Annotated in this window: 179 protein-coding genes, 1 tRNA gene and 1 riboswitch (1 of these 181 cut by a window edge); of the genes, 175 read left to right on the top strand and 5 right to left on the bottom strand. The window is 49.8% G+C overall.

Going from position 1 to position 168,117, the window contains the following annotated elements; genetic code table 11:
• The 102 genes from miaB to GF409_03515 form a co-directional block, all read left to right on the top strand.
• On the top strand, positions 1-1,176 hold a 1,176-nt coding region (miaB, locus tag GF409_04020; GenBank protein ID MBD3426384.1), incomplete at its 5' end, for a tRNA (N6-isopentenyl adenosine(37)-C2)-methylthiotransferase MiaB.
• 203 nt (positions 1,177-1,379) lie between these two features.
• Entirely contained in the window at positions 1,380-2,294 is a 915-nt protein-coding gene (gene miaA, locus GF409_04015) for a tRNA (adenosine(37)-N6)-dimethylallyltransferase MiaA (protein MBD3426383.1), read from the top strand.
• Positions 2,291-3,583, top strand: coding sequence for a GTPase HflX (gene hflX / locus GF409_04010; GenBank protein ID MBD3426382.1), 1,293 nt, complete (start codon positions 2,291-2,293; stop codon positions 3,581-3,583). The genes miaA and hflX overlap by 4 nt, the downstream gene beginning before the upstream one ends.
• Before the next feature lie 108 nt (positions 3,584-3,691).
• Positions 3,692-4,762 carry a heat-inducible transcription repressor HrcA gene (gene hrcA / locus GF409_04005; protein MBD3426381.1) on the top strand — a complete coding sequence of 357 codons (1,071 nt, stop codon included), beginning with the start codon at positions 3,692-3,694 and terminating at the stop codon, positions 4,760-4,762.
• Positions 4,763-4,772: 10 nt separating this feature from the next.
• Positions 4,773-5,297, top strand: coding sequence for a nucleotide exchange factor GrpE (grpE, locus tag GF409_04000; protein ID MBD3426380.1), 525 nt, complete (start codon positions 4,773-4,775; stop codon positions 5,295-5,297).
• A gap of 32 nt (positions 5,298-5,329) precedes the next feature.
• Positions 5,330-7,258 carry a molecular chaperone DnaK gene (gene dnaK, locus GF409_03995; protein MBD3426379.1) on the top strand — a complete coding sequence of 643 codons (1,929 nt, stop codon included), beginning with the start codon at positions 5,330-5,332 and terminating at the stop codon, positions 7,256-7,258.
• Between the two features lie 27 nt (positions 7,259-7,285).
• Complete coding sequence (gene dnaJ / locus GF409_03990; GenBank protein MBD3426378.1) at positions 7,286-8,407, top strand: molecular chaperone DnaJ; 1,122 nt, start codon at positions 7,286-7,288, stop codon at positions 8,405-8,407.
• A 16-nt stretch (positions 8,408-8,423) separates the two neighbouring features.
• Positions 8,424-8,681: a zinc ribbon domain-containing protein gene (locus GF409_03985; protein ID MBD3426377.1), complete on the top strand. Its 258-nt coding sequence runs from the start codon at positions 8,424-8,426 to the stop codon at positions 8,679-8,681.
• A 21-nt stretch (positions 8,682-8,702) separates the two neighbouring features.
• Entirely contained in the window at positions 8,703-9,086 is a 384-nt protein-coding gene (locus GF409_03980; protein MBD3426376.1) for a hypothetical protein, read from the top strand.
• Complete coding sequence (locus GF409_03975; protein ID MBD3426375.1) at positions 9,074-10,378, top strand: DUF1015 family protein; 1,305 nt, start codon at positions 9,074-9,076, stop codon at positions 10,376-10,378. The genes GF409_03980 and GF409_03975 overlap by 13 nt, the downstream gene beginning before the upstream one ends.
• A 13-nt stretch (positions 10,379-10,391) precedes the next feature.
• Entirely contained in the window at positions 10,392-11,252 is an 861-nt protein-coding gene (locus GF409_03970) for an acetyl-CoA carboxylase carboxyltransferase subunit beta (GenBank protein ID MBD3426374.1), read from the top strand.
• A 72-nt stretch (positions 11,253-11,324) separates the two neighbouring features.
• Complete coding sequence (gene ugpC, locus GF409_03965; protein MBD3426373.1) at positions 11,325-12,428, top strand: sn-glycerol-3-phosphate ABC transporter ATP-binding protein UgpC; 1,104 nt, start codon at positions 11,325-11,327, stop codon at positions 12,426-12,428.
• Positions 12,429-12,436: 8 nt separating this feature from the next.
• Entirely contained in the window at positions 12,437-13,879 is a 1,443-nt protein-coding gene (locus GF409_03960) for a diguanylate cyclase (protein ID MBD3426372.1), read from the top strand.
• Positions 13,867-15,249 carry a diguanylate cyclase gene (locus tag GF409_03955; protein MBD3426371.1) on the top strand — a complete coding sequence of 461 codons (1,383 nt, stop codon included), beginning with the start codon at positions 13,867-13,869 and terminating at the stop codon, positions 15,247-15,249. Before GF409_03960 ends, GF409_03955 begins: the two co-directional genes overlap by 13 nt.
• Positions 15,250-15,274: 25 nt before the next feature.
• The gene (gene lptD, locus GF409_03950; protein MBD3426370.1) at positions 15,275-18,061 is read left to right on the top strand and encodes an LPS assembly protein LptD; all 2,787 of its coding nucleotides are present in this window, start codon (positions 15,275-15,277) and stop codon (positions 18,059-18,061) included.
• Between the two features lie 153 nt (positions 18,062-18,214).
• On the top strand, positions 18,215-19,507 hold the full coding sequence (locus tag GF409_03945) for a nucleotide sugar dehydrogenase (GenBank protein MBD3426369.1): 1,293 nt from the start codon (positions 18,215-18,217) through the stop codon (positions 19,505-19,507).
• A gap of 33 nt (positions 19,508-19,540) precedes the next feature.
• Positions 19,541-19,993 (top strand): dTDP-4-dehydrorhamnose 3,5-epimerase, encoded by a 453-nt coding sequence (locus GF409_03940; GenBank protein ID MBD3426368.1) that lies wholly within the window; start codon positions 19,541-19,543, stop codon positions 19,991-19,993.
• 29 nt (positions 19,994-20,022) lie between these two features.
• Entirely contained in the window at positions 20,023-20,763 is a 741-nt protein-coding gene (locus GF409_03935) for an NTP transferase domain-containing protein (protein MBD3426367.1), read from the top strand.
• Positions 20,760-21,737 carry a dTDP-glucose 4,6-dehydratase gene (gene rfbB / locus GF409_03930; GenBank protein MBD3426366.1) on the top strand — a complete coding sequence of 326 codons (978 nt, stop codon included), beginning with the start codon at positions 20,760-20,762 and terminating at the stop codon, positions 21,735-21,737. Before GF409_03935 ends, rfbB begins: the two co-directional genes overlap by 4 nt.
• Positions 21,738-21,747: 10 nt before the next feature.
• Positions 21,748-23,061 (top strand): nucleotide sugar dehydrogenase, encoded by a 1,314-nt coding sequence (locus tag GF409_03925; GenBank protein ID MBD3426365.1) that lies wholly within the window; start codon positions 21,748-21,750, stop codon positions 23,059-23,061.
• 21 nt (positions 23,062-23,082) lie between these two features.
• Positions 23,083-24,021, top strand: a complete 939-nt coding sequence (locus tag GF409_03920; protein ID MBD3426364.1) for an NAD-dependent epimerase/dehydratase family protein — start codon at positions 23,083-23,085, stop codon at positions 24,019-24,021.
• Positions 24,022-24,041: 20 nt separating this feature from the next.
• A complete protein-coding gene (locus tag GF409_03915) occupies positions 24,042-25,763 on the top strand; it encodes a hypothetical protein (GenBank protein ID MBD3426363.1) in 1,722 nt (573 codons plus the stop codon).
• Positions 25,748-26,674 (top strand): NAD-dependent epimerase/dehydratase family protein, encoded by a 927-nt coding sequence (locus GF409_03910; GenBank protein ID MBD3426362.1) that lies wholly within the window; start codon positions 25,748-25,750, stop codon positions 26,672-26,674. The genes GF409_03915 and GF409_03910 overlap by 16 nt, the downstream gene beginning before the upstream one ends.
• A 67-nt stretch (positions 26,675-26,741) precedes the next feature.
• The gene (locus GF409_03905) at positions 26,742-27,872 is read left to right on the top strand and encodes an aminotransferase class I/II-fold pyridoxal phosphate-dependent enzyme (GenBank protein ID MBD3426361.1); all 1,131 of its coding nucleotides are present in this window, start codon (positions 26,742-26,744) and stop codon (positions 27,870-27,872) included.
• Positions 27,873-27,879: 7 nt separating this feature from the next.
• A complete protein-coding gene (locus GF409_03900) occupies positions 27,880-29,112 on the top strand; it encodes a hypothetical protein (GenBank protein MBD3426360.1) in 1,233 nt (410 codons plus the stop codon).
• Entirely contained in the window at positions 29,109-29,795 is a 687-nt protein-coding gene (locus GF409_03895) for a glycosyltransferase (GenBank protein MBD3426359.1), read from the top strand. Before GF409_03900 ends, GF409_03895 begins: the two co-directional genes overlap by 4 nt.
• A 25-nt stretch (positions 29,796-29,820) precedes the next feature.
• Positions 29,821-30,507 carry a glycosyltransferase gene (locus GF409_03890; GenBank protein ID MBD3426358.1) on the top strand — a complete coding sequence of 229 codons (687 nt, stop codon included), beginning with the start codon at positions 29,821-29,823 and terminating at the stop codon, positions 30,505-30,507.
• 9 nt (positions 30,508-30,516) lie between these two features.
• Positions 30,517-31,572: a lipopolysaccharide heptosyltransferase II gene (gene waaF / locus GF409_03885; GenBank protein MBD3426357.1), complete on the top strand. Its 1,056-nt coding sequence runs from the start codon at positions 30,517-30,519 to the stop codon at positions 31,570-31,572.
• On the top strand, positions 31,572-32,669 hold the full coding sequence (locus tag GF409_03880; GenBank protein ID MBD3426356.1) for a hypothetical protein: 1,098 nt from the start codon (positions 31,572-31,574) through the stop codon (positions 32,667-32,669). Before waaF ends, GF409_03880 begins: the two co-directional genes overlap by 1 nt.
• Before the next feature lie 24 nt (positions 32,670-32,693).
• Positions 32,694-33,482, top strand: a complete 789-nt coding sequence (locus GF409_03875; GenBank protein MBD3426355.1) for a glycosyltransferase — start codon at positions 32,694-32,696, stop codon at positions 33,480-33,482.
• Positions 33,472-34,641, top strand: a complete 1,170-nt coding sequence (locus GF409_03870) for a glycosyltransferase (protein MBD3426354.1) — start codon at positions 33,472-33,474, stop codon at positions 34,639-34,641. The genes GF409_03875 and GF409_03870 overlap by 11 nt, the downstream gene beginning before the upstream one ends.
• A gap of 6 nt (positions 34,642-34,647) precedes the next feature.
• On the top strand, positions 34,648-35,070 hold the full coding sequence (locus GF409_03865; GenBank protein MBD3426353.1) for a hypothetical protein: 423 nt from the start codon (positions 34,648-34,650) through the stop codon (positions 35,068-35,070).
• Positions 35,058-36,449, top strand: a complete 1,392-nt coding sequence (locus GF409_03860; GenBank protein MBD3426352.1) for a hypothetical protein — start codon at positions 35,058-35,060, stop codon at positions 36,447-36,449. Before GF409_03865 ends, GF409_03860 begins: the two co-directional genes overlap by 13 nt.
• Positions 36,439-37,026: an HAD-IIIA family hydrolase gene (locus tag GF409_03855; protein ID MBD3426351.1), complete on the top strand. Its 588-nt coding sequence runs from the start codon at positions 36,439-36,441 to the stop codon at positions 37,024-37,026. Before GF409_03860 ends, GF409_03855 begins: the two co-directional genes overlap by 11 nt.
• Positions 36,923-38,146: a hypothetical protein gene (locus GF409_03850; GenBank protein ID MBD3426350.1), complete on the top strand. Its 1,224-nt coding sequence runs from the start codon at positions 36,923-36,925 to the stop codon at positions 38,144-38,146. Before GF409_03855 ends, GF409_03850 begins: the two co-directional genes overlap by 104 nt.
• A gap of 17 nt (positions 38,147-38,163) precedes the next feature.
• The gene (locus GF409_03845) at positions 38,164-38,844 is read left to right on the top strand and encodes a uracil-DNA glycosylase (GenBank protein MBD3426349.1); all 681 of its coding nucleotides are present in this window, start codon (positions 38,164-38,166) and stop codon (positions 38,842-38,844) included.
• Positions 38,831-39,199, top strand: a complete 369-nt coding sequence (locus tag GF409_03840) for a rubrerythrin (GenBank protein ID MBD3426348.1) — start codon at positions 38,831-38,833, stop codon at positions 39,197-39,199. Before GF409_03845 ends, GF409_03840 begins: the two co-directional genes overlap by 14 nt.
• A gap of 34 nt (positions 39,200-39,233) precedes the next feature.
• Complete coding sequence (gene priA / locus GF409_03835; GenBank protein ID MBD3426347.1) at positions 39,234-41,225, top strand: primosomal protein N'; 1,992 nt, start codon at positions 39,234-39,236, stop codon at positions 41,223-41,225.
• A 21-nt stretch (positions 41,226-41,246) separates the two neighbouring features.
• A complete protein-coding gene (locus GF409_03830) occupies positions 41,247-42,179 on the top strand; it encodes a methionyl-tRNA formyltransferase (GenBank protein MBD3426346.1) in 933 nt (310 codons plus the stop codon).
• A 159-nt stretch (positions 42,180-42,338) separates the two neighbouring features.
• Positions 42,339-43,337: a type I glyceraldehyde-3-phosphate dehydrogenase gene (gene gap, locus GF409_03825; protein ID MBD3426345.1), complete on the top strand. Its 999-nt coding sequence runs from the start codon at positions 42,339-42,341 to the stop codon at positions 43,335-43,337.
• 89 nt (positions 43,338-43,426) lie between these two features.
• The gene (gene pgk / locus GF409_03820) at positions 43,427-44,626 is read left to right on the top strand and encodes a phosphoglycerate kinase (GenBank protein ID MBD3426344.1); all 1,200 of its coding nucleotides are present in this window, start codon (positions 43,427-43,429) and stop codon (positions 44,624-44,626) included.
• 9 nt (positions 44,627-44,635) lie between these two features.
• Complete coding sequence (locus tag GF409_03815; protein MBD3426343.1) at positions 44,636-45,415, top strand: triose-phosphate isomerase; 780 nt, start codon at positions 44,636-44,638, stop codon at positions 45,413-45,415.
• Positions 45,416-45,424: 9 nt separating this feature from the next.
• A complete protein-coding gene (gene secG, locus GF409_03810; GenBank protein ID MBD3426342.1) occupies positions 45,425-45,823 on the top strand; it encodes a preprotein translocase subunit SecG in 399 nt (132 codons plus the stop codon).
• Entirely contained in the window at positions 45,820-47,499 is a 1,680-nt protein-coding gene (locus GF409_03805; protein ID MBD3426341.1) for a peptide-binding protein, read from the top strand. Before secG ends, GF409_03805 begins: the two co-directional genes overlap by 4 nt.
• Before the next feature lie 7 nt (positions 47,500-47,506).
• On the top strand, positions 47,507-48,481 hold the full coding sequence (locus GF409_03800; protein MBD3426340.1) for an ABC transporter permease subunit: 975 nt from the start codon (positions 47,507-47,509) through the stop codon (positions 48,479-48,481).
• Positions 48,478-49,308, top strand: a complete 831-nt coding sequence (locus GF409_03795; GenBank protein MBD3426339.1) for an ABC transporter permease subunit — start codon at positions 48,478-48,480, stop codon at positions 49,306-49,308. Before GF409_03800 ends, GF409_03795 begins: the two co-directional genes overlap by 4 nt.
• Complete coding sequence (locus tag GF409_03790; GenBank protein ID MBD3426338.1) at positions 49,305-50,105, top strand: ATP-binding cassette domain-containing protein; 801 nt, start codon at positions 49,305-49,307, stop codon at positions 50,103-50,105. The genes GF409_03795 and GF409_03790 overlap by 4 nt, the downstream gene beginning before the upstream one ends.
• 2 nt (positions 50,106-50,107) lie before the next feature.
• Positions 50,108-50,836, top strand: coding sequence for an ATP-binding cassette domain-containing protein (locus tag GF409_03785; GenBank protein ID MBD3426337.1), 729 nt, complete (start codon positions 50,108-50,110; stop codon positions 50,834-50,836).
• Between the two features lie 128 nt (positions 50,837-50,964).
• Positions 50,965-52,248, top strand: coding sequence for a 3-isopropylmalate dehydratase large subunit (leuC, locus tag GF409_03780; protein MBD3426336.1), 1,284 nt, complete (start codon positions 50,965-50,967; stop codon positions 52,246-52,248).
• 6 nt (positions 52,249-52,254) lie between these two features.
• Positions 52,255-52,749: a 3-isopropylmalate dehydratase small subunit gene (gene leuD / locus GF409_03775; protein MBD3426335.1), complete on the top strand. Its 495-nt coding sequence runs from the start codon at positions 52,255-52,257 to the stop codon at positions 52,747-52,749.
• 22 nt (positions 52,750-52,771) lie between these two features.
• Complete coding sequence (locus GF409_03770) at positions 52,772-53,821, top strand: 3-isopropylmalate dehydrogenase (protein ID MBD3426334.1); 1,050 nt, start codon at positions 52,772-52,774, stop codon at positions 53,819-53,821.
• Positions 53,822-53,829: 8 nt separating this feature from the next.
• The gene (locus GF409_03765; GenBank protein ID MBD3426333.1) at positions 53,830-54,876 is read left to right on the top strand and encodes a 3-isopropylmalate dehydrogenase; all 1,047 of its coding nucleotides are present in this window, start codon (positions 53,830-53,832) and stop codon (positions 54,874-54,876) included.
• A gap of 20 nt (positions 54,877-54,896) precedes the next feature.
• Positions 54,897-55,946 (top strand): aspartate-semialdehyde dehydrogenase, encoded by a 1,050-nt coding sequence (locus tag GF409_03760; protein ID MBD3426332.1) that lies wholly within the window; start codon positions 54,897-54,899, stop codon positions 55,944-55,946.
• Between the two features lie 29 nt (positions 55,947-55,975).
• A complete protein-coding gene (gene truA, locus GF409_03755) occupies positions 55,976-56,713 on the top strand; it encodes a tRNA pseudouridine(38-40) synthase TruA (GenBank protein ID MBD3426331.1) in 738 nt (245 codons plus the stop codon).
• A 116-nt stretch (positions 56,714-56,829) separates the two neighbouring features.
• Positions 56,830-56,985, top strand: a complete 156-nt coding sequence (locus GF409_03750; protein MBD3426330.1) for a hypothetical protein — start codon at positions 56,830-56,832, stop codon at positions 56,983-56,985.
• A 26-nt stretch (positions 56,986-57,011) separates the two neighbouring features.
• Positions 57,012-57,182, top strand: a complete 171-nt coding sequence (locus GF409_03745; GenBank protein MBD3426329.1) for a hypothetical protein — start codon at positions 57,012-57,014, stop codon at positions 57,180-57,182.
• Positions 57,182-57,352 (top strand): hypothetical protein, encoded by a 171-nt coding sequence (locus GF409_03740; protein MBD3426328.1) that lies wholly within the window; start codon positions 57,182-57,184, stop codon positions 57,350-57,352. Before GF409_03745 ends, GF409_03740 begins: the two co-directional genes overlap by 1 nt.
• A gap of 223 nt (positions 57,353-57,575) precedes the next feature.
• Complete coding sequence (gene rplM, locus GF409_03735) at positions 57,576-58,004, top strand: 50S ribosomal protein L13 (protein MBD3426327.1); 429 nt, start codon at positions 57,576-57,578, stop codon at positions 58,002-58,004.
• Between the two features lie 16 nt (positions 58,005-58,020).
• The gene (gene rpsI / locus GF409_03730) at positions 58,021-58,416 is read left to right on the top strand and encodes a 30S ribosomal protein S9 (protein MBD3426326.1); all 396 of its coding nucleotides are present in this window, start codon (positions 58,021-58,023) and stop codon (positions 58,414-58,416) included.
• 205 nt (positions 58,417-58,621) lie between these two features.
• Positions 58,622-59,635 (top strand): N-acetyl-gamma-glutamyl-phosphate reductase, encoded by a 1,014-nt coding sequence (locus tag GF409_03725; protein MBD3426325.1) that lies wholly within the window; start codon positions 58,622-58,624, stop codon positions 59,633-59,635.
• A 10-nt stretch (positions 59,636-59,645) separates the two neighbouring features.
• Positions 59,646-60,836 (top strand): bifunctional glutamate N-acetyltransferase/amino-acid acetyltransferase ArgJ, encoded by a 1,191-nt coding sequence (argJ, locus tag GF409_03720; protein ID MBD3426324.1) that lies wholly within the window; start codon positions 59,646-59,648, stop codon positions 60,834-60,836.
• A gap of 21 nt (positions 60,837-60,857) precedes the next feature.
• Positions 60,858-61,712 carry an acetylglutamate kinase gene (gene argB / locus GF409_03715; protein ID MBD3426323.1) on the top strand — a complete coding sequence of 285 codons (855 nt, stop codon included), beginning with the start codon at positions 60,858-60,860 and terminating at the stop codon, positions 61,710-61,712.
• Between the two features lie 9 nt (positions 61,713-61,721).
• On the top strand, positions 61,722-62,903 hold the full coding sequence (locus tag GF409_03710) for an acetylornithine/succinylornithine family transaminase (GenBank protein ID MBD3426322.1): 1,182 nt from the start codon (positions 61,722-61,724) through the stop codon (positions 62,901-62,903).
• On the top strand, positions 62,903-63,817 hold the full coding sequence (gene argF, locus GF409_03705) for an ornithine carbamoyltransferase (GenBank protein MBD3426321.1): 915 nt from the start codon (positions 62,903-62,905) through the stop codon (positions 63,815-63,817). The genes GF409_03710 and argF overlap by 1 nt, the downstream gene beginning before the upstream one ends.
• A gap of 39 nt (positions 63,818-63,856) precedes the next feature.
• Entirely contained in the window at positions 63,857-65,032 is a 1,176-nt protein-coding gene (locus GF409_03700; GenBank protein MBD3426320.1) for an argininosuccinate synthase, read from the top strand.
• A 14-nt stretch (positions 65,033-65,046) separates the two neighbouring features.
• Entirely contained in the window at positions 65,047-66,423 is a 1,377-nt protein-coding gene (gene argH / locus GF409_03695) for an argininosuccinate lyase (GenBank protein MBD3426319.1), read from the top strand.
• A gap of 17 nt (positions 66,424-66,440) precedes the next feature.
• Entirely contained in the window at positions 66,441-67,691 is a 1,251-nt protein-coding gene (gene lysA, locus GF409_03690) for a diaminopimelate decarboxylase (GenBank protein MBD3426318.1), read from the top strand.
• Positions 67,691-68,503, top strand: coding sequence for a diaminopimelate epimerase (locus GF409_03685; GenBank protein ID MBD3426317.1), 813 nt, complete (start codon positions 67,691-67,693; stop codon positions 68,501-68,503). The genes lysA and GF409_03685 overlap by 1 nt, the downstream gene beginning before the upstream one ends.
• A 12-nt stretch (positions 68,504-68,515) precedes the next feature.
• Complete coding sequence (locus GF409_03680) at positions 68,516-69,382, top strand: 4-hydroxy-tetrahydrodipicolinate synthase (protein MBD3426316.1); 867 nt, start codon at positions 68,516-68,518, stop codon at positions 69,380-69,382.
• A gap of 19 nt (positions 69,383-69,401) precedes the next feature.
• Positions 69,402-70,118: a 4-hydroxy-tetrahydrodipicolinate reductase gene (gene dapB / locus GF409_03675; GenBank protein MBD3426315.1), complete on the top strand. Its 717-nt coding sequence runs from the start codon at positions 69,402-69,404 to the stop codon at positions 70,116-70,118.
• Positions 70,119-70,139: 21 nt separating this feature from the next.
• Complete coding sequence (locus GF409_03670) at positions 70,140-71,306, top strand: aminotransferase class I/II-fold pyridoxal phosphate-dependent enzyme (GenBank protein ID MBD3426314.1); 1,167 nt, start codon at positions 70,140-70,142, stop codon at positions 71,304-71,306.
• A gap of 24 nt (positions 71,307-71,330) precedes the next feature.
• Positions 71,331-71,798 carry a 2-amino-4-hydroxy-6-hydroxymethyldihydropteridine diphosphokinase gene (folK, locus tag GF409_03665; GenBank protein ID MBD3426313.1) on the top strand — a complete coding sequence of 156 codons (468 nt, stop codon included), beginning with the start codon at positions 71,331-71,333 and terminating at the stop codon, positions 71,796-71,798.
• Positions 71,795-72,649 (top strand): pantoate--beta-alanine ligase, encoded by an 855-nt coding sequence (locus tag GF409_03660; protein ID MBD3426312.1) that lies wholly within the window; start codon positions 71,795-71,797, stop codon positions 72,647-72,649. The genes folK and GF409_03660 overlap by 4 nt, the downstream gene beginning before the upstream one ends.
• A gap of 10 nt (positions 72,650-72,659) precedes the next feature.
• Entirely contained in the window at positions 72,660-73,598 is a 939-nt protein-coding gene (gene nadA / locus GF409_03655; GenBank protein ID MBD3426311.1) for a quinolinate synthase NadA, read from the top strand.
• Positions 73,599-73,608: 10 nt separating this feature from the next.
• A complete protein-coding gene (locus tag GF409_03650; GenBank protein MBD3426310.1) occupies positions 73,609-74,421 on the top strand; it encodes an aspartate dehydrogenase in 813 nt (270 codons plus the stop codon).
• Positions 74,422-74,507: 86 nt separating this feature from the next.
• Complete coding sequence (locus GF409_03645; protein ID MBD3426309.1) at positions 74,508-76,226, top strand: Na/Pi cotransporter family protein; 1,719 nt, start codon at positions 74,508-74,510, stop codon at positions 76,224-76,226.
• A gap of 238 nt (positions 76,227-76,464) precedes the next feature.
• Entirely contained in the window at positions 76,465-76,863 is a 399-nt protein-coding gene (locus GF409_03640) for a prepilin-type N-terminal cleavage/methylation domain-containing protein (protein ID MBD3426308.1), read from the top strand.
• On the top strand, positions 76,860-77,468 hold the full coding sequence (locus GF409_03635) for a hypothetical protein (protein MBD3426307.1): 609 nt from the start codon (positions 76,860-76,862) through the stop codon (positions 77,466-77,468). Before GF409_03640 ends, GF409_03635 begins: the two co-directional genes overlap by 4 nt.
• A gap of 2 nt (positions 77,469-77,470) precedes the next feature.
• Positions 77,471-79,156, top strand: a complete 1,686-nt coding sequence (locus GF409_03630; protein ID MBD3426306.1) for a hypothetical protein — start codon at positions 77,471-77,473, stop codon at positions 79,154-79,156.
• A 48-nt stretch (positions 79,157-79,204) separates the two neighbouring features.
• On the top strand, positions 79,205-80,977 hold the full coding sequence (locus GF409_03625) for a hypothetical protein (protein MBD3426305.1): 1,773 nt from the start codon (positions 79,205-79,207) through the stop codon (positions 80,975-80,977).
• A gap of 137 nt (positions 80,978-81,114) precedes the next feature.
• On the top strand, positions 81,115-82,275 hold the full coding sequence (locus tag GF409_03620; GenBank protein ID MBD3426304.1) for a GuaB3 family IMP dehydrogenase-related protein: 1,161 nt from the start codon (positions 81,115-81,117) through the stop codon (positions 82,273-82,275).
• Between the two features lie 39 nt (positions 82,276-82,314).
• Complete coding sequence (locus tag GF409_03615; GenBank protein ID MBD3426303.1) at positions 82,315-85,767, top strand: DNA polymerase III subunit alpha; 3,453 nt, start codon at positions 82,315-82,317, stop codon at positions 85,765-85,767.
• A 146-nt stretch (positions 85,768-85,913) separates the two neighbouring features.
• On the top strand, positions 85,914-86,219 hold the full coding sequence (locus GF409_03610; GenBank protein MBD3426302.1) for an integration host factor subunit beta: 306 nt from the start codon (positions 85,914-85,916) through the stop codon (positions 86,217-86,219).
• A 94-nt stretch (positions 86,220-86,313) separates the two neighbouring features.
• Positions 86,314-87,552 (top strand): histidine--tRNA ligase, encoded by a 1,239-nt coding sequence (locus GF409_03605; GenBank protein ID MBD3426301.1) that lies wholly within the window; start codon positions 86,314-86,316, stop codon positions 87,550-87,552.
• The gene (gene aspS, locus GF409_03600) at positions 87,536-89,314 is read left to right on the top strand and encodes an aspartate--tRNA ligase (GenBank protein MBD3426300.1); all 1,779 of its coding nucleotides are present in this window, start codon (positions 87,536-87,538) and stop codon (positions 89,312-89,314) included. The genes GF409_03605 and aspS overlap by 17 nt, the downstream gene beginning before the upstream one ends.
• Positions 89,315-89,357: 43 nt before the next feature.
• The gene (locus GF409_03595) at positions 89,358-89,696 is read left to right on the top strand and encodes a hypothetical protein (protein ID MBD3426299.1); all 339 of its coding nucleotides are present in this window, start codon (positions 89,358-89,360) and stop codon (positions 89,694-89,696) included.
• Positions 89,697-89,705: 9 nt separating this feature from the next.
• Entirely contained in the window at positions 89,706-90,665 is a 960-nt protein-coding gene (locus GF409_03590) for an AAA family ATPase (protein ID MBD3426298.1), read from the top strand.
• Positions 90,658-92,913, top strand: a complete 2,256-nt coding sequence (locus tag GF409_03585) for an HDIG domain-containing protein (protein ID MBD3426297.1) — start codon at positions 90,658-90,660, stop codon at positions 92,911-92,913. The genes GF409_03590 and GF409_03585 overlap by 8 nt, the downstream gene beginning before the upstream one ends.
• Positions 92,864-93,298 (top strand): rRNA maturation RNase YbeY, encoded by a 435-nt coding sequence (ybeY, locus tag GF409_03580; GenBank protein ID MBD3426296.1) that lies wholly within the window; start codon positions 92,864-92,866, stop codon positions 93,296-93,298. Before GF409_03585 ends, ybeY begins: the two co-directional genes overlap by 50 nt.
• Positions 93,210-93,980 (top strand): phosphatase PAP2 family protein, encoded by a 771-nt coding sequence (locus tag GF409_03575; protein ID MBD3426295.1) that lies wholly within the window; start codon positions 93,210-93,212, stop codon positions 93,978-93,980. The genes ybeY and GF409_03575 overlap by 89 nt, the downstream gene beginning before the upstream one ends.
• Before the next feature lie 19 nt (positions 93,981-93,999).
• On the top strand, positions 94,000-94,650 hold the full coding sequence (locus GF409_03570; GenBank protein ID MBD3426294.1) for a DUF502 domain-containing protein: 651 nt from the start codon (positions 94,000-94,002) through the stop codon (positions 94,648-94,650).
• Positions 94,651-94,662: 12 nt separating this feature from the next.
• Positions 94,663-95,424 carry a DNA repair protein RecO gene (gene recO, locus GF409_03565; GenBank protein MBD3426293.1) on the top strand — a complete coding sequence of 254 codons (762 nt, stop codon included), beginning with the start codon at positions 94,663-94,665 and terminating at the stop codon, positions 95,422-95,424.
• Positions 95,425-95,426: 2 nt separating this feature from the next.
• Complete coding sequence (locus GF409_03560) at positions 95,427-96,764, top strand: glycine--tRNA ligase (GenBank protein MBD3426292.1); 1,338 nt, start codon at positions 95,427-95,429, stop codon at positions 96,762-96,764.
• Positions 96,765-96,825: 61 nt separating this feature from the next.
• Complete coding sequence (locus tag GF409_03555) at positions 96,826-99,582, top strand: pyruvate, phosphate dikinase (protein ID MBD3426291.1); 2,757 nt, start codon at positions 96,826-96,828, stop codon at positions 99,580-99,582.
• 75 nt (positions 99,583-99,657) lie between these two features.
• Entirely contained in the window at positions 99,658-100,533 is an 876-nt protein-coding gene (locus GF409_03550; GenBank protein ID MBD3426290.1) for a sigma-70 family RNA polymerase sigma factor, read from the top strand.
• Positions 100,534-100,539: 6 nt separating this feature from the next.
• Positions 100,540-101,277, top strand: coding sequence for a DUF3047 domain-containing protein (locus tag GF409_03545; GenBank protein MBD3426289.1), 738 nt, complete (start codon positions 100,540-100,542; stop codon positions 101,275-101,277).
• Positions 101,274-101,891: a hypothetical protein gene (locus tag GF409_03540; GenBank protein ID MBD3426288.1), complete on the top strand. Its 618-nt coding sequence runs from the start codon at positions 101,274-101,276 to the stop codon at positions 101,889-101,891. Before GF409_03545 ends, GF409_03540 begins: the two co-directional genes overlap by 4 nt.
• Before the next feature lie 28 nt (positions 101,892-101,919).
• Positions 101,920-102,735 (top strand): GNAT family N-acetyltransferase, encoded by an 816-nt coding sequence (locus GF409_03535; GenBank protein MBD3426287.1) that lies wholly within the window; start codon positions 101,920-101,922, stop codon positions 102,733-102,735.
• The gene (locus GF409_03530) at positions 102,680-103,516 is read left to right on the top strand and encodes a hypothetical protein (GenBank protein ID MBD3426286.1); all 837 of its coding nucleotides are present in this window, start codon (positions 102,680-102,682) and stop codon (positions 103,514-103,516) included. The genes GF409_03535 and GF409_03530 overlap by 56 nt, the downstream gene beginning before the upstream one ends.
• Positions 103,517-103,536: 20 nt before the next feature.
• A tRNA-Arg gene (locus tag GF409_03525) sits at positions 103,537-103,613 on the top strand.
• A 155-nt stretch (positions 103,614-103,768) separates the two neighbouring features.
• Positions 103,769-103,906: a hypothetical protein gene (locus GF409_03520; GenBank protein MBD3426285.1), complete on the top strand. Its 138-nt coding sequence runs from the start codon at positions 103,769-103,771 to the stop codon at positions 103,904-103,906.
• 137 nt (positions 103,907-104,043) lie between these two features.
• On the top strand, positions 104,044-104,193 hold the full coding sequence (locus GF409_03515; GenBank protein MBD3426284.1) for a hypothetical protein: 150 nt from the start codon (positions 104,044-104,046) through the stop codon (positions 104,191-104,193).
• A 532-nt stretch (positions 104,194-104,725) separates the two neighbouring features.
• Here GF409_03515 and GF409_03510 read toward each other — a convergent pair.
• The gene (locus tag GF409_03510) at positions 104,726-105,433 is read right to left on the bottom strand and encodes a phosphotransferase (protein MBD3426283.1); all 708 of its coding nucleotides are present in this window, start codon (positions 105,431-105,433) and stop codon (positions 104,726-104,728) included.
• 211 nt (positions 105,434-105,644) lie between these two features.
• On the opposite strand from GF409_03510, the gene GF409_03505 reads away from it, so the two are divergent.
• The 31 genes from GF409_03505 (at position 105,645) to GF409_03355 (ending at position 125,863) form a co-directional block, all read left to right on the top strand.
• Positions 105,645-105,896, top strand: a complete 252-nt coding sequence (locus GF409_03505; GenBank protein MBD3426282.1) for a hypothetical protein — start codon at positions 105,645-105,647, stop codon at positions 105,894-105,896.
• 79 nt (positions 105,897-105,975) lie between these two features.
• On the top strand, positions 105,976-106,503 hold the full coding sequence (locus GF409_03500) for a TIGR03546 family protein (GenBank protein ID MBD3426281.1): 528 nt from the start codon (positions 105,976-105,978) through the stop codon (positions 106,501-106,503).
• 16 nt (positions 106,504-106,519) lie between these two features.
• A complete protein-coding gene (locus tag GF409_03495) occupies positions 106,520-107,851 on the top strand; it encodes a DUF748 domain-containing protein (protein ID MBD3426280.1) in 1,332 nt (443 codons plus the stop codon).
• Positions 107,852-107,857: 6 nt separating this feature from the next.
• The gene (locus tag GF409_03490) at positions 107,858-108,619 is read left to right on the top strand and encodes a TSUP family transporter (GenBank protein ID MBD3426279.1); all 762 of its coding nucleotides are present in this window, start codon (positions 107,858-107,860) and stop codon (positions 108,617-108,619) included.
• Positions 108,620-108,636: 17 nt separating this feature from the next.
• Entirely contained in the window at positions 108,637-108,900 is a 264-nt protein-coding gene (locus GF409_03485) for a hypothetical protein (protein ID MBD3426278.1), read from the top strand.
• Positions 108,901-108,979: 79 nt separating this feature from the next.
• Positions 108,980-109,294 (top strand): MTH1187 family thiamine-binding protein, encoded by a 315-nt coding sequence (locus tag GF409_03480; protein MBD3426277.1) that lies wholly within the window; start codon positions 108,980-108,982, stop codon positions 109,292-109,294.
• A gap of 159 nt (positions 109,295-109,453) precedes the next feature.
• Entirely contained in the window at positions 109,454-109,912 is a 459-nt protein-coding gene (locus GF409_03475; GenBank protein MBD3426276.1) for a hypothetical protein, read from the top strand.
• Positions 109,913-110,067: 155 nt separating this feature from the next.
• On the top strand, positions 110,068-110,445 hold the full coding sequence (locus GF409_03470) for a hypothetical protein (GenBank protein ID MBD3426275.1): 378 nt from the start codon (positions 110,068-110,070) through the stop codon (positions 110,443-110,445).
• Positions 110,446-110,536: 91 nt separating this feature from the next.
• Complete coding sequence (locus tag GF409_03465; GenBank protein MBD3426274.1) at positions 110,537-110,821, top strand: hypothetical protein; 285 nt, start codon at positions 110,537-110,539, stop codon at positions 110,819-110,821.
• A 22-nt stretch (positions 110,822-110,843) separates the two neighbouring features.
• Positions 110,844-111,587, top strand: coding sequence for a 2,3-diphosphoglycerate-dependent phosphoglycerate mutase (gene gpmA / locus GF409_03460; protein MBD3426273.1), 744 nt, complete (start codon positions 110,844-110,846; stop codon positions 111,585-111,587).
• A gap of 31 nt (positions 111,588-111,618) precedes the next feature.
• Positions 111,619-111,867 carry a GIY-YIG nuclease family protein gene (locus GF409_03455; GenBank protein MBD3426272.1) on the top strand — a complete coding sequence of 83 codons (249 nt, stop codon included), beginning with the start codon at positions 111,619-111,621 and terminating at the stop codon, positions 111,865-111,867.
• Between the two features lie 39 nt (positions 111,868-111,906).
• The gene (locus GF409_03450) at positions 111,907-113,154 is read left to right on the top strand and encodes a U32 family peptidase (GenBank protein MBD3426271.1); all 1,248 of its coding nucleotides are present in this window, start codon (positions 111,907-111,909) and stop codon (positions 113,152-113,154) included.
• Positions 113,151-113,498: a hypothetical protein gene (locus tag GF409_03445; GenBank protein MBD3426270.1), complete on the top strand. Its 348-nt coding sequence runs from the start codon at positions 113,151-113,153 to the stop codon at positions 113,496-113,498. Before GF409_03450 ends, GF409_03445 begins: the two co-directional genes overlap by 4 nt.
• An 11-nt stretch (positions 113,499-113,509) precedes the next feature.
• Positions 113,510-113,776, top strand: coding sequence for a hypothetical protein (locus GF409_03440; GenBank protein ID MBD3426269.1), 267 nt, complete (start codon positions 113,510-113,512; stop codon positions 113,774-113,776).
• Positions 113,777-113,792: 16 nt separating this feature from the next.
• A complete protein-coding gene (locus tag GF409_03435) occupies positions 113,793-114,401 on the top strand; it encodes a hypothetical protein (protein ID MBD3426268.1) in 609 nt (202 codons plus the stop codon).
• Entirely contained in the window at positions 114,402-115,058 is a 657-nt protein-coding gene (locus tag GF409_03430; protein ID MBD3426267.1) for a histidinol phosphate phosphatase domain-containing protein, read from the top strand.
• A gap of 390 nt (positions 115,059-115,448) precedes the next feature.
• On the top strand, positions 115,449-116,903 hold the full coding sequence (locus tag GF409_03425; GenBank protein MBD3426266.1) for a hypothetical protein: 1,455 nt from the start codon (positions 115,449-115,451) through the stop codon (positions 116,901-116,903).
• A gap of 154 nt (positions 116,904-117,057) precedes the next feature.
• Complete coding sequence (locus GF409_03420) at positions 117,058-117,393, top strand: hypothetical protein (GenBank protein MBD3426265.1); 336 nt, start codon at positions 117,058-117,060, stop codon at positions 117,391-117,393.
• A 16-nt stretch (positions 117,394-117,409) separates the two neighbouring features.
• Positions 117,410-118,255 (top strand): DUF3047 domain-containing protein, encoded by an 846-nt coding sequence (locus GF409_03415; GenBank protein ID MBD3426264.1) that lies wholly within the window; start codon positions 117,410-117,412, stop codon positions 118,253-118,255.
• A gap of 44 nt (positions 118,256-118,299) precedes the next feature.
• Complete coding sequence (locus GF409_03410; GenBank protein MBD3426263.1) at positions 118,300-118,662, top strand: HAMP domain-containing protein; 363 nt, start codon at positions 118,300-118,302, stop codon at positions 118,660-118,662.
• Positions 118,663-119,466, top strand: coding sequence for an acyl-ACP--UDP-N-acetylglucosamine O-acyltransferase (gene lpxA / locus GF409_03405; protein ID MBD3426262.1), 804 nt, complete (start codon positions 118,663-118,665; stop codon positions 119,464-119,466). It abuts the gene before it with no gap.
• A 22-nt stretch (positions 119,467-119,488) separates the two neighbouring features.
• Positions 119,489-119,851: a hypothetical protein gene (locus GF409_03400; GenBank protein MBD3426261.1), complete on the top strand. Its 363-nt coding sequence runs from the start codon at positions 119,489-119,491 to the stop codon at positions 119,849-119,851.
• Positions 119,852-119,884: 33 nt separating this feature from the next.
• Positions 119,885-120,928 carry a hypothetical protein gene (locus tag GF409_03395; protein ID MBD3426260.1) on the top strand — a complete coding sequence of 348 codons (1,044 nt, stop codon included), beginning with the start codon at positions 119,885-119,887 and terminating at the stop codon, positions 120,926-120,928.
• On the top strand, positions 120,925-122,049 hold the full coding sequence (locus GF409_03390) for a M48 family metalloprotease (protein ID MBD3426259.1): 1,125 nt from the start codon (positions 120,925-120,927) through the stop codon (positions 122,047-122,049). The genes GF409_03395 and GF409_03390 overlap by 4 nt, the downstream gene beginning before the upstream one ends.
• Positions 122,046-122,699, top strand: coding sequence for a hypothetical protein (locus tag GF409_03385; GenBank protein ID MBD3426258.1), 654 nt, complete (start codon positions 122,046-122,048; stop codon positions 122,697-122,699). The genes GF409_03390 and GF409_03385 overlap by 4 nt, the downstream gene beginning before the upstream one ends.
• A 34-nt stretch (positions 122,700-122,733) precedes the next feature.
• Positions 122,734-123,033: a translation elongation factor-like protein gene (locus tag GF409_03380; GenBank protein MBD3426257.1), complete on the top strand. Its 300-nt coding sequence runs from the start codon at positions 122,734-122,736 to the stop codon at positions 123,031-123,033.
• A gap of 9 nt (positions 123,034-123,042) precedes the next feature.
• Positions 123,043-123,810, top strand: coding sequence for an inositol monophosphatase (locus GF409_03375; protein ID MBD3426256.1), 768 nt, complete (start codon positions 123,043-123,045; stop codon positions 123,808-123,810).
• A 180-nt stretch (positions 123,811-123,990) separates the two neighbouring features.
• Positions 123,991-124,362 (top strand): hypothetical protein, encoded by a 372-nt coding sequence (locus tag GF409_03370; protein ID MBD3426255.1) that lies wholly within the window; start codon positions 123,991-123,993, stop codon positions 124,360-124,362.
• A gap of 185 nt (positions 124,363-124,547) precedes the next feature.
• Positions 124,548-124,976, top strand: a complete 429-nt coding sequence (locus GF409_03365; protein MBD3426254.1) for a response regulator — start codon at positions 124,548-124,550, stop codon at positions 124,974-124,976.
• Positions 124,930-125,472 (top strand): NUDIX domain-containing protein, encoded by a 543-nt coding sequence (locus GF409_03360; protein MBD3426253.1) that lies wholly within the window; start codon positions 124,930-124,932, stop codon positions 125,470-125,472. The genes GF409_03365 and GF409_03360 overlap by 47 nt, the downstream gene beginning before the upstream one ends.
• An 88-nt stretch (positions 125,473-125,560) precedes the next feature.
• A complete protein-coding gene (locus GF409_03355; protein MBD3426252.1) occupies positions 125,561-125,863 on the top strand; it encodes a hypothetical protein in 303 nt (100 codons plus the stop codon).
• Between the two features lie 53 nt (positions 125,864-125,916).
• On the opposite strand, the gene GF409_03350 is transcribed toward GF409_03355, so the two are convergent.
• On the bottom strand, positions 125,917-126,540 hold the full coding sequence (locus GF409_03350; protein MBD3426251.1) for an NAD(P)H nitroreductase: 624 nt from the start codon (positions 126,538-126,540) through the stop codon (positions 125,917-125,919).
• Between GF409_03350 and GF409_03345 the strand changes: the two genes are divergently transcribed.
• The 7 genes from GF409_03345 (at position 126,521) to GF409_03315 (ending at position 130,981) form a co-directional block, all read left to right on the top strand.
• A complete protein-coding gene (locus GF409_03345; protein MBD3426250.1) occupies positions 126,521-127,351 on the top strand; it encodes a DUF3108 domain-containing protein in 831 nt (276 codons plus the stop codon). The two genes, GF409_03350 and GF409_03345, sit on opposite strands and share 20 nt — an antisense overlap.
• 114 nt (positions 127,352-127,465) lie before the next feature.
• Positions 127,466-127,942, top strand: a complete 477-nt coding sequence (locus GF409_03340; protein ID MBD3426249.1) for a flavodoxin family protein — start codon at positions 127,466-127,468, stop codon at positions 127,940-127,942.
• Positions 127,943-127,969: 27 nt separating this feature from the next.
• Entirely contained in the window at positions 127,970-129,292 is a 1,323-nt protein-coding gene (locus tag GF409_03335; GenBank protein ID MBD3426248.1) for an AAA family ATPase, read from the top strand.
• 7 nt (positions 129,293-129,299) lie between these two features.
• Positions 129,300-129,620, top strand: a complete 321-nt coding sequence (locus GF409_03330; protein ID MBD3426247.1) for a DUF134 domain-containing protein — start codon at positions 129,300-129,302, stop codon at positions 129,618-129,620.
• A 32-nt stretch (positions 129,621-129,652) separates the two neighbouring features.
• Positions 129,653-130,333 carry a hypothetical protein gene (locus GF409_03325; GenBank protein ID MBD3426246.1) on the top strand — a complete coding sequence of 227 codons (681 nt, stop codon included), beginning with the start codon at positions 129,653-129,655 and terminating at the stop codon, positions 130,331-130,333.
• A 16-nt stretch (positions 130,334-130,349) separates the two neighbouring features.
• Positions 130,350-130,541, top strand: coding sequence for a hypothetical protein (locus tag GF409_03320; protein MBD3426245.1), 192 nt, complete (start codon positions 130,350-130,352; stop codon positions 130,539-130,541).
• Entirely contained in the window at positions 130,538-130,981 is a 444-nt protein-coding gene (locus GF409_03315) for a hypothetical protein (GenBank protein ID MBD3426244.1), read from the top strand. The genes GF409_03320 and GF409_03315 overlap by 4 nt, the downstream gene beginning before the upstream one ends.
• Before the next feature lie 15 nt (positions 130,982-130,996).
• Here the strand turns inward: GF409_03315 and GF409_03310 are convergent, their stop codons facing one another.
• Positions 130,997-132,055, bottom strand: coding sequence for a hypothetical protein (locus GF409_03310; GenBank protein MBD3426243.1), 1,059 nt, complete (start codon positions 132,053-132,055; stop codon positions 130,997-130,999).
• Between the two features lie 123 nt (positions 132,056-132,178).
• A complete protein-coding gene (locus GF409_03305; protein MBD3426242.1) occupies positions 132,179-133,234 on the bottom strand; it encodes a hypothetical protein in 1,056 nt (351 codons plus the stop codon).
• A 153-nt stretch (positions 133,235-133,387) separates the two neighbouring features.
• A riboswitch (cyclic di-GMP riboswitch) is annotated at positions 133,388-133,480 on the bottom strand.
• 232 nt (positions 133,481-133,712) lie between these two features.
• Here GF409_03305 and greA point away from each other — a divergent pair.
• The 10 genes from greA (at position 133,713) to GF409_03255 (ending at position 144,452) form a co-directional block, all read left to right on the top strand.
• Positions 133,713-134,189 (top strand): transcription elongation factor GreA, encoded by a 477-nt coding sequence (gene greA / locus GF409_03300; protein ID MBD3426241.1) that lies wholly within the window; start codon positions 133,713-133,715, stop codon positions 134,187-134,189.
• Between the two features lie 9 nt (positions 134,190-134,198).
• Complete coding sequence (locus GF409_03295) at positions 134,199-134,759, top strand: hypothetical protein (GenBank protein ID MBD3426240.1); 561 nt, start codon at positions 134,199-134,201, stop codon at positions 134,757-134,759.
• 18 nt (positions 134,760-134,777) lie between these two features.
• Positions 134,778-135,800, top strand: coding sequence for a hypothetical protein (locus tag GF409_03290; protein MBD3426239.1), 1,023 nt, complete (start codon positions 134,778-134,780; stop codon positions 135,798-135,800).
• 65 nt (positions 135,801-135,865) lie between these two features.
• A complete protein-coding gene (locus tag GF409_03285) occupies positions 135,866-137,167 on the top strand; it encodes an aminotransferase class I/II-fold pyridoxal phosphate-dependent enzyme (protein ID MBD3426238.1) in 1,302 nt (433 codons plus the stop codon).
• Between the two features lie 18 nt (positions 137,168-137,185).
• A complete protein-coding gene (cysK, locus tag GF409_03280; GenBank protein ID MBD3426237.1) occupies positions 137,186-138,121 on the top strand; it encodes a cysteine synthase A in 936 nt (311 codons plus the stop codon).
• 8 nt (positions 138,122-138,129) lie between these two features.
• Positions 138,130-139,257 carry a homoserine O-acetyltransferase gene (locus GF409_03275; protein ID MBD3426236.1) on the top strand — a complete coding sequence of 376 codons (1,128 nt, stop codon included), beginning with the start codon at positions 138,130-138,132 and terminating at the stop codon, positions 139,255-139,257.
• Between the two features lie 55 nt (positions 139,258-139,312).
• Positions 139,313-139,864 carry a methionine biosynthesis protein MetW gene (gene metW / locus GF409_03270; protein MBD3426235.1) on the top strand — a complete coding sequence of 184 codons (552 nt, stop codon included), beginning with the start codon at positions 139,313-139,315 and terminating at the stop codon, positions 139,862-139,864.
• 32 nt (positions 139,865-139,896) lie between these two features.
• Positions 139,897-143,070, top strand: coding sequence for an AAA family ATPase (locus GF409_03265; protein MBD3426234.1), 3,174 nt, complete (start codon positions 139,897-139,899; stop codon positions 143,068-143,070).
• Between the two features lie 6 nt (positions 143,071-143,076).
• A complete protein-coding gene (locus GF409_03260; GenBank protein MBD3426233.1) occupies positions 143,077-144,084 on the top strand; it encodes an HD domain-containing protein in 1,008 nt (335 codons plus the stop codon).
• Entirely contained in the window at positions 144,081-144,452 is a 372-nt protein-coding gene (locus GF409_03255; protein ID MBD3426232.1) for a hypothetical protein, read from the top strand. The genes GF409_03260 and GF409_03255 overlap by 4 nt, the downstream gene beginning before the upstream one ends.
• A 4-nt stretch (positions 144,453-144,456) precedes the next feature.
• On the opposite strand, the gene GF409_03250 is transcribed toward GF409_03255, so the two are convergent.
• Entirely contained in the window at positions 144,457-145,416 is a 960-nt protein-coding gene (locus GF409_03250; GenBank protein MBD3426231.1) for a hypothetical protein, read from the bottom strand.
• Between the two features lie 151 nt (positions 145,417-145,567).
• Between GF409_03250 and GF409_03245 the strand changes: the two genes are divergently transcribed.
• The 25 genes from GF409_03245 to proC all read left to right on the top strand — a co-directional run.
• Complete coding sequence (locus GF409_03245) at positions 145,568-146,638, top strand: AAA family ATPase (protein MBD3426230.1); 1,071 nt, start codon at positions 145,568-145,570, stop codon at positions 146,636-146,638.
• 137 nt (positions 146,639-146,775) lie between these two features.
• Positions 146,776-147,768: a glycosidase gene (locus GF409_03240; protein ID MBD3426229.1), complete on the top strand. Its 993-nt coding sequence runs from the start codon at positions 146,776-146,778 to the stop codon at positions 147,766-147,768.
• A 5-nt stretch (positions 147,769-147,773) separates the two neighbouring features.
• A complete protein-coding gene (locus GF409_03235) occupies positions 147,774-148,196 on the top strand; it encodes a peptide chain release factor-like protein (GenBank protein ID MBD3426228.1) in 423 nt (140 codons plus the stop codon).
• Between the two features lie 2 nt (positions 148,197-148,198).
• Positions 148,199-148,444 (top strand): DNA mismatch repair protein MutS, encoded by a 246-nt coding sequence (locus GF409_03230; GenBank protein ID MBD3426227.1) that lies wholly within the window; start codon positions 148,199-148,201, stop codon positions 148,442-148,444.
• Between the two features lie 9 nt (positions 148,445-148,453).
• Positions 148,454-150,016 carry a sodium:calcium symporter gene (locus GF409_03225; GenBank protein MBD3426226.1) on the top strand — a complete coding sequence of 521 codons (1,563 nt, stop codon included), beginning with the start codon at positions 148,454-148,456 and terminating at the stop codon, positions 150,014-150,016.
• Between the two features lie 265 nt (positions 150,017-150,281).
• A complete protein-coding gene (locus GF409_03220) occupies positions 150,282-150,515 on the top strand; it encodes a transcriptional regulator (protein MBD3426225.1) in 234 nt (77 codons plus the stop codon).
• Between the two features lie 91 nt (positions 150,516-150,606).
• On the top strand, positions 150,607-151,044 hold the full coding sequence (locus tag GF409_03215) for a hypothetical protein (protein ID MBD3426224.1): 438 nt from the start codon (positions 150,607-150,609) through the stop codon (positions 151,042-151,044).
• A gap of 215 nt (positions 151,045-151,259) precedes the next feature.
• A complete protein-coding gene (gene mraZ / locus GF409_03210) occupies positions 151,260-151,697 on the top strand; it encodes a division/cell wall cluster transcriptional repressor MraZ (protein ID MBD3426223.1) in 438 nt (145 codons plus the stop codon).
• A 23-nt stretch (positions 151,698-151,720) separates the two neighbouring features.
• Positions 151,721-151,912: a hypothetical protein gene (locus GF409_03205; GenBank protein ID MBD3426222.1), complete on the top strand. Its 192-nt coding sequence runs from the start codon at positions 151,721-151,723 to the stop codon at positions 151,910-151,912.
• A 48-nt stretch (positions 151,913-151,960) separates the two neighbouring features.
• Positions 151,961-152,146, top strand: coding sequence for a hypothetical protein (locus GF409_03200; GenBank protein MBD3426221.1), 186 nt, complete (start codon positions 151,961-151,963; stop codon positions 152,144-152,146).
• Positions 152,147-152,161: 15 nt separating this feature from the next.
• Positions 152,162-153,037, top strand: coding sequence for a 16S rRNA (cytosine(1402)-N(4))-methyltransferase RsmH (rsmH, locus tag GF409_03195; protein MBD3426220.1), 876 nt, complete (start codon positions 152,162-152,164; stop codon positions 153,035-153,037).
• Positions 153,034-153,396: a hypothetical protein gene (locus GF409_03190; protein MBD3426219.1), complete on the top strand. Its 363-nt coding sequence runs from the start codon at positions 153,034-153,036 to the stop codon at positions 153,394-153,396. Before rsmH ends, GF409_03190 begins: the two co-directional genes overlap by 4 nt.
• A 27-nt stretch (positions 153,397-153,423) precedes the next feature.
• Positions 153,424-155,115 (top strand): penicillin-binding protein, encoded by a 1,692-nt coding sequence (locus GF409_03185; protein ID MBD3426218.1) that lies wholly within the window; start codon positions 153,424-153,426, stop codon positions 155,113-155,115.
• Position 155,116: 1 nt separating this feature from the next.
• Positions 155,117-156,574 carry a UDP-N-acetylmuramoyl-L-alanyl-D-glutamate--2,6-diaminopimelate ligase gene (locus GF409_03180; GenBank protein MBD3426217.1) on the top strand — a complete coding sequence of 486 codons (1,458 nt, stop codon included), beginning with the start codon at positions 155,117-155,119 and terminating at the stop codon, positions 156,572-156,574.
• Between the two features lie 21 nt (positions 156,575-156,595).
• The gene (gene murF, locus GF409_03175; protein ID MBD3426216.1) at positions 156,596-157,972 is read left to right on the top strand and encodes a UDP-N-acetylmuramoyl-tripeptide--D-alanyl-D-alanine ligase; all 1,377 of its coding nucleotides are present in this window, start codon (positions 156,596-156,598) and stop codon (positions 157,970-157,972) included.
• On the top strand, positions 157,945-159,033 hold the full coding sequence (locus tag GF409_03170) for a phospho-N-acetylmuramoyl-pentapeptide-transferase (protein ID MBD3426215.1): 1,089 nt from the start codon (positions 157,945-157,947) through the stop codon (positions 159,031-159,033). Before murF ends, GF409_03170 begins: the two co-directional genes overlap by 28 nt.
• A 7-nt stretch (positions 159,034-159,040) precedes the next feature.
• A complete protein-coding gene (gene murD / locus GF409_03165) occupies positions 159,041-160,378 on the top strand; it encodes a UDP-N-acetylmuramoyl-L-alanine--D-glutamate ligase (GenBank protein ID MBD3426214.1) in 1,338 nt (445 codons plus the stop codon).
• On the top strand, positions 160,375-161,463 hold the full coding sequence (ftsW, locus tag GF409_03160; GenBank protein MBD3426213.1) for a putative lipid II flippase FtsW: 1,089 nt from the start codon (positions 160,375-160,377) through the stop codon (positions 161,461-161,463). The genes murD and ftsW overlap by 4 nt, the downstream gene beginning before the upstream one ends.
• The gene (gene murG, locus GF409_03155) at positions 161,460-162,566 is read left to right on the top strand and encodes an undecaprenyldiphospho-muramoylpentapeptide beta-N-acetylglucosaminyltransferase (protein MBD3426212.1); all 1,107 of its coding nucleotides are present in this window, start codon (positions 161,460-161,462) and stop codon (positions 162,564-162,566) included. Before ftsW ends, murG begins: the two co-directional genes overlap by 4 nt.
• The gene (murC, locus tag GF409_03150) at positions 162,553-163,950 is read left to right on the top strand and encodes a UDP-N-acetylmuramate--L-alanine ligase (GenBank protein MBD3426211.1); all 1,398 of its coding nucleotides are present in this window, start codon (positions 162,553-162,555) and stop codon (positions 163,948-163,950) included. Before murG ends, murC begins: the two co-directional genes overlap by 14 nt.
• Positions 163,928-164,842, top strand: coding sequence for a UDP-N-acetylmuramate dehydrogenase (murB, locus tag GF409_03145; protein ID MBD3426210.1), 915 nt, complete (start codon positions 163,928-163,930; stop codon positions 164,840-164,842). Before murC ends, murB begins: the two co-directional genes overlap by 23 nt.
• Before the next feature lie 8 nt (positions 164,843-164,850).
• The gene (locus GF409_03140) at positions 164,851-165,795 is read left to right on the top strand and encodes a D-alanine--D-alanine ligase (GenBank protein MBD3426209.1); all 945 of its coding nucleotides are present in this window, start codon (positions 164,851-164,853) and stop codon (positions 165,793-165,795) included.
• A 21-nt stretch (positions 165,796-165,816) separates the two neighbouring features.
• Entirely contained in the window at positions 165,817-166,614 is a 798-nt protein-coding gene (locus GF409_03135; GenBank protein ID MBD3426208.1) for an FtsQ-type POTRA domain-containing protein, read from the top strand.
• 12 nt (positions 166,615-166,626) lie between these two features.
• Positions 166,627-167,679, top strand: a complete 1,053-nt coding sequence (locus GF409_03130; GenBank protein ID MBD3426207.1) for a hypothetical protein — start codon at positions 166,627-166,629, stop codon at positions 167,677-167,679.
• Positions 167,680-168,089: 410 nt separating this feature from the next.
• Positions 168,090-168,117, top strand: partial view of a pyrroline-5-carboxylate reductase gene (proC, locus tag GF409_03125; protein MBD3426206.1) — the 5' end (the start) only. It continues 773 nt past the right edge of the window; only the first 28 of its 801 coding nucleotides appear in the window; its start codon is at positions 168,090-168,092; its stop codon lies off the right edge, out of view.

Here is a 168,117-nt window from a genome sequence, read left to right as displayed (position 1 = left end):
GAGGACAGGGTAACAGGACAGATCCAGAAGCTAAAAGCCAGGCGGAAAAAAGATCCGGAGCTGCGGGTAGGAGTTCTCGGATGTATGGCCCAGAGGCATGGCGAGATGCTTTTCAAGGAATTTCCCCAGATCGATATCGTCGTCGGGCCGAGTAATATCTACGATATTCCTGATCTATTGGAGAAGACGAAAAGTTCCGAAAAGCTTCTGGCGGTCGACAGGAAAAGACGGCCCGGAAAAAAGAACCTGCCCGGTTACAGGACCGGAACATTCTCCGCTTTCGTGAACATCATGTACGGCTGTAATAATTTTTGTTCGTACTGCATAGTTCCTCATGTAAGAGGGCGTGAGGTTTCGCGTCCAAAGGGGGATATAGTGAAGGAAATAAAAACCCTTGCCGATGAAGGGTTCAAAGAAGTGACGCTTTTAGGGCAGAACGTGAACTCATACGGGAAAGGGCTGACAAATAAGATCTCATTTCCAAAACTTCTGGAAGAGATCAATAAAATTAACGGTATCGAAAGGATACGCTTTACCACAAGCCATCCCAAGGATGCCAGAAAAGACCTTTTCAGGGCCATGAGGGACCTGGAAAAGGTTTGCGAACATATACACCTGCCACTCCAGTCCGGTTCGGACAAGATACTTGATCTGATGAATAGGAAATACACTTACGCCGATTATCGTAAAAAGATAGATTTATTAAGGGAAATGATCCCCCCTGCCGGCCTGAGCACGGACATGATAGTTGGCTTTCCGTCCGAAAAGGAAAGCGATTTCAAGGCAACGTATCGTGCTATGGAAGAGATAGGATATAATTCGGCCTTTATTTTCAAGTATTCGCTAAGGCCGCCGGCCGTTTCTTCCTGTCTGGTGGACGATGTTGACGACGAGACCAAAAGGGCCAGGAATAAAGAGCTTCTGGATCTGCAGAAAAAGATCTCGCACGCCAAGAACAAGGAAATGATAGGGACTGAGCAGGAAGTGCTCGTTGTGGGCAAGAGCCGCATGTCTGATAAAGAGTTCATGGGGCGCACACGAGATAACACTCCGTGTGTTTTTCCTTGGGAAGAAGACCTGAACGGACAATTGGTGTGGGTTAAGGTCAAGTCCACCAGTCCCACAACACTTAAAGGCAAGGTCGTGCAGACCGAGAAGCGGAGGATACAACAGTAAAGCGGATTGGCAAGGAGCGGGGCTTGTGATCTTTATAATGACAGATCTATACCTGATCGGCGGAGAATTAGCGTTAGTCTATTCAGGGCTGGAGGCAACTGCCGCATGTCCGAAAAAGGGGATGCCGGTTTTATCGGCAGCCTTTTCAGTCTAGCTCGATTCGGTGAACTCTCATATCTGAAAGGTGCACTGGCAGAAAGTAAATGGATAAGGTCATATTCATCGTAGGAGCCACTTCTTCCGGTAAAAGCGAAGTAGCCACGGCTCTGGCCGAAAAAAAATCTGGCGAAATAATATCGAGCGATTCCATGCAGGTCTACCGCGGTATGGACATAATAAGTCAGGCGCCCGGCAAGGAACTGACCTCGCGCGTGCCGCACCATCTTGTGAGGATACTCCCCCCGGAAGAGGATTTTAATTGCGCACGGTTCTGCGAAAAAGCGCGCGAGGCGATCCGGGACATAATGTCACGGGGACGTCTTCCCGTTATTGCCGGGGGCACCGGACTTTATATCAAGGCGCTCCTTGACGGTATTTTCCCGTCCCCGCCCAAAGACGAAGTTCTGAGAAGGCGTTTGCGCATGATAGCACGCGATAAGGGCAACGAATACCTCTATAGGGAGCTCGAGAGAATAGACCCGGTAACGGCCGGGAAACTCCACCCCAATGACCTTCGCCGGGTGATACGCGCTATCGAGGTCTACGAGCTTACCGGCAGCACCATGAACGAAAAGAAAAGTTCCTCGGAGGGGATAGCCTCTGAACATGATTGCCTCTTGTTCGGTCTTGAACTTCCCCGCAAGGTCATTTACGGGAGGATCAACGTCAGGGTCGAGAGAATGTTCCGGGAGGGGCTCGCCGAGGAGGTCAGGGAGCTTAAAAAAAGGCAGCTCAGCCTGACGGCAGAGAAAGCCCTGGGGATCAAGGAGCTGGGCGCTTTCCTGGAAGGCGGGTTGAGTCTCGAAAAAGCCGGGGAAGAGCTCAAGAAGAACACCAGGCGCTACGCGAAAAGGCAGCTCACCTGGTTCAGGAAGGACCGAAGGATAAATTGGATAGACGCACAGAGGCCCGTAGAGGAAATAGTTGGGGACATAAAGCAAAGAATGGATCAAAGATGACGGTAAAGACACTTTCGACAGCCCGTAAAAAAGAAAAGGCGGTAGTGGTGACCGTTGAGAGGATCGGCAGGGAGGCATGGTCGCTCGAGGACAGGGTAAAAGAACTTGAGAATCTTACTTCCTCCTGCGGAGTTGATATAGTTGCCAGCGAGGTCTGTCGCAGGAAGGTCCTTACGTCGAATCTGCTGATAGGCAAGGGTAAGGCCGAAGAGTTGGCCATGATGGTGGAGGAGGAAGGCGCGGATGTGGTTATTTTCAGTAATGACCTTTCGCCTTCGCAGCAGAAGAACCTTGAGGAAGTCCTCAAGGTCAAGATCATAGACAGGACCCAGCTGATACTGGATATTTTCGCGCACAGGGCGACTTCTAAAGAGGGAAAGGTGCAGGTGGAACTTGCCCAGCTCAGCTACCTCCTGCCCAGGCTCTCCCGCATGTGGCTGCACCTTTCAAGGCAGAGGGGTACATCCGGGGGCATAGGTATGCGCGGGCCCGGAGAGCAGCAGCTTGAGGTCGACAGGAGACGGGTCCGTGAACGCATAGGCAAGCTGAAAAGAACGCTAGATGATATCACCCGGCAACGCGAGCTGAGAAGAACGCAGAGAGAGAAGTATTCCATGCTGACGGCCGCGCTAGTGGGTTACACAAATTCGGGTAAGTCCACGCTGTTCAACGCTCTTACTTCATCGCGGGTCAGGGCCAGGGACCAGCTTTTCAGCACGCTTGACCCTACGATCAGGAAAATGGTCCTTCCGAACAAACAGACCGTTCTTATTTCCGATACGGTGGGGTTTCTTCATGACCTTCCGCATCACCTTATAGAGAGCTTCAAAGCGACCCTCGAGGAAGTTGTGGGCGCCGATATACTTTTCCATGTGATGGATATAAGCGACGAGAAGATAGACCTCAAAAAAAGCGCGGTGTTCGAGGTTCTTGAAGATCTGGGGGTTAAGGATAAGCCCGTGGTGACCATACTCAACAAGGCCGATAAGCTCCCTAGCGATCTGGAAAAGACCAGGATAAGCCGCAAGTTCGATGATCCGCTCGTCATATCTGCCCTTACGGGGCAGGGCGTTGACGAGGTCACGGACAGGATAGTCCAGCTCACTCAGAAGGACATGGAGGATATAGAACTGCTCGTACCCCACAAGTACTTTGATCTTGTCAAGGCCATACGCGAGAACGGAACTATACGAAGCGAAAAATATACGAATAAAGGTCTATTCATCACGGCCCGGGTTCCCAGAAGCGTCAAATACGCGATTTTCAAGCGCCTCAAGCAAAAAAGGTGAGATTCCTCTTTAACCCCTCTTGACAAACCTGCTGGATTTGATATAATTTAGCACTCGAAGTTAAAGACTGCTAAAACGAAAAATTAAGCGGTTATTAATTTAAATATCATGGCAAATAATATTTATAAAGACAAAGAGGGCAGAAAGACCCTTGTCTTGGGGCATATAGTCCATGAATATGTATCCAAGGCCGCTCCGGTCAGTTCAATGACGGTCTCCCGCAGAATGGGGGGAGGTCTTTCCAGTGCGACCATACGCAACATCATGGCCGAACTTGAGGAAGAAGGGTATATCGAGCAGCCGCATACTTCCGCCGGCAGGATACCCACGCAGCTGGGATACAGAAGATATGTGGATATCGTCAGGGACAATATCTCTCAGCAGAGGAAAGAGGCCGAGCGCCTGGCCGCAGAATATGACCGTAGGATAACCACCATCAAGGAAGTTATCCGCAGGACCAGCTATCTTATAAGCCGGGAACTGCATAACGCCGGGGTGGCTATATGGCCCAGCATCGAAGATTATTACCTCAAGCATTTCGAACTTGTCAAGGTGAAGGCAGAGAGCGTTCTGGCCATACTCGTTACGATGACCAATGACGTCAAGAACCATATAGTCAAACTTGACAGGGAGATGAAAAAAACGGAACTCGAAAAAATATCCAATTACATAAATTCCAGGTATGTTACCGAACCGATCTCGGTGATATATGAGGACCTTAAACGTGGTAGAGCTGCAAACCATGCCCCCGAAAGCTCGAGGAAAGAGACATTCGACGTGGCCAGGACCGCGCTCGGCATAATAGACGCGATAATAGACGAGAATATAGAAGAGCAGATATACTGGGAAGGGCTGGATCATTTCATGGAAGGTCCGGAATCCAGGGATGCGGATATAACACGCAACATACTCCAGATATTCAGCGATAAAAGGGACCTGGTGAACATGATGAGGAGGGAACTTCCTTATCGGGGTCTCAAGGTTTATATAGGCGAGGAGAACGATTCGCGGATGCTGAAAAGCTGCAGTGTGATAACATGCGGCTATTCGATGCGTGGCAGAACGATAGGCCGTATAGGGGTGATCGGTCCCACCCGGATGGATTACGATCACGCCCTTCGCACGGTCAGCTGTCTGTCTTATCTTATCAGCGAAAAACTGAAGAAAATGGACGATTAGGGGATGGAAGATGAAGCACAAAAAAGAGCCCGGAAAAGAACAGGGTGATGAAATGGTCGAGGTTCCCCGGGGGGAGCTTGACCAGCTGCTAGAGAAAGCTAAAGAACGCGATATTTTCGAGGCGAAGTGGCTCAAGGTCCATGCCGAGTACGAGAATACGCGCAAAAGACTGGAGAAGGAGAAGACGAACTTCGTTAAATTCGCCAATGAAGGCATCGTTTCACAGCTTTTCCCCATCGTCGATAATTTCGACATGGCGCTTGATGCCATGGAAAAGGCAAAGGACAAGACCGCTGTCATGGACGGGATAAGGCTGGTCCAGAAAGAGTTCCACAGGATACTCGAGGAGAACGGAGTGGAAAGGATTCAGACAAAAGGCAAGAAGTTCGACCCCAATGTTCATGAAGCCGTTGCCACCGCGGAGACGGACGATTATCCGGAGGATGAGATCATAGACGAGGTCCGTGCCGGGTATCTTCTCAACGGAAGGCTTTTAAGGCCGGCTCAGGTAATAGTAGTTAAAAATACGGGATAATACCAGACAACTTGAAGTGAAGGAGGAGAAAAATGGGTAAAGTCATTGGGATAGATCTAGGGACGACCAATTCCTGCGTTGCAGTGATGGAAGGTAAGGAACCCAAGGTCATACAGAACGCCGAAGGTTCAAGGACGACCCCGAGCGTCGTCGCTTTTACCAAGTCCGGCGAAAAGCTCGTGGGCCAGCCCGCCAAACGCCAGGCGGTGACAAATTCGGATAACACGATATTCAGCATAAAACGTTTCATGGGGCGCAAGCATTCAGAGGTCGCTGAGGAGGAGAAACTGGTTCCTTACAAGGTGGACGAGGATGACAAGGGCAATGTCGTGGTGCTGGCGCATGATAAGAAATACACGCCGCCACAGATATCCGCGATGGTTCTGCAGAAAATGAAGCAGACCGCCGAGGATTATCTTGGTGAAAAGGTCGACGAAGCAGTGATAACCGTGCCGGCGTATTTTAACGATTCACAACGCCAGGCCACTAAGGATGCCGGTGAGATAGCGGGGCTGAAGGTCCTCAGAATAATAAACGAGCCGACAGCTGCAAGCCTCGCATACGGATTGGACAGGAAAAAGAACGAGAAAATAGCCATATTCGACCTTGGAGGCGGCACTTTCGACATATCCATACTCGACGTCGGCGAAGGGGTCTTCGAGGTAAAGGCGACCAACGGTGATACCCACCTTGGCGGGGACAATTTCGACCAGAAGGTCATAGACTGGATAGCCGAAGAGTTCAAGAAGGAGAACGGCATAGACCTGCGGCAGGACAAGATGGCCCTGCAGAGGCTCAAGGAAGCCGCCGAGAAAGCCAAGTGCGAACTTTCGACCAACCAGCAGACGGAGATAAACCTTCCGTTCGTCACTGCGGATGCCACTGGTCCTAAGCACCTTACAATGACACTTACAAGGTCCAAACTTGAACAGCTTGTGGACGGCCTTGTCGAAAGGACGAAACAGCCCTGTTATAAGGCCCTGAAAGATTCGGGGTATTCGGCCAGCGATATAGATGAGGTGATTCTGGTCGGCGGTCAGACACGCATGCCCAAGGTACAGGAAGTGGTAAAGGAGATATTCGGAAAAGAGCCGCACAAAGGCGTTAACCCGGATGAAGTGGTCGCTATCGGGGCTGCCATACAGGGCGGCGTCCTGAGCGGCGAGGAAGGCCTTTCGGACGTGGTGCTACTTGACGTGACGCCGCTTTCGCTCGGGATAGAGACCCTGGGCGGGGTGATGACCAAGCTGATCGAGAAGAACACCACGATACCAACTAAGAAAAGCCAGATATTCTCCACGGCCGCGGATAACCAGCCAGCCGTTTCCATACACGTGCTTCAGGGAGAGCGTGAAATGGCAAGCGATAACCGTACTCTCGGCCGTTTCGATCTGGTAGGGATACCACCGGCGCCCAGGGGCGTGCCGCAGATCGAAGTGACCTTTGACATTGATGCCAATGGTATCGTTCATGTCTCGGCGAAGGACAAGGCCACAGGAAAGGAACAGTCCATTCGCATCGAGTCCTCCAGTGGTCTCTCCAAGGAAGAGATAGAGAAGATGAAGCAGGAGGCCAAGGAGCACGAGGAGGAGGACAAGAAAAAGAAGGAGATGATCGAGACGAAGAACCAGCTTGACTCCTTCGTGTATTCCACGGAAAAAGCGGTAAAGGATTATGGCGAGAAGGTCTCGGACGATGAAAAGAAAAAGATACAGGATGCCGTTGAGGCTGCAAAAAAGGCCCTGGAGGGGGAGGATATCGACGCCATGAAAAAGGCGCAGGAGGATCTTCAGAAGGCGAGCCATAAACTGTCCGAAGAGATCTACAAGGAAGCCCAGGCCAAGGCACAGCAGCAACAGGCCGGTGCCGGGCAGGAAGCCCAGCCCGGGGCTGAACAGAAGAAAGAAGAGGACGTTGTTGACGCCGATTACAAGGTAGATGAAGACAAGGAGAAAAAATAAGAGGCCGCATACGGCCGTTGATTAATTATGGGAGATTATTACCGTATCCTCGGCGTGGAGAGCACTGCCACGGCCGAGGAGATAAAGAAAGCATACAGGAAACTCGCTGTTAAATACCATCCGGACAAGAACCCGGGTAACAAAGAGGCCGAGGAGAAGTTCAAGGAGATATCTCACGCTTACGAGATACTCAGTAACGGCCAGAAACGCGCCCAGTATGACCAGTTCGGTGAAGCAGCTTTCCAGCAGGGCGGCGGATACGGGGGGTTCGGGTTCCATGACCCTTCGGATATATTCCGTGAGGTCTTCGGCGGGAGTTTCGGGGATATCTTTGACGGGATGTTCGGGTTCGGCGGTTCCAGGCGCAGAGGTCCCAGGAAAGGCAGGAGCCTTCAGGCTACCGTGACCCTTGATTTTTTTGAAGCTGCCAAAGGCGTGACGAAGAATATCAGGGTAAGAAGGCATGAGGTCTGTTCTTCATGCAACGGATCCAGGGCCGAACCCGGTACGGAAAGTAAAACCTGCCAGCGTTGCGGCGGCACCGGGCATGTGAGCCAGTCCGGAGGGTTTTTCAGTATTTCCAGGACGTGCGAAGCCTGCGGCGGGGAAGGGCGGATCATCGAGAAGCCCTGCCGTGATTGCGGCGGTCTGGGCAGGAAAGATGTCATTAAGAACATTGAGGTGAAAGTTCCCGCCGGTGTCGATGACGGTATGCGGCTCAGGCTTTCGGGTGAAGGCGACCCGGGCATATCAGGCGGCCCCAGCGGAGACCTTTTCGTGTCCATAAGGGTCAGGGAGGACAGGTTCTTCTCAAGAAAGAACGATGACCTGTTATGTGTTCTTCCGGTGTCCTATACCCAGCTTGTTTTCGGTGATGATGTCAAGGTCCCCGGTCTGGACGGGGAGGTAGATCTGTCGATACCCGAAGGCACACAGAGCGGAAGAGTTTTCAGGATCCGGGGTAAAGGGATCAAACGCCTGGACGGGCGTGGCCGGGGCGATCAGCTAGTAAAGGTCATGGTGGAAATACCTAAGAACCTTAATGCCCGGCAGAAAAAAATACTCAGGGATTTCGAACAGAGCATGGGCGGTAAAAAAGCAACCGGCGGTAAGAACATACTGGCCAAGGTCAAGGAGTTCCTGAGTTAAATACAAGGGGAGTGAAATGCCTACTTACGATTACGTGTGCGCCGATTGCGGCAACAGGTTCGAGCTGTTCCAGAGCATGAAGGATGATCCGCTCAAGGATTGTCCCAAATGCAAGGGTCACCTCAAGCGCCTGATCGGGACCGGAGCGGGTATCATCTTCAAGGGAAAAGGCTTTTATCAGACGGATTACAAGTCTGCCTGTCCCGCCGGGGGTGAGAAGCCTTCCTCCTGTGAAGGTTCCTGCGGCTGTCCCAATAAAGACTCTTCTGATTAATTCCCTATTACGGAGGTTGACATGCTTGATTGGCTTAAGGAAGAGAACAAGTTCTTCGCCTGGTTGCCTACGCTTATGTGGGGCACGGTGATACTGGTTTTTTCGGTACTGCCCTACAGGTCACTGCCGGCTATAACCGTTGGTTATTTCGATAAGATCGCTCATTTTTTCGAATATACCGTGCTTTCCGTCCTTATTGCCCGGGGCCTTTACCGGTCAGGAAGGAGTTTTTCCACCAAAAATATCTTATTAACGTTGATATTGGGCGGCGTATATGGTATTTTAATGGAACTGGTCCAGCGGTATGTTCCCGGCAGGGACGCTAACCCAGGGGACCTTGCCGCCAATATAGGCGGTATAGTTTTCGGTATCTTATTAGGAAAGTTGGTACTATGGCAGAAATAAGACCTTTCAGGGGGCTTCTTTACAGCCAAAAGAAAATAGAGGGTGATTATTCCGGTGTGGTCGCCCCGCCTTATGATGTTATCTCTCCCGGGGAACGCGATCAGTTGTATGAAAAAAGCCCTTATAATATTATCCGCCTTATACTCGGCAAGGCATCCGGGGAGGACGACGCCCGGGATAATAAATACACACGTGCCAAGGAATATCTTGAACAGTGGCAGCAGGAGGGGATACTTGCTGCCGATGATACCGATTCCTTTTACGTGTATCTGCAGGAATACGAATACCGGGGCATCCGCTGCAGCAGGCTGGGTTTCATCGGCCTGATGAAGATCGGCGAAACCGGGTCGGATGAGCTGCTTCCGCACGAGAACACTCTGGCGAAGCCCAAAGAAGACAGGATGAACCTGATAAAACAGGTCGAAAGCAACCTGAGCCCCATATTCAGTCTTTACAATGATTCTGAGGGGAAAATTAAGAATGTGCTGGAGTCGGCGACCCGGGAGTCCGAACCGATCATAGACATAACTGTTTCCGGAGTGAGACACGCTCTCTGGAAACTCTCCGGAAGCGAGGAGATCCGGAAAATAGTTGACTGGATGGTCGGCAAGAACCTGTTCATAGCCGACGGACACCACAGATATGAAGTGGCCAAGATGTACCGTGACATGCGCAGGCAGGAAGATGATTATGACGGCAGCGCCGATTATGTAATGATGTACTTCACGGATATGGCCGATCCGGAAAACCTCACTGTCATGGCGACGCACAGGGCGGTCAAGGAAATGCCGGTCTCCGACGATGAGGAACTTTCGGGGAAGCTTAAAGAGTATTTTACCGTCACAGGGTTTTCCACGCTTAGTGAGCTCATGGACTCCCTCGAACGGGAAAGCCGCGATGGGCAGGCTTTCGGGTATTACGGCGGCGGAGAATATCTCTTAATGAAGTCCAGCGACAGGAAGGCGCTCCTTGATCTTATAGAAGAGGAGAAGACCGGGGACTGGAAAAGCCTGGACGTAAGCATCCTCCATTCGGCTGTTTTCGAGAAAATACTAGGGGTGAGCGCCAAAGAGGGCAACATAACTTACGTCAAGATGCCGGAGGAGGCAGGTAAACTTGTCGACGCGGGCAGTCACGACGCGGCTTTTTTCCTTAATCCCACGAGAGTGGAACAGCTCAAATCAGTGGCCGAGCACAGAGAGATGATGCCGCAAAAATCCACTTATTTTTATCCGAAACTTCTTACGGGACTGGTCATAAACAAGTTCGAGCAGTTGAAGGTTACAACATAAAAGGCAGTCAATCATGGCTTTTTTCTCCAAAAAACCCATATTCGGCAGAGCTCGAAAAAAAGATATCCCCGGGGGATTGTGGACGAAGTGCCCCGAGTGCGGTGAGATGCTTTACAACAAGACGCTCAAGGATAACCTTGAGGTTTGTCCCAAATGCGATTACCATTTCCGGATGGGCGCGCATGAGAGGATACAGAGCATGGTCGACACGGGTTCCTTCCAGGAGATCTGCAAGGGGATGACGAGCAAGGATCCCCTCAAGTTCAAGGGGCCCAGCGATTATCCAACAAAGATCAAGAAAGACCAGAAAACGACCGGTCTTAAGGACGCGGCAGTGGTCGGCGAGGCAAAGATAAACGGAAGACGCGTCGCTCTCGGGGCTACCGATTCCCGTTTTATCATGGGTTCCATGGGTTCGGTCGTGGGGGAGAAGATAACAAGGATCATAGAACATGCCCAGAAGGAAAGGATCCCTCTTGTGATCGTTTCCGGTTCGGGCGGGGGAGCTAGGATGTACGAGGGGATGCTCTCCCTGATGCAGATGGCTAAAACCAGTGCTGCGCTGGATAAACTTAACAGAAGCGGCGGCCTTTTTATCTCCGTGCTCACCAATCCCACTATGGCGGGTGTCATGGCCAGTTTCGCTTCGTTGGGCGATATCATAATAGCCGAACCCAAGGCGCTTATCGGTTTTACCGGTCCCAGGGTCATCCAGCAGACCATTAAACAGGAACTGCCCGAAGGGTTCCAAAGTTCGGAATTTCTCTTGGAACACGGCCTTATCGATCGTATAGTCCACAGAAGGGATATGAGGGAGACACTTACCAAACTGTTCGATTACCTGAGCATGGATCCGGAGAAGGCTCAGGCTTGACATTTGAACTCAGATATTGTATATAAAGATAACACTTTTCTTTAATATTATATACCAGTCAAAGGTGGTGAAATGGCTCAAGTCAGTTTAAGGAATGTCAGCAAGGTTTTTCCGGGAGGAGTACTCGCGGTAAATAACGTGAATTTCGGTGTTGAGAACAAGGAATTCGTTGTTCTGGTCGGTCCTTCCGGTTGTGGTAAATCGACCACTTTGAGGTTGATCGCCGGTCTTGAAGATACCTCCGAAGGCGACATTTTCATCGGTAACAGAAGGGTCAACCATATCCCGCCCAAGGACAGGGATATAGCCATGGTCTTCCAGAACTATGCGCTTTATCCGCATATGACCGTTTACGAAAACATGGCTTTCGGCCTCAAGCTCAAGAAATATCCCAAGGATGAGATCGATTCGCGCGTAAAGGAATCGGCGGGCATACTTGGTCTTGAGAAACTTCTTAACCGTAGACCCAAGGAACTTTCCGGCGGACAGCGCCAGCGTGTCGCGGTAGGCCGGGCGATAGTTCGTAAGCCCATGGTCTTTCTGTTTGACGAACCTCTCAGCAACCTTGACGCCAAGCTGAGAGTGCAGATGAGGATGGAACTCCACCGCCTGCATATCAGGCTCCAGGCCACGATGGTCTATGTCACGCACGACCAGACCGAGGCGATGACCCTGGGTGACAGGATAGTCGTCATGAAGGACGGGGTTATCCAGCAGATAGACACTCCCACGAACGTATACAATCAGCCGGTCAACAAGTTCGTAGCTAGTTTCATCGGCGCGCCCCCGATGAATTTCCTCGAGGGGAAGATCATCAAAAAGGAAAGAAGGCTTTACTTTGACGAGGGTAATTTTCGCATAAGGATAGTCGAGGGCATGTACGATGCGCTTGAAGATTACATCGAAAAACGCGTTATCCTGGGGGTCAGGAGCGAGGATATCTACGACAAGCTCTTTGTTTCCGAAGCTCCTCCGGAGAACATAGTGACGATGACCTGTGAGGTTGTCGAACATCTCGGTTCGGAAGTGTACGTGCACCTTAATACCGGTAAACATATGCTTTCCGCAAGGATATCCGGGGATGCCAATCCCCAGATAAACCAGGACATGGATGTCGTCTTCGACATGGGCAAGATACACTTCTTCGACAAGGCGACCGAAAAAACAATTATCTAGGCTATTCAATGACTCCTTTTACGAAAAGGAACCTCCTTGTACCTGTTTCGGTCATCCTCTTTACGGGGCTGCTTTATTTGCTCATTGAGGTGGTCCCTGCCCTCAGGGGTTATATCCAGCACCTTGAATTCATTGTCCTGGGGATAATGATAATGATGAGCCTCGTGATAATGTTCTTCTGGGTCTCCACGGGGGTACTCGGGGGGCTTTCCTCTTTTCTCATAGCGATGATCTTCCTCTATAAACCTCTTACGGCGCTTAATCCCTATTATTACAGTGTGCTCATACTGGCTTTTTTCATCAACAGTTTCACCGGATATTATATCTCCAGGAAGATAAACGTTTCCAACCAGGGCTATACCGTCACCATGGAAAAGGTCCAGGAGGATATCAATCTCATAACCAACCACATGAACAGCCGCCGTGCTGAAGTTGCGGCTATGGCCGAAAAAGTGAACAGCCTCCTCGGGCTTAAGAACATCGCCGATAACCTCAGCTCATCACTCTCTGAAGATGAGATCGTCAAACTCACCGTTAAAAAGACGCTGGAGATGTTCGGGGGGGAGAAAGGCGAGAAAAGGGTGCTTCTGTACATGGTGGATGAAGCCCATAACGAGCTTAACCTTGCTTACGCCCTTAAAGGCAGAAAAAGGGCGCCTACTTCGATGAAGAAGGGGGGTATTTTCGACAGGTGGGTCATGAAGAACGTTAAAAGCCTGCTTGTGCGGGATATCGGGAAGGATTTCCGTTTCAGCGTTGAGAATGAGGAGGCTGAGGAGGATTTTATATCGCTTATCAGCAAGCCACTGATAATAGAAGGCAACGTAATGGGCCTTTTAAGGGTCGACAGTCCCGAGCAGTCCGCCTTCGGGCAGCACGAACTGAGGATACTCGACATCATCGGGGAGCTCGGAGCCGTAGCCATGGAGAACGCGCGGCTGTATCGCCAGACCGAGGAGCTGGCTATAAGAGACAGTCTTACCGGACTTTTTGTGCGCAGGTATTTTATGGAGCGCATGCAGGGGGAGCTCAAGAGGACGCTTCTGGGGAACAGGCAGCTTGCTCTTCTTATGATCGATATAGACGATTTCAAGGACTTTAACGACCAGCACGGACATATAGCGGGTGACGCCGTGCTCAAGAACATAGGGCGCATACTTCTCTCAAAAGCTTCCCCGGGAGACATAGTAGGCAGGTACGGAGGGGAGGAGTTCGTATTCCTTTCGCTCAATTCCGGCCGGGAAGAAGCCGAACAGCTGGCCGAAGATCTGCGCAGGGAAATAGAGAAAAAACCCATAGTTCTCAGAAGGGAAAAACAGTTCGTTACCGTTTCAATAGGAGTGGCGATGTTCCCAGAGGATGCCAAACTCAAGGATGATATAATCTGGGAAGCGGATAAACGGCTTTACGGGGCGAAAGCAAAAGGCAAGAACCAGGTATGTTCAAGATAAGGACGTCCATAATTAGCGGTATTAACTTCATGCTGATGCTGATCAGCTGGTTATGTTACAAGTATCCCCAGGGGGATGAGTATCTTGTTCTTTTCATGATCGGTCTCGTTTTCATGGTGGCGCCTTATTTTGTTACGCCGCTAGTGGTGGGTGCGCTTTTCCTCGCCAATCTCGTGTTTTTGCTGTTTTATCTGTTCATGGATATACTGAACCCGGTGGATGTCGCAGTGATGGCCGCTGTTTTTGCCGCGTGCGCGGGGACCAATTTCCTGGTCAAATGGCTTTATGACATTTTTCTTTCGTATCATGAATCCAACGTCAGGTCCGAAGAGCTGAGGTATAACAACATAGTCAATGAACTTGATGTTATAGACCGAAGGGGGAGGAAGATAGAGAACGAACTCAACCGCATGTCTCGCCTTTATGAAATAACCAAACAGCTGGCGCCAGCGCTCAAGTTCAAAGACCTTCATAACGCCCTTTTCGCGTTCCTGGGCGAGAACTTCCGTATAGAAGTGATGCATCTTCTTGTCTACAGCAAAGGCAAGTTCTCCAAAGGCATATCAAAGGATACAGGAGATGCCGATTATTACGAAAACGAGGAAAAAGTCCTTGATTATGAAGGAGTGTCCCGTATTTGCAGGGAAAGGGATAACAAGCCTTTTTTCATTGCACGCGAGGAAGATGGGGGGCTTTTCGATTCGCTCAACGTAAGGGAAGACACTTTTATGGCGTTCCCTCTTTTTTCGGGTGATGAGCTGGCGGCTGTCCTTGCCATCGAGGGCGCTTCCAAATCCAGTTACGGCAGGTTCCGCATACTTCTTCCGCAGATAGCACTTGAATACAGAAAAGTCGAACTTTACGAACAGGTACAGGAACTTTCCATAATCGACGGACTTACTGAGGTCTACCTGAGAAGATATCTGATGGACCGGCTCAAGGAAGAGGTGGACCGCGCGCAGAGGCTGGGGCTTTCTTTTTCCCTGGCCATGGTCGATGTTGACCATTTCAAGCAGTGCAACGACAGGCACGGTCATCTGGTAGGGGATGCGGTGCTTAAGAAGATAGCGGAAAAACTGAAAAGTTCGGTGAGGGAAGTTGACATGATAGCAAGGTATGGCGGGGAGGAATTCTGCGTGGTCCTGCCTGAGACCACGAAAGAACTGGCTTTAAGCGTTGCCGAGCGCTTACGTAAATCCGTTGAATCCAAAGAGATAAAAGCGTTCGATGAAAAGGTCAAAGTAACCGTAAGTATAGGTGTTTCGACCTATCCGGAGGATGGTGAGCAGGTCGAGTCACTGATAGAGAAAGCCGACACTGCGCTTTACAAGGCAAAAAGAGCTGGCCGTAACAGGGTATGCCAGGTATAATCATAAGAAATCCAAGGTGTTGTATATGACTAAGATGACAAAAGCACGAAAGATCGTTTCATTATTGTTGATGGTGGTGTTCTCCTTCAGCGTCACTCCTTCCGGTAGTGTCGCGCAGGCCCAGGACAGTGTCGAGTCTCTCCAGGAAGAGATGCGCAGAAAAGCCCGGGAAAGGGAAAAGGAAAGCAGGCGCATACAGAAGGTGTATCAGCTCCTGGAAAAGGGGCGCAAGGAAAGAGGCGAACATAAATACAGGGCCGCGCGCCGTTACGGAGAGAAAGCTCTTAAGGTCGATCCCGGCAACCCGCTCGCAAAAGCCTTCCTCGAACAGCTTGAGGTAGAGGAACGTGAATACGAGAAATACCAGGAGTATCTGGAAAGGAAACGCGAAGAAAAGAAACGTGCTGAAAAAGAAGCCCGTAGAAGGAAAAAAGAGGAAAAAGCCCTCAAGAAAAAGAAGCCAGAACCTAAAAAGGAAGAGATAGAAGAAGCCGCTCCTGTGCCGAGGCGGGTTGAACCCGCGAAGAAAGCGGAAGAAAAGGAGAAGCCCGCGGAAGCTCCGCGCGAAGAGGAAAAAGCCCCCGAAAAGGAAAGACCCGAACCCGCTGAATCGGTAAAGCCCGGAGAGGCGCAAAAGGATAAGCCCGCACCGGAAGCGCCCGGAGCTCGCGATGAAATGCCCCTGCCAGAGGGGGAGATAAGCAAGCACCTGAAAAAGGGGCAGCCGATCATAGTCGACGGCGACAAGGTCGAGTATTTCGAAGGGGAGGGCAGGATCGTAGCCGACGGGAACGTTTCGATCACTTACGGTGATGTTGTGCTTAAGTGCGATAATATAGAGGTCAACACAAGGACCCGTATAGCGCTTTGTGAGGGGAATGTCAGCATAAAACACCCAGAAGGTGTTCTCACCGGTGAACGGATACGGTATGATTTCAACAAAAAAGAAGGCGAGATAATCGGCGGGCAGCTGGATGCCTTTCCATGGTTCGGCCAGGCCGAACAGACCGGGAAGGTCGCCGAGAACGAATATCTCCTGCGAAAGGGGTTTGTTACGACCTGTGATCTGGATGAGCCCCATTACAGGATAGCTGCCGATGAGATACGCGTCTTCCCGGACGATAAGGTGATAGCCAAGAACGTGGTAGCCTATATAGGCAAAGTGCCGGTCATGTGGTTCCCTTATTATTACCATCCCATCATACAGACCCGCGCCAAGGTCCAGTTCATACCCGGCCTCAACAAGGACTGGGGCTATTTTCTGCTTTCCGCCTGGCGCTTCTATGTCAAGGGCAAAAGCAAGGTGGACCTGCTGCTTGACTACAGGACCAAGAAAGGGTTCGCCGAGGGGCTGGATTTTTACTACAACATGTCAGACTTTTCCCTGAAGGGTCTCGGTGAAGGTCTTTTCCGCGCTTATTTTGTGCACCAGAACGATTTCGGCACATATGAGAAAAGCGCTTTCCGTGACGGAGAGACCACCGAGGCGGAGCTCAGGAAAAGGTTCCAGTGGAAACACAGGATAGATTTTGAGCCTGAGACCGTGGGTGTGCTTGAGTTCAACAAGCTGAGCGACGAGTATTTCCTGAAGGATTATTACTACAACGAATATGAGCAGAACAACCGCATTCCGCCCAATTACGTGTCGGTGATATCCTCCAAACAAAATTATACCTTCAGTCTTCTTGCTAACAAGAGGTTCAACGATTTCTTCACCGTTACACAGAAATTGCCGGAGGTCAAACTTGATATACCGGACCAGCGTCTATGGAAAACACCTCTTTACTACAGGTCGGTCTGGAGCGCCACGGCTTTTGAAAAGGATTACGCTTTCCTGGCGCAGCCCACAGAAAAAACCGAAAGGCTGGACACGTATCACAAGTTCTCTTATGTGACCAAACTTGGTCCGGTCAACGTGACGCCCTTCGGTGAATTCCGTGGCACGCTTTATTCCAAGCGCAAAAATGATTCAGAAGGTGCTGCACGCATGATAATGTCCGCGGGTGTGGATGTATTCTCGCGTTTTCACCGTGTTTACGATTATCACACGGATGCCCTGGGGCTTGATATCAACGGGTTGCGGCATATAGTTGTACCGAAGATGACGTATTTTCACCGTTTTGATCCCACAATTGATAAGAACAAGCTTTTTCAGATGGATAGCATCGATGCGATCGACAAGGATAACGTCGTGAATCTGGGGCTTGAGAGCAAGCTGCAGACCAAGCGCAAGATCAACGGCCAGATGAAATCGGTTGATCTGTTGAGGTTCTTGACCAGCGTGGATTACCGCTTCAGGATGAAGAAGAAAAGTCTGGGACTGGAGGACGGCGGGGATTTCGAGGACCTGAAGTTCGATCTTGAACTCCGGCCCTACAGCTGGTTCTTTATACAGAACAAGCTGGAAATAACACCCCATTCGGAGTCCATAAAAAGCGCAAGCGTGGAGTTTTCCCTCAACCCGTTCGATTCTTTCGACATGGCTTTCGGATACCGATACGAACACATGGCACCGGTGCCTCGTAACCAGCTTACCTATGATATGAGCTACAGGTTCAATCCCAAATGGAAGGTCGGTCTCTACCAGAGATATGACCTGCAGGATAACAGCGTGGAGGAGCAGCAGCTTTCTGTCGTACGGGACCTGCATTGCTGGGAGGTTGAACTTGCTTACAACATCAAGGGCAGTAATTTTGTCGAAGATAATTTTACTTTCTGGCTGGCCTTCAAGATAAAGGCCTTCCCGGACTTACCCATAGGGCTTGACAGGTCTTTCGAGAAACGGCCCCCCGGGGAACTGCTCGGCCGGTAATAATCGATATAAACCCTTCTAAATAGTATTCTTACGCATCTCCGCCCGAATCTGTTGCGGTCAGGGGGGTGATGTGCTATAATCACACTCTAAATAAATGGACTTCTTAATAATAATAGAATTTTTAACTATTATACCGGGGGAGTATTTATAATGAAACTGACCATAGTTGGTACCGGTTATGTCGGGCTGGTCACCGGGACCTGTTTTGCCGATCTGGGAAACCAGGTTATCTGCTCTGATAACGACGAGAAGAAAATACAGAAACTCAACGAAGGCGGCATACCGATATACGAGCCGGGACTGGAAGAGCTGGTCAAGAAGAACCGCGAAAAGGGCCGGCTCAGTTTCACCACTGACATAGCTCAGGCGGTGAGATCGAGCGACGTGATATTCATCTGCGTGGGAACCCCTCCGCGTGAGGATGGCAGTGCCGATCTGACAGGTATAGAGAAGGTATCCAGGGTTGTTGCCGAGAACATGGATTCATACAAGCTTATCGTGGAAAAAAGCACGGTCCCCGTTGAAACGGGTGAGTGGGTGAAAAGCACCATAGAGACTTTCAAGAAGAACGGTTCGGATTTCGATGTTGCCTCCAATCCCGAGTTCTTGCGGGAAGGATCAGCCATCGAGGATTTTATGTCTCCGGACAGGGTTGTTATCGGTGTCGAGTCGGATAGGGCTGAAAAATTGCTCCGGGAACTTTACGAGCCGCTTGAAACCAGGATAGTAGTCGCGAACATCAAGGGTGCTGAGATAATCAAGCATGCTTCCAACTCGTTCCTAGCGACCAAGATCTCGTTCATAAATGCAGTAAGCAATATATGCGACAGGGTAGGCGCGGATATCAACGACGTCGCCGAGGGAATAGGGCTTGATTCCAGGATAAACAGGTATTTTCTCAAGGCGGGCATAGGCTTCGGAGGTTCATGTTTTCCGAAGGACCTTAAGGCGTTCATACATATATCCGAGAAAATGGGTTATTCGTTCGGGATGCTCAAGGAAGTGGAAAGAATAAACGAGCAACAGAAAGACATCGCCATGAAGAAAATGACCGAAATGCTCTGGAACCTTCCGGAGAAGGTCATAGGGGTCTGGGGGCTTTCATTCAAGCCGAATACCGATGATATAAGGTGCGCTCCGTCGATTGACCTCATCAAAAGACTGCTTGAAGCGGGCGCCAGGATAAAGGCCTTCGATCCGGTCGCCATGGACAATGTCAGGCAGGAACTGGGAGAAGCGGTCGAATATTGCAAAAGCGCCTACGAGGCGGCGCGGGATGCTGATTGCGTTGTGCTTATGACCGAGTGGAATGAGTTCAAGGAGATAGATTTCTCGAAGGTTAAAAACATGATGAACCAGCCCGTTATGCTGGACGGGCGGAACGTGTATGATCCTGAAAAAATGAAGGCAATGGGGTTCAAATACATGGGCATGGGAAGATAAGCCCGGAGCGTTCCTGATCGCGCGGGGAGTGTGATGATAGAAGGAGTCAATGTAAAAAAACTCAAGGTTATTCCGGATGAGCGCGGGAGGTTAATGGAAATACTGCGGTGTGATGACGATATCTTCCAGAAATTCGGACAGGTGTACATGACGACGGCTTTACCCGGCATAGTGAAAGCCTGGCATTACCATAAGAAGCAGACCGACAATTTCACCTGCATAAGCGGGAAAATGCGTCTGGGGCTTTATGACGGCCGGGAGGGATCGCCCACTCGCGGCAAGGTCGAAGAATACATAATAAGCCTTGATAATCCCATGCTCATACAGATACCGCCCGGAGTATATCACGGGTTTAAATGCATAAGTGCCGATGAGGCGGTGGTCATAAATACGGTCACCGAACCGTATGACCCGTCCGACCCCGATGAATACAGGGTGGACGCTTTTGATAACGATATACCGTTCGACTGGAAGAAGGATCAGTAAGTTCACCGACAGGAAACAGGGGAGATGACATGAAAGGCGTAGTACTTGCAGGAGGCCTGGGGACACGCCTGTTCCCGCTAACCAAGATAACCAACAAGCATCTTCTGCCGGTTTATAACAAACCCATGATCTATTATCCGATAAGGACGCTCGTGGATGCGGGTATAAGCGAGATCATGGTGGTGACCGGGGGGGATCATGCCGGCAATTTTCTCCGGCTTTTGGGTAACGGGCATGAGTTCGGTCTTAAAGGGATCAATTACGCCTACCAGGAGAAAGAAGGCGGCATAGCAGAGGCCCTGGGGCTTGCGAGGCATTTCGCGGAAGGTGACCGCCTCGTGGTCATTCTTGGCGATAATATACTCGAGAAGGGCATTTCTGATCAAGTGAAAGCTTTCAGCGAGCAGGAGCGGGGAGGCAGGGTACTTTTAAAGGACGTGGAACACCCGGAACGGTTCGGGGTCGTGGAATTCGACCAGGAGAGGATCGTGCGTATCCACGAAAAGCCTAAGAAACCCCAGTCAAATTTCGCGGTCAGCGGTGTTTATATGTACGATGATCAGGTGTTCGATTTTATTGACAGTCTCGAGCCTTCCGACCGAGGCGAGCTTGAGATAACTGACGTGAATAACATGTATCTTGAAAAAGACCAGCTTGAATATTCAAAGATCGACGGTTGGTGGACGGATGCGGGGACCTTCGATTCCCTTTTGAGGGCCAACCAGCTGGTCGCTGATAAGGTAAGAAAATCCTCCGGAGGGATATCATGAGATTACTTGTTACAGGCGGATGCGGGTTCATAGGGTCCAATTTCATAAAGTTACTTTTAGGCCGCTACAAGGACGCCCGTATAACCAATCTCGATAAGCTGACCTACTGCGGTAACCCCGATAACCTCAAGGATGTTGCCGCGGACTCCAGGTATACTTTCGTGCAGGGGGATATCTGTGACGAGAAGCTGGTGGATGACATGGTGCGTGACGCTGATGCGGTGGTCAATTTCGCAGCGGAGACGCATGTCGACAGGTCCATAAAATATCCCGATGACTTTATCCGGACCAACGTTCTCGGCGTGAAAACGCTTCTGGAAGCCTCCAGAAGGGCCAAGGTCAGCAGGTTCCTCCAGATAGGCACCGATGAGGTATATGGAAGCGTGGAAGAGGGCCTGTCCAAGGAAACCGATCCGCTCTTTCCCAGAAGCCCTTATTCGGCCACCAAGGCAGCGGGGGACCTCCTGGCCCTCTCTTATCATAAGACCTACGGCTTGCCGGTCGTCGTTGTAAGGAGCTCGAATAATTTCGGGCCATATCAGTATCCTGAGAAGGTCGTCCCGCTTTTTATCACGAACCTGCTTGAATCGCGTAAAGTACCCCTTTACGGGGACGGGGGTAATATCAGGGACTGGCTGTATGTTGAGGATAACTGCAGTGCGATAGACCTCGTATTGCATAAGGGTGATGTGGGCCAGATCTACAATATCGGAGGGGGTAACCTTCTCAGCAACCTTGAGCTTACCGACAAGATACTCGCCGCCATGGGTAAGAGCAGGGACATGATCGAATATGTCAACGACCGCCCGGGTCATGACAGGCGTTACGCGCTGGACAGTACAAAGGTCAAACAGCTCGGCTGGAGCCCGGGAAAAAGCTTTGAGGAAAACCTCAAAAGGACCATAGAATGGTACGAGAATAACCGCAAATGGTGGAAAACTCTTAAACAGAAGGCTGAGATCATAGAATGGTGAGGACGGGTTCATGAACAATTTTAACGCTCTAAAGAAAAAAATACGCGAGAAAACAGCGGTAGTCACCGTGGTGGGGCTCGGTTATGTGGGTTTGCCCATAGCCCTGGAGTTCTGCAAGAAGGGCTTTACGGTCATCGGGTTCGATACCAGTGAAAAAAGGATAAGAAAACTCAGGAAGAAAGAGTCCTACATAAACGATATCTCCTGCGAGGAGATACGCAAGATATTTAAAAAAGGGGAATTCACGCCCACAACAAAAGACAAAGTGCTTTCGTCCTCGGACGTGATAATAATATGCGTTCCCACGCCTTTAAGGAAGATAAAGGACCCGGACATCTCATACATCATAAGGGCGAGCAAAACGCTGAGTTCAAGGATGCGTCCGGGACAGCTCATAGTGGTCGAAAGTACAACCTATCCGGGCACGACGAGGGACAAGATCCTTCCCGAGCTTCTGAAGAGCGGGTGTGTCTTGGATGAGGACTTCTTTCTTGCGTTCTCTCCCGAAAGGATAGATCCGGGCAACAAGAAATACGGGTTCACCAATATACCGAAGGTGGTGGGCGGGTTGACCGACAGCTCTACAAAGCTTGGTGAGCTTTTATACTCGAAAGTAGTGAAAAAAGTGGTGGGGGTCTCAAAGACGGAGGTCGCGGAGGTGACCAAACTGCTGGAGAACACTTTCAGGATAGTCAACATAGCTCTTATAAACGAGTTCGCCATGCTCTGTGACAAGCTGGATATCGATGTTTGGGAGGTTATAAGTGCCGCATCTACCAAACCGTTCGGGTTCATGCCTTTTTACCCGGGTCCTGGCATAGGAGGCCACTGCATACCCGCCGATCCGATGTATCTTTCCTGGAAGGCGCGAACAGTGGGATTTCGCACTGAAATGATCGATCTTGCCGCCCAGATCAATCGCATGATGCCCGTCCATGTTGTCAGGAGGATAGGCAGGATACTTAAAAAGAGGGGGCAGAAACTGGAAGATGCCAAGGTGCTGGTAGTCGGGGTCACCTACAAGAAGGACGTGAACGACCTGAGGGAATCTCCCGCACTTGACATGATATCCGCGCTCCAGAAGAGAAAAGCCGGGGTAAAATATCACGACCCGTACATACCTTATCTGGATATATCAGGGATAAGGTCAAGGTCCGTCAACCTAACTCCCGGGCTACTGAAAAAGCAGGATATAGTGCTCATTGCGACAGACCATAGTGACCTTGATTATGCGAAGATAGTTCGTAATTCAAAACTCGTTTTTGATACAAGGAACGTTCTGGAAGAGAAGAGCATTAAATCGGACAATATAATAAAACTGTAGAAGGATAAAGGAGACTTTATAATGAAATATCTGGTGACCGGAGGAGCTGGATTCATAGGTTCCAATATCACCGAGGAACTCCTCAGGCAGGGCAAGGACGTAAGGGTGCTTGATGATCTTTCCACGGGCAGAGAAGAGAACCTTGCTCCGTTTATGGGGAAAATAGATTTCCGAAAGGGTGATATACGTTCCGAAGAGGACGCGCGGGAAGCTCTTCGTGGCATTGATTTCGTTCTGCACCAGGCGGCGCTTCGCAGTGTTGCCAAGAGCGTCGAGAGGCCGGTGCCGACCAACGACGTAAATGTCAACGGTACTTTGAACTTTCTAATGGCAGCGAAAGAATCGGGTGTTAGAAGGGTGGTGTACGCTTCCAGTAGTTCCGTTTACGGCGATCGCAGGGATTATCCCCAGCAAGAGTCTTTCGCCCCCCAGCCGATATCGCCCTACGCGGTCAGCAAGCTTGCTGCCGAATATTACTGCAGGATGTTCAGCAAGACCCTGGGGCTTTCAACGGTCTCTCTCAGGTATTTCAACGTGTTCGGTCCCCGGCAGAATCCCGAATCCAAGTATTCGGCGGTAATCCCGGCTTTTATTGAAAGGCTCTCCAATGACCAGCCGTGCATGATCGACGGCGATGGTTCACAGTCAAGGGATTTTACCTATGTGTCCAACGTGGTTGATGCCAATCTGGCCGCTTGTGAGGCCGAAGGGGTCGAAGGAGAGGTCCTCAACGTGGCCTGCGGTTCTGACCATTCGGTTAATGAAGTGGCCGAGGAACTTAAGAAGATAATGGGCAAGGATATTGAATCCGTTCACGGTCCCAGAAGGCCGGGCGATGTGGACAGGACGTTCGCTGATGTCACCAGACTGAAAGAGAAGTTAAAGATCAGGTCATTTGTGGGTTTTCATGAAGGCCTGGAAAAGACGGTGGAGTGGTTCGTAAATAAACACCGCAAGTAATGATCATGATGAATAGTTCCATTTATATATTGGGCCTTTCGGCTTTTTTCCGGGATTCGGCGGCGGCTCTTATCAAGGACGGCGCGATAGTGGCCGCGGCCCAGGAGGAGAGGTTCACCAGAAAAAAGCATGACGGTTCTTTTCCCTGCCGGGCTGCGGGATACTGTCTGAAAGAAGCGGGTATACGCGCAGAAGAACTGGACGCGGTAGCTTTCCACGGCACGGAGAACCGTGAAATCGCGGAAAAACGCATTCGCGAAGATCTCGGTTTCAGGGGAAAGGTGCTTTTTATCGACCACTATAGATCCCACGCTTCCAGCGCGTTCTATCCTTCGCCTTATGAACAAGCCGCCGTTGTGACACTTGACGATATTTCCTCTGAGGTGACCGGCAGTTTGTCCCTGGGAAGGGGCAATTCCCTGGTGACGCTCGAAGAAATGAGATCCCCGGATTCGCTGGGGCTGCTTTATTCTGCCTTCACGCATTATTGCGGGTTCAGCGTCAATGCCGACGAATATAAGCTCATGGGCCTTGCCCCTTACGGGGAAGGAACGTATGTCGATACCATACTTGACAATATACTGAAGATAGAAGAGGACGGCACTTTCAGCCTAGATGGTTCTTATTTCGACGAAAGATGCGTGCACTCTCTGACTAACGGTAAATTCGATGAGCTGTTCGACGGAGTCCGGAGAAGGCCCTGGGAGAAAATAGAGAAAAAGCACATGGACCTGGCCAGGTCCGTCCAGATCGTCACGGAGATGGCGGTCAAGGCCATAGTCTTGCGCGCGAAAGAGAAGACCGGTCTCAGGCATCTGTGTATGGCCGGATCGGTTGCCTTGAACTGTGTTTCCAACGGGAAGCTCCTGGAGGAGGGTTGTTTCGAAGGCATCTGGATACAACCCTCCTCCGGAGATGAGGGGGGAGCGCTGGGAGCGGCATTGGCAGCCTATTACGGCAGCCTCCGTGGAGCAAGAAAGACAAGTGGTTCTTCCGATGCGCAGAACATGAGCCTGCTTGGACCGTCCTACACCCAGGAACAGATCGAAGCATATCTTGTTGAGAACGATATAGTTCACCGCAAGATGGACACCGAGGAACTCCTTGATACTGTCGCGGACCTGCTCGCGGGGCAGAACATAATCGGATGGTTCCAGGGGAGGATGGAGTATGGTCCCAGAGCCCTGGGTTCAAGAAGCATACTTGCCGATCCCCGCTGCAGGCAGATGCAGTCGGTGATCAACGACAGGGTCAAGTACAGGGAGCCGTTCAGGCCCTTCGCTCCCAGCGTGCTTTTTGAAAGGCGCGGGGATTATTTCCGGATGCGGGGGGAAAGTCCTTATATGCTTTTCGCGGTAGGCCTTAATGAACAGAAGAGACTGAACGGTGCGGTCAATGGGAAGCTGAAGGGTATGGATAAGCTCCGCATAAGGAGGTCGGAGGTAGCCGCGGTCACTCATATCGATTATACCTCGCGGGTACAGACCGTTACAGAATCCGGAAACCCCATGTTCCACGGTCTTCTCAAGAAGTTTTTTCAGCGACATGGATGCCCGATGCTGGTGAATACCTCCTTCAACATAAAGGGCGAGCCCATAGTATGCACCCCCGGAGAAGCTTATAATTGCTTTATGGGGACAGGTATCGATTACCTGGTAATGGATCGTTTTCTGATACGCAAGGAAGACAACCGTAAACGCAACGCAAAAAAAGAGGAGATCGTAACATGCGGATACTTTTGACCGGAGGTGCCGGATTTATCGGGTCACATCTCTCGGAAAAGCTCCTGAAAGATGGACATAAGGTCGTCTGTATGGATAACCTTATAACGGGTAATACTGAGAACATAGCGCATCTTTCCGGGAACGAAGATTTCGAGTTCATTAAACACGATGTTTCACGTTATATCTACGTTAAGGGCAAAATAGATTTCGTGCTGCATTTTGCCTCTCCCGCCAGCCCGGTGGATTACCTTAACCATCCGATCAAGACACTCAAGGTCGGATCTTTAGGTACCCATAATTCTCTCGGAGTGGCGAAGGAGCACGGAGCGGGTTTTCTTCTGGCATCTACGTCCGAGGTTTACGGCGACCCCCTTGTCAACCCGCAGCCTGAGACCTACTGGGGCAACGTTAATCCTGTAGGGCCCAGAGGGGTTTACGATGAGGCAAAACGCTTCGGAGAGGCCCTGACCCTGGCATATCACAGGACCCATGGCATCGATACCAAGATAGCCAGGATATTCAATACTTACGGTGAACGTATGCGCCACAACGACGGTCGGGTCGTGCCGACCTTCATTGATCAGGCGTTGAAGAATGAACCTCTTACGGTGTACGGTGACGGGTCGCAGACAAGGAGTTTCTGTTACGTGTCTGACCTCGTCGAAGGGATAGTCAAGCTGATGTCATCATCCCTCAACGAACCTGTTAACCTGGGTAATCCTGATGAGATGAGCGTTCTTGATTTCGCTAAGAAGATCAAGGCCATAACAGGCTGTTCCAGCGAGATAGTTTACAAGGACCTTCCTGTGAACGATCCCAAGGTGAGACGTCCCGATATCAGCAAAGCGAAAAAAGAACTGGGATGGCAGCCGACCGTAGGTCTTGAACAGGGCCTTGAAAAGACCATAGGATGGGCAAAAGGCAATTGAGGATTTTGAAGAACGGGAGAAAGTCCTTATGAATGATAAGCAAAAAGCAGAGGAAAGGGAAAGAAAGATGAACATACCGTTATTGGACCTTAAGGCACAATACCAGACGATAAAAGATCAGATAGACCAGGTTCTCGCGAAAGTTGTCGAAAGCCAGTATTTCATTCTCTCGCCGGAGGTGGCGGCGCTGGAGAGCGAGGTGGCGGATTATACTGGGGTCTCACATTCCGCGGGAGTGGCTTCGGGAACGGACGCGATAATACTCGCGCTAAAAGCGCTGGATATAGGCCCCGGTGATACAGTGATCACCACGCCTTTTACTTTTTTCGCGACGGCCGAATCCATTTCCATGGTCGGGGCGAAACCTGTTTTCGTTGATATAGAGCCCGATACCTACAATATAGACCCGGAGAAAGTCAGGGGATTGCTGGAAAATATGGACGAATCGGAAAAGAGGAGCGTCAAGGCGATAATACCCGTCCATCTTTACGGGCAGTGCGCCGATATGACCAGTTTGATGGATCTTGCGGAAAAGAACCGGCTCAAAGTTGTCGAGGACTGCGCCCAGGCCATCGGTGCGACACACACCGGCAGAAAGGCCGGAAGTTTCGGCGACGCGGGATGCTTCAGTTTTTTTCCCAGCAAGAACCTCGGCGGTTTCGGGGACGGCGGTATGGTCGTTTCTTCACGTGAGGATATTATTGAACGCGTCAAGAAGCTGCGTATACACGGAAGCCGGGAACAGTATGTTCATGACGAAATAGGATATAATTCACGCCTGGACAGTCTCCAGGCGGCCATTCTCAGGATCAAGCTTACCAAACTTGATGAATGGTTCAGCGGCAGGCAGAGAATAGCCGCGAAGTACGACGAAGCCTTTTCGGGGCTGGATATAACTATTCCAGCCGTAGCTGAGGGCAATATCCACACGTATCACCAGTACACGGTGCGTGTTGATGACAGGAACGGGCTTAAGCAGTATCTCAAGGATAAGGGAATAGCTGCCAGGGTATATTACCCGGTACCGCTTCACCTGCAACCCTGCTATAAGGACCTGGGGTATTCCATAGGCAGTTTTCCGGTATCGGAGAAAATGGCCGAGCACGTTCTTTCACTCCCGGTATATCCGGAGCTGACAGATGAAAAGGTCGAATATATCATAAGCTCGGTAACGGATTTTATCAACAGAAAGAGCTGAGGGCGATTTGAATTTTTTGGATAGATCCATCAAGGACAAGATACAGGGGACGCTGGACAGACTGATTTTCATCTTTTTTGCCGCCCTGGTCTTCTTCCTGCCGATATCAAACAGCGGCATAGAGATCTCCTTCGGGTGCATCCTCGGAGGGATGCTTATAAAGGCTTTTCTGAAGCCACCCCCTCTGGGTGAGGTGAAAAGGTTTCTTACTGACAGGATCAATCTGGCGGTACTTATTTTTTATCTGTGCTTGGCGCTTTCACTTTTTGCGAGCGGTCCTCTGGTCGGCAAGAGCCTGAGGGCGCTTATCACCAAGTGGGGTGAAGGTGTGCTTCTTTTCTACCTGGCGAGGATATTCCTCAGGAAAGAGCATCTCAGGCCACTGATTTACGTTTTCCTGGGATCGGCTTTTTTGGTATGTATTGACGGGATATACCAGAAGATATTCGGAGTTGATTTCCTGAGGGGGTTTCCCATAAAGCCGGTGGGGGGGCGCATGCCCCTGAGGGCCACCTTCAGCTATCATCCGGATTTTGCCACTTATCTGGTCGTCGCTTTCTTCGTGAACATGGGCATGTTCTTCTCGGAGAGGAGAAAGCTCCTAAAGGTGTTTTGCGCGTTACTTGCGCTGCTGATGATAATCAACGTTGCCTTTACTTATTCAAGGGGAGGGTGGGTTTCCTTCCTGGCGGTCTGCCTGATGCTGGGGCTTTTCATCCCCGAGAGGAGGGCAAGATCGGTCTTGCTGATCATGGGAGCGCTGTTTCTTGCGGGGCTTCTTTTCACTCCCGCGCTCAGGCAGCGTTTCATCTTTATTATACAGAAAGGGGGCGACGCCGGCAGGTTCAGGATATGGAAAGTAGCGTTGTCAATGTTCGAGTCTTCTCCTGTCATCGGGACGGGGCTGGGGCTTTTTATGGATAACTTCCCGAAATATTCCGATTCTTCCGCTCAATATGCCCATAACTGTTATTTGCAGATACTGGCGGAAACAGGCCTATTGGGTCTGGGCTCGTTCATATGGATGGTATGGAATTTCCTGGCCAAGGGTTTTGAAGAGCTCCGGACCAGGATAAACATGATACAGCTAGGCCTTTTTGGCGCGTTCAGTGCTTTTCTTATACACGCTTTTTTTGACACGCAGCTGTTTTCGCTCAAATTATCCATATTGTTCTGGGTTCTGGCGTTCCTGTTGGTAATATCCACCGCCTCTGGTGAACAAAAAGGCTGGATGAAATGAAGCTTTCTGTGCTGATGCCTGTCTATAACGAGAAGGACACGGTACTGGATATTCTCGATCTGGTCATGCGGATGGAAGTCGATAAAGAGATCATACTGGTCGATGACAACTCGACCGACGGTACCCGGGAGATCCTTCAGAAAGAGTTCGGCGAGGGAAAAGATAACGTGAGAGTGTTCTATCACCAGAAGAACCTGGGTAAGGGAGCCGCGGTAAGGACCGCTCTGGGGGAAGCAACAGGCGATTACATGATCGTGCAGGATGCAGACCTTGAATATTCCCCCCGGGACATAGAGAAGATGTTCCTCCTGGCGCGGGACAATTCCGCCAAAGCGGTCTTCGGTTCGAGGTTCCTGGAAACATGGCGGTCGACCAACCTTTTCCATTATGCGGTCAACAGGTTCTTCACGAGCATGACCAACATCCTTTACGGCAGCGCTTTAACGGATATACATACCTGTTACAAGATGGTGGAGATGGACACGATACGCGGTCTAGATATACATGCCGAAAGGTTCGCGTTCGATCCTGAACTTTGCGCGAAGCTTCTTAAAAGCGGCATCAGCATAGAAGAGGTGGCTATATCTTACAGGGGGCGCGACCATACAGAAGGTAAGAAGATAGGATGGCTGGACGGGTTTGAAGCCTTGTGGACATTGATACGGTTCAAGTTCCACAGTTAGGTCCTCCAGTACGAAGGAGCACGACATGAAAATATCCGTGCTTATGCCGGTATATAACGAGAAAAGGACCATAGAAGACATACTGCAGCTCGTTCGCGGCATCGAGCTGGACAAGGAGATCATCCTTGTGGACGATAAGTCCACCGACGGCACGCGCGAATTGCTTAAAGAGCTTTTCGGCGACCGGAAGGACGAGGTCAGGGTCATATATCACCAGAACAACAGTGGTAAAGGCGCATCGATACGGACCGCTCTGCGGGAAGCTACGGGTGATTATGTGATAGTGCAGGATGCCGATCTGGAGTATTCACCGCATGACATGGTCAAGCTGTATGAATGCGCCGAAGAGACGAAAGCCGTGGCCGTATACGGCTCCAGGTTCCTTGAGGGCTGGAGATCTACCTCATTTTTGCATTACATGGTCAACAGGTTCCTGACTTCCCTTACGAATGTTTTGTTCGGAAGCTCTCTCACGGATATGGAGACTTGTTACAAGATGATCAGGACCGATGTTATGAAGGAGCTTGATATACGTTCCAGCAGGTTCGAGTTGGAACCGGAGATCACCGCGAAACTCCTGAAGAAAGGTTACAGTATCAGGGAAGTGCCCATCTCGTACCGCGGCAGGACCTATGATGAAGGCAAGAAGATCGGGTGGCGTGACGGAGTAGAGGCGCTGTGGACCATCTTCAGGCAGAGATTTACCGGATGATTCTTCCTTATGAGCGTGACTTTTGAAAAAATAGTATTGCTGAGGACAGACCGTATCGGGGAGGTTCTCCTTTCGGCAGCGGCAGTAGGGGCTATAAAGGAAAAGAACCCCGGAGCGCGTATTGATTTCGTTACCTCCGAATATTCCAAGGGCCTTCTGGAAGGCCGCAGTGATATAGCAAAGGTGATGACCGCGGATACCATGAGCCGCGGGAACGTGTTTTCCAAGGCGCTTTCTCTCTCCCGGCAGTTAAGGGAGGGCGGATATGACGCGGCGGTGGTGTTCAACCCCCATAAAATGCTGCACCTGGCATGTTTTTTAGCGGGTATTCCCCGGCGAATAGGTTACGCCAGGAAATGGCCGTTCCTTCTCACTGACAGGATAGAGGACGACCGGCAAAAGGGGGACAGGCACGAGATAGAGTGCACTCTTGAGCTGCTGGAAAGAAGCGGGATAAGTGCCGGAAGACCGCACTTAATACTTGAAGTGGACCCCTCTTCTAGAAGTAAAGTCGCTGAACTTTTAGCCAAAAGAGGCGTGGACGAAGGCGGGGTTCTGGTATGCGTGCATCCGGGCAGCAGTAACCCCTCAAAAATATGGCCGGGGGATAATTATTCAGAGCTTATTCAGAGGATCAGGAATGATCTTGGTTATGAAGTCGTGGTCCTGGGCGATGTGAAAGAAGCCGGTCTGGCTGACAGGATCGTTCATAAAGCCGATGCCGGGGCCTTTAACCTGGCCGGGGAGCTCGACCTGAAATGCCTGGCGGCGCTTCTGAAGAGGGCGGATCTTTTCATAGGCAACGATACCGGCCCCATGCATATGGCTGCCGCCCTGAGAGTTCCGGTAATAGCCATATTCGGAAGGAATATCCCCGGAGTGAGCCCCACAAGATGGGGCCCCTGGGGAGAAGATCATATCGTTCTGCACGAGGATTTGGGCTGCGACCCCTGTTTTGATAGGGACTGCCAGAAGGAGCATGAATGTCTGAGGGCCATAACGGTTGATAAGGTCTATGAATCCGTTAAGAGGCTTCTACCGGAGGGAAACCGAAGACAGCGTTGATGAAAAATATACTGATAGCCAACATATTCGGCATAGGCGATGTTCTTTTTACCACGCCGCTCATATCCGGCATAAAAGATAGCGCCCCTTCTGCACGGGTGGGTTATCTGTGCAATGCCAGGACCAGGGACATAGTAAGCATGGTCCCGGGTGTGGAGGATATTTTTGTTTACGAAAAAGACGAACTTACACGGCTTTGGGGATTTTCCAAGAGACAGTACCTTGAGTATCTGCGGGATCTATTTACCGGGATAAAGGGAAAAAGATATGATACCGTTTTTGATTTTACGCTTTCACGGCAGTTCGGCCTTTTCTTCGCGTTGTGCGGCATACCCGAAAGGGTGGGCCTGGATTACAAGAAAAGAGGCGTTTTTCTAACGAGAAAGATCCCCTTTACGGGGTTCGAAGGCCGGCATGTGGTTGAATATTACATGGACCTATTAGAAACTGCCGGGATCGAACCCCGTGACAGGCAGATGAAGCTGGTTCCCGACAGGGAAAGCCTTGAGAGGGCTTCTGAATATTTGGCCGGAAGAGGCGCCGGGGAAGGACCGCTGGCTGCTATTATCCCGGGCGGAGGCGCAAGCTGGGGCAAGAATGCCTCCCGGAAAAGATGGTCTGCCGAAGGCTTCAGGCGTGTGTCCGATCTGCTTGTGCGGCAGGGCTTCAAAGTCGCGATATTCGGGGACCCTTCTGAAAGGGATATCTGCAGGAGGATATCCGAGGCCATGGAAGAAGAACCAGTAACAGTTGAGAATGATCTTTCGCTCAAGGATTACGCGGCTTTATTGAGCCTTTTTGATGTTGCGGTGTGCAACGACGGGGGGCCTTTGCATATGGCAGTCGCTCTGGGGCTCAAGACGGTTTCCGTTTTTGGTCCTGTAGATGACAAAGTTTACGGTCCGTATCCACCAGGTGGAGATCACCGGGTGATAACCGCTTCTGAAGTGCCCTGTAGGCCATGCTACACGAAGTTCAAACTTCCGGTTTGCGAAAATGAAATGAGGTGTCTTAAGGGGATAGAGCCGGAAACGGTCCTCAAGGCATGCGTGGAACTAATGAAAAGAAAGAGCGATCAGAAGAAAAGAACACCTTGATCGCGGGAAATATAAGGAGTTTCGATGGGAAAAGTTCCGGTATCAGTTGTTGTCATAACTAAGAACGAACAGGATAATATCGATGAATGCCTAAAAAGCGTCAAGTGGGCCGCTGAAGTGATAGTCGTCGACGACCAGAGCAGCGACTCGACAAGGGACATCGCGGCCGAATATACTGATAAGGTATTCGTAAGGAAGATGGAGAACGAGGGCAGGCACAGGAACTGGGCTTATGACCAGGCTTCTTATGACTGGGTCCTCAGTCTGGACGCTGATGAACGGGTTACCGAAGAGCTGGCCCGTGAGATCGCGCAGCTGGTTTCTGGCGAAACCGAATATACCGGATATACCATCCCCAGACGTAATTACATAGGGGACCACTGGCTGCGGTACGGAGGGGAATACCCCGCGGCGCAATTGAGGTTTTTCCGCAAGAGAGATTTCAGGTACGAAGAGGCCGAGGTGCACCCGCGCGCTTTCATGGAAGGAGAATGCGGTCATCTCAGCGGTGATATCATACATTATTCCCACAGAGATATTGCCGATTATCTCAGGAGCCTCAACGGCCAGACAACACTTGAGGCGAGAAAATGGTATAATACCGGAAGGAATATGAGCCTGGGCCACGCTATTTGGAGATCTTTTGACAGGTGCTTTTACCGCCGGCTTCTGCGAAAGCGGTCCTACGGGGACGGAGTATACGGTCTAGCCGTGGCGGTTTTCAGCGGCCTTTACCAGATAGTGAGCTATTTCAAGTACTGGGAAATGAAGCAGAAGGCCCAGAATAAGGAGGAAAGCCACGATGAGGGCTGAATGTGACATTATATTACTCAGTTACGAAAATCCCGATCTCCTGGAAAAATGTGTCCAGAGCGTACTTGAACATACCAGGGTTCCTTCACGCCTCATAATCGTGGATAACGCGAGTAAGGACCCGGCTGTTTCCGGGTATCTTCACAAGATCCACGGCAACAGCAGAGTTTCGATCGAAAAAGTCTTCAGCGAGCGGAATGCCGGTTTCGCCGCGGGAATGAACAAGGGAATGAGGCTTTCCGAGGCTCCTTTCGTCTGCCTTTTGAACAATGATTGCATAGTCACCGAAGGGTGGCTCGAAGAGCTTATAGCGGTCGCATCAAGCGGCGAGGATATAGGCATAGTCAATCCCCAGAGCAATACCTTCGGTTCAAGACCCGATGAGGGCGCCTCGATCGACGACCACGGTAAACTTCTGCGTTACGGTAAAGGCAGGTTCGTTGAGCTCGGACACGCGGTGGGCTTTGCCTGCCTGATAAAGAGGGATCTGATCGATAAGATAGGCTATCTGGACGAAGCGTTCCGCGGCGTATGTTACGAGGACACAGATTATTCCGTAAGAGCTCAGAGAGCCGGTTATATCTCCGTCATGGCAGAGGGGTCGTATGTCTATCATTTCGAGCAAGCTTCGAGGAAGGACCTCAAGGACAGGGAAGATGTATACAGAAAGAACAGAGAGCTTTTCGAAAAAAGGTGGGGGAGGTTACTAAGGGTTCTCTTCTTTGACCCGGCTTCGGAAAGACAGGGCAGAGTTCCCGAAAGATATGAGACAATGAAGGGCCTGGCACGGCAAAGAATGATAGTTGAGATGCGTCTTTTGCGTAATGTCCCGGAAGAGGGGAGGTTCATGGGGCCCGATCGCAGGAAAATGACAAGGCACGCTGATGTTTCAGTGAGGACTTTTTCCCGGGGATCAGCTTTTTTTTCGGTTCTCTGGCGGGTGATGACAAAAAAGAAAAAGTTCGATGCTATCATTGTTCCGGGAGGATTCCTTATGCGCGTTTTGCGCCTTCTCAAGCCTTTTCATGGCGGGGAAGTTTTCTCTATCAAGAAGAAATCCCTCGTCATGGCGGGTAACGGCATGTTGTATGACCTCAATAATCCTTCTTCCATGGCGGAATATCTCAGAAACAGAAAAAAGCGCGGGTTTTCAGGGTAGGAGAACATGATCCATCTGAAAAAAGAACAGATCTTCAAGGGGGTACTGCTTGTCTGGCTGCTGCTCTGGGGCGTTTTTCTCATCAGGCAGGAGAAGGACGGGCAGTACAGCTCTCTTTTATACGCGTATACACATACATCGAGCCAGACGCTGGAACATATCTATGGCAGCGGACTTTATCAGCTGGCCATCTATTGCGAAGAGAAAATGTCCGGAGGCTCCACGTATAAAACAGCTGGGTTCGGAACCTTGTCCCTGGATGAGGTGAGGCTAAGGTATCTTCTCTGGCCTTACAGGAAAGTGGAAAGGGATGCCGATTACATTGTGATGCACGGCGGGGCGGATGAACTGGCAGGTTACAAAAAAGTCGGGGAAGCTGGAAACGGCACCCTTTGGGTGAAAAGGAGCGCGGATCGATGGGGTTTGTAATAGCTCTTTTCTGGATGGCCGTTTCAGGGGTTTTTCTCGCGGCAGTTTTCCTGGGCGGGTTAAGGCGCAGGAAGGCGCAGGAAATACTTCCGCTTTCCTTCTTCTTGGGAGCCGGATTCGTCTCTTTCCAGTTTTTAACCCTGTACCTTTTCGACCGGGGATTCAGTATGCTCAATATCATTGCGCTTCCCGGGTTCATGCTGCTCACCATCGCGGCGATCTGGCTGCGAGGTGATCAGGTCCGGCCCGCAGCAGTCAGGATCAAACCGGCGCAAAAAGTTGCGGTCGTTGAAAAAATGCTGGCCGCGGGTATTCTGATACAGCTTGTCTGGGTTCTCCTCCAGGTTTTTCCGATGCCGGTGCATTCCCACGATGCGGTGGCCAATTACGCTTTCAAGGCGAAAATAATCAGCTTATCGGGCGCGATACCTGATGGCTTTTTTACATGGGGTGAAGCTACCATGTCCCATCCGGATTATCCGCTTTTATTGCCGCTTGTCGCTTCGTGGATCTATGCTTTCACCGGGTTCAGCTATTTCGGGGTCAACCTCCTCATGCCCGTCGTGTATATTTCCTTTCTGGTGCTTTTTTATGCCATCCTGAGAAAAAGTTTTCCCAGGAAGTACTCTCTTCTTGCGGTCTTTGTTCTTGCGACCATACCGCAGATCACGAATTACGCTACGATAATGTACGCTGATCTTCTTCTTGGTGCTTTCGTCTCCTGCGGTTTTCTGTATCTGGTGCAGTACATAAGAGGAGCTGAGAGGGCAGATCTTCTTCTTGCGGCGGCTTTATTCGCCATATCTATCTGGGTCAAGAACGAGGGAATGGTCTTTGCCGGGTGTTTCTGGGCTGCTCTTATCTTTTTTTACGCTAATTCGGACATGATAGCAAGAAAGCGCATGAGGAAAGAGTTTGTCACTGCTTTTCTTTTGATGTGCGTTATTACTGCTCCGTGGTTAACTGTCAGGATGCAGGCGGCGGCCAACAGTGACCTGGACATATCAGCCCTGACATTCAGCAGGTTCATTCAGAACCTCAAGGATATACCTCTGTTTTTGAATTTTCTGCAGCAGGAGGTCTTCGGTCCGAAAAAATGGAACATTTTCTGGGTGGTATTCATCGCGGTCTTGATATGGAAACGGAAACTGCTCTGTAGGGGGGATCGTCTCTACATGACGCTTTTCTTTGCTCTGGCCTTTGCCGGATACTTTTCTGCCTATATGCTGACCACCGGGGAGAACCTTTATTTTTACGTGAATACCACCATATCGCGTTTCATGATACATTTTTCGGGTATAGGTCTTTTTATAATGGCGGACCTTGCCTATAAAGATATTAAAGAAGTGGGTTTTACTGGCGGTCTGGATGATGGGTGAGAAGTACGTTTTCATAGACAGGGACGGTGTCATTAACCGGGACGGAGAAGGCCGTACTGAGCACGGATATATAACCGAATGGGAAGATTTCGAGTTCCTGCCCGGCGTACTTGATGCTTTGAGAGAGCTTACCGAAGCCGGTTACGAGAACGTGGTCATATCGAACCAGAAATGCGTCGGCAGGGGACTTCTTTCTTCCGACGGGCTGGAAGCGCTTACCGGCAAGATGCTGGAGGCGGTGCTGGAAGCAGGAGGGCGCATCCGCAGGGTATATTATTGCCCGCATCTTGATGAGGATGACTGTGACTGCAGGAAGCCCAAGGCGGGACTTTTCAAAAAAGCGAAAGAAGAATTGGGAATAAGCTCTTTTGAGGGCAGGTTCTTTATAGGTGATTCCCAGAGAGATATGCAGGCCGCCAGAAGAGCCGGGCTAGGCCGTATACTGGTCCTTTCGGGTAAGTCTTCGCGCCGGGATGCGGAGAGATGGGAATATGAACCGGACCATATTTGCCGGGATCTTCTTGAAGCGGCCAGGTATATCATCAGAAAGGACAGGGAAGAACAAGATGCCCGATAAGAAAAAGATAACAATACTGTACTCCACCGCCGGCATGGGACATAAGAAAGCGGCCATCGCCTTATACGACGCTTTCAGGAAAAAAACAGATGACGTCGATATTGAGATAATAGACGTGCTTGATTACGCCAACAGATTGTACAGGTTCCTTTATCTCGATTTTTATGTTTTCATGATGTCCAGGGCTAAATGGCTGTGGGGTATCCTGTACTATTTTTCCAACAACCTGATAGTGGAAAAGATCACGCAGAAGGCAAGGTGGGCGCTGGATCACAAATGCCTTCCTGGACTGGCGGAGAAGATCGCAAAAAAAGACCCCGATGCCGTTATCGCCACGCACTTTTTGCTGCCGAGCATAGCACCTTTTCTCAGGGAACAGGAAGGGTTCCGGGCTAAGATGTACACCCTGATAACCGATTACGGACCCCACGCCTACTGGCTTTCTGAGTTCATTGACCGTTTTTTCGTCGGGGCCGAACCGGTAGTGGAAGAGCTTGTGAAAAAAGGCATAGAACCGGATAAGATTACAGTGACCGGCATACCCACCACAGGCGAATTCATCCGGGACCATGACTTGCACGCGCTAAGAGAGAAATATGGTCTTGATCCCGGACGCAAAACCGTATTCATGATGAGCGGCGGTTTCGGGGTCGGTCCTATCGGTGAGATGCTCCTGTCCCTGAACAGTTGCGCCTGCGAGATACAGGTCATAACTGTCTGCGGACATAACAAGGCCACTTACCACAGCATACGCCAGTTGAAGGAGAGGCTCGATTATCCCCTCGTTCTTTTCGGGTTTACCGATAAGGTCGCTGAGCTCATGGCGGTCTCTGAGCTAATGGTCACCAAGGCCGGAGGCATAAGTGTCACCGAGGCTTTGAACATGCGCCTTCCTATGATTCTTTTCGGGTCCATACCGGGACAGGAGACATGGAACGAAAAGCTCCTTGTCTCTTCAGGCGCGGCAGAGAAGGTCGTGAAGGTGGAGGAGATACCCCCGGTGGTCGACAGGATACTGCTATCAGAGGATGTTTATGTTTCCATGGCCGAGGGGATAGACCGCATACGCAGGCCCGATGCTGCGGAGGCGATATTAGAGACGGTAATGCAGGAGATATGAAAAACAGGGAGTTCTGAATGAATGAGATAACCAACAATTTAAGGCGCGCAGTGGAGTCAGAGATGCTCGCGGGAGTTCATGAGATATACGTTCCTGAGGAAGCTTCTGTAGGGGCAACGGAAACCCTTGAAAGTCTGGAAAGCCGCGTCAAGACATGCGATGAATGTGCCCTTGCGGCCAGTCGTAATAACGTTGTTTTCGGGGAAGGCGATCCGCAGGCGGATCTTGTTTTCATAGGCGAAGCTCCGGGCAGGGATGAGGACAGGCAGGGGCGACCTTTTGTGGGACGGGCTGGCCAGCTGCTTACAAAGATAATCGAGTCCATCGGCCTTTCCAGGGAAGACGTTTACATATGTAATATCCTTAAGTGCAGGCCCCCGGGTAACCGGAACCCGCACCCGAGCGAGATAGCGGTCTGTTCGCCTTATCTTGTACGGCAGATAGAAATAATAAAACCAAGGGTCATTTGCGCTCTCGGGAAGTTCGCTTCCCAGACGCTTTTGGCGAGTGAGACCCCCATAAGCAGGTTGCGGGGAAGGTTTCACGATTATAAGGGTATTCAACTGATGCCTACCTATCATCCGGCGTATTTACTCCGTAACCCTTCGGGGAAGAACGATGTCTGGCATGATATGAAGGCGATCGCAAAGGTCCTGGGACTTGAGATCCCGGAAAGGAGGAGTCATGCTAAAAAATAGGAAACTGTCATTGATCTTCACGGTGGTGGTCGCGCTTCTGGTCCTTGCCACCAGCGCGTTCGCTCTTTTATCTAAAAAGCCGATCGATCTGGACAAAGTAGATGAAAAGGACATCGATAAAGAGATATTGAGGATGGGCATAATAGCCGAGCTTGATGCGGTTAACCTTTATGAGCAGATGGCAGCTACGGCCAAGGATGAAAGAGTGAGAAAGATCATGCTCCACACCGCCAAAGAAGAAAAGACCCACGTCGGGGAGTTCCAGGCGCTTTTGGTTATGATAGACCAGGAGCAGAAAGAAGAGCTCGTCGCTGGGGAAAGGGAGCTCATGGAAGAGCTTCAGGAAGAAGATTAAACCTTATTTAATCAAACAACATTTTAATCCTGTAATGCCGCAATACGTAGAAGTAGTTACCAACCTGCCGATCGACAGGGTTTTCCAGTACAAGTTGACCGGAAAGGAGAAGCACGCCCCCGAAATAGGTAAACGCGTGCATATACCTTTCCGTAACAGCAAGCGTATCGGTTACATTGTCAAGCTTGAGGACAGGCCCATGGTCAGCAAGCCCAGACCGCTTATCGATATCATCGACGAGGAACCATTGTTCACTCCGGAGATGATAAGGCTTGCCGGCTGGATAAAGGATAACTATTTCTGTTCCTGGGGGGAAGCCCTGGAGGCGATGATACCGGGCGCCCTGAAAAGGGGAAAGACCTCGATGACCACGCGCGCCGAGGAAGAGCCCAGGGATGTCATCCCCACCGAGCCCCATGTCCTGAACAGGCAGCAGCAGGAGGTGCTTGAAAGCATCAACCGCTGCCTGGACGAAGGCAGGCACGAAGTGTTCCTTCTGCACGGCATCACCGGAAGCGGCAAGACGGAGATATACCTGCAGGCCATGGAGAACGTCCTGAGCCGCGGCAGGGACGGGGTAATACTCGTTCCGGAGATTTCCCTCACGCCCCAGACCGTTGACAGGTTCATGTCCAGGTTCGACGACCGGGTGGCTGTGTTCCACTCCAGGATGCTCCAGAGCGTAAGGTTCAGGGAGTGGCGGAGAATAAAGAGCGGCCAGGCCAAGATGGTCGTCGGGCCACGCTCGGCGGTCTTCAGCCCTTTCAGCGATCCGGGCATCTTCATAGTGGATGAAGAACACGAGCCCAGCTACAAGCAGGAAGATTCGCCCAGATACCACGCAAGAGAAGTCGCGATCGAAAGGGCCAGGATGGCGGGTGTTCCGGTGATCCTGGGAAGCGCTACGCCTTCTATGGAATCATACCATAATGCGGTAAGCGGGAAGTACCGTCTTGTCGAGCTTACCCGGAGGATACATGAAAAAGAACTTCCCTGGGTCAAGATCGTCGACATGAGGATGGATTTCGATACCCGCGTCGGAAAGACAGTGGTCTCGCGTGTTCTTGCAGAATCCCTGCGTCAGGATATCTCCAAGGGGAATCAGGCGCTGATATTCCTCAACCGGAGAGGGTTTTCCACCTTCGTCATCTGCAGAAAATGCGGCCACCTGATGAAGTGCCCCAAATGCGATTCACCCATGGTCTTCCACAGGGATAAAAAGGAATTGATCTGCCATTATTGCAATGTAAGGATGGAACCGCCCAAGATATGCCCCGCGTGTAACAGCGATTACCTCATGTATAAAGGGACCGGTACGGAAAAGGTGGAGCAGGAGATAAAGAAGATCCTTCCGGAAGCCCGTCTTGCGCGCATGGATTCGGATACGATGAGTAAAAGAGGGGCGCATGACCGGGTGTTGAACGCTTTCAAGAAGCATGAACTTGACGTGATAGTGGGCACTCAGATGATAGCAAAGGGGCTTGATTTCCCGAAGGTGACTCTTGTGGGGGTTATTTCGGCAGATGCGAACCTGAACCTTCCCGATTTCCGTTCAGGCGAACGCACTTTCAATCTCATAACGCAAGTGGCCGGGCGCGCCGGAAGAGGGGACCTTGGAGGAGAGGTCATTGTGCAGACCTATTCTCCCGAGCATTATGCGGTGAGCATGGCGGCTAAACATGACTATAACGGGTTCTATTACAGGGAAGTGCGGTCCCGGCGTGAACTTGGGTTTCCCCCGTATGTGCATCTTATCAAGATAACTGTCAGATCACGCAAGGAAGAGAACGCAGAGAAGGTCGCAGAACGTCTTGCAAGGACCCTGATGAAGAAGATCAAGGGCCTGGATATGCTGGGCCCGGCACCCTCTCCGATGACGAAGCTGAGGGGATATTATAGGTGGAACGTGCTTATTAAGACAGAGGACAGGCAGACTATGGTAAAACAGTTGCGAAGTGCGCTCAAAGGCTTCCGCAAGGGGAGCGGAGTGTACATGGCTGTTGACGTGGACCCCATGTCGATGTAGACTACCGGTTGAAAGGATAAGATGCGCATAGTATTTTTCGGCACAGGAAAATTCGGCATACCTTCTCTGGAGAGGCTTATTCAGAGTAACCATGAGGTTATAGCCGTTATCAGTCAGCCCGACAGGAAAAAAGGGCGGGGCATGAAGATACAGCCCACTCCCGTCAAGGAGTTCGTTTGGACGATGCGCCCGGAAATAGAGGTCATACAGCCGGAAAAGGCGTCCGAAAAAGGATTCATAGCCCATCTTGCAACGATGAAAGCGGATCTTTTCGTGGCGATAGATTACGGGCAGATACTTTCCGGGGAGCTTTTGGAGGTTCCCGCCAGGTATTGCGTTAATCTCCACCCCTCGCTCTTACCCAGGTACAGGGGGCCCGCTCCGGTGGCCTGGGCTATACTCAACGGAGAGAGAACAACGGGCAATACCGTTATCAGGATGAACGAGAGAATGGACGCGGGTGATATCCTTTTACAGAAGAAGATGCCCCTTAAAGGAACCGAAACCAGAGGCGAACTTTTGAAAAGACTTTCCTATGAGGGGGCTGAACTTGTATTGAAAGCCGTTGAACTTATCGATTCAGATGCCGAGAATCTGGTTGAACAGAATGAAAAGGCGGCTACTTATGCTCCCAAGCTATCCCGTGAGGTTGCCAGGATAGACTGGAAGGATAGTGCCGAGGACATCGAGCGAAAGGTGAGGGCCATGCAGCCACGTCCGGGGGCTTTCGCGCGGATAGACCGTAAAACGCTCAAGATAATCGAAGCTGGTGTCGTTGAAACCGCCCGCACTAAAGGTAAGCCGGGAACGGTGGAGACAACGAACGGGTTTATCGTAAATACAGGCAAGGGAAAGCTTTATGTAAAAAAGCTCCAGTTGGAAGGGAAAAGACCCATGACATCAGAAGAATTCCTTCGCGGTTTCCGTGTTGAGGGGGGAACTGCCTTAAAGTGAAGATCTTGCTCCTCGGAAGGCATCCGCACTAGAGTAGATTTATCCATCAAAAAAAACTATTGAACGATTCGGCGGTAGGTTATATAATACTCACTTCTATTTTAATGTTCCGGAAAGAGTACTGGAATAATTTGATGTAAACAATTGTAAGGAGGAAAGATGGCGATCAAGGTAGGAATCAATGGATTTGGCAGGATCGGAAGAATGGTCTTCAGGATCATGGAAAAGCGTGGCGGGTTCGAAGTTGTGGCTATAAACGACCTTACCGATGCCGAGACGCTGGCCCACCTTTTAAAATACGACTCGGTGCACGGCAGGTTCAACGGTACTGTCGAGGCGAAAGAGAACTCTATCGTGGTTAACGGTAAAGAGATACAGGTCCTCAGCGTGAAGAACCCGGCTGAGCTTCCCTGGAAGGAAGAAGGGGTGCAGGTGGTCATAGAGTCGACCGGTGTTTTCAGGACCAGGGAAAAGGTGGCGATGCATCTTGAGGCCGGCGCTGAGAAGGTCATTTTGACGGTGCCCCCGAAAGATGAGATAGACAACATGATAGTTCTCGGCGTGAATAACGATGCGCTGAAGGATTCTGACAAGATAGTATCGAACGCCTCGTGCACTACGAACTGTCTTGCTCCGATGGTGAAGGTGCTTAACGATGCGTTCGGACTGGAAGAGGGTCTTATGACCACGGTACATGCTTATACCAACGACCAGAAAATTCTGGATATGCCGCATAAGGATCTCAGAAGGTCCCGCGCTTGCGCTGAGAGCATCATACCTACTACAACCGGTGCCGCTAAAGCCGCCGGTAAGGTTATACCGCAGCTCAGCGGAAAGCTCAACGGTATGGCCATGAGAGTGCCGGTAAGAGATGGCTCCGTCGTGGATTTCGTTGGCACGGTAAAGAAAAAGGTTACCGTTGAGGATATCAACGCGGCAATGAAGGAAGCCGCCGAAGGTTCGCTCAAGGGTATAATGGAGTATACCGAGGATCCGGTGGTATCAGTGGATATCATAGGCAATCCTCATTCCTGCATTTTCGATTCGCTCGCGACGATGGTCATGGGCGATAAGATGGTCAAGGTGGTCGGTTGGTATGACAACGAATGGGGTTACTCAAACCGCGTTGTCGACCTTGTCGGTCACATCGCCAAATAATTCCCCTCCGGGAATATGCAGAAACACGTGCGCCGGGGACACCTTTTATCTAGTGAAAGGTCTCCCCGGTGGCAGTAAGGAGGTATCTGATGAAAAAGACTCTTGCAGACGTTCAGTTGAAGGGGAAAAGGGTTCTTATGAGAGCGGACTTCAACGTTCCGCTTGATGAAAGGCGCAACATCACCGATGACAGCCGTATAGCGGCGGCGCTCCCTTCGATAAGGTACATACTGGATAACGGCGGGAAACTCATACTGATGAGCCATCTGGGCAGGCCTAAGGGTGAGGTCAAATCCGAGTTCTGCCTTGATCCGGTGGCCGACAGGCTTTCGTCTCTTCTTAAAAAGAACGTCAGGAAGCTGGATGACTGCGTAGGGGAAGACGTGGAGGATGCTGTTTCGAACATGCAGCAGGGCGATGTAATACTCCTGGAGAACCTCAGGTTCCACAAGGAAGAGAAGAAGAACGATCCCGATTTCGCCAAGCAGCTTGCTTCGCTGGGTGACATTTTCGTGGAAGACGCTTTCGGTACCTGTCACAGGGCTCATGCTTCCACCGTGGGAGTGACCGAATACTTGCCCAGTGTCGCGGGACTCCTCGTTCAGAAAGAGATAGAGTATTTCGAGAAGGTTACGAAGGATCCTGACAAGCCTTTCTGTCTTATACTGGGAGGGGCGAAGGTATCCGACAAAATACCGGTTATCGAGAACATGCTCGATAAAATAGATTTTCTGCTTATAGGCGGGGCCATGGCCTATACCTTCCTTAAATCGAGGCTCAAGGGTATAGGCTCCTCAAGGCTTGAGGAGGAGATGATGGATACCGTCAACAGGATATTCGAGCTTGCCAGCAATAAGAACGTTGGCATTTTCCTTCCGACGGATCATGTGGTGGCCAGGGAGATCAAGGAAAACGCTCGCGGTAAGGTGGTCAAGGAACATATTCCCGACGGATGGATCGGTCTCGACATAGGACCGGACACCGTCAAGAAATTCGAATCGGTTCTCAAGGACTCGAAGACCATAGTGTGGAACGGTCCGGTGGGGCTTTTCGAGATCAAGCAATTTTCATCGGGCACCAGAGAGATCGCAAAGTTCATAGCGAAACTGGATGCCACTACAGTAATAGGCGGGGGAGATACCGCGGCGGCGATAAACAAGCTTAAGCTGGGGGATAAGATGTCGCATATGTCCACTGGCGGAGGGGCTTCACTCGAATATCTTGAAGGCAAAGAGCTGCCCGGGATAGCCGCTCTTAACGATAAGGAACCGGAAAAAGTCACAAGTTAGGAGATTATCATGAGAAAACCAATGATCGCAGGCAACTGGAAGATGTACAAGGATGTAAACCAGTCGGTGGAACTTGCCAACGAGATAAAGCGCTCGGTATACGATATCGAGAACGTGGACGTGGTGATCTGCCCGCCTTTCACGAGCCTGAGCGATCTGGGGGAGATGCTCGTGGAAAGCAATGTTGGTCTGGGCGCTCAGAACTGTTACTGGGAAGAAGAGGGAGCCTATACCGGTGAGATATCCGTGCCCATGATTAAGAGCGTCGGAGCCGGGTACGTTATAATCGGTCATTCCGAAAGGAGAAAGTATTTCGGGGAAACCGACCAGACCGTTAACAAAAAGATAAAAGCGGCCATTGACGGCGGGCTTGTCCCGATAATGTGCGTTGGGGAGACCCTCCAAGAGAGAGAGGCAGGTAAAACCCTTGAAGTGGTAAAAACCCAGGTTACCGACGGACTCAAGGGTTTTGACGAGGAATACCTGGACAAGCTCATAATAGCTTATGAGCCCGTATGGGCCATAGGTACCGGCAAGACCGCTACTCCCGATCAGGCACAGGAAGTGCACGCGATGATCAGGGATCTTCTCGAAAAGATTTATTCCTCTTCCATGTCCGAATCAAGATGTATCCTTTACGGAGGAAGCGTTAAGCCGGGTAATATCGGGGAGCTGATGAAGGAAGAGGATATCGACGGAGGTCTAATAGGGGGAGCCAGCTTGAAATCGGAAAGTTTTGTTGATATAATCAAGACGACGTCACAGCTTTATGCTGAAAAAAAAGGTTAAAAATATCAAATGTATATTCTATTGATACTTCTTCATGTACTTGTCTGTATAGTTCTCATCGCCGTTATTCTGCTCCAGGCCGGAAGAGGCGGCGGTCTTACCGAAGCCTTCGGCGGAGGAGAAACCGCGCAGCAGCTTCTGGGGACACAGGCGCCTGTTGTCCTCAAAAGGGCCACGGAAGTGGCGGCTGTGGGATTTCTGGTAACGTCACTGCTACTGGGAATAGTAACCGCCAGGAGGGGAAGGTCGCTATTTGAAAGAGTCCAGTTCCCTGTCGCCCCGGGCACTTCTCCCCAGACGCAGCAGGGTTCGCCAATGATACCTGCGACGGTTCCGGAACAGCCTCAGCCGGGTGAGGAGACCCTCCCTCCGGCCGAAGATGTTCCGCCGGTGACGGAAGCTGAATAAAGTTCCTGGGAAAAGTCAATCCGAAGGGTTCCGTGTCCGATTGCAAAAACAGCAAATCTTTTCTTAAAAGACCACCGTTTGCGGTATGCGCGGTGGTCCTTTTTTTGGTTTTCTTCCATCCATCCATCCACAATACCATATACGCCCGGACCGAGATCTCCCGGGGAGCTTATGTTGCCTCCGGTATTGGTGACGCGCGGATACTAATACCTTTTCTTGCTGATGACAGTTCTTCGGGCTCCATATGCGAGCTGGTATACAATGGCCTGACCAAGACAGACAAGGACCTGAAAATAACCGGTGACCTCGCCGAAAGCTGGGAAGTGCTTGAAGGGGGACTTAAGATCGTCTTCCACTTGAGAAAGGACGCCAAATGGCATGACGGGACCTCCTTGACAGCCAGCGATGTCGAGTTCACGTACCGGACGATCCTAGACCCCGAAACAGGATGTCCTTATATATCCAGTTACAGGGATATAGAAAAGATAACCGTCATCGACCCCTATACTATACGTTTCGATTACTCGAGGCCTTACGCGCCGGCACTGCTTAAATTCGGCATGGGCATAATACCCGAACATCTTTATTCCGGTTTTGACGACTTGAGGAAATCCCCTTATGCCAGGGCACCTGTGGGGACCGGACCCTACAAGTTCGTCAAGTGGCAGAGCGGCCAGTTTATCATACTCAAGGCCAATCCGGATTATTATGAGCACCGGCCGCATATCAAGCGTTATGTCTACAGGATAATACCCGACCAGGCGGTACAGTTCCTCGAGCTGGTGGCGGGGGGGATAGATTCAATGAACCTGAACCCTTACCAGTTCCATTACCGGAGCGAAACTCGTCAGTTCCGGGAAAGGATCAATAAATACAGCTATCTGGCGCATTCATACACATATATCGGATATAACCTGGAGGACCCTCTGTTCAGTGACAGAAAAGTGCGCAAGGCGCTCAGTTACGCTATAAACAAGAAAGAAATTATCGAAGCGGTCCTTTTGGGGTTGGGAGAGCCCTGCACGGGACCGTTCCTTAAGAACACGCCCTATTACGCTCAGGATGCGGCCTCGTACGATTACGACCCCGGGAAGGCTAGACACCTCTTAAAGGAGGCCGGATGGGAGGACAACGACAAGGACGGCGTTCTGGAGAAGGATGGAAGGAGATTCAGCTTTATCCTGGCTACCAACCAGGGCAACCAGGTGCGGGAGGACATTGCAACGATAGTTCAGAGGCAGTGGTCATCTATCGGCGTCAGGGCCGAGATCCAGGTCGTGGCCTGGTCGGCTTTTATTGACCAGTTCGTTAACAAAAAGAACTTCCAGGCGACCATCCTGGGGTGGACGCTGCCGATAGACCCTGATCTTTACGCCGTATGGCATTCCGATTCGGCCGAACCGGGAGGTCTGAACTTTATCTCGTATTCGGACAAGTCTGTCGACAGGCTTATTGAAGAAGGTAGGCGCCAGTTCGATAAGCAGGAGCGGGCGCGGATCTACCGGAAGATACACCGCATGATCGCGGAGGATGCTCCGTATACATTCCTGTATTTTCCGCACGCGACCCCAGCAGTGAATAAACGTTTCAAGGGCATAATTCCCGCGCCGGCCGGCATAGGTTATAATTTCATAGACTGGTACGTGCCTGAAGACGAGGTTAAATACGATTTCTAGGGGTAAAATGAGGCGATATATCTTAAAACGACTTATCTTGATGGTGCCGATGCTTATCGGCATATCGTTCATTCTGTTCGTGGTAATGCATCTTGCACCGGGCGATCCGGCAAGCATCAAATACGGCCTTAACCCCGAGGTCTCCGAGAGCGCGCGGGCCAATTTCAGCAGGCTTTACGATCTTGATAAGCCGGTCCTCGTCCAGTACTTTTTATGGATGAAGAGGTTCCTGTCGCTCGATTTCGGAAGGTCGTTCATAGACGGAAGATCCGTTATGGATAAAATACTCGCCGCGCTTCCGGCAACGCTTCTGCTTCAGGCCTGCTCGATATTTCTGATATTTTCCCTGGCCATTCCCATCGGGGTCATAAGCGCGGTCAAAAGGGGGTCGGTCTTTGACAACGTTAGCACAGTTGTCGTCTTTATAGGATATGCCGTGCCGACCTTCTGGCTGGCGCTTTTACTGATACTTTTTTTCGGGTTTAAGCTCCAGTGGTTCCCGATATCCGGAATGAACCCCTGGTACACGTCTTACCTTGGCGGGATGGAAAGGGTGAAGGACCTTATCTGGCATCTGGTGCTGCCGGTGGTCACCACAGCTTTCGGTGGTCTGGCCGCGCTCTCAAGGTATTCCCGCTCGAGCATGATCGAAGCGCTGGGGGAAAAATACATATTGACCGCCCGCGCGAAGGGGCTTACCGAAAGAGGGGTGGTCATGCACGCTTTAAGGAACGCACTTATGCCGATCGTGACGATCATGGGGCTCACGCTGCCGGCGCTTATTTCGGGAAGTTTCATATTCGAGACCATCTTCGCCTGGCCGGGCATGGGCAGGCTGGGATACCAGGCGATAATGAACTACGATTATCCGGTGGTAATGGGTGTTGCGGTCATAGCGACGATCCTGACGCTTCTGGGGATATTCCTTTCGGATGTCATGTACGCTCTGGTAGATCCCCGGGTGAGGATAGAGAAAACATGAAGACCGGTTTAATGAATAAACGTATTCTTTTCGGGACCGTGATCATTATCCTTATGACAGCTTCGGCCGTTCTCGCTCCTTTCATAGCGACGCACGACCCGCTGGAGATAAACCTTTCCGCGGAGACAAGGCTCCAGGCGCCTTCACTGGAACATTTTTTCGGAACCGACAGTCTTGGCAGGGATATATTCAGCAGGATGGTCTACGGCGCGAGGATATCCCTGAGCGTAGGGTTCATCGCCGTTATCATCTCACTGGTCATAGGAGTGATCCTTGGTGGTATCAGCGGATATTACGGAGGACGCGTCGACCAGATAGTGATGCGCCTTGTCGAGGTCATGTACTGCTTCCCGACGTTTTTTTTGATAATGATCGTTATAACTTTCCTGGGGCCGAGCATAGTGAACGTGATGGTAGTTATAGGCCTTACCAGCTGGGCCGGGCTCTGCCGGCTTGTCAGGGCCGAGTTTTTGACGCTACGCGAAAGAGATTTTGTTTATTCCGCCCGGGTTCAGGGGGTATCCAACAGGCGTATAATATTCCGCCACATACTTCCCAACGCACTGGCTCCGGTATATGTGAGTGCCACACTGAGCGTTGGGGCTGCCATACTCGTTGAAAGCGCGCTGAGCTTTCTGGGGCTGGGCGTGCAGATACCGACCCCCAGCTGGGGTAACATACTTACGATGGGGAAGAACTACATAGATTACGCGTGGTGGTTGACACTTTTTCCTGGCCTTGCGATACTTATAACCGTGCTCAGTTTCAATCTCATAGGAGAGGGGCTGAGGGAGACACTTGACCCGAAATTAAAGGAGAGAGCGTGAAGGAAGAGGTTTTGCTGGAAGTAAAGGACCTGACAGTTTCGATAGGAAAAAGACACGTCATAAATGATGTGTCTTTTTCCCTTAGAAAAGGAAGGATCCTTTCCCTGGTAGGGGAGTCCGGAAGCGGCAAGACACTGACCTCTCTTGCCGTGCTGGACCTCTTGCCGGAGACGGCTGTCAGGCAGGGCGGTGAAGTTCTTTACAGAGGGAGCGATATTTACCGAATGCAGAAGGAAAAGGTGAGGCAGTTAAGGGGCAATGATATCGCGATGGTCTTCCAGGAGCCCTTCACCGCTCTTAATCCGGTCCTGACCGTGGGGGACCAGATAAGGGAGACCATACTGGCCCACAGGAAAAGACCAAAAGCCGGTGGCAACGTGCTTGTTAAAGAGCTTATGGAGATGGTTCGGCTTTCTCCCGAGGTCGAGACCCATTATCCGCATGAATTATCCGGGGGCATGAGGCAGCGCATAGTGTTGGCGATGGCCCTCTCCTGCGACCCTGATGTTCTTATGCTTGATGAGCCGACCACGGCACTTGATGTTTCCGTCCAGAAGGAGATCCTTGACTTGGTAAGAGACATACAGAAAAAGAGGGATCTGGCGATACTGTTCATCACGCATGATTTTTCCATAGTCAATACTATATCCGACGAGGTATGTGTGATGAAACAGGGGGAAATAGTTGAAAGAGGACCGAAAGAGAACATTTTAGGCGATGCGCAGCACCCGTACACCAAAAAACTTATAGAATGTATTCCAAGGCTGGGCGATAAGCGCAGCAGGTTACCGGTCTAGTCATGAACTCAGAAAGAATAGTCGAATTACATAAAGTTAAGAAGTATTTCAGGAAAAAACGTTCCGGCGGCGTGACGAAGGCGGTCGATGATGTGAGTTTTTATGTAGAAAGGGGCGGCTCCTTCGGTCTGGTGGGAGAATCGGGTTGCGGGAAGACGACCCTGGCCAAGCTCATGGTCGATATATTGCAGCCGGATAGCGGCCAGATAAAAATAAAAGGCCAGAGGGATATAGTCTTCCAGGACCCCTTCAGTTCACTTAATCCGCGCATGAAGGTCAGAGAAATAATCGGTGAGCCCCTCCTCATCAGGGGTGCCGGAAAGGGCGAGCTGGACGTCAAGCTCAGAAAAACTCTGAAGTCCGTCAAACTTGACGCCTCATCGTGTCTGGAGAAGTATCCCCACCAGTTTTCGGGGGGTGAGCGGCAGAGAATAGCGGTCGCCAGGGCCCTTATAAGGCGGCCCGATGTCCTGGTCCTTGATGAACCGGTATCCAGCCTTGACGTATCCATACAGGCGGGGATACTTAACCTGTTTAAGGACCTTCAAGAGGAGATGGGTCTTACGTATATCTTCATATCGCATGATCTCAGGGTGGTCGAATACATGTCAGACACGGTCGCGGTCATGAAAGAGGGCAGACTCGTCGAGGTCGCCCCCAGGGAAAGCATTTATTCCTCACCAAAAGACGCCTATACGCGGCGCCTTCTTGAAGCTATTCCCAAGCTATAGTCCCGGAAGCGGTATTTTAGACGTTGATTTTCCAATAGAAATTTGTTAAACTCATTAATCACAAGTATTACCAGCAGGACATATTCGTATTGATAGCCCAATACTAATAATATTATTAAGGAGTGATCATGGGATATACCATAGCCGAAAAGATATTGCTGGCCCACACGCCCGGCAAAAAAGACATAAAACCGGGCGAGTTCATCAAGGCCGCGGTAGATATTTGTCTGGGTAACGATATAACAAGCCCGATAGCGATAAAGGAATTCAGGCAACTCGGGGTAGATAAGGTTTTCAACCAGAAACGCGTGGTCCTGGTGCCTGATCACTTTATCCCGGCCAAGGACATGAAAAGCGCCAACCAGGCAAAAAAGCTAAAAGAATTCGCCGAGGGATACGGCATTTCCAATTATTTTGAGCTCGGGGAAATGGGGGTTGAGCATGCGCTTCTTCCTGAAAGGGCGGTAGTCCTTCCTGGAGACCTTATGATAGGGGCGGATTCCCATACCTGCACGCACGGGGCTCTGGGCGCGTTCGCCACCGGTGTCGGCAGCACTGACCTTGCTTACGCTATGGCGTTCGGGGAATGCTGGCTCAAGGTGCCCGAGACCATACAGCTTAGGTTTACGGGAAAACCCAGGAAGTGGGTTGGAGGCAAGGACCTTGTCCTCCACGCGATAGCTGATCTGGGCGTCTCAGGCGCGCTTTACAAGGCGATCGAGTTCGCCGGGGAAACTATCGAGAACCTTCCCATGGATGACAGGTTCACCATGTGTAACATGGCGATCGAAGCGGGCGGTAAAGCAGGGATAATAGCGGCCGACAAGACAACGGAAAAATACATAAAGGCGGCTATCAGGAAACACAAACCGGCCAGGAAATCCTACAAGCTCTATAAAAGCGATGAGGATGCCAACTATTCGGAGGTAAGGGAATATAATGTTTCAAAACTTGAACCTGTCGTTGCCGCGCCCCATTTACCGTCGAACGGCAAGCCGGTAAGCGAGTTCAAGGACGTGGAGGTGGACCAGGTGGTTATAGGTTCATGTACCAACGGCCGTATAAGCGACCTGAAACAGGCGGCCGCCGTTCTAAAGAACAAAAAGGTAAACCCGAAAACGAGACTGGTGGTCATACCGGCCACGCAGGAGATCTATTCGGAAGCCATCAAGGAAGGATATGTCGATACGATAGTACGCGCCGGCGGGGTGCTTTGCACGCCCAATTGCGGTCCATGTCTCGGGGGCCATATGGGTATACTCTCCAAGGGAGAGGTTGCGATAGCCACGACGAACCGTAATTTCGTGGGTCGTATGGGGCATCCCGAAAGTTTTGTTTACCTGTCCAACCCGGCTGTTGCTGCGGCAAGCGCCGTCAAGGGTATGATTGCGCAGCCTTCGGACCTTAAATAGAGAGGTATCAGTATGAAACTTAAAGGAAAAGTACACAAGTTCGGGGATGACGTGAACACCGATGAGATAATCCCGGCGCGTTATCTCAATACTTCCGACCCGGAAGAGCTGGCCAAGCATTGTATGGAAGATGCCGACCCTGATTTCCCGAAAAAGGTGAAACCCGGGGATATCATCGTCGCTGGCGAGAATTTCGGTTGCGGATCCAGCAGGGAGCACGCACCCATATCGATCAAAGCCGCCGGTGTCTCCTGCGTTATCGCCAAGAGTTTCGCCAGGATCTTCTACAGGAACTGCATAAACATAGGGTTGCCGATCTTCACAAGCCCGGAGGCGGCCGAAGCTCTCAAGAAAGGTGATACTGCGGTTGTTAACGTGAAAAAGGGCGAAATAACAAAAGATAAACAGAAGACGGTCTATAAGTCCGAGGTTTTCCCAAAGTTCATACAGAAGATAATCGAAAGCGGCGGACTGATTGAATACGCGAAAAAACGTTCGTGAACATTCTTCAGAAGGAGGAGAGATGTACAAGATAGCTGTACTGCCAGGTGATGGCACCGGCCCGGAGGTCGTACGTGAGGGACTCAAGGTTCTGGATGCCGTGGCCGAGAAACAAGGCATAAAATTCGAAAAGATAATGTACGATCTCGGTGGGGAGCGCTATAAAAAGGCAAAGGAGGTCCTTCCCGATAGCGTACTGGAAGAACTTAAGACCGTGGATGCCATATACCTGGGAGCGATAGGCCATCCGGAGGTTAAACCCGGTATCCTGGAAAAGGGCCTTTTGCTGAAACTCAGGTTCAGTCTGGAACAGTATATAAATCTGAGGCCCGTAAAGCTCTATCCCGGGGTGTGGACCCCTCTCAAGGACAAGGGCCCGGAGGATATTGATTTTGTCGTGGTACGTGAGAATAACGAAGGTCTTTACGTGGGCGAGGGCGAGTTCATCAATAAAGATACCAAGGACGAAGAGGCCATACAGGTCTCGCGCAATAGCCGTAAAGGCGTCGACAGGTGCCTGAAATACGCTTTTGAATATACCAGGAAGCGTAATAAGGATAAAACGCTCACCCTGGTGGGCAAGACCAACGTGCTGACGTACGCTTTCGACCTCTGGGAGAGGGCATTTAACGAGATGGGCAGAGAGTATCCTGACGTCAAGACCGATTACGCCCATGTGGACGCAACCTGTATGTGGATGGTCAAGAATCCCGAATGGTTCGATGTCATCGTCACCGATAATATGTTCGGTGATATAATTACCGACCTGGGGGCCATGATCCAGGGTGGCATGGGGATAGCCGCCGGAGGTAATATAAACCCCGAAGGCGTTTCGATGTTCGAGCCCATTGGCGGGTCTGCGCCTAAATACACCGGCAAGGACGTTATAAATCCCCTGGCAGCGATATGTGCCGTTTCCATGATGCTTGATGTTCTTGGGGAGGAGGAGGCTGCAGATCTTATCGAAAAGGCCGTTATGGATGTTACGGCGAACAAGCTCAAAAGCCTTTCTGCCGGAAAGATGGGATATTCCACTTCGGAGGTTGGCGACCTCGTGGTCAAAGCGTTGTAAGGAGCAGTATGCACAGAATAGCTGTAATTGCCGGTGACGGTACCGGACCCGAGGTCATCCGTGAAGGCCGCAAGGTGCTTGACAAGGTCTGCGAAAAATTAGGTATCGGAATGGAATTCACCGATTTCGATTTCGGTGGCGAAAGATATCTTAAGACCGGGGAGCTTCTTTCGGATGAAGATGTGGAACTCCTGAAGGGGTTTGACGCTATATACCTGGGGGCCATAGGTCACCCGGATGTCAAGCCCGGCGTACTTGAAAGAGGGATACTGCTTAACCTGCGGTTCGCTCTTGACGAGTATATCAACCTCAGGCCGGTCAAGTTATATCCTGAAGTATATACCCCCATAAAGGGCAAGGGACCGGAAGACATAGATTTCGTAGTGGTCAGGGAGAATACCGAGGGGCTATATACCGGAACGGGCGGTATACTGAAAAAGGACATGCCCGAAGAAGTCGCCATACAGACCTCGATAAACACGCGTAAGGGCGTGGAGAGGTGCCTGAGATTCGCTTTTGAATATGCCCGTAAGCGGGATAAAGGCAGAAAGGTCACTTTTTGCGGTAAGACGAACGTTCTGACCTACGCTTTTGATCTCTGGGAAAGAGCATTTAATTCAATGGCCGGGGAATATCCGGATGTAAAGACAGATTATGTTCATGTGGACGCCATGGCGCTCTACATGATCGAGTGCCCGGAAAGGTATGACGTTATTGTCACCGATAACATGTTCGGTGATATAATAACCGACCTTGCCGCGGTAATACAGGGAGGGCTTGGCATAGCCTCCGGGGGCAACATAAACCCCGAAGGCATCTCCATGTTCGAGCCGATAGGCGGAACAGCACCGGACTTCACCGGGAAGAACCAGATCAATCCTCTTGCCGCCATAGGCGCGGCGGGAATGATGCTGGAGATGCTGGGCGAAGAAGAAGCGGCTGTTGCCGTTGAGAAGGCTATAGCGCGCGTTACGCCAAGGATGAAGAGCATGCGTGCCGCTGAGATGGGTTTTTCGACCAGCCAGATAGGAGATATGGCAGCTGAATCAATATGATCGCACAAAGGCAGGTGTTTATGCTTAATAAGAAAGATAGATATAATGTTGCCGTTATGGGCGCCACCGGAGCCGTGGGCGGGCAGTTCCTTTCGATACTCGAACAGAGGGATTTTCCCATCGATGAATTACGTCTTTTGGCAAGCGAAAGGTCCAAAGGCAAAAAGCTGAAATTCAAAACCCGAGAGATCCCCGTACAGGTCCTCAGCGAGGATTCCTTCAAGGGGATCGATATAGTACTGGCCTCCGCGGGGGCTTCCAGGAGCAAACAGTACCTGAAATACGCTGTTGAAGCGGGTGCTGTGTGTATTGACAATTCAAGCGCTTTCAGGATGGATGAGGAGGTTCCTCTTGTGGTGCCTGAGGTCAACCCCCATGCCGCCAGGAATCATAAAGGGATAATCGCCAATCCCAACTGCTCCACCATACAGATGGTGCTGCCCTTATGTGCTATCAACAGGCTTTCACCGATAAAAAGGGTAGTTGCGAGCACTTATCAGTCCGTTTCGGGCGCGGGACAGAAGAACATCCTTGAGATGGAGAAACAGGTAATGAGACTGAGCGAAAAGGAATCACATTACGGGATCGGACAGCATACTGTCTCGCCGGATATGGTCAAGAACTTCTCTCACCAGATAGCTTATAACATCATACCCCACATAGATGTCTTCCTGGATAACTCATATACCAAGGAAGAGATGAAAATGGTCCATGAAACCAGGAAGATCATGGAAGTGCCCAATCTGCCTCTTACGGCGACCTGCGTAAGGGTTCCGGTATATTTCGCCCACTCTGAAAGCGTGAATGTCCAGACAGAGAAGAAGATCACCAGGCAAGAGGCGATAGAGTGCATAAAAGGATTTCCGGGTATAAGTGTTGTAGATGATCCTCAGAACGAAAAATACCCCATGCCGATAGATGTTGAAGGCAAGGATGATGTCTTTGTCGGAAGGATCAGAGAAGATGAATCGATCGATAACGGTCTAAATATGTGGATCGTGGCCGACAATCTTCGCAAAGGCGCCGCGCTGAACACTATCCAGATAGCCGAACTGCTCATCCGCGGGTAGGACCGTATATTTGTTTCGGCCCAATTTTTATGCGTAACATAAAACTCACTATCGCATACGATGGTACCGCCTATAAAGGATGGCAGGTCCAGAAGAACGGCAGGACCGTCCAGGGGGAACTTCAGAAGGCCGTTAAGAAGGTCTTCGGCGCGGGCCATTGCGTCCACGGCGCCGGCAGGACCGATGCCGGAGTCCACGCCATAGCCCAGGTGGCCAATTTCAAAACATCCGGCAAAATACACGTTGAGAACATCAAAGCCGCGCTTAACGCGCTGCTGCCAGTAGACATCGCGGTAAAAGATGCCGAAGAAGTGCCGGCGGGTTTCCATTCCAGGTTCACTCCCAGCAGAAAATATTACAGGTATGATATACTTAACCAGCAGGACCGCGATCCCTTTTGCGAGAAGTATTCCTGGAGAGTTCCTTATAAGCTGAATACCTCTCTTATGAAGAGGGAGGCTTCCTGTCTGCAGGGCAGGCATGATTTCAAGTCCTTTCAGGCGAGCGATAAAAGACAGAGGTCCTCTGTCCGCAGGATCTTCAATATCAGAGTCACTTCCAGGAAGCCTCACCTCAGCGTGGATATCGAAGGGGAAGGTTTTCTCTATAACATGGTTCGCAACATTGTAGGCACCCTTGTTGATATAGGCAGGGGATACCTCCCGCCAGGAAGCATGAAAAAGATACTAAAGGCAAAAAAAAGGAGTGAAGCCGGACCCACGGCTCCCGCGAAAGGTCTGTTCCTGGTCAAGATCGTCTACGACTGACCCAGATCTGTAAATCCCATTAGAAACATCCAAATAATAATAAAAATCATTTGACAAGTATATATACTTGTTATATACTTGTTATAGAAAGATGAAATTGAACGAAAGGAGGTAGAGTGAAGAGGTACAGAACTGTCATAGAGGTTGTATGCGAGGCTTACGATGAAGATGAAGCGTACAACACAGCGGGTGAATACTTAAGGGGTAATTGTATGGACGATGGGATAATGCTAGAGTGCAGGACTTTTGAATTATCCGGCAATCATGAATGATTAATATTTTACTTTCAGCAGACACTATGAATAACAAGTTAAAATTCAAGTTCAGCGCTACAGTATCAGACCGGGGGCAGATCTTTATCCCGAAGGTTCTACAGAATTATTTCGGTATCAAGAACCGGGATAAAGTGACGTTCGTCGTCCAGGAGGATGGAAGTGTTGTTTTCAGAAAGAAGGAAGGAGTGAAGTGATGATGAAGAAACTTCATACCCACAAAGTGACGCTTAATGAAAAGCGCAGGCAGAACAAGAAAGCCAACGACGTCCGTAGTAAAAACAGTAAAAGGGCTGTCGAACAGGTTTTCAACGCCTATTACCGCGATCAGGTCAGGGCGCTTTACAGGGTGGTTTCCGAAGGATAATGGGCTTTAAGCTCATGGATACCGCAGGATTGCGCGTTTTGACGGGATAGGACCGATCCGGTTTCTGTTCAGGGAATTCCACGCAGCGGCGTAATATCCCTTGACAAAATACACCCAATATGTTAATTTCTATAACTCTGAAATTTACCGCGTCTTATTGTGCTTGATACAGTAGGATGCGGTAAATTAATGTATTTCACCAACTTAAGGAAGATATATAATGATGAAGACCAAAATGATCAAAGACCAGGATACCGTGCACGATTGGTATATCGTAGACCTGGAGGATAAAATACTGGGAAGGGCTTCCAGCGGAATAGCAATGCTGCTTATGGGAAAGAACCGTCCTGATTTCACTCCGCACGTGGATAACGGCGCGGGAGTGATCGCAATAAATTGCGATAAGGTAAAAGTTACCGGTAAAAAACCCGACCAGAAGCTATACAAGAGATTCTCAGGTTATCCCGGTGGGCAGAAAACGATTTCATACAAGGAGATGCAGGATAAAGATCCCAAACATATCATCAGGCACTCGGTAAAGGGCATGTTGCCCAAGAACAAGTTAGGCGCACGTATGTTGAAAAGGCTGAAATTGTACGTGGGGACCGAACACCCCCATGCTGCGCAGCAGCCTAAAGAGATCAAGTTATAACTAAAGAGGTAAATAGATGGAAACGTTAGCTGAATATGTGGCTGTAGGACGGCGTAAGGAATCGGTGGCGCGGGTTAGACTGCGTCCCGGCAACGGAAAGATCAAGATAAACAAGAGGGATTTCAAGGATTATTTTCCGAGGGAAACGCACAGGCTTGTTGTCATGCAACCGATGGAGAAAACAAGTACCCAGGACAAATTCGATATCATAGCTACTCTTGACGGCGGGGGAATAAGCGGTCAGGCGGGAGCTCTAAGACACGGTATATCAAGAGCTCTGGTCAAAAGTGATGAAAATCTCAGGCTCACGCTGAAAAAGGAAGGGTTCCTTACACGCGATCCCAGGGCCAAGGAAAGGAAAAAATACGGCCAGAAGAGAGCCCGTAAGCATTTCCAGTTCTCAAAACGTTAAAACCGGAACTAACAGGTTTTTTGAAGCGGGTCACTTGGAAAAGTGGCCCGCTTTTTTATTTCTTCATGAAACATCGACCGAAAGTGTTTATGGTTGACAGGAAAGCACATTTATTCTATACTTGGATTTTTATACTTGTTTAATATTATTTATAAGCTTAATTATATAGAATATTTACATTTTTTTCGTGCAGTAAGGAGGCACAATGGTAAAGGCAGCAGTAGTGGGTTCGACCGGGTATTCGGGGCAGGAGCTTGTGGATGTTCTTCTGAAGCATCCCGAAGCCGAAATAACCTGCCTTACGGCCCGGTTCGACAAAAAAACGGAATATGGGGATGTATACCCGCGCTTCAAAGGGAGGACGGACCTTTATTGTGATATGCTTGAGGTGGATGAGGTTTCTTCCAAAAGCGATATAATATTCCTTGCGTTACCGCACAGGGTGAGCATGGATTACGCCCCGAAGTTCCTGGAAAAGGGCAGGAAGGTGATAGATCTAAGCGCCGATTACAGGTTGCCCGCTGAGGTTTACCAGAAATGGTACCAAAAGGAACATGCGGATAAAGACAATATCGCAAAAGCGGTATACGGCCTGCCTGAGATAAACCGAAAGCAGATCAAGGACGCCCGACTTGTAGCAAATCCCGGATGCTACCCTACAGGCATAATCCTGGCTCTGCTGCCGGTCATCAAAGATGTACTGAAGAAAGGTTCACGGGTGGTCATAGATTCCAAGAGCGGTACTACAGGAGCGGGCCGCAAGGCGGACCTGGCCCTCTCCTTCAGCGAGGTGGACGAGAATTTCAAATGCTATAAAGCCAACGAACATCAGCATATGCCGGAAATCGAGAACACTCTTTCCGGATATGCCGGAGGACAGGTTGAAGTGAGTTTCGTCCCGCACCTGCTTCCCGTAAAAAGGGGGATACTTTCGACCATATATATTGAACACGAAGGGCTTCCACCTGAAAAGGATATTCGTAAGATGTACAGTGAATATTTCCAGGATGAGCCTTTTGTGCGCATAAAAGCTCCCGGGGAAATGCCTGAATTAAGCGATGTCGCCCATACAAATTATTGTGATATCGGCATAAAAGTGGTAAAAGGGATGCTGATAATCGTCTCGGCCATAGATAACCTCCTTAAGGGGGCAAGCGGCCAGGCGGTGCAGAACATGAACATAATGTCCGGTCTTGACGAGAAGGCGGGATTAATCTAAAGAGGGGAAAATGGCGGAACATAAATTGCCGAAAGGGTTTCTGGCTAACGGGATCAACTGCGGAGTCAAGAGGAAGAGAAAGGACCTGGCGCTCATTTATTCGGAACAGATGTGCAGGGTAGCCGCGGTCTTTACGAACAATGTTGTCAAGGCCGCCCCGGTCGTGCTTGCCAGGCAGCGGCTTAAGAAGAACCCTCAGGTAAGGGCGATCGTCATTAACAGCGGTAATGCAAATTGCATGACCGGTCGTCAGGGCATCAGGGATGCACGTGAAATATGCAGCCGTATGGCCGGGCTTATAGGAGCAGAAGATAAACAGGTCCTTTCATCCAGCACGGGAATAATCGGCCAGACCATGGATATGGACCCGATAATAAAGGGAATGCCTGTTTTGATCGAAGGGCTCTCCAGGAAGGGGCTTTTCGCCGCGGCGGAAGGCATAATGACCACGGATATCACAAGCAAGGTCTCCTCCAGTAAATTCTCCTCAGGCGGCAAGACGGTAAGGATAACCGGAATCGCCAAGGGGGCGGGTATGATCGACCCGAGTATGGCGACCATGCTCTGCTACATAATGACCGATGCGAATATATCGCGCCAGGCGCTCAAAAAAGCTCTTCTGCACAGTAATGAGACCTCCTTCAACGCTATAACAGTTGACGGGGATATGAGCACGAATGATACCGTGATGGTCCTTTCCAACGCGGAAGCCGGCAACCCGCTTATCGGCACACGAGGGAAGGATTACAGGCTTTTCCGGGAACACCTCGAGAAGGTGTGCAGGGATCTTGCCCAGATGGTGGTTCGCGACGGTGAAGGTGCCAGTAAGTTCATCGAGGTCAATGTCGCCGGCGCAAAGAGCAAAAAGGACGCCAAGAAGGTCGCTGATGCTATTGCCGGGTCACTGCTCGTTAAATGTGCTGTTCTTGGAGGCGATCCCAACTGGGGGAGGATAGCCTCATCCGCCGGATCGTGCGGGGTTAAGTTCGATCCCGATAGGATCGAGATCGCTCTTGACGGGGTCACCTTTTTCAAAAACGGCAAAGCGGTCGTTCAAGTTAACCGCCGCTCAAGCTCGGTTTTCAAGGGCAAGAATGTGCGCATCGACGTTAATCTGCATGCGGGCAGGGGGGAAGCCACGGTCTACAGCTGTGATATATCAAAGAAATACATAACACTTAATTCGTTTTATACGACATAAAAAGACAAGAGGCGTTGGGTCATGGAAGAAGCCATTAAAAAAAGCGAAGTTCTTATAGAAGCACTTCCTTATATCAAGAAGTTCTTCAATAAGGTGGTCGTGATCAAGTTCGGGGGCAGCTCATTGCATGATGCGCCCACAAGGAACATGGTCCTTCAGGATATGGTCTTCATGCGTTATGCCGGCATGAAACCCGTACTCGTCCATGGCGGGGGGCCTAATATAACCAAGGGCCTTAAAGAGGCCAATATCGAGACCCGGTTCGTTGACGGACTGCGCGTTACCTGTGAGAGATCGATGGGCGTAGTCGATTCGGTTCTGATGGAAGTCAACGCAGAACTGGTTAACGAGATAAACGAACTGGGCGGGGAGGCTTTCGGTCTCAGCGGCAAAGAGAATAACATGATACAGGCCGTTAAAAGGGAAGGGCCTGACCTGGGGTTCGTCGGAAGCGTGAAGTCTATAGATACGACCATACTTAACCGGCTTATCGATACCAACATCATTCCTGTGATATGCCCGGTAGGCAAAGGCAAGGACGGAAAGCTTTACAACATCAACGCGGATGAGGCGGCCAGTAACCTTGCTATCGCGCTGGACGCGGAAAAATTCGTCGTTCTTACCAATGTCCGCGGCGTTATGAAGCAGGAGAACGATCCCGGGACACTCTTTCATTCGCTGACGCTTGAGACGGCGGAACACCTTATAGAGACCAAGGTCATAAAGGCCGGGATGGTGCCCAAGGCCAGGGCGTGCCTGCATGCTCTGAAGGGGGACGTACGCAAATCACATATAGTCAACGCCAAGCTATCGCATGCGCTTCTATTGGAGATATTCACCGATAAGGGTATTGGTACCGAGATTGTACACGGATAAGGGGGATAGATGGACCTTAAAGAGGTGAAAAAGTTATATGAGCAATATGTCCTTTCGACGTACTCGCGGCAGGACCTTTGCCTGGTAGAGGGCGAGGGAGCGCGCGTGCGGGATATAGACGGCAAGGAATACCTTGATTTCTTTCCGGGGTGGGCCGTCAGCGGTATTGGCCACAGGCACCCCATTGTCGTAAGGAGGATGCAGGATCAGCTCGGCAGGATACTGCATGTTTCGAACAATTACTATAACGAGCTTCAGCCCGTCCTGGCAAAGAAGATAATCGACCATTCTTTCCCGGGCAGAGTGTTTTTCGCCAATTCAGGGGCGGAAGCCAACGAGGGAGCGATAAAACTCGCACGCAGGTACGGTAATCCCGAAAGGCACGAAATAATAACCATGGAAAGGTCTTTCCACGGAAGGACCCTGGCTACCCTGACCGCGACCGGACAGGACAAGGTCAAAAAAGGTTTTTCGCCCCTTCCCGCAGGCTTCAGGCACGTTCCCTTCAACGATATCGATGCCTTCCGCAATTCGGTAACGGAAAAGACCGCGGCCGTCATGCTTGAACCGGTCCAGGGCGAGGGCGGCATCAATGTTGCGGGTGAGGAGTACATGCGCGAACTTGCCGCTTTCTGTAAAGAGAAGGATATTCTCATCATTCTTGATGAGGTGCAGACCTGCATGGGGCGTACGGGAGAGATGTTCGCATACAGGCATTTCGGGATAGAGCCGGACGCGATGACCCTTGCAAAGTCGCTGGGAGGGGGGCTTCCCATAGGAGCTCTGGTCGTCTCCGAGCGGCTTAAGGATGTTCTTCCCGCGGGGACTCACGCTTCGACCTTCGGAGGCAGCCCTATAGTATGCGCCGCGGCACTGGGTGTTTTCGAGGCCATCGAGCAGGAGGACCTTCTTGATAACACCGTTAAGATGGGGCAATATTTGGTGGATAAGCTCAACGGCATGAAAGAAGCCAACAAGGTGATAAAAGAGGTCAGGGGTTTGGGGCTGATGGTCGGGGTCCGGCTAGACATTGATGACGCATCCGTTGTTTCCGAGAAGTGTGCTGCAAACGGCCTTTTAATAAATTGCACCCAGAAGAACGTTCTGCGTATAATGCCCCCGATAACAGTGACCAGGGATGAGGTCGATCTGGCGATGGAAAAACTTTCACAAGCATTGAAAGGGATATGATGAAAAAAGATCTGTTAACAGTGGATGATCTGAGCACCAGGGAGATCCTGGACCTTATGAAAGTTGCGCGCAAGCTGAAAAAAGCGCCTCTTTCGAGAAAGAACGCCTTAAAGGACAAAACCATGGCGCTTCTTTTTCAGAAGCCTTCCAACCGTACGCGTATATCTTTCGAGGTGGCTGCTGTTCATCTGGGCGGGTACGTGCTGTACCTGAGCCCGCGCGAGATCGAAATGGGCAGGAGAGAACCTGTCAAGGACGTGGGGCGTGTCGTCTCCAGGTATGTTGACGGTATCGTAGCGCGCGTTTTCTCCCACCAGGATATAGTGGCGCTCAAGGAATACTCGGATGTGCCCGTTATAAACGGGCTTAGTGATTTCGCGCATCCCTGCCAGGCTTTGAGCGATCTTTTTACCATAATGGAGAAGAAGAGGAACCTTAAAAGGACCACCCTTGCGTACATCGGCGACGGGAATAACGTGCTGAATTCACTGCTTATGACAAGCGCGAAAACGGGGCTCAACATGAACGTGGCGACGCCTGAAGGGTACGGGCCTCCTTCGGATTATTTCGAGGAAGTTTCGGAAATAGCAAAAAAGAGCGGCTCGAAACTCCAGGCATTCTCCGATCCCAAAGAAGCTGTTAAAGGCTGCGATATCGTCTATACGGATGTGTGGGTGAGCATGGGAAGCGAGCAGGAAGCCGAGAAGCGCCTCAAGGATTTTCAGGGGTTCCAGGTCAATGAACAGCTGATGCGTTCTGCAAAAGAAGACGCTTTTGTTATGCACTGTCTTCCCGCACACAGGGGGCAGGAGATATCGGATGTTATCGACGGTAAGAACTCGATAGTATACGACCAGGCGGAGAACAGGATGCATGTTCAGAAAGCGATCCTTTTACGCCTTATGGGTAAATGAAACCGGGGTTGGGTTTAAGTTCCAGAAGAAGGAGTAGTCATGGCTAAGAAGAAGATAGTACTTGCGTATTCAGGGGGACTGGATACTTCGGTGATAATAAAATGGCTGATGGAACGCGGGTACGAGGTCGTCTGCTACATGGGTGACGTGGGGCAGGGTTCTGACGCGGAAAAAGGAAGGAAGAGAGCTCTTAAAATAGGCGCTTCAAAATGCATAGTCGGCGATCTTAAAAAAGAATTCGTCACAGATTATGTTTTCAAGTCACTTAAGGCCGGCGCGCTTTACCAGGGCAAGTATAATCTGGCCACAGCTTTATCCAGGCCTCTTATAGCCGATAAGATGCTGGATGTGGCTAAGAAGGAAAAGGCGAACGCGGTGGCGCACGGCTGTACCGGCAAAGGCAATGACCAGGTCAGGTTCGAAGTTACCTTCAGTCTCAGGTCACCGAAACTGAAAGTGATCGCTCCGGTCAGGGAATGGGAACTTACCACCCGGGAGTCCGAGGTGGATTACGCGAAAAAACACAAGATACCCATCGAGCAGACGAAAAAGAAGCTTTACAGTATAGACGTGAACCTCTGGGGTATCAGCGTGGAAAGCGGTAAACTTGAAGATCCGTGGTTCGAACCGCCCCGGGATACTTTCATAAGCGTATCCAGGCCGGAGGACGCGCCCGGAAAGGCCGAATATGTAACCGTCACCTACAAGAAAGGCGTGCCCGTTGCCGTTAACGGCAAGAAATACGGGCCGGTCGAGATTATACAGAAGCTCAACAGTCTCGGGGGCAAACATGGCGTGGGACGTGTGGATATGATCGAGGACCGTCTGGTGGGTATCAAAAGCCGTGAGATCTATGAAGCTCCGGCTTCGACGATACTTTACGCGGGTCATACCGCTCTGGAGGAGCTTGTGCTGGACCGCGAGACGAGAAGGTATAAGAGTGCAATGGCCCGGAAGTATTCGGAGCTGGTTTATTACGGGTTATGGTTCACCCCTCTGAGGGAGGCCATGGACGCGTTCGTTGACAGCACGCAGCAGCGCGTATCGGGTCAGGTCAAAATGAAGCTTTATAAGGGGAGTGTCACGATCGCCGGACGAAAGAGCGCGCATTCGCGTTATAAAATGGAACTGGCCACCTACGGTGAAGGTGATATATTCGACCAGTCCCTGGCAAAAGGGTTCATCGACCTGTGGGCCATGCCGTATAAATCGTAAAATAAGGAGTTATCATGGGTAAACTGTGGGGAGGAAGGTTCGAAAGCGACCAGATGGACAATCAGGTCCTGGAATTCAGTTCCAGTCTTGATGTTGACCGTGCTCTTGCGAAGTATGACTGCCTGAGCACCAGGGTCCATGTCGAGATGTTGGCACGGAAGAACTATATTTCCGCGGAGGAGAAGAAAGACCTCTTGCAGATACTTGATGAACTTTCACGTGAGATAGATGAAGGTGTCTGGTCCTGCGAAGGGCATGAGGACATACATTCGGCCATACAGGACTATGTTGAAAAAAGGTCCCCGGAAGCGGCAAAAAAGATGCACACGGGACGTTCGCGTAACGAACAGGTCGTCAACGATGTGAGGCTTTACTGCAAAGAGAGTATCGACAGCGTCTGTTCCTTTATCATGGACCTTCAGGAGGAACTGGTGGCTCTTGCCGTGAGGACATTGGATGTAATAATACCCGGTTATACCCACCTTAACAGGGCCCAACCGGTGCTTTTTTCGCATTTAATGATGGCTTATGTGGAGATGCTGCAGCGTGACATCGAAAGGCTTGAAGACGCGGGCAAAAGATGTGATATATCAGTGATGGGATCGGGTGCCCTTGCCGGATCGGCGCTCGAGCTGGACCGAAAGTTCGTTGCCGAGAAGCTGGGATTCTCCGAGGTGTCCGCCAATAGTATCGATTCTGTCAGTGACAGGGACTTCATCGCCGAAATGATCTGCTGCCTGTCATTCGTGGCTGTTCATCTTTCACGCATGAGCGAGGACCTTATACTCTACAGCACGCCTGAATTCGGTTTTCTTGAAATGGGCGCAGAGTACTGTACGGGCAGTTCATTGATGCCCCAGAAAAAGAACCCGGACGTTCTGGAACTTGTAAGAGGCAGAGCAGCTTCGGTTATCAGCAACCTTAACTGCATATTCGTTCTGCTCAAGGGATTGCCCCATTCTTATAACAGGGACCTGCAGGAGGATAAAAGCCCTCTTTTCGATTCGGTGGAAGTGGTCTCTTCTGAACTTGGTATCATGTCGGAGCTGGTAAGCACCATTCAGCTTAACAGGGAAGCGGCCGCAAAAGCTCTGGAATCGGAATACATATACGCTACCGATCTTGCCGAATATCTTGTGCGCAAAGGTGTACCCTTCAGTGAAGCTCATCAGATAATAGGCGGCATCGTCAAGCACTGCGGCCAGAAGGATATTAATATATCTGACCTGTCGATATCGGAACTCAGGGGTTTCTCAGAGAAACTTGAAGAAGATGTCTACGGCCTGTTGAACCCGGAAACATCCGTGAAGAACAAGAAGACCCCGGGAAGCACCAATCCGGAATTCGTTCAGAAACAGATAACAAAATGGAAAAAGCGGCTTGAGCCGTAGAGCGAAAGGAAATCGCCATGCACGAATTTAATTACAGAGATGGAGTGCTTTACTGTGAGGATATATCCATTACGGATATCGTAAAGGATTATCCTACGCCGTTCTATCTTTACAGCTACGGAACGATCATGGACCATTACAACAAGATCAGGGACGCATTCGCTGAAGTGGACCCTCTTATCTGTTTTTCCATGAAATCCAATTCCAATCTCAATATCTGCAGGGCTCTTGTCGCGGCCGATGCCGGGCTGGACATTGTATCCGGCGGAGAGCTGTTCAAGGCCCTTAAGGTGGGGTGTCCTCCTGAGAAGATAGTATACGCCAGTGTCGGCAAGACCGAGGAGGAGATAGAGCAGGCTCTCAAAAAGGGCATACTCTTTTTCAACGTTGAATCCGTGCCGGAACTTATCATGATAGACACGGTAGCCAAGCGCCTTAACAAAAAGGCAAAGGTGGCGCTCCGTCTCAATCCCGACGTTAAACCCGCGACGCATGATTATATTACCACCGGCACAAAGGAGAAGAAGTTCGGCATATCCTTCAAGGAAGCCGAAGAAATATTCGATAACGCCAACAAGTACTCTAACGCTCAGCTTAAGGGCGTACATGTGCATATAGGTTCCCAGATAACCCAGGTGGATCCATTCGTTAAGGCTCTTAAGAAGGTGCTCGAGTTCATCGATAAAAGCAGTGTTGAGGTGGAATATCTTAACCTGGGAGGGGGATACGGCATAATCTACGGGCAGGAGAAGGCTACCACCGCGAAAGAGTTCGCTGATGCCATCATACCTCTGGTTAAGGGGAAGCCCCTCAAGCTCATACTCGAGCCCGGAAGGTTCATATCAGGTAACAGCGGTATCCTGGTGATGAAGGTGCTCTATGTCAAGACAGGCAGTACCGGCAAGAAGTTCGCGATAGTCGACGCGGGGATGAACGATCTTTTGCGCCCCAGTCTTTATGAGGCGTATCACGAGATAAAACCTCTTGTAGAACGTGAGTCGGAACACTTCAAATATGATGTCGTGGGACCAATATGTGAAAGCGGCGATTATCTTGCCCTTGACAGGGAGCTGCCCGAACTCATAGCCGGAGAGTATCTGGCGGTGATGGGAGCGGGTGCTTACGGGTTTACCATGGCTTCGAACTATAATTCGAGGCCCCGCCCTGCGGAGCTTATGGTCATTAACGGTGCGGTCAAGGTCGTGCGCGCGGCTGAGAACTATAAAGACCTTATAAGAGGGGAAAAGTTGCTTAAGGAGCTTAAATAATGAAATACAATGTTGTTTTCACCAAAGCCGTAGCAAGCGGGAATGATTTTATCATTATAGACAACAAGAACGGGGAGCTTGATGCCAGGGATCTGGATTATTCACAGGTGGCCAGGGACCTCTGCCGCAGGAAACTTTCCGTGGGAGCTGACGGTCTGCTGGTTCTGGAGGATTCCGATAAGGCGGACATGAGGATGAGGATAATCAATCCCGACGGATCCGAGGTGGAGATGTGCGGTAATGGTCTTCGCTGCAGCGCTCTGTATGCGTCCCGCTGCGGCTGGGGGAACGAACTGGAGGTTGAAACCGTCGCGGGCATCCTGAAGGCTTCTGTCTCCGGGGACACAGTAAGGCTAAAAATGGGCGACCCCAAAGACATAAAACTCGACATCAAACTGGGCATAGGCTCGAGCATGATGATAGCTCATTACGTCAATACCGGGGTTCCGCACGTGGTCCATCTCGTGGACGATATCGACGGTTACCCGGTCAGGGAAACTGGAAGGAAAGTCCGCGAACACACCCTGTTCGAGCCCGAAGGGACGAACGTGAATTTCATAGGCGATATAGAGAATGACAGCGCGTCTATCAGGACTTACGAAAGGGGCGTGGAAGACGAAACGCTGGCCTGCGGTACCGGTACCGTCGCCTCGGCCGTGATCCTGGGGCTTCTGGGTTACGTCAAAAGTCCGGTCAGGATGTACACAAGGGGCGGGGATCTGTTGACGGTTTTGTACCAGATGTCACAGGATAGGGTCAAGGACGTTTATCTTGAAGGCGCGGCAAGCATGGTTTGTGAAGGCAAGATATAATAAGGAGGTAATATGTTCAAGGGTTCATATGTAGCTTTGGTAACCCCGTTCACTAACGGCAAGGTAGATGAGAGGACTTTCAGGGAACTTATAGAGTTCCATATAGATAACGGCACAGACGGCATACTTCCCTGCGGATGTACAGGAGAGGCGGCCACTTTGTCCATGTCCGAGCAGAAAAGGCTGATCAAGATATCCGTCGAGACATGTGACAAGCGCATTCCGGTACTGGCGGGGACCGGGTCCAATAGCACAGCTGAAGCCACGGAGCTTACCGATTACGCCAAGAAAGCGGGAGCGGACGGAGCTCTTATAATAACGCCTTATTACAATAAGCCCACCCCTGAGGGGCAGTACAGGCATTATTCGAGCATCGCGGCAAAAGTGGATATTCCCATAATGCTCTACAATGTTCCTTCCCGCACGGGAATATCCCTGCTACCTTCGACTGTAGCCCGCCTTTGCGAGATAGAGAATATCGTGGCCATCAAGGAAGCGGCCGGCAGCGTGCAGCAGGTGATGGATATACTTTCTCTTTGCGATATAACGGTAATGAGCGGGGATGACTCGATGACGCTTCCGTTCATGTCGGTAGGGGCTAAAGGTGTAGTAAGTGTTGCCGCTAATGTCGTGCCCGGTAGAGTGCACGAGCTTACCCAGAGCTTTATGGACGGAGACCTCCAGAGAAGCAGGCAAATACATTACGCTCTGCAGGACCTCTGCAAGGCTATGTTCATCGAGACCAACCCCATACCTGTCAAGACGGCACTTAGCCTGATGGGAATGGTCAACGCGGAGTGGAGGATGCCTCTTTGCGAAATGGGTTCGGAATCCAGGAAAAAGCTTGAGGGAGTTCTCAAGAAGTACGAATTGATCTAATTTCGAGGGGATTATTATCATGCTGAAGATAGGTATTGCAGGTATTTGCGGCAAAATGGGTATGCGTATAGCAGATCTGGCCATCAGTGACGGCGGGATAAAGATCGCAAGCGGGCTTGAACACGCCGAATGCCAGTCAGTCGGCAAACAAGTAAAAGGCGTTGTGGTGACGGCCAGTGCGGAGGAGGCTTGTCAGGGAGTGGAATGTCTGATCGATTTCACGCTGCCCGGACCGACCCTTGAACATTTAGAGGTGTGCCGCAAAACAGGTGTTTCTATGGTAATAGGCACTACAGGGATCGATACCGAAGGGGAAAAGAAGATAAGTGAGGCCGCGGGTGAGATCCCCATAGTCTTTTCCCCGAACATGGCCGTGGGGGTAAACCTTTTTTTTAAGATAGTCCGGGAAGCCGCAAGGGTACTGGGCGGCGATTTCGATATCAAGATAGATGAAACCCACCATATCCACAAGAAGGATTCGCCCAGCGGCACTGCCAAGATGATAGCGAAAATCGTCAAAGAGGCTTCGGGTAAGGAACCCCCGGTAGAGGCCTTCCGGGAAGGAGAGGTCATAGGAAACCACGGTATCGAATTTGACGGTGAGTATGAGAACCTTCAGATACGGCATGATGCCAAGAGCAGGGACGTTTTCGCTTCAGGAGCGTTGAGGGCGGCAAAATTCCTTAGAGGCAAGGAGCCCGGTCTTTACACTATGGCGGATGTTCTGGGATTGTAAAAATCAACAGAAAGGTAATAAATGAAAGTAGAATACGCAGACAGGATAAAGAAACTGCAGCCTTATCTTTTTGATGAGATAGACAGGGCGAGACAGAAGGCTATTGAAGAGGGTAGACCGGTGATCAATCTGGGAGTGGGGGATCCCGATACGCCAACCCCGGATTTTATAGTAAAAAGGCTGCAGGAAGCCGTGCTTGACGAATCCACCCATAAATATGCTCTTAACAAAGGGCTCAAGGCATTGCGGCGTCAGATGGCCGACTGGTATAAGTCACGTTTTAATGTTGACCTGGACCCGGAAAGCGAAGTGCTTCCGCTTCTGGGATCCAAGGAAGGGATCGGTCATGTGCCGATGGCGTTCGTCAATCCCGGCGATACCGTACTTATCCCCGACCCCGGTTATCCGCCGTACAATTCCGGTACGGTTTTCGCGGGGGGTAAACCCCATTCGATGCCGCTACAGATAGAGAACAGGTTCCTGCCTGATCTTGATGCCATCGATGAAAAAACGGCCAGGAACACGAAACTGATGCATATAAACTATCCCAATAACCCGACCGGTGCGGTCTGCGACAAGGCGTTTTACGGGAAGGTCGTGGACTTCGCGCGTAAATACGATATTATCGTCTGCTCGGACGCCGCCTACACGGAGATGAGCTATGACGGGTACAGTCCGCCGAGTTTCCTTGAAGTCAACGGCTCGAGGGATGTCGGTATAGAGTTCCATTCTCTCTCCAAGACCTTTAATATGACCGGATGGAGGGTAGGTCTGGCCGTAGGCAACGCTGAACTTCTTCAGGGCCTCGCCAAGGTCAAGGCGAATCTTGACTCAGGCATCTTTACCGCGGTGCAGATAGCCGCGATAGAGGCTCTTGATCACGCCGAGGAGGTCAAGGAGAGGATGAACCAGATATACACCGAAAGGCGTGACGTTCTTGTCGACGGCCTGAACGAGGCCGGATGGCAGGTCCCCAAACCACTGGCGACGTTCTATGTGTGGGCGCCCGTTTTCGGTGGCCATGATTCGGTCAGCCTTGCGAAAGCACTTCTGGAAGAAGCCGATATCGTAGCCACTCCCGGCAGTGGTTTCGGTCCTTCCGGGGAAGGATATATACGCATGGCGCTTACGGTTGACGCCTATCAGCTTCGCGAAGTCGTCTCGCGCATAAAGAAAAGGTTTTTTTAACCCGGCAGCGGATCTTTTGTTGTAATGACTGTTGTTTTTATAGGTGTGGGTTCCAATATTGGGGACCGGAAACTTAATTTCAAGGAAGCGGCCGAAAGAATGGCCGCTTCCGAAGGTATCGAGATAAGAAAGTTCTCCGGGGCTTATCGCAGCAAACCCGTCGGAGGACCGCCCCAGGAGGATTACCTTAACGGAGTCTTCGAAGTAAGAACGGATCTTTCCGCGGAAGAGCTTCTTGAGGCGCTGAAAAGAATAGAAAAAGACATGGGGCGAAAACCCGCCTGCGCGGATGCCCCGAGGATAATAGACCTTGATATACTTCTTTACGGGGATAAGGTCATAAAAACAGAAAAACTGACGGTGCCGCATCCGAGGATGCACGGAAGGCTCTTTGTTCTTGAGGGACTTTACCGGATCGCTCCCCAGGCCGTCCATCCCGAACTCGGCAAAACCGCCGAGGAGCTTTACAGGGAGCTTAAGAGAGCGTCATGAAAATCATCACTGAAATAAGTAAAATGCGCCAGTTTTCACGTGATTCCCACGGAAAAGGGGCCTCTGTAGGATTCGTTCCCACCATGGGGTATCTGCATGAGGGGCACCTGAGCCTGGTAAGGGCGGCAGGAGAAGAGTGTGATACGGTCGTTATGAGCATTTTTGTCAACCCCACACAGTTCGGTCCGGGGGAAGACCTTGACAGGTATCCGCGTGACATGGAAAGGGACACCGAACTCGCGGAAAAAGAGGGGGTCGATGCGGTATTCGTTCCTTCGGTCGAGGAGATGTACCCTCAAGACCACAATACGAACATAGAAGTCTCTGGTCATCTTACCGAGGGATTGTGCGGAGCCTTCCGCCCGGGGCACTTCAGGGGCGTAACCACCGTAGTGGGGAAGCTTTTCAATATCGTGAATCCGGATAAAGCCTATTTCGGGCAGAAGGACGCGCAGCAGGCTGCGGTCATCCGCAGGATGGTGCGCGACCTTAACATGCCGGTTGAAGTGCGCGTTATGCCGATAGTAAGGGAGAAGGACGGGCTCGCGATGAGTTCGCGCAACAGTTACCTTTCGCCCGGGCAAAGGCATCAGGCGCTTGCGCTTTACAAGTCACTTGAGAGGGCCAGGGAAATGATACTTGCCGGGGAAGACTCCGCCGGGAAAGTAAAAGATGAGCTTAAGAAAATACTCCTGGATGAGGCGAGGTTGCGTATAGATTATGCAGAAATAATCGATGCTGAAAGCTTCAGGCCCGTTGAAAGGATAAAGGGCAAAGCCCTTATCGCTGCCGCGGTCTATGTGGGTGAGACCAGGCTCATAGACAACGTTATGGTAGGATCAAAAGAATGAAGGGACCGATATGATAAAACCGGAATTTGATAAAAAATACAAAGAACATCTCGAACGCAAGATACTGGATCTCAAGAAGGAAAAGGACGCCCTGATAGTCGCACACAATTATCAGCGGGATGAGGTCCAGGAGATAGCGGATATAACGGGCGATTCCTATGCCCTAGCGCGGAAGGTCACGCAGGCTCATAACAAGCTGGTCGTTTTCTGCGGGGTGAAGTTCATGGCCGAAAGCGCGTATATACTGAACCCGGAGAAGACCATTCTCCTGCCGGTCGAGGAAGCGGGGTGCCCGCTTGCCGACATGGCCACCGTTGAGAAGCTCAAGCAGAAAAAAGCCGAATATCCTGAAGCGGCCGTCGTCTCTTATGTCAACTCATCGGCCGCGGTCAAGGCCGAAAGCGACATATGCTGCACTTCTTCGAACGCGGTACAGGTCGTTAAGTCCCTTAAGGAGGATAAGGTCATATTCGTGCCGGACAAAAACCTGGGCAGATATGTCAGGGAACATGTTCCGGAGAAGGAACTCATTATATGGGAGGGGTATTGCGTGGTCCACATGAGGCTCACGCGCGAAGAAGTCGTAAAGACCAAAAAGTTGCGTCCTGAGGCGGAATTCATAGCGCACCCGGAATGCCGGAAGGAGGTTCTCGAGGAAGCCGATTACATAGGCAGCACTGCGGGGATGATAAAACACGTGAACGGATCTCCCAAAAAGGAATTTATCATAGGGACCGAGCTGGGTATCATATACAGGCTCAAACGGGAAAACCCCGAGAAGGACTTCTATGTGCCCACGGATCAGTTCATCTGCGCGAACATGAAGCTTACCACCCTGGGATGGCTGGCAAGGTCCCTCGAAAAAGAGGTGTACAGGATAACGGTTCCGGAGCAGATCATGAAAAAAGCCCGGAAGGCTTTGCAGAGGATGCTGGAAGTAACTTCCTGAAAGGCGGAAAATGTACAAGAAAACGATAGGTATTGTTGGCTGCGGGGCGATAGGCTCCTATCTTGCCGACTACGCCTGTGAGAACATGACCGGGAGGATATCAGGCGTAGTTATCTGGGATAAGGACGCCGAAAAATCCGAGTCTCTTTACGGGAAAGTACCCCGGGTGAAGATCGCGGGGGAACTTGAAGAACTGGCCGAACAGGCGGACCTTATCATTGAAGCGGCAAGCCCGATGGCTGTTCCCGGTCTATTCGAGGTCGCTCTTGAAAAGGGAAAGGACTTAATCGTCATGAGCATAGGCGGTCTTCTCGGCAATGAACATCTTCTTGCTGCCGCCAGGGAAAAAGGGATACGGCTCATGCTACCCTCAGGGGCCATAGCTGGTATTGATGCCCTCAAAGCATCGAAGATAGCTGGCCTGGAAAGCGTGACCATAACGACGCGCAAGGCTCCCAGGTCAGTGAAAGGAGCTCCGTATCTGGCCGATGAAGGGATAGACGTCGATTCTATAGATAAAGAAACCGTTATTTTCGAAGGGAACGCGCTCGAAGCCATTAAAGGTTTTCCAAAGAACATTAATGTTTCGGCGCTTCTTTCGATCGCGGGCCTGGGGGGCGAAAAAACCAAAGTGCGTATAATCGTATCTCCCGAATACACCAGAAATTCCCATGAGGTCGAGATGATCAGCGGCGCTGGGAGGGTCCTTACCAGGACAGAGAACACCCCCTCACCGTCCAATCCCAAGACAAGCTATCTGGCGGCTCTGGCCGCGATAACTTCACTTCAGGGGTATTTCGATACCGTCAGGATAGGGACATGACCGGCATAATTTCTTGACAGGGGCAACCGTTCGTGTTAATTTATGCCTGACAAGTTTTGTCCCACATTTGTATCACGCTCAAACCAATGGACACTAAATTTACCTACATGTTGATAGGCGGGCTTGGCCTTTTTTTCTTCGGAATGAAGATCATGTCCGAGGGCCTTAAGAATATCGCCGGTGACCGGCTGAAGAACATTCTTTCGATGGTCACAAAGCTGCCCGTTATCGGTATGCTTGTCGGCGCCGCCATCACGTGTCTTATCCAGTCATCCAGCGCGACATCCGTCATGGTCGTTGGATTCGTCAATGCCAGCCTCATGTCGCTCAAACAGGCCATAAGCGTTGTCATCGGAGCGAATATCGGGACGACTTTCACCGCATGGCTCGTTTCCTCGATGTCGGTGTTCAAGGTAACGCATTACGCCTTGCCTGCCATAGGTATAGGCTTCGCCATAAACACTTTCGCCAAGACAAAGAACGCCAAGTTCTGGGGCCAGGTCCTTATGGGTTTCGGCCTGCTTTTCCTGGGGCTTGATTTCATGAAGGATGCCTTCGCGCCGCTGAAGAACAGCCAGTTGGTCAAGAATGTTTTTCTTTCCCTCAGCGAAAATCCTCTTCTTGGAGTGCTTGTCGGCATAATATTTACGATGCTTTTGCAGAGTTCAAGTGCCACCATAGCCATAGTGCAGGTAATGGCTTTTAACGGGCTTATAAGTTTTCCGGCGGCTATACCCATAATCCTCGGAGATAATATAGGCACCACCATAACGGCGCAGCTGGCATCGATAGGGACCACGCTTCCGGCAAGGCGTACGGCCATGTCGCACACCCTTTTCAATGTGATAGGTACCGCTTACATGCTTGTATTCGTTTATACAGGGTGGTATGTAAAAGCCATCGACGCGATAATACCCGGCCAGATAACGGCCAAGAACATAATGTTCCATATAGCTATCGCGCACAGTGCGTTCAATGTCGTTAACGCCTTGATATTCCTCCCGTTCGTGGGAGTCCTGGAGAGGGTGAGTATCATCCTGCTGCCCAAACGCAAGGGTGCGTTGGAACTCGGTCCCCAGTACCTGGAGAAACATCTTCTGGATACGCCTCCCATAGCCATGGAACAGGCCAGAAGAGAGACCGTTCGTATGGCCAATCTGGCCACAAGGTCGGTATCAAGTGCGGTGAAGGGGTTCATTGATAATATCCAGGACGAGCTTAAGCCTGTCAGCAGGCTCGAACAGGCCGTTGACAATCTGCAGTCGGCGATCACGGCGTATCTTATTGAACTTTCGCAAAGAGAGCTCAGCCAGGAGGATTCAGAACAGATCCCCGTTCTTATCCACAACGTCAACGATATAGAAAGAATAGGCGACCATGCCGAGAACATCCTGGAGCTGGCGGAACGGAAGATCGAGAAAAAACTTCCCTTTACCGATGAAGCCATAAATGAATTGAACCTCATGTGGAACGAGCTTCACAGCATGATGATAGAGACCGAGGAAGCTCTGCGCAAAAACGATTCACAGCTTGCCGAGAACATACTCCGGAGGGAGCAGCGTATCAATAAGTTCCAGAATGACCTTAAGAGGGCACATGTACGCAGGCTCGGTTGCGGGAGCTGCACGCTTAAATCGGGCATAGTCTTTATGGATTTTGTGGATAACCTCGAGAAAATAGGTGACCATCTGACCAATATCGCCCAGGGGGTCATAGGCGAGATGAGATGGAGAGGCTACCAGGGGACCACGATAACCGCAGAAAACCCTCCCGCCGAGACGGAGCCGGACTTTTCCGTATCCTGACCTAATAATAATCACTTCTCTAGTAATGTGTTTTCATTTGTCTTAAGCCAGATTTGTATGCTATAATTCCTTTAAACATGCTTGTATTCTCAGGATCCATGAAGCCGGCTCGGAGTCAGATGAAAGCATCCGAAAATCTTTCAACAATACTGGGCGATTTACATAAAAAAATCATACGGCAGCCCGCTGTTTACCCCTTCCCAACGATCGAGATCCCAGATAGCAGAGGTGGTGCAAAATGAAGATGTCCAGAAAAGGTTTCACTCTTATCGAGCTGATGATCGTTTCATCGGTCTATATCGGTATCATCGTTGCTATATGGGGAGTCCTTCTGGGTGCTCTTAACCACGCCGCCATGGCCAGAGAGATCACGGTCGCGACGGATGACCTGAAGGATGTCATGGAGAGGATCAGGAGCGTTCCATTCCCGGATCTTACCGCTGAATATCCTCACAACAGCACTGTCAGTGCCAGCGAAATAGGTGGTTTTATCCTGCAGGATGAAAGTATAACTGTGCGTTATCCCCAGGGTACGGGCGCTGACCCGCTTGAAGTAAGCCTGGAAGCTACCTGGACGAGCAAGAATGGCCGGACCGTGTCAAGGATAATCAAGACCATCAGGACAAGGAGATTATGAGGAACGATACCAGGGGTTTCAGTTTAGTAGAAGTTTTGATAGTGTCTTTCTTTCTGGTACTTCTGGTAGTCGCGGTAATAACATCAGGTGTTGAGATGCGTTCGGTGTTCCAGGCCACAGGCACTTCTGTCAGTCTGCAGCAAGAGGCACGCCTTGCTATGAACTCGATGTTGAACGGGATAATCGATCCGGATCTTAACCAATACTGGTATGGGCTCAGGAACGCGTTCAGGTCATCGGTGGTCATAACAAAGGACACTCCAGTGACCGGTTTCGACAGGATAAGATATCAGATACCTCTGGATCAAAGTGAACCCCCTGATGGTGTTCCTGATCTGGTGAGTGGTGAAATAACGGCCGATCCGCAGTTTTTTATCATAGGAGCCCAGCAGAACGGGGATGATATTGAACTTGTTTTATACAAGCGCTGGCAGACTCCCCAGGTCATCAGCGAGAACATCAAAAGTATTGAATTCCAGGATTCCACGGATGACTCGTCCTTATATCCTACCGAGATCAGGATAATACTGGAGCTTGAGAAAACGGACGCCGACGGAAGGACCGATAATATGGTCCTGACCTCGACGGTCAATCTGAGAATATAACGATGCATTATATTTCCAAGTTAAAGAGCCAGAGAGGCGTAGTTCTTATCACGGCTTATATGATAATTGCCTCGCTTTCACTTCTTACAGCTGCCGCCATTAAGATAGCTACCACTGAATACGGTTTCGCACGGAGGTATTTTCTTTCGACCAAGGCGTATTATCTGGCCGAAGCGGGCACGGACATGACTGCGTATTCGCTGGCGGGTAAAGTGGCTAATTACGAAGAAGAGCCTTCCGGGGCGAATTGCGAGTGGACCGATCTTTGCAGCACTACTACCGACTTTCTGTCGACCGGGTTCGATGTGGACACCATATGCGTGACATTGGATACGGACCATGCCGGGAGTGATCCCACTACCAGGGAAAGACATTATATGCTGACATCAACCGCGAGGGACCCCCTGACAGGAATAGAAAGAACCATCAACCAGATAGTGATAAGACGCAAAGGTTATACCTTTCAGCATGCGATATTCTATGCGGGGGACCTTGAACTATTGCCCGGACAGGATATGCTCCTTACTGGAAAACTTCACTCCAACCATGATATTTATATCGCTTCTGACGGGGCTTCACTGACGGTTGATACGAATTATCTGTGTTCCGCGGGCAATGTCTATAACATGCGCAAAGATAAGTCCGGCGGAGCTTCGGGAACGGTCCAGATAAAGATCGACGGCTCTTCCAGTTATGCCAGGATGCTGGAAAGCGGGGACCCGTCCCCGCTGGATTGCCGAAGGAGCGACTGGGCTCTGGCATCTCAGACCAGATGGAACGGGACGGTTCTGAGCAGTGTGCACGGGGTTACAGAGAAAGCCGTTCCGGAGCCCAGGTCCACGGATCCTGACGGGTTCTACGCGCAGAACGCGAACGTAAAAGTGATAAACGGTTCGGCCTATGACGGGGCCAGTGAACTTGTCGAAGGCGTGGATGTTCCTCATGGGACCATAGCGACCAGCGATACCTTTTACAACTTCAGGGAAGGCAAGTACATAAGAATGACCGATATCGATATCGAAAAACTTGCAGGGTGGTGCAATGTTGACAGCGAAGGTAATGAAGTGCCTCCGGGAGGGGATTACAGCTCCGTGGTCGGCAAAGCGCAGCTTTATTCGAACCACCTTCCAGCAAACGCTCTTCTTTACGCGACCAGGGACGATACGACTCCCGACCAGCAGCCGGGCATACGCCTTTTGAACGGCTCCGAAATACACAGCAGCGGGGGGCTTACCGTGGTAAGCAACGATCCGGCGTATATTCAGGGGGATTTTAACAATATTAACAAGAAACCGGCCTCGGTATTCGCGGATGCCGTTAATATAGTTTCAAATAACTGGGATGATGGTAACAGTGACGGGGATAAAAGCGCCAGGCAGGCCACTGAAACAACGGTCAACGCCGCTTTCATAGCCGGAATAAACGAGACAAGCTGGGGGGACTATTCCGGAGGACTTGAGAATTACCCGCGCCTGCACGAGGACTGGGGTGGTATTACCCTCACCATCAGGGGCGCCTTTGTTTCACTGTGGAACAGTCAGATCGCAACCGGCAGGTGGGAGGATCAGAGCTACAGCGCGCCTATCAGGAACTGGGACTGGGATAGCGATTATGCCAACCTGGATGACCTGCCATCTTACACACCGTATGCCGTGGAAATACAAAGAGAAGCCATATGGCTCAGCTAAGGCATTGGCATACCCGTAAATGATGGCGAAAAGACATACAGTTTGAACATGGGAAAAATATTCATACATAACCAGAAGGGCTTGATGATGATCACCGCCTACATGATCATCGCGGCCATGTCCATTTTTGCGGCGGCGGCCATAAAAATGGCCACTACCGAGTATAATTTCGCGATGAGATATTTCAACTCCATGAAAACATTCTATCTTGCGGAAGCGGCGGCCGAAGAGATATCTTTTGATCTGGCCGACAGGGTGGCTGCAGAAGAAGACAGTGATAAGAGCGCACTGGATCAGTGGAATGACCCATGTCTGAACGATAGTGATTACCTGTCCACGGGATGCGAACTTGAATCGGTATGTCTGGTACTGGATGAATACCACGAAGACCCCGATCCTGACTCCAACACCACTGTACGCCATTTTCTGGTCTCGGCCAAGGTCACTGACCCTGATACCGGAAAATCCAGCACGGTGAATAACCTGCTCCGATGCAGCAAGGACGATGTTTTCAGATACGTGATCTTTTACAACGAGGACCTTGAGATATTGCCGGGTTCATATATGGCGTTGACAGGCGATATACACTGTAACCGTGATATTTATCTTTCCACCAGCGCCACCTTGAGGATAGACGCTGATAATCTGAACGCCGCGGGGAACATATACAACAAGAGGAAAGACCAAGACAGGACCGATAGGGGCGATGTTGAGATCAGGCGCCGGGACAGTTTCTGGTTCCCGCATATGTGGTACAGGTGGTGGGAGGGAGCTCCGCTTGATTCAAGGCGAAGCGACTGGGGGACATCTTCGCAGAACAGGTGGCGTGGAACTGTAAAAAGCGGCGTGCACGGCATCTATTCAAAGGCCGTCGCCGATATCTTTTCGATACAGCCTGATGGGTTCTATGCCGAGACAGCGGATGTCACTGTTATTAACGGTGATATCTTCAGGGGTACCACCCAGCTCAGGGAAGTGGCTTATGATGACCATAACGGAGATGGTACTATAGATGCGAATGACTTCGGTCCTAACGACATACCCGAGGGGACAATAAATACTTCGGCAGATCGCTTTTACAACTACAGAGAGGGCAAATATATCAAAATGACCGATATCGACCTTAAGAAACTTGCCGGTTTTATTCAGGTGGACGGCGGAGAAGGCGAGCCTGTGGAACAGCAGCTCTATCCGAATCAACTGCCCGCTAATGGTTTGCTTTATGCTACAAGGAACGACGCTACCGGATCGGAACAGCCGGGCATAAGGGTCATTAACGGTGCCCGGATAAGCAACACCGATGGCCTTACCCTTGTGAGCGACGCGCCCGCGTACATACAGGGGGACTTTAATGTGCAGAACTACGGGGGGGACCCCAGCAACAAAAAACCTGTTGCCGTAATTAGCGACGCGCTGAATATCCTTTCAAATAACTGGGATGATGACAACAGTCTTAAGGGGCTGGGAGACCGCACTGCGGACGATACGGAGGTCAATGCGGCTTTCATATCCGGCGCTGACGAAACTCTGGGAAGCACTTACGGGGGAGGGCTCGAGAATTATCCGCGTCTGCATGAGAACTGGACCGGCAGGACCCTCAAGATACGCGGTTCCTTTGTCAACCTGTGGGATTGTCAGGTGGCTGAAGGTCAGTGGGGGGATTCTTCCTACAGTGCCCCTGAGAGGGACTGGGATTATGACCCGGACTTTCTCGAGGAGGAGGATCTGCCGGTATACACGCCCAAAGTCGTAGGAATTGAGAAAGAAGCCACATGGGTAGGCGAGTTCGATGTTGAAGGGTATCTTGAGCGGCAGTCCTGATCCTTCCGGTGAATCCGGCCTTTTATCCGCTTTTTACGCAAATAGTCGTACTTGACAAACCCTTTCTACTTTTGTATCATACTTCTAATTATTTTTCCTTATACAAGGTTATATATCTATAATATCAGGAGGATATCATGGGAATGTGGGTCGGGATAGGGCGTAAGGCTAGGCGCAGTTACGGTTTTGATGAAATAGCATTGGTGCCGGGCGAGCTTACCATAAACCCTAATGACGTGGACACTTCCTGCAATATAGGAGGCATCAAGTTCCAGGTTCCCATCATGGCTTCCTCGATGGACGGGGTAGTTGACGTGGATTTCGCCGTGGCCATGGGCAAGCTCGGCGGAGTCGCTGTTCTTCACCTTGAAGGGGTTTCCACCCGTTACGAGGAACCGGAAAAAGCCATTGAGAAGATAATCACCTGTGACGCGAAAAGATCCACGAAGGTCATACAGAACGTCTACGCCGAACCCATCAAGAAAAAGCTCATAACCAAGCGGATAAAAGAGATAAAGGCCGCCGGAGTGCCGGCTGTCGTAAGCTGTAATCCGCAGGTTGCCGGTGAGTTCGGGCCCATAGCAAGGGACGCCGGAGCGGATATATTCGTTATCCAGTCGACGGTGATAAGCGTCAAGCACGAATCGAGCGAGTACGAACCCCTGGACCTTTATAAGTTCTGTGACGAAATGAAGATACCGGTCCTTCTGGGTAACTGCGTGGATTATGACGTCGCCCTTGCCCTTATGGAAACGGGCTGCCAGGGTATCTTCGTGGGCATAGGTCCCGGCACGGCATGTACATCCCGGGGCGTTCTCGGGATAGGGGTGCCTCAGATCACAGCTACATGTGATTGCGCGGCTGCGAGAGATTTCTATTACAAGAAGACCGGCAGATACGTTCCCGTTATCACTGACGGCGGAATGGCTACCGGTGGGGATGTATGTAAGGCCTTTGCTTCCGGGGCGGACGCGGTCATGCTCGGTAACGCTTTTGCCAGAGCCAAGGAGGCGCCCGGTAAGGGATATCACTGGGGTATGGCCATGCCGCATCCTTCGCTTCCCAGAGGAACACGCATACAGGTCGGCACGGCCGGCACACTTGAAGAGATACTCTACGGCCCCGCCAGGCTCGATGACGGCACCCAGAACCTGGTAGGCGCTCTTGCGACGAGCATGGGCAACCTCGGGGCACATAACATAAGCGAAATGCAGCTGGTGAACATGATCATAGCCCCTTCCATACAGACCGAAGGGAAGGTTTATCAGACCGCCCAGAGCGTTGGTATGAGAAAATAACCGAACTTCTTGCCTGAGAACTTGTAAACCGCACGAAAAATGACTAATACACATTCGGATTTTGTACATTTGCACGTCCACACCCAGTTCAGCCTTCTTGACGGAGCCTGCCGTCATGATGAGCTGCTGGATCTGGCCAAAGAATACGGAATGCCCGCTTGCGCCATAACCGATCACGGGAACATGTTCGGCGCGATAGAATTCTACAAAAAAGCCAAGTCGCGCGGGATAAAACCTATCATAGGATGCGAAGTTTACGTTGCTCCCGAAAGCCGTTTCGACAAGACAAGCCACGGGATACAGGGAGCTTATCATCTTGTTCTTCTTGCAAAAAACATGACCGGCTACAGGAATCTCATGGAACTCGTCTCCATCGGATATATAGAAGGGTTCTATTACAGGCCGAGGGTGGACAAAGAGGTGCTCGCCCGCCACAGCAAGGGACTTATCGCTTTAAGCGCCTGCCTGGGCGGGGAGATCCCGCACTTTCTTCTTTCTGACCAGTGGGAACAGGCCAAAAAGGCCGCACTGGGATATTCTGATATCTTTGGCAGGGACAATTTTTATCTGGAGCTCCAGGATAATCACTTGGATGAACAGGAAAAGATTAACAACCTGATAGTTAAGCTGGCGGAGGAGACAGACCTGCCTCTTGTGGCGACGAATGATGTCCATTACCTTGAGCGAGAGGATTCAAAGGCGCATGACGCGCTCTTGTGCATACAGACCCAGACCACGCTGGATCAGGAAGACCGTATGATGTTCAATACGGATCAGCTTTATTTCAAATCACCCGACAAAATGAAAGAGGCTTTTCTGGATCTGCCAGAATCGATCAAAAACACGGTGAAAATAGCTTCCCGGTGCAATCTGGAACTCGACTTCTCCGAGCTTCATCTGCCCAAGTTCGAGGCCCCGGACGGCCAGGATAACGAAAAGTTCTTCGAGAAACTCGTCGAAGAGGGGATAAACCGCCGTTATGGCGGTAATATTACAGACGAGATTCGCACACGTGTCGATCATGAAATGAAGATTATCAAGGGGCTCGGTTATGTCAGTTATTTCCTCATAGTATGGGATTTCATCAACCATGCTAAAGAGAAAGGCATTCCCGTCGGGCCCGGAAGGGGCTCTGCCGCGGGGAGTATAATCAGTTATGCTTTGGGTATAACCGATCTTGATCCGATAAAATACGGGCTTATCTTCGAAAGGTTCCTGAATCCGGAGAGGGTCACTATGCCTGATATCGATATCGACTTCTGTTTCGAAAGGCGCGGGGAAGTAATAGATTATGTTATAGAGAAGTATTCCAAGGAGAATGTCGCGCAGATCATCACATTTGGCAGCATGATGGCCAAGGGTGTTCTGAGGGATGTCGGCAGGGTTATGGGTATGCTTTATGCCGATGTGGACAAGATAGCCAAACTGGTGCCGAACGATCCCGGGATAACGCTTGAAAGGGCTCTTGATATAGAACCGGAGCTTACAGCCAGGTATGAAGAGGATCCCATGGTGAAGCAGCTCGTCGACACCTCGATGAGGCTTGAGGGGCTGAGCCGGCATGCCGGCAAGCACGCAGCTGGCGTTGTCATCTCAGATAAGCCCCTACAGAAACGTATACCCCTGTTCAAAACCTCGGACGACCAAATCACCACGGGTTATTCAATGAAGTCGCTGGACGAGATAGGCATGCTCAAGATGGATTTTCTTGGGCTGAAGACCCTGACGGTGATCGACCAGACGGTCAAAATAGCCAAGCGTACCAGGGGGGTTGATATCGACATTGACAGTATTCCCCTGGATGATGAGGCGACTTTCGAACTTTTATCCAAGGCGGAGACCGCCGGTGTATTCCAGCTTGAATCAGGCGGGATGAGGGACCTTTTGCGTAAGCTGGGTCCGGAGAGGTTCGAAGACCTTATTGCGATACTTGCGCTTTACCGCCCGGGACCGATGGGTAGCGGCATGCTGGATGATTTCATCAAGCGCAAGCAGGGCCAGATAGAGGTGAAGTATGACCATCCTTCCCTGGAGCCCATACTTAAGGAAACGTACGGGATCATAGTTTTCCAGGAGCAGGTCATGAACATCGTGTCTGCTCTTGCCGGATTTACCATGGCAGAAGCCGACAACGTGAGAAAGGTCATGGGTAAGAAGATCCCCGAAGCTCTCTCGGAGATCAAGGATAAGTTCATGGCCGGCACAAAAAAGAACAATGTCGATGAAGTTACAGCCGGTAAGATATGGGACTATATAACCTATTTCGCCGGTTACGGGTTCAATAAATCCCATTCGGCGGCTTACGCGATGATCAGTTACAGGACGGCTTATCTCAAGGCCAATTTTCCCGTGGAATTCATGACGGCTCTTCTTACAAGTGAGAAGAACAACAGTGACAAGATATCCGATTATATCACCGAAGCCCAGAGAATGGACATGGAGATATTGCCGCCGGACGTGAACGAGAGTTACAAGGATTTCACTGTCGTGGGCAAGGACATAAGGTTCGGTCTTTCCGCGGTCAAGAACGTGGGTAGCGGTGCTGCTGAGTCCATCATAAGCATACGGCAGCAGGAAGGCAAATTCGAATCGCTTTACGATTTCGCTCTCAAAGCCGACCTTAAAGCCGTCAACAGGAAGGTCGTGGAGAGCCTGATAAAATGCGGCGCTTTCGATTCCACCGGGATACGCAGATCGCAGGCGATGGCGGTCCTGGACAAGATCCTGGATATGGCTTCCAGGGCCAACCGGGACAGGAGTCTGGGCCAGATGTCCTTTTTCGATGATGCCGATGCGGACGAGAGTTTCCGGGAAAGTTTTCATGACATACCCGATATACCGGAGTGGTCAGAACATGAGCTCCTTGCAAATGAAAAGGAAATGCTAGGGTTTTATATCACGAACCACCCGCTTGCGAGGTTCGAGAAGCTCCTGAACGCATATTCAACATGCAGGATATCGGAACTTGCCGGCATGTCCGACGGACAGGAGGTGTTGATAGGGGGGATAATAAACAAGGTCAGGACGACGGTGACGCGCAAGAAAGCTGAAAAAATGGCTATTGTGAGGCTCGAGGACCTGGAGAACTTCGTTGAGGTCCTGGTCTTTCCGAAGGCTTACAGGAAGGCCCCCGAACTGATCAAGGAAGACAATCTCGTCTATATCCACGGCAGACTGAACCTGCGAGAAGAGGAACCAAAACTGGTGGCGGAGGATATAATACCTCTTGAGAAGGTAAAAGAAAGATATACCAGATCCGTTCTCGTAAAGCTTTCTACAACCGGCCTGGAGGAGCAGATGATGAAAAGGGTAAGAGGCATCATCCGCAAATTCGCCGGCAAAATACCGATATATATCGATATCATTTCCCCTGAGGGCCGTAAGGTGCGCCTTTCCACGGACAAAACTCTGTTCGTCAAACCATCCGGAGAGCTGATTTCCGAGCTGGAAGATGTCGTCGGTACCGGTAACGTTAAGTTCCTGACCAAGTGATACCGCCCCCCGTTCAGGACTGTAATGATAATTATTATAATATCGTTGACATCTGACATAACCCATGATAACATAACCACTTCTGATAGCTTTGCTGTAGCGAGATGACTGGATAGAATCTGATTAAAATAGAAGGAGGAAGATAAATGACAAAGAAAGACATCATCATGAAAATAGCTGAGGAGACCAACCTGAAGCAGGTTGAGGTCAAAGAAGTCGTGCAACGCACCTTTGACATGATAATCGAGAGTTTACGTCAGGGTGACAAGGTTGAGCTGCGCAATTTCGGCATCTTCAAGGTAAAGACCCGAAAAGGAAGGCTGGGCAGGAATCCTAGGACAGGCGAAAGCGTTACGATACCCGACAAGAAGGTGGTTTCTTTCAAGCCGGGCATGAAGATGAAGACGGATGTTGAAGACGCGGATACCAGTGATCTTGAACAGAACGTGTAATTCATCCGGCATCAGCGATCTTATAGCCACGACCGTGGCATAATTTACAAGGACGATAGTGGGTAACACGCCTAAATACAAAGCATTGAGGGGGATGCCCGATACTCTTCCCGAGGACGCGGAAGTAACGCGCTGGCTGGAAGACACGGCAAGATATGTTTTCGAGAACTTCGGGTATGGTGAGATACGCACGCCGCTGCTCGAGGAGACGGAAGTATTTACCCGCAGCATAGGTGAGGATACCGATATAGTCGAGAAGGAGATGTACTCCTTCACTGACAGGGGAGGAAAGAACGTATCACTCCGCCCGGAAGGCACCGCCCCCATAATACGCGCCTACATAGAGCATGGATGGCATAATGTTTCGGGGCTTACGCGTCTGTATTATATGGGGCCGATGTTCAGGGGGGAACGTCCTCAGAAAGGGCGGCTTCGCCAGTTCCACCAGATCGGAGCCGAGATTATCGGCGCTTCTGGTCCATATATCGATGCCGAGCTTATTTTTAATCTCAAGATGGTCCTCGAAGAACTCAAGGTTGATGGGTTCACGATACTGATCAACTCTCTTGGCTGTTCAAAGGACCGATCGGAGTACATGAAGGCCCTTTCAGAGTATCTTGAGGGGAAAAGCTCCGGACTTTGTGATAACTGCAGGAGAAGGGCCAGGACAAATGTGCTGAGGGTTCTTGACTGTAAGAACAGAGACTGCAAAAAAGTGGTCAGCGCAGCTCCTTCCATACTCGGGTATCTGTGCCGGTCATGTCTAGAATATTACCAACAGCTGAAAAAAATACTCGCTGAGATGGATATTCCTTTCAAGGAGAAGAGCGACCTGGTCAGGGGGCTTGATTATTATACGGGGACCATATTCGAAGTGCGTCACCCGGCACTGGGAGCTCAGGACGCGGTGGCCGCCGGAGGAAGGTATGATGAACTTACCGAGCAGATGGGAGGTCCCAGCGCGGGGGCTACAGGGTATGCCATCGGGGTTGAAAGATTGCTTCTTGCCGTGGACAGGAAGAAAATCCCTCGCAGACCGCCGCCGGTCCTTGTCATTCCCGTGGATAAGGAGTATTTCAGCCATGCTTTTTCGACGGCCAACCAATTTCGCGCCAGAGGCGTCAGCTCGGATATCGATCTTACCGGGCGCTCCCTCAAGGGCCAGATGAGAAGGGCTGGTAAAGAGTCCAGGGATTTTGTGATCCTGATAGGAGAACAGGAGGTAAAGGAAGGCGAAGTGCTCCTCAAGAATATGCGCGAAGGCACGCAACAGGCTTTAAGTTTTGATGAAGCAGTGAAAAAACTGAAAGGAAGAGATGATACGTACGCATAATTGCGGTGAACTGGGTTCAGAGGATACGGGCAAGGATGTCGCTCTCTGCGGATGGATAGATTCGCGCAGAGACCACGGTGAGATCATATTCATGGATCTCAGGGATAAGCATGGCAGGACGCAGATAGTGTTCGATCCAGAGAAGAACAAGGAAGCGCATGTCAAAGCGCACCAGCTCAGGAATGAATACTGCGTTAAAGTGAAAGGTAAGGTCTCGCCTCGTCCGGAAGGGACGGTGAACCCCAAGATAGCTACCGGCCGGATCGAGATCGACGTGGACAGGATAGAGGTGCTCTCAGAGTCTGATACACCGCCTTTTGAGATAAAGGATGATGTGGATGTGTCAGAGGAGATGCGCCTTAAATACAGGTACCTTGACCTCCGGCGAGTGCCCATGCAAAAGCGGCTGAACATAAAACACAAGCTATACCGTCATATAACGGACTTTCTTGATAATGAAGGGTTCGTTTCAGTGGAAACGCCGATGCTGACAAAGTCCACTCCGGAAGGGGCAAGGGACTATCTTGTTCCCTCAAGGGTCCACGGGGGCAGTTTTTACGCGCTTCCACAGTCGCCTCAAATATTCAAGCAGATCCTGATGGTGGCAGGCGTGGAGAAGTATTTCCAGATAGTGCGCTGTTTCCGGGATGAGGACCTCAGGGCGGACAGGCAGCCAGAATTCACGCAGCTTGATATGGAGATGTCTTTCGTTGAAGAAGAGGATATATTCGGGGTCTGTGAACGCCTTTTCAAGGCTATATTCTCCAAGGTAATGGACATGGAGATAGAAATACCGTTTGAAAGGGTCAGTTACCGCCATGTCATGGAGAAGTACGGCAGTGATAAGCCGGACAGACGTTTCGGAGTTCATTTACAGGACCTTACCGAAGAAGCTGGCAGATCCTCCTTCAAGGTCTTCTCCAATGCCGTTTCATCCGGGGGACGGGTAATGGCCCTAGCAGCGCCGGGTTACGCGGACATAAGCCGCAAGGATATAGATGATCTTACCGCTTTCGTCGGTGAGTATGGAGCCAAGGGCCTGGCTTATTTCAAGGTCACAGAAGAAGGTCTTTCCTCGCCGATAACCAAGTTCTTCAAACCGGGAGAACTTGAACTGTTCCGGGAAAAGACAGGCGCCTCGGCGGGCGACATGATATTCATGGTAGCCGATGCGGAAGAAGTAGTATGGGATTCTTTGGGTGCTCTGCGCCTTAAGATAGGACGCGAGAAGAACCTGATAGAAAAGGATAAGTTCGATTTTCTCTGGGTAGTGGATTTTCCTCTTTTCAAGTTCAACAAGGACGAGAAAAGATGGGTCTCCGAACATCACCCGTTCACTTTTTTCCGTCAGGAAGATCTGGAGCTGCTTGAAAAAGGAGAGTTCGGGAAAATAAGATCGCTTTCCTATGACCTTGTCCTCAACGGGAGCGAAATAGGTTCTGGAAGCATAAGGATACATAAAAGAGATGTTCAGAAAAGGATCTTCGATATCCTGGGATTGACCGAGGAGGAGGCAGAGAGCAAGTTCGGTTTCCTGCTGGAGGCGTTCAATTACGGACCGCCGCCCCACGGCGGGATCGCTTTCGGCATGGACCGACTGGTCACCCTGTTTACAGGAGACTCTTCCATACGCGAGGTAATACCTTTTCCCAAGACACAGAAGGGGATATGCCCTCTGAGCGGGGCGCCTTCCTACGTCGATGACAGGCAGCTAAGGGAATTAGGGATTAAACATACAAAAAGAACCAAGAAAGAAGGATAACCCCCGACCACTTTACACGAGTGGACAGGGAAGGAGGTAGAGAATGGAAAAGATAATAAGATCTTTTGTGCTGGTCTGTTTTCTGGTGAGCGTTTTTGCCTGCTGCAGGGCCGGTGCGATCGATGTATATACGTTCAAGAAGAAAAGAGTAGACCAGAACCTGGACGGAAATCGCGGGTATCTGATGGGCAAGCCCCAGGACATGAAAGGCGGGGAAAGGAACGTAAAACGTACACTCATAGGGGTGGATATAGAGCTTCCCGCGGGTTCTTCTTACACAGAAGATGAAAGCCGGGAGACGGCAGTTCCCGACGAAGGCAAGAAACAGGATAAACCTTCTACCACTATCAAGGATGAATCCGAGGAAGACTGGATAAAATAAGGTTGGACCATGGCTGAAAGAACCATAAGACTTACCGATGATTCAGAAGCAAGAGTCCTTTTCGGAAAACACGACGATAATCTCAGGAAGATCGAGAAGGCGTTTGGCGTGACGACTTCCTTCCGTGACGGGGGGCTTAAAATATCGTCAGAGGACGCAAACGCTCTGGATAATGCTAATAAGGTCATAGACGAGTTCCTTGTGGTAATAAGGAAAGGTGGTCATCTCTCTCCCCGGGACATAGATTACGCGCTTAAGAACCCTGAAGTAGCCGTGCATCTTGATGATATCTTTCTTGACAGGATCCAGGTGAGTTCAAAGAGGGCCTATATAACGCCCAGAAGCGCCGGCCAGAAGAGGTATATCGATGCCATAAGGAAATTCGATATAGTTTTCGGCATCGGCCCTGCCGGTACCGGCAAGACCTACCTTGCCATGGCTATGGCGGTTAACGCTTTGAAGAAGAACCTGGTATCCAGGATAATCCTCACAAGACCCGCTGTCGAAGCGGGTGAGAGCCTGGGGTATCTGCCAGGCGACATGTACGAGAAGGTCAACCCCTACCTCAGGCCTTTGTATGATGCGCTTTACGATATGGTGGAGCCGCATCTAATAAAGGATTATCTGGAGAGGGGTATTATCGAGGTGGCGCCTCTGGCTTTTATGCGGGGAAGGACGCTGAACGATTCTTTCATAATCATGGACGAAGCGCAGAATTCCACTCAGGAGCAGATGAAGATGTTCCTTACGCGCCTGGGGTTTGATTCCAAGACCGTTATTACCGGGGATGTTACTCAAAGCGATCTGCCCAAAGGCAGAAGTTCAGGACTCATCCACGCGAATTCCATTCTCGAGAAGATAGAGGGTATCAAGTTCGTCATGCTTAAGGGCGAGGACGTGGTCAGGCATGAACTCGTGCAAGAGATAATCAAGGTGTACAGGGAAAAAGCGGGGCCTGAAAATGAATAAGCTTATTAATACCAAGAAATTCAAGGAAATCGCAACACGCAAGCAGACGATCTCCGTTCTGATGATAGCGGTCTTTTTTGCCGTTACCCTGGCGAGCATGTTCATAAGCCCCAAGCTCAGTCACTGGAAGATACACGAGGGGGATATCGCGCTTAAGACCATCTACGCTCCCTATGATTTCGTTTATTACTGGGAGATAGACGATGAGGCTACCGAAAAGGCCAGGAACACGGCCAGTGAAAATGTTCCTTTTTATGCGGAACGGGACCTTGTCCTCGAGGAGAGGATCAGGACCGAGATAGACGATGTTTTCAGTGCTATCGAGGAACAAAAAGAGATGGAGTCGCCCGTTAATGAAAAGGTCGTTGCTCTTGAGGAAAGGCTAAAAGAGAAGGTTCCCGAAAGGGACCTGAAAGTCCTGATCGCGTATCCGAATACGGCCAAGCTCCAGAATATGGTGCTCAACGTTCTTGATAATCTCTTTCTTGCGGGTTATGCCAGTGAGGAGGACCTTCAACTGCTCAGGCAGCAGGGGGAAGAAGAGGTAATGATATTCAACGGTTCCATGCGCAAGCAGATGCGCAGGGAAACCCAGGCCCTGCTGGGGGGTGGGGAACTGGAAAAAGTGGCCGAGGAATATGCCTCTAAGCAGTTTCCCGGCGACCGCAGGACGCGCAAGGCGGCAGCGTCTCTGGTAACAGCCTATATCGAACCGAACATAAAGCTTGACCTTGAAAAGACCGAAAGGATGGAACAGGCGGCGCGCGAAAAGGTCGAGCCCGTCTACCGCAGATGGGAAGTCAAGAAGAACGAGCTTGTTATTGAGAAGGGCGAAAGGGTTAACGCGCGCCATATCGCACAGATATCACAGCTAAGAAGCATTTTCCGTCCGGGCATCACGCCCAAGTTCTTTTTTGGGGTCATACTTCTTTTTATGCTCCTGGGTCTGGTAGCGGGTATACATGCGCATTTCACCGTCAAGGCCGATTTTTTAAAGAAAACAAAAGAACTTTCCATAATCCTGATCACGATGTTCTTGATGATCCTGGCCGCGGATCTCATAATACGCTCGCCGCAGCCGAGCTATTTCATACCCCTTGCCAGCATGGGCATGATAATCACTCTGCTTGTGAGCTTCAATATCTCTTTTCTGTTTGTGGTGTTGCTCAGCGTGCTCATATCGCTGCTCATGGGAGGGGATATCGAGGTGGCTCTTGTTCTTCTGGTAGGCAGCGTGGTCGGTATGGCTGCGGTAAAAGGCGCCCGCAGAAGAGGCCAGATACTTTGGGCCGGGCTCCTGGTGGGAGCGGCAAAGCTGTTTTCGATATCCTGTATCGGTCTTATAAACGGTATGGGAATGGATTTTTATGTCCGGGAAGGCGCCTGGGCGATGGCCAGCGGCATACTTTCGGGTTTCATAGTCATGGGGCTTTTGCCGGTATTCGAACATGTTTTCAAGGTGCCCACGAACATCAGCCTTCTGGAACTTTCAGATCTTAACCATCCGCTTCTTAAGCGTCTGGCCATGGAGGCGCCCGGTACCTACCATCATTCGATCATGGTGGGCAATCTTGCTGAAGCTGCCTGTGATGCCATCGGGGCCAACAGCCTGCTTGCCCGAGTGGGGTCCTATTACCATGATATTGGCAAGATCACAAAGGCGGAATATTTCAGCGAGAACGAAATGGGGGCAGGTTCAAAGCATTTGAACCTGGCGCCTTCGATGAGTGCGCTCATTATAGCAAAGCACGTCAAAGAAGGCGTGGAAATGGCAAGGCAGTATAAACTCAATAAAACCATAGTGGACTTTATAAATCATCACCATGGAGACAGCCTCATAGCCTATTTCTACCAGAAGGCAATAGAAAAATCCGAGGACGGGAAGGTCCTGAGGGAAGAGGATTTCCGTTATCCGGGGCCCAGACCCCAGACAAAGGAAAGCGCCATAGTGCTCTTGGCCGATTCGGTCGAGGCTTCCAGCAGATCCCTGGAGGAGCCGACACCCGCCAGCATAAGGAACCTCGTCAGGAAGATAATCAACAACAAGTTCATAGACGGACAGCTCGATGAATGTGATCTGACGCTGAAGGATATGCATGTTATCGCCGACAGCTTTGTCAGGGTGCTGATGGGGATCTTCCACACCCGGCTCAATTATCCGGAACCCGGCAAAAAACAATCGAACGGATCGCAGTCAAATGACAATAAGAATAAACAGCGAAAACCTAAACAAAAAAAGAAAGATTGATCTTTCAAAACTGGAAGATGTCGCGAGATTGGTCCTAAACCGGCACAAAAGACCTGACGCGGAACTGAACATGATCTTCGTTTCCAGCCAGAAGATACGTGCGATGAACCGCAAATGGTTCGGAAAGGACCGGGCGACGGATGTTATAGCATGGCCTTCGGGTGATAACGGAGTCTTCCTCGGGGATATAGCGATATCCTCCGATGCGGCGGCAAGGAACTCGGGTGAATACGGTCTCTCCTTCGAGGAGGAGATATCCCTTTACGTTATTCACGGCATATTGCATCTTTTGGGATATGATGACAGGACCGCCCGGAAGCGGGCAAAGATGCGGAAGGAAGAAGATGCGCTTTTACAAAAAGCCAGAAAAGCATTTCGGAAGTAAGTTCCTGCTCAGCGTGAACGCTGCTCTTGAAGGAGTAGTGCACACGCTGCAGAGCGAAAGGAACATGAGGATACATTTCGCCATCGCTTTTCTGGTCCTGATAGCGGGGATATATCTTAATCTCTCTCCGGAACAGTTCATGATCCTCTGTTTCGCGGTGACTTTCGTGCTGGTCGCTGAAATGTTCAATACCGCGATAGAACACCTCACCGACCACGTGAGCGATGAGTTCCATCCGACGGTCAAGATCATCAAGGACGTTTCGGCGGGCGCGGTGTTCGTGAGCGCGGTGAACGCCTCGATTACCGGCTATCTGCTTTTTGCCAAACGCATCGCGGGGGGAATGAGGGGGCTTTTAAGGATAAAGCAGTCCCCCTGGCACATAACGCTGATAACTTTGCTTGTTGTGATCGGCGTGGTCATACTCATCAAGGTCATACGCAAGGAGAAATTCCTATTAAAAGGAGGGATGCCCAGTGGCCACTCCGCGGTTGCGTTTGCGGTATGGGTCGTTATATCTCTTCTTACCATGAACCCGCTGGTGAGCATACTGGTGTTCTTTCTAGTACTTATTATAGCGAAAAGCAGGATGACCAACGGCGTGCATTCGCTCTGGGAGGTCATAGCGGGAAGTCTGATAGGGGCGCTGGTAGCGCTTTTGATATTTCAGATGCTTTCTTAAAAGAAAACGGGGAACATTAATGAAAATCAAGTTGTGGAACAGATTTCTGGTCAACTTTTTCAACGGGATAGTACTTCTTCTGCCCGCGGTGGTCACCATATGGATCATAAGGTTCGTGGTGATAAAGATGAACGATGTCATACTCAGCCCGCTGGTCAAGGTGCTGGCGCCGATGGCATGGGAGCAGACGCACGGAGTGGTAATAGCCAAGACCCTGATATTTATCGGTGTTATATTCACGGTTGCTCTTATAGGGTGGGGCGCGAAGATATGGGTAATAAATCGCATGTTCGCCCTTGGTGAGAATATTTTCATCAGGGTTCCGATCATGGGAAAACTGTATACTACGAGTAAACAGATCTTCGGTGCGCTCATAGGTCAGGGAAAGACGATCTTCAAACAGGTAGTGCTTATTGAGTACCCCAGAGAAGGCCTTTATACGATAGCTTTCACCACCGGTACCACCAAGGGTGAGCTGAAGGATCAGCTGGGCGAAACGGGCGTGAACGTGTTCGTGCCTACGACACCTAATCCCACCAGCGGATTTTTCCTGGTCATCCCGAGAAGGAGCATACGGTTTTTGAACATGAGCGTTGAAGACGGCATGAAACTGGTCGTTTCCGGAGGATCGGTCTCACCGGTCGTTCCTTATGTGTCAGAACAAAGCTAGAAACATTTGAATATGCCTGCACAAAGTGCCGAGGGGATAATATTACGCAAGTACCTTTTAAGGGAGACCAGCTACATACTTGTGGTGTTCACCGAGAACTTTGGTAAGATAAGAGGCGTGATGAAAGGGGTGAGGAACCCCTATCCGCAGTTCGCCGGGAACTTTGAAATATTCACTAGATGCGACCTGCTCTTTTACAGAAAACACAAAAGGCCGATGGACCTTATCACCCATTGCGAGGCCGTCGATTTTTATCTTCCCGTAAGAAAAGACATAGAAAGGTTGACATACGCTAATTATTTTATAGAATTAATAAACGTGGTCACCAGCGATTACGACCCTAACGAAGAACTTTACCGGGTCCTGGTCAGAAGCCTCGAGATGCTGGGGACCGGTTCCAGCGCAAAACGTGTCAGCAGGATATTCGAGATAAAAACATTGGGAGCCATTGGGCTCAGGCCCGAACTTGACATATGCTGCGGGTGCGGGGGCGAGCTCGGCACAGGTTCTGTATTCAGTATCTCTTCAGGTGGTACGGTATGTTCAGGGTGCGCATCCCGATCGGGCAGCTATTTAAGACTTTCCCCGGGAACACTAAAATTCCTGAGGAAGATACAATCGAGTGAGATTGACAGACTTGCGCACATAAAGGTGAGCAGCCAGGTGGGCAGGGAGACTGAAAGGATACTGAAAAGTTTTATGGCGTATCATCTCGGGCGCCAGATGAGATCACTTAAGTTTTTGGAAACCCTCCAGAAGGAGAGAATAATCTAGTCATGGAAAAAAAGAAGAAAAAGACCGAAACAGAAGAAGTAACAGTTGATGTTGCTCTCAAGGATATAGCGAACCTCTGCAAAAGGCGCGGGTTTATTTTCCAGGACAGTGAGATATACGGCGGAATAGGCAGCGTGTGGGATTACGGACCCCTGGGGGTCGAGCTCAAGAAGAACGTCAAGGCCCAGTGGTGGAAGAGCATGGTCTACGACCGCAGCGATGTGGAGGGGCTGGACGCGGCGATATTGATGAACCCCGAGGTCTGGAAAGCCTCAGGGCATGTCGGTTCCTTTGCTGACATGATGAGTGATTGTAAACAGTGTAAGAAGAGGTTCCGCATCGATAAGATCAAGGGAGATAAGTGTCCCGAATGCGGCGGGGAGCTTACGGAGCCCAAAAGTTTCAACCTTATGTTCAAGACCCAGCTGGGTTCGGTCGAAGGAAGTGCTCAGGATGTCTACCTGAGACCGGAGACCGCTCAGGGGATATTCGTCAACTTCGAGAATATCGTTAATTCCAGCAGACGGAAGCTGCCATTCGGGGTGGCCCAGACGGGCAAGGCTTTCCGTAATGAAATAACCACCGGCAACTTTACTTTCAGGAGCCGTGAGTTCGAACAGATGGAGCTGGAGTTTTTCGTCCGTCCGGGAGAGGATGAGGAGTGGTATGATTACTGGGTGAATGAGCGCAAACAGTGGTACATCTCCCTGGGCATACGCAAGGAAAGCCTCAGGCTTCGCGAGCATGAGAAGGACGAGCTTGCCCATTACGCAAAAAGATGCCATGATATCGAGTATTCCTTCCCGATGGGGTGGTCGGAACTTGAAGGTATCGCCAACAGGACCGATTTCGACCTGAAGCAGCATTCCAAGATCAGCGGGAAGGAGCTGACCTATTACGATACTGCGGCCGATGAGAGGTTCACCCCTTATGTGATAGAGCCTTCAGGGGGGGTTGACAGGGCCGTTCTGGCCTTTATGGTGGATGCCTACAGGCAGGAGACAGTTAAGGGCAGGAAGCGGGTCTACCTTGCCCTGGACAGGAGACTTTCTCCGATAAAGGCGGCGGTACTTCCGCTTCTCAAGAACAAGCCGGAAATAGTCGAGATGGCCCAAAAGATACGCGAGGATATAAAAGGGGATTACCGCGTGGTCTATGACGACACGGCGGCGATAGGAAGGCTTTACAGAAGGCAGGACGAGATCGGTACGCCATATTGTGTTACCGTTGATGTGGATTCTCTTGAGGACGGTAAAGTCACTGTTCGTGAGAGGGACTCCATGGAGCAGGAACGTATAGGAGCTGACAGGCTTAAAGAGTATTTTTCGGAAAAGTTCTAGTTTGATCCGGCCGGGCCTCTTTAGTGGCCCGGAAAAACAAAGAAGGAGGAGAAGGACAACGATGGCCAGAAAAAAGAAAACATCCAAAAAGACGAAGAAGTACGTGTATTCATTCGGCGGGGGTAAGGCCGATGGAAAAGCGGAAATGAAAAACCTTCTGGGCGGTAAGGGAGCCAACCTGGCGGAGATGGCGGGGCATTCTAAGCTAAAACTGCCCGTGCCGCCGGGGTTCACCATAACCACTGATGTCTGCACGTATTATTACGACTACGGCAAGAAATACCCCAGAGAGCTAAATGCGCAGGTGGACAAGGCTTTGAAGAGGGTGGAGAAGCTTACTGGTAAGAAGTTCGGCGACGAAAAGAACCCTTTACTCGTATCGGTCCGTTCAGGCGCTCGCCAGTCCATGCCCGGTATGATGGAGACCGTGCTCAATGTTGGCCTTACCAGCAAGACAATTAAGGGTCTTATCAAGAAAAGCGGAAGTGAAAGGTTCGCTTATGATGCCTACAGGCGTCTTATCACCATGTACTCTGACGTTGTCATGGAGAAGGCGGCCGGAATTGAGCCGAAAGAAGGCCAGGGCATCAGGATGCAGCTGGAGAAGCTTCTTAACAAGAAAAAGATCCAGGTCGGGGCCAAGACCGATACCGATCTTTCCGCGGAGGATCTGAAGGATCTCTGCGTTCAGTACAAGAAAAAGGTCAAGCAGGTGCTTAAAAAGGATTTCCCGGATAACGCCGACGATCAGCTCTGGGGAGGTATCGGGGCGGTATTCCAGTCCTGGAACGGTAAGCGCGCAGTCTCATATAGGCAGATAGAGGGTATACCTGCCGAATGGGGTACAGCCGTGAACGTACAGACAATGGTCTTCGGTAACATGGGCAAGGATTCGGCTACCGGCGTAGCTTTCACGCGTAATCCAGGTAACGGCGATAACAAGTTCTACGGTGAATACCTCGTCAATGCCCAGGGAGAAGACGTGGTTGCCGGCACGAGGACGCCTGCGCCGATAAACGAGAATTCCCGTTCCCAGAGCAACAAGCACGAAACGATGCTTAAAAAATGGGACCCCAAGGTATACAAGCAGCTCGACAGTATACAGAAGAGGCTTGAGAAACATTATCGCGACATGCAGGACCTTGAGTTCACCATCGAGGACCGGAAGCTTTATCTTCTGCAGACACGAACCGGTAAACGTAACGGCCCGGCTGCTGTTAAGATGGCGGTCGATATGGAAAAAGAGGGTCTTATTACCGAGGAAGAAGCGGTTATGAGGGTCAAGCCCTCTCAGCTGGATGAACTTTTACATCCCATTATAGACCCGGCCGCTGAAAAGAAGAGCGATCCGCTGGCGAAAGGTCTTCCGGCGGGTCCCGGCGGAGCAAGCGGCCAGATAGTCTTCGACTCAGATAATGCCGTGAAATGGGCTGAGAACGGGAAGAAGGTTATCCTGGTGCGCGAGGAGACCAACCCCGAGGATGTTGAAGGAATGAGGGCGGCAAAGGCCATCCTTACGGCTCGGGGAGGGATGACCTCGCACGCGGCGCTTGTAGCACGCGGGTGGGGTAAATGCTGTATCGTAGGGTGTGACGCCCTTGAGGTCGACTATGCCAAAAAAGAGGTCAAGATAGCCGGCAAGGGTAAACTCAAACTAGGGGACTGGATCACGCTTAACGGTACCAAGGGTCTCGTGTACAAGGGTACGCTTCCCATGATGGACGCGGCAAAAGAGAACAAAATGCTCAATAAGTTCCTCAAGATATGTGACAACGTTAAGAAACTTAAGATCAGGACCAATGCTGAGACACCGGCGGACGCCAAAAAGGCGCGTTCTTTCGGTGCAGAAGGCATAGGCCTGTTCAGGACAGAGCACATGTTCTACGGAGAGGGTTCGGAAGAACCGCTTTTCAAACTGCGCAAGATGATCCTTTCCAGTTCCGAGAGGGAAAGAAGAGCTGCGCTAAAGGAGCTGTACCCTTACGTGAAAAAGGACGTGAAAAGCACCCTGAAGGCCATGGCCGGATATCCGGTCACCATCAGGCTCCTGGACCCGCCTCTTCATGAGTTCGTTCCGCACCAGAAGAGCGCTCAGAGGAAGCTCGCCAAAACCCTCAAGATAAAGATGTCGGACCTGGAGAAAAGGATATCCCTTCTCAAGGAAAGTAACCCTATGATGGGACACAGAGGCGTCCGCCTGGGTGTTACATATCCTGAGATAACCGAGATGCAGGCAAGAGCGGTGTACGAATCCACCGCGGAACTGTTGAAGAACAAAAAGAAGGTGATGTCCGAGATCATGATACCTGTCGTTGGAACAGCGCAGGAGATCCGTGACCAGAAAAAGGTCATAGAGAAAGTGCGCGAAGAGACCCTGAAAAAATACAACATGAAGAAGCTACCGGTCATGATAGGTACCATGATAGAGATACCGCGTGCCGCGCTTACAGCTGATCAGATAGCCGACGTGGCTGAGTTCTTCTCCTTCGGGACGAACGACCTCACCCAGATGAGCTTCGGGTTCAGCCGTGATGACATGGGCGGGTTTCTTGCTCCATACCTGGACAAGAACATCCTCCCCCAGGACCCTTTCCAGTCGCTGGACCAGGAAGGCGTGGGCCAGCTGATCAAGGTGGGCATCGATCGCGGCAGGAAAGTAAGACCTGATCTCAAGGTCGGTATCTGCGGAGAGCACGGAGGCGATCCGGCGTCCATTGAATTCTGCTATAAAGCAGGCATGGATTACGTGAGCTGCTCACCGTTCCGCGTACCTATAGCAAGGCTTGCAGCCGCACAGGCGGCGGTCAAGGACTGTTAGTAAGTTGCTGAAAACGCCACCCCGGACGCGTATTATTACGTGTCCGGGGCCGGCAAATAAATCACGAGGTTATACATGGACGCGATAAAACTTTACCTGAAAGATATACGCGACCTGCCTCTTCTCTCGCCCGTAGAAGAAAAAGAGCTTGCGCAAAAGGTCAAAAAGGGCAACAAGAAAGCCAGGCAGAAGATGATCAAGAGCAATCTTCGGCTTGTGATAAATATCGCCAAAAAATACAGTTACTTGGGTGTGCCCATGCTCGATCTTATCGAAGAAGGCAATCTGGGGCTAATGAAGGCCGTGACAAAATATGATCCCGATAAGGGATACCGTTTCAGCACGTACGCGGCATGGTGGATAAAGCAATATATCACAAGGGCGGTCGCCAACCAGGGCAAGACGGTACGCATACCTGTGTACGTCATGGAGATGCTGATGCGGTTTCAGAAGGTCAAGAAACAGCTATCACAGAAACTGCATAAAAATCCCCAGATGAGCGATATAGCGAAGAAAATGAAGCTGCCTGTTTCCAGGGTTAGACAGCTGAACCACATGGCTTCCAATATCGCAAGCCTCAACGCTCCGATAGGCGAGTCTGGTGATTCAGAGTTCATGGACCTTATAGAGGATGAAAGTATCGTCAGTTCCGTTGATGAGCTCTCCAAATTCCTCCTGCACGAGAGAATAGAGGGATTGCTTGAGAAGATGACCGGGCGCGAAGAAAAGATCCTCAGGCTGCGTTTCGGTCTTACCGATGACGGCGTTTCCCACACACTCAGGGATACTGCTAAACATTTCGGTATAACCCGCGAAAGGGTCCGGCAGATAGAGGCCGCATGCATGCTCAAGCTAAGGAAGATGATGGAGGAACAGGAGCAGGACGCTGAGGCTCGTATGAACGGAAAGAAGAAAAAGAAAAAGAAGAAAACCATCAGGAGCAGAGGCTGATCGCTCATGCGGCTGGACTTCTCAACACTTTCTTTTAAAAAAATAGGGATCCTTGCGGGGATCCTTATTTGTATTTTGATCATAATTATTTCATTTATCAGGCATCCGAAGCCGGTAGAGTATAGGGTCGGATGGAAAGAGACATTTTCCGGCGAGCCCGGCGCCATCCCGGATGGCTGGAAACTGATGGGTAAACCGGGAACGCCTAAATCCGACTTTTCCATTGTGCGTGAGGGCGGCAATTCTTTCCTGCACATGGATTCCCATAAAGGAAGCTCCAGCCTTGTAACATCCCTGGAGGGCGTGGATCTCCGGGAAACGCCTCTTCTTAGGTGGAAATGGAGAGCCGGAAAACTTCCCGAAGGCGCCGACGGCAGGGTGAAATCCAGGGATGACCAGGCTATCGCGGTTTATGTGGGCACCGGCAGTATGCTGAGCAAAAAGACCATATCATACAGGTGGGATACCGTGACCCCCAAAGGGACGGCTGGCAAAAGTGTTTATGGTGCCGGTACGATCAAGGATAAGTGGATAACACTGCGCAATAAACAGGATGCGGGCAGCGGATGGATCACCGAAGAGCGTAACTGCGCAGAAGATTTTAAAAAAGCATGGGGATTCTATCCGGAAAAGGTTTATATCAGTATTTCCTGTAACAGTCAGTACACTGCCTCCAGCGCGCGCGCGGATCTTGCCTGGATAGAACTGGTCGACGTAAAAGACAAAGAGGAAAAAACAAGGTGATAAGCATATTCTTCCTCTCAGTCGTTGCAGGCATTATACTGGCCGCGCCCTTCGGACCGGCAGGCGCTCTGGTGGCCGATTCAGCTTTGATGCATGACAGAAGGGCTCTGGAAGGCACCATTCTGGGCGCGGTGACCGGTGACACTTGTCTTGCTTTGGCGGTATCGCTGGCAGCGGTGCCGATCAGGGACTTTTTAGCCGAGCATGAAAAATTATTTTTCCTGTTCTCGGGGATATTGATATTATCGATCGGACTTTTTTTGGTCGTTAACGGCGGCAGGAGGAGCCTGGCAAAAAAACCGCACAGGAAGGCACCGACGCGCCGAGGTGCTCCTTCTTTGGGGGTGTTCCTGATAACGTTATTACATCCGGGGAGTATTGCGGCTTTTGTTTTTCTTGCCGGTTTTTTCTCTCTTAAGTTCAGCTCTTTCGGAAATAACCGACTGATTTTCGTTTTGGGTATAGCTTTGGGTTCAGTATTGGCCTTTGCGCCGATGGGGATCCTTTTCTGGATGATCAGAGGAAAAGCCGAGAAGTACATACTCTACCTGAGGTCTTTTTTAGCTTTTATTGTCGCAGCAGCGGGTTTGTATTGTCTGGCCCGGGCTCTTTGACCGTCTTTGAAGGGAGTGAGGACAGGTTATGATTAGAAGATTTCCCGACAATATCGTTAAACCGACAGTGCTTGTTGAAACGGATAAATTTCTTGTAAAGCTGGCGGAGAACCATGAAGAGATCGAAGAGGTGCAGAGGCTCCGTTATGAAGTGTTCAATATCGAACAGGGAAGGGGACTGGAACAGGCGGAGAAGTACGGGATAGATTTTGACGAATATGATGAATATTGTTTGCACCTTATGGTCATCAAAAAGAATCCGCATGCTGTCATAGGTACCTATCGCGCGCATCTGGGATGTATAGCCAACTCGGCCAAAGGTTTTTATTCTTCCAGGGAATATAACATCAAGGGGCTTTACAGTATAGCCGATAAATGTCTTGAACTGGGAAGGTCCTGCGTATCACCCGAATACAGGACCGGGTCTGCGGTGGCACTTCTCTGGGGCGCGATCACGGAACTGCTTAAAAGAGCTCGCCTTACCTACATGCTCGGTTGTGTCAGCCTGGATGAGACGAATCCGAAGATCGGCTGGGCGCTGTACGATTATCTGGTGGAAAGATGTCCCCCGTACTCCGGGGCGACAGCTTATCCCCGGCCGGGGTTCAGACTGGAGAGACCGCCCAAAAAGGAGATACAGAAAGTTCTCTCCGATGAAAAAAAACTCAAGAGACATATCCCACCTATTTTCAAAGGATACCTGAGGCTTGGCGCCAGCATATGCGGTGAACCGGCGCTGGACAGGGAATTCGGGACCATAGACTTTTTCATACTTGTGGATATCAGGAATGTTCCTGAACGTTATATCAGGCATTTCAAGTATAAGAACGGGATGGGCGCATAACATGCCTCTCATAAGGCGGCTTTACAGGATCACGGCTTTGGCTGTGTGGCTTGCCGTTGTTACCATTCTCTCGGTGCCTTACCGGTTCCGGGGATGGTACGGAAGAAAGAAAATAAGCCATATCCTGAGGTTATGGGCTCGCGGTGTGGGCAGGATAATCAACCTGCGCGTAAAGGTCCACGGGGATCCGTGTCAGGTCCCGGGAGGGCTGGTGGTGTCCAATCATCTCGGATATATTGATATAGTCGTACATGGATCGGTTTTTCCTCTGAGGTTCACTTCTTCCACGGAAACGGATTCATGGCCTGTCGTAGGCCCGATCGTGGCCTTATCGAACCCCGTCCTGGTTAACAGGTTCTCCCCGGCGCGTTCGAAAAAAGCTAAAAGGGATTATGCCAAGACCATCAGGCGCGGGATGTATCTGATGGTGTATCCGGAAGGCACTTCGACCGACGGAAAGGGCGGGGTGCTGCCGTTCAAATCGACCTGTTTTGAAGCTGTCGCGCAGTCGGACATGCCGGTAATACCCGTGCTTATCAGATACAATGAACCCGAACAAAGGCCTACCGTATGCTGGTACGGGGATATGACCCTGGTGCCGCATCTCTGGCGTATCCTTGGATATGCATCCATTGAAGCGGATCTGTTCATATTGCCGCCGGTATACTCTGAGGGCAGGAGCAGGAAAGAACTGGCCTCCTACGTTCATGATGTGATGGATGCTGGATACAGGAGTTTGATCGCGGCAGAAAAGGCGCTTTACACAGGCGGCAAAATCTGATATAAAAGACATACATTTTTGTCCCCGTAGCTCAGCTGGATAGAGCGACTGCCTCCTAAGCAGTAGGTCACACGTTCGAATCGTGTCGGGGACGCCATGTTCAAGGGCCCGCGGGTTATCCCGCGGGCCCTGTATTTTTGCGCCGAGAGGGCTGATAGATGATCTAAACCGATTATACGGCCCGGCTTGCATTCTATGAGAATTAACATTATACTTTCTATATTCGGGTATATAGCCAATAAGGAGGATACGATGAAAAAGCTGTTTGCGTTGGTACTGGTGGTGGCCTTTGTCTTGGGATCCGTGTCAGTATACGCGGATGATACTGCTTCGGGCGGTGAAAAGAAATCCGTCTTCCAGGTATGGGCTGACTGGATCAAGGGCGAATAAACCTAGGATCATTGTTAAAGAAAACACCGGTAGCTCCCGGATCGGGAGGACCGGTGTTTTTTCTCAGAAAAAGCTTGCAAAATAACGGTTTTAACGTTAAGATAATAAATACTGTTATTCCAAGGAGGTAGGGAAAAATGGAAAAAGAAGCAGCTGTTACAACTGTGTCCAACGAAGGAAAGCTTCAGCAGGTAGAAATACCTTCAAAGGAAGCTTGCGAGATAATAGCCTGTTCTCTTCTCAGCAGATATATCAGAGAACGGGACGCAGATCGCAAGGTTCTCTAAACAAAGAGCGGAACTTAAGCTGAACGCCTTTTTCCGGAAGATATTCCGGGAGGGGGCGTTTTTTTATGCGGCGGTGCAGCTGGCGTATTTTACAAGGATGTATAACGATCGAGCTATCCTGATCCGCGGAAAAAGTTGACAATATGCTGCAAGTAATAGCATCAATTGCGCTCTTCGGATAAAGAGCACCGCTCAAAACCATCGAGGTTGGCAACTGATATTTTTCTTTCGAAAAAACAGTAAAAAAATATTGAACTTACCGCTTCTGGTGGTATTATATTGTTTAACAGTCGTTTTACATTTTAAGGTCGTGCTTTACCAAAGTTGAGCCGTGGATTCGCATGATGAGTACGCCTGAAAACTGCTGGGAATATTTTAACTGCAGCGATAGAGAAAAAAGTGAATGTTCCCATTACATGAGACTGGGCTACCGGGGAAATTGCTGCTGGCTCGCCGACAGGATATATGACCCCAAAGGTGACCGCCAAATCAAAGATTGCCGGGAATGTCCCTGGTACAAGAGATTCCATCTTTAAGATGCGGGTGCCTTTCTGTGGAGGTAGATAGCGATATCTTTGTTTTGTCTTATAGCGCTTTTGATGGAGCCGGCATTCTTTTCAGCTTTCAGGAGCGTTTTCCATGAATAGACGTGATGCGGTTCGTGGAAATCTGAGCTGGCGATATAATTGAACCTCTTAAGTCCCACCACATTGAAAAGATCATCACGGTTAGCCACTTCCCAGGCATCGAACAGGTTCGCGTATCTTTCATGGTTATCCCACAGGTGTATGAAGGGCATTTCAGGTTCTGAGTCCTTGTAATGGGGATGGCATGCCACCGCTAGCGCATCCTGCTGATGTATCTGTTCGATCAATTCTTCTACGTCCTGATCGGGATCAATATACGTTTTTATGTCGATAGCGGTTATATGGAAAAGTGCAGGATTATTGGATATCTCTATGCCAGGGATTACCAGCATGCCGTATTGTTCCTGTGCTCTTAAACCCTCCTGCCGGATAAGCTCCAGGTAATCTCTGAATCCATTTTCATGTATAGTGCAGGGTCTTTCGTTGTTATCCACCCATAATTTTATGGTAGCCCTGTCATAGACGTGATCGGTTATACATATCGCGTCGAACCTGTTATTGCCGAAGAGGTCCACGATCTCTCTCAGGGGCAACTTACCATCGCTTAACTCGGTGTGTATATGGAAATCGCACAGGAGCCAGTCTTTTTTCATGTCACCCTCCCTGGAAGATTATCAAATTAATTATACTATTTTTCCAGGATGAGCGGTGTAAAATTCTTCAGTTTTACCTGGCGGTCGCCGAAAGGCGATTGATCGAAAAAGTCTATTGACTTAAATCGTTTTTTATGTAAACTACATTACCGCATTTTAAAGATGACAAAGGAGCACTTGCCAGATAGATGTAGCTCAAAAGGAGGAAGATATGTCCGAGGGGAATGTATCAAAATGTCCCGGATGCGGGAAAAGGATCGCGATCGACGAGGAAGTGGATATAGATGACATGGTCATATGCCCGGAATGCGAAACAGAACTTGTCGTGGTTGAGATGGAACCGGTGAAGCTCAGGGTGGTTGAGATCGGGTTCGATGATGATGACGATGATGTGCTTTCCTTTGAGGGGGAGGAGGACCTTTCGAGGTATTATCAGGACGGGTTCGATGATTATGAGGACTGATCCATCCATTCGCGCCTGAAGCCGGGGAGATGTTTGTTTTAGCTTGCTTTTTATCTTTTACTGGACTTATAATAATCACATGTTACCTCTCATTAATTTACCCGTTAAGATCGTGAAGCTATTCACTTCCAATGTTTCCGAAAGCGAAGTTGCTGCGGGAGTGGTCATGGGTATGTTCTTCGGGTTCATACCGCTCAACGGCCCCATGGCCATACTTCTTTTCGTGCTTTTTTTCATTTTCAGGATAAACCGCCTGGCGTCGATACTCGTTCTTCCCGTTTTTAAGCTTTTTTATGTCCTGGGAGTGTACCGCATCAGCGATATGGTGGGCGGTCTTCTTCTTATCGATCTCAAGTTCCTCTCCGGGGTCTGGAGGATCCTGACGTCGCTGCCGGTGATCGCGTATCTTGATCTGGGCAACACGCTTGTTACAGGAGGGCTGGTTGTCTCCGGGGTACTGGCCTATCCGGTCTATCTCGCGTCGAAAAAGGGTATAGTGGTCTTTCGAAAGAAGTATTTCGATAAATTCAAGCAGACCAAGTTCTATAAATGGTTCATGAAGTTGCCAGTCATAAGTAAAATAGTTTCTCTGGCCAACAGAAGATGAATGGGAGCCCAGTTCCATGAAATATATAAACGTAAAAGGCATAGCCATACTTATCACGATACTGGTGGTCTTCCACCTGGCTTTCGGCTTTATCCTGAGCCCCTTTCTGGGCAAGATCATAGTAAACATCATCGACAAGAACACCGATACGAAAATAACGGTCGGCAGTATTAACGTCTGGCCGCTGACACTGTCTTTTTCGATGAAGGACCTTAAAGTATACGATCCTGACGACGATAAAAAAGTTATGGTCAAGATTTCCGGAGCTTCGGCGGGATTGAGTTTTCTGGGCCTTCTTTCCAGAAGAGCGGTCATTTCCGGCGTCACTCTTTCCGGGGTGGTCATTGACCTGGAAGGCGAGCCCGACGGGAGTTTCAATGTAACTAAGATTGCCCGTCCCGAGAAGGAGGAGATAGAGGAAAAGCCTTCCGTGCTTCGAAGGTTCGCCCCCAAGCCCAAAGCCGACTGGTTCACCAGGGCCTTTAGTATGGTGAAAAGCCGCATCTCCAGGGAAACCCCGGCAAAGGGTAAAAAGACCAGGGCGAGGGTCACCACAGAAGTGGTTGAACTGCCCAAAGGAAGAAAGGTCCTGTTCAAGACCCGTAAAGACGAATATATGTTGAGGATAAAGGAGCTTGTGGTCAAGGATGCGCGCATCAACGTGATCGCCGAAGGCGAGCAGAAGATACGCGTAGAGAAAGCGGGAGTGAGCCTCTCCGGTATAGCGGTAGATCCCGTAAAAGGCGCCATTTTTGACAGCCTGTATCTTTCGGGTTCCCTCAAGAAGGGGGATGATCCGGCGGGAAGTTTCAGGATGAAGTATTCGACCAGGATCGTCTCCGAAGGCGTGAGGACCTATCTGGACGTTAGTGCTAGGGACGTGGATCTTCAGGCGGTAAGATTTATATACAAGGATTCTCTTCCAGTGGACATAGAAAAGGGTATTCTGGACCTCAGGTCCGATACTGTCATAGTAAATGAATCGCTTGATTCGAGCAATGCGGTTACCCTTACGGGTCATGAGCTGAAACCCGGAGGGTCTAAGTCAGCTCGAGTAGGCATGATACCCATGCCCGCTCTTTGCCAGGCGCTCAATCAGGTAGACCCCCTTAAGATCAAATTCGACATTACCGGGACTCTGGACAATCCCAAGTTCACCGGTCTTGAAAAGACCCTTAAGCAGGTGGCCAAGCCCTACCTTAAGAATGTTGTCGAAGAAAAAGCGAAAGGGGCCCTTGAAGGGTTCATGAAAAAGTCCTCCGGCGGATCCTCTGAAGCCGGTTCCGCCTCTTCCGGTGATGCTGCCGAGAAGGCCGTCGATACGATAAAATCCCTATTCAAGAAATAAACATTAATGAAAAAAGCTGAATACATAGCTGTTGGGTTCGTGGCCGGCTTCGCGAGTGCTTTTCTGGGGATAGGCGGAGGGGTAGTGATGGTTCCCGCTCTTGTGCTTCTATTCAGCTATGATATCAAGAAGGCGGCGGGAATCTCGCTGGCCACGATCGTCCCGGCCGCTTTTGTCGGGGCGGTGTCGCATTATTTCATAGAAAGCGCCAATATACATTTTGTAAGCGCTTCTTACATGGTCGCCGGTGCCGTGCTGGGATCGAAGATAGGCAGTATTCTGGCCAGCAGGATACACTCAAAGTCCCTGCAAATTATGTTCGGTATCGTTCTAGTTCTCGTAGGTATCAAGCAGACCGGTATTATCATACCCGGTCAGGCCGTGGGGCTTATAACTGGATCGGTTATAGGTTTTATTGCCCTTGGAATCGTCGCAGGGACTATTTCGGCGCTTTTCGGTATCGGGGGCGGGGTGGTGATCGTGCCATCTCTGAACATCCTGTTCGGTTTTCCGATACACGAGGCTATAGCAACTTCGATCACGGTGATATTCCCGACTGCCGCGGCGGGAGCTTTTTTCCATTCCCATTTAGGTAATATTGACAAGGGGGTCGCTTTTTTCTTGGTTTTGGGAGCTCTGGCCGGGGCTGTTCTGGGGGCGATACAGTCCAACAGGTCCGCTCCGAACCTTTTGAAGATCATCCTCGGCGCTGTGATCATTCTGTGTGCTTTGAAGATGTTCGCTGAAGGGATGAGGCAGCGAACCTGAAAAGAAAAGAGGAAGGAATGAACTGTTCTAATCTGAGCGGGGAAGTGCCCCGGGTTTTGAGGACATTATTCATGTTTGTCTTGATGCTTGCCGTTTTTGGGCCCGTTACTTATACTCATGCTAGAGAAAAAGAGGAGAGTCATCCCGGGAAAAAAGCGTGTGGAAGCGACCGTGAGAAGCTGGATGAGGTTCTTGAAAGCATGCCCATACGGGATGAGGACGTCGCCGGGAATGAATCCGAAGAGCTTGAGGATGAAAAGGCGGCGGGGCGCGACGAGTAGGTCGCTATATAAATAAAGACCCGAGAAAACCCTTCAGTAGGGAGTCCGATAGTATAACTGATGAGCAAAGGGGGCGAGGATGTTGGCTGAGATAAGTGTAGTACCCGTTGGTGTGGGCGTATCCTTAAGCGCTTATATTGCCAGGGTCGCCGATATAATAGATAAAAGCGGCCTGGACTACAGGATAAATCCCATGGGAACAGTTGTGGAAGGCTCTCTTGATGAAGTAATGCAGTTAGTAAAAGAATGTCACGGCGCTGTCTTGAAAGACGCCCAAAGGGTTATAATCAGTGCTGTCATGGACGAGCGTAAGGATAAACCGTCGCCCAGGCTCGATAAGAAAGTGGAGGCGGTGGAGGCGAAAACTGGACGCCCCCTTAGAAAGGGGTTGTAGGCTCTTATCGGGAACACCCATATGAAATGAACGGGGATCATATCGTGATATGGTCCCCGGTTTTTTATATGGATGATTTGCATTTTTTTGTATAGTCATTATACTTCTATTATTATATTAATAGTTATAAAAAAAGGTCGCAGAAAGAAGGAGAAACAGATGTCATCCTGGAGAGAACCAGAGACAGATATCCGGCGTGAGAGGAATAACAAAAAAAACACGCGCGTGCTCGAACCGGTGCTAAAGAACCTCATGCTGTGTAAGAAGGTCTACACCGACCATAGGGGACGCAATACTTACGCGGGGGAGTTCAGGACGATAAATGTGAACGATCTGCCGGCGGTATGTTCGGGTATATCCATAGTCACAAAATGGGGCGACGGCCAGGGAGACCGTTTTCGCCAGGAAATAAGGATAATCAACCCTGATAATTCTCTGGAGATATTCAACAGTACCGAACTGGAGGAGCAGTTCGTTCTTGATAATATTTACCATGAGCATGTAGTTTCAGGGGGGATTTCTGGCCTTTTTCTTCCGCAGGCGGGCAGGTACAGGGTTGAGGTTTACCTGGAGGGGGAGCTGAAAGGCAAGACGTATTTCAACGTCATCTGCGGATAGAGAACACTTTTGCGCATTTCGCTTGCCAAACAGCAAAAAGGGCGTTAATATATTTTTTATGGAACGCCACGGTTCGATGATATAAGCCGTTATTACTGAGGCAGGTCCTTTAGGGGGCTTGCCTTTTTTGTGAATGAAAAAGCGGAGGTTCCAAGATGGACCGGGATAGAAGAAAACACAAGAGGATAGAACAACAGTTCATTGCCAGGTTTCAGGTCAGGCCCCATGAGAGCCCCAAAGAAGCGTTCAAGGGATGGGACATGGTCACCGTGAGGAACCTCAGCGCGGGAGGGGTGAATTTCAATTATGATAAGGACCTGGGAGTGGGCTCGGTGCTTGACTTTAAGGTGAATTTCCCGGATTACGATGTTCCCATAAGCTGTCTTGCCAGGGTTCTCCGGGTGGAGAACGCTCCTTACGGCCTTTTTCACATAGCTGCGGAATTTTCCGATATACAGAAAAAGGAACAGAAATTAATAGAGGAACTCGCCGAAGAGCTGGACCTTAATCCCCCCGAGGATAGTACAGATTAGGTTCGGGATATAACTTCGCTTTTTGGAAACACAGGTATTGGTAGTATAATATATAGCGTGTTATATATTTTTTTAACCGGGAGGCTGGGATTTGGCTGAAGAAAAGGAATGGCATGAGGATATCATACTTGACGGCGAGAAGAAGATACCTCTTGATGCCCTTGAAGAAAAGGTAAGGGTATCTGCGGAGGATTATTTCATATGGTGGCATAACCAGAAAATGAGCCTTCTCGCATTCCTGGTACTTCTTGTTATAAGTATTTTCTGGGTATGGTGGCTTCTGATCCCGGCTTTTTTGCTTCTGGGGTATAACCTTTTCGCGAATTTCCAGAGACTGATGGCCCTTAAGAAGATCCATGAGGCCGAAGAAGAATAGCCGCATCATTTGAAGGTTATATATGAAGAAGCTGGTACTTTTAAGGCATGGTGAGAGCCTCTGGAACAAGGAGAACCTTTTCACGGGATGGACGGACGTAGACCTTTCAGCAAAAGGAAGGGAAGAAGCCGCAAAAGCGGGCGAGGTCCTGAAGGCGGAGGGCTTCACTTTCGATGCGGCCTTTACCTCGGTGCTCAAGAGGGCGATAAGAACCCTTTGGATAGTGCTTGATAAGATGGACCTGATGTGGTTGCCGGTACACCGCAGCTGGCGCCTTAACGAGAGACATTACGGCGCTCTTCAAGGGTTGGATAAAAGGCAGACCGCCGAGAATTTCGGGCAGGAGCAGGTTCACATCTGGAGAAGAAGTTACGATGTCCGTCCGCCGGCTCTGGAAAAGAACGATGAAAGATACCCCGGCAATGACCCGAAGTACAGCGATCTGGAGCAAGAGGATATACCCCGCACTGAATGCCTCAGGGATACTATCGAAAGGATGATGCCTTACTGGCAAGATACGATATGCAGCCAGATCCTCTCAGGCAGGCATGTGTTGGTGGTCGCTCATGGTAACAGCCTGAGGGGTATAGTCAAGCATCTGGACAAGATATCCGATGAAGATATATCGGACCTGAACATTCCAACGGGGATACCTCTGGTATACGAGCTTGCCGATGATCTGAACCCGCGCAAAAAATATTACCTTGGAGATCCTGACAAGATCAAAGAAGCCACCCGTAAAGTCGCCAGGCAGGGTGAAACTTGATAAGAATGCCCGGCAGCGTCTCGAGAGAAAAATGTGGTTCGTGTATATTCTAAGATGTTCGGATGGTTCCCTGTATACCGGGATAACCACAGATCTGGCCAGAAGGCTCAAGGAGCATTCGGGGGGCAGGAAAGGTTCAAAGTTCTCCAGGAGCCGGAGACCGGTCAAGATCGTCTATAGCGAAAAGGTCCCCGACAGGTCAGGTGCGCTGAAAAGGGAAATAGAGATCAAACAATTAAGTAAAGAGAAAAAGGAAGAGCTCCTCCGCGGGAGAAGATGATCCGCCGCGGCATCAGGGGGAAATATACGGCTATAATTCATGCGAAAAGCTCACACTCATAATAAACCGGAACTGGTATCGCCGGCGGGCAGCTGGGCTTCTCTTACCACAGCTGTTGATTCCGGGGCGGATGCGGTGTATTTCGGCATTAAAGGCCTTAATATGCGCAAGAGTGCCGAGAATTTCGATCTTCTTCAGATGGAAAAGGTCATGGACCTGGTCCACTCAAGCGGGAGAAAGGGGTATCTCGCCCTCAATGTCCTTATATACGACAGGGAAACGCAGAAGATAGAGAAGATCCTCAAAGAGGCTAAAAGGTGCGGTGTTGACGCAGTAATACTCTGGGATATGTCGGTTCTGACCATCGCGCGGGAGCTCGGTCTGAGAACACATCTTTCCACGCAGGCGAGCGTCTCGAACTTTGAAGCTCTTAAACTCTATTCGTCGCTGGGTATCTCAAGGGCAGTTCTTGCCAGGGAATGCACCCTTGAGGATATCAGGGGCATTTCTGAGCGGGCCCAGCGGGAAGTCATTGAATGCGGGATAGAGTGCTTCATCCACGGTGCCATGTGCGTGAGCGTCTCAGGCAGATGTTTCATGTCCCTTGGCTCGTTCGCCAAATCCGCCAACAGAGGCGAATGCCTGCAGCCCTGCAGGAGGGAGTACCTGATAACCGAGAAGGGACCCGATGGGGACTGCTCGTATATGCTAGGCGAGGATTACGTGCTGAGCCCAAGGGACCTTTGCACTATGGGGTTTTTCGAAAAAATGATGACATCCGGCGCTGAAGCTTTTAAAATAGAAGGCAGGATGCGTTCGGCCGATTACGTCGGGGCGGTGACCTCCGCTTACAGGGAAGCTATAGACGCCTATTACGAAGGGAATCTCACAGACGTTCTTAAAAGCAGGCTGTGGTCCCGCCTGGGCAGAGCCTTCAACCGGGGTTTTTCAGAAGGGTTTTATTTCGGCAGGCCCGAGGATACCGGCGGCGTTTCTTCAAGGGATTACGAGAAAATATATATCGGAGAGGTGAGGAAGTTTTATAAAAAAATAGGCGTCGCTGAAGTAAGGTTCACCTGCGGTCCGTTGGAGAGGGGCCAGACCATATTGGTAACGGGTAAGACCACTCCGGCTTCCTTTGCCAGGGTTGAAGAGATGGAGATAGAGCATACCAGGGTCGATAACGTTGCAAAAGGTGAGTCCGCAGGCGTCAGGCTGCCGTTCGAGGCCCGACCCAGAGACAAGGTTTTTCTTTGGGTGCCTAAGGAAAAGGGAGGAAATGATTGAAGCTTTTAAGCGTTTTAGTTCTAATACCACTCATTCTCATCGGAGCGGGTAGTTCTTTCGCGGCGGACCTGACCGGGACATGGCAAAGCGTGGAATATTACCGCAACGGCAAGATACTGCCGGAGATGGTGGGTAAGGCAAGATATGAATTTCTTGATGACGGTACCTACACGCATAAGATGGGCCCCTGGCTTACAGCCAAGGGTACCTATGAAGTCCGGGATGACCGGGTAGAGCTCACTTCGGATATCGGCGCGAGGATCGATTTGCGCAGGGAAGAAGACGCGCTCGTTGTGGAAAACCCCACTACAGGTTTAAAGATAATTTACAGTAAAACCGAATAGAGAGGTTGCATATGGGGAAGATATGCCGTAATTGCGGGAAAAGATATGATGACAGGCGGGACGTGTGTCTTTTCTGCGGCAGTCAGCTCACCCTGGAAGAGACCACTTCTCAAGAGGAGCAGACCCTTGACAGGTCAGACATCAGGACGCTTGTGACAGTGCTCATAATCGTAGCTTTCCTCGCGGGTGTTCTTTTTCTTATTTTTGCGGTCGGCCCGGACTTCTGGAGGGAAGCGGTCCAGAACATTTTTATGCGGGAAGGCATGGTCGGCCGTTAGCGATCGATTCTTTGCCATGAATGACATAGTAGCCAGTAGATACAGGGATTGGACCGAGGGTCTTGATAAAGAAAGGTCCGTCGTGAATATATTCGAAAAGATAAGGGATATCCCGTATTACGTGATCGCCGAACACCTGGAGCTTGAAACGGGTCCAGCCGGAATGCTCCGGGAGAACAAGGGTTCCTGCTACCCGAAACACTATCTGATGGGGAAGATGTATCAGGATCTCGGGCTGCGGGTAAGATACCACACTTATCCCTTCTACTGGAAAGACTTGGATATAGACTGGGCCGATGTGGTCGGCGAAATGGCCGCGGCCCTTCCCGTTGCGTATCACATGGCTCTTAGCGTATACAATCATGACAGATGGGTGCTCGCAGATGCCACCTGGGATCTGGGATTGGAAAAACTGGGCTTTGCGGTGAATTCAGACTGGGATGGCAGAAATGATACCCGCCTTGCGGTAAAACCGCTTGATGAATTCGTGCATGAAGAAGCCGCAGAAAGGCACGATGAATTCAAGGTCAAGCTGGAAGAATATTCTCTGCCCGAGAAACTTGCTCTGGCCAGGTTTTCTATCGAGCTTAACAGGTGGCTTGAAAAGGTCCGGAAGGAGCAATAGATGATAGATCTTCATACGCACAGTTTACTCAGCGACGGTGAGCTTGTACCCAGCGAACTGGTAAGGCGCGCTCAGGTAGCGGGATATAAAGCCATAGCTATCACCGACCACGTTGATAGTTCCAATATCGCGAGTGTCATATCATCTGCTGTCAGGGTAGCAGATGTGCTCAACAAGTACTGGGATATCTTCGTGATACCGGGTGTTGAGATAACGCATGTACCGCTGGAATGTTTTGGGGAGCTGACGGACTTTGCAAGAAGCAAAGGCGCAAAAATAGTCGTTGCCCACGGGGAATCTCCCGTAGAGCCGGTCATGCCCGGAACGAATAAAGCGGCTATAGAGGCGGGGGTTGATATACTCGCCCACCCGGGGAAGATAAAAGAAGAAGAGGCCTTGCTCGCCTCAGAGAAAGGGATCCACCTTGAGATAACCTGCCGAAAGGGCCATTCCGATGGGAACAAGCATGTCTTTGACATATCCCAGAGGACGGGTGCGCGGCTTGTACTGGATACGGATGCTCATTCTCCTGACGATCTTATGAATGCCCAGATGAGGGAAGAGGTCTTTTCTTTCTTGACGGATTCAAGGCGCACCAGAACCGAGATCCTGTCTAATTCCGAAAAATTGGTCGAGAAAATACGAGGCGTCCTGTGAGCGGCTCATTCAAAGGGGTATAGCCGCTATCTGCCATTAATACAACAATTTCATTCTCTTAACCGCAGAAATTTTCTCACCGATTTACTTGACTAGTCAGATTTTCATGCTATACTTTTTGCGAATGTTATATATATGGATTATATCTGTATATATAGTGAAAATTTATTGTGACATTTAGCGCTCATTCTCTATAATAGGAAGCATGTACCGCCGATACGGTTCCTAGTCTGGCAAAGAAAGGGGGGATGGAATAGACTTTTAAATGAGTTGCCGGGAGCTGTAAATATTAAGTAGGCGATACTAACATAGAAGAACAGGAACAGGGATTAAGCCCTGTTCGTTCAAATAATACTCGTAATAATACTTTTACCTTTTAAAGGAGGTAACATGAAGTTATTGAAAGTTTTGTGCGTAGTGGCACTCGTATTTGCCGTTTCGACGGTTGCGTATGCTGAAACGCAGAGTGTAAAGGTAAGCGGTGATATCACCGAACGCGCCTTTGCAAGGAACAACTTTGATCTGGACAAAAGCGACGCTGCAGTGGACGGAACCGGTACCGAGTCGAACGACTGGGCGACTTTCCTTCTTAGCACCGTTGAGGTCCAGGTGGATGCCGATCTTACCGACAACGTAAGCGGTGTAATCAGGCTGGTCAACCAGAGAGTATGGGGCGACGAGAATTACACAGCCGCCGCTGCCGGTGAACTTGGCACGACGGGGGCACCGATCAGTGACACCGTTGTAGCACGCGGCGCTGTGGCACCTGGTGATGATGCTTACTCGGTACTCGTGGACCTTGCTTATATCGAACTTAAAGAGTTCCTTTACAGCCCCCTCACACTGAGGATAGGTCGTCAGGACCTCTGGTTCGGTAAGGGCTTCATCATCGGTAACAGCCTGCAGGACCCGAGTGGTTCGATCTGGCCGCAGGAATACACGGCGATCACTTCCTTTGACGCCATCAGGGCGACACTGGATTATGATCCGTGGACGATCGATGCCGTTTACGCGAAGATCAACGAGAACGCCAGAAGAAGCGATGATGACACCAACCTGTTCGGTGTAAACGTAGGTTACATTTTCGACGCGTACAACGCTGAGATGGAAGGTTATTGGTGGTGGAAGCAGGACAGGAATCCTGACAGCGCCGCTACAGGTGTTGCTATAACCACCAGGAACGGTAACGCCAGCAATGACGTCCACACCTTCGGTGCTCGCGGTAGTTTCGATCCGATAGAGGACTGGACGGTCGCTCTTGAAGTCGCGGCACAGGCCGGTGATTTTCTTGGTGTGAACTTCCAGAACGACGGACGTAACAGGAGCGCATGGGCGATAGACGCGATGGTCGAATGCCGTTACTGGCAGGATGACTTCGCCTGGAGGCCTGTGGCAGCTATCGAGTACATCTATTACTCCGGTGAAGAGGACATGGGCAACAGGAGCAGAGGTGTCAATGGCACTTATCACGGATGGGATGTGATGTACAGAGGTAAGTTTGATACTGCCATAAGGGAGTTCCAGAACGTGTTTTACCGCACGACTCAGGCCAGCTCTCCGTCATTCACTAACCAGCACCAGTTGCTTTTCAGCGGTTCGGTTGAACCGACCGACAGCCTTACTATGACCGCAAAATGGGGCATATTCTGGCTGGCGGAAGACTGGTCCGAAACCAACTCGGACAAGCTCGCTGGAAACGAACTTGATCTCAATCTTACTTGGGATTACACCGAAGACGTATCTTTCGGTCTTCTGGCTGCATGGTTCTTCCCGGGAGATCACTTCCAGGATGGCATGGAAGACACAGCGACCGACCTTGTCGGTACTGTTAAGCTCAGCTTCTAAGTGTATCGCTTGGAACTAGTAAAAACCCCGGTCCGTTAAGACGGACCGGGGTTTTTATATATGAATACCGCCAGTAGTTATTGACTTTTGGCATATATACATTAGAATATATATTAATATTATTAACAGATCGGTCCAGACAGAAGGAGGAAAGATGGAGGAGGAGAAAAAAGTCCAGAAAGGTTCGTCTTTATCCGGGGATAACGTATATGCCATTCTTTCATATTTATGGATACTTTGTCTTATCCCTGTGCTCATGAAAAAAGAGGACAGGTTCGTAAGGTTTCACGCCCGGCAGGGTCTTATGCTGTTCATCGTTGAAGTCGGTATAGGCATACTCAGCATTATTCCTTATCTTGGGGGCGTGATCTATATAGTTGGAATGCTTGTCTGTGGGCTGCTTTCCCTCGCGGGAATAGTGAACGTGCTCATGGGCAATGAATGGAAAATGCCCGTTATCAGCGAATGGGCTGAGAAGATCAAGATATAAGTAACAGGGATAATTTGTGAAGCGACGGGGAACAAAGACCATGATAGGTTTCCTGGCGGTCGCTGTCGTTATTGCTGGCGTTTTCATTGCCGCTTTGCTGTTCCTGAGAGGAAAGAGAGGCCCAGAAGGCGTTAGCGGTCAGGTAATAAAGCATTTTTCGTTCTCATCCACCGAGCAGCTTGATGCTTGGGATGAGAAGCTGCTGGCTCATAATAATACCGCTTACAATGTCACCGAGCATGCCGGCAGGCAGTGCGTGAAGGCTGAAGGGGTGGATTCGGCTTCGGCGCTTTATTACAGACAGCGTCTCTCCTGGAAGAAACATCCTTTTGTGAGCTGGGACTGGAAAGCCGGACAGTTCCCGGAACGCAAAAAGAAAGAATCCCTGAAAAAAAAGGGTGAGTTCGATTTCGTCGCGCAGGTATACGTTCTCTTTTATTCCAGGTTTTTTCTCAGCACCAAGGCTATACAGTATGTATGGACCGAGGTGATCCCGGCAGGGACGGTTTCACCAAGTCCTTATACCAATAACGTTAGGTTGATAGTTCTGCAGTCAGGGCCTTCGGAGGAATGGAAGCATGAGGAGCGTGACATCGAGGAGGATTACAGCAGGCTTTTCGGAGAGAGCCTTAAAAAAGACGTGGTCGCTGTCTCTTTTATGACCGATTCGGACAGCACCGAGACCAAAGCTGTCGCTTATTATACGAATATCAAGATAGGGTATCTGGATAAGGGCGAAAAAAAGCCTGCCCCCGGAAAAGAGCTCAAGAAAGAAAAACCCTGGTATCTTAAAATACCCGTAAAAGAATTCTTAAGGAAAATATTCAAACCCGAACGAAAGGAGAAGCCATCAGATACTTAAACAGGTCGTTACAGTCTCGCTACCTGTTCATTCTTATCCTTTCTATGATAATCCCGACGGTTTTTGTGGGGGGTTGCCTTTATTATCTCACCCTCAATATCATGGCGGAACAGATAGCTCTTCCGGATGTTATCGCCAGGGACCTGATGCCTGTTATCGAGAGGATCAACTTTATTCTCGCGGTAGGGCTTCCGGTGGTCTTCATCATCCTCTTAACCTGGGCTGTGGTTCTCTCTTACAGGTTCGTAGCGCCCCTCGAGCGTCTTGAGGAGGATATTAAAAGGATAGATGAAGGGGATTATTCTGTCAGGCTCCAGATCAACGAGGATCATGATCTTCACCCGATAGCGGGCGTGATAAACGATCTGGTTGATCAGTTGGATAAGAACAGGAAGGAACAGACGTAAATGGGTATACACAAAACAGCAATGGTCGATAAGGCAGCGGAGGTCGATCCTTCGGTGGAGATCGGTCCGGGTGTTATCATAGAGGAAAAGGTCAAGATCGGTCCGGGTGTCAAGGTGGGGCCATATGCCTGTATCTATAAGGGTACTGAAATAGGTGAAGGTACTGTTATTCATGCGGGCGCCGTTATAGGCAATGAACCCCAGGATTATAACTATGACGGGTCTGAGACCTTTACAAAGATCGGCAAAAATAATGTCATAAGGGAGTACGTTACCATACACAGAGGGACCGACAAAGGTTCATCGACGACGGTGGGCGATAATAATTTTCTCATGGTGCAGAGCCATATCGGGCATAACTGCCAAATAGGGAATAATGTCATCATCGCCAATTCTGCCTTGCTGGCGGGCCACGTACTGGTCGAGGACAATGTGTTCATATCCGGTAATGTTGTATTCCACCAGTTCTGCCGGATAGGCAAGCTTGCCATGATAGGCGGTTTTACAGGCGTTAATAAGGATGTCCCGCCTTATATGCTCGTAAGGGGCCCTTCCACCATAAGGGGGCTCAACCTCATAGGTATACGGCGTGCCAGGATAAAAAGGGAAGCCCTCAAAGAGCTCAAAGAGGCGTATAAGCTGCTCTTTTATTCGGCGGTCCCCGAAAAGGAGGCCCTCAAGAAGATCAGGGAAGATTTCACTTCGGAGGAAGCGCTTCACCTGGCTTCTTTCATCGAAGGCAGTAAAAGAGGTATCTGTAGATACAGGTATAATAGAGAAGAATATTTCGAGGAACCGGAATAGTTTGTCAAATAAGGGAGGAAAAATGGTGAAGAAAAAGACAGATTTCAGTAAGATCATGAAGCAGTACGAACCGGTTGTCAGGAAAGCCGGAGAACAGATCTCGAACGCTATGAAAGCTGCCGAAAAGGACATCTCCAAGATGTACAGGGTCGCTGAGACCCATATCGAGATACAGATGAAGAACCTGCAGAAGGAGAAACTGTATTACGATATAGGCAAGGAAGTTGCCGGCAAGATCGACAAGGGGGGTATCACTGATGCGGATCTGGATAAATACAGAAAGAAACTAAAGAAAATAGATTCCGAGGCCGCGAAGAAAAAAAGGCAGCTTACCAGGGCAGGCAAGCAGTCAGCTAAAAAGAAGAAAACCGTCAGGAAAAAGTAAAAGCCGGCTTCGGTAAAAAAGGGGGTAGTTCACATGGCCAAAAAATTATTACTAGCTGTATTAATGGTTTCCCTGGTGGGCGCACACCAGTCGGCTCATGCTTTTCTGGGTAAACCCACGTTCACTCATACCAAGGGCAAGGAGTACAAGATAAAACGCCTTGTTTCCCAGCTTTACAAGAAGCGGACAAGGATAGACGCCCAGAGGGATCTGGCTACTTATGGTACTGAAGCCACGAAGTACCTTCTGCCGGTACTCGAACAGAAGGACAACGAATCCGCCAAGGTGGCCGCGCTAAGAGTTATTGCCGATATTGATGATCCCAGTGCCGAGGATGAGGTAATGGAAGCTCTTAAGGACAGGAATCACAGGGTACGCAAGGAGGCGGCACGCACACTCAGCGTCATAGCGAGCAAGGAGGCCTCAATAGAAGCGTTAAGGCAGTTAACCACTGATTATTATCCTGAGGTGCGGTATAACGCTATTAGAGCGCTTGCCAGGATAGCTCCCGAGGAGGATGCTGACCTTTTCCTTAGCGTTCTGGGCGATGCTGACCCCCGCATTCGCATGTGCGCGGTGGTGGCCTTGGGTAAAATAAGGGACCAGAGAGCTGTTCCATATCTTTCACAGCTAGTCAGAGACTATGATCCTAATGTGCGCCGGGCTGTTGTGATGGCACTTGCCAATATAGGCACGCAGGATTGTCTTAAGCCTGTTGTCGCGATGATGAGAGACCCGGATCTGGGAGTGCGAATGCTTGCTGTCGAGAAAGTAGGCAGGATGAAGGTCCAAGGTGCTGATGAAATCCTCGCGAGAGAAGCTAATGACTATGATCCGAGGATCGCCAGCCGCGCGATTATCGCGCTTGCTGACAGGAAAAGTCCTTTGGCTCTGGAGGTCGCAAAAGAACATTTAGATGATGAGCACCTCTCGGTAATACTGGCATCCATAAAGGTAGTTGGAAGAATGGGGGGGGAAAACGAGAAGCCCCTACTTGAATCCCTTCTGAAAGCAGAATCAAGCAATGTGCGGGAACAGGCTCAGAAGGCCCTTGCGGAGGTAAACTCCAGGACATGAGCGGCGAAAGTTCCCGGGAGAAATCAAAAAGATACTCCGCGATCAAGACCAGATTGTTCGTCGCGGATATTTTCCTTTCGGTGGTAGCGATCGGGGCGTTTCAGTTTATACTGTCACGCCCCGTATCCCGTTTCGCGTTTGGTTTGCATGAGAACTTTTACCTCGCCTGCCTGATTTATCTTGCCGCGTTCCTTGCTTTCGTTTATATGGTGGGCCTGCCGCTTAATTTTTATGGATCCTTTCTGGTCGAAAGAGATTTTGGTCTTTCCAGGCAGGATCTGGGAGGCTGGCTGTGGGATGAAGTCAAATCGGTGCTGTTGTCGTTCTTTCTTTATGCGGCCTGCATAGAGGGTTTTTATCTGATACTCAGGAATTTCCCGATATACTGGTGGCTTATAGCAGCGGCGGTGTGGATATTCTTTTCCGTTTTTCTTACCCGGATAATGCCTGTGGTGCTTATACCGCTTTTCTACAGATACTCTCCAATAGAAGACGATTCTCTAAAAAAGAGGATAATGTCGCTCGCGAAAAAAACGCACATCAAACTTACCCAGGTCTGCCAGATAGACTTCAGCCGTAAGACATCAAAGGCCAATGCCGCTTTGGTGGGGCTTGGCTCAACAAGAAAGGTCATACTCGCTGATACCCTGGTGAACGGATTTGAACCGGATGAGGTTGAAGCGGTAGTGGCGCACGAACTGGGACACCAGAAATACCTGCATATCTGGCAGCTTCTGGCTTTTTCATCCCTGGTGACGTTCGCGGGATTCTTTTTGCTTTCCAGGGTCGCCGGGCGGATCGTTGCCGTTACCGGCGCTTCAGGGCTTTCAGATATTTATATACTGCCCTTGCTGGTTCTATTGATGCTGGGCTTCGGTCTGGTGCTTCTTCCCGTACAGAACTGGTTCTCACGTCTGCTGGAGAAGCAGGCCGACAGTTTTACCCTCAGGATCACCGGTAATCCGGACAGTTTCATTCGCGTGATGAGCAAGCTCGCGGACATGAATCTTGCTGAAATCGACCCATCTTTCCTCAAGAAGATATTCATGTACAATCATCCTCCGATAAATGAACGGATCGAGATGGCCCGGAGGCAAGGATCCTCTTCCATAAACCGATGAAACGTACCAGTAGAGAGCTTTCAAGGATATATGAGCTGTTGAACAGGCATTTCGGTGATCTAAGGTGGTGGCCGGCCAGATCCGGTTTCGAGGTAATGGTCGGTACTGTTCTTACCCAGAATACCGCATGGTCCAATGTTGTCAAAGCCATACGCAGTCTGAGAAAGCACGGGCTTTTGACGCCCGGCAAGCTGCTTGGGGCCGACCTGGAAAAGCTTGAAGGCCTCATCCGCCCCGCGGGTTATTTCCGCATAAAAGCCGATCGACTGAAGCGGATGTGCCGTTTCGTGATGGATGAATGCGGGGGAAGGTTAAGCCTTCTAAAAAAAAGAGAATCTTCCGAAATGAGACAGCTGCTTCTTTCGGTCAAGGGGATCGGACCTGAAACCGCCGATTCGATCCTTTTGTACGCTCTCGAAAAGCCCGTGTTTGTCGTGGACGCTTATACTAGACGGATATTTTCCAGACACGGCCTTATTAGCGAGAACGCCCGTTATGAAGACGTTAAGACCCTCGTGGAAGAGAATTTTCCGATGGAAGTGGCCAGGCTCAACCAGTTCCATGCCCTTCTGGTCGAGACCGCTAAGTCATACTGTAAAAAGAATAATCCTTTGTGTAACGAATGCCCTTTAGGTATACTTTTAAAGTGAGTCTTTACATTCTTTTTTCATGAGGAGGTGCGTCATGGTATTCGGTCTTTTTGGAGGAGCTAGCAGGAAGAAAACCGAGGAACTGTTTGTAGGTGACGTGATACATTATTTCCGTAAGGTTAAAGCCGCAGTCGTGAAAGTTAAAAAGAATGGGATAACGCTGGGGGACGATATAAGGGTCAAGGGCCATACCACGGATTTTACCGATAAGGTCATATCCATGCAGATAGACCATGACCCGGTTGAAAAAGCTGCAAGAGGCAAGGAAGTTGCTATAAGGGTTAAAAAGAAGACAAGAAGAGGCGACAAGGTCTATATAGTAGGGAGTAAATAAATGCAGGAAATGAATAAAATCAAGGAAGTGGCCGAGAATGTCGCGAAAGAAGCCGGCGAATATGTACTTAAGCACATGGGCCGCCTGAAGGAAGTCTCACACAAGAGCGGGATCAACGATCTTGTAACAGATGTAGACAAGGGTTCTGAGAAGATCATCATCAGCAGGATAAAAAACGAATTTCCCGAACATTCGATCCTCGCCGAAGAGAGCGGGGAAGAAGACGCGGGCAGTGTTTTCAGGTGGGTCATAGACCCGCTTGACGGTACTACGAATTACACGCACTCGTTCCCTTTTTTCTGCGTTTCCATAGGCGTCTTGTACGGGAAAAAAGTCATCGCCGGTGTAGTGTATGATCCTTCCCGTGACGAGCTTTTTACTGCCATAGATGGTTCGGGTGCTTTCCTTAACGGGATGCCGATAAAGGTTTCCGGTGCGCAAGCCGTTAAAGACTCTTTGATAGCGACGGGTTTCGCTTACAATATACAGACCAAGAAGGAGAATGTTTCTTATTTCGGCAGAATGCTTCAGCACGCTCAGGCCGTAAGACGGGCCGGATCCGCGGCGCTCGACCTTTGTTATGTTGCCTGCGGGATATTTGACGGTTTCTGGGAAATGGGACTGCATCCATGGGATACTGCTGCCGGACAGCTAATGGTGACCGAAGCGGGTGGCAAGGTAACGAATATGAGCGGCGAGATGTTTGATATTTTCCAGAACAGCGTGGTCGCAACAAATGCCAGTATACATTCCGAGGTAATAGAACTTCTCAAATAACGTATAAGTTAAATCAATAAAAGTTATTTATACCCCAAATACAGAGTATTTGGGGTATTTTTTACCATTTACTGCTACAAACGTTAAGGTTTAAAAAAGTAAGTTGACTAGGGCCGATCTACCATGTAAAATTGTAAATGTAAAGAAAGTAAGATGAGTTGTTTCTCAGGAGGTAGACGGATGAAATACAGAACTGTAATAGAACTTATATGTGAGGCTTCCGACAAGGAGGAAGCTACGAATATAGCGGGAGAGTATCTGCGCGGGGATATGGATTTCGGTGTAGAGATGGGTTGCAAGACGGCATCTCTCTGGTCGCACAGGATGAAGAAATGCGCGGTATACACGACCATGACATTTCTCGTTTTTACCGCTCTTTTATTCAGAGTTACACCGATCGACGGTAATGAAAAGATCCGTAATACCGCCGGTCCCGGGCTGAGGAGCACATACACAATTATGCCCGCTTTGAAGACAAAGCACAGGTCCGATTTCAAAAAGGAATGGGATCAGAAGAAGCAGGAAGCTGTTCTCGAGTTTCTGAAGAAATAAACGCAAAGATATAACCGGTAGGGGAAAAAGAAGGAGCCACGGGGCTTCTTCTTTTTTTTATAGACACCTGCGTCGGCCTCGCAATAACCGCAAAACTTGAAAATACGGGATAGGTTATGTATACTTAAACATGATATTATATATTATTAATAAGACCCTTCAGGTTTATACTTAGGGGCAATTCAATGAACGAGCATAAGTCAGCGAAAAAGCATAAGATACTGGTAGTAGACGATCAGGTCGGGATCGTTTCATTCCTCTATGATTTCTTCACTATAAAAGAATACGACGTCTTGCAGGCGACCAGCGGCAAGAAAGCCATAAAGCTTGTTGCCGAGGAAAAACCCGAACTTGTTCTTCTGGATGTACGTTTAGGTTGGGGAAAGGACGGGATAGAGGTACTTAAAGAGATAAAGGAGATCGCCCCTGATATTCGTGTCATCATGATGACCAGTGTCGCCGATGAAGATGTTATAGAAGAGGCGTTCAGTCTGGGGGCTGATGATTACGTTATCAAACCTTTCAGTCTTAAATACCTGGAAAAGGTCGTAATGCTGAAAGTCCTGAATCTGGAGATCGAAAGGCTGGGAGAAAGCCCAAGTGAGCAGGAATGAGAAAAAAGTCTTTGACGGGCGCCTTATCAAGGTCTTCAGTAAACACCAGAAACTGCCCAACGGCAAAAAAACCTACCTCGAAAAGGTGCACCATCCCGGTGCGGCAGTTATAGTCCCCCTGGTCAAGCAGAAAGTTGTTATGATCCGCCAGTACAGGCCGGTCATAGATAAGTATATATGGGAACTTCCCGCGGGTACTCTTGATGCCGGGGAGAAGCCCGGGACTTGTGCGAAGAGGGAGATCCGCGAGGAGACCGGGTATATAGCCAAAAGAATAGAAAGACTGGGATATATATACACGACGCCCGGTTTTTGTAACGAGAAGATACACATCTATCGCATCTGGTGCGAGGAAAAAAAGGACCAGAAAAAAGAAGAGGATGAGATAATCAGCGTGAGGCTCATGACCCGCAGCCAGATATGTAAGAGGTTCCGAAAGGGCCTGATAACCGATGCGAAGACCATCGCTGCTTTAAAGTTCGCGGATCTTTTGTAGCGAGGGTCCGTTTTTTCTGGTAAGGGCTCTCTCTTGACAATTCATATTATATAATATATACTTCAACAAAAGATAAAAGGGGGTGGAGATGAAAAAGGTTTTAATACTTTTTGTTATATTCGTTATAGCTTTTAACGTAAACGCATTCGCTTCCAGGAACGAACCGTTGAAGAACATCGGAGATGGGCTGGACGAGATAGTATACGGTCAGATAGAGACACCTGACAGCATAGATGAAACCGGCACAAAGGGATCTCCGGCATATTCTGACTGTACCGCGAAGACCAATGACGATGTCGGCAGGGGTATAGCAAGGTTCGTAGGGGGCATATGGCGCATAGCCACCTTCTGGTATCCGGAAGACGATACATCTTCAATGACGACCAAATAAAAATGGACTTTAACACAAAGCCCATCTCGATGTTAAGTTGAGATGGGCTTTTTTTATTCTGACGAAGAGTACTTGTTGAAACTTACCGCATCGCTCTTTTGTTTGAGCTCTTTAGTGTGTGTGGGGCTTGCCGAAGGATAACCCATGGAAATAACAAGTTCGATCTTTTTCGTGCGGGGGACAGAAAGTATCTTCCTGATCTCTTTTTCGTTGAACCAGCCCAGTATGCAGGTACCTATGCCGAGTTCCTGTGCCTGGAGAACCAGATGATCGCAGGCTGTACCTATGTCGATCCTGCGGAAATCCGTCTTTCTGAGTTTGTTGCCGCACCAGGCCGGGAATTTCATCTTCTCCGCCACGATAACTATGTAAGATGCAGCTTTCTTGGCGAATGAATTCATCTGGTAAAGTCCTGAGAAAGCTTTTTCCGATATCTTGTTTTTAGTGTCCGGATCTTCGACCACGATGAATTTCCAGGGTTGCGAGTTGCAGGCTGAAGGAGCCAGGCGTGCGGCCTCGACGCAAAGCTCAAGATCGCTATGCGGTATTGCACGATCTTGATAAGAACGGATGCTTCGCCTTGTTTTTGCCAGTTCAAGAAAATCCATAGACCCTCCTATCTTGTTTATGAATATGATTTTGATTATAATATAACCTATGAAAAAAACCCAGAACATATTGCTTTTGGCCTGCCTGATCTTTCTTCTTCAGGGGTGCGCGAGTACCGGCAGGGTGGATAAGCTCTCCACACACGAGGATATTTCCTCGGATAAGGCGATCAGCGACATATCCACGAAAAACCGTTTCCACACAGGGAAAAGGCTCACTTATCTGATAGCCTGGAACGGTATACCCGTTGGGAACATCATAACTGAAACGCGAGATATAAAGAAATACAGAGGGCGTGATGTTCATGTGGTAAAACTCGTCACCGAATCCAACAAGTTCCTTTCTAAAATCTACAGGGTGGAAGATACTTATATCTCTTATGTCGACGCTGAGACGATCACCAGCAGGCGCTATGAAGCCGACCGTAAAGAAGGAAACTACAGAAAGCACGTTATCGTTGAATATGATTTCGATAAGATGCAGGCCGAATACACCAACCTTACCGATGGATCGGTTAAAAAGTGTGATATAACCGAGAACGTTCAGGATCCGCTCAGTGCCATGTGCTATTTCATGACATTGCCCGTGGAGATCGGGAAAAAGGTGCATATAACCGTCAACCTTAATGAAAAGAACTACGACCTCTACGCCAGGGTGGAAGCAATAGACGTCGTTGAGCTGCGCCATCTGGGCAAGTTCCCGGCTTTTAAGGTCAGGCCGTATGCCCAGCTTAAGGGGCAAAGGGTGAAAAAAGGCAGAGCCTGGATGTACTTCTCGGCGGATAAGAACAGATATCCACTGTACGGTGTGGTCCGCATACCTTTCGGCAGAGTTACCGCTACGTTAAGGTCGATTGAAGATATTCGCTCAGATGTATAAATCACTGTGCGAATAGAAATGCCGATAAAAATATTATATAATATCCGTCAATTGGCGTATAATAATCAGTTGTAAACTGACCGCAGATAACAGACATACGAGGGGAGGCAACGGATGAAAAAGATAGCTGTCGTATATTATTCCAAGACAGGTAACACCGAAAGCATGGCAAAGCTTGTCGAGGAGGGCGCTAAGATGGAACAGGACGTGCAGGTGGTTCTTAAGAAAATCGAGGATTTCCCGGCCAAGGAAGCTCTCGATTACGATGCCTTGATAATCGGTTCACCGACCTATTACGGGCTAATGGCATATCAGGTCAAGAAGTTCTTAGATGATTCAGTGGCTTTTCATGGAAAATTGTCAGGTAAGGTAGGTGCCGCCTTTACTTCAGCGGCGAACATAGGCGGAGGTAACGAAACTACCATAACCGGGATATTGGATGCCATGCTCATCCACGGGATGATCATCCAGGGGGAACATTCGGGAGACCATTATGGCCCGGTTTCAATAGGCGAGCCGGATGACCGCGTCGAAATGCAGTGCCGTGCTCTGGGCAGGAAAGTTGCATCTCTTGTTAAGAAAGTCCTTTAAACAAAGCTGATAACGGAAAAGGAGACCATGAAAAAGATATTCGTGCTGGATACCAATGTTATTTTGCATAATCCCAATTCTCTGGTTTCTTTCGGAGATAATATCGTTCTTTTGCCCATAGAGGTTCTTGAAGAACTCGATACTTTCAAAAAAAGCCACGATGAAAAAGGCAGGAACGCGAGGATCGCCATACGCATGCTGGACAAGATGCGCAAGAAGGGAGCGCCCGGGGAAGGGATGCCGCTTGATAACGGAGGGATACTCAAGGTGGCAACAGGTGTCGATTATGAGAAGGTCGCCGAGACCGGACTTTCGGATGATATCGCCGACAACAGGATACTCTTAGCTGCTTATATACATAAGGAAAAAGGAGAACAGGTCATATTCGTGTCAAAGGATATTAACGCCAGGATAAAAGCGGATGCCTTGGGCGTTAAGGCGGTTGATTTTGAAAAGAACAAGGTCGATCTGGAGCATCTTTATCCGGGGTGGCATCCTATGGAGGTTAAAAGAAGCGAGATAGACGAATTTTATAAACAGAAAAAATACGAAGTAAAGGAAGGGGAGTTCTTTCCAAATGAGTTCGCCCTTCTTGTGGACAGGGATGAGCCCAAACATACAGCGATAGGCAGGTATAAAGAGGAGTTCGGCATATTGATGCCGCTTATTTTCAATAAGACATGTGTGATGTCGATACGGCCCCGCAACAAGGAACAGGCCATGGCCACGGAGCTGCTTTTGAACAACGACATAAATCTGGTGACCTTGGTGGGTCCGGCAGGCACCGGTAAGACGCTTCTGGCCATAGCCGCCGGGCTTCAGAAGGTAGTTAAGGACAAGTCCTACGGAGGTTTGCTTATATCAAGACCGGTAATGCCCCTTGGAAAGGACATCGGCTACCTGCCGGGCACCAAGGAAGAAAAGCTCGAGAGCTGGATGGGGCCCATCTACGACAATCTGGAATTCATCCTTAACGCGGAAAAAAAGGATCGTGATACAAAGGTCAAGGTCAAGACCCAGATAGAGAAATACATAAAGGACGAGATCATTGAGCTGGAAGCGATGACCTTCATGAGGGGGCGCAGTATACCCGACCGGTTCATAATCATCGACGAGGCGCAGAACATGACGCCCCACGAGGTAAAAACGGTCATAAGCCGGGCGGGGAATCATACCAAGATGGTCCTGACGGGCGATCCCTATCAGATAGATAACCCGTATCTCGATTCCTCCAGCAATGGTCTGACATACTGCGTGGAAAAAATGAAGGGCCAGAAAATGTTCGGCCATATGACCTTTGCCAAAAGCGAGAGAAGTTCGTTGGCGTCGCTTGCCGCCGAACTTTTGTAGGTGAGGTATGCGGATGAGGGATGGTAGGCCCAAGAAAAAAAGGATAATAAGGGAAAAACCGGAAAGTTTCCGGTTCAGCCCGAGAGGGAAAAGAGGTAAACCCGATAACATCATACTGAAGATGGAGGAGTTCGAGGCTTTGCGATTAGCCGATTATCTTTCCATGCCGCATAAAGAGGCAGCTTCTTCGATGGAAGTCTCACGGCAAACTTTCGAAAGGGTTCTGAAGAAAGCCCGCAGGACTGTCTCCGAAGCCTTAATAAAGGGCAAGGGAATTAAGATATGGGGCGGTTCTTATGATTTTGGTGATGAAGGTGACGATGATTAGAAAAGAGGTATTCTTACCGGAAGGAGAATGATATGCTGAAAAAGATGATCGCGTTCGTAACAGTGTTATGTTGTTTGATGTTGGTGGCGGAGGAAGTTCCGGCGGCCAGCGTTTCCAAATTGAACCGAAGGGTCAGGGACGCGAAAATAGTCATGGAAGAGATGCAGCAGATGCCCGATACTGCGATACCCAGCGACCTTTTAAAGAAGTGCGCAGGCATCGCGATATATCCCTCTGTGATCAAAGGGGCTTTCGGTATAGGCGGGCAATACGGCCAGGGAGTACTTCTGGCGAAGAACGACGCGGGCGAATGGAGCCCTCCTGTTTTCGTTTCGCTCGGCGGCGCCAGCATAGGTTTTCAGATCGGAGGTCAGGCAGCTGACATAATACTCGTAATCATGGGCAAAAGGGGAGTCGAAAGCTTTTCCCATAATAACGTAACCCTTGGCGGGGATGCTTCAGTCGCCGCGGGTCCCGTCGGGCGCAACGCACAGATGGATACAGATATACTGCTCAAGGCTGGAGTTTTTTCATATTCCAGGACTAAGGGTCTTTTCGCCGGAGTAAGCCTCAAGGGAGCTATCGTAGGCCCTATGAAAAATCTTAACGAAGACTATTACGGTGATGTGGATATTGATGATATACTATTCAGTGACAAGATAGAGCCCACGGAACAAGGAGAGGAACTGATAAACCTCCTGAAACAGTATTGATCAGGGATTGCATAAAATGAGGATAAACATACGTTATATAAAAGAGAATGATATCTTCGAAGTGCAGGCCGTTGAAAAAAAACTGCGCGCGCATTTTTTGCTTTCCAGAGCGGAGCTTAATAATCTGCGCACTATACTGGAAAAGGCGCTTCTGGACAGCAAGAAAAAAGGCAAGGGGAAGGGCAGGTCAAAGGAATCGGACAAATGATGACGGGAACTATATTCAAAAAATGCTGCGTATTATCTTTTCTCCTTGTTTGTCTCTTTTTCTCCGTTCAGGCGGAGGCCCGGCAGAGGTGGGTTAAATCCAAAACGGGTCTGGGTACCCTCATACAGCTGGGCAAGGACAGGGCCGAAATGGAAAAAAACTTTACCGAAGAGACCAGTTCCTATGAATCATTGAAGAAGGCGATCGACGAGGGGGATCTGGAAAAAGGCACCTCCGCCAAGAGGATACGCGGAAGATACGGGGAGCCCGTAGTTACTTTCTCTCTGGCCTCCGGAGAAGGTTCCCAGTGGGTATATAAGCCCGGGACGCAGAATTTTCTAGATGGCGCGGATAAGGTTTATCTCGAATTCGACAAAGAAGGCAACCTGCAGGATTGGAAGAGCGTAAAAAGAAAAGAGAAGAACGAAAAGCCGGAATAATCTTTCCATTTATCGCTAGTTGGCATTTTGTTTAAAGTATTTTTCGAGTATTTGCAGGGCAGGTTTATTCTGCGGAGTGAACTGGCGGTTGTGTTTGCCACCTGCATGGACGCTGGTATCCCATCTCCACCAATATACCCCTCTTAGCCAGCTGCAGCCCCATATGGTCTCAAAAAAAGCCTTGTAGCAGTTCGCCTGGACTGCGAGGTCGGCGTTACCGTGATTGCCCCCTTCCCAGGGGTACATCGGTGCGGTGGTAGTGCTTGCGTATCCGATCTCTGTGAAGATGATAGGTTTAGGATAACCTTTGTGCCAAGCACGGATCTGTTGTTTCCATTTTTCCCAACCCCGGACTATTTCGGTCACCGAAGGGTTGGGTCTGTAGGTAAGGGGAAAATACGCATCTATGCCGACATAGTCAAGATCGTCCCAGAACCCGATATTCCGGTAGTTGTCCCAGTTGGCCGCGTAGATTAGTTCGCCATTGTAAAGATTGCGCACCTTTTGTATGATATGTTTCCACTGCTGTAGCTTTTGAGCGGTAAAGACCAGTTCGGTGCCTACACAGAACAGTTCCACGCCGGTGGATTCTGCCAGCAGCGCATAATGGGTTATGAAGCTGTCATATTCGGCGAACCACTTCTGCCAGTCTTCATCACTGGTAAAACCTATGTCAGCGCGCCAGTAACCGTCACTACGGCCTTCGAGTATATCTATGTGCGGTTTTAACATGACCCTCAGACCGAGCTGACGGGCTTTTTCTATGACGCGTCTTACGCCTGAATCGGAGGGGGTCTGGGCGGTGGAAAATATTCTTGTTGAATTATGTCTTTTCTGGTAGTAAGTAGGGCAGACGGCTATGTATTTTGTTCCAGTGGAAGCGAGATCTTCCAGCGAACTGTCCGAATGGGGAGAAAGGAAGTCACCCTTCTCCCAGGTCACGTAACTCATCCCTTTCTGGAGCGGGGGATCTTTTCGCTGCTGAGGATGCACCGCGTCTGTATGTCCCAGAAGGGACACTAAAAAAGTGAATATGATAATTCTCTTCATGCGTTTCAAGAAAACTTTTGCCATTTATGACACCGCCCGATCCGATCAGACAGGATATAACCATTGTCAGGGTCAGTTTATCATAGATGCCCGGAGCTACCAAGTGAAAGATTCGTGACAACTGCTGTATGCCGGATATGGAGAGGATCAGTCCCGTGTTTTTCGCATTGCGTAATGGGTCTGCCTGTTTCGGGTCCTGTAATAAGATTCAAGCACTTCTTGGGCGGGTTTGTTCTGCGGGGTGAACTGTCGGTTGTATTTTCCGCCCGCGTGCACGTTAGTGTCCCACTTCCACCAGTAGATACCCGCCAGCCATTCTTTTTCCCACATGGTGTCGAAGAATGCTCTATAGCATTCGGCCTGTATATCCGGATCGGCGTTACCGTGTGTGCCCCCCTTCCAGGGAGTATAAGGAGCATGTGAGGTGCTGGGGTATCCTATTTCGGTGAATATCACGGGTTTATTTACGAGTTTTTGCCAGGACTCGATGTCGTTCTTCCATTTTTCCCAGCCCTTTTTCAGGTCTTCTTTAGTGGGAGAAGGCGAGTAGGTGAGGGGAAAGTACGCGTCTATACCGACATAATCCAGTTCCTCCCAGAAATTGATGTTCTTGAAATTGTCCCAGTTGGCCGCGTAAACGAGCTCCCCCTTGTAGATCTTGCGTACTCTGGAGATTATCCTGCGCCATTCGGGATCCTTTTGGGTGGTGAATGAGAGTTCTGTGCCCACACAGAGAAGTTCTACTCCAAGGCGCCTGGACATGCTGGCGTATTCGAGTATGAAACGTTCATATTCGCGGAACCATTTTTCCCAGTCCTGTTCACAGGCGAATCCTATGTCTGCCCGCCAGTACGTCCCGTCATATTTATCGATGAGGTCTATATGGGGTTTAAGCATGACCTTCATCCCGAGTTTATGAGCTTTTTTAATGACATGCGCCAGACTTCTTTTGCTGGGGGTCTTGTCAGTTCTGATTATGTCTGTGGAATTATATTTTTCCTGGTAATGCGTAACACATAAGGAAATATATTCAACGCCGAGCTTTGACAGTTTTTCGAGGGACTTATCAGAGTATTCGGAGGCGAAACGGTCCTTGTCCCAGGTGACGTAACACATTCCTTTCTGAAGCGGCATGAGCGCAGTCTGGCAGTCAAGAGACGCTGTCGGAAGGACCAGGACAGACAGCGAAACTAATAGAACCATCAGCTTGTTGAACGATTTTGATTTTAACCGGCGAATTCCCATTATACCTCCATAATATTGCTCGATAACAAAAAACCCTATCTGACAAGGGCTCTCCCTGACAAATAGGGCTACAAAAAGTCGGCAATAAACTGAATTCACCGGACTGTTGATTTCGGCAGCCTGACGACCGTGCCCTGTATGGAACAGGGGGTAGGTTCAAAGCTTTGCAGCCCCATTCTTTCAAATGGTTTGCCCTTATCGATCAAACATGATCATTTTCTAATAAAGAACTTATTTCCCTCTACAAAAACAAGTTTAATGATAAAAGATATAAAAAGCAAGATACCTACAATAACTTTTTGATTTTTAACGATATTAAAAATATTATTAATTATATAAATCCATATATAATATTTTTGTTTGAGTAAAAAGGGTAAATCCATTATAATTAGTTACAAAAACACAAGACTTACATCATCGCAGAAAGGAAGGGAAAATGTCTCAGGGAAGAATCACATTGACACGCGAAGGCCGGGACAAGCTGGTCAAGGAACTGGAATACCTTAAAGGCGAAAAAAGGCGGGAGATAGCCGTGCAGCTAGCGGAGGCGCGCGCGCATGGTGACCTTAGCGAGAATGCCGAATATGATGCGGCCAAGGAGTCCCAGGCGCTTAATGAAAAACGTATAGCAGAGCTTGAAGAGACACTCATCAAGGCACAGATCATAGACGAGCGTGCCATGCCCAAGGATGAGGCTCTTCTGGGTGCTACCGTCAAGGTGAAGGACCAGTCAACGGGCGCTCAGTTCGATTATGTGCTCGTATCGGAGGAGGAGTCGGATTTCGAGAATGACCGGATTTCGGTCTCTTCTCCCGTAGGTAAAGCCCTTCTCGGTCACAGGGTGGGGGATGTAGTAGAGATCGCGGTCCCAGCGGGTATTCTCAAATATGAAATAACAGAGATAACACGATAGGAGGCGCAGATGAGAAAACAGCTTGATCTATCCTTGGCTACCAGATTGATCAATCACGGTCCGGTTGTGCTGGTAAGTTCCGCCTGTGGCGAGAAGGCGGATATTACTCCCGTTGCATGGAACATGCCCCTCCAGAAAAATCCTCCCATGGTGGTCCTGGAGATAAGTGAAAAACATTTTATTTTTGAATGCATAATGAAGACCGGTGATTTCGCGGTTAACATACCTGCAAAAGATCTTTGCGCGGATGTTGCCAAATGTGGTTCGGTCTCCGGCAGGGACACTGATAAGTTCCAGATGTGTTCGCTGAGCACCGAGCCGGGTAAAAAGATACAGTCGCCCGTGTTAAAGGAGGCCCTCGCGGTCCTTGAATGCCGCCTGGTCAGGGATGAGCATCTTCTTAAAGAATACAATATGGTAGCGGGGGAAGTTAAGTACGCCGAAGTCGAAGAAGGGGCTTTCCAGGAGCACTGGCAGTTTGAGAAGGATGAGGCGAGGACTATCCATCATCTCGGGGATAAGACCTTCTGTTTCCCCGGGGGCGGTGTGATAGACCTCAGAAAAGGATAGAGAAGGAAGGTGTAGATAGTGAACTGGAAGAAAGTTTTATTAATCATATTCATTGCGCTGGTGGTATGGTCGTTCCTGCCGCTTGTTCCTTTCTGGATGATGCAGGGCGCCCCGCCCGGGGATAATAACCAGACAAATATCCAAAAACTTGAACAGAATACCGGCGCGTATTTTTCCTTTATCGTGTTCGGAGATAACCACGCGGGTCTTATCTTCAATGATTCGGCTACCTTGAAAGAGATATGGCACATGAACCGGGAGGACAGGTTCCGGAAAGTGCCCATAGATTTCGTGCTTAGCGTAGGTGACGTTACCCTTGACGGCAAGAGATCGCATTTTCTGGCATACAAGAAAATGCAGAAACTCATAAAGTACCCGGTGGTCGCCGCCATAGGCAACCATGATGACAGGAAGCTTTTCGAGGAATACTGCGGTAAAAAGGAATTCAGCTTCGTTAACAGGAACTGTTTTTTCATAATACTGGACAACGAGCAAGGCGCATTGAGAGAGTCGCAGTTCAACTGGCTTGAGGAACAGTTGCAAAAGGGTCAGCAGCATGACCATATTTTCATAGCCATGCATAAACCGCCGTTCGATCCATATCAGCAGGAATGGTATAACGAGGATAATAGCCCCTGGGCTTATCGTTTCAGGAAGCTCTGCGGCCAATACGGCGTCGAAATGGTATTTTCGGGACATAAACACATGTTCAAGAGCGAAAAGTTCGACGGAGTTGAACATATAGTTACAGGCGGCGGCGGAATGCTTATAGAGATACCCGAAGACGACGGGGGCTATCTCCATTACATGCGTGTTATGGTCAACAATGATTATGTTACCTATGAGGTCCGTAAGGTGTCCCCGCCTCTGTGGGAATATTTGACTTATTATTTCTGGAAAGAAGCTGTTTACTGGGCGCGTAACCTTTACGGGGTAGGTTACATATTCGGAAGGAACACAAAGGTCCAGCCCTTGAGGGTATCTGGCCTTAATGACAGGGAATACTGGATATGGGCGCCCGGGAATAAAGACGCCCAATGAACAAGCCTTTTTCCGCAAAACTTTGATGGCCGGTATTTCCCGAGAACGCCGAAGAGGAGGCAAAGATGAAAGAGAAAAAATGGAAACCAGCGACCATGGGTATCCATGCGGGTTATTCGCCAGAACCCACCACGGGAGCGAGGGCCGTTCCGGTGTACCAGACCACTTCCTTTCAGTTCAAGGACACCCAGGACGCGGCAGATCTTTTTGCCCTCAAGAAGTTCGGGAACATTTACACGAGGCTTATGAATCCCACCACAGGCGCCCTGGAAAAGCGCATAGCGGCCCTGGATGGGGCTACAGCCGCTGTTGCCGTCTCATCCGGGATGTCCGCCGTGAGCCTGGCGATATTGACGCTGGCTTCCGCAGGGGACGAGATAATCTCTTCGAGCAGTTTATACGGGGGTACATACACTCTTTTTCAGTATACGTTACGTAACCTGGGCATAAACGTCAAGTTCGTTGACTCGACGGATCCGGAGAATTTTCGCAAGGCCTTAACTAAAAAGACCAAAGCTTTCTACGCCGAGACCCTCGGCAATCCTAAGCTGGACGCGGTGGATATCGAGGAGGTGGCCGCTATCGCTCATGAGAGCGGAGTGCCGCTGGTTCTCGATAACACCGTGGCGACGCCTTACCTTGTTGATCCGGTGCGTTTCGGGGCGGATATCGTAGTGTATTCGGCCACGAAATACATCGGCGGATACGGCACTTCTATCGGGGGCCTTGTGGTTGATTCCGGGAATTTTGATTTTTCCTCCGGGAGATTCCCGCAGTTCACCGAACCGGACCCCAGCTATCACGGGATCAGGTTCTGGGATTCTTTCGGCAACCTGCCGGAGAAGGGCAATGTCGCTTTCGCAACAAGGGCACGGGTGAGCCTTCTCAGGGACCTCGGTTCCTGCATGAGCCCGTTCAACGCGTTCCTTTTCCTTTTAGGACTGGAGACGCTTCATCTCAGGATGACCAGGCACAGCGAGAACGCAATGGAGATAGCGCGTTTTCTCGATTCACACCATAAGGTTGAATGGGTTAATTATCCGGGTCTGGTGGACCACCCTCAGCACAGTGTGGCCTGCAAGTATTTCAGGGAAGGCCTGTACTCGGGGCTTGTGGGTTTCGGCATTAAAGGCGGTCTTGAATCCGGCAAGAAATTCATAGATTCGGTGGAACTTTTCAGCCACGTGGCCAATATAGGAGATGCCAAGAGTCTGGCCATCCATCCCGCTTCTACAACTCATCAGCAACTTACGGCCGAGGAACAGAAGGCGGCAGGCGTTACTGAAGATTTCGTGAGATTGTCCGTGGGGATAGAGGACGTCGAGGACCTTATTGCCGATCTGGACAGGGCCCTTAAGAGAGCATGATCGTTCGGAACAGGTACAATGAATATACATGAAAACATAACGCAGACCGTTGGAGGGACGCCTCTTATGCGTCTTTCAGCGTTCGACGAAGGCTTGCCGGGTAATATCGTCGCCAAAGCGGAATTCTTCAATCCCTTGTCCAGCGTCAAGGACAGGATCGGGCTAGCCATGATCGAAGCGGCCGAGAGAGAAGGAAAACTCGGGAAAGGATCGGTCATCATAGAACCTACAAGCGGGAATACCGGTATCGCTTTGGCCTTTGTCAGTGCCTCAAAAGGCTACAGGCTCATCCTGACCATGCCCGAGTCCATGAGCAGGGAAAGACGCGCTCTTTTGAAGATACTGGGGGCTGAACTTGTACTCACTTCCGGGGAGAGAGGAATGAAAGGAGCCGTTGAAAAGGCCCGGGAACTTGTTGAAAATATCCCGGGCGCTTTCATGCCCCAACAGTTCGAGAATCCGGCGAACCCCAAAGCGCACAGGGATACTACCGCTCCCGAAATATGGAACGATACAGGAGGCGAGATCGACTTTTTTGTCGCCGGTATCGGTACCGGCGGCACTGTAACGGGGGTGGGGGGATTCCTGAAAGAGAAACGGCCGGATATAAAGGTGGTAGGAGTTGAACCGGCGTCTTCCGCCGTGCTTTCCGGAGGAGAACCCGGTCCCCATAAAATAGAGGGCATAGGCGCGGGATTCGTGCCCAAGGTCTTGAAAAAAGAAATATTAGATGAGATAATAACCGTTCTGGATGAGGAGGCCGGTGAATACGCCCGCAGGTTGGCAAGAGAAGAGGGCATATTCGCAGGCATATCCTCCGGAGCCAACATCGCCGCCAGCGTTAAAATAGCTTCCAGAGAGGAAAATCGCGGCCGAAATGTCGTTACGGTGCTCTGCGACGGTGGGGAAAGGTATTTGAGCACGTGGCTTTATCGTGAATACATGGATGGATAAGAGGTGAAATGACTGATAAAAAGCAATACATAGATACAAAGTATTATAATATGCCCGAGGGCGAGAAATTCGTTCTCGAGAGCGGGGTCAAACTTAAAGAACTGAAGATAGCGTACGAGACGTACGGGAAACTGAACGCCAAGAAGAACAACGCGCTTCTCATCTGCCATGCTCTTTCGGGTGATGCACACGCCGCGGGTTTTCACCGGGGAGAAAGGAAACCCGGCTGGTGGGATGAGATGATAGGACCCGGAAAGGCTTTTGATACCGATAAGTATTTCGTTATCTGTTCCAATATAATAGGCGGATGCAAAGGCTCAAGCGGTCCCAATTCCATAGACCCCTCGACAGGCAAGCATTATGGCCTTTCTTTTCCGATAGTTTCAATCAAGGATATGGTGAATGCCCAGAAAAAACTGATAGATTTTCTGGGTATCGAGAAGCTTCTTACCGTCTGCGGCGGTTCAATGGGCGGGATGCAGGCTCTGCAGTGGGTCGTTTCCTATCCAAATAACGTTGTATCGTGCATTCCGATAGCCACCTCCTACAAGCATTCGGCACAGCAGATAGCCTTTGACGAGGTGGGTCGGCAGGCAATAATGGCCGATCCCGCCTGGAAGGCGGGGGATTATTATGAGAAGGACCACCCTTCAGCGGGTCTTTCTGTGGCCCGCATGATCGGACACATAACTTACATGAGCTATAAATCCATGGAGAAGAAGTTCGGAAGAATGCTGAAAAGGGAAAAACTGGGATATGAATTCAGTACCGAGTTCGAGGTCGAGGGTTATTTGAGATACCGCGGGGACAGTTTCGTGAAGCGGTTCGATGCCAATTCATATCTTTATCTCACAAAGGCCATGGATTATTTCGATCTGGAGAAGGAAAAAAAGCTGAACCAAGTCTTTAAGGGGATAAAGGCGCGTTTTCTGGTCATAGCTTTCAGCAGCGACTGGTTATATCCGCCCCAACAGTCAAAGGAGATCGTAAGGGCGCTCAAGATGAACGGCATAGATGTGACGTTTTGTGAAATCAGTTCGGATTACGGACATGACGCGTTCCTCCTCGAATTCAACGAGGAGACCAAGCTTGTAAAACATTTTCTGGACAATACCTACAAGAAGATGGGGAAATAACGTGACCAGCAAAAGAAAAGAAGAACTCAGACTCGATCACAAGGTTATAGGCGACATGGTCAGGCCGGGAACTATGGTGCTTGATATGGGATGTGGTGACGGTGATCTTCTGGAATACCTGGTATTGCAGAAGAACGTCAAGGGCAGCGGTGTGGAGATCAGCGAGGAAGCCATCTACAAATGCGTTGAGAAAGGTCTCAGCGTATCCCATGGCGACATAGATTCGGGTCTTAAGGAATATCCGGACAGGATGTTCGACTATGTTATCTTCAACCAGACCATGCAGCAGGTTTACAGACCCAAGGAAGCTATCATGGAAGCATTGAGGATAGGCAGGGAGGTGATAATAGGCTTTCCCAACTTCTGTTATTTGGGCGCGAGGCTGCAGATATTCTTCACCGGCCGGGTGCCGGTCACTCCTTCTCTGCCTTATTCGTGGTATGACACGCCCAACCTTCATTTTCTGAGCATAAAGGATTTTGCTGAATTCTGCAGAGGCCAGGAGATTGTCATTGAAAAAAGCGTATACCTGTCCGAAAAGGGTATGGTGAGTTTCATGCCGAACCTTTTAGCCCTCAACGCTATTTTTCAGATATCAAAGAGATAGAAGGATGTCTTCTTGTCATTCCGTTTTCTATAATGGATACCTATAAACAATATTATGATAGATTGAACTCCGAACAGAAAAGGGTCGTTGACGCCGTTGACGGCCCTTTGCTCGTTCTGGCAGGCCCGGGAACAGGGAAGACGCAGCTTCTTTCGGTAAGGGCCGCGAACATCCTTAAAAAGAAGAAAATCCTGCCGGAGAACATTCTGATTCTCACCTTCACTAACGCGGCAGCCCGTGAAATGCGTGACAGGCTGGCATGCATAGTCGGGCACAAGGGGTATAACGTTGAGGTGGAGACCTTTCACAGTTTCGCTAATTCCATCGTTCTTGAATCAGAAGGAGCTATTAGATACGTCAAGGACAAGATCGAGATGAGCGAGGTCGAAAAGGTCAGGGCTCTTGAATATATCATAGACAACACCGAAGGGATAAAGGAACTCAGACCTTTCGGCGCCCCATATATACATCGCAGAGAGATCGAAACAAAGATAAGCGAGCTCAAGAACGAAGGCATATATCCCGAAGAGATGGCCGGTATGCTTCGCGGGATAGAGCCTGACGGGGTGAATCTCGAACAGAAGCACCTTAAGCGTCTAAAGGAACTCTCTCTTATATATGAAAACTATGAAAGGTTAAAGGACATGGATGCTGCGGTTCTGTTCGATGAGAGAGGGCGGATCGACTACGACGATATGATACTCATAGCACTGGATGCTCTTAAGAAAGACAGCGATCTGAGAGACGGCTTCCGGGGTCAGTATAAATATATTATGGTGGACGAGTACCAGGATACCAACGGTGCGCAGCTGGAACTTTTATTCTCGATAATGGATTCTGAAAACCCGAATATCTGCTGTGTGGGGGATGATGACCAGGCCATATACAGGTTCCAGGGGGCTACCTTGGCCAATTTCCGGGTATTAGAGGATCGCCTTCCGGGTCTTAAAAAGGTAACATTGAAGGATAATTACCGCTCCACTCAGGATATAATTGATCTATCGGGTCAGATAATATCCCAATTACCGGAGGAGGAGCGCATAGCGGTCAAGAAACTTCGGTCCCGCAGGGAACTCTGCGAAACCGGGATAGATTTTCTGGAGTTCATGACCGAAGAAGAAGAGATGAGTTACATTGTCGGCCAGATTAAAAAGCAGGCCGAAGCGATCAGGACCGATCCGGCGCTAAGCGAGGAAGAAAGGGGGAAGCCCTATAACAATATAGCGGTCCTGGTCCGTAAACGAGCGTATATACTCAAGATCATAGATGCTTTTCTGCAGGCGGGGATACCCTACGCTACTGACGGGGCTGAAGACATACGCCAAGAGAAGAGAGTGCGCCAGATGCTGGATGTGCTTCAGCTGGCCTCTCTCGGTACCGAGAACATGGAGAAAAGGTCCCTTGCGCTTTACAAAGTGCTTGTCAGTGATTATGTCTCTGCTTCACATTCGGACATACTCAAGTTCATCGCTTACTGTAACGCGGGAAAACGAGCGTCAAGACAGAAAGAGGATTCGTTATATGCCTCTTACAATCTCTACCAGAAATTCACCGAGCATTTTGGCCAATTCGTCAGTGATAATGAGGGTAAGCCATTCTGTCCGGAACCTGAAGAATCGGAAAAGCTTGATATCGCGAGGAAGCTTGGGCTGGAAAAGCCATATTCCCTGCACAGGGCCGCATGGGCCATAGAGCGCCTTGTTTCCGGTGCAGCGGATCAACCGGTGCACGATCTTTTGCTCAGGTATGTCAATGACATGCGGATTTACGGTTATATCCTTACAAAATATGAAGAGGACCAGGTCCTCCGCGTAAGGGACCTGAGGGCCCTGGTTTCATTCATCAACATGGTCAAACAGGCAGATCTTGCCAACCCGGCGCTGGGTCTTGACGAGTTCATGAACGAGATGGAGCTCAGGGAAGTTCACGGAATACCCATTAAAGGGGAGATGGCCACGCTAAGCCAGGACGGTGTGCGTGTTTATACCGCTCATGCATCCAAGGGGCAGGAGTTCCATACGGTCTTTCTGCCTTTCTGTTTGCAGCATAAAAGCTGGCCGGTCCGCAAGAAGGGGGAGGTGGTGCGCATACCTCCGCAGATCTATAAAAGCAGGGAGAAGGTGGATGAAAAGGAGAAGATCAAGCTGCTCGATTATTATGACGAGCTGCGTCTTTTTTATGTGGCCAGTTCAAGGGCCAAGGCGAGGGTGATTTACACCGCGACCCCGGCTGAGAAGGTTATCATAAGCCAGTTCTTCGAGGACATGAAAATAGAACCCGAATTGGCTTCCCCATCGGAGGAAGAGGAATTCCTGGCGAACTTTCTCAAACAGGTAGAAAAACCCGACCCCTTTGAAGGTACAGCCGTTATCCTCAGAGACATGGTAAAACGTCTTTCGCTGAACCCGACAAGCCTGAACAATTATCTGCAGTGCAAAAGGAAGTTTCTCTATGATAACGTGCTTTTACTCCCCGGGAGGAAGAACCAGCATCTTGTTTTCGGTAACTGCGCCCACAAAGCGCTTGAGGTAACCTATACCGAGTTCATGGGAAAAGGCAGGTTCCCGGCTTTTTCCGTGTTCAGGGAGGCCTTCAAGAAAGAGCTCGGTTATGAAGGCGTAAGCGACACGATCAAGACCTGGTGTTATGATAAACTCGATCAGCTGGAGGACTGGTACAGCAGGCAATCACGTGAGCCGGTGATGCCCGTTGATTTAGAGAATAAACTCGAAGTGTCCCTTCCCGAAGGCCTGGTGTTTCGCGGAACTTTCGACAAGATAGAACGAGAAGCGCCGGGAGAGATAAAAGTTGTAGATTATAAGACAGGAAAACCGGACAAGCACGTTAAAGCCATCGCGAATTGCAGGGATGTCTCCCGGTATGAATGTGATGACTATTATCGTCAGCTTATCGCCTACAAGATGCTCTATGAAAGAGCGAAGGGCAAAAGACTTAATGAAAAAGTGACAAAGGGCGTGCTTCAGTTCCTCGAGAAAACAGGCAGAACCATAAAAAAATATTCTCTGGAGAAAGGTGCTTACAGGGAAGAGGTAGTGGAGCTTGCCGACAGTATGGTGGAAGAGTTCGAAAAGGTGCTTATGCGGTGCTGGAGAAGCATCCAGGCTCTCGATTTTGACAAGCTGCCGGAGAGGGATCCGGAAAGATGCGGCAGGTGTGAATATGAGGCTATTTGCTGGGAGGATTGATCCGATATGGAGAAGAGATTCATAAATGAACTCAAGGTAAACGAGCAGGTAGATTCTGTCTTCATGCTCTCAAGGAAAGAACTTAAGCTGACAAAGTACGATAAACCCTATCTGCAGATAGCGGTCTCGGACAGAACGGGCAAAATGCAGGCCAGGTTATGGGACAGGGCGGAAAGCTACAATGAGGCCGCCGAAGTGGGCGATGTCGTCAGGGTCAGGGGTACCGTGGATAAGTACAGGGAAGAGAAGCAGCTTAAGATCGACCATATCGAAAAGGCCGATGAAAGGTCATTCAGGTATGAGGATATGGTCCGCGTCGCCGAGAACCGGGAAGAGGTGTTCTCTGAGATCGTCAAGTATCTTAATACTATCGAGAACCGGTGGCTTGCCGAGCTCAGCAAAGGTTTTCTGCGTGATGAGGATCTCATGTCAAAGTTCAAGGAGGGGCTCGGAGGTAAGATGTGGCACAATGCGTATATCGGTGGGCTTATGGAGCATACCCATGAAGTGATGTACATAGTGGATAAGATGTGCCTGATGTATCCGGAAGCCAACAGGGACATAACTCTGCTGGGCGCCTTTATCCACGATATAGGGAAAGTCTATGAACTCGATCCCAGGAAGGTTGAATATACTGTCGAAGGCGGCCTGGTGGGGCATATCGTGATAGGCCACAAGATTCTCATGAAAAAGATATATGAGATACCTGGCTTCCCGGATGATCTGAGAGTGCGCCTTGAACATATGATACTCAGCCATCACGGAGAATATGAGCAGCAGTCCCCCGTCCTGCCAAAGACCCTTGAGGCTACGATAGTCTATCATTCCGATGAACTTGCCTCGCAGGCGAACGCCATAAAGGAGCTTCAGAAAAGCCAGGCCGAGGAAGGCAAGATATGGAGCCATTTTGTCGGCATCAAGAACAGGAAATACTACATAAAGAACACCGATGAGGAAGACTGGGGAAATGGCGGGGAGCCGGACCCGGAGGAGAAGACGGACCTTTTTGAATGATGGAACGCGAAAATTTTGAGAGACTAGTTATCCAGGCCCTGGAGGAGCTGCCCAGTCTTTTCAAGGACAGTCTTGAGAACGTGGACGTGGTGATAGAAGAGGAACCAACCGCTGAACAGGCCCGGGCGGTTGACACGGCCCATCGAAGAATGGTCCTGGGGCTTTATCAGGGGGTTCCCCTTCACAGAAGGAGCCATAATTACGGCATGGTAATGCCGGATAAGATATCGATTTTCAGGAAGAATATCGAAAAAGTATGTCATACCGAGGAAGACATAGTCGATCTGGTCAAACATACCGTGCAGCATGAACTAGCTCACCATTTCGGTATATCGGACAAGCGGCTCAGGGACCTGGGAATTTACTGAGCTGTTATTGGCCGGTCTTTTCTTTTGGGGGATAAACAGTGATGTTGTCTATGTAGATCGGACCTTTGTAGGTCGGCTTATTGGATTCTATCCTTACCGCGATCTTACGCACGTCTTCCTTGAAAGCGCTGTCAACTGTGACTCTGCGCCAGACGCTGCTGTTACCTTCAGCTATATCGGCTTTGATGGTCGTCCATTCACCGGGTTTCAGCCGTACGGTCCGGGTCATTTCGGTAAAACTCCAGTCATCACCAATGGTCAGGATGAGTTTTCCGCGCAGGCCGACGGGCGCGTCAGGCGGAAGGAAGATGTCGGCGGTGATCATCTCGTATTCGGTCAGGTCAAGGTAATGCTGTATTTCCACCAGGGCCGCGGACCATTTGTTCCCGGAAAATTCCGCATAGACTCCCAGTGAACCGGATCCTTTGCTGGAGATACCTTCTACCGGTTTCATTGTTCTTGCTATGTGATCGGTCTTCTCGAGCGCCCAGGAAGGTATTTCCCATCCGTTATCGTTCTTTTCAAAATCATAAAGGGTTTTACCGTTTTCCCTGAACTTTTCTGCCGGGGGAGCGGAGAATTCGTTCCACCGGTCGAAAGTCCCTCCGGGTGAATTTATTGTCTTTTCGGGAGTATCTTTGATAACACTGCCGGTGCCGGCAGGGAAGTTCCCGTGATAAAGATATATGCCCACAGCGGCTATCGCCACTACAATGAAAAGAGCGGGTAGAACCGATCTTTTTTTGCGGGGACGGGCAGGACGGCTTTTTAGCTTTTTCTCGACGCCTTCTACGGTTTTTTGGGGGGGTACTTCTTCCGCTTTTTCCTTGTCCTCGTCCGGGGAAGTCTTCTCAGGTAGAGGTTGGGCCGGTTTTGAAGTATTCCCGAAATATGTCCGTGAAAGTTCCAGGTCGATCTTGTCCTGAGTTCTGTTATTATTCATGTTGATTATTTTAACACACATGAAGGGGTTTTGCCATATCAATCCTTATGGTTCATGACCCGTATTTGCTGGCAAAAAAGATTAAAATAAATATATATTTCACTATTTACATAGATATATTCATATGTTATACTTTATCAAATTACACTAAATATTCCGTTATTTTGTCTCAATGACCACAAAATGTATGGGGGAGAAAATGAAGATCATCTCTATAGCTAATCAGAAAGGCGGTTGCGGTAAAACAACTCTCGCGGTGAACGTTGCAGCAGCGCTTGCAAGGCTGGGGAGTAAGACTCTTCTTATCGATCTGGACCCGCAGGCCCACGCGACCTTTGCTTTGGGTTATAGCAAGAAATCCTCGGAAAGGAAAACCTCATACGATATATTCCGTGCCCATTTCGATAATACGGAAGTACCCTTCGAGGAGATCCTTATCACCGACAGGAAAAACTTTTCTTTCGTTCCCGCGAACATGATGCTGAGCGCGGCAGAAATAAATCTTGGCGGTGTCAACGGAGCCGCGGCGATACTGCACAAGACCTTGAAGAACCCTTTCTTTGATCAATACGAGTATGTGATTATAGATTCTCCTCCCAGTTTCGGGTTTCTGACGCTTAATTCCATGTACGCGGCTGATATGATACTTGTGCCGGTGGACCTGAGCTATTTCTCTTTTAACGGCATTAACAGTGTTTACAGGGTGACGAGTCTCCTGAGCGCTGAGACGGGCAGGGATCCTTCTGTCTTTTTCGTCATAAACATATTCGACAAAAGGTCTAACTTCGCCAAGCAGTTCGAAGTGGACGCGAAAAAGAAACTTGGCACATACCTTCTTCCCACGAAGATACGTTCAAGTGTTAGACTGAGAGAAACAGCAAAACAGGGGAAGACCATATTCGAATATGACCCCAAGTGTTCCGCGGCACTTGACTTCTATAACCTTACCAGCGAGATCCTCACGGCTGATGCCAAGGATATTGCCGAAGAGATGCATGAATTCAGATTGCACGCACCCCATGCGGGTAACGTATATGTTCTGGGGGATTTTAACGGATGGCAGAAGACCGAAGCGAGCCGTTTGAGCAAGCTGGAGGACGGTCGCTGGTCGGCCCATTTCAATCTGGCCAAGGGTGAATACAAATACAAGTTCCTTGTCGATGGTGAATGGATGTCAGATCCGGAAAACTCACAGATGCAGACCAATATCTTTGGCACTGCCGATTCAATCCTGAAGATATAAACGCAGGGCAGATCCATTATTGCGATAACTAGACCGATCTGCCACTTTGCGTGTTATCTGCGGTCCTGCATCCCCAGAAAACCCTTGAACCGGGTCCCAAAATATTGTTTAATGCAGAACTCGAGAAGGATTATTCTATGAACCCTGTCAAACAGGACAGTATCAAGAAGAAAGGAAAAGATATGTGGCAACCTATCCAATATCCGAAGGATAAAGAGAACATAGTTGAAAGGTACCCGGGCAACCCCATCCTGACAAAGGACGATGTACCGGCTGCCGCCAAGGGAGTTTATAATTCAGGCTGTATCAAGACCGTCGAGGGAAAGTACGTTATGCTCTGCAGGGTGGAAACCCCCTCGATGAAGCAGTTCATATGGCCCGCTGATTCAGATAACGGTATAGACTTCAAGCTCCGTCCGGAGCCGGTGAAAATGCCAGATACCCCGGAATTCAAGGAATACACGACAGGGATGTATTATGACCCCAGGGCCACGCGCATTGAAGATAAATATTATACGGTATTCGCCTGCCACAGCGGGCATTCATGCCGTCTGGGGCTTCTGGAATCCCCTGACATGAAAAAGTTCGAGTTCAAGGGATTTATTTCTGAGACGGATAACCGTAATGGTGTGCTTTTTCCCGAAAAAATTAACGGCCTCTACTGCAGACTGGACAGGCCCAATACGGGTGACGGCAAAGGTTATATGTGGGTTTCGTATTCACCTGACCTTTTGCACTGGGGACAGTCAAAGGCGGTCGCCCATGCCCAGGACGAATGGGGCTGGAAAAAGAACGGGCCCGGCGCGGTACCGATCAAGACCGATAAGGGGTGGCTTGTGATATATCATGCCGTCAATGTGCAGTGTGCCGCCCAGTATGTCTATCACCTCGGCGTTATGCTGCTGGACCTTAAGGATCCTTCGAAAATAGTGGCCAGAGCCAAGGCTCCGATACTTTCGCCGACCACCGATTACGAGCTCACCGGTCTTACTTACGCGGTTGTCTTTACCTGCGGGGCTGTAGTGGAGGATGATGGTGAGGTCAAGATCTACTACGGCGGTGCGGATACGGTGCAGTGCCTGGCGACCGCAAGACTAGAGGACCTTGTAGACGCCTGTTTCAACAGGTAAGTAAAATGTCCGGATTCAAGATCACTCCACTAAAACAGAAAAACCTCCGTGAAAAGATGCGGCGTTGTGGGGTGAAGGAAAAAGACCTGGTCGAGAATTTTATCCGGTCAGGAGGTCCCGGAGGTCAGCATGCTAACAAGAACGCTACATGCGTGTACCTGAAGCATGTTCCCACGGGTATCGAAGTTAAATGTTCACGTGAACGTTCTCAGAGCGTTAACAGGTTCCTGGCCCGAAAGATGCTTCTGGCCAAGCTGGAGAAAAGAAAGCGCGACAGGATAGCACAGAAGCGACATAAGAAGGAAAAACTCCGCAGGCAGAGAAGGACCCGTTCCAGGAAGGGTAAAGAAAAGATACTCGCGGAAAAAAAGAAGCGCTCGAAGAAGAAAGACCTGCGCAGAAAAATAGATCCAGGTTCGTTGGAATAAAAATGAAAAAGCTCAAACTCGACCTTCACGATATTTACAACAAGCACGATAAGATCGAAAAGGCCTTGCTTGAAGTGCTTCAGGAAGCTAAAGAGCAAAAGGTTAAAATAGTCGAGATAATTCCCGGCAAAGGGTCGGGCCAGTTGAAAAAGAGGGTTCTTAAATTCCTTGAAAGGAACAAAGACCTTTACGACAGGGTCGAAAAGGATTCAAAGAACTGGGGCAGACTGTTCGTACGTTTCAAGTGATAACCGGATATGGCTAAAAAGATACGAGATTCATGGGGTTCCCGTATCGGGATCATAATGGCGGTCGCCGGTTCTGCCGTGGGCCTGGGTAACTTTCTTCGTTTTCCGGTCCAGGCCGCGAGGAACGGCGGGGGAACTTTCATGATCCCGTATTTTATCGCGCTGCTTCTTGTGGGCATCCCGCTTATGCTCATCGAGTGGTCCATTGGAAGATACGGCGGGGGTTTTGAGCACTCCACCGCGCCGGGCGTTTTCCACAGCCTGTGGGAAAAGAACCGCTTCATCAAATACTTCGGCGTTATTGGCATCTTCGGGCCCCTGGTGATAATGATCTATTACACTTACATTGAATCCTGGACGCTGGCCTACAGTTTTTTCGCATTGGTCCAGAAATATTCCGGTATAACCGATCAGTCCTCCATGCAGTCGTTCCTCAGGGGGTTTCAGGGGTTGGAGAAGAACCAGTATTTCACCAACATGTGGCCTGCCTACATTTTCTTCATCATCACTTTCGTGATAAACATGACAGTGCTCGGGCACGGCATTAAAGGCGGTATAGAGAGGTTCTGTAAATTTGCCATGCCGACTCTTCTGGTATTCGGTGTGATCCTTACGATACGGGTCCTGACACTGGGGGCTCCAGATCCAGCAAGACCCGAATGGAACATAGTTAACGGTTTGGGATATCTTTGGAACCCCGATTTCAGCCAGCTTAAAAGCGCGAAGATATGGCTCGCAGCGACAGGACAGATATTCTTTACTCTCAGTGTCGGCATGGGAGTGATATTAACATACGCAAGCTACCTTTCAAAGGGGGATGACGTTGCCCTTTCGGGACTGACCGCTGTTAGCATGAACGAATCGGCGGAGGTCCTGCTGGGCGGGAGCATAATCATACCTGCAGCTTTTGCTTTTTTCGGGCCGTTGGCGATAGGTGCTATTGCCGATTCGGGTGCTTTCAATCTGGGGTTTGTTACCATGCCACTCATATTGCAGAAGATGCCGTTCCCCGAACTTCTGGGGTTTTTATGGTTCGGTCTTCTTTTTCTTGCGGGGGTAACCTCATCGGTATCCATGGCGCAACCTGCTATAGCTTTTCTTGAGGACGAATTCGATATTTCAAGAAAGAAAGCGGTGACCCTTTTCGGGTTGGTGACCTTCACTCTTTGCAATGGAGCGATCTTTTTCCTGGGCAGGGGAGTGGTGGATGAATTGGACTTCTGGGGCGGCACGTTCTGTCTGGTTCTATTTGCCACGGTCGAGGTCGTGCTTTTCGGATGGGTGTTCGGAATAAATAAAGCATGGGAGGAAGTTCATCACGGGGCGGATTTGAGGATACCCCAGATATATAAATATATCATCAAGTATGTGACGCCTGTTTTTCTTTTCATAGTGCTGATCGCCTGGTTCTTTCAGGAATGGCTTCCGATAATCCGGATGGATAATGTCCCGCAGCATAACCACATGTATATCTTGGCTACCCGCATAGGACTACTGCTTATTTTTCTTGTGCTGGCTATCATGGTGAAGGTAGCGTGGCGGAAAAGGAAGACGAAGGGGGATCGGATATGACCTCTTACGGATGGATATTCATGGCTGTTTCCTGGACGATCATAATCGGGCTGGTTATTTTTTGTTTCAGGAAGATATTTGAAAAGAAGAAAGTGGACTGAAACGCTCCCCGAACCTTTCAAGAACGCCTTTTCCTGACATATCGATAAAAAATCACTTATTTTTTGCATTTTAACATATTATGATATAATATTATTATATATATACCTATATATAATATTAATAAGGTATATTCTTGCATTTGTCGCGATGAAAGGAGGCGCAAATGGAAAAAGACGTAGCTGTATTTGAAAAAAACAAATATCAGGATGTCAAGATACGTATATCCGAATATCAGGGCAATGATGTTATTGATGTCAGGATATGGACTCAACCTCCTCAAGGTGACGAGAAGGTCCCCACGGGAAAAGGAATAAACATTAATGTAAGGCTTTTCCCCAAGCTTAAAGAAGCCATAGAGAAGCTTGAAAAGGACTTGAAAGACGCGAATATGATTTAACCGGAAGTTGCCGGTTCTGTCATTGAATAGACCTTGCAGGAGAACAACCGCACTGGTATCGTAACAAAAACCCGTAATATCCACACTAAAAATGGAACACGGCGAAAAAAGACGTTTTATAAGGCATTTGCTAGTAAACCCGCTGCAGTTCAAAGTATCCGATTCGGATCAGTTCGAGAAGACCGAGACGGTCAATGTCAGTGAGGGAGGGCTGTTATTTCTATCAAAGAAGAAAGTCGAGCCCGAAACTATCATACAACTTCAGATGCCCCTATATGATAAAGTTTTTAAGATACGGGCTAAAGTCGTACATACCGAGAAAGACGAAGCTACCGGAATGCTGAAAATAGGTGTAGCTTTCATCAACTATGCTGATGCCTTCAAAGTTAAACTCATCGAACAGATATATCTGATAGAAGAATACCGCACTCTCAGGTCACTTCAGCTTGGCCGTGAAATGTCACTTCAGGAAGCCTCCAAGGAATGGATAAAGAGGTATTCAGAGAGGTTCGAAAAACTCTACTGGTAAAATCCCCGGTATCATTTCCCTTTTAGAAAAAATCTCCAAAAAAATCTTCACTAAGATTATTTTTCTAACCACTACATTATGTGGGACATGTATCTCTATGTGACTATATGATGTAGACTTTCTAAATCTGTTTAAAAAGTAAAAATTGGGCGTTGACAAGCATTTACATGTGATGTATACTTTGTAAGGAGTGGAGAGAAGTGGAGGAAAGTGGAGTGTTTTACGGAGAATACTTACATAATCTTGATAAAAAGAACCGGCTGATCATACCAGCGAGGTTCCGTGATGTTATCACGGAAAAAGGTATAGAAAAATTCTATATCAACCGCGGCCTTGACCAGTGTCTATTTATGTTCCCTGAAAGCGAATGGAAAACCCAGGAGAACCGGTTCAAGGAAATGTCCTTTACCAAAAGCGAGGTAAGGAAGTTCAGCCGCATGTTCTTTGCCGGGGCATGTGAAGCGGTACCGGATAAACAGTGGCGGATACTTATTCCCGATTATTTAAAAGAATACGCCGCGCTCTCAAGAAGCGTAATGATAGTGGGCGTCTCCAGTCGCATTGAGATATGGGATAAAGGGAAGTGGGAAGAGTTCTACAGTTCCAGCAAGCAGAACTACGAAGAAATAGCCGAACGGCTGATCGATATTTAAATCATTTAATCCGGGGGGAGAAAATGTATAGAAGATATGCTGTTAAGTTCAACAAGAAACAGGTTGAGTTCATTAACTGCGTCAATATGGTCGAACGCATCAAAAAGGCCAGAGCTCTCCAGTCCGGGGTTTCTCATCTAGGTGTCAAGCGGTACGTAGTATCTTCGAACGGATTGGGGAAGAAGACATATCTTACAATGAAGGATTGTAAATAGTATTGTGGTTAGCGCGTTCGATGATGGCGGGAAAACGGAGGGCCTGTTATGAAAAAAAGATACCTACAGGCATGTGAACTAGGCGGATCGATCTACGGCAGAAAAGGCTCGGCCGAGAAGAAACGTTCAACCGGTCGCAGAAGCGGAAAGAAAGAGGACATGATGTCCAGCTATAACAAGTTCTATAAAAGCCAGGTCGCCGCCATGTACAAGGTCCTGCACCGTGACAGATAATCGAAAGGATCCTCTTTGCATCTTCCGGTTCTGGTAAGGGAAGTAATAGGGAATCTTTCCCCTGAACCCGGGGATGTGATCTTTGACGGCACATTGGGAGGGGGTGGGCACGCCAGGGAGATAATCAAGAGAATCGCTCCCGGAGGAAGGCTTATCGGTGTCGACAGGGATCCCGAGGCCGTTGACAGGATAATACAGATCTTCGGAGATCGGGGCATATTCGTAAACGATGATTTCCGTAACGTCGATCGCATATTGACAGAGGTAGGGGTCGAAAAGATCGATGGGGCGGTATTCGATCTTGGATTATCCTCATATCAGATCGACGACCAACGGAGGGGATTCAGTTTTTTGAAGGACGGTCCGCTGGATATGAGATTCGATAAAAGACAGTCTTTATCCGCGGAAAAGGTAGTTAATGAGTTCGGGAAGGAAGAACTCGCCGAAATAATAAGTAAATACGGAGAAGAGAGACATGCCAGAATTGTGGCCAGAGCTATTTGCTCGGAAAGAAGAAAAAAGCGCATCAGTACCACCGGCGATCTTGTTGATGTTATTCGGCGGGCGGTAGGGCGTAAATATACAAGACAGCGGATACATCCCGCTGCCAGGACGTTCCAGGCGATCAGGATCTTTGTCAACGAAGAACTTGTTTCGGTTGAGGAAGGCGTGGGCAAGACGCTGACTTTTCTTAGTCCCGGAGCGAGGATCTGTGTAATATCGTTCCATTCGCTCGAGGACAGGATAGTGAAGAATATTTTCAGGGACTCGGCACGGGCCGGAGAGCTCCGGCGGGTCAATAAGAAACCGATAAGACCGGGCAGAGAGGAAGTCGCCGCCAATCCCAGATCCAGAAGTGCCAAACTCAGGGTTGCGGAAAAAATATCATGAAATTGCATAAGATAATATTTACAGGTATATTCATCACGCTTCTTGCGATAGGCTATGTGCACCAGAAGGTGGAGATAGTCAAGACTGGATATTCCATACAGAGGAACAGGGATCATCTTTCCTGTCTGATTGACCAGAATTCCCAGTTAATGTATAATCTATCAAAACTGGAGTCCCCTAAGAACCTTTTGACATCAATGAACGGGGAGGAGATAGAATTCGCGCGCGAAACCATAAGGCAGACCAACAGCTACCGGATCGCACAGGTTGAAACGGACGGTAATTACGACAGTCAGGGATTTATCGGAAGATTCCTGGATATATTTACCGTGAACGCTGAAGCGGAACCCCGTCAGTGATGCAATCTAGAACCCCTATGAGGAAAGATGTTCAGGTCGCGCCAATATTTGGTATTTTTCATTTTTACAGCAATTCTTTTCGCCCTGCTTTTCAGGTTATTCTACCTGCAAGTACTTAATTTCGAAAAATTCACCGATCTTGCCTCCGGGCAGCATAACAAGGTTCTTAAGATAGAACCAAGACGCGGCGCTATTTTTGACAGATATATGGAGCCCTTGGCGATCAATCTTGAAGTCCCGAGCGTTTACGGTGATCCGCGTAATGTTGCGGATCCCGAAGATGTCGCGGATGCCCTCGTTGAGGTGTTGGGAGTTGACCGTGATATGGTGCTTGAAAGGCTCAACCGGGACAAGTCCTTTGTCTGGATAAAACGCAAGATCGATGCTGAAGAAGCTGAAAGCATAAAAAGCCAAGGCGTCAAAGGTGTCTTTTTCGTCACAGAAAGCGAAAGGCATTACGGTAATGACAGGATGGCTTGCCATGTGGTCGGTTTCGCCGGCATGGATAACACGGGTTTAGAAGGACTCGAATTGCTTTTCGATGACAAGCTGAAGGGTAAGCCCGGATGGCGTCACCTGGTCAGGGACGCCAAAAGAAGAACGGTTCTTTACAATGAGAAAGAGTCCATGCCCGCGCAGAACGGACATAATCTTGTTCTTACCATAGACAGCGTGGTGCAGTTCATTACCGAGGAAGAGCTTCGGAAAATGGCGAAGAAGCACAATGTTTCCGGTGCTTCAGCCATAGTCATGGAATCTTGTTCGGGTAAGATACTGGCGATGGCGAATTATCCCGATTTCGATCTTAATGAGTTCTCCCAGACACCGAAAAGCTACATGAAGAACCTATCCATTTCGAGCGTTTATGAGCCGGGTAGCGTTTTCAAGATCGTTACTGCAAGCGCTTCACTTGAAGAAGGCCTGGTGGATCTTGAGGATGTTATTTACTGCGAAAGGGGAGAATACGTAACTGGAGGAAGAGTTCTTCATGATTTTCATGAATACGGGGATCTCCCCTTCCGTGACGTTATCGCCAAATCCAGCAATATCGGTACGGTCAAGGTCGCCGAGCGGATGGGAAAGGAGGAATTATACCGATATATCAAACTGTTCGGGTTCGGTGAGAAGACGGGGATAGATCTACCCGGCGAGGTCGTTGGGATAAACAGGCCCCCTTCGGTATGGTCCGCCAGCGATATCACCACTATACCGATAGGCCAGGGTATAGCGGTAACGCCTCTCCAGATGGCCTGCGCCATGAACGTTATAGCAAGCGGCGGATATCTCTACAAGCCTTACGTAGTGGAAAGGATCACCACCTGGGAAGGTGAGACCTTCAAGGAATTCCTCCCCCAAGAGAAGAGAAGGGTCATAAGTGAAACTACCTGCGAGAAGATGAAGGATGCGCTGAGTCAGGTGGTTTCCAGCGGCACCGGAAGACGAGCCCGGTCAGAGTCGTTCGAAGCATGCGGTAAGACCGGCACAGCCCAGATGGTGAACCCCGAAGGAGGGTATTATGGTAATAAGTATAATGCCACTTTCGTCGGGTTCGCTCCCAAAGAGGATCCGCTGGTCACCATACTTGTGACGGCGAGCGACCCTCATCCTGTCTATTTCGGAGGAAGCGTGGCGGGTCCGGTTTTCAAGGAAATTGCTGAACGTTCCATACAGTATCTGACCCCACAGAAACTGAAGAACTACGATAAAACATCGGAGTGAAATGAACGAAAAACTGAAAGAACTTCTAAAGACCGGTACGCTAGGCGCGGAGAGCATCAAAACGGATTCCAATAAGGTCTCTCGGGGGGATGTTTTTGTCGCGATCAGGGGTACGGTGCATGACGGGCATGACCATATGAACGAAGCTCTGGCATCAGGCGCTTCATTCGTGGTATGTGAACATGATGTTGCGAACCTGCAGGATGAGATCGACCGGCGGAAGTTATTGTTCTGCAAGGATACCCGCGAGGAGCTGGGGGAGGTAGCCAGCCATATATATGGAGATCCTTCAGATACCCTTTCTGTATACGGTGTTACCGGCACCAACGGAAAGACCAGCACGGTTTTCCTTATAGACAGCATATTGAACAAGGCAGGACGGCCTTCGGGACTGGTCAGCACGGTATTCGCTAAGGTCCGGGATGATTCGGTAGAGCGAATGTCCCTGACAACGCCCGATATCATGTCCCTGAACCGTCTTCTTTCCGAGATGGTCTCATCCTGGAAACAGGCAGCTGCCGTTGAGATATCAAGCCATGCACTTGACCAGAAAAGGGTATGGGGCATTAAGCTTGACAGCGCGGTATTTACGAACATAACACCGGAACACCTGGATTATCACCGGGACATGGTCACCTATCTTGCGGACAAGTCCAAGATATTTGATAATCTCAAACCGGACGGCGTGGGCGTTTTGAACCAGGATGATCCAATGGTTATAGGTCTCAGGGATAAGATCGATCTGCCTCATCTGGTGACTTTCGGTATAAGGGAGAACGCGGATGTAAGGGCTGTTGATATAGAACTTTCCGCCGAAGGCGTATCTTTCGGTCTGGTGACCAGAGATATCGGTCAGACGCATGTTAAATCATCATTTATAGGCACCCATAATGTGTATAATATGCTTGCGGCCGCAGCCGCGCTCGTAAAGAGCGGTCTTAGCGCTGAGGATATAAGGGATGGCCTTGAATGCGCGCGACCTGTCCCGGGACGTCTTGAAACGGTCGATTCAAGTGCTCCTTTCAGAATCTTCGTCGATTACGCGCATACCCCCAACGCCCTGCAAAGTGTGCTGGAATGCCTGCGCCCTCTTGCCAGATCACGGCTTATCTGCGTTTTTGGGTGCGGAGGTGACCGTGACAGGACAAAACGACCGGTAATGGGCAGAACAGCCACTCGTATCGCGGACATGGTCATAATAACCAGTGATAATCCCAGGTCGGAAGATCCTATGTCAATAATCAGGGAAATAGAAAAGGGTGTGCTTAATAAAACCAACTATAGTATAATAAAACAAAGGCAGGATGCTATCAGAGAGGCCATTAGGGCGGCTAAAGACGGCGATATAGTTGTTATAGCGGGTAAAGGGCATGAGGACTGCCAGATAATAGGTGACCAGGTAAGGCATTTCGATGATGTGGAGGTCGCCCGCCATGTCCTGAAGGAATCTGGTTATTGATATCATTCCATATAGTTTGACATGATGAACATTACTGTAAAAGAAGCAGCTCAGGTGGCGGACGCTGATCTCGTCTCGAGCAAGGAGAACGAGCGGATCAAGGGTTTTTCTATCGATTCGCGGACCATCCTGCCCGGGGAGATCTTTATCGCGGTCAAGGGTGAGAATTTTGACGGACATGATTTCATTAAGGAAGCCTTGAATAAAGGTGCATCCGGCGTAATAGCCGAGCATGCCGAAAAGTACGATGTTCTTCCCATGGTGTCCCATCTCTTACTGGTTGAGGATACTCTTCAGGCCATGGGAAGTATTGCGGCCCTGTTAAGGAGCCGCGCGAATATACCGGTTGTTTGCGTGACCGGCACTAACGGTAAAACGACGGTCAAGGAACTGCTTGCGCGACTTCTTTCAGCCAACTTCAAAGTCCTTAAGAGTCACAGCTCATATAATAACATAGTGGGATTAAGCCTTACACTTTTTGGAGTCGATGAGTCGCATGAAGTTGCTGTACTTGAACTCGGCACGAACCATCCGGGTGAAATACCTGTTCTTTCCCGTATAGCCGCACCGCATATCGCAGTGATAACGAATATAGGCGACGGTCACTTGGAACATTTCGTGGACAGGGAGGGTGTTTTCATAGAAAAAATGAGCATTCTTGATCATCTTTCCCGGACTGGCATGGCTTTTCTCAACAGGGATGATCCATTCCTGGCAAGGGTATCCGAACGGGATATTGCGAGGAAATTCTACGGCATGACCGAGGGTGCGGATTTTCTTATATCGGATCTTTCCAAAACAGAAGAGGGATACCGGTTCCGCCTTAACGGAGAGGCATATTTTCTGCCAATGGAAGGGGGGCACAATGTCTACAACGCCGCCGCGGCCATATCTGTCGCCGGCTATTTTGGGATATCGCATGAAGTGATCCGTGAATCTCTTAAAGACTTCTCGCCGCCAGGCATGAGGCTGGAAAGAGTTTTCGCTTCAGGCACCATGTTTATAAATGACTCCTACAACGCGAACCCGGATTCTTTCGAATGCGCCCTTAAGGTCCTAAAACAGAGCACAACAAAGCGGAAGAAGGGTATCGTGGCGGGTCAGATGGGAGAGTTGGGCGAAAAATCCGCCGAATTCCATCTCATGATAGGAAAAAGTATAGGGCAGAAGGGTTTTGATTTTCTTATAACCCTGGGTGATGGTGCGGCGTTGATCGCCGAAGGAGCTATAGAAGAGGGAATGCCCACTGAGAATATCCTGCGTGCCCAGACCCACGAGGAGGCGGCTGAGCTGTTAAAACAACTGGTCGATGGGGATACTCTGGTTCTTTTGAAAGGATCTCGTAAAGCGAAAATGGAGGAAATACTCAAGTGTTTTACCATCTGTTGTACCCGTTAAGGGATTTCTGGTTCGGGTTCAATGTTTTCAGATATATTACTTTCAGGGCGAGCATGGCCGCCGTGACGGCGTTTCTTCTTTGCCTGATATTCGGCCCGGTTATAATAAACTGGCTGAAAGGCCTGAAGGCAGGCCAGTACGTCAGGAAAGAGCACGTAGACGGATTGTATGAACTGCATAAGCACAAAGAAGGCACCCCCACCATGGGCGGATTGCTTATCCTCGTATCTGTTCTGGCAGCGACACTCTTGTGGGGGCGGCTGGACAATGATTACGTTTTTCTCGCGCTGGGAGGGATGACCTGGCTGGGAATAATCGGTTTTATCGACGACATGATAAAGATAAAACAGAAGAATCCCCGTGGTATACAGGCCGCGATGAAACTTGTGGCACAGGTGACACTCGCTCTTATAGTTGGCATATTCGTTATAACCAATAAATCCATCGGGACGGGTCTTTACCTGCCTTTTATCAAGAATGCGGTAGCCAATCTGGGCATGTTCTACATACTTTTCGTACTGCTCGTTATAGTGGGTGCGAGCAATGCGGTGAATCTGACCGATGGTATAGACGGTCTTGCTATTGGATGTGTCGCCTTCATAGCCTTAACCTATTCTTTGATGAGTTATATCACCGGACATGCCGGACTAAGCAAATATCTGCAGGTTTTCTATCTTCCCGGGTCCGGAGAGCTTACCGTTTTCTGTGCGGCCTTAATGGGGGCCGCACTCGGTTTTCTCTGGTTCAACAGTCATCCGGCCAGTATTTTCATGGGGGATACCGGGTCGCTTTCACTTGGAGGAGCTATCGCTATAGTCAGCGTACTGATAAAAAAAGAGGTTTTACTTGTATTTACAGGAGGCATCCTGGTGATAGAGGCGCTTTCGGTGATATTACAGGTGATCTCTTTCAAGGTGAAGAAAAAGAGACTTTTCCTCATGTCCCCGATACACCACCATTTTCAGATCAAAGGTATGCATGAATCGAAAATAACGGTGCGTTTCTGGATAATAGCTGCAATACTTGCTCTATTGAGCATGACTACATTAAAGGTACGATAACTGAGTTATGATAGATTTACGCGGAAAAAAGGTTCTTGTGGTCGGTCTGGGTTCCAGCGGCCGTTCGTCGGCGGAACTTCTCCAATCAAAAGGTGCACTGGTCAAAATAACCGAAGGAAGCGACAGTGACCCTATAAGAAAGAACCTGGAGCGGGTTAAGGATTTAGCTGCCGGCTGGGAGATAGGCGGGCATACCGAGAAATTCTGCCTGGATACAGATCTGGTGGTTACAAGTCCCGGGGTTGATCCGCAGGCCCTGCCGCTTGATGCGGCCAAAGCTGGGAAAATACCGGTCATCGGGGAGCTTGAACTCGGATATCTTTTCACGAGGGCTCCCATAATCGCGGTTACCGGAACTAACGGCAAAAGTACAACGACAAAGCTCATCGGCAGGATCCTTTCAATGTCGGGAAGAGACGCGGTCGTCTGCGGGAACATAGGCAACCCCCTGACCGGGGAGGTGGAAAACCTCCGGGAAGATAGCATAGCGGTAGTGGAAGTAAGCTCTTTTCAGCTTGAAACAGTGAAAAGGTTCAGACCGTTTATCGCTGTTCTGTTGAATATTTCAGAAGACCATTACGACCGGCATGGCGATCTTGCCAGATATACCGATGAAAAGTTCAGGATATTCGCAAATCAGCTTTCAGATGACTGGGCGGTTCTGCACTCCTCTTTTCGCAAGGAGGAGAGGACCGGCGCGATAAGCAGCAGAAAGCTCTTTTTCGGGAAGGAAGGACCGGATATGGTCATAGGCGACGGTACTCTGGTTACTCCTGAGGGTGTTCTTCTTAAAGAGTCTGACATGGCCCTGAAAGGGGTCCATAATCTCGAGAATGTCGCTTCAGCTGCTATCGCAGCAAGAATAATGGGGGTCGATGACGGCTGCATCAAAGAGGCTGTCAGAGGATTCAGCGGACTTGACCATAGGTTCCAGACAGTAAGCCAGATTGACGGGGTGAGGTATATCGATGACTCCAAAGCGACCAATATCGATGCCACGCAGAGAGCCCTGGAATCCGTTGAGGGGAAAGTGATCCTTATAGCGGGGGGAAGGGACAAGGGAGGGGACTATAGATCCATTTTGAGGCCAGTGCGTGAAAAGGTCAAGAGGATCGTGGCCATAGGAGAAGCCGCAGATAAGATCAACGAGGCTTTTTCATCTTATATTCCTGTTGACAGTGCCAAAGACATGTCCGAAGCGATAAGAGTTTCTGCCGAATGTGCCGCGGCGGGGGATACCGTGCTGTTATCACCCATGTGCTCAAGTTTCGACATGTTCACCGATTATAAACACAGGGGCGTTGTTTTTCAGCGTGAAGTGCGGAGGATGACCGAAGAAAAATGAACAGGGACGCGAGAATAGTTTTACTGGCTCTATGCGTGCTGCTTATGCTGGGCATGGTCATGATATATTCTTCCAGTGCAGTTTATGCTCACGGGGAATTCGGTGACAGCCTGTATTTTGTTAAAAGACACATGCTGTATCTTGTGATGGGGCTGGTACTGGCGGCAATTCTGATGATGATGCCCGTGGGCCTGATCCGGGATTCGGCAAGAGTGGTTCTTTTCGCCTCGCTGATCCTTCTTGTTGCGGTGCTTGTACCCGGGATAGGCAGGGAGATAGGTGGTGCCCGCAGATGGATGAGGTTCTTCGGGATGGGGATACAGCCTTCAGAGCTGGCTAAGTTCGCGCTTATACTGTATCTTGCGGATTTCACTACACGCAGGCGGTATATAATACAGGACCTCAGATATGGTTTCCTGCCTCCGCTTTTCGTTATCGGTCTTGTGGGAGGACTGGTTCTTGTCGAACCGGATATGGGCACGGCTGTTGCCATGCTGTTCATAGGGCTAGTGATGCTGTTCGTCTCCGGGGCCAGGATGAAGCATCTCATATCCATTTCGCTGGCCGCTCTGCCTGTTCTGTTTTACGCGGTCGTCTGCAAGCCTTACAGGCTCAGGAGAGTGCTGGCATTCTGTAATCCCTGGAAAGATGCACAGGGGGCGGGTTTTCAGCTTATACAGTCCTTTATAGCACTTGGATCGGGAGGGATTTTGGGGGTAGGACTTGGCAACTCCAAACAGAAACTGTTCTATTTGCCGGAATCACATACTGATTTTATTTTTTCGATAATCGGTGAAGAACTGGGTTTTCTGGGGACGGCGTCGGTTCTTTTGCTTTTCGCGGCGATGATATGGTTCATGTTAAGGCTCGCTCTTAAGATAAAAGAACAATTCGCTTCGCGCGTTGTTTTGGGGGTGACGGTCATGATAGCTTTTGAGGTTATCGTCAATATCGGTGTTTCCACCGGTGTGTTTCCGACCAAGGGACTTCCCCTGCCTTTTATAAGTTACGGAGGAAGTTCCTTGGTATGCCATCTGGCGGCTATGGGCGTGGTTTTTAATATGGCGAGGAGGGTGGAGGAGTGAAGGTGATACTCGCGGCGGGAGGTTCCGGAGGTCATATATTCCCTTCAGTGGCCCTGGCCCATGAACTTGAAAAAAAAGGCCTTCGGGATATCTTTTTCGTATCGAGCAAGAGACGTCTTGACAGGAACATTTTGAAAGATGTCGGGCACGAATGTTTTTTTCTTTCGGTCAATCCCATGCCTCTCAGGTTCCGGCCGCTGCGCGTGATCGGGTTCATCCTCAAGATAATCACTGATACATTCGCCTCGCTCTATATCCTCGCCAGAGTAAAGCCCGATGTCGTGGTGGGTTTTGGCGGATATTCTTCAGGTACTATAGTGGCACTTGCCAAAATGTTCAGGATCCCGGTTCTGATACACGAACAGAACCTTCTGCCCGGCAGGGCGAACAGGATATTGTCACGTTTTGCCGACAGGATAGCGACAAGCTTCCCCGGGTCGGGGAAATATTTTCAGACTGCCGGGAAAAATGTGGTATATTCCGGGAACCCGCTCAGAGTTGATATGCTCTCCAATGACAGGAGGCGGTCCGCTGAACGGTTGGGGCTGGACCCTGATAAATTCACTGTACTTGTCATGGGAGGAAGCCAGGGATCGACATTCCTGAACAGGACCGCGTCCGAGGCGGCAAAGCTCATAAGCGATCAGAAAGGAGGCAGTATCCAGTTCGTACACCTTACTGGAAGAAACGACATAGAGCAGGTCAGGGAGTATTACAGGCTCAATGCTATAAGCGCGAAGGCCTTTTCGTTCCTTGATCAGGTGGATGATGCCTATGCCGTAAGTGATCTGGCGATAAGCAGGTCCGGGGCGGCGGCCGTTTTTGAGCTGGCATTGTACGGAAAACCCATGATACTCATACCGTATCCTAACCCCAAGAACAACCAGAGGTACAACGCAAAGTATTTTCAAGAAGCGGGAGCAGCGCTCTACAGGGAAGAAAAAGCCCTTACTTCCCGCGGACTTGCCGAAGATGTTGTTGGCCTTGTGGAGGACGAGCGAAAGCGCTCGTCCATCTCACGGGCAGCGAAGAGTCTCAGCGTTCCGGATGCGGGTAGAAAGCTGGCCGAAGAAGTGATAAAATTAGCTAATGAAAATGAATAAAGTGCATTTCATAGGGATAGGCGGGATAGGCATGAGTGCCTTGGCTCATATTCTGCTAAGCCGGGGGATAAAGGTTTCGGGTTCAGACCTCAGGCCAAACTCCATAACCGAACGTCTCGGGCAGAAGAGCGCCACTATATACAAGGGGCATTCTGTCGATAACCTTTCGCAAGACATTGATCTGGTTGTCGTTTCCACATGCATAAAGCCGGGCAATCCGGAATTGGTAAAAGCCCGCCAGATGAACCTTAAGGTTATTTCCAGAGGCGCGCTTCTCAAAAGACTTATGGAGGAAGCGTCACTATCCGTCGCGGTCACCGGAACACACGGTAAGACTACCACCAGCGGTCTTATAGCTCACGTTGCCCATGGTTGCGGCCTGGAACCGACCTCTGTCATCGGCGGCGAGCTTGAAAGTATCGGCGGCAACGCGAAGAACGGCAAGGGCGAGCTTTTTATCGCTGAGCTTGATGAAAGCGACGGTTTTTTCAGGAATGTATCATGCACTCACGGAGTCATCACCAATATCGAAAAAGAGCATATGGAGCATTACGGGTCCATGCAGAATCTGCTGGGCGCTTTCAGAGAGTTTATAGGACGAATAGACCGGAATGGGACATTCTTTTACAACGGTGAAGACTATCATTTGCTCGATATGGCTCTCCGGTCGGGGGTAAAAAAGGTTGATTTCGGTATAGGAGCCGCTCACAAGGTATCCTGCAGGAACTACATCTGTGCGAAGAACATAGAGTTCGATCTTTATCTGGATGGCAGAAAAAGTGTCAGGATAAAGAGTCCGCTTATCGGGCGGCATAACTTGATGAACATGCTCGCAGCCATATCGGTCTGTCTGGAGCTCGGTATAACGCCCGAGGATATTGCCGGATCAGTGGAATCCTTTCGCGGAGTAGGAAGGAGGTTCGATCGGATCGGCAAAGTGGGAAATATAGAGATCATCGAGGATTACGCGCATCACCCTACAGAGCTTTCTGCCGTGATACGGGCGGCGAAAGATTACGGTACAGGCAGGGTCGTTTCCATCTTTCAGCCACACAGGCATTCCAGGACTCGGGACCTTGCGGATGAGTTCATCAAGTGTTTTGCCGATTCGGATATTTTGATATTGACAGACGTGTATTCAGCGGATGAGGATCCTATCGAGGGTTCTGATATACATGACGTATATGGGAAGATAGACCGCAGCTGTTTCGAGATACTGGAGTTCGTCGAAATGAACGATATACCAGAGTACGTTTCGGGTATAGTTAAGGAAAAGGATGTAGTCCTTGTCCTCGGGGCAGGAGATATAAGGAACATATCGGGCAGGCTTCTTGATCAGATAAGAAAAAGAGAAGAATACAATGGGTCAACTGATGCAGGATAGATTTCAGAAGGTGTGGGATAATTTCGCCAGCAGGGTAACTTACGAGGAACCTCTCAGCGAGCATAGCAGGATAAGAATAGGCGGAAAAGTTTTTGCCTGGGTAAAGGTCTCTGACACCGCGGAGCTTGTTAAGCTTCAGAGGATGATAAAAAGCATGGGGATGCGTTATATCGTAGCCGGCAACTGCAGCAACATACTTTTTCCTGACGGGACGCTTGAAGCGTTCATGCTTGAATTGGCCGGGGAGCCTTTCCGGGGGATAGAACTCAAAGGAAGGGAAGTGTATGTCGGAGCCGGGGTCTTGTTAGCGGACCTTATATCATACTGTTGTGACCGGGGTCTTTCCGGTCTGGAAGGGCTTGTGGGCATACCGGCAACGGTAGGAGGAGCTCTGGCGAATAATGCTTCCTATAAGACAACGATCAGTGACCGTCTTTTGAGAGTAAAGGTTCTGGACAGGGGGCTTAACGAGTTCTTCATCGGCAGGGAGGATATCAAGTTCAGTTACCGGTATTCGTCCCTGCAGGAGACAGGCACCATAACTGGGGCGGTTTTCTCCATGGATAAATCAGGTCCCGAAGAGTTGAAAGAAAGATGTAAGGATCTTTTTCGCGAGAAAATGCAACAGCAACCGCTTGAGAGGAACACTCTGGGATGTGTTTTCAAGAACCCTTCGGCAAGCAGGTATACCAGCGGCCAGATGATAGAGGAGGCCGGCATGAAAGGTAAAAGGGCCGGCGGTGCGGTCATCTCCGAGAAACACGCTAATTTCATCGAGAATACCGGGGGGGCTAGAGCTTCGGATGTCCGCCATCTCATCGATCGGGTAAGAACGGTTGTGCGGGAAAGGTTCGAAGTGGACCTGGAGACTGAGATCGAGATCATAACGTAACTTGCAGCATGACGACATATATTGAAATATTGAACAGGTATAAAGTAGGAGTTCTTGCGGGGGGACCGTCCAACGAGAGACGCGTAAGCTTAAGAAGTGGTGAGGCGGTCAGCAAGGCACTTGTAAGTGCCGGCATCGACAGAGTAATACTGCTGGACGTGACAGAGGAGGATTTTGACGATATCATCCATGAATCCGGCATAGATATTGCCTTTATAGCCCTTCACGGCAGGTTCGGTGAAGATGGCACAGTGCAGAGAGCCCTGGAAAAGATGGAGATACCCTATACTGGTTCCCGTCCGGAATCCTCCGCGCTTGCTCTGGATAAGCTTTCCTCCAGAGCGCATTTCATCGATAACGGGCTTGATGCTCCGGACTACATGGTTGTCCGACGGGGGCAAGATATCAGTGAACTTGATATCTGGTTGCCTTGTGTGGTTAAGCCCAGATTCGAAGGTTCGAGCATCGGTCTTTCCATTGTAAAAAGCGAGGCGGAGCTTATAGCAGCGGTCGACAAAGCCTTCGCTTTCGGTGAGGAGGTTATAATTGAGAAGTTCATCCACGGCAGGGAGATCACCGTGGGTATCCTTGCGGAGAAGCCCCTGCCGGTCGTCGAGATAGAGGCAAGAGGCGGGGTGTATGATTTTGAGGCGAAATACGAGGCCGAAACGACCAAATACATAGTGCCAGCCGAACTTAGTAAGAAGGAATATCTGCTGGCACAGGATACCGCTTTGAAGGCGCACAGGGCTATCGGCTGCCGGGGTTTTTCAAGGGTTGATATGCGTCTTTCGGCCGAAGAGAGGATGTACGTGCTCGAGGTAAATACTATTCCGGGTCTTACCCAGAGGAGTCTTTTTCCCATGGCCGCGGAAGCTGCCGGGGTGGACTTTCCGCTTTTATGTGTTATCATGCTTTACGGAGCTCTTAATGAGAACATGGAAATATGGTGATCGAAAATAAGGAGAATTCTCGTGGCAAGAAAAAAAAGAACAAGAAAGCCTAAGAAGAGATCCCGCAGGTCCAAAGGATCCTCGGCAGGAGGTTTTCCCTCAAGGTTGTTTGTGACGGCCCTTGTCGCCGCAGTGCTTATGGGCGGGGCGGTATATGGAGTTTGGTATTTCTTTCTCAATAGCGAGTTCTTTGCGGTCAGGGATATCATTGTGAACAAGGACCAGGATTACTCATTTCACGCGGGGGAGCGGTATCTTTTGAACAGGTACAAGGGAAGGAATATCTTTACCGTAAACGCAAGGCAGGTCCAGACGCTCGTAAAAAGCGATTATCCGCAGTTCAAAAAGGTCGAGATAAGAAGAAGGTTCCCGGATGTCCTTGAAGTTGATATCGTATCAAGGGAGCCGATGGCAATAATCGAGTCCGGAGGGGGCATAGTCATAGATTCAGAGGGCGTTGTTCTCAATGTGGGAGAGGTCAGGAAGGGGCTTGTGAAAGTGCGTGGTATAAGCTTTTTCCTCAATATGCCCGAGCGGGGGGAGAAGATAACCAGCGGTGCTCTGGACAGGGCACTGCTTTTACTTGAGATATTGCGGAAAAAGATGGGCTCGGAAAAAGCCAATATTGAATACATTGATATCTCCGACAGGAATAATCTTGTCCTGGGAATTTACGGTGCCAAGGTCAAAATGGGCTCGGAAGATTTTTTCAAAAAGACCCAGCAGCTCAGGGATATAATCAACGACCCTAATATTAACATGGATGATATACGCTATATAGATCTGAGATTCGATGATGCGGTGATCGCTCCGAAATAGCGAGGCTAATGAATGAACAAATATTTTGCTGCTCTAAGCGTCAACGGGAATGAACTTTCCACGGTAGCCGCCAGGTGGAACAAAAACGGCGATTATATCCTGGAAGGGTTTTGCCGCACACCGTCGAAGGGTTTCGCTAAAGGCATGGTCGTTGACCAGTCGCTTGCGACCAACACCGTATCGGCGGCGCTTAACAAGATCAGGGAGAAGACAGGCAAAAAGATACGTGATGTTTATCTGGGTGTCAGTTCCACATCGGTGGATCTTGTCAGTTCCACGGGGATTGTGCTTCTTTCAAAGTATGGTAGGGAAATAACCGGGAATGACCTGACAAAATGCGTGAAAATAGCGTCCACGATAAGGACACCGCTCGACAAGGAACCCCTGCACAGGATAGTTAGGGGCTTTTCGATTGACGGCGATGGGCATATAGCCGATCCGCTGAATCTTGAAGGTGTTAAGCTTTCAGCGGACGTTAACATCGTTACGATAAATTCTTCGGTACTTCGCAACATGTCAAAATGTGTAATGCAGGCGGGTTTCTTGTCCGTGGGGTTCGTTTTCTCGGGGCTGGCTTCATCTTACAGAGTGCTTAACGAAGATGACCTCAAAACAGATGCTGCCGTTTTTGACATATCGAGCGATCTTACCGAACTCATGGTTTTTTCAAAGGGCCGTATGATCGGCTGCAAGGTGCTTTCCGCCGGATCAGGATCGGTTCTGACCGAAAACGGAAAAATAGATACCGAAGCTTTGGACAGGTTGCCTGAACGCGTAATCGCTCTTCAGGGGTGGAGTAAGGTCGAAAGGATCGTTATTACCGGAGAAGGCGTGCTGAATCCGGATCTGATAGAGGCTGTTGATGAACTTTTCACTCAGCCTGTCAAAGCTGCCAGCTGTATAGCTAAACCGTTCGAAGACCTTCCGCCGGACAGGGCAGGATATACCGGCAGCCTGGGGATACTGGATCATCTGCAGCAGGAGAAAAAGGCGGAAAGAATGGGCTGTAACATCCTGCAAAGGGGTTATTACAGGATATTAAGTTTCATCGACAGGTATTTCTAAAACAACTTTCTTTTTTGCCTAAGTTCTTTAATCAGAACAAAGTACGGGTGTTAGAAAAACAACATTTAGCTAACTATATCTTGTTCTAACAACTGAAAAATGCTATAATATTTATATTATAAGAGGGTAGGGCCAGATCGTATTGGTCCGAGATAATCCCTGAATATCTTTGTCCGAAAGATATAGCAAAAAGCTTGGCGCGTTTTTAGAAAGCCAGATCCCCGGCTAGACGGGTGATCTGGCTTTTCTTTACAAAAATGATATTTGGCTATATGTTCTGGATTATCTGTTCTTTTTACCGCCTTTGAAAACGCATTGCCCCTGACTAATATGTTCATATACAATTATTGACATCATGCGTAAATTATGATACTTTTAACCATTACTATAATTAATTGGACAGGCTAATTATGCAAAAGTTCACTGTAGGTATCATAG

Source organism: Candidatus Omnitrophota bacterium, from assembly GCA_014728045.1.
Taxonomy (GTDB): domain Bacteria; phylum Omnitrophota; class Gorgyraeia; order Tantalellales; family Tantalellaceae; genus WJMH01.
The sequence above is the reverse complement of the archived record's forward strand: the minus strand, read 5'-3'. Positions and strand labels throughout refer to the sequence as shown.

What these genes read in the sequence shown, in the direction of transcription:
- miaA (MBD3426383.1), top strand. Translation starts at nt 1,380, where the DNA reads ATGGATAAGGTCATATTCATCGTAGGAGCCACTTCTTCCGGTAAAAGC.
- hflX (MBD3426382.1), top strand. Translation starts at nt 2,291, where the DNA reads ATGACGGTAAAGACACTTTCGACAGCCCGTAAAAAAGAAAAGGCGGTA.
- hrcA (MBD3426381.1), top strand. Translation starts at nt 3,692, where the DNA reads ATGGCAAATAATATTTATAAAGACAAAGAGGGCAGAAAGACCCTTGTC.
- grpE (MBD3426380.1), top strand. Translation starts at nt 4,773, where the DNA reads ATGAAGCACAAAAAAGAGCCCGGAAAAGAACAGGGTGATGAAATGGTC.
- dnaK (MBD3426379.1), top strand. Translation starts at nt 5,330, where the DNA reads ATGGGTAAAGTCATTGGGATAGATCTAGGGACGACCAATTCCTGCGTT.
- dnaJ (MBD3426378.1), top strand. Translation starts at nt 7,286, where the DNA reads ATGGGAGATTATTACCGTATCCTCGGCGTGGAGAGCACTGCCACGGCC.
- GF409_03985 (MBD3426377.1), top strand. Translation starts at nt 8,424, where the DNA reads ATGCCTACTTACGATTACGTGTGCGCCGATTGCGGCAACAGGTTCGAG.
- GF409_03980 (MBD3426376.1), top strand. Translation starts at nt 8,703, where the DNA reads ATGCTTGATTGGCTTAAGGAAGAGAACAAGTTCTTCGCCTGGTTGCCT.
- GF409_03975 (MBD3426375.1), top strand. Translation starts at nt 9,074, where the DNA reads ATGGCAGAAATAAGACCTTTCAGGGGGCTTCTTTACAGCCAAAAGAAA.
- GF409_03970 (MBD3426374.1), top strand. Translation starts at nt 10,392, where the DNA reads ATGGCTTTTTTCTCCAAAAAACCCATATTCGGCAGAGCTCGAAAAAAA.
- ugpC (MBD3426373.1), top strand. Translation starts at nt 11,325, where the DNA reads ATGGCTCAAGTCAGTTTAAGGAATGTCAGCAAGGTTTTTCCGGGAGGA.
- GF409_03960 (MBD3426372.1), top strand. Translation starts at nt 12,437, where the DNA reads ATGACTCCTTTTACGAAAAGGAACCTCCTTGTACCTGTTTCGGTCATC.
- GF409_03955 (MBD3426371.1), top strand. Translation starts at nt 13,867, where the DNA reads ATGTTCAAGATAAGGACGTCCATAATTAGCGGTATTAACTTCATGCTG.
- lptD (MBD3426370.1), top strand. Translation starts at nt 15,275, where the DNA reads ATGACTAAGATGACAAAAGCACGAAAGATCGTTTCATTATTGTTGATG.
- GF409_03945 (MBD3426369.1), top strand. Translation starts at nt 18,215, where the DNA reads ATGAAACTGACCATAGTTGGTACCGGTTATGTCGGGCTGGTCACCGGG.
- GF409_03940 (MBD3426368.1), top strand. Translation starts at nt 19,541, where the DNA reads ATGATAGAAGGAGTCAATGTAAAAAAACTCAAGGTTATTCCGGATGAG.
- GF409_03935 (MBD3426367.1), top strand. Translation starts at nt 20,023, where the DNA reads ATGAAAGGCGTAGTACTTGCAGGAGGCCTGGGGACACGCCTGTTCCCG.
- rfbB (MBD3426366.1), top strand. Translation starts at nt 20,760, where the DNA reads ATGAGATTACTTGTTACAGGCGGATGCGGGTTCATAGGGTCCAATTTC.
- GF409_03925 (MBD3426365.1), top strand. Translation starts at nt 21,748, where the DNA reads ATGAACAATTTTAACGCTCTAAAGAAAAAAATACGCGAGAAAACAGCG.
- GF409_03920 (MBD3426364.1), top strand. Translation starts at nt 23,083, where the DNA reads ATGAAATATCTGGTGACCGGAGGAGCTGGATTCATAGGTTCCAATATC.
- GF409_03910 (MBD3426362.1), top strand. Translation starts at nt 25,748, where the DNA reads ATGCGGATACTTTTGACCGGAGGTGCCGGATTTATCGGGTCACATCTC.
- GF409_03905 (MBD3426361.1), top strand. Translation starts at nt 26,742, where the DNA reads ATGAACATACCGTTATTGGACCTTAAGGCACAATACCAGACGATAAAA.
- GF409_03895 (MBD3426359.1), top strand. Translation starts at nt 29,109, where the DNA reads ATGAAGCTTTCTGTGCTGATGCCTGTCTATAACGAGAAGGACACGGTA.
- GF409_03890 (MBD3426358.1), top strand. Translation starts at nt 29,821, where the DNA reads ATGAAAATATCCGTGCTTATGCCGGTATATAACGAGAAAAGGACCATA.
- waaF (MBD3426357.1), top strand. Translation starts at nt 30,517, where the DNA reads ATGAGCGTGACTTTTGAAAAAATAGTATTGCTGAGGACAGACCGTATC.
- GF409_03880 (MBD3426356.1), top strand. Translation starts at nt 31,572, where the DNA reads ATGAAAAATATACTGATAGCCAACATATTCGGCATAGGCGATGTTCTT.
- GF409_03875 (MBD3426355.1), top strand. Translation starts at nt 32,694, where the DNA reads ATGGGAAAAGTTCCGGTATCAGTTGTTGTCATAACTAAGAACGAACAG.
- GF409_03870 (MBD3426354.1), top strand. Translation starts at nt 33,472, where the DNA reads ATGAGGGCTGAATGTGACATTATATTACTCAGTTACGAAAATCCCGAT.
- GF409_03865 (MBD3426353.1), top strand. Translation starts at nt 34,648, where the DNA reads ATGATCCATCTGAAAAAAGAACAGATCTTCAAGGGGGTACTGCTTGTC.
- GF409_03860 (MBD3426352.1), top strand. Translation starts at nt 35,058, where the DNA reads ATGGGGTTTGTAATAGCTCTTTTCTGGATGGCCGTTTCAGGGGTTTTT.
- GF409_03855 (MBD3426351.1), top strand. Translation starts at nt 36,439, where the DNA reads ATGATGGGTGAGAAGTACGTTTTCATAGACAGGGACGGTGTCATTAAC.
- GF409_03850 (MBD3426350.1), top strand. Translation starts at nt 36,923, where the DNA reads ATGCGGAGAGATGGGAATATGAACCGGACCATATTTGCCGGGATCTTC.
- GF409_03845 (MBD3426349.1), top strand. Translation starts at nt 38,164, where the DNA reads ATGAATGAGATAACCAACAATTTAAGGCGCGCAGTGGAGTCAGAGATG.
- GF409_03840 (MBD3426348.1), top strand. Translation starts at nt 38,831, where the DNA reads ATGCTAAAAAATAGGAAACTGTCATTGATCTTCACGGTGGTGGTCGCG.
- priA (MBD3426347.1), top strand. Translation starts at nt 39,234, where the DNA reads ATGCCGCAATACGTAGAAGTAGTTACCAACCTGCCGATCGACAGGGTT.
- GF409_03830 (MBD3426346.1), top strand. Translation starts at nt 41,247, where the DNA reads ATGCGCATAGTATTTTTCGGCACAGGAAAATTCGGCATACCTTCTCTG.
- gap (MBD3426345.1), top strand. Translation starts at nt 42,339, where the DNA reads ATGGCGATCAAGGTAGGAATCAATGGATTTGGCAGGATCGGAAGAATG.
- pgk (MBD3426344.1), top strand. Translation starts at nt 43,427, where the DNA reads ATGAAAAAGACTCTTGCAGACGTTCAGTTGAAGGGGAAAAGGGTTCTT.
- GF409_03815 (MBD3426343.1), top strand. Translation starts at nt 44,636, where the DNA reads ATGAGAAAACCAATGATCGCAGGCAACTGGAAGATGTACAAGGATGTA.
- secG (MBD3426342.1), top strand. Translation starts at nt 45,425, where the DNA reads ATGTATATTCTATTGATACTTCTTCATGTACTTGTCTGTATAGTTCTC.
- GF409_03800 (MBD3426340.1), top strand. Translation starts at nt 47,507, where the DNA reads ATGAGGCGATATATCTTAAAACGACTTATCTTGATGGTGCCGATGCTT.
- GF409_03795 (MBD3426339.1), top strand. Translation starts at nt 48,478, where the DNA reads ATGAAGACCGGTTTAATGAATAAACGTATTCTTTTCGGGACCGTGATC.
- GF409_03785 (MBD3426337.1), top strand. Translation starts at nt 50,108, where the DNA reads ATGAACTCAGAAAGAATAGTCGAATTACATAAAGTTAAGAAGTATTTC.
- leuC (MBD3426336.1), top strand. Translation starts at nt 50,965, where the DNA reads ATGGGATATACCATAGCCGAAAAGATATTGCTGGCCCACACGCCCGGC.
- GF409_03770 (MBD3426334.1), top strand. Translation starts at nt 52,772, where the DNA reads ATGTACAAGATAGCTGTACTGCCAGGTGATGGCACCGGCCCGGAGGTC.
- GF409_03765 (MBD3426333.1), top strand. Translation starts at nt 53,830, where the DNA reads ATGCACAGAATAGCTGTAATTGCCGGTGACGGTACCGGACCCGAGGTC.
- GF409_03760 (MBD3426332.1), top strand. Translation starts at nt 54,897, where the DNA reads ATGCTTAATAAGAAAGATAGATATAATGTTGCCGTTATGGGCGCCACC.
- truA (MBD3426331.1), top strand. Translation starts at nt 55,976, where the DNA reads ATGCGTAACATAAAACTCACTATCGCATACGATGGTACCGCCTATAAA.
- GF409_03745 (MBD3426329.1), top strand. Translation starts at nt 57,012, where the DNA reads ATGAATAACAAGTTAAAATTCAAGTTCAGCGCTACAGTATCAGACCGG.
- GF409_03740 (MBD3426328.1), top strand. Translation starts at nt 57,182, where the DNA reads ATGATGAAGAAACTTCATACCCACAAAGTGACGCTTAATGAAAAGCGC.
- rplM (MBD3426327.1), top strand. Translation starts at nt 57,576, where the DNA reads ATGAAGACCAAAATGATCAAAGACCAGGATACCGTGCACGATTGGTAT.
- rpsI (MBD3426326.1), top strand. Translation starts at nt 58,021, where the DNA reads ATGGAAACGTTAGCTGAATATGTGGCTGTAGGACGGCGTAAGGAATCG.
- GF409_03725 (MBD3426325.1), top strand. Translation starts at nt 58,622, where the DNA reads ATGGTAAAGGCAGCAGTAGTGGGTTCGACCGGGTATTCGGGGCAGGAG.
- argJ (MBD3426324.1), top strand. Translation starts at nt 59,646, where the DNA reads ATGGCGGAACATAAATTGCCGAAAGGGTTTCTGGCTAACGGGATCAAC.
- argB (MBD3426323.1), top strand. Translation starts at nt 60,858, where the DNA reads ATGGAAGAAGCCATTAAAAAAAGCGAAGTTCTTATAGAAGCACTTCCT.
- GF409_03710 (MBD3426322.1), top strand. Translation starts at nt 61,722, where the DNA reads ATGGACCTTAAAGAGGTGAAAAAGTTATATGAGCAATATGTCCTTTCG.
- argF (MBD3426321.1), top strand. Translation starts at nt 62,903, where the DNA reads ATGAAAAAAGATCTGTTAACAGTGGATGATCTGAGCACCAGGGAGATC.
- GF409_03700 (MBD3426320.1), top strand. Translation starts at nt 63,857, where the DNA reads ATGGCTAAGAAGAAGATAGTACTTGCGTATTCAGGGGGACTGGATACT.
- argH (MBD3426319.1), top strand. Translation starts at nt 65,047, where the DNA reads ATGGGTAAACTGTGGGGAGGAAGGTTCGAAAGCGACCAGATGGACAAT.
- lysA (MBD3426318.1), top strand. Translation starts at nt 66,441, where the DNA reads ATGCACGAATTTAATTACAGAGATGGAGTGCTTTACTGTGAGGATATA.
- GF409_03685 (MBD3426317.1), top strand. Translation starts at nt 67,691, where the DNA reads ATGAAATACAATGTTGTTTTCACCAAAGCCGTAGCAAGCGGGAATGAT.
- GF409_03680 (MBD3426316.1), top strand. Translation starts at nt 68,516, where the DNA reads ATGTTCAAGGGTTCATATGTAGCTTTGGTAACCCCGTTCACTAACGGC.
- dapB (MBD3426315.1), top strand. Translation starts at nt 69,402, where the DNA reads ATGCTGAAGATAGGTATTGCAGGTATTTGCGGCAAAATGGGTATGCGT.
- GF409_03670 (MBD3426314.1), top strand. Translation starts at nt 70,140, where the DNA reads ATGAAAGTAGAATACGCAGACAGGATAAAGAAACTGCAGCCTTATCTT.
- folK (MBD3426313.1), top strand. Translation starts at nt 71,331, where the DNA reads ATGACTGTTGTTTTTATAGGTGTGGGTTCCAATATTGGGGACCGGAAA.
- GF409_03660 (MBD3426312.1), top strand. Translation starts at nt 71,795, where the DNA reads ATGAAAATCATCACTGAAATAAGTAAAATGCGCCAGTTTTCACGTGAT.
- nadA (MBD3426311.1), top strand. Translation starts at nt 72,660, where the DNA reads ATGATAAAACCGGAATTTGATAAAAAATACAAAGAACATCTCGAACGC.
- GF409_03650 (MBD3426310.1), top strand. Translation starts at nt 73,609, where the DNA reads ATGTACAAGAAAACGATAGGTATTGTTGGCTGCGGGGCGATAGGCTCC.
- GF409_03645 (MBD3426309.1), top strand. Translation starts at nt 74,508, where the DNA reads ATGGACACTAAATTTACCTACATGTTGATAGGCGGGCTTGGCCTTTTT.
- GF409_03640 (MBD3426308.1), top strand. Translation starts at nt 76,465, where the DNA reads ATGAAGATGTCCAGAAAAGGTTTCACTCTTATCGAGCTGATGATCGTT.
- GF409_03635 (MBD3426307.1), top strand. Translation starts at nt 76,860, where the DNA reads ATGAGGAACGATACCAGGGGTTTCAGTTTAGTAGAAGTTTTGATAGTG.
- GF409_03630 (MBD3426306.1), top strand. Translation starts at nt 77,471, where the DNA reads ATGCATTATATTTCCAAGTTAAAGAGCCAGAGAGGCGTAGTTCTTATC.
- GF409_03625 (MBD3426305.1), top strand. Translation starts at nt 79,205, where the DNA reads ATGGGAAAAATATTCATACATAACCAGAAGGGCTTGATGATGATCACC.
- GF409_03620 (MBD3426304.1), top strand. Translation starts at nt 81,115, where the DNA reads ATGGGAATGTGGGTCGGGATAGGGCGTAAGGCTAGGCGCAGTTACGGT.
- GF409_03615 (MBD3426303.1), top strand. Translation starts at nt 82,315, where the DNA reads ATGACTAATACACATTCGGATTTTGTACATTTGCACGTCCACACCCAG.
- GF409_03610 (MBD3426302.1), top strand. Translation starts at nt 85,914, where the DNA reads ATGACAAAGAAAGACATCATCATGAAAATAGCTGAGGAGACCAACCTG.
- GF409_03605 (MBD3426301.1), top strand. Translation starts at nt 86,314, where the DNA reads ATGCCCGATACTCTTCCCGAGGACGCGGAAGTAACGCGCTGGCTGGAA.
- aspS (MBD3426300.1), top strand. Translation starts at nt 87,536, where the DNA reads ATGATACGTACGCATAATTGCGGTGAACTGGGTTCAGAGGATACGGGC.
- GF409_03595 (MBD3426299.1), top strand. Translation starts at nt 89,358, where the DNA reads ATGGAAAAGATAATAAGATCTTTTGTGCTGGTCTGTTTTCTGGTGAGC.
- GF409_03590 (MBD3426298.1), top strand. Translation starts at nt 89,706, where the DNA reads ATGGCTGAAAGAACCATAAGACTTACCGATGATTCAGAAGCAAGAGTC.
- GF409_03585 (MBD3426297.1), top strand. Translation starts at nt 90,658, where the DNA reads ATGAATAAGCTTATTAATACCAAGAAATTCAAGGAAATCGCAACACGC.
- ybeY (MBD3426296.1), top strand. Translation starts at nt 92,864, where the DNA reads ATGACAATAAGAATAAACAGCGAAAACCTAAACAAAAAAAGAAAGATT.
- GF409_03575 (MBD3426295.1), top strand. Translation starts at nt 93,210, where the DNA reads ATGATGACAGGACCGCCCGGAAGCGGGCAAAGATGCGGAAGGAAGAAG.
- GF409_03570 (MBD3426294.1), top strand. Translation starts at nt 94,000, where the DNA reads ATGAAAATCAAGTTGTGGAACAGATTTCTGGTCAACTTTTTCAACGGG.
- recO (MBD3426293.1), top strand. Translation starts at nt 94,663, where the DNA reads ATGCCTGCACAAAGTGCCGAGGGGATAATATTACGCAAGTACCTTTTA.
- GF409_03560 (MBD3426292.1), top strand. Translation starts at nt 95,427, where the DNA reads ATGGAAAAAAAGAAGAAAAAGACCGAAACAGAAGAAGTAACAGTTGAT.
- GF409_03555 (MBD3426291.1), top strand. Translation starts at nt 96,826, where the DNA reads ATGGCCAGAAAAAAGAAAACATCCAAAAAGACGAAGAAGTACGTGTAT.
- GF409_03550 (MBD3426290.1), top strand. Translation starts at nt 99,658, where the DNA reads ATGGACGCGATAAAACTTTACCTGAAAGATATACGCGACCTGCCTCTT.
- GF409_03545 (MBD3426289.1), top strand. Translation starts at nt 100,540, where the DNA reads ATGCGGCTGGACTTCTCAACACTTTCTTTTAAAAAAATAGGGATCCTT.
- GF409_03535 (MBD3426287.1), top strand. Translation starts at nt 101,920, where the DNA reads ATGATTAGAAGATTTCCCGACAATATCGTTAAACCGACAGTGCTTGTT.
- GF409_03530 (MBD3426286.1), top strand. Translation starts at nt 102,680, where the DNA reads ATGTTCCTGAACGTTATATCAGGCATTTCAAGTATAAGAACGGGATGG.
- GF409_03520 (MBD3426285.1), top strand. Translation starts at nt 103,769, where the DNA reads ATGAAAAAGCTGTTTGCGTTGGTACTGGTGGTGGCCTTTGTCTTGGGA.
- GF409_03515 (MBD3426284.1), top strand. Translation starts at nt 104,044, where the DNA reads ATGGAAAAAGAAGCAGCTGTTACAACTGTGTCCAACGAAGGAAAGCTT.
- GF409_03510 (MBD3426283.1), bottom strand. Translation starts at nt 105,433, where the DNA reads ATGAAAAAAGACTGGCTCCTGTGCGATTTCCATATACACACCGAGTTA.
- GF409_03505 (MBD3426282.1), top strand. Translation starts at nt 105,645, where the DNA reads ATGTCCGAGGGGAATGTATCAAAATGTCCCGGATGCGGGAAAAGGATC.
- GF409_03500 (MBD3426281.1), top strand. Translation starts at nt 105,976, where the DNA reads ATGTTACCTCTCATTAATTTACCCGTTAAGATCGTGAAGCTATTCACT.
- GF409_03495 (MBD3426280.1), top strand. Translation starts at nt 106,520, where the DNA reads ATGAAATATATAAACGTAAAAGGCATAGCCATACTTATCACGATACTG.
- GF409_03490 (MBD3426279.1), top strand. Translation starts at nt 107,858, where the DNA reads ATGAAAAAAGCTGAATACATAGCTGTTGGGTTCGTGGCCGGCTTCGCG.
- GF409_03485 (MBD3426278.1), top strand. Translation starts at nt 108,637, where the DNA reads ATGAACTGTTCTAATCTGAGCGGGGAAGTGCCCCGGGTTTTGAGGACA.
- GF409_03480 (MBD3426277.1), top strand. Translation starts at nt 108,980, where the DNA reads ATGTTGGCTGAGATAAGTGTAGTACCCGTTGGTGTGGGCGTATCCTTA.
- GF409_03475 (MBD3426276.1), top strand. Translation starts at nt 109,454, where the DNA reads ATGTCATCCTGGAGAGAACCAGAGACAGATATCCGGCGTGAGAGGAAT.
- GF409_03470 (MBD3426275.1), top strand. Translation starts at nt 110,068, where the DNA reads ATGGACCGGGATAGAAGAAAACACAAGAGGATAGAACAACAGTTCATT.
- gpmA (MBD3426273.1), top strand. Translation starts at nt 110,844, where the DNA reads ATGAAGAAGCTGGTACTTTTAAGGCATGGTGAGAGCCTCTGGAACAAG.
- GF409_03455 (MBD3426272.1), top strand. Translation starts at nt 111,619, where the DNA reads ATGTGGTTCGTGTATATTCTAAGATGTTCGGATGGTTCCCTGTATACC.
- GF409_03450 (MBD3426271.1), top strand. Translation starts at nt 111,907, where the DNA reads ATGCGAAAAGCTCACACTCATAATAAACCGGAACTGGTATCGCCGGCG.
- GF409_03440 (MBD3426269.1), top strand. Translation starts at nt 113,510, where the DNA reads ATGGGGAAGATATGCCGTAATTGCGGGAAAAGATATGATGACAGGCGG.
- GF409_03435 (MBD3426268.1), top strand. Translation starts at nt 113,793, where the DNA reads ATGAATGACATAGTAGCCAGTAGATACAGGGATTGGACCGAGGGTCTT.
- GF409_03430 (MBD3426267.1), top strand. Translation starts at nt 114,402, where the DNA reads ATGATAGATCTTCATACGCACAGTTTACTCAGCGACGGTGAGCTTGTA.
- GF409_03425 (MBD3426266.1), top strand. Translation starts at nt 115,449, where the DNA reads ATGAAGTTATTGAAAGTTTTGTGCGTAGTGGCACTCGTATTTGCCGTT.
- GF409_03420 (MBD3426265.1), top strand. Translation starts at nt 117,058, where the DNA reads ATGGAGGAGGAGAAAAAAGTCCAGAAAGGTTCGTCTTTATCCGGGGAT.
- GF409_03410 (MBD3426263.1), top strand. Translation starts at nt 118,300, where the DNA reads ATGATAATCCCGACGGTTTTTGTGGGGGGTTGCCTTTATTATCTCACC.
- lpxA (MBD3426262.1), top strand. Translation starts at nt 118,663, where the DNA reads ATGGGTATACACAAAACAGCAATGGTCGATAAGGCAGCGGAGGTCGAT.
- GF409_03400 (MBD3426261.1), top strand. Translation starts at nt 119,489, where the DNA reads ATGGTGAAGAAAAAGACAGATTTCAGTAAGATCATGAAGCAGTACGAA.
- GF409_03395 (MBD3426260.1), top strand. Translation starts at nt 119,885, where the DNA reads ATGGCCAAAAAATTATTACTAGCTGTATTAATGGTTTCCCTGGTGGGC.
- GF409_03390 (MBD3426259.1), top strand. Translation starts at nt 120,925, where the DNA reads ATGAGCGGCGAAAGTTCCCGGGAGAAATCAAAAAGATACTCCGCGATC.
- GF409_03385 (MBD3426258.1), top strand. Translation starts at nt 122,046, where the DNA reads ATGAAACGTACCAGTAGAGAGCTTTCAAGGATATATGAGCTGTTGAAC.
- GF409_03380 (MBD3426257.1), top strand. Translation starts at nt 122,734, where the DNA reads ATGGTATTCGGTCTTTTTGGAGGAGCTAGCAGGAAGAAAACCGAGGAA.
- GF409_03375 (MBD3426256.1), top strand. Translation starts at nt 123,043, where the DNA reads ATGAATAAAATCAAGGAAGTGGCCGAGAATGTCGCGAAAGAAGCCGGC.
- GF409_03370 (MBD3426255.1), top strand. Translation starts at nt 123,991, where the DNA reads ATGAAATACAGAACTGTAATAGAACTTATATGTGAGGCTTCCGACAAG.
- GF409_03365 (MBD3426254.1), top strand. Translation starts at nt 124,548, where the DNA reads ATGAACGAGCATAAGTCAGCGAAAAAGCATAAGATACTGGTAGTAGAC.
- GF409_03355 (MBD3426252.1), top strand. Translation starts at nt 125,561, where the DNA reads ATGAAAAAGGTTTTAATACTTTTTGTTATATTCGTTATAGCTTTTAAC.
- GF409_03345 (MBD3426250.1), top strand. Translation starts at nt 126,521, where the DNA reads ATGAAAAAAACCCAGAACATATTGCTTTTGGCCTGCCTGATCTTTCTT.
- GF409_03350 (MBD3426251.1), bottom strand. Translation starts at nt 126,540, where the DNA reads ATGTTCTGGGTTTTTTTCATAGGTTATATTATAATCAAAATCATATTC.
- GF409_03340 (MBD3426249.1), top strand. Translation starts at nt 127,466, where the DNA reads ATGAAAAAGATAGCTGTCGTATATTATTCCAAGACAGGTAACACCGAA.
- GF409_03335 (MBD3426248.1), top strand. Translation starts at nt 127,970, where the DNA reads ATGAAAAAGATATTCGTGCTGGATACCAATGTTATTTTGCATAATCCC.
- GF409_03330 (MBD3426247.1), top strand. Translation starts at nt 129,300, where the DNA reads ATGCGGATGAGGGATGGTAGGCCCAAGAAAAAAAGGATAATAAGGGAA.
- GF409_03325 (MBD3426246.1), top strand. Translation starts at nt 129,653, where the DNA reads ATGCTGAAAAAGATGATCGCGTTCGTAACAGTGTTATGTTGTTTGATG.
- GF409_03320 (MBD3426245.1), top strand. Translation starts at nt 130,350, where the DNA reads ATGAGGATAAACATACGTTATATAAAAGAGAATGATATCTTCGAAGTG.
- GF409_03315 (MBD3426244.1), top strand. Translation starts at nt 130,538, where the DNA reads ATGATGACGGGAACTATATTCAAAAAATGCTGCGTATTATCTTTTCTC.
- GF409_03310 (MBD3426243.1), bottom strand. Translation starts at nt 132,055, where the DNA reads ATGGCAAAAGTTTTCTTGAAACGCATGAAGAGAATTATCATATTCACT.
- GF409_03305 (MBD3426242.1), bottom strand. Translation starts at nt 133,234, where the DNA reads ATGGTTCTATTAGTTTCGCTGTCTGTCCTGGTCCTTCCGACAGCGTCT.
- greA (MBD3426241.1), top strand. Translation starts at nt 133,713, where the DNA reads ATGTCTCAGGGAAGAATCACATTGACACGCGAAGGCCGGGACAAGCTG.
- GF409_03295 (MBD3426240.1), top strand. Translation starts at nt 134,199, where the DNA reads ATGAGAAAACAGCTTGATCTATCCTTGGCTACCAGATTGATCAATCAC.
- GF409_03285 (MBD3426238.1), top strand. Translation starts at nt 135,866, where the DNA reads ATGAAAGAGAAAAAATGGAAACCAGCGACCATGGGTATCCATGCGGGT.
- cysK (MBD3426237.1), top strand. Translation starts at nt 137,186, where the DNA reads ATGAATATACATGAAAACATAACGCAGACCGTTGGAGGGACGCCTCTT.
- GF409_03275 (MBD3426236.1), top strand. Translation starts at nt 138,130, where the DNA reads ATGACTGATAAAAAGCAATACATAGATACAAAGTATTATAATATGCCC.
- metW (MBD3426235.1), top strand. Translation starts at nt 139,313, where the DNA reads ATGGTCAGGCCGGGAACTATGGTGCTTGATATGGGATGTGGTGACGGT.
- GF409_03265 (MBD3426234.1), top strand. Translation starts at nt 139,897, where the DNA reads ATGGATACCTATAAACAATATTATGATAGATTGAACTCCGAACAGAAA.
- GF409_03260 (MBD3426233.1), top strand. Translation starts at nt 143,077, where the DNA reads ATGGAGAAGAGATTCATAAATGAACTCAAGGTAAACGAGCAGGTAGAT.
- GF409_03255 (MBD3426232.1), top strand. Translation starts at nt 144,081, where the DNA reads ATGATGGAACGCGAAAATTTTGAGAGACTAGTTATCCAGGCCCTGGAG.
- GF409_03250 (MBD3426231.1), bottom strand. Translation starts at nt 145,416, where the DNA reads ATGTGTGTTAAAATAATCAACATGAATAATAACAGAACTCAGGACAAG.
- GF409_03245 (MBD3426230.1), top strand. Translation starts at nt 145,568, where the DNA reads ATGACCACAAAATGTATGGGGGAGAAAATGAAGATCATCTCTATAGCT.
- GF409_03240 (MBD3426229.1), top strand. Translation starts at nt 146,776, where the DNA reads ATGAACCCTGTCAAACAGGACAGTATCAAGAAGAAAGGAAAAGATATG.
- GF409_03235 (MBD3426228.1), top strand. Translation starts at nt 147,774, where the DNA reads ATGTCCGGATTCAAGATCACTCCACTAAAACAGAAAAACCTCCGTGAA.
- GF409_03230 (MBD3426227.1), top strand. Translation starts at nt 148,199, where the DNA reads ATGAAAAAGCTCAAACTCGACCTTCACGATATTTACAACAAGCACGAT.
- GF409_03225 (MBD3426226.1), top strand. Translation starts at nt 148,454, where the DNA reads ATGGCTAAAAAGATACGAGATTCATGGGGTTCCCGTATCGGGATCATA.
- GF409_03220 (MBD3426225.1), top strand. Translation starts at nt 150,282, where the DNA reads ATGGAAAAAGACGTAGCTGTATTTGAAAAAAACAAATATCAGGATGTC.
- GF409_03215 (MBD3426224.1), top strand. Translation starts at nt 150,607, where the DNA reads ATGGAACACGGCGAAAAAAGACGTTTTATAAGGCATTTGCTAGTAAAC.
- GF409_03205 (MBD3426222.1), top strand. Translation starts at nt 151,721, where the DNA reads ATGTATAGAAGATATGCTGTTAAGTTCAACAAGAAACAGGTTGAGTTC.
- GF409_03200 (MBD3426221.1), top strand. Translation starts at nt 151,961, where the DNA reads ATGAAAAAAAGATACCTACAGGCATGTGAACTAGGCGGATCGATCTAC.
- GF409_03190 (MBD3426219.1), top strand. Translation starts at nt 153,034, where the DNA reads ATGAAATTGCATAAGATAATATTTACAGGTATATTCATCACGCTTCTT.
- GF409_03185 (MBD3426218.1), top strand. Translation starts at nt 153,424, where the DNA reads ATGTTCAGGTCGCGCCAATATTTGGTATTTTTCATTTTTACAGCAATT.
- GF409_03180 (MBD3426217.1), top strand. Translation starts at nt 155,117, where the DNA reads ATGAACGAAAAACTGAAAGAACTTCTAAAGACCGGTACGCTAGGCGCG.
- murF (MBD3426216.1), top strand. Translation starts at nt 156,596, where the DNA reads ATGATGAACATTACTGTAAAAGAAGCAGCTCAGGTGGCGGACGCTGAT.
- murD (MBD3426214.1), top strand. Translation starts at nt 159,041, where the DNA reads ATGATAGATTTACGCGGAAAAAAGGTTCTTGTGGTCGGTCTGGGTTCC.
- ftsW (MBD3426213.1), top strand. Translation starts at nt 160,375, where the DNA reads ATGAACAGGGACGCGAGAATAGTTTTACTGGCTCTATGCGTGCTGCTT.
- murC (MBD3426211.1), top strand. Translation starts at nt 162,553, where the DNA reads ATGAAAATGAATAAAGTGCATTTCATAGGGATAGGCGGGATAGGCATG.
- murB (MBD3426210.1), top strand. Translation starts at nt 163,928, where the DNA reads ATGGGTCAACTGATGCAGGATAGATTTCAGAAGGTGTGGGATAATTTC.
- GF409_03140 (MBD3426209.1), top strand. Translation starts at nt 164,851, where the DNA reads ATGACGACATATATTGAAATATTGAACAGGTATAAAGTAGGAGTTCTT.
- GF409_03130 (MBD3426207.1), top strand. Translation starts at nt 166,627, where the DNA reads ATGAACAAATATTTTGCTGCTCTAAGCGTCAACGGGAATGAACTTTCC.